190 protein-coding genes, 6 tRNA genes, 4 rRNA genes and 3 pseudogenes are annotated in these 214,205 nt (G+C 39.6%); 130 read left to right on the top strand and 73 right to left on the bottom strand.

From position 1 onward, the window contains the following. Window positions 1–681 precede the first annotated feature (681 nt). The 5 genes from rpmH (at window position 682) to mnmE (ending at window position 4,781) form a co-directional block, all read left to right on the top strand. Window positions 682–816 (top strand): 50S ribosomal protein L34, encoded by a 135-nt coding sequence (gene rpmH / locus AAC388_RS18325; RefSeq protein WP_000831329.1) that lies wholly within the window; start codon window positions 682–684, stop codon window positions 814–816. A 29-nt stretch (window positions 817–845) separates the two neighbouring features. Beyond that, the gene (rnpA, locus tag AAC388_RS18320) at window positions 846–1,238 is read left to right on the top strand and encodes a ribonuclease P protein component (protein ID WP_005063921.1); all 393 of its coding nucleotides are present in this window, start codon (window positions 846–848) and stop codon (window positions 1,236–1,238) included. A 10-nt stretch (window positions 1,239–1,248) separates the two neighbouring features. Next, window positions 1,249–1,569: a membrane protein insertion efficiency factor YidD gene (yidD, locus tag AAC388_RS18315; RefSeq protein ID WP_003656027.1), complete on the top strand. Its 321-nt coding sequence runs from the start codon at window positions 1,249–1,251 to the stop codon at window positions 1,567–1,569. A gap of 5 nt (window positions 1,570–1,574) precedes the next feature. Further along, window positions 1,575–3,335: a membrane protein insertase YidC gene (yidC, locus tag AAC388_RS18310; RefSeq protein ID WP_002115440.1), complete on the top strand. Its 1,761-nt coding sequence runs from the start codon at window positions 1,575–1,577 to the stop codon at window positions 3,333–3,335. Between the two features lie 90 nt (window positions 3,336–3,425). Then, window positions 3,426–4,781: a tRNA uridine-5-carboxymethylaminomethyl(34) synthesis GTPase MnmE gene (gene mnmE, locus AAC388_RS18305; RefSeq protein ID WP_270945712.1), complete on the top strand. Its 1,356-nt coding sequence runs from the start codon at window positions 3,426–3,428 to the stop codon at window positions 4,779–4,781. Window positions 4,782–4,829: 48 nt separating this feature from the next. On the opposite strand, the gene AAC388_RS18300 is transcribed toward mnmE, so the two are convergent. After that, window positions 4,830–5,093 carry a metal/formaldehyde-sensitive transcriptional repressor gene (locus AAC388_RS18300; protein ID WP_002115414.1) on the bottom strand — a complete coding sequence of 88 codons (264 nt, stop codon included), beginning with the start codon at window positions 5,091–5,093 and terminating at the stop codon, window positions 4,830–4,832. Window positions 5,094–5,150: 57 nt separating this feature from the next. On the opposite strand from AAC388_RS18300, the gene dmeF reads away from it, so the two are divergent. Beyond that, complete coding sequence (dmeF, locus tag AAC388_RS18295) at window positions 5,151–6,131, top strand: CDF family Co(II)/Ni(II) efflux transporter DmeF (protein ID WP_342371036.1); 981 nt, start codon at window positions 5,151–5,153, stop codon at window positions 6,129–6,131. 95 nt (window positions 6,132–6,226) lie between these two features. After that, window positions 6,227–6,925 carry a DsbC family protein gene (locus AAC388_RS18290; RefSeq protein WP_342371035.1) on the top strand — a complete coding sequence of 233 codons (699 nt, stop codon included), beginning with the start codon at window positions 6,227–6,229 and terminating at the stop codon, window positions 6,923–6,925. 52 nt (window positions 6,926–6,977) lie between these two features. On the opposite strand, the gene AAC388_RS18285 is transcribed toward AAC388_RS18290, so the two are convergent. The 6 genes from AAC388_RS18285 to AAC388_RS18260 all read right to left on the bottom strand — a co-directional run bounded on the left by AAC388_RS18285 (window position 6,978) and on the right by AAC388_RS18260 (window position 12,421). Continuing rightward, complete coding sequence (locus tag AAC388_RS18285; protein ID WP_002115476.1) at window positions 6,978–7,229, bottom strand: GlsB/YeaQ/YmgE family stress response membrane protein; 252 nt, start codon at window positions 7,227–7,229, stop codon at window positions 6,978–6,980. 172 nt (window positions 7,230–7,401) lie between these two features. Next, window positions 7,402–7,929 (bottom strand): hypoxanthine phosphoribosyltransferase, encoded by a 528-nt coding sequence (hpt, locus tag AAC388_RS18280; RefSeq protein ID WP_002115408.1) that lies wholly within the window; start codon window positions 7,927–7,929, stop codon window positions 7,402–7,404. 214 nt (window positions 7,930–8,143) lie between these two features. Continuing rightward, a complete protein-coding gene (gene guaD / locus AAC388_RS18275) occupies window positions 8,144–9,469 on the bottom strand; it encodes a guanine deaminase (RefSeq protein WP_342371034.1) in 1,326 nt (441 codons plus the stop codon). 56 nt (window positions 9,470–9,525) lie between these two features. Then, a complete protein-coding gene (locus AAC388_RS18270; protein ID WP_342371033.1) occupies window positions 9,526–10,581 on the bottom strand; it encodes an aromatic ring-hydroxylating dioxygenase subunit alpha in 1,056 nt (351 codons plus the stop codon). A gap of 292 nt (window positions 10,582–10,873) precedes the next feature. Then, window positions 10,874–12,034, bottom strand: coding sequence for a glutathionylspermidine synthase family protein (locus AAC388_RS18265; protein WP_342371032.1), 1,161 nt, complete (start codon window positions 12,032–12,034; stop codon window positions 10,874–10,876). 21 nt (window positions 12,035–12,055) lie between these two features. Continuing rightward, window positions 12,056–12,421, bottom strand: coding sequence for a hypothetical protein (locus AAC388_RS18260; RefSeq protein WP_311081421.1), 366 nt, complete (start codon window positions 12,419–12,421; stop codon window positions 12,056–12,058). A gap of 178 nt (window positions 12,422–12,599) precedes the next feature. Here AAC388_RS18260 and AAC388_RS18255 point away from each other — a divergent pair, with 178 nt between their 5' ends. Further along, the gene (locus AAC388_RS18255; RefSeq protein WP_069122187.1) at window positions 12,600–13,181 is read left to right on the top strand and encodes a nucleotidyltransferase family protein; all 582 of its coding nucleotides are present in this window, start codon (window positions 12,600–12,602) and stop codon (window positions 13,179–13,181) included. 51 nt (window positions 13,182–13,232) lie between these two features. Here AAC388_RS18255 and AAC388_RS18250 read toward each other — a convergent pair whose 3' ends face one another. After that, on the bottom strand, window positions 13,233–14,186 hold the full coding sequence (locus AAC388_RS18250) for a TerC family protein (RefSeq protein WP_342371031.1): 954 nt from the start codon (window positions 14,184–14,186) through the stop codon (window positions 13,233–13,235). 318 nt (window positions 14,187–14,504) lie between these two features. Beyond that, window positions 14,505–15,101: an undecaprenyl-diphosphatase gene (locus tag AAC388_RS18245; protein WP_126645895.1), complete on the bottom strand. Its 597-nt coding sequence runs from the start codon at window positions 15,099–15,101 to the stop codon at window positions 14,505–14,507. 136 nt (window positions 15,102–15,237) lie between these two features. On the opposite strand from AAC388_RS18245, the gene AAC388_RS18240 reads away from it, so the two are divergent. Next, window positions 15,238–16,488, top strand: a complete 1,251-nt coding sequence (locus AAC388_RS18240) for a low temperature requirement protein A (RefSeq protein WP_014207673.1) — start codon at window positions 15,238–15,240, stop codon at window positions 16,486–16,488. A 66-nt stretch (window positions 16,489–16,554) separates the two neighbouring features. Here AAC388_RS18240 and mpl read toward each other — a convergent pair whose 3' ends face one another. Then, a complete protein-coding gene (gene mpl, locus AAC388_RS18235) occupies window positions 16,555–17,928 on the bottom strand; it encodes a UDP-N-acetylmuramate:L-alanyl-gamma-D-glutamyl-meso-diaminopimelate ligase (protein ID WP_002115499.1) in 1,374 nt (457 codons plus the stop codon). A gap of 240 nt (window positions 17,929–18,168) precedes the next feature. Here mpl and AAC388_RS18230 point away from each other — a divergent pair, with 240 nt between their 5' ends. The 4 genes from AAC388_RS18230 (at window position 18,169) to AAC388_RS18215 (ending at window position 22,428) form a co-directional block, all read left to right on the top strand. After that, complete coding sequence (locus AAC388_RS18230) at window positions 18,169–18,531, top strand: DMT family protein (RefSeq protein ID WP_075384089.1); 363 nt, start codon at window positions 18,169–18,171, stop codon at window positions 18,529–18,531. Between the two features lie 283 nt (window positions 18,532–18,814). Continuing rightward, window positions 18,815–19,330, top strand: a complete 516-nt coding sequence (gene purE, locus AAC388_RS18225) for a 5-(carboxyamino)imidazole ribonucleotide mutase (protein WP_002115451.1) — start codon at window positions 18,815–18,817, stop codon at window positions 19,328–19,330. A 9-nt stretch (window positions 19,331–19,339) separates the two neighbouring features. Beyond that, window positions 19,340–20,461: a 5-(carboxyamino)imidazole ribonucleotide synthase gene (locus AAC388_RS18220; RefSeq protein ID WP_002115409.1), complete on the top strand. Its 1,122-nt coding sequence runs from the start codon at window positions 19,340–19,342 to the stop codon at window positions 20,459–20,461. Between the two features lie 674 nt (window positions 20,462–21,135). After that, window positions 21,136–22,428, top strand: coding sequence for a lytic murein transglycosylase (locus tag AAC388_RS18215; protein WP_325754822.1), 1,293 nt, complete (start codon window positions 21,136–21,138; stop codon window positions 22,426–22,428). A 62-nt stretch (window positions 22,429–22,490) separates the two neighbouring features. On the opposite strand, the gene AAC388_RS18210 is transcribed toward AAC388_RS18215, so the two are convergent. The 8 genes and pseudogenes from AAC388_RS18210 to AAC388_RS18175 form a co-directional block, all read right to left on the bottom strand. Then, window positions 22,491–22,865, bottom strand: coding sequence for a hypothetical protein (locus AAC388_RS18210; protein ID WP_014207668.1), 375 nt, complete (start codon window positions 22,863–22,865; stop codon window positions 22,491–22,493). A 101-nt stretch (window positions 22,866–22,966) separates the two neighbouring features. Beyond that, window positions 22,967–23,934, bottom strand: a pseudogene (locus tag AAC388_RS18205) (M57 family metalloprotease). A 137-nt stretch (window positions 23,935–24,071) separates the two neighbouring features. After that, window positions 24,072–24,977 carry a matrixin family metalloprotease gene (locus AAC388_RS18200; RefSeq protein ID WP_325795402.1) on the bottom strand — a complete coding sequence of 302 codons (906 nt, stop codon included), beginning with the start codon at window positions 24,975–24,977 and terminating at the stop codon, window positions 24,072–24,074. Window positions 24,978–25,293: 316 nt separating this feature from the next. Next, window positions 25,294–25,473, bottom strand: a complete 180-nt coding sequence (locus AAC388_RS18195) for a hypothetical protein (RefSeq protein WP_227062396.1) — start codon at window positions 25,471–25,473, stop codon at window positions 25,294–25,296. 1 nt (window position 25,474) lies between these two features. Next, window positions 25,475–26,974 carry an anti-phage dCTP deaminase gene (locus AAC388_RS18190; RefSeq protein WP_325795401.1) on the bottom strand — a complete coding sequence of 500 codons (1,500 nt, stop codon included), beginning with the start codon at window positions 26,972–26,974 and terminating at the stop codon, window positions 25,475–25,477. 99 nt (window positions 26,975–27,073) lie between these two features. Then, a complete protein-coding gene (gene dnaK, locus AAC388_RS18185) occupies window positions 27,074–29,014 on the bottom strand; it encodes a molecular chaperone DnaK (RefSeq protein WP_002115449.1) in 1,941 nt (646 codons plus the stop codon). Window positions 29,015–29,132: 118 nt separating this feature from the next. Continuing rightward, window positions 29,133–29,687, bottom strand: coding sequence for a nucleotide exchange factor GrpE (gene grpE, locus AAC388_RS18180; protein ID WP_017399660.1), 555 nt, complete (start codon window positions 29,685–29,687; stop codon window positions 29,133–29,135). 162 nt (window positions 29,688–29,849) lie between these two features. Continuing rightward, complete coding sequence (locus tag AAC388_RS18175) at window positions 29,850–30,743, bottom strand: LysR family transcriptional regulator (protein WP_017386232.1); 894 nt, start codon at window positions 30,741–30,743, stop codon at window positions 29,850–29,852. A gap of 107 nt (window positions 30,744–30,850) precedes the next feature. Here AAC388_RS18175 and AAC388_RS18170 point away from each other — a divergent pair, with 107 nt between their 5' ends. Beyond that, a complete protein-coding gene (locus AAC388_RS18170; RefSeq protein ID WP_069122178.1) occupies window positions 30,851–31,717 on the top strand; it encodes an MBL fold metallo-hydrolase in 867 nt (288 codons plus the stop codon). 391 nt (window positions 31,718–32,108) lie between these two features. After that, a complete protein-coding gene (locus tag AAC388_RS18165) occupies window positions 32,109–32,339 on the top strand; it encodes a hypothetical protein (protein ID WP_000733015.1) in 231 nt (76 codons plus the stop codon). 170 nt (window positions 32,340–32,509) lie between these two features. Here the strand turns inward: AAC388_RS18165 and AAC388_RS18160 are convergent, their stop codons facing one another. Next, on the bottom strand, window positions 32,510–32,836 hold the full coding sequence (locus AAC388_RS18160) for a hypothetical protein (RefSeq protein ID WP_342371030.1): 327 nt from the start codon (window positions 32,834–32,836) through the stop codon (window positions 32,510–32,512). Between the two features lie 209 nt (window positions 32,837–33,045). Here AAC388_RS18160 and AAC388_RS18155 point away from each other — a divergent pair, with 209 nt between their 5' ends. The 8 genes from AAC388_RS18155 to AAC388_RS18120 all read left to right on the top strand — a co-directional run bounded on the left by AAC388_RS18155 (window position 33,046) and on the right by AAC388_RS18120 (window position 41,033). Beyond that, entirely contained in the window at window positions 33,046–34,116 is a 1,071-nt protein-coding gene (locus AAC388_RS18155; RefSeq protein WP_342371029.1) for an alpha/beta hydrolase, read from the top strand. Between the two features lie 157 nt (window positions 34,117–34,273). Beyond that, entirely contained in the window at window positions 34,274–34,831 is a 558-nt protein-coding gene (locus tag AAC388_RS18150) for a peptidylprolyl isomerase (RefSeq protein ID WP_032056172.1), read from the top strand. A gap of 391 nt (window positions 34,832–35,222) precedes the next feature. Next, window positions 35,223–36,760: ribosomal RNA gene (locus AAC388_RS18145) — 16S ribosomal RNA — on the top strand. A 59-nt stretch (window positions 36,761–36,819) separates the two neighbouring features. Then, a tRNA-Ile gene (locus tag AAC388_RS18140) sits at window positions 36,820–36,896 on the top strand. 55 nt (window positions 36,897–36,951) lie between these two features. After that, a tRNA-Ala gene (locus AAC388_RS18135) sits at window positions 36,952–37,027 on the top strand. Window positions 37,028–37,379: 352 nt separating this feature from the next. Continuing rightward, window positions 37,380–40,270 (top strand): 23S ribosomal RNA (locus AAC388_RS18130). Between the two features lie 186 nt (window positions 40,271–40,456). Then, window positions 40,457–40,571 (top strand): 5S ribosomal RNA (gene rrf, locus AAC388_RS18125). The 16S, 23S and 5S rRNA genes sit together here with 2 tRNA genes alongside, the layout of an rRNA operon. A gap of 111 nt (window positions 40,572–40,682) precedes the next feature. Beyond that, the gene (locus AAC388_RS18120; RefSeq protein WP_228705493.1) at window positions 40,683–41,033 is read left to right on the top strand and encodes an ankyrin repeat domain-containing protein; all 351 of its coding nucleotides are present in this window, start codon (window positions 40,683–40,685) and stop codon (window positions 41,031–41,033) included. Between the two features lie 43 nt (window positions 41,034–41,076). Here AAC388_RS18120 and AAC388_RS18115 read toward each other — a convergent pair whose 3' ends face one another. The 5 genes from AAC388_RS18115 to ribF form a co-directional block, all read right to left on the bottom strand. Next, a complete protein-coding gene (locus AAC388_RS18115; protein WP_342371028.1) occupies window positions 41,077–41,619 on the bottom strand; it encodes an NAD(P)H-dependent oxidoreductase in 543 nt (180 codons plus the stop codon). 137 nt (window positions 41,620–41,756) lie between these two features. Then, the gene (locus tag AAC388_RS18110; RefSeq protein ID WP_342371027.1) at window positions 41,757–42,239 is read right to left on the bottom strand and encodes a peptidylprolyl isomerase; all 483 of its coding nucleotides are present in this window, start codon (window positions 42,237–42,239) and stop codon (window positions 41,757–41,759) included. Window position 42,240: 1 nt separating this feature from the next. Then, window positions 42,241–42,771, bottom strand: a complete 531-nt coding sequence (gene lspA, locus AAC388_RS18105) for a signal peptidase II (RefSeq protein ID WP_005804840.1) — start codon at window positions 42,769–42,771, stop codon at window positions 42,241–42,243. Then, on the bottom strand, window positions 42,764–45,601 hold the full coding sequence (gene ileS / locus AAC388_RS18100) for an isoleucine--tRNA ligase (protein ID WP_086394913.1): 2,838 nt from the start codon (window positions 45,599–45,601) through the stop codon (window positions 42,764–42,766). Before ileS ends, lspA begins: the two co-directional genes overlap by 8 nt. Before the next feature lie 61 nt (window positions 45,602–45,662). Then, on the bottom strand, window positions 45,663–46,664 hold the full coding sequence (gene ribF / locus AAC388_RS18095) for a bifunctional riboflavin kinase/FAD synthetase (RefSeq protein ID WP_032012561.1): 1,002 nt from the start codon (window positions 46,662–46,664) through the stop codon (window positions 45,663–45,665). 207 nt (window positions 46,665–46,871) lie between these two features. Here ribF and AAC388_RS18090 point away from each other — a divergent pair, with 207 nt between their 5' ends. Then, window positions 46,872–48,005, top strand: a complete 1,134-nt coding sequence (locus AAC388_RS18090) for a TDT family transporter (protein ID WP_069121846.1) — start codon at window positions 46,872–46,874, stop codon at window positions 48,003–48,005. An 80-nt stretch (window positions 48,006–48,085) separates the two neighbouring features. Then, on the top strand, window positions 48,086–48,652 hold the full coding sequence (locus AAC388_RS18085) for a 5'-nucleosidase (RefSeq protein WP_342371026.1): 567 nt from the start codon (window positions 48,086–48,088) through the stop codon (window positions 48,650–48,652). A 36-nt stretch (window positions 48,653–48,688) separates the two neighbouring features. Here AAC388_RS18085 and AAC388_RS18080 read toward each other — a convergent pair whose 3' ends face one another. The 12 genes from AAC388_RS18080 to ubiG all read right to left on the bottom strand — a co-directional run bounded on the left by AAC388_RS18080 (window position 48,689) and on the right by ubiG (window position 59,643). Then, window positions 48,689–49,309 carry a TetR/AcrR family transcriptional regulator gene (locus tag AAC388_RS18080; RefSeq protein ID WP_005071782.1) on the bottom strand — a complete coding sequence of 207 codons (621 nt, stop codon included), beginning with the start codon at window positions 49,307–49,309 and terminating at the stop codon, window positions 48,689–48,691. Between the two features lie 259 nt (window positions 49,310–49,568). Then, on the bottom strand, window positions 49,569–50,369 hold the full coding sequence (locus tag AAC388_RS18075; RefSeq protein WP_014208026.1) for an ATP-binding cassette domain-containing protein: 801 nt from the start codon (window positions 50,367–50,369) through the stop codon (window positions 49,569–49,571). A 13-nt stretch (window positions 50,370–50,382) separates the two neighbouring features. Continuing rightward, entirely contained in the window at window positions 50,383–51,180 is a 798-nt protein-coding gene (gene ssuC, locus AAC388_RS18070; RefSeq protein ID WP_002120785.1) for an aliphatic sulfonate ABC transporter permease SsuC, read from the bottom strand. Continuing rightward, window positions 51,177–52,352: an FMNH2-dependent alkanesulfonate monooxygenase gene (gene ssuD, locus AAC388_RS18065; protein WP_005071784.1), complete on the bottom strand. Its 1,176-nt coding sequence runs from the start codon at window positions 52,350–52,352 to the stop codon at window positions 51,177–51,179. The genes ssuC and ssuD overlap by 4 nt, the downstream gene beginning before the upstream one ends. A gap of 26 nt (window positions 52,353–52,378) precedes the next feature. Further along, window positions 52,379–53,362: a sulfonate ABC transporter substrate-binding protein gene (locus tag AAC388_RS18060; RefSeq protein ID WP_068930039.1), complete on the bottom strand. Its 984-nt coding sequence runs from the start codon at window positions 53,360–53,362 to the stop codon at window positions 52,379–52,381. 72 nt (window positions 53,363–53,434) lie between these two features. Next, window positions 53,435–54,403 (bottom strand): sulfonate ABC transporter substrate-binding protein, encoded by a 969-nt coding sequence (locus tag AAC388_RS18055; protein WP_032063257.1) that lies wholly within the window; start codon window positions 54,401–54,403, stop codon window positions 53,435–53,437. A gap of 337 nt (window positions 54,404–54,740) precedes the next feature. Beyond that, window positions 54,741–56,096 carry an amino-acid N-acetyltransferase gene (gene argA / locus AAC388_RS18050; RefSeq protein WP_016802669.1) on the bottom strand — a complete coding sequence of 452 codons (1,356 nt, stop codon included), beginning with the start codon at window positions 56,094–56,096 and terminating at the stop codon, window positions 54,741–54,743. Window positions 56,097–56,216: 120 nt separating this feature from the next. Then, window positions 56,217–56,546, bottom strand: coding sequence for an RcnB family protein (locus AAC388_RS18045; protein WP_032005770.1), 330 nt, complete (start codon window positions 56,544–56,546; stop codon window positions 56,217–56,219). A 240-nt stretch (window positions 56,547–56,786) separates the two neighbouring features. After that, window positions 56,787–57,200 carry an RcnB family protein gene (locus AAC388_RS18040; RefSeq protein WP_005071792.1) on the bottom strand — a complete coding sequence of 138 codons (414 nt, stop codon included), beginning with the start codon at window positions 57,198–57,200 and terminating at the stop codon, window positions 56,787–56,789. A 216-nt stretch (window positions 57,201–57,416) separates the two neighbouring features. Beyond that, complete coding sequence (locus tag AAC388_RS18035; protein ID WP_002120710.1) at window positions 57,417–58,163, bottom strand: YciK family oxidoreductase; 747 nt, start codon at window positions 58,161–58,163, stop codon at window positions 57,417–57,419. Between the two features lie 68 nt (window positions 58,164–58,231). Then, window positions 58,232–58,933 (bottom strand): HAD-IA family hydrolase, encoded by a 702-nt coding sequence (locus tag AAC388_RS18030; protein ID WP_101664292.1) that lies wholly within the window; start codon window positions 58,931–58,933, stop codon window positions 58,232–58,234. Then, window positions 58,930–59,643, bottom strand: coding sequence for a bifunctional 2-polyprenyl-6-hydroxyphenol methylase/3-demethylubiquinol 3-O-methyltransferase UbiG (gene ubiG, locus AAC388_RS18025; protein WP_005804826.1), 714 nt, complete (start codon window positions 59,641–59,643; stop codon window positions 58,930–58,932). Before ubiG ends, AAC388_RS18030 begins: the two co-directional genes overlap by 4 nt. A 180-nt stretch (window positions 59,644–59,823) precedes the next feature. Here ubiG and AAC388_RS18020 point away from each other — a divergent pair, with 180 nt between their 5' ends. Beyond that, window positions 59,824–60,441 (top strand): thiol:disulfide interchange protein DsbA/DsbL, encoded by a 618-nt coding sequence (locus AAC388_RS18020; protein ID WP_005804825.1) that lies wholly within the window; start codon window positions 59,824–59,826, stop codon window positions 60,439–60,441. Window positions 60,442–60,533: 92 nt separating this feature from the next. Here the strand turns inward: AAC388_RS18020 and AAC388_RS18015 are convergent, their stop codons facing one another. Continuing rightward, a complete protein-coding gene (locus AAC388_RS18015; protein ID WP_101664290.1) occupies window positions 60,534–61,181 on the bottom strand; it encodes a TetR/AcrR family transcriptional regulator in 648 nt (215 codons plus the stop codon). A 138-nt stretch (window positions 61,182–61,319) separates the two neighbouring features. After that, complete coding sequence (locus AAC388_RS18010) at window positions 61,320–61,958, bottom strand: TetR family transcriptional regulator (RefSeq protein WP_002120796.1); 639 nt, start codon at window positions 61,956–61,958, stop codon at window positions 61,320–61,322. 173 nt (window positions 61,959–62,131) lie between these two features. On the opposite strand from AAC388_RS18010, the gene AAC388_RS18005 reads away from it, so the two are divergent. The 6 genes from AAC388_RS18005 to AAC388_RS17980 all read left to right on the top strand — a co-directional run bounded on the left by AAC388_RS18005 (window position 62,132) and on the right by AAC388_RS17980 (window position 68,294). Then, entirely contained in the window at window positions 62,132–63,157 is a 1,026-nt protein-coding gene (locus AAC388_RS18005) for a ferredoxin reductase (RefSeq protein WP_342371025.1), read from the top strand. Window positions 63,158–63,187: 30 nt separating this feature from the next. Beyond that, entirely contained in the window at window positions 63,188–64,330 is a 1,143-nt protein-coding gene (locus tag AAC388_RS18000; RefSeq protein WP_342371592.1) for an acyl-CoA desaturase, read from the top strand. A 159-nt stretch (window positions 64,331–64,489) separates the two neighbouring features. Then, window positions 64,490–65,206, top strand: coding sequence for a ribonuclease PH (rph, locus tag AAC388_RS17995; protein ID WP_342371024.1), 717 nt, complete (start codon window positions 64,490–64,492; stop codon window positions 65,204–65,206). A gap of 133 nt (window positions 65,207–65,339) precedes the next feature. Next, the gene (locus tag AAC388_RS17990) at window positions 65,340–65,474 is read left to right on the top strand and encodes a hypothetical protein (RefSeq protein WP_255787789.1); all 135 of its coding nucleotides are present in this window, start codon (window positions 65,340–65,342) and stop codon (window positions 65,472–65,474) included. Between the two features lie 21 nt (window positions 65,475–65,495). After that, window positions 65,496–67,664, top strand: a complete 2,169-nt coding sequence (locus AAC388_RS17985; RefSeq protein ID WP_342371023.1) for a phospholipase C, phosphocholine-specific — start codon at window positions 65,496–65,498, stop codon at window positions 67,662–67,664. A gap of 462 nt (window positions 67,665–68,126) precedes the next feature. Continuing rightward, window positions 68,127–68,294 (top strand): hypothetical protein, encoded by a 168-nt coding sequence (locus AAC388_RS17980; RefSeq protein ID WP_000938938.1) that lies wholly within the window; start codon window positions 68,127–68,129, stop codon window positions 68,292–68,294. Here AAC388_RS17980 and nadC read toward each other — a convergent pair. After that, window positions 68,291–69,136 (bottom strand): carboxylating nicotinate-nucleotide diphosphorylase, encoded by an 846-nt coding sequence (nadC, locus tag AAC388_RS17975; RefSeq protein WP_078219935.1) that lies wholly within the window; start codon window positions 69,134–69,136, stop codon window positions 68,291–68,293. The genes AAC388_RS17980 and nadC overlap by 4 nt on opposite strands. Window positions 69,137–69,307: 171 nt before the next feature. Here nadC and ampD point away from each other — a divergent pair, with 171 nt between their 5' ends. Both ampD and murJ read left to right on the top strand, forming a co-directional pair. Then, window positions 69,308–69,877: a 1,6-anhydro-N-acetylmuramyl-L-alanine amidase AmpD gene (gene ampD / locus AAC388_RS17970; protein WP_342371022.1), complete on the top strand. Its 570-nt coding sequence runs from the start codon at window positions 69,308–69,310 to the stop codon at window positions 69,875–69,877. 72 nt (window positions 69,878–69,949) lie between these two features. Continuing rightward, the gene (gene murJ, locus AAC388_RS17965) at window positions 69,950–71,500 is read left to right on the top strand and encodes a murein biosynthesis integral membrane protein MurJ (protein ID WP_171061948.1); all 1,551 of its coding nucleotides are present in this window, start codon (window positions 69,950–69,952) and stop codon (window positions 71,498–71,500) included. Between the two features lie 47 nt (window positions 71,501–71,547). Here the strand turns inward: murJ and AAC388_RS17960 are convergent, their stop codons facing one another. The 5 genes from AAC388_RS17960 to AAC388_RS17940 form a co-directional block, all read right to left on the bottom strand. Then, complete coding sequence (locus tag AAC388_RS17960) at window positions 71,548–72,243, bottom strand: FKBP-type peptidyl-prolyl cis-trans isomerase (RefSeq protein ID WP_342371021.1); 696 nt, start codon at window positions 72,241–72,243, stop codon at window positions 71,548–71,550. Window positions 72,244–72,291: 48 nt separating this feature from the next. Beyond that, the gene (locus tag AAC388_RS17955) at window positions 72,292–73,017 is read right to left on the bottom strand and encodes an FKBP-type peptidyl-prolyl cis-trans isomerase (RefSeq protein ID WP_009387700.1); all 726 of its coding nucleotides are present in this window, start codon (window positions 73,015–73,017) and stop codon (window positions 72,292–72,294) included. Between the two features lie 190 nt (window positions 73,018–73,207). Then, on the bottom strand, window positions 73,208–75,391 hold the full coding sequence (locus tag AAC388_RS17950) for a polysaccharide biosynthesis tyrosine autokinase (RefSeq protein ID WP_342371020.1): 2,184 nt from the start codon (window positions 75,389–75,391) through the stop codon (window positions 73,208–73,210). A gap of 18 nt (window positions 75,392–75,409) precedes the next feature. Continuing rightward, on the bottom strand, window positions 75,410–75,838 hold the full coding sequence (locus AAC388_RS17945) for a low molecular weight protein-tyrosine-phosphatase (RefSeq protein ID WP_171430532.1): 429 nt from the start codon (window positions 75,836–75,838) through the stop codon (window positions 75,410–75,412). A gap of 4 nt (window positions 75,839–75,842) precedes the next feature. Next, complete coding sequence (locus tag AAC388_RS17940) at window positions 75,843–76,943, bottom strand: polysaccharide biosynthesis/export family protein (protein ID WP_342371019.1); 1,101 nt, start codon at window positions 76,941–76,943, stop codon at window positions 75,843–75,845. Between the two features lie 355 nt (window positions 76,944–77,298). Between AAC388_RS17940 and tviB the strand changes: the two genes are divergently transcribed. The 18 genes from tviB to galE all read left to right on the top strand — a co-directional run bounded on the left by tviB (window position 77,299) and on the right by galE (window position 99,620). Then, the gene (tviB, locus tag AAC388_RS17935) at window positions 77,299–78,573 is read left to right on the top strand and encodes a Vi polysaccharide biosynthesis UDP-N-acetylglucosamine C-6 dehydrogenase TviB (protein ID WP_342371018.1); all 1,275 of its coding nucleotides are present in this window, start codon (window positions 77,299–77,301) and stop codon (window positions 78,571–78,573) included. Window positions 78,574–78,586: 13 nt separating this feature from the next. After that, window positions 78,587–79,711 (top strand): UDP-N-acetylglucosamine 2-epimerase (non-hydrolyzing), encoded by a 1,125-nt coding sequence (wecB, locus tag AAC388_RS17930; RefSeq protein ID WP_342371017.1) that lies wholly within the window; start codon window positions 78,587–78,589, stop codon window positions 79,709–79,711. Window positions 79,712–79,748: 37 nt separating this feature from the next. Then, window positions 79,749–81,002 (top strand): UDP-N-acetyl-D-mannosamine dehydrogenase, encoded by a 1,254-nt coding sequence (gene wecC, locus AAC388_RS17925; RefSeq protein WP_342371016.1) that lies wholly within the window; start codon window positions 79,749–79,751, stop codon window positions 81,000–81,002. After that, window positions 81,003–81,557 carry an acyltransferase gene (locus tag AAC388_RS17920; protein WP_342371015.1) on the top strand — a complete coding sequence of 185 codons (555 nt, stop codon included), beginning with the start codon at window positions 81,003–81,005 and terminating at the stop codon, window positions 81,555–81,557. It abuts the gene before it with no gap. A 5-nt stretch (window positions 81,558–81,562) separates the two neighbouring features. Beyond that, the gene (locus tag AAC388_RS17915; protein ID WP_342371014.1) at window positions 81,563–82,768 is read left to right on the top strand and encodes a hypothetical protein; all 1,206 of its coding nucleotides are present in this window, start codon (window positions 81,563–81,565) and stop codon (window positions 82,766–82,768) included. Beyond that, entirely contained in the window at window positions 82,765–84,075 is a 1,311-nt protein-coding gene (locus AAC388_RS17910; protein WP_342371013.1) for an O-antigen polymerase, read from the top strand. The genes AAC388_RS17915 and AAC388_RS17910 overlap by 4 nt, the downstream gene beginning before the upstream one ends. Further along, window positions 84,076–85,044: a glycosyltransferase family 1 protein gene (locus AAC388_RS17905; protein ID WP_342371012.1), complete on the top strand. Its 969-nt coding sequence runs from the start codon at window positions 84,076–84,078 to the stop codon at window positions 85,042–85,044. Next, entirely contained in the window at window positions 85,044–87,182 is a 2,139-nt protein-coding gene (locus AAC388_RS17900; RefSeq protein WP_342371011.1) for a bi-domain-containing oxidoreductase, read from the top strand. Before AAC388_RS17905 ends, AAC388_RS17900 begins: the two co-directional genes overlap by 1 nt. Beyond that, complete coding sequence (locus AAC388_RS17895) at window positions 87,179–88,993, top strand: heparinase II/III family protein (RefSeq protein ID WP_342371010.1); 1,815 nt, start codon at window positions 87,179–87,181, stop codon at window positions 88,991–88,993. The genes AAC388_RS17900 and AAC388_RS17895 overlap by 4 nt, the downstream gene beginning before the upstream one ends. Beyond that, the gene (locus tag AAC388_RS17890) at window positions 88,990–90,201 is read left to right on the top strand and encodes a glycosyltransferase family 4 protein (RefSeq protein WP_342371009.1); all 1,212 of its coding nucleotides are present in this window, start codon (window positions 88,990–88,992) and stop codon (window positions 90,199–90,201) included. The genes AAC388_RS17895 and AAC388_RS17890 overlap by 4 nt, the downstream gene beginning before the upstream one ends. Window position 90,202: 1 nt before the next feature. Further along, window positions 90,203–90,811, top strand: coding sequence for a sugar transferase (locus tag AAC388_RS17885; RefSeq protein WP_068612746.1), 609 nt, complete (start codon window positions 90,203–90,205; stop codon window positions 90,809–90,811). Beyond that, window positions 90,808–91,467: an acetyltransferase gene (locus AAC388_RS17880; RefSeq protein WP_342371008.1), complete on the top strand. Its 660-nt coding sequence runs from the start codon at window positions 90,808–90,810 to the stop codon at window positions 91,465–91,467. Before AAC388_RS17885 ends, AAC388_RS17880 begins: the two co-directional genes overlap by 4 nt. Window positions 91,468–91,495: 28 nt before the next feature. Continuing rightward, on the top strand, window positions 91,496–92,671 hold the full coding sequence (locus AAC388_RS17875; protein ID WP_342371007.1) for a DegT/DnrJ/EryC1/StrS aminotransferase family protein: 1,176 nt from the start codon (window positions 91,496–91,498) through the stop codon (window positions 92,669–92,671). 142 nt (window positions 92,672–92,813) lie between these two features. Continuing rightward, a complete protein-coding gene (locus tag AAC388_RS17870) occupies window positions 92,814–94,688 on the top strand; it encodes a nucleoside-diphosphate sugar epimerase/dehydratase (protein WP_342371006.1) in 1,875 nt (624 codons plus the stop codon). A gap of 11 nt (window positions 94,689–94,699) precedes the next feature. Next, the gene (galU, locus tag AAC388_RS17865) at window positions 94,700–95,575 is read left to right on the top strand and encodes a UTP--glucose-1-phosphate uridylyltransferase GalU (protein ID WP_032053498.1); all 876 of its coding nucleotides are present in this window, start codon (window positions 94,700–94,702) and stop codon (window positions 95,573–95,575) included. A gap of 106 nt (window positions 95,576–95,681) precedes the next feature. Further along, window positions 95,682–96,944, top strand: a complete 1,263-nt coding sequence (locus AAC388_RS17860) for a nucleotide sugar dehydrogenase (RefSeq protein ID WP_342371005.1) — start codon at window positions 95,682–95,684, stop codon at window positions 96,942–96,944. Beyond that, window positions 96,941–98,611, top strand: coding sequence for a glucose-6-phosphate isomerase (gene pgi, locus AAC388_RS17855; RefSeq protein WP_342371004.1), 1,671 nt, complete (start codon window positions 96,941–96,943; stop codon window positions 98,609–98,611). The genes AAC388_RS17860 and pgi overlap by 4 nt, the downstream gene beginning before the upstream one ends. Further along, complete coding sequence (gene galE, locus AAC388_RS17850; RefSeq protein ID WP_069121877.1) at window positions 98,604–99,620, top strand: UDP-glucose 4-epimerase GalE; 1,017 nt, start codon at window positions 98,604–98,606, stop codon at window positions 99,618–99,620. Before pgi ends, galE begins: the two co-directional genes overlap by 8 nt. Before the next feature lie 48 nt (window positions 99,621–99,668). Here the strand turns inward: galE and AAC388_RS17845 are convergent, their stop codons facing one another. After that, the gene (locus AAC388_RS17845) at window positions 99,669–101,039 is read right to left on the bottom strand and encodes a phosphomannomutase CpsG (RefSeq protein WP_342371003.1); all 1,371 of its coding nucleotides are present in this window, start codon (window positions 101,037–101,039) and stop codon (window positions 99,669–99,671) included. Window positions 101,040–101,413: 374 nt separating this feature from the next. On the opposite strand from AAC388_RS17845, the gene lldP reads away from it, so the two are divergent. From lldP to dld, 4 genes are all read left to right on the top strand, one after another. Beyond that, window positions 101,414–103,081 (top strand): L-lactate permease, encoded by a 1,668-nt coding sequence (gene lldP, locus AAC388_RS17840; protein ID WP_342371002.1) that lies wholly within the window; start codon window positions 101,414–101,416, stop codon window positions 103,079–103,081. Window positions 103,082–103,100: 19 nt separating this feature from the next. After that, window positions 103,101–103,853 (top strand): transcriptional regulator LldR, encoded by a 753-nt coding sequence (gene lldR / locus AAC388_RS17835; protein ID WP_002120807.1) that lies wholly within the window; start codon window positions 103,101–103,103, stop codon window positions 103,851–103,853. Continuing rightward, entirely contained in the window at window positions 103,850–105,001 is a 1,152-nt protein-coding gene (gene lldD / locus AAC388_RS17830; protein ID WP_304398294.1) for an FMN-dependent L-lactate dehydrogenase LldD, read from the top strand. The genes lldR and lldD overlap by 4 nt, the downstream gene beginning before the upstream one ends. Before the next feature lie 297 nt (window positions 105,002–105,298). Then, a complete protein-coding gene (gene dld, locus AAC388_RS17825) occupies window positions 105,299–107,005 on the top strand; it encodes a D-lactate dehydrogenase (RefSeq protein WP_342371001.1) in 1,707 nt (568 codons plus the stop codon). Window positions 107,006–107,053: 48 nt separating this feature from the next. Here the strand turns inward: dld and AAC388_RS17820 are convergent, their stop codons facing one another. Then, window positions 107,054–108,268, bottom strand: coding sequence for an amino acid aminotransferase (locus tag AAC388_RS17820; RefSeq protein ID WP_005309021.1), 1,215 nt, complete (start codon window positions 108,266–108,268; stop codon window positions 107,054–107,056). 335 nt (window positions 108,269–108,603) lie between these two features. Next, a pseudogene (locus AAC388_RS17815) lies at window positions 108,604–108,738 on the bottom strand (hypothetical protein). A gap of 45 nt (window positions 108,739–108,783) precedes the next feature. Between AAC388_RS17815 and AAC388_RS17810 the strand changes: the two are divergent. The 8 genes from AAC388_RS17810 (at window position 108,784) to AAC388_RS17775 (ending at window position 118,074) form a co-directional block, all read left to right on the top strand. After that, window positions 108,784–109,494 carry a GntR family transcriptional regulator gene (locus AAC388_RS17810; RefSeq protein WP_001153627.1) on the top strand — a complete coding sequence of 237 codons (711 nt, stop codon included), beginning with the start codon at window positions 108,784–108,786 and terminating at the stop codon, window positions 109,492–109,494. Beyond that, on the top strand, window positions 109,487–110,371 hold the full coding sequence (prpB, locus tag AAC388_RS17805) for a methylisocitrate lyase (protein ID WP_005071840.1): 885 nt from the start codon (window positions 109,487–109,489) through the stop codon (window positions 110,369–110,371). The genes AAC388_RS17810 and prpB overlap by 8 nt, the downstream gene beginning before the upstream one ends. 269 nt (window positions 110,372–110,640) lie before the next feature. After that, entirely contained in the window at window positions 110,641–111,798 is a 1,158-nt protein-coding gene (prpC, locus tag AAC388_RS17800) for a 2-methylcitrate synthase (protein WP_002120737.1), read from the top strand. Next, window positions 111,798–114,404, top strand: coding sequence for a Fe/S-dependent 2-methylisocitrate dehydratase AcnD (acnD, locus tag AAC388_RS17795; protein ID WP_342371000.1), 2,607 nt, complete (start codon window positions 111,798–111,800; stop codon window positions 114,402–114,404). Before prpC ends, acnD begins: the two co-directional genes overlap by 1 nt. Window positions 114,405–114,481: 77 nt before the next feature. Then, entirely contained in the window at window positions 114,482–115,927 is a 1,446-nt protein-coding gene (locus AAC388_RS17790) for a hypothetical protein (protein WP_342370999.1), read from the top strand. A 396-nt stretch (window positions 115,928–116,323) separates the two neighbouring features. After that, window positions 116,324–116,458 (top strand): zinc ribbon-containing protein, encoded by a 135-nt coding sequence (locus AAC388_RS17785; RefSeq protein ID WP_001983336.1) that lies wholly within the window; start codon window positions 116,324–116,326, stop codon window positions 116,456–116,458. Window positions 116,459–116,581: 123 nt separating this feature from the next. Then, window positions 116,582–117,157: a DUF4126 domain-containing protein gene (locus AAC388_RS17780; protein WP_017482338.1), complete on the top strand. Its 576-nt coding sequence runs from the start codon at window positions 116,582–116,584 to the stop codon at window positions 117,155–117,157. Window positions 117,158–117,564: 407 nt separating this feature from the next. Beyond that, window positions 117,565–118,074: a GNAT family N-acetyltransferase gene (locus tag AAC388_RS17775; protein WP_039766037.1), complete on the top strand. Its 510-nt coding sequence runs from the start codon at window positions 117,565–117,567 to the stop codon at window positions 118,072–118,074. A 256-nt stretch (window positions 118,075–118,330) separates the two neighbouring features. Here the strand turns inward: AAC388_RS17775 and AAC388_RS17770 are convergent, their stop codons facing one another. Beyond that, complete coding sequence (locus AAC388_RS17770) at window positions 118,331–118,672, bottom strand: hypothetical protein (protein WP_342370998.1); 342 nt, start codon at window positions 118,670–118,672, stop codon at window positions 118,331–118,333. Between the two features lie 1,043 nt (window positions 118,673–119,715). Here AAC388_RS17770 and AAC388_RS17765 point away from each other — a divergent pair. Continuing rightward, window positions 119,716–120,189: a DUF4844 domain-containing protein gene (locus AAC388_RS17765; RefSeq protein WP_017387431.1), complete on the top strand. Its 474-nt coding sequence runs from the start codon at window positions 119,716–119,718 to the stop codon at window positions 120,187–120,189. 11 nt (window positions 120,190–120,200) lie between these two features. Here the strand turns inward: AAC388_RS17765 and AAC388_RS17760 are convergent, their stop codons facing one another. Beyond that, complete coding sequence (locus tag AAC388_RS17760) at window positions 120,201–120,893, bottom strand: tetratricopeptide repeat protein (protein WP_342370997.1); 693 nt, start codon at window positions 120,891–120,893, stop codon at window positions 120,201–120,203. A 261-nt stretch (window positions 120,894–121,154) separates the two neighbouring features. Here AAC388_RS17760 and AAC388_RS17755 point away from each other — a divergent pair, with 261 nt between their 5' ends. From AAC388_RS17755 to AAC388_RS17745, 3 genes are read left to right on the top strand one after another with little or no spacing between them, the layout of a single operon-like run. Beyond that, window positions 121,155–123,941: a type VI secretion system Vgr family protein gene (locus tag AAC388_RS17755; protein WP_342370996.1), complete on the top strand. Its 2,787-nt coding sequence runs from the start codon at window positions 121,155–121,157 to the stop codon at window positions 123,939–123,941. After that, entirely contained in the window at window positions 123,931–124,668 is a 738-nt protein-coding gene (locus tag AAC388_RS17750; RefSeq protein WP_000002885.1) for a hypothetical protein, read from the top strand. Before AAC388_RS17755 ends, AAC388_RS17750 begins: the two co-directional genes overlap by 11 nt. A gap of 6 nt (window positions 124,669–124,674) precedes the next feature. Further along, window positions 124,675–125,133, top strand: a complete 459-nt coding sequence (locus tag AAC388_RS17745; protein WP_171261713.1) for a hypothetical protein — start codon at window positions 124,675–124,677, stop codon at window positions 125,131–125,133. Between the two features lie 84 nt (window positions 125,134–125,217). Here AAC388_RS17745 and AAC388_RS17740 read toward each other — a convergent pair whose 3' ends face one another. Further along, window positions 125,218–125,919, bottom strand: a complete 702-nt coding sequence (locus tag AAC388_RS17740) for an SDR family NAD(P)-dependent oxidoreductase (RefSeq protein WP_174723271.1) — start codon at window positions 125,917–125,919, stop codon at window positions 125,218–125,220. Between the two features lie 608 nt (window positions 125,920–126,527). Here AAC388_RS17740 and AAC388_RS17735 point away from each other — a divergent pair. The 5 genes from AAC388_RS17735 (at window position 126,528) to AAC388_RS17715 (ending at window position 129,500) form a co-directional block, all read left to right on the top strand. Then, a complete protein-coding gene (locus tag AAC388_RS17735; RefSeq protein ID WP_280586453.1) occupies window positions 126,528–127,031 on the top strand; it encodes a DUF2867 domain-containing protein in 504 nt (167 codons plus the stop codon). Between the two features lie 80 nt (window positions 127,032–127,111). After that, window positions 127,112–127,813, top strand: a complete 702-nt coding sequence (locus AAC388_RS17730) for a DUF1003 domain-containing protein (RefSeq protein WP_032064040.1) — start codon at window positions 127,112–127,114, stop codon at window positions 127,811–127,813. 111 nt (window positions 127,814–127,924) lie between these two features. Further along, complete coding sequence (locus AAC388_RS17725) at window positions 127,925–128,590, top strand: RluA family pseudouridine synthase (protein ID WP_057073956.1); 666 nt, start codon at window positions 127,925–127,927, stop codon at window positions 128,588–128,590. 126 nt (window positions 128,591–128,716) lie between these two features. After that, on the top strand, window positions 128,717–129,094 hold the full coding sequence (locus AAC388_RS17720) for a ribonuclease E inhibitor RraB (RefSeq protein WP_017399750.1): 378 nt from the start codon (window positions 128,717–128,719) through the stop codon (window positions 129,092–129,094). A gap of 28 nt (window positions 129,095–129,122) precedes the next feature. After that, window positions 129,123–129,500, top strand: coding sequence for a nuclear transport factor 2 family protein (locus AAC388_RS17715; RefSeq protein WP_017387409.1), 378 nt, complete (start codon window positions 129,123–129,125; stop codon window positions 129,498–129,500). 43 nt (window positions 129,501–129,543) lie between these two features. Here AAC388_RS17715 and AAC388_RS17710 read toward each other — a convergent pair whose 3' ends face one another. Further along, window positions 129,544–131,634, bottom strand: a complete 2,091-nt coding sequence (locus AAC388_RS17710; RefSeq protein ID WP_342370995.1) for a TonB-dependent siderophore receptor — start codon at window positions 131,632–131,634, stop codon at window positions 129,544–129,546. Window positions 131,635–131,709: 75 nt separating this feature from the next. On the opposite strand from AAC388_RS17710, the gene AAC388_RS17705 reads away from it, so the two are divergent. Beyond that, window positions 131,710–132,855: a DUF1624 domain-containing protein gene (locus tag AAC388_RS17705; protein ID WP_342370994.1), complete on the top strand. Its 1,146-nt coding sequence runs from the start codon at window positions 131,710–131,712 to the stop codon at window positions 132,853–132,855. A 41-nt stretch (window positions 132,856–132,896) separates the two neighbouring features. Here AAC388_RS17705 and AAC388_RS17700 read toward each other — a convergent pair whose 3' ends face one another. Continuing rightward, complete coding sequence (locus AAC388_RS17700; RefSeq protein ID WP_005804788.1) at window positions 132,897–133,364, bottom strand: Lrp/AsnC ligand binding domain-containing protein; 468 nt, start codon at window positions 133,362–133,364, stop codon at window positions 132,897–132,899. A 136-nt stretch (window positions 133,365–133,500) separates the two neighbouring features. Between AAC388_RS17700 and AAC388_RS17695 the strand changes: the two genes are divergently transcribed. From AAC388_RS17695 to AAC388_RS17675, 5 genes are all read left to right on the top strand, one after another. Beyond that, window positions 133,501–134,766 (top strand): D-amino acid dehydrogenase, encoded by a 1,266-nt coding sequence (locus AAC388_RS17695; RefSeq protein ID WP_206261756.1) that lies wholly within the window; start codon window positions 133,501–133,503, stop codon window positions 134,764–134,766. A 20-nt stretch (window positions 134,767–134,786) separates the two neighbouring features. Further along, window positions 134,787–135,890 (top strand): alanine racemase, encoded by a 1,104-nt coding sequence (gene alr, locus AAC388_RS17690; RefSeq protein WP_086354722.1) that lies wholly within the window; start codon window positions 134,787–134,789, stop codon window positions 135,888–135,890. 10 nt (window positions 135,891–135,900) lie between these two features. Continuing rightward, the gene (locus AAC388_RS17685; protein ID WP_000071347.1) at window positions 135,901–136,260 is read left to right on the top strand and encodes a RidA family protein; all 360 of its coding nucleotides are present in this window, start codon (window positions 135,901–135,903) and stop codon (window positions 136,258–136,260) included. 161 nt (window positions 136,261–136,421) lie between these two features. Continuing rightward, window positions 136,422–137,861 carry an amino acid permease gene (locus tag AAC388_RS17680; protein WP_086354721.1) on the top strand — a complete coding sequence of 480 codons (1,440 nt, stop codon included), beginning with the start codon at window positions 136,422–136,424 and terminating at the stop codon, window positions 137,859–137,861. A gap of 370 nt (window positions 137,862–138,231) precedes the next feature. Continuing rightward, on the top strand, window positions 138,232–139,662 hold the full coding sequence (locus AAC388_RS17675; protein ID WP_342370993.1) for an amino acid permease: 1,431 nt from the start codon (window positions 138,232–138,234) through the stop codon (window positions 139,660–139,662). 61 nt (window positions 139,663–139,723) lie between these two features. Here the strand turns inward: AAC388_RS17675 and AAC388_RS17670 are convergent, their stop codons facing one another. Further along, complete coding sequence (locus tag AAC388_RS17670; RefSeq protein WP_005071920.1) at window positions 139,724–140,605, bottom strand: LysR family transcriptional regulator; 882 nt, start codon at window positions 140,603–140,605, stop codon at window positions 139,724–139,726. A 165-nt stretch (window positions 140,606–140,770) separates the two neighbouring features. On the opposite strand from AAC388_RS17670, the gene AAC388_RS17665 reads away from it, so the two are divergent. From AAC388_RS17665 to AAC388_RS17635, 7 genes are all read left to right on the top strand, one after another. Continuing rightward, complete coding sequence (locus tag AAC388_RS17665; protein WP_032005656.1) at window positions 140,771–142,288, top strand: CoA-acylating methylmalonate-semialdehyde dehydrogenase; 1,518 nt, start codon at window positions 140,771–140,773, stop codon at window positions 142,286–142,288. An 11-nt stretch (window positions 142,289–142,299) separates the two neighbouring features. Beyond that, window positions 142,300–143,190, top strand: a complete 891-nt coding sequence (gene mmsB, locus AAC388_RS17660; RefSeq protein WP_068553143.1) for a 3-hydroxyisobutyrate dehydrogenase — start codon at window positions 142,300–142,302, stop codon at window positions 143,188–143,190. Window positions 143,191–143,266: 76 nt separating this feature from the next. Then, window positions 143,267–144,916, top strand: coding sequence for an AMP-binding protein (locus AAC388_RS17655; RefSeq protein ID WP_342370992.1), 1,650 nt, complete (start codon window positions 143,267–143,269; stop codon window positions 144,914–144,916). Between the two features lie 11 nt (window positions 144,917–144,927). Further along, on the top strand, window positions 144,928–146,055 hold the full coding sequence (locus AAC388_RS17650) for an acyl-CoA dehydrogenase family protein (RefSeq protein WP_057085471.1): 1,128 nt from the start codon (window positions 144,928–144,930) through the stop codon (window positions 146,053–146,055). A 21-nt stretch (window positions 146,056–146,076) separates the two neighbouring features. Continuing rightward, window positions 146,077–146,850: an enoyl-CoA hydratase gene (locus AAC388_RS17645; RefSeq protein WP_057085473.1), complete on the top strand. Its 774-nt coding sequence runs from the start codon at window positions 146,077–146,079 to the stop codon at window positions 146,848–146,850. Between the two features lie 12 nt (window positions 146,851–146,862). After that, on the top strand, window positions 146,863–147,888 hold the full coding sequence (locus AAC388_RS17640; RefSeq protein WP_182917686.1) for an enoyl-CoA hydratase/isomerase family protein: 1,026 nt from the start codon (window positions 146,863–146,865) through the stop codon (window positions 147,886–147,888). A 121-nt stretch (window positions 147,889–148,009) separates the two neighbouring features. After that, on the top strand, window positions 148,010–149,362 hold the full coding sequence (locus tag AAC388_RS17635; RefSeq protein WP_182917685.1) for an MFS transporter: 1,353 nt from the start codon (window positions 148,010–148,012) through the stop codon (window positions 149,360–149,362). Between the two features lie 90 nt (window positions 149,363–149,452). On the opposite strand, the gene abaI is transcribed toward AAC388_RS17635, so the two are convergent. Both abaI and AAC388_RS17625 read right to left on the bottom strand, forming a co-directional pair. After that, window positions 149,453–150,019 carry an acyl-homoserine-lactone synthase AbaI gene (abaI, locus tag AAC388_RS17630; RefSeq protein ID WP_079380981.1) on the bottom strand — a complete coding sequence of 189 codons (567 nt, stop codon included), beginning with the start codon at window positions 150,017–150,019 and terminating at the stop codon, window positions 149,453–149,455. Window positions 150,020–150,082: 63 nt separating this feature from the next. After that, window positions 150,083–150,499 carry a DUF4902 domain-containing protein gene (locus AAC388_RS17625; protein ID WP_311079007.1) on the bottom strand — a complete coding sequence of 139 codons (417 nt, stop codon included), beginning with the start codon at window positions 150,497–150,499 and terminating at the stop codon, window positions 150,083–150,085. Window positions 150,500–151,281: 782 nt separating this feature from the next. Between AAC388_RS17625 and abaR the strand changes: the two genes are divergently transcribed. From abaR to AAC388_RS17580, 9 genes are all read left to right on the top strand, one after another. Beyond that, a complete protein-coding gene (abaR, locus tag AAC388_RS17620) occupies window positions 151,282–151,998 on the top strand; it encodes a LuxR family transcriptional regulator AbaR (RefSeq protein WP_311079008.1) in 717 nt (238 codons plus the stop codon). A 697-nt stretch (window positions 151,999–152,695) separates the two neighbouring features. Beyond that, window positions 152,696–154,585, top strand: a complete 1,890-nt coding sequence (locus AAC388_RS17615; protein WP_311079009.1) for a fatty acyl-AMP ligase — start codon at window positions 152,696–152,698, stop codon at window positions 154,583–154,585. A gap of 50 nt (window positions 154,586–154,635) precedes the next feature. Continuing rightward, window positions 154,636–156,411, top strand: coding sequence for an acyl-CoA dehydrogenase (locus AAC388_RS17610; RefSeq protein ID WP_262448539.1), 1,776 nt, complete (start codon window positions 154,636–154,638; stop codon window positions 156,409–156,411). Further along, the gene (locus AAC388_RS17605) at window positions 156,408–156,668 is read left to right on the top strand and encodes an acyl carrier protein (RefSeq protein ID WP_002118032.1); all 261 of its coding nucleotides are present in this window, start codon (window positions 156,408–156,410) and stop codon (window positions 156,666–156,668) included. The genes AAC388_RS17610 and AAC388_RS17605 overlap by 4 nt, the downstream gene beginning before the upstream one ends. Continuing rightward, entirely contained in the window at window positions 156,665–160,624 is a 3,960-nt protein-coding gene (locus AAC388_RS17600) for an amino acid adenylation domain-containing protein (RefSeq protein ID WP_342370991.1), read from the top strand. The genes AAC388_RS17605 and AAC388_RS17600 overlap by 4 nt, the downstream gene beginning before the upstream one ends. A 24-nt stretch (window positions 160,625–160,648) precedes the next feature. Next, on the top strand, window positions 160,649–164,395 hold the full coding sequence (locus AAC388_RS17595; RefSeq protein ID WP_342370990.1) for an outer membrane lipoprotein-sorting protein: 3,747 nt from the start codon (window positions 160,649–160,651) through the stop codon (window positions 164,393–164,395). Next, a complete protein-coding gene (locus AAC388_RS17590; protein WP_342370989.1) occupies window positions 164,392–165,663 on the top strand; it encodes a porin in 1,272 nt (423 codons plus the stop codon). The genes AAC388_RS17595 and AAC388_RS17590 overlap by 4 nt, the downstream gene beginning before the upstream one ends. A gap of 54 nt (window positions 165,664–165,717) precedes the next feature. Further along, window positions 165,718–167,583 carry an alpha/beta fold hydrolase gene (locus tag AAC388_RS17585; protein WP_342370988.1) on the top strand — a complete coding sequence of 622 codons (1,866 nt, stop codon included), beginning with the start codon at window positions 165,718–165,720 and terminating at the stop codon, window positions 167,581–167,583. After that, entirely contained in the window at window positions 167,576–168,337 is a 762-nt protein-coding gene (locus AAC388_RS17580) for a 4'-phosphopantetheinyl transferase superfamily protein (protein WP_320561893.1), read from the top strand. Before AAC388_RS17585 ends, AAC388_RS17580 begins: the two co-directional genes overlap by 8 nt. Before the next feature lie 163 nt (window positions 168,338–168,500). Here AAC388_RS17580 and AAC388_RS17575 read toward each other — a convergent pair. Then, a tRNA-Gly gene (locus AAC388_RS17575) sits at window positions 168,501–168,576 on the bottom strand. Window positions 168,577–168,621: 45 nt separating this feature from the next. Beyond that, window positions 168,622–168,697: transfer RNA gene (locus AAC388_RS17570), tRNA-Gly, on the bottom strand. 230 nt (window positions 168,698–168,927) lie between these two features. Here AAC388_RS17570 and AAC388_RS17565 point away from each other — a divergent pair. From AAC388_RS17565 to AAC388_RS17545, 5 genes are all read left to right on the top strand, one after another. Further along, entirely contained in the window at window positions 168,928–169,236 is a 309-nt protein-coding gene (locus tag AAC388_RS17565; RefSeq protein ID WP_002114074.1) for a BolA family protein, read from the top strand. An 11-nt stretch (window positions 169,237–169,247) separates the two neighbouring features. After that, window positions 169,248–169,640, top strand: a complete 393-nt coding sequence (locus AAC388_RS17560) for a SirB2 family protein (RefSeq protein WP_342370987.1) — start codon at window positions 169,248–169,250, stop codon at window positions 169,638–169,640. A 76-nt stretch (window positions 169,641–169,716) separates the two neighbouring features. Then, window positions 169,717–170,559, top strand: coding sequence for a ParA family protein (locus AAC388_RS17555; protein WP_005071966.1), 843 nt, complete (start codon window positions 169,717–169,719; stop codon window positions 170,557–170,559). Between the two features lie 10 nt (window positions 170,560–170,569). Further along, window positions 170,570–170,956, top strand: a complete 387-nt coding sequence (locus tag AAC388_RS17550) for a hypothetical protein (protein ID WP_002114091.1) — start codon at window positions 170,570–170,572, stop codon at window positions 170,954–170,956. 214 nt (window positions 170,957–171,170) lie between these two features. After that, the gene (locus AAC388_RS17545; RefSeq protein ID WP_017399730.1) at window positions 171,171–171,761 is read left to right on the top strand and encodes a LysE family transporter; all 591 of its coding nucleotides are present in this window, start codon (window positions 171,171–171,173) and stop codon (window positions 171,759–171,761) included. 8 nt (window positions 171,762–171,769) lie between these two features. Here AAC388_RS17545 and AAC388_RS17540 read toward each other — a convergent pair whose 3' ends face one another. Continuing rightward, entirely contained in the window at window positions 171,770–172,411 is a 642-nt protein-coding gene (locus tag AAC388_RS17540) for a DedA family protein (protein WP_005071971.1), read from the bottom strand. Window positions 172,412–172,605: 194 nt separating this feature from the next. Here AAC388_RS17540 and AAC388_RS17535 point away from each other — a divergent pair, with 194 nt between their 5' ends. Next, window positions 172,606–173,043: a DoxX family protein gene (locus AAC388_RS17535; protein WP_002114126.1), complete on the top strand. Its 438-nt coding sequence runs from the start codon at window positions 172,606–172,608 to the stop codon at window positions 173,041–173,043. Between the two features lie 66 nt (window positions 173,044–173,109). Here the strand turns inward: AAC388_RS17535 and AAC388_RS17530 are convergent, their stop codons facing one another. After that, on the bottom strand, window positions 173,110–174,327 hold the full coding sequence (locus tag AAC388_RS17530; RefSeq protein WP_014208114.1) for a DUF445 family protein: 1,218 nt from the start codon (window positions 174,325–174,327) through the stop codon (window positions 173,110–173,112). A gap of 385 nt (window positions 174,328–174,712) precedes the next feature. Here AAC388_RS17530 and guaA point away from each other — a divergent pair, with 385 nt between their 5' ends. The 7 genes from guaA (at window position 174,713) to AAC388_RS17495 (ending at window position 180,512) form a co-directional block, all read left to right on the top strand. Beyond that, window positions 174,713–176,281: a glutamine-hydrolyzing GMP synthase gene (gene guaA / locus AAC388_RS17525; protein WP_002114136.1), complete on the top strand. Its 1,569-nt coding sequence runs from the start codon at window positions 174,713–174,715 to the stop codon at window positions 176,279–176,281. Between the two features lie 65 nt (window positions 176,282–176,346). Beyond that, window positions 176,347–177,135, top strand: a complete 789-nt coding sequence (locus AAC388_RS17520; protein WP_320539518.1) for an ANT(3'')-II family aminoglycoside nucleotidyltransferase — start codon at window positions 176,347–176,349, stop codon at window positions 177,133–177,135. Between the two features lie 215 nt (window positions 177,136–177,350). Continuing rightward, window positions 177,351–177,857, top strand: a complete 507-nt coding sequence (locus AAC388_RS17515; protein ID WP_320539517.1) for a PadR family transcriptional regulator — start codon at window positions 177,351–177,353, stop codon at window positions 177,855–177,857. 60 nt (window positions 177,858–177,917) lie between these two features. After that, window positions 177,918–178,223: a DUF3861 domain-containing protein gene (locus tag AAC388_RS17510; protein ID WP_002114086.1), complete on the top strand. Its 306-nt coding sequence runs from the start codon at window positions 177,918–177,920 to the stop codon at window positions 178,221–178,223. 156 nt (window positions 178,224–178,379) lie between these two features. Next, the gene (locus tag AAC388_RS17505) at window positions 178,380–179,327 is read left to right on the top strand and encodes a pirin family protein (protein ID WP_320539516.1); all 948 of its coding nucleotides are present in this window, start codon (window positions 178,380–178,382) and stop codon (window positions 179,325–179,327) included. Beyond that, window positions 179,324–179,731 carry an OsmC family protein gene (locus tag AAC388_RS17500; protein ID WP_002114081.1) on the top strand — a complete coding sequence of 136 codons (408 nt, stop codon included), beginning with the start codon at window positions 179,324–179,326 and terminating at the stop codon, window positions 179,729–179,731. The genes AAC388_RS17505 and AAC388_RS17500 overlap by 4 nt, the downstream gene beginning before the upstream one ends. 112 nt (window positions 179,732–179,843) lie before the next feature. Next, the gene (locus AAC388_RS17495) at window positions 179,844–180,512 is read left to right on the top strand and encodes a glutathione S-transferase (RefSeq protein ID WP_320539515.1); all 669 of its coding nucleotides are present in this window, start codon (window positions 179,844–179,846) and stop codon (window positions 180,510–180,512) included. A gap of 40 nt (window positions 180,513–180,552) precedes the next feature. On the opposite strand, the gene AAC388_RS17490 is transcribed toward AAC388_RS17495, so the two are convergent. Together AAC388_RS17490 and argS are read right to left on the bottom strand one after the other, a co-directional pair. Continuing rightward, window positions 180,553–181,167, bottom strand: a complete 615-nt coding sequence (locus AAC388_RS17490) for an SPOR domain-containing protein (RefSeq protein WP_005804763.1) — start codon at window positions 181,165–181,167, stop codon at window positions 180,553–180,555. 157 nt (window positions 181,168–181,324) lie between these two features. Then, entirely contained in the window at window positions 181,325–183,115 is a 1,791-nt protein-coding gene (gene argS / locus AAC388_RS17485; RefSeq protein WP_270907603.1) for an arginine--tRNA ligase, read from the bottom strand. Between the two features lie 494 nt (window positions 183,116–183,609). Between argS and AAC388_RS17480 the strand changes: the two genes are divergently transcribed. Further along, window positions 183,610–185,307, top strand: coding sequence for an NAD-dependent malic enzyme (locus AAC388_RS17480; RefSeq protein WP_002114135.1), 1,698 nt, complete (start codon window positions 183,610–183,612; stop codon window positions 185,305–185,307). 42 nt (window positions 185,308–185,349) lie between these two features. On the opposite strand, the gene AAC388_RS17475 is transcribed toward AAC388_RS17480, so the two are convergent. Next, on the bottom strand, window positions 185,350–186,270 hold the full coding sequence (locus tag AAC388_RS17475) for a Dyp-type peroxidase (RefSeq protein WP_039766224.1): 921 nt from the start codon (window positions 186,268–186,270) through the stop codon (window positions 185,350–185,352). A gap of 158 nt (window positions 186,271–186,428) precedes the next feature. Here AAC388_RS17475 and AAC388_RS17470 point away from each other — a divergent pair, with 158 nt between their 5' ends. Beyond that, window positions 186,429–187,055 (top strand): LysE family transporter, encoded by a 627-nt coding sequence (locus AAC388_RS17470; protein WP_002114069.1) that lies wholly within the window; start codon window positions 186,429–186,431, stop codon window positions 187,053–187,055. Window position 187,056: 1 nt separating this feature from the next. Here AAC388_RS17470 and znuB read toward each other — a convergent pair whose 3' ends face one another. The 3 genes from znuB to AAC388_RS17455 are packed head-to-tail and all read right to left on the bottom strand — an operon-like array spanning window position 187,057 to window position 189,128. Beyond that, the gene (gene znuB / locus AAC388_RS17465; protein ID WP_017401863.1) at window positions 187,057–187,866 is read right to left on the bottom strand and encodes a zinc ABC transporter permease subunit ZnuB; all 810 of its coding nucleotides are present in this window, start codon (window positions 187,864–187,866) and stop codon (window positions 187,057–187,059) included. Window positions 187,867–187,869: 3 nt separating this feature from the next. Beyond that, entirely contained in the window at window positions 187,870–188,658 is a 789-nt protein-coding gene (gene znuC, locus AAC388_RS17460; protein ID WP_320539514.1) for a zinc ABC transporter ATP-binding protein ZnuC, read from the bottom strand. Continuing rightward, window positions 188,631–189,128 carry a transcriptional repressor gene (locus tag AAC388_RS17455; RefSeq protein ID WP_002114130.1) on the bottom strand — a complete coding sequence of 166 codons (498 nt, stop codon included), beginning with the start codon at window positions 189,126–189,128 and terminating at the stop codon, window positions 188,631–188,633. Before AAC388_RS17455 ends, znuC begins: the two co-directional genes overlap by 28 nt. Window positions 189,129–189,255: 127 nt before the next feature. Here AAC388_RS17455 and AAC388_RS17450 point away from each other — a divergent pair, with 127 nt between their 5' ends. The 10 genes from AAC388_RS17450 to AAC388_RS17405 all read left to right on the top strand — a co-directional run bounded on the left by AAC388_RS17450 (window position 189,256) and on the right by AAC388_RS17405 (window position 197,432). After that, the gene (locus AAC388_RS17450; protein WP_002114115.1) at window positions 189,256–190,095 is read left to right on the top strand and encodes a zinc ABC transporter substrate-binding protein; all 840 of its coding nucleotides are present in this window, start codon (window positions 189,256–189,258) and stop codon (window positions 190,093–190,095) included. A gap of 170 nt (window positions 190,096–190,265) precedes the next feature. Beyond that, on the top strand, window positions 190,266–190,664 hold the full coding sequence (locus AAC388_RS17445; protein ID WP_005072004.1) for an ATP synthase subunit I: 399 nt from the start codon (window positions 190,266–190,268) through the stop codon (window positions 190,662–190,664). Between the two features lie 104 nt (window positions 190,665–190,768). Continuing rightward, window positions 190,769–191,644, top strand: a complete 876-nt coding sequence (gene atpB, locus AAC388_RS17440; RefSeq protein WP_002114072.1) for a F0F1 ATP synthase subunit A — start codon at window positions 190,769–190,771, stop codon at window positions 191,642–191,644. Between the two features lie 84 nt (window positions 191,645–191,728). Further along, window positions 191,729–191,974, top strand: coding sequence for a F0F1 ATP synthase subunit C (gene atpE / locus AAC388_RS17435; RefSeq protein WP_000424060.1), 246 nt, complete (start codon window positions 191,729–191,731; stop codon window positions 191,972–191,974). A 38-nt stretch (window positions 191,975–192,012) separates the two neighbouring features. Further along, window positions 192,013–192,483: a F0F1 ATP synthase subunit B gene (locus AAC388_RS17430; protein ID WP_001024691.1), complete on the top strand. Its 471-nt coding sequence runs from the start codon at window positions 192,013–192,015 to the stop codon at window positions 192,481–192,483. Between the two features lie 12 nt (window positions 192,484–192,495). Next, a complete protein-coding gene (locus AAC388_RS17425) occupies window positions 192,496–193,032 on the top strand; it encodes a F0F1 ATP synthase subunit delta (RefSeq protein ID WP_002114070.1) in 537 nt (178 codons plus the stop codon). 46 nt (window positions 193,033–193,078) lie between these two features. Then, window positions 193,079–194,623 (top strand): F0F1 ATP synthase subunit alpha, encoded by a 1,545-nt coding sequence (atpA, locus tag AAC388_RS17420; RefSeq protein WP_002114049.1) that lies wholly within the window; start codon window positions 193,079–193,081, stop codon window positions 194,621–194,623. Between the two features lie 77 nt (window positions 194,624–194,700). Beyond that, window positions 194,701–195,570, top strand: coding sequence for a F0F1 ATP synthase subunit gamma (gene atpG, locus AAC388_RS17415; RefSeq protein WP_002114131.1), 870 nt, complete (start codon window positions 194,701–194,703; stop codon window positions 195,568–195,570). 30 nt (window positions 195,571–195,600) lie between these two features. After that, window positions 195,601–196,995: a F0F1 ATP synthase subunit beta gene (gene atpD, locus AAC388_RS17410; RefSeq protein WP_002114045.1), complete on the top strand. Its 1,395-nt coding sequence runs from the start codon at window positions 195,601–195,603 to the stop codon at window positions 196,993–196,995. A 17-nt stretch (window positions 196,996–197,012) separates the two neighbouring features. Next, window positions 197,013–197,432, top strand: a complete 420-nt coding sequence (locus tag AAC388_RS17405; RefSeq protein ID WP_002114076.1) for a F0F1 ATP synthase subunit epsilon — start codon at window positions 197,013–197,015, stop codon at window positions 197,430–197,432. Window positions 197,433–197,490: 58 nt separating this feature from the next. On the opposite strand, the gene AAC388_RS17400 is transcribed toward AAC388_RS17405, so the two are convergent. The 4 genes from AAC388_RS17400 to AAC388_RS17385 form a co-directional block, all read right to left on the bottom strand. Further along, entirely contained in the window at window positions 197,491–198,087 is a 597-nt protein-coding gene (locus AAC388_RS17400; protein ID WP_078221356.1) for a hypothetical protein, read from the bottom strand. 141 nt (window positions 198,088–198,228) lie between these two features. Beyond that, window positions 198,229–198,774 carry a glutathione peroxidase gene (locus AAC388_RS17395; protein WP_005072014.1) on the bottom strand — a complete coding sequence of 182 codons (546 nt, stop codon included), beginning with the start codon at window positions 198,772–198,774 and terminating at the stop codon, window positions 198,229–198,231. 120 nt (window positions 198,775–198,894) lie between these two features. Then, the gene (locus AAC388_RS17390) at window positions 198,895–199,659 is read right to left on the bottom strand and encodes a helix-turn-helix transcriptional regulator (protein ID WP_017387374.1); all 765 of its coding nucleotides are present in this window, start codon (window positions 199,657–199,659) and stop codon (window positions 198,895–198,897) included. Window positions 199,660–199,680: 21 nt separating this feature from the next. Then, window positions 199,681–200,895, bottom strand: coding sequence for an MFS transporter (locus tag AAC388_RS17385; protein ID WP_320539511.1), 1,215 nt, complete (start codon window positions 200,893–200,895; stop codon window positions 199,681–199,683). 135 nt (window positions 200,896–201,030) lie between these two features. On the opposite strand from AAC388_RS17385, the gene AAC388_RS17380 reads away from it, so the two are divergent. Both AAC388_RS17380 and AAC388_RS17375 read left to right on the top strand, forming a co-directional pair. Next, window positions 201,031–201,684, top strand: a complete 654-nt coding sequence (locus AAC388_RS17380) for a TetR/AcrR family transcriptional regulator (protein ID WP_079380979.1) — start codon at window positions 201,031–201,033, stop codon at window positions 201,682–201,684. A gap of 103 nt (window positions 201,685–201,787) precedes the next feature. Continuing rightward, the gene (locus AAC388_RS17375) at window positions 201,788–202,708 is read left to right on the top strand and encodes a DMT family transporter (RefSeq protein WP_079380978.1); all 921 of its coding nucleotides are present in this window, start codon (window positions 201,788–201,790) and stop codon (window positions 202,706–202,708) included. A gap of 392 nt (window positions 202,709–203,100) precedes the next feature. Here the strand turns inward: AAC388_RS17375 and AAC388_RS17370 are convergent, their stop codons facing one another. The 3 genes from AAC388_RS17370 to AAC388_RS17360 are packed head-to-tail and all read right to left on the bottom strand — an operon-like array spanning window position 203,101 to window position 206,030. Further along, complete coding sequence (locus AAC388_RS17370) at window positions 203,101–203,670, bottom strand: Sua5/YciO/YrdC/YwlC family protein (protein WP_086398782.1); 570 nt, start codon at window positions 203,668–203,670, stop codon at window positions 203,101–203,103. A gap of 51 nt (window positions 203,671–203,721) precedes the next feature. After that, window positions 203,722–204,855, bottom strand: a complete 1,134-nt coding sequence (dprA, locus tag AAC388_RS17365) for a DNA-processing protein DprA (RefSeq protein ID WP_342370986.1) — start codon at window positions 204,853–204,855, stop codon at window positions 203,722–203,724. Between the two features lie 20 nt (window positions 204,856–204,875). Then, entirely contained in the window at window positions 204,876–206,030 is a 1,155-nt protein-coding gene (locus tag AAC388_RS17360; RefSeq protein ID WP_342370985.1) for a LysM peptidoglycan-binding domain-containing protein, read from the bottom strand. Window positions 206,031–206,152: 122 nt separating this feature from the next. Here AAC388_RS17360 and def point away from each other — a divergent pair, with 122 nt between their 5' ends. The 4 genes from def to AAC388_RS17340 all read left to right on the top strand — a co-directional run bounded on the left by def (window position 206,153) and on the right by AAC388_RS17340 (window position 209,595). Continuing rightward, window positions 206,153–206,683 carry a peptide deformylase gene (gene def, locus AAC388_RS17355; protein ID WP_002114101.1) on the top strand — a complete coding sequence of 177 codons (531 nt, stop codon included), beginning with the start codon at window positions 206,153–206,155 and terminating at the stop codon, window positions 206,681–206,683. A 43-nt stretch (window positions 206,684–206,726) separates the two neighbouring features. After that, window positions 206,727–207,152, top strand: a complete 426-nt coding sequence (locus tag AAC388_RS17350) for a DUF2946 family protein (RefSeq protein WP_002114087.1) — start codon at window positions 206,727–206,729, stop codon at window positions 207,150–207,152. Window positions 207,153–207,224: 72 nt separating this feature from the next. Then, window positions 207,225–209,339 carry a TonB-dependent copper receptor gene (locus tag AAC388_RS17345; RefSeq protein WP_342370984.1) on the top strand — a complete coding sequence of 705 codons (2,115 nt, stop codon included), beginning with the start codon at window positions 207,225–207,227 and terminating at the stop codon, window positions 209,337–209,339. Between the two features lie 49 nt (window positions 209,340–209,388). Continuing rightward, the gene (locus tag AAC388_RS17340; RefSeq protein ID WP_039766350.1) at window positions 209,389–209,595 is read left to right on the top strand and encodes a hypothetical protein; all 207 of its coding nucleotides are present in this window, start codon (window positions 209,389–209,391) and stop codon (window positions 209,593–209,595) included. 67 nt (window positions 209,596–209,662) lie between these two features. On the opposite strand, the gene AAC388_RS17335 is transcribed toward AAC388_RS17340, so the two are convergent. Next, entirely contained in the window at window positions 209,663–210,877 is a 1,215-nt protein-coding gene (locus tag AAC388_RS17335; protein ID WP_320539507.1) for an oxygenase MpaB family protein, read from the bottom strand. Between the two features lie 87 nt (window positions 210,878–210,964). On the opposite strand from AAC388_RS17335, the pseudogene AAC388_RS17330 reads away from it, so the two are divergent. From AAC388_RS17330 to AAC388_RS17315, 4 genes and pseudogenes are all read left to right on the top strand, one after another. Beyond that, window positions 210,965–211,535 (top strand): annotated as a pseudogene (locus AAC388_RS17330) (TetR/AcrR family transcriptional regulator). A 519-nt stretch (window positions 211,536–212,054) separates the two neighbouring features. Continuing rightward, window positions 212,055–213,593 (top strand): 16S ribosomal RNA (locus AAC388_RS17325). Between the two features lie 59 nt (window positions 213,594–213,652). After that, window positions 213,653–213,729, top strand: a tRNA-Ile gene (locus AAC388_RS17320). Window positions 213,730–213,783: 54 nt separating this feature from the next. Further along, window positions 213,784–213,859, top strand: a tRNA-Ala gene (locus tag AAC388_RS17315). Window positions 213,860–214,205 lie beyond the last annotated feature (346 nt).

Here is a 214,205-nt window from a genome sequence, read left to right as displayed (position 1 = left end):
GTGTATCCCCTATTTCTGCGTTTTTAAATTCAAATAATCTAAAGATTAACCCTTCCTGATGAGAAGGGGTCGCCATTCTAACCAAGTTATCCACATCTGTCATGACGATTTCAGTTGATTTTGTCTAAAAAGAAATCTCTTGTGAATAAATTTAAATTCAAAATGGCTTGTGTATAACTTTTTGCACAAGCTGTGGATAAATTAACACATAAACTTATCCACAATCCATAAATATAGTAAAAACAGAGTTATCAACAACTCAAATATATGTTTTTTAAATTTAAAAGTACGAAATCCACAGAAAAAGTTATCCCTAATAAGAATAAATTTAAATTTCTAAATTTGAATTTATTTAATAGGGTGGAGATCTTTTGTGGATAACTGCAAAATATGAATTTAAATTCAAATACAGCAAATCCAAACCAAGATGGTATCTTGTTTTGTTGATAAATATGTATATAAGGTGTGTATATATTAAAAGTTCTAATAAAAATAGACAATTACTTTGTGTATAACTTTTAAAGCTATATATTGCACTGAATTATGACCGTGATAAAAAGAAGAGAAGAGATTAAAAATTTGGGTTAAATACAAAACTTTCTTGGTTTTTCATTGACAGCGTAAACATTGCACAATAAAATCGCGGACCTTTATAGAAAGATCATTTTTGGGAGTTTCAATATGAAACGTACTTTCCAACCATCTGAATTAAAGCGTAAACGCGTTCATGGTTTCCGTGCTCGTATGGCAACTAAAGCTGGTCGTCAAGTATTAGCTCGTCGTCGTGCAAAAGGTCGTCATAGCTTAACTGTTTAATACTGTTACGCTGACCAGACTTGGGTGTGATGACACTTTACAGTTTTAGCACAGACGTGCGAATACGCTGTGCTGCAGATTATAAAAGTGTATTTGATGGTGCGCTTTTTAAAGTGCATCAACCCCATTTTTTATTTCTTGCAAAATTAACCGAACAGCCTAAAAGCCGTTTGGGTATTGTTGTTGCTAAGAAAAAAGTGCGCCGAGCGCATGAAAGAAATCGAATAAAACGTCTTGCTCGTGAGAGCTTTCGTCTACATCAGCCGAATTTTGGATCAGACATAGATGTTGTGGTGATGCCGAAAGTTGGTATAGAAACGATTACGAATGCTGAGCTATATCAACAATTAGACTTTGCTTGGCAAAAATTACAGCGCTTAGCAAAAAAACATTCTAAAGTTGGCACAACCTCGCAGAATTAAGAGATAGCCAATGGTCCGTTTTCTACGTTGGTTGATTCGACTGTATCAAATTGCGATTAGTCCGCTTCTTGGACCCCGTTGTCGTTATATCCCGACTTGTTCCCAATATGCGATAGAAGCATTACAAACTCATGGTGCGATAAAAGGCGTTTGGTTATCTTCTAAACGGATATGTCGTTGTCATCCGTGGGGAGGATCTGGATATGATCCGGTACCGCCAAAAGCAATTCGTTTTATTTCGTTTCATCAAATAGATTCTCAAACGCATCATGTTGCTGTACCCTTTCGTGATCGTTTACTGAAGCAAAATCTCTCTAACCATTTGGGGTAATAGATATGCAACAATGGGCCAGGTTTGCAATTCTCGGGGCCATGTTTGTCACCGCATATTTGCTCATTTTGGCTTGGCAAAAAGATTATGGAAATGCTGCAACTGCTCCGCAACAACAAGCGGCAGCTGTAAGTTCGCATGAAGTATCTGCTGATTTGCCAAATGCTAAAAATGCAACAGTGGCTTCCGATGTGCCACAAGCAAATATTGCGCAGTCACAAACCACAGATGCAACTGCACCTGTGAATCAACAGCTTATTTCAGTACAAACTGACCTTTACCATATTTGGATTAATCCAAAAGGTGGTGATATTGTTCGTATTGAATTACTCTCACACGACAAAAGCAAAGACAGCGATCAACCTTTTGTTATGCTTGAAAATGATGCCAAGCGTACATATGTTGCTCAATCTGGCTTAATTGGTTTGAATGGACCAGATAGTAGTCGTGGTGGTCGTCCATTATATGCTGTTGAAAAGACATCATATACTTTGGCTGATGCTAAAGGTGTACAGGACCAAAAGGGTCAATCTGAAAAAGTTTTAAACGTTCCAATGGTATTTAAAACACCTGAAGGCGTTGAAATTATTAAAACTTTTACCTTTACTCAAGGTCAATATCCAATTGTTGTAAAACATCAAGTCATTAACCGTAGCCAACAAAGCTGGCAAGGTCAGATGTTTGGACAATTAAAGCGCGATAATTCTGAAGATCCAGGTAAATCTTCTCAAGGTATTTTCACTCTAGGAACTTTCTTAGGTGGAGCTTGGGGAACGCCTGATGCACATTACAACAAGCTTAAATTTGCTAATTTCTCAGAAGAAAAAGTAAATACTGAAGCTAAAGGTGGATGGGTTGCGATTGTTCAGCATTATTTTGTAAGTGCTTGGATTCCTGGAAACCTTAAGCTGACTCAAGCTAATGGTCAGCCTTATGTAGCTAAGCTTGAATCTCGTCAATCTGCTGATCACATGAATATCATTGGTTTTACCTCACCAGTGATTAATGTTCCGGCAGGCACTTCAATGGAAGTGGATGCAAAACTTTATTCAGGTCCGAAAGTACAATCTGAATTAAAAGATTTAGCTGTTGGTTTAAATCAGACTGTTGATTATGGTTGGTTATGGCCGATTGCTAAACTCTTGTTCTTAGGTCTTCAATTCTTCCATAGCATTGTGGGCAACTGGGGATGGTCAATCATCTTGCTTACCATTATGGTGAAGATGATCTTGTGGCCTTTATCTTCAAAAAGTTATCGTTCTATGGCGAAAATGCGTGTGATTGCACCAGAAATGCAACGCATGAAAGAAGAGTTCGGTGAAGACCGTATGCGCTTCTCGCAAGAAATGATGGCTTTATACAAGCGTGAACAAGTAAATCCACTTTCAGGTTGTTTACCATTGTTGCTACAAATGCCAATTTTCCTTGCTTTGTACTGGGTACTCATGGAAAGTGTGGAATTACGTCACGCACCATGGTTAGGTTGGATTCAAGACTTGTCAGCAATGGATCCTTGGTTCATCTTGCCGTTAATCATGGGTGCTACCATGTTTGCACAGCAAATGTTGAACCCGCAACCCGCTGATCCAATGCAGGCAAAAGTGTTCCGCATTATGCCGATTATGTTCACGGTATTTATGTTGTTCTTCCCTGCCGGTCTCGTACTGTACTGGATTGTGAACAACAGTATTACTATTTTACAGCAGTCGTTTATTAATAAGAGCGTTGAGAAAAGTCGTATCAATAAGACTGAATCAGCTTCTTAATCGTTGAACTTTTGCTGAATAAATCCGCTTAAGATGGTAATCTTAGGCGGATTTTTCTTTGGCTGGATTTTAGGTTTTTAGGTGAATAATATGCAAAGTCAAACCACGATTGCCGCAATTGCAACGCCACCTGGGCGTGGTGGTGTGGGCGTGATTCGCCTATCTGGACCTAAGGCTTATGAAATTGCTCAAAACCTGACACAAAAAAACTTGCCAGAAGCGCGTATGGCGGGTTTCCGTAAATTTTATGATGCTGATGGCAGTATTATGGATGAAGGGATTGTTCTATGCTTTCCCAATCCTCACTCGTTTACAGGTGAAGATGTTGTAGAGCTACAAGGTCACGGCGGTCCAGTCATCCAAAATACCTTGCTTGGACGTCTATTTGAGCTTGGTGCAATTGCTGCAAAAGCCGGCGAATTTTCCATGCGTGCTTTTGAAAATGGCAAGATGGACTTGGTACAAGCGGAAGCGATTGCCGACTTGATTGATGCGACTTCGCAAGCTGCGGCACGCTCTGCGGTTCGCTCTTTACAAGGCGCTTTTTCAACAAAAATTAATACCGTTTTAGAAAAACTGATTCATTTACGCTTGCATGTTGAAGCAGCAATTGATTTTCCTGAAGAAGAAATCGATTTCTTGGCAGATGGTAAAATTTTAGCTTTACTTGAAGATGTTCAGCAGTCAGTACATGCTGTTCAAACCTCTGCACGACAAGGTCAATTACTACGTGAAGGTTTGCAAGTCGTTATTGCAGGTAAACCAAATGCGGGTAAGTCGAGCTTGTTGAATGCACTTGCTGGTGTTGAGCGTGCAATTGTGACCGATATTGCTGGTACTACTCGTGATGTTTTACATGAAAAAATTAGCTTAAATGGTTTACCAATCACCTTAACAGATACAGCGGGTCTTCGTGAAACAGGTGACATCGTTGAGAAAGAAGGGATTCGTCGTGCAATCAAAGAAATTGAACAAGCTGATTTGTTATTGCTGGTTTATGATTTAAACCAAGGTGATGACCCATTAAAACTCGCTCAAGAGTATTTTGCGGAACATATTGAACCACGTCGTTTAATGTTAATTGGTAATAAATGCGATTTAACTGGTCAATTAGCTGAAATAAGCGATTTTCAAGGTTTCCGTCATATAACCGTTTCTGCAAAACAAGAGATGGGCGTACAAGGCCTCGTAGATGCGATTACAGCGCATGCAGGCTTCCACCCTGAGGAAGACACCTTTATTGCAAGAACACGTCATTTAGACGCAATGAAGCGCACACAGCTCTATCTTTCAGAAGCACGTGAGCAACTTGTTGTGTTTAACGCAGGTGAACTGGTTGCTGAGTCATTACGTCTTGCCCAAAATGCTTTAGGTGAAATTACCGGTGACTTTAGTGCCGATGACCTATTAGGCAAGATTTTTGGTTCATTCTGTATTGGAAAATAATTACAAAATTCTGAATGATGCACATGGCTGTGTCATTCAGTCACCTTGTTAACCGTATCTTTTTAGAACCTTTAAAAACTCATCTAGCTCATTCTGATCAACTTGTGCGTCTTTGAGCACGTGATGATGTAAATGCTGTTCCATCAATTCACTCATCAAACCGTTTATTGCCCCTTTAATTGCAGCAACTTGTTGTAGTATTTCTATACATGAAATATCTGGCTGTTCAACAGCATGCTCAATGCTGTTGATTTGTCCTTTTAGTCGTTTTACACGATTAAGTATTTTTTTATCCTGACCAATGTGACTCATCTGTGTTCTCTTGTATAATTCAATATACTGGTAGGGAGTATATTGGGTTTAAATATTATGCAGGATCATAGTGTATCACGTCATCATCAACATCAGTTTGATGAAGGAAATCCACTTGCACAAAAACGTATTTTGATTGCAACAATTTTAACGGCATCAATGATGGTGTTAGAAATATTCGGTGGATGGTTTTTCAATTCAATGGCACTTTTGGCTGATGGTTGGCATATGAGTTCACATATGTTGGCACTCGGTTTAGCCTATTTTGCTTATCGTGCGGCTCGTCATTATTCCAAAGATCGTCGGTTTAGTTTTGGAACGTGGAAAATCGAGATTTTAGCGGGTTATAGCAGTGCAATTTTGTTGATGGTTGTCGCCATTTTTATGGCGTTTCAGTCGATACAACGTTTATTTAATCCAGTTGAAATTTTTTATAATGAAGCGATTCCGATTGCAATTTTAGGTTTGGTCATTAACTTGATTTGCGCATGGTTACTTCACGATGATGGGCACCATCACCATCACCATCACCATCACCATCACCATCACCATCACCATCACGAGCATGGGCATCATCATCACGATTTAAACCAAAAAGCTGCATTTTTACATGTAGTTGCAGATGCAGTAACTTCTGTTTTTGCAATTATTGCACTTTTCGCAGGTAAATATTTCGGATGGGATTTTTTAGATGCACTTTTAGGAATTTTAGGTGCTATTTTGGTTGCAAAATGGTCTCTGGGATTAATGAAAGAGACAGGAAAAACCCTTTTAGACGCAGAAATGGATCATCCTGTGGTTGAAGAGATCCGTGAAGTCATTGCTGAGTTTCCTAAATATATTGAAATTACGGATATTCATGTCTGGAAAGTCGCGAAAGGTAAGTTTTCTTGTATTTTGGCACTCGAAACTGATGATATTTCTTTAACCGCAGATCAGATTCGTCATGCTTTATCCATTCATGATGAAATTGTGCATATTTCAGTAGAAATTAATACTCTAAAACCAGCTTATGTTCCACGTGAAACATTGGCATAAAAGAGTGGCAGTTTGGTTATAACTCGGTAATCAGTTCTGTTTTAAAAAGCTGAACTGATTAAAATGAGCTCCTCTCCTACCTATGAGTTGGTTTTATGCTTAAAAAATTAGGAATATTGACACTATTAAGCTTAACGGCGAGTTTAAGTTTCGCTAATGTGGATACGGTTAGGGAAAATTTTAAAAAACAATATCCTAATTTGAAAATTAGCAATATTCAGAAAACTGAAATGCCTGGGCTATATAGCGCTAATCTTGATCAGCAAATCATTTATGTTGGTGAAGATGGGCAACATATGTTTGTAGGCTCTATGATTCGGCTAAAAGACCAGAAGAACTTAACTAAAGATCTGGTTTTAGGACAAAACTCAATTGATTGGAAACAACTGCCTTTAAAAGATGCGATTAAAACAGTCAAAGGTAATGGTCAACATGTTTTAGCAGTATTTTCTGATCCAAATTGTCCTTATTGTAAGCAGCTTGAACCTGAACTCGATAAGCTTAAAGATGTGACTATTTATACGTTCATCTATCCTTTAAAACCTCAGTCTATTGTGGTTTCTAGACAAGTTTGGTGTGCACCAAATCAATCTTACTCATGGAAAAAACTGATTCAGCAAGGTGTTAAACCAATAGCTGCGAGCTGTGCAAACCCAATTGATCGTAATTTGGAATTAGGAAAAAAACTCGGCTTTAACGGCACCCCTACCCTGATTTTTGCAAATGGTTTCAAACTGGTTGGCGCACGCTCTGCTGAAGAAATTCAGGCCGTATGGAAAGAGTTAGGTCTTTAAAATAAATTAAAAAAAGCACCATAAGGTGCTTTTTTTATAAATGAATTAAAGTTTAGCTTTTTCGTGCAATCAAGTTGTAGATAAAAAGAATAACGATGGCACCAATCACGGATGCGATAAAGCCTGCAGCTGAGTTTTCGCCGTAAAGTCCAAGTAAACGACCACCATAAGTAGCTAGAAGTGAACCTGCAATACCAATCAAGGTCGTTACGATGAAACCTGCTTTATCATCCCCAGGATGCAAAGCACGAGCGATTAAGCCAGCAAAGAAACCAACTACAATAGCAACAATAAGTGACCACATATTTGTTCTCCAGTTGTTTTTTTGATGAAGTTAATGATTTTGCTTCATATTCTATCGTGCGGTAGAGCTGTCTATTTTGTCTGTAGCAGATTGCGACTTTTTGTGTCTTTTTTGTTCAAAGCTAAGGCTTTATATAAAAAAATAGCACCTTGCGGTGCTATTTCTCTGAAATTTATAAACCAATTTCACCAATAAATGGCAAGTGGCGATATTTTTGATCGTAGTCTAAGCCGTAACCCACAATGAATCTGTCTTCAACTTCAAAACCTAAAAATTTCACTTCAAGATCAATTTCACGGCGAGATGGTTTACTCACTAATGTGCAGAGTTGAATTGAATTTGGCTCGCGAGTTTGCAACATTTCAACGACTTTGCTTAAGGTATTGCCTGAGTCGATAATGTCTTCAACAACCAATACATCTTTACCGCGAATTTCACCGTCAAGATCTTTTAAGATTTTGACATCTCGACTTGAAGTCGTACCGCCGCCGTAGCTAGACACTGTCATGAAGTCGAGTTCATGCGGTTTAGTAATTGTACGGCACAAGTCTGCCATGAAAATAACAGAACCACGAAGTAGTCCAATAAGAACTAATTCTTTATCACTATTTGCATAGTGAGCGTTAATTTGCTCGCCGAGCTCTTTGACTTTTGCTTGAATTTCTTCGGTTGAAATCATGATGCTCATTGCAACAGTCATGGCAGATTCCTACAAGATATAAAAGAAAAAATAAAAAAGGTGTTGACCTGCAACACCTCGAAAATCTGAGTTAATGGTAAAATTTTAAAGCAAAATGACGTTTCATGCACCCTTTGATGGCTGTGAAATTTTATCATTTTGCGGATTATGTCGATCACGCTTTAATGTAAGAGCACATATTCCAAATAATAACAAAAACTTAACAATGCCTTTTTTATTTGGCTGTTTCTTTTTGATAAGCACGGTTTCCATAAATATAAGTCGCCTCAATATTACGGTCATCACCTAAAGTGAATAATGCAAACAGTGAGTCTTCAACAGATTTGGATTTAGACTGGCGAAGTTCCTGTAATGCTGTTGGCTTGAGATTCAGTACCACAAAGTCTGCTTCTTTACCGACATTGAAGTTGCCTAACTGATCTTGTAAATCAAGCGCTTTTGCTCCACCTAAAGTTGCATGATAGAGCGCTTCATAAGCTGAAAGTTTATCACCTTGTAACTGCTGAACCTTATAAGCCTCGTTAACGGTTTGCAGCAAACTAAATGATGTACCAGCACCGATATCTGTCCCTAAGCCTACTTTCACTTGTTTTTCCCAAGTTTTTTTCAGTGGAAATAAACCACTGCCTAAGAACAGGTTTGACGTTGGGCAAAATGCAATAGCCGATTGTGTATCATGCATACATTGCCATTCTTGATCTTCTAAGTGAACGCAATGCGCAAATACAGAACGTTTACCAGTCAGGCCATAATGTTGATAAACATCTAAATAGCCAGCTTGTTCAGGAAATAAAGATTTCACCCAAGCGATTTCATCTTTGTTTTCACTTAAATGGGTATGTACATAAACATCAGGAAATTCTTGCTTTAACTGCCCTGCTCTTTCTAATTGCTCAGGTGTAGAAGTTGGCGCAAAACGTGGTGTAATCGCATAAAGTGCACGACCCTTGCCATGCCATTTTTCAATGAGTGCTTTTGTGTCGCTGTAAGCTGTTTCTGGCGTGTCACACAGCGCTTCAGGTGCATGACGGTCCATGAGAACCTTACCTGCAATTAAACGCATCTGAACGTGTTCTGCGGCTTCAAATAAAGCATCAACAGACTCAGGGTGAACTGTACAGAAAACGAGAGCGGTGGTTGTACCGTGTTTTAAGAGTTCCTGAACAAAGAACTGGGCAATTTCACTTGCATATGCTTTGTCCTGAAACTGGATTTCAGTTGGAAATGTATAGGTATTGAGCCAGCTTAAAAGTTGTTCGCCGTATGCTCCAACCATTTCGGTTTGCGGGAAGTGGATATGGGTATCAATAAAGCCGGGTACAATCAATTGTTCTGGGTAATGTTGAACTTCAACCCCAGCAGGAAGATGCTGTTGAGCTTCATCCCATGCACCAAACCATTTGATTTTCCCATGTTCACTAATCAATACACCATCTTCCAAATAACGTACTTGATTTGGAATATCAGTTGGCTCAGAGACAGTTTGCTGAATATCTAAAAAACGACCACGCACAACGGTGGTATTTGCGATCAATGACATGGAAAGCCTTTATATTTTCACTTTTTTCGGTTGATTGTACCCCAGTTAACCAAGATTTAAACGGTATAACGTTTACTTAGTCCCCATTCAGCCAAGATCCGACGATAAGTCGTTGATGAACGGTCAGCTTCAAAATGAGCTTCCATCATTAAATCTAGCGGCAATTCTTCTGGCTTTTGTGATTCGACCATGTCTTGGTCTTCAGCAAAAATTTGAGCATTAAATGCATATACGTTTTCTAAATCGCCTGTTTGATCAAAGTTACGTGTTAATGGAACAAATAAACGAGTTTTATTACTTGAGATAGGACAACAGGCGTTCAAGATTTTTAAAACACCGCCTTCTGGAAAATCGACCGTAAGCACGGCTGAAAAAGGTGGATAGACATCAAAGGTGCGCTTCCACAAAAAGCCTTCTGGTTCGAGATGTTTTAGCTCATGCGGATAGTTACTAACATTACTGATATAGACCGTTTTTAAGCCGTAGTTGGTACGTTCAGTATGATATTTGGGTACGACAGGATTATCGCGATTTGCAAAGGCATTGTGATGTACCCATGCAAAATGAGCGACATCGATAAAACCTTCAAGTTGACGTCCGCTAGACCCGCCAATATCGACAAAAGGTGGCAAAATCGCTTGATGCTCTGTCTGATCCCAAGTATCTAATACTGGAATATTGGCTTGAACAACATCACGACTATGAATACTGGTCCAAATGAGGCCATAACGTTGAATAACTGGAAATTTGGTCAGAGAAAAACGATCAGAGATTTTGGTTAGCTCGGGTTGAGCTGGTATTTGGGTACATTTCCCTTCGGTGTTATAGCGTAGACCATGATAAGGACACACAATCTCCTCACCGTCTACCCATCCTTTGGTTAAAGGAACACCACGATGGGGGCAAATATCTCGGACCAGATGAATTTCACCACTTTCTGTTTTATACAGTGCCATATTCACGTCTAATAGTGTCACTCGCTGGGGTGTAGTAGAGACGTCTTGAGTACGTGCGACGGGATACCAGTGGTTCGATAAAATTTCCCAATCTTTTGCATCAAAACTGCTGTTACATGGCATAGCAAGTGGCGTTAAAGTTGGGATAGCATTCATGGCATTACTCCTTAAAAAAATTAGGGCTCTCACGAGCCCTTAAAATCTAGGCTTTTTTCTTTTTAGGAGATGCAAAGAGCTTGCCAATCTAGATTTTTGATCAAAGAAAAGTGAATAAAAGTATTAAATTACATAAGATTAAGTCATTATATTTTTGAATTTTTGTTCTAATTTCGCTTTAGAGGCTATAGTTCATTATTTGCTATGCACTTAGAATGCACTAATTGACTGCGTTGAGGGCACAATAAAAAAGCACTTTAAAAGTGCTTTTTTATGCATATCTAGGCGTTTATTACTCAACAAAGTAGTGCGCTGCAAAGTGAGCATCATTACCGATAATGTCGTAGCAATCTTCACGAATGGACATACCTGCGCATTGATGACCGACCATCCATAATCCAAGTGTAGGGAGTTGTCCTGAAAATAAAGGGGTATCTACCCATTTTTGTACGACATACCCATATTTGTCATAGTCATCAAAATAGAAACTACCAGAAGCTGCACCTTGGTCATGGCCATCTTGTAAAACCCGAATATTAGCCCCTTCCCTTGCCAAAATCGGTTTTTTCACCCATTTGCCAGACAAAGCCTGTTGCGGTTCATACGCATGGGTTTCAACTAATAAGGGATGATTTGGATAACGCTTCCAAAGCTCAACCAGAATCGCTTTATTTGAAAGTAACATTTTCCAACAAGGTTCAATCCACTGTGTTCGTGGATGGATATATTGAGAAAAGGCTTCTTCCCAGATCCATTCCCATGGGTAGAGCTTAAATATGTTTTGAATGGGCTGATTATGGAGATCAACAAAATCTTGCCCGTTCCAGCCTATGTTCTCCATAGAAAGCTCGGAAACTTGTAGATGAGCTTGATAAGCGGTATCCATCAAGTACTCTAAATTACCCCAGTCTTCCCTTCCAGCCTCCTGACAAGCAGCAAAATGCACATGGCTAGCACGCGGTAAAATTGTTTTCCAGCGTTTAATCAGGTCTTCATGAATACTATTGAATTGATCTCGGTTTGCAATGCCTGAGACTTGTTCTATCCACAGCCACTGCGCGACAGAGGCTTCGAGTAAGCCAGTCGGCGTGTCGGCATTATATTCCAGCATTTTGATATTTCGCCCATCGTAAGCGAAATCGAAGCGGCCATACAGCATGGGGGCATTTTGTTTCCATGAATGTTCAATATGGTTTATAGCTGTTTCTGGAATTTGAAAATAAGCAGGATAGTCGCCCCGTTGAATGAGTTCTCCTACTACCGATAAACACATCTGATGCAGTTCATTTGCCGCATCTTCCAGTTGTTCAATCTCCTTAAGGGTAAACTCATAAGCAACTCCTTCAGACCAGTAAATTGAGCCATCAAGAGAAGGTAAATTAAAATAATCAAAACCAATATTTTGATGCTCCACTCGCCAGTCTGGTCGTGGAGTAAATATTTTTCTTTTCATATTAAGTGAATGCCTAAAGACTTAGCCGCCGAAAGAAAAACCGCTACGGCCAAAACCACCACGAATTGGGGATGAAGAAGACGCGCTTTTCGCTGTGCTTGAAATAACTGGTCGGCCTACACTCAAATTGCTGTAAGGATGTAAGGTATTGCCGCGAAAAGAAACTTCCCGATTATTTCGATAATACGCAGGACCTAAATAGCGATTACCAATATAGCTAGAACCATGTCCACTGGAGCTATTTTCTTGTTTACATGTTTCATTATTCCAGTCGCGAGCACAGTCATATTGGTTGTTATATACGTCTTGTACTAAAGGACCATCATTATGGCTACATGCCGTGAGTAATAGAGGGACAACGACAAGATTAATTTTTTTAGAACGCATGAGACTCCACACATTTTAATAAGTATGTTCGGCATAAAATACCGAATAGCTGTTATCTATTATGTTTCTGATTAGAAAAGATAAATTTTAAGTTGGCATATGATATTGATCAGCGCTTTTAAAGTACAGAGCTTCTATGTACTATTACATGGTGGATAACTTTAGTATTCTTTAAAATATGACAAATATATATAATAATTATCAACAAGATTTTATTGATTTGGTAATGAAATCTCCTTGTTTATTAAAGATATTATCTATTATTTCTCAATTGCATCCAAAAGTTTATTTAAGTGCTGGTGCTGTGAGAAACACTGTTTGGTCATATTTACATGGTAAAACTTATGATTTAAATACAAGTGATATGGATGTGATTTATTATAATGCTAATGAATATGATGATAGTTATCAAAAAGAATTGCAAAGTGATTTAAAAAGCAAATTTCCAAATCAAGATTGGGATGTTGTTAATCAGGCTTTGGTACATACATGGTACCGTAAAGATAATGGTGAAAAAATTCAGCCATTAACTTCGATTGAGGAAGCATTATCATTATGGTCAGAAACAGCAACAGCTGTAGCAATACGTTTCGATACTTTCGGCAATTTAGAAATAATTGCACCTTTTGGCTTATCAGATTTATTTGAATTGAATCTACGTTGGAATTCAGCTTTAGTTAGCTATCAGACTTTCAAAAATCGTGTAGAAAGCAAAAATTGGTTACAACAATGGCCAAAATTAAAAATAGTCAATTCCTAAGTTAAAAAGGGCTTTCTATGAAAGCCCTTTAATATTATTCAAATAAAGATTCTATGAGATTTGTCGCTTATTATGACGTAGAGAAAGGTAAGCAGTGATTGCTAACACTATTACGATAAAGCTTAACGAGATCCAGATTGGCATGTGGAATACATCAAGCAACAACATTTTCGCACCAATGAACAATAAAATGATGCCTAAGCCGTATGGTAAGTAATGCAATTTAGTCGCAGCGCCAGCAAGTAAAAAGAACATTGCGCGTAAACCTAAAATTGCCATTAAGTTCGCCGTTAAAACAATAAACGGGTCGCTAGTTACCGCGAAAATAGCAGGAATAGAATCTACTGCGAAAATCACGTCCGAAGCTTCAACCAGAATCAAAACTAGAAATAACGGCGTTGCCCACAATAAACCGTTTTGACGTACAAAGAATTTGTCACCTTCAAGCTGTGGTGTAATACGCATATGGTTACGTAACCATTTTAAGAGCTTGATATCTTCAATATTGGTTTCTTCATCTTGGCCTTTTAAGAACTTAAAGCCTGTATATACCAAAAACGCACCGAAGATATAAAGTATCCAAGAAAACTCTTGAACGAACCATGCACCAATAAAAATAAAGAGGGTACGCAGTACGATGGCACCTAATACGCCGTAGAGCAAAATTTTACGTTGTAGTGCAGCTGGAATAGCAAACGCTGCGAAAATCATTAACCAGACGAAAACGTTGTCAATTGCGAGGGACTTTTCGAGTAAGTAACCCGCAAAGTATTCCATAGTTTTTTGGTTTGCTAAGGTCACCCCAACTGTTTGTTGTAGGTAAAGCCATAAACCACCACCAAATAGGGCTGCAACGCTTACCCACGCTACACTCCAGTAAGCAGCTTGCTTAATTGAGACATCCTGACCTTGCTTTTGCTTAAAGCCTAAAAAGTCAATCAGGAGCATGACAATGACTATGCCAAAGAATGCTATGTACAGCCATAAATTACCGATTGTTTCCATAAATCCTCCATACATCCGGCAATTGGGCATAAAAAAACCTCGACCAGTTGCCAGATGAATAAACATCTGTATCAACATGATCAAGGTCTTGCCTACATCATGAATTTCACGATGCTCAGATACCGACTTTTTAATAAAAGCGTATTGACGATATCTGACACATAACACTGCTGTTATGTTTGGAGGAGGCTACTCCCCTTGTCAAACTAAATTCTGTTTTGGATAAAACATATCCAAGTCGACATAGAATGGCAGATTTTTTTGTATTACGCAACTGAACTTAATGTCGTGGTTTGAATGCAAAAAAAGATCTATAGGTTATTTAATCAAACCGCGGTCTAAAAGTGGTTTGCAGATAATCTGATAAAGGTGAATACAGAATGCCGTCAAACTTGTACCGTAAGCATTCCAGAAGTAATAACCTGCTGTATTGACTAGTAGTGCGACAATAAAAGCCCCTAACATGTCTAAAGGGAAATGCACACCTAAATAAATACGTGACCACGCCACTACAAATGATAAAAATAAAAGGATAGTTCCAATTATTTTGCGCTGAGCAAACAAATAAGATAAAGCAATGGTGCTGAAAATCAGCATATGATTACTTGGAAAAGATGCTGTTGGCGCATGTTCAATAAACGTAGTACCCACACCCATGACAAACGGTCTTGAGTGATGGTAAAACAAAGAAATAACGTAACCGACTAAAAGTGATACGCAGGTTAAAAAGACAGATTTAATGACCCTATTTTTTAAATCTTGATCGCCATAAAACCATAAAAATGTAAGGATGAATAAGAGAATATAGAGGAGATCATTAGCAAAAAAGATAGCAAGACGAATGATAAATTGACTCGCATCCTGAGCCCCATTAATCACATGGAATAAGCTAAGGTTGAGTGTTTCTAAAGACATTCATATTCCAAACAAGAACAAAAAACGTGGGCTATGATAAAGAATTAAGCCTGTTATCTTGATAAAGAATTGTCACAAAAATGAAATATAGTTTGTTTGTGAGTAAAGATTAAACAGCAGGTCTAGATATTTTTTAATGCGTGTTCTGGACGTTAATATTAAAGTGTTAACGTGTTGGCACTTTATTCGAGAACGTTATTTTATGACTACTCAAGAAAAACAGAAAAAATTAAGCTTGAGGCCCCTATCCCCAAGAGATCCTGATCAGCAGCATAGAGCAGCGACTCCACTCGAATTATTGTTCGATTTAATTTTTGTGGTCGCGATTGCAACAGCGGGTCAGCAGTTACATCATGCAATTATTGAAAATCACCTCTGGCATGCATTACCAAGCTACTTGATGGTATTTTTTGCGCTGTGGTGGGCATGGATGAATTTTTCATGGTTTGCCTCGGCTTACGATAACGATGATGCATTGTATAGATGCCTTACCTTTGTACAGATTGTAGGTTCATTGGTGATGGCAGCGGGTATCCCTGATGTATTTCGTAGTCAGGATTTTGATGTAATCATTATCGGTTATGTGATCATGCGCATGGCCTTGGTGACTCAGTGGCTCAGAGCAGCAAAACATGATCCTGAAAGGCGTGTTACGGCTTATCGCTATGCAATAGGTATAGTCTTAGTACAAATTGGCTGGCTTGTGGCTAACTTTGCTCATGTACTTTCAATACCTCTATTTTTATTTCTGGTTGTAGTGGAATTATTTGTTCCTATCTATGCAGAAAAATATTCTCCAACGCCGTGGCATCCTCATCATATTGTAGAACGTTATGCCCTACTCACAATTATTGTGTTGGGTGAGTCGATTGTCGGTAGTTTTAATGCCATACGTGATGCTTTAGCCGCTCAGTCAATGAATATCCCTGCTATTTTCTTAATGGTCGGTGGATTGATGTTGATGTTTGCGATGTGGTGGGCTTATTTTGACCGTAGCGAACAACACCATCATGTTAAAGGTGTGCGCCCATTTGTTTGGGGATACGGTCATTATTTTGTTTTTGTCAGTATTGCTGCGGTAGGTGCTGCGCTTGCTGCTGCCGTGGATGTTACAACTCATCATGCGCATATTTCTGATTTATATATGGGAATAGTTGTTGCGGTGAGTGTAGTGCTTTATACCACCTGTATTTGGATACTTTATGAGTTCCAATGCTTATCGGGAATCACGAAATGGTTTTATCCAATCACAGCGCTCATTATTTTATGTATTCCGTTTATTTGTAATAACGTGGGATATAGCGTTTTTGCGATGGGCATTGTCTATAGTTTACGTTTAATGGTTTCTAATAAATTTATGGCCAATATAGAGCCAGAAAAGCTTTAAAAGTCACTGATAAAAAATGGGTTTCAATTTGAAACCCATTTTTTATTGAATCATCTAAAGCGAAATTTAAGCAGCTTTTGCTTTTAATGCGCTCATTAATTTTTGATGTAAGCCACCAAAGCCACCATTAGACATAATCACAACGGCATCACCCTCACCTGCTTCATTGACAATACGCTCAATAATTTCATCAAGTGAACGGCTCACTTGAGCATGGTTAGAAGCAGCTTCAATCACTGGTTGTAAATCCCAATCTAAGCCTTCTGGCTGATACCAGATCACTTCGTCTGCTAAGCGTGCTGAATGTGCCAAGCCATCTTTGTGACTGCCCATACGCATCGTGTTTGAACGTGGTTCAATAATGGCCCATAAACGGCGTTCACCTAAGCGTTTGCGTGCGCCATCTAAAGTTGTGTCAATTGCTGTTGGATGGTGCGCGAAGTCGTCATAAACCTCAATGCCATTGACTGTGCCGAGTAACTCCATACGACGTTTCACACCGCCAAAGTTAGATAAAGCTTCACAAGCCGTTTCAAGCGTAACACCCACATGCTGAGCGGCTGCAATGGTTGCCAAAGCATTCGCCACACTATGTTGCCCTGTCATGCTCCATTTCACTTCGCCAACGACATTGCCATTTTCGAGTACTTTAAAATGGCTGCCATCAATTGAAATGAGTTCGGCAGAGAGAGCAGCTTTTTCATTCGCTTCTAGACTTGTACGAATTACTGGTGTCCAGCAACCCATTTCAAGCACTTCATCAATATGCGTTTCAGTAATTGGCGCAATAATACGGCCTTCACTTGGAATAGTACGCACAAGATGATGGAACTGCTTTTGAATCGCTGCTAGGTCATCAAAAATATCGGCATGGTCAAATTCAAGGTTATTTAAAATCGCCGTTTTTGGGTGATAATGAACAAACTTAGAACGTTTATCAAAGAAAGCAGAGTCATATTCATCGGCTTCAACACAGAAGTATTTACCACCGCCTAAACGAGCACTTTCACTAAAACCAAGTGGAACACCACCAATTAAAAAGCCCGGATTTAAACCAGCTTGATCAAGTACCCAAGCCAACATGGTCGTAGTTGTTGTTTTCCCGTGAGTACCTGCTACACCAAGTACATGTTTACCTTGTAAAACATGATCAGCAAGGAATTGTGGACCAGAAATATATGGTAGGCCTTCGTTCAGCATATATTCGACTGCATCAATACCACGTTTCATGGCATTGCCGACAATAACCAAGTCCGGATGAGGCTGTAAATGACTACGGTCATAGCCTTGCATGAGTGTAATGCCTGCATTTTCTAACTGGGTAGACATCGGTGGGTAAACGTTTAAATCGGAACCAGTTACCTTATGTCCTAAATCACGAGCCAAAAGTGCTAAAGAGCCCATAAAAGTGCCACAAATACCCAAGATATGCAGATGCATTGCTCGCCTTCTCCACTGCTTTTGTACACAACATTAAAATGAATTGCTGTGTGTGCATTATTGATAAATTTGCCAGCAACGATAGCAAGGCTAAACTCGAAAAGATAGTCAAAAATCGTTGTTGTTCTATGTGTTTGAGGCCCTGATAAAACTACAGCTTTATTTTTTAGATTTAAGCTGAATTACAGTTTTATCTTTTATAATGTTTTGTATCGTTAAAATACTTAAATCATCGTGATGATGAAGGATGTGCCTTTGAGCCCAACGGTTTTAGCTTTTACGCTATTAATTATTTCTAACTGCTTTATGACACTTGCATGGTATGGGCATCTTAAATTTTTGCACCATGCTCCACTTTGGCAAGCGATTCTATTCGGTTGGATTATTGCCTTACTTGAATACAGTTTTATGATCCCAGCCACTCGTATGTTAAGCGCGCAAGGCTGGTTACTCGGTGAAATGAAGATCACTCAGGAAGTGGTTACATTGGTCGTGTTTGTACCTTTTATGATTTTCTTGTTTAAGCAACCCTTTAAACTCGATTACTTATGGGCGATGTTATGCCTATTTGGTTGTGTTTATTTCGTATTTAGAAGCCAATAATCCATGATAGCTTGTATTGAATAATTGATTCTATACAAGCTATTAATTTTTCAAATACCTGCTTATCTTTCAGATATCTAATTAATTAATATTAATAAAAATTGAGAATGTGTCACTGTTAAAGCATGACATTTTTTGATGATATTAAAAATATTCGCAGAGCTAGTCAGTTAAATTTTCGTGAGATGAAAAATCAGTCTATAATAATGGGCTTCCGAACCATTTAAAACTTGGCTCTCGTCGAGATTTATCTTCTTTTACTTTTGTCTCTGGAACATTAGCAATGAATGCGGCCGCAGCACAAGACGCTCAACCTCTCGTTGGAATTATTATGGGTTCTCAATCTGATTGGGCAACTCTCGAAAACACAGCCAATATGCTTAAACAGCTTGGTGTCCCATTTGAAGCGGAAGTGGTATCTGCTCATCGTACTCCAGATCGTTTATTTGAATATGCAGAAACTGCACGTGATCGCGGTATTCAAGTGATTATTGCTGGTGCAGGCGGTGCAGCGCATTTACCTGGAATGTGTGCCGCAAAAACTGATTTACCTGTTTTAGGTGTGCCAGTTAAATCATCAATTTTAAATGGCGTAGACTCTTTGCTTTCAATTGTACAAATGCCAGCAGGTATTGCGGTTGGTACTTTAGCAATTGGTCCAGCTGGTGCAACGAATGCGGCAATTATGGCTGCACAAATCTTAGGTTTAACTCGTCCTGAAATCGCAAAAAATGTTGCTGATTTCCGTGCTGCGCAAACTGATAAAGTTGCAAGCAAAAATATTCCGGGTCAGGTGTAAGAGGCTGAGATGGATAAAACTATCGGTATTTTTGGTGGTGGGCAACTGGGCCGTATGATGGCTCAAGCAGCGTTACCATTAAATATTCAATGTACTTTTTTTGAAGCAAATACAGATTGTCCTGCAGGTGTTTTAGGCCAGGTCTTTTCTAGCCAAGATGAGCAAGGTTTAAAGCAGTTTATTGAAAGTGCTGATGTTTTCAGTCTTGAATTTGAAAATACGCCAGTTGAAGATGTGGATGTTTTAACACAAACCAAAACATTGCATCCTCCCCGTGTTGCTTTAGCAACTGCGCAAAATCGTTTGTCAGAAAAAGCATTGTTTGATGAGCTTACAATTCCTGTTGCTCCGTATCGTGCTGTAGATAGCTTAGAAAGCTTGAAAAAGGCTGTGGCTGAGCTTGGTTTACCGATCGTGCTTAAGACTGCAACTGGCGGATATGATGGCAAAGGTCAGTTTGTACTTCGTTCAGAAGACCAGATTGATACTGCTTGGGCTGAACTTGGTCCTGCAAAAAGTCTAGTTGCCGAAAGCTTTGTTAAATTCTCTCGCGAAGTTTCAATCATTGCGGTGCGTGGCCAAAATGGTGAAGTAAAAACTTGGCCATTGGCTGAAAACCATCATCATAATGGTATTTTATCGCATTCAATTGTTCCTGCACCGAATAGTGAAGCTTTGCAACCCGTTGCTCAAGACTACATTACTCGTTTGTTGAATCACCTTAACTATGTTGGTGTGTTGACTCTCGAGCTATTTGTAACAGAACAAGGTTTGTGTGCAAATGAGATGGCACCGCGTGTGCATAACTCAGGCCACTGGTCAATTGAAGGCGCAGTTTGTTCTCAGTTTGAAAACCATATTCGAGCTGTTGCAGGATTACCACTAGGCTCAACAGAAGTTGTTCGCCCAACGGTTATGATCAATATTATTGGTCAACATCCTAAAACTGAGGATGTACTTGCCTTAAATGGTGCTCATCTGCATCTTTATAACAAGTCAGAACGTGCTGGCCGCAAATTAGGTCATATCACTTTAATGCCTGTGGATAGTAATGAATTGACGAATTTATGCCGTCAATTGGCAGAAATTTTGCCAGAACCACTTGCTTTAACAGCAGATATGACCCTCTAAAAGTATTTTTAATTCTCTAAAAAGCGATCTTCGGATCGCTTTTTTTATCTTTTAAATTTAAAAAATAATAGAACATACATATTTTAGTGGAACTTTTGAATTTAAAAAAAGCTACTGTAATTTGAATTTAAAGCCACAAAAGGCAGCCTTGGTTGTTTTTGAATTTAAAATTAGTTATCCACAAAAGTATTTTTAAATTTAAATGAGAGAGTTGGATGTACCTTTTTAAATTCAAAAATAGAAGTCTATTGGTATGGGGTTTGAATTTAAAAATTTTGGCTGATCTTTAAATTTAAAAAAAATACGGATTTCTGTGGTGGTAGGCTCTAGCCTGTAATAAATAATAAGGAGATATAGAATATAATTATTAAGGAATAGAAGTGTTTTTTGCTGTGCTGTGGATAAAGTTATCCACAATAAAGAGAGGTTTATAGTTTAAATTTAAAGAAGTACTTTTGAATTTAAACTTGAGTATCGGTTTTGAATTCAAAAACAATAATTTTGATCTAGAGAATTTTAAATTCAAAAATAAAGTAGAAAATTTGAATTTAAAACATGGGAAATGAATTTAAAGTAGAGATTATGAATTCAAATTTACGTTTTCTCTCTGAAATTTTGGACTCATAATGGTATGGTACTTACAAATTTAAATTTAAAAATCGAACTAGGATAATATGCGACGTTTTTCTTGTATTGTTGGCTCTGTATTTTTAGCGATGACTCAGGCTCAAGCAGAGCTCGTAATTAATGGTTCTACAATATCTAGCAGTGCTACTGTTCCAGTAGTGACGAGTGAAGATTATACGCCTAATAATAATTTCCAAAGCTGTTTGGCAAATTTACGTTCTCAAGCAATTGCTGCTGGAGTATCGGGTACAACTTATGATCGTTATACCCAAAACTTGACCCCAGATTATTCAGTTATTGATAAATTAAACTATCAACCAGAATTTTCGACACCAATTTGGGATTATCTTTCTGGTCTAGTTGATGAAGAGCGCGTTGAGCTTGGTAAACAAAAACTGGCGCAACATCGAGATGTTTTAAACCGTGCTTCTCAAACCTACGGTGTGCCGCCGGAAACAATTGTAGCAGTGTGGGGTGTCGAAAGTAATTTTGGTGATATTTCTGGAAAATATCCTTTATTACAAGCACTCGGGACTTTAAGTTGTGAAGGGCGTCGACAAAGTTATTTCCGCACTGAGTTTTTTGCCACTATGCGTATTTTACAACGTGGTGACTTAACCGAAGACCAACTGAAAGGTTCATGGGCTGGGGCATTTGGTCATACTCAATTTATGCCATCTACTTATGAACGTTTAGCAGTTGATTTTGATGGAGATGGTCGTCGAGATTTAGTTTCTAGTACAGCTGATGCGCTGGCTTCAACAGCTAATTTCTTAAATAAAGCAGGTTGGCAAACCGGAATGCCATGGGGTTTTGAAGTAAAAGTGCCCCAAGGTATGTCAATTGATGGAGAAGGGCGACGTTCAAAGAAAGCTTTAAGTAGCTGGAGTGCACGAGGGGTGACCCGAATTGATGGTTCTCCACTTGTTCAAGGAGCTTTATCTGGTAATACTTCAGCGGGTTTAATGGCACCTGCAGGTATAAATGGTCCAGTATTTTTAGTATTTAAGAATTTTGATGCTATCTACAGCTATAACGCTGCGGAAAGCTATGGACTTGCGATTGCACATTTATCTGATCGTTTAAAAGGTGCTGGTCCATTTGTTGCGTCTTGGCCAACTGATGATCCGGGAACTTCACGTGCAGAACGTCGTGAAATCCAACAATTTTTGATTAATCGTGGCTATGATATTGGTGCAGTTGACGGCCTTATTGGAGATAAAACCCGCGTAGCTATTCGTCAGGAGCAGACTCGTTTAGGTTTAAATCCAACGGGACGGGCAGGGCAACAAATTTTACGTGCATTCCGTCAAGAACAAGCTCAGAAAATGATGCAATAAACTGAAAATAATAAAAAGGTCTGCTCATGCAGACCTTTTTTATAGATACTTATATAAGATGATTACTCTAATTTAACTGCTTCCAAAATATCAAAAATAACTGACGTAACATCTTGGCTTAAATCACGATCATTAAAGATTTCATATGCAGTAATGGTGACATCAGTATCACTTGGTAATTGCTTTTGCTCTTCTTCAATTAAATGTTCAATCGGTAACAGAGTCTGTTTTACTTCAAGATGGAGAATATCTTTATATTCGATATTTTCATCCTCAAGCTCGATTTCATGCTCATTGAAAAAGGGAATTAAAATAGAATGGAGGTATGGCTTAATTTCAATAATATCAAACAGTTCAATATCGCGAGTCTGTTCAATCGTGCTGATATGATCATTTACTTCAATCAGGATATGATAATAACTCATCTTGATCTCCATTCTATTTTCGTTAGCTCTTATGACCACAATAACATGACTTTGATACCAATTTCGATGTATCTATATAGAAATAGATACATCATTTTATATCAAGCTTTTAATTATTGAGGTAAAGCACTTAATAGATCACGGTCAGCATCAGTAAGTCCAGTGATTTTTTTGTCACCATCTTTACGTACTGAGTACATCAATGCATTTGGTTGGTCACTATGTTTTAAACCCAGTGCATGTCCTAACTCATGAGCAATCGTTAAACGTAAATCATCAATAGACTTAAACTCATAAATCACAATTTGTTTACCGTTATAGATACCTTTTTTAAAGACATCCGCTTGAGCATTTTGCTTAAATTGGTTCAATGAATTATTAAACTCATTATTAATCTGATTAAAATGAGTCACTTTGACATTTAAGTCTTTAGCTTGCTGATTATATGCAGCAATTTCTTTCTTTAAAGCAACAGTTTGTTTTTGCAAATCTTTCTGAGTTTTAGCCAAAGATTTAGCGCTGTATTCAGGTGCTAATTTGCCTTGGTTAAGCTGCATCATTAGTTGGTCAAGATTTTTCAATTTGCCATTCAAAATCTGCTTCTTATTTTCAAGCTCAGACTGAGTTTGACCAAGAGTTTGCTTCAATTGCTTAATTTGTTGCTGTTCATCAATTACGCGTTGCTGTTCTTGTTGGAACTGAGCTGCAATTTTTTGACGCTGTTCAGAACGGCTTTGACTATTATCGTAAACTAAACGAATTTCTAACTTTGCATTTGGATCATAAGTAAAATAATCCTGTCCAGTACCTTGTTTCCAAATGTCCGCAGCTTGTTGACTAATTTGAATTAATTGGTCTTGGCTTAAACCAAAACGTGGATCAATATCAGCAATTTTATAAGTCAAATGTTGACCTGTTTTTTGCTGGATTTGAGTATGAGCTGGAGTTGCAAGATTAGCATTAGCCTGAAAATTAGAAAAAGCAAAGGCTACGCCTAATAACAAAGATGTTAAACGCATAATCGAAGGGGGGAGATTTTAAAAAAACGTATTATAAGAATATAAAATGAAAAATCAATCAAAAAACGTACAAATCAGAAAAATAAATGAGACTTTGGTCTCATTATTTTTTACCAAATGCCAAATTATTTTTTAGAAAAAATTTAATATATTTGGTTTTATTTAGTTTTTTTAATCATTTAACTTTAACGATTTTTCCTTAATTTGGTCTATAAATTGAACTTAATAAATCTAAATCTGAATCTGTTAGTTTAAAGTTATGAATATCTTGCTCTTTTAACCGTGGATACATTAATGATTTAGGATCAGTAGTATGTTTTAGTCCTAATGCATGGCCGAACTCATGAGCAAGGGTCAAACGTAAGTCATTTACAGAAGCATAGCCGTAAATCTGGATTTGGTTTTGACTGAATAAACCTTTATGGAAGGGTTGAATACTAGTTTTCTGCTCTAGTTTGAATTGTGTTTTTAAAGCGCTTAAATCACTTTGCTCTCGATTTAGCTCTTTAATTTTTAAGTTAAGTGATTGAATCTTAAGATTTAGAGTGTTGGATTCATTTTGTAAATCTTCCGATTTTTGCTTTAGTTGTTTTTGCCATTCTTTTAAATTATTGGCACTGGAGTACTGCTGTTCTCCTTGATTAAAGCGCGTTACATCTTGTTGATATTGTTCAAACTCCGCTTTTAGATTGGCCTTTTTCTTGTTCAAATCAGTTGATAGTTGAGCAACCTCTTGTTTATTTGAAACAATTTCTTCATTTTTAATGTGCCAAGCTTCCTGCTTTTGCAAAAGTGCATCTAAATTGTTTTGCTGTTCATCTTTAACCAGTTGATGATCATCATAGATTAAGTTAATTGACAATTGAGCCTGTGAATCATAAATAAAATAGGTCTTCCCAGTTTCTTTTTGCCAGATTTCAGCAGCTTGCTGGCTCACCTCAACTAATTGTTCTTTAGTGAGTTGAAACCGCGGATCAATAAAAGCAATCCGGTATTTTAAAGGCTGATGAGATGAATGAATCGGCAGATTGCTTTGAGCAAAAAGTGTTGTTTGTAAGCCCATGCATAAGCATAAGCTCAATCCCCACCATAGAAATTTTTTCATGGCAAAATAAAAAATATAAATAAATCTTATTGTTAGCTACTTAATTTAATTCGTCAAAATGATAAAAAGTACAGGAGAGTGGGTGAGCTTTGTGATTTTGGTCGAAAAATTAAAAAAGATGTTATCAGACTTGGCAATAATCAAATAATTAATGTAGTAAATAACAGTGGTTTTTTAATAAAAAAATATTATTTAAAATTAATTATTTAGTTTTTATCATTGATCTTTCTGACAGAAATATTTGGATAATATTATTAAAAATCTTATTGTTAATTTTTGTAACCAATAAAAAACCGCGCCTAAGCGCGGTCTTCTTTTAATTATTAAGAGGTGTCAGTAAATTATTCGAATTTGGTACACGATGAAATTTTTCTATTCTTTGCAATTTATTGGTCTGTGGAATTTGAAAAGCATTTTTTAAACTTTCAAGTTTCCAAGCTGGCCATTTTTCAACATCTTTTTCAACTTTGTTTAGGTAGTCGAGTAATTTAGACATATTATTTTTCCTTATTTTTTGCCTGCTGAATGATGTCTTTTAGATTACGTACCATCGATATTTCTCTTTCAAGATATGAAATAGCTAGGAGCGGCATTCTAACAGAGGCATCTTTACGATTCCAATCAATTATTTTTCCTGTTTTACCATCTTTTCTTGTTATAGCATATCCACTGCCTAAGTTTGTAGAGAAAAGATTAAAAAAGCTACGAGGACCTACGCCAACGAATGCTTCGAAAATTACTTTTTCATTAACTTTACCTAGTTCATTCATACTTATGGAGTCTGAATGAAAATCGATAGCTTTACTTTTAGGATACGGTTCAATATAAACAACTTTTTTAACTCCTGAAGCAATAATATGTTTAGCACAGTTGTGACAAGGAAAAGTTGTACAGAACAGAATGGTATTTATTGTTTGTATATTATTACGAGCACATGCTAAAAGTGCTTCCATTTCAGCATGAACAACTCGTCCATATTCAGTAATATCTTTAATTTTACTTTTAGATAAATGATTTTTTAGTTCATTTATTTCGTCAGAATCTAGTTTTTCCTTAATAGAGGTGGGAAGATTATCTAAAATATTTGAAATGATCTCATTTTTCTCTTTAATATTGGAATCAACGCCTCTTTTATAATCTCTCCCACTTTCTATATCTTCAATTTTTTTCTTTCTATTATTATAAGTTGGCCAATATAGACCTCCTCCTGCCATGGGAATATCATTAGCACCCGTTGAAAGAATATTTGTATTATGGGTAACAACAGCCCCTACTTGACGAGAAAGATCAGCAGAGCGTAAGGAGGCCGAAAAAGCCATATACATAGCATATTCGTTAAATGTTGGTGTTATATAAGGGTTTCCAAAGATTAGATCTAATATCCTCCATATATCATTATTTAATTTATCTGTATCTCCATCAATATTAATAAAAAAATCAGAAAGATGAAAAGTATCTGCTGTATGTTGACCATGTTTTATGGCTTCGTCAGAATCTCTATTTATTAACTCTTGAGCATTTTCAGGTGATATATGTTTTGATTCTTTAAGAAACTCTAATCGTCTTTCCTCACTCGAAAAAACACTTATAGAGAAAAAGCCATGCGAATATATTTTTCTTAGAAGTTGTACTTCTTCTGGGTGCTTTAAAGAGTTTATTATATAGGCAGCTCTTGATTTTGGTTCATTACTATCCCTAATAGCCGAAATTTTTGCTGATACAGCTAATCCAAGAGTACCGCTAAAATGCTCTCTAAGATCATTCCCTTTATCCATGTAAAAACTTGTTCTTTTATATTCATCATCATTGAAGTCTTCTGGTTCAAAGAATTCACCAATAATATTAGACACTTTTATATGTTGTGTTGAATATTTAAAGGCTTTAAGCCTTTGATCGATTATATGATAGATATCATTTAGATCGATTCCTATAGCCCCAACAAAAGCAATAAAAATTTCTGAATTATTATGCTTACTGAAAATTTCTTGATAATCCATATTTATCCTTAATATTATTTTTAATTTATTTAAGATTAAAAAGTATTTTTTTTCAATAAAAAACCGCGCCTAAGCGCGGTTTTTTATTAGAGAAACAAATTATTTTTTGTCATCTTTAACTTCAGTGAACTCAGCGTCTACAACACCATCATCTGCTTTTTGTTGACCCGCATCACCACCTTGGAATGCATTTGGATCAAAGCCTTCAGCACCACCAGCTTGTTGCGCTTGTTCATAAGCACGTTGAGTGATAGGCATCAAGATGTTTTGTAAAGCTTCAGTTTTCGCTTTGATATCTTCTACATCATTTTCTTTTGTTGCTGCTTCAAGTTCAGAAACGGCAGTGCTTACAGCTGTTTTTTCATCTTCAGTAACTTTATCACCAAGATCTTTAACAGCTTTGTTCGAGCTTGAAATTAATGCATCAGCTTCGTTACGAGCTTTTGCAAGTTCTTCAAACTTACGATCTTCTTCAGCATTCGCTTCAGCATCTTTAATCATTGCTTCGATTTCAGCATCAGACAAACCTGAGTTCGCTTTAATCTGGATCGATTGCTCTTTACCAGTGCTCTTATCTTTAGCAGATACTTTCAAGATACCATCAGCATTGATGTCGAAAGATACTTCAATTTGTGGCACACCACGTGGAGCAGGTGGAATGTCGCCTAATTGGAAGTTACCCAACAATTTGTTTTGTTGAGCCATCTTACGTTCACCTTGGTAAACTGAAATGTCTACAGCAGGCTGGTTGTCAGCAGCAGTAGAGAACACTTGTGATTTCTTCGCAGGAATCGTCGTGTTTTTCTCAATGATTGGTGTTAATACACCACCCATTGTTTCAATACCTAAAGTTAATGGTGTTACGTCTAATAAAAGAACGTCAGTTTTGTCACCAGACAATACAGCACCTTGAATCGCAGCACCGATTGCAACTGCTTCGTCAGGGTTCACGTCTTTACGTGGCTCTTTGCCAAAGAATTCTTGTACTTTTTGTTGTACAAGTGGCATACGAGACTGACCACCAACCAAGATCACGTCAGAGATGTCTGACGTCGAAAGACCAGCATCTTTAAGTGCGATTTTACAAGGCTCAATAGTGCGAGCAACTAAATCAGCAACTAAACCTTCAAGTTTCGCACGTGTTACATTGATCACTAAGTGTTTAGGACCAGTTGCATCAGCAGTGATGTATGGAAGGTTGATTTCAGTTGCATTTGATGAAGAAAGCTCGATTTTTGCTTTTTCAGCAGCTTCTTTCAAACGTTGTAACGCAAGTGGATCATTTTTCAAGTTCACACTTTGTTCTTTCTTAAATTCTTCAACTAAGAATTCAATTAAGGCGTTATCAAAGTCTTCACCACCAAGGAAAGTATCACCGTTTGTTGATAACACTTCGATTTGTTGGTCGCCATCAAGGTCTGCGATTTCAATGATTGATACGTCAAAAGTACCACCACCTAAGTCGTAAACTGCAACTTTACGGTCGCCTTCTTTTTTGTCCATACCGAACGCAAGTGCAGCAGCAGTTGGTTCGTTAATGATACGTTTAACGTCTAAACCAGCGATTTTACCCGCATCTTTAGTTGCTTGACGTTGAGCATCGTTAAAGTAAGCAGGAACAGTAATAACTGCTTCAGTAACTGTTTCACCTAAATAGTCTTCTGCAGTTTTCTTCATCTTTTTCAAGATTTCAGCAGAAACCTGTTGAGGCGCTAATTTTTTATCGTTTACTTCAACCCAAGCATCGCCATTGTCTGCTTTGATGATTTTATAAGGTACAAGACCGATATCTTTTTGTACCGCTTGATCTTCATAACGACGACCGATTAAACGCTTAATAGCGAATAATGTATTTTTCGGGTTAGTTACTGCCTGACGCTTAGCACTTTGACCTACTAAGATCTCGCCATCTTTATAAGCAATGATCGATGGAGTTGTACGTGCGCCTTCAGCGTTTTCGATTACTTTTACTTTATCGCCTTCAAGTACAGCAACGCATGAGTTGGTAGTACCTAAGTCAATACCAATAATTTTTGCCATGTGACGTTTTCCTCAAAAATTCTTTTGCAATGTTTTTGCTTGTTATCCGATATGAGAGTGAATCTATTTTTTTCAAGCGTTTTAGCGAAAAAAAATCTAAAAACTCTCAAAAAATTATTTATTGACCAACCATAACCATAGCAGGGCGCAATAAGCGACCATTTAATGTATAGCCCTTTTGTAAAACGCTACCGATTTCATTCGCTTTAGCATTTGGGTCAATACCTACAGCTTGATGTAAATCTGCATTGAAACCACTTTTCGTATCAGCTTCTACAACACCAAATTTTTCAAGTGTGGTTAACAGCGACTTCAAGGTCAGTTTAATACCTTCAAGTACTGGCGTTTCTTCATCACCAGCCGCTTGAATTGCACGCTCTAAATTATCAACAGAATCTAGTAACTCTTTTGCAAATTTTTCAAGCACAGTCTCTTTATGCTTGTCAGACTCACGTTGAATACGCTCTACACTTTTTTGTGCTTCGTAAACTGCATTTGCAGTACGTGCTTTTTCAAGTTTTAGGCTTTCTTCTAATTTGGTGATTTGCGCTTGTAAAGATTCAACGGTAACGTCGTTTGCTTGCTCTACACCTTCAGCCTGAGTTTGCTCATTAGATTGCTCTGCTTGCTCGTGTTGAATGTCTTGAGCTTGCTCATTTTGCTCATTAGCCATTGATGATCTCCGTTTAAATGGGTTTTTAAACATGTACAGTCCTTTTGGCATCAGCATTTACTGGGTAAAACCTGAACTGCCATGCATATGCTGTAATTCATTAATAGGGATGAAGTATGGGCATTGCCTAAAAATTCAAGCGTACACGGCAATTTAAAACTTTTAATTTTGCGGTTTTAAGTAAAAATCTAAATTTTCGATCATAAAAGCAATAAATTCCTGGGTTATTTTGGGCAAATGTTGTCTTGAAGCATATACCACTGACAAACTTAATTCGGGAGCCGAAAAGTTTTTAAATAAAGGCACTAACCGTTTTTCTTTTAAATCTTTATTAACTAATAAGGTCGGTAACATTGCCACACCTTGAGCATGTACACACATGTCATAAACAGCATTTACATCATTACTTTTAAAGGTGACGTTTAAAGGATAATTCTGCGGTTGCTGTTCAGTATCAAAAAGTGTCCAAAATTGATGTTGGCTATGGTGAGCTAAACATTCATGTTGAATAAGTTGCCTTGGATGGGAGAGGGGGCTGTGTTGCTTTAAATAATCAGGATGAGCGCAGAAAACGGACTCGATTTGACAAACAGGTCGTGCAATTAATCCATCTGCAACTTTTTGCGTTATACGTAAGGCTAAATCGACCTGAGCATCAATTAAGTCCATTGTATTTTCAGTCAGATATACATCAAATTGAATATGCGGATGTTGCTGTTTAAATTGGCGAATACATTCTCCAACCCCTAATTGAAATAAAAATAAACCGCAGGTAAAACGAATCGTACCATTATGTTGTTCAGGTGCGGCTAACTCTTGTAGAAGTTGCTGTTGTTGTAAAATATTTTCGCAGTAGAGGAGGGCTTTTTCACCTGCTGGTGTGAGAGATATTTTTCGTGTATTTCTTTGAAATAGTCGAGTTGAGAATGTGTGCTCTAGGTGCTCAAGATAGCGTGAAACCATGGCACGGGAATAATTTAGGTGTTCTGCGGCTTTGGTTAAATTGCCATGTTGAGCAATAGAAACAAAGACGTGTATGGCTTTTAATGTGTCCATATACTTTATCATTGTTACAATATATGCAACAGTTTATCTTAATTTAGTGCATTTACCTTACAAGAATTGCAATTTAAAGTATTTCTCATGAATTTGGAGAATACATAATGAAATTTTTTAAATTAACTGCTTCAGTCCTAGCAACTGCTACCGCTTTAACAGTAACTTCCTCAGCTTTTGCGCAAGATTTGAAAATCCAAAGTTTCTTGGCTAAACCCGAACATTTTGGTGTGACTTCTACTTTAATTGAAGGCGATAAAGAAGTTCTGTTGGTAAATGCGCAATTCTCAAAATCTGAAGCATTACGTATTGCTGCGGATATTTTGGATAGTGGTAAAACATTAAAGACAATTTTCGTAAGTTATGGCGATCCGGACTATTACTTTGGCTTAGATGTATTTAAACAATACTTCCCAAATGTACAAATCATTGCAACACCAGAAACTGTTAAACATATCCAAGATACTCAAGCGCTTAAAGTGAAATATTGGGGTCCACAAATGGGTGCAAATGCGCCTAGTCAAATTATTGTGCCTCAAGCTTATACTGCTAAAACTTTAAAGTTAGAAAATGAGTCGATCGAAATTAAAGGTAAGAAAGAACTCACTTATTTATGGATTCCTTCTTCTAAAGCAGTAGTAGGTGGTATTCCTGTCTCTTCAGGTATTCATTTATGGATGGCAGATACGCCAAAAGTTAAAGATCGCAATGAAGTGATTCAAGCTTTAGAAAGTATTAAATCACTCCAACCTCAAACAGTTGTTCCAGCTCATATGGTTGAGGGAGCTCCACAAGGTTTGGATGCGGTTAACTTCTCTATCGACTATCTCAAGAGCTATGAGAAAGCGGTCAAAGTAAGTAAAAATGCGAGTGAGCTAAGTCAGCTCATGCAGAAACAATATCCAACATTGAAGAGTGTGGATAGCCTAGAACTAGGTGCAAAAGTTGTAAAAGGTGAGATGCAATGGCCATAATTAAAATCGAAACACCATAAATTTTCTAAAAAGCCGTGGTCTATCCCCGGCTTTTTTTATGAAATAAGGCATTTTCAAGTAAAAAGTCTCTGTAACATTCTACGCACCTTATATAGCGTTTCTATGAAGAGAAAATTTTTAACGAGAGTAAAAGGCTAAGATAAAAATTAGAAATTGATAAAAATAAACAAAAGCTTAAGTTGTAGCTTCTATATAAAAGGTAGAGGTGAGGCTAAGGAAGAGGTTTTAATAAAAAATTGCACAATTTGTACTTCTATTACTACAAAAGACAACCAATGATACGCACGCCAGAAAAAAAAATTGTGAATTATAGGCAGCGCGAAGATGAACTTTGCATTTAAACGTTTGTCGTAATGAAAGGAAAGTGATTATGAAAAAATTAGGTCTTATCTCTGTAGTACTTGCTGGTGTTGCTTTTACAGCTGTTGGTTGTGCATCTGAAGCTGGTTTAAATGCATCAGGTTCAGCTCAAACTAGCGCTAGCCCATCTGGCGTACAAGCTGGTGTTGGTGTAGATGCAGGTGTTTCTGGTCAAGCACAACCAGGTCAAGTTGATGCTGGTGCTTCTGGTTCTGTTTCAGGTTCTGCAACTGCTCAGTAATTCTTAGTGATAAGAACAGTTAAAAGATTATAGAGTACATATATTCAAGATGCCGATTTATATATGAAATGAGCTGCTACTCATTATTCTATAGTCAAGAGAATGTGGATTTCTCAACAAAAAAGCCCCAAAAGACTTATCTCTTTGGGGCTTTTTATATAGTAATGAGATTAGTCATCATGACGATAATTTCGGTGGTCATGATCACGATCTTCTAATCTTTTCTTCTCCCATTCACGGTGTCTTTTTTCCCACTCATGACGATTTTTGTCCTGTTCACGAGCATCTTTACGTTGTTGTTCGTATATTCTCTTACGCTCCTCCCAACGTTTTCGTTCCCAGTCACTATAGCGACGTCCATCGTTACGGTCATAACGATCATCATCATGATCATGGTAACCATAACCACCGCGATAATAAGGGTCATCTGTATAAGCAACACAGCCTACAGTTAAAAGACTGGTTGCTAACAAAGTAACAACTAGTTTTGCTGACATAGCCCAATCTCCTTTGTCTGTTAACAATAATTGGCAAAAAAGTCCTGTTTTAAACGACAGATTTGTTAATGACATTTGCTATAAATCAGATTAGCGTAGATTGGTTTTTACCTTTGTATCTTGATTACATGAGTTGTATGCGAATATAGTCAAACAACAAAGAATTCTGTAGAAAATATGAAGGATAAGAGGAATTCATGGAGATAGGCATGACAGCATTTAATCAAAAAATTCAAACATTGCTAGATAAGGGCCAAGGGCCTGCTGCTCGAGCTCTTGATAAGTTACCTCGATTGGCTCAAGAGTCACTTGCCAAAATTCTTGGATATTCCTACCAATACCCAGATCTCGACTCATTTACTAAATGTATGATGGCCGTACAAATTAAACAGGGACGTATCGGTTTCATTGGTTCAGATCCTATTGAGTCTAGACGGCAGTTTGATACACAAATGTTGGCTATACGCCAGAAATCAACTGAAATTGATTCAGTAAAAGACATTCGTTTGCCGCTTCAAAGTGGAACTGTTTTCGCAAGACACTATCATCCTTCACCGAATAAAAAATTACCTCTGATTGTTTTCTATCACGGGGGAGGGTTCGTTGTGGGTGGTTTAGATACTCATGATGAGGTTTGTCGTATATTGGCAAAATATGCAAAAGTACAAGTACTCAGTATTGATTATCCACTTGCACCTGAGGTCTCACCTCAACATTTAATCCAATCATGTGAAGATGCATTAGCTTGGGTATATCAAAATCGTAGACAATTAAAAATATTAAAAAATCGTATTGCTGTAGCAGGGGATAGTGCAGGGGGGAATATTAGTACGGTTGTGGCTCAACGATCAGTAAACAAACCTTATGCTCCACAAGCACAGCTTCTCATTTATCCTACAGTTGATTTTAAAAGCCGACATCCTTGTTTTTATGCTTATAACGAAGGATTAGTTTTGACGGATAGCGATATTAATTATGTCACTCAATATTATGCAACTCAGCATAATGTAGAATTAGATGATCCAATTATTTCTCCAACCTATGGTAATTTGAAAAAGAATCCACCAGCTTTTGTGATTACGGCTGGTCATGACGTACTGCATGACGAAGCAAAAATTTATAGCTATAAGCTAAGACAAAATGGCGTCAAAATGCATTATGAAGAATATCCGGATCAAACCCACGGTTTTATAAACTTGACACCTATTTCGAAAAAGGCAAAACGCTATACCATCGAGATCAGTAAAAACTTCAGAAAGTTCTGGGATAAAAATAGTTAAATAAAAGCTTAGTCCATGTTTCACGTGGAACGTGGACTAATACTTTAATCCAAAATATAAAGCACTAAATAAAAGATAATAAATACTCACTAGAATTCTTTTATATAGATGATTAAATTTATCATTTATTAAGTTTGGCATTTTGTTGTAGGAAGATATGAAAAAATTATTAATGTTATGTTGTTTAGGTATAAGCAGTCATTCAGTATGGGCTGACACCTTAGTTGAAATGCAAACGAATTTGGGTAATGTTGAAATACAACTTTATGATGATAAAGCACCAAACAGTGTGAAGAATTTTAAAGACTATATAAAGTCAGGCTTTTATAAGGATACGATATTTCACCGTGTAATTCCTGGTTTTATGGTGCAGGGCGGTGGACTTACTGCAAATATGCAGGAAAAGACTACACGAGCACCTATCAAAAATGAAGCTGGGAATGGAATTGCTAACACACGAGGAACTTTGGCAATGGCCCGTACAGCAAATCCTGACTCAGCTACTAGTCAGTTTTTCATAAACGTTGCAGATAATAATTTTTTAAATCGCTCTGCGGGTAATCCTGGTTATGCAGTTTTTGGAAAAGTAATTAAAGGAATGGATGTGGTTGACCGTATTGTTCAGGTCCCTACATCAAACTATGGCATGCATCAAAACGTACCAAAACAGTCTATAAAGATAGTAGATATAAAGTTTAAAACTCTCCAAAAATAAATTAACTATATAAATCATATGCTTGTTTGTTTTTGAGATTTTTTTTGGCTGAAAAAGAACCGGTCGAACGTGCATATTTATAAAAGTGCTTGCGTACCAGTTTTTTTTCCCTATAATGCACTCATCCCGACGCGATACACGAGAATATCTTAGCTTACAGGGTTGAGATGAAAGCTTAGTATTGCGTTGAATTCTGTCTCTGACGAAGAGCAGAAAAATCATTAAGAGAATTGAAGAACAACTTGTGTGGATTTTTACTGGTTGATTAATCGAAATAATTTTCATTGATTGATTGGTTTAAATTACTCGAAGTTTATTTGAGCGAAATTTAAGTCAGTAATTGATGAGCCAGAATTGGTACCTTGTCTTTAAATAAGGTACAAAATGATTTTAACTGAAGAGTTTGATCATGGCTCAGATTGAACGCTGGCGGCAGGCTTAACACATGCAAGTCGAGCGGAGAGAGGTAGCTTGCTACTGATCTTAGCGGCGGACGGGTGAGTAATGCTTAGGAATCTGCCTATTAGTGGGGGACAACATTTCGAAAGGAATGCTAATACCGCATACGTCCTACGGGAGAAAGCAGGGGATCTTCGGACCTTGCGCTAATAGATGAGCCTAAGTCGGATTAGCTAGTTGGTGGGGTAAAGGCCTACCAAGGCGACGATCTGTAGCGGGTCTGAGAGGATGATCCGCCACACTGGGACTGAGACACGGCCCAGACTCCTACGGGAGGCAGCAGTGGGGAATATTGGACAATGGGCGCAAGCCTGATCCAGCCATGCCGCGTGTGTGAAGAAGGCCTTATGGTTGTAAAGCACTTTAAGCGAGGAGGAGGCTACTTTAGTTAATACCTAGAGATAGTGGACGTTACTCGCAGAATAAGCACCGGCTAACTCTGTGCCAGCAGCCGCGGTAATACAGAGGGTGCAAGCGTTAATCGGATTTACTGGGCGTAAAGCGCGCGTAGGCGGCTAATTAAGTCAAATGTGAAATCCCCGAGCTTAACTTGGGAATTGCATTCGATACTGGTTAGCTAGAGTGTGGGAGAGGATGGTAGAATTCCAGGTGTAGCGGTGAAATGCGTAGAGATCTGGAGGAATACCGATGGCGAAGGCAGCCATCTGGCCTAACACTGACGCTGAGGTGCGAAAGCATGGGGAGCAAACAGGATTAGATACCCTGGTAGTCCATGCCGTAAACGATGTCTACTAGCCGTTGGGGCCTTTGAGGCTTTAGTGGCGCAGCTAACGCGATAAGTAGACCGCCTGGGGAGTACGGTCGCAAGACTAAAACTCAAATGAATTGACGGGGGCCCGCACAAGCGGTGGAGCATGTGGTTTAATTCGATGCAACGCGAAGAACCTTACCTGGCCTTGACATAGTAAGAACTTTCCAGAGATGGATTGGTGCCTTCGGGAACTTACATACAGGTGCTGCATGGCTGTCGTCAGCTCGTGTCGTGAGATGTTGGGTTAAGTCCCGCAACGAGCGCAACCCTTTTCCTTATTTGCCAGCGAGTAATGTCGGGAACTTTAAGGATACTGCCAGTGACAAACTGGAGGAAGGCGGGGACGACGTCAAGTCATCATGGCCCTTACGGCCAGGGCTACACACGTGCTACAATGGTCGGTACAAAGGGTTGCTACCTAGCGATAGGATGCTAATCTCAAAAAGCCGATCGTAGTCCGGATTGGAGTCTGCAACTCGACTCCATGAAGTCGGAATCGCTAGTAATCGCGGATCAGAATGCCGCGGTGAATACGTTCCCGGGCCTTGTACACACCGCCCGTCACACCATGGGAGTTTGTTGCACCAGAAGTAGCTAGCCTAACTGCAAAGAGGGCGGTTACCACGGTGTGGCCGATGACTGGGGTGAAGTCGTAACAAGGTAGCCGTAGGGGAACCTGCGGCTGGATCACCTCCTTAACGAAAGATTGACGATTGGTAAGAATCCACAACAAGTTGTTCTTCATAGATGTATCTGAGGGTCTGTAGCTCAGTTGGTTAGAGCACACGCTTGATAAGCGTGGGGTCACAAGTTCAAGTCTTGTCAGACCCACCATGACTTTGACTGGTTGAAGTTATAGATAAAAGATACATGACTGATGATGTAAGCTGGGGACTTAGCTTAGTTGGTAGAGCGCCTGCTTTGCACGCAGGAGGTCAGGAGTTCGACTCTCCTAGTCTCCACCAGAACTTAAGAGAAGTTCGGATTACAGAAATTAGTAAATAGAGATTTCGGTCTTGGTTTATTAACTTCTGTGATTTAAGTATCACGGTATTAAGCATGACCTGACGAAGGCGTGTTTATTCATTAACAGATTGGCAAAATTGAGTCTGAAATAAATTGTTCACTCAAGAGTTTAGATTAAGCAATTAATCTAGATGAATTGAGAACTAGCAAATTAACTGAATCAAGCGTTTTGGTATATGAATTTAGATTGAAGCTGTACAGTGTTTAAGTACACAGACAACAGATAGTAGCGATGAAGAATCGCACGGACAACACTCACTTGTAGGTGTTGACGACTGTTTGGGGTTGTATAGTCAAGTAATTAAGTGCATGTGGTGGATGCCTTGGCAGTCAGAGGCGATGAAAGACGTGATAGCCTGCGAAAAGCTCCGGGGAGGCGGCAAATATCCTTTGATCCGGAGATTTCTGAATGGGGGAACCCACCTACTTTAAGGTAGGTATTGCAACATGAATACATAGTGTTGCAAGGCGAACGAGGGGAAGTGAAACATCTCAGTACCCTTAGGAAAAGAAATCAATTGAGATTCCCTCAGTAGCGGCGAGCGAACGGGGATCAGCCCATTAAGTTATGTGTGTTTTAGTGGAACGCTCTGGGAAGTGCGAACGTAGAGGGTGATATTCCCGTACACGAAAGGGCACACATAATGATGACGAGTAGGGCGAGGCACGTGAAACCTTGTCTGAATATGGGGGGACCATCCTCCAAGGCTAAATACTCCTGACTGACCGATAGTGAACCAGTACCGTGAGGGAAAGGCGAAAAGAACCCCTGTGAGGGGAGTGAAATAGATCCTGAAACCGCATGCATACAAGCAGTGGGAGCACCTTCGTGGTGTGACTGCGTACCTTTTGTATAATGGGTCAGCGACTTATATTCAGTAGCGAGGTTAACCGTATAGGGGAGCCGTAGAGAAATCGAGTCTTAATAGGGCGTTTAGTTGCTGGGTATAGACCCGAAACCAGGCGATCTATCCATGAGCAGGTTGAAGGTTGGGTAACACTAACTGGAGGACCGAACCCACTGTCGTTGAAAAGCCAGGGGATGACTTGTGGATAGGGGTGAAAGGCTAATCAAGCCTGGTGATAGCTGGTTCTCCCCGAAAGCTATTTAGGTAGCGCCTCGGACGAATACCATAGGGGGTAGAGCACTGTTTCGGCTAGGGGGTCATCCCGACTTACCAAACCGATGCAAACTCCGAATACCTATGAGTACTATCCGGGAGACAGACTGCGGGTGCTAACGTCCGTAGTCAAGAGGAAAACAATCCAGACCGCCAGCTAAGGCCCCAAAATCATAGTTAAGTGGGAAACGATGTGGGAAGGCATAGACAGCTAGGAGGTTGGCTTAGAAGCAGCCACCCTTTAAAGAAAGCGTAATAGCTCACTAGTCGAGTCGGCCTGCGCGGAAGATGTAACGGGGCTAAAACTATGTGCCGAAGCTGCGGATTTGACATTAGTCAAGTGGTAGGGGAGCGTTCTGTAAGCCGATGAAGGTGTATTGAGAAGTATGCTGGAGGTATCAGAAGTGCGAATGCTGACGTGAGTAACGACAAAACGGGTGAAAAACCCGTTCGCCGAAAGACCAAGGGTTCCAGTCCAACGTTAATCGGGGCTGGGTGAGTCGACCCCTAAGGCGAGGCCGAAAGGCGTAGTCGATGGGAAATTGGTTAATATTCCAATACTTCTGTGTAATGCGATGAGAGGACGGAGAAGGTTAAGTCAGCCTGGCGTTGGTTGTCCAGGTGGAAGGATGTAGGTATGTATCTTAGGCAAATCCGGGGTACTCTATACTGAGATCCGATAGCAAGCTGTACTTGTACAGTGAAGTGGCTGATACCATGCTTCCAGGAAAAGTCTCTAAGCTTCAGTTACACAGGAATCGTACCCGAAACCGACACAGGTGGTCAGGTCGAGTAGACCAAGGCGCTTGAGAGAACTCTGCTGAAGGAACTAGGCAAAATGGTACCGTAACTTCGGGAGAAGGTACGCTGTTGTTGGTGATGGAACTTGCTTCCTGAGCTGACGACAGCCGCAGAAACCAGGCCGCTGCAACTGTTTATTAAAAACATAGCACTCTGCAAACACGAAAGTGGACGTATAGGGTGTGATGCCTGCCCGGTGCTGGAAGGTTAATTGATGGGGTTAGCGTAAGCGAAGCTCTTGATCGAAGCCCCAGTAAACGGCGGCCGTAACTATAACGGTCCTAAGGTAGCGAAATTCCTTGTCGGGTAAGTTCCGACCTGCACGAATGGCATAATGATGGCGGCGCTGTCTCCAGCAGAGGCTCAGTGAAATCGAAATCGCTGTGAAGATGCAGTGTACCCGCGGCTAGACGGAAAGACCCCGTGAACCTTTACTGCAGCTTGACACTGAACTTTGACCTTACTTGTGTAGGATAGGTGGGAGGCTTTGAAGTTGGAACGCTAGTTCCAATGGAGCCGTCCTTGAAATACCACCCTGGTAATGTTGAGGTTCTAACTCTGTCCCGTTATCCGGGACGAGGACCGTGTCTGGTGGGTAGTTTGACTGGGGCGGTCTCCTCCTAAAGAGTAACGGAGGAGTACGAAGGTGCGCTCAGCGTGGTCGGAAATCACGCGTAGAGTATAAAGGCAAAAGCGCGCTTAACTGCGAGACCCACAAGTCGAGCAGGTACGAAAGTAGGTCTTAGTGATCCGGTGGTTCTGTATGGAAGGGCCATCGCTCAACGGATAAAAGGTACTCTGGGGATAACAGGCTGATACCGCCCAAGAGTTCATATCGACGGCGGTGTTTGGCACCTCGATGTCGGCTCATCTCATCCTGGGGCTGAAGCAGGTCCCAAGGGTATGGCTGTTCGCCATTTAAAGAGGTACGCGAGCTGGGTTTAGAACGTCGTGAGACAGTTCGGTCCCTATCTACCGTGGGCGCTGGAAATTTGAGAGGATCTGCTCCTAGTACGAGAGGACCAGAGTGGACGAACCTCTGGTGTACCGGTTGTGACGCCAGTCGCATCGCCGGGTAGCTATGTTCGGAAGGGATAACCGCTGAAAGCATCTAAGCGGGAAGCCTACCTCAAGATAAGATTTCCCTAGGAATTTATTCCTCTAAAGAGCCGTTCGAGACTAGGACGTTGATAGGTTGGATGTGGAAGCATAGTGATATGTGAAGCTGACCAATACTAATTGCTCGTGAGGCTTGACTATACAACACCCAAGCAGTTGTATATGAAGCATCAATCGATTCATAAACATGCAAAGCAACTTGATTTAGTTAAACACTTAGCTAAAATGAACAACGAAAAATCAGACCAATCAGCCCATCTGTAAAGATTTGGAAAACGCAACGTATCACACAGTGAATAAAACGAAGCAAGTATCCATACCAGTTGTGCTGGCGACCATAGCAAGAGTGAACCACCTGATCCCTTCCCGAACTCAGAAGTGAAACCTCTTAGCGCTGATGGTAGTGTGGGGTTACCCATGTGAGAGTAAGTCATCGCCAGCTCATTATTCTAAACACCCCCATTCTAATGAATGGGGGTGTTTTTTTATTAGGGGAATTTAATTTTTAATAAAAGATAGGTCCAAAATTAGATTTGTATTCTTGCTGTATTCTATGAATATAATGATGAACTCTATTATTTTGGGTACATCCATGAAAATCAATTCTTTCTCTCCAATACCTAAAGATGATGAAGAGCTATCTTTGCCTGCATTGATTTATTGGGCATCTCTAGGTGATATCGATCAAGTAAAAGAATTACTAATAGAGGGAGAGGATCCTAATCAGATAGATGATGAGGGATATAGTGCTCTACAAGCAGCTGCTGAAAATGATCATTTAGAGATAGTTCAACTCTTAATTGAAAAAGGTGCGCATGTCGCTTACAAAAGTGAATACACAGCATTAGAGCTTGCAGAAATGGCAGGTAATGCTGATGTAGTGGAGTATTTAAATAGTTTATAAAATTAAAGGCCTCTTTTGTTTAGAAAAGAGGCCTTTTGTGCAATTAAGACAAATGATATTTCTGTAATTTCTCAACAATGGATTGAAGACCTTTTACTTCAAATTCATTAGCTTCGAATTTTTCATCTTTATTACGTTTAAATATATCTCTTATCTCTATTACAGCATTCGGGTCAATAATACTTAAACTTGAGGTGACTTGACGTATTTGGCTAATAGAACGAGAGCCATTTGTTGAACCATAGCCAATAAATGCAGCAGGTTTACCACCCCACTCCTTACCGACATAATCAAGTGCATTTTTTAAAGCTGGGCTGTAACCATGGTTGTATTCTGGGCTAATAAAGATAAATGCGTCTGCTTGAGCAATTTTGTCTGCCCATTCTTGTTGTTTAGGTTGATCATAAATCCCGGTAGCAGGTGGGTGAGAGCCTGAAAATAACGGTAAATTCCACTTTTTTAAATCAATTACTTCTGTCTGAAAATCTTCTAGATTAAATGATGGAATTGTGGATTCTAGCCAATTGGCAACTTTAATTGCTGTACATCCTTCACGAACACTTCCTACGATAATATAGACCAGCATGTATTTTTCCTAAGAATTTTTATCTTTATAACTTAATTCATTCTATAGGTAGGAGAGAATATAGAATTTGTAAGGAATCTTATGTCACTAATAAAAATTGAATCATAAAAAAGCCCTCATTTAGAGGGCTTTTTTATTTACATTAGCTTAAAGCCTTGTTGGCCTTCAGGAGTAACCTTAAATATTTCTACTTCAAAGGTAATATTTTTCCCAGCTAATGGGTGATTAAAATCAATTTCTGTAATGTCATCATTAACTGATTTTACTACACCGAATAAGGTGGTTTTTGCCTTATCTTCAAATTCGATCATGTGACCAGGAATAGGGCGTTGTTCAAACTTAACTGTATCGAAAGTTTGAACATTTTCTGGATTCCACGGACCAAAAGCCTCTTCTGGTGGAAGGTGTACTGTACGGCGGTCACCTGCACGTAAACCGAATAATGCTTTTTCGAAACCTGGTAAAAGGTTTCCGTCACCAATAGTCAGACTAACTGGCTCTTCACGGCTACGTGTATTGTCAATTTCTACACCATTTTCGATAGCTACAGAAAAGTGTAGGTCGACTTTAGAGCCTTCTTGGATACGAATTTCTTCGTTAGGTTGAATAATTTCGGTCATATTATGCATCCGAATTTTGGTTACGTTGCTTCTCAAGGAAGAATGTATCAATGAGTAGCAAAATCGTACCTAGAGTGATAGCACTATCCGCAATATTAAAAGCTGGAAAGTGATGATTTTGGTAGTAAACGTGAATGAAATCGACTACATAACCTAAGGTAATACGGTCAATTAAATTGCCTAAAGCTCCACCTAAAATTAAAGCGATGGCTACAGGTAGCACCACCATTTTTTTAGGCATACGCATTAACCAAAATACAAAAAGTACTGAAACTAAGCCCGCCAAAGATGTGAAGAAATAGCGCTGCCATCCTCCTGCATCAGATAAAAAGCTAAAAGCTGCACCATAGTTATGTAATAGTGTCCAGTTTAAAAATGGAAGTACAGGTACAGGATCTGCATAGTTTAGATGTGTACTCGCAATCCATTTTGTCCATTGATCCAATACAATGGCAAGGACAGAAAGTCCAAGCCAAATCAGATTATGTGGATAAAACTGGAATAAGCCTTTTTTAGCTTGTGAATTAGGCATATTTTCTCACTTCGCCACGACCAGTGACGTTCACAATACAACGACCACATAAACCAGGATGATCGGCATGTGTATTTACATCTGGAAGGACGTGCCAGCAACGTGCACATTTTTCACCTTCAGCTGCAGATATTTGTACACGTAAGCCTTCCATTTCAGTTGCTTCACCTTGCTCAGCAAATGGATGTACTACTACTTGCGAAGTAATAAGAACAAAACGGAGTTCATCAGCCAGTTGGTTTAAAACTGTTTGTAATGATTCACTTGCCCAAAGTTCAACTTTGGCTGAAAGATTACTGCCGACAAGTTTAGCGTTACGCGCTGCTTCAATCTGTTTATTTACTGCAGATTTTACGCTAATCAATGTTTGCCAATCTTCTTCAGAAAGCAAGTTTGCTTTTGATGAAACAGGCAAGTCATACCATTCTGATGTAAATACATACTTTTCAGTTTGTTCTGGAATCAGTGGCCAAGCTTCTTGAGCGGTAAAGCTTAAGATTGGGCTCATCCAACGGATAAATGCTTGGACAATATGATAAAGCGCTGTTTGTGCAGAACGACGTGCCTGAGAATCCGCTTTAGTGGTGTATTGACGGTCTTTGATAATATCTAGGTAGAAACCACCTAAGTCATTAATACAGAAGCTTGTTAACGCACTACATACCACATGGAAGTTCATTTCTTCATAGGCAGTGATAATGGTTTGTTGTACTTCATTCGCGCGTTGCAAGATGTATTGATCAAGAGCGATGAGGTCATCTACAGCTAAAGCATCTGTACTTGGTTTGAAACCATTTAAGTTCGCAAGCAAGAAACGTAGGGTATTACGAATACGACGGTAGCTATCACTTACACGGTTAAAGATTTCTTTCGATGCTGCGATTTCATAACGGTAGTCGCTAGACGCTACATATAGTCGTAAACCATCTGCACCAAGCTGTTTGATGATTTCTTCAAGCGGGATATAGTTGCCTAAAGATTTCGACAATTTACGACCGTTTTCGTCCACTGTAAAACCATGAGTTAACAAGGCTTTATATGGCGCACGATTGTGAATTGCCATAGATGTTAATAAAGAAGATTGGAACCAGCCACGGTGTTGGTCTGAACCCTCTAAATATAAGTCAGCAGGGCTTTCTAATTCATCACGTTGCTCAAGTACAGCGTAATGCGTTGTACCAGAGTCGAACCATACATCGAGTGTATCGCGAACAGCGTTATATTGTTCAGCATCTTCACCGATGAAGTCTTTTGCTTCACGTTTGAACCATGCTTCGATACCTTCTTCTTCGATCAGTTGAGCAACTTCTTCGATGAGTTCAGGTGTACGAGGGTGTAATTCGTTCGTATCTTTATGAACGAAGAATGGAATTGGAACACCCCAAGTACGTTGACGTGAAATACACCAGTCCGGACGACCTTCGATCATTGATTCAATACGGTTTTTACCCCAGTTCGGTACAAACTCGATATCATTTTCAATGGCATTAAGCGCACCTTCACGTAATCCTTTTTGATCCATGCTAATGAACCACTGTGGTGTAGCACGGAAAATAATTGGAGTCTTATGGCGCCAGCAGTGTGGGTAGCTATGTTTAATTGGCTGATGAGCCCATAAACGGCCTACAGCACCTAAAGCTTCAATAATCTTTGGATTAGCTTTATAGATGTGTTCACCAGCGTAGATTGGAGCAGTTGGTAAATAAACACCGTTACCACCCACTGGGTTATCTACTTTAAGGTTGTATTGAAGACCTACTTTATAGTCGTCTGCACCGTGGCCAGGCGCTGTATGTACGGCACCTGTACCGCTTGTTGCGATAACGTGTTCACCTAAAATAACCGGAACTTGACGATCAGTAAGTAAAGGGTGTTGTAGGGTAAGGTTTTCAAGAGCCGAACCAGTAAAATCAGCTAAAACAACTGGGTTCTCAAGCTTGTAACGCTCAATCGCTGAAGCAACTAAGTCTTTAGCAAGAATGAAGTTTTGCTTACCGCGCTCAGTTGTCACTTGCACCAATTGATATTCAATTTCGGCATGCAACGCAACGGCTTGGTTAGCTGGTAATGTCCATGGTGTAGTGGTCCAGATCACGATATCTGTCGGATCTTGAACTTCTACGTTTAAACGGACACTTAAATCTTTGAGATCGACAACGCCAAAACCAACGTCAATTGCGTCAGATTTTTTATCTTCGTATTCAACTTCTGCTTCAGCAAGAGCTGAACCACAGTCCATACACCAGTTCACTGGCTTTAAGCCTGGCTGGATATGGCCATTTTTCTGGATGAGACCTAGAGCACGAACAATATCGGCTTCTTGTTTGTAATTCATGGTGAGATAAGGATTATCCCAATCACCTAAAATACCAAGACGTTTAAAGTCAGTACGTTGTAAATCAATTTGTTTTAGCGCGTATTCACGGCAAAGTTTACGGAAAGTTGCTGCGTCAACTTTTTCGCCCACTTTACCTACTTTCTCTTCAACTTTTAGTTCGATTGGCAAGCCATGACAGTCCCAACCCGGAACATATGGTGCATCAAAACCTGAAAGCGTACGGCTTTTTACAATAACATCTTTGAGTACTTTATTGACTGCGTGACCCAAGTGAATTGTACCGTTCGCATATGGAGGGCCATCATGCAAAATATATTTTTTCTTGCCAATACGCGATGCACGAATCTGCTGATAAATGTTGTCGGTATACCACTCTTCTAACCATTTCACTTCACGTACTGCCAAATTTGCTTTCATTGCAAATTGAGTATCCGGCAGGTTTAGCGTGGCTTTGTAGTCCACTGCATTCTCAGGAGTTTGCTTATCGCTCATGCAAGTTTTCTTCCAGTTTAATCAGCTTGGGAGCTGACATGTTTTACAATCAAAATTCGAATTAAAAAGGAAATTGTGTCGTGTCGTTACGATATTGTCGTAACTGTTGCACGTCATTATCAATTCCAGCCTTAAGTGCTTCAAGCGAAGGGTAGTTCAATTCACCATGAAGATAGTGAAGAAAAGTCACCCGCATAAATAAGCCATACAGATTAGCAGAAACATCAGGGAAATGTACTTCTAATCTCCATTCTGGATGTTCTTGCTGAATGGCGGGACGTGTACCGACATGACCTGCGCCATAGAGGCTATTTTCATGATATCCGGCAATTCCCGGTTTTTCAGGTGTTTCTTGGCGCACTTTTTCAGTGAGAGAAGTCGTTTCGCAAATGACTTCAACGCCATAAATACCGTTTAAACAAGGTTTGTGGCGATTGAGACGAACATTAATGGTTGGAAAATCAAGAGTTCGTCCAATTTGATCGCCATATTGGACACGTCCAGTAATACTGTACGGACGGCCTAATAATTTAGCTGCTAAAGCGAGATTACCCACTTGAAGTACTTGGCGAATACGGGTTGAACTGACGCGTTCACCTTCAAGTTCAATGGTGTGTAAATTTGTGACTTGGAAGCCATAATCTTTTAAAAATTCACTGTTGCCTTGGCGGTCTTTACCGAAATGAAAGTCATCCCCCAAAACTAATGACTGGGCATTTAATTTATTTTTTAATAAATCTGCGAAGGCAGATGCGCTCATGCTACGGAAATGTTCATCAAATTTAGCAACTGCAATATAGTCAACGCCAAGCTCAGCTAGGTATTCAACTTTTTCCCGTAATGAATTAATACGAGGAGGTGCATCATAACCTTTAAAGAATTCAAGAGGTTGTGGCTCAAAAATCATGACCAAAGTTTTTAAGCCTTGTGCTGCAGCAATTTTTTTGAGTTGAGCAATCATCGCTTGGTGGCCTAAATGGACACCATCAAAATTACCAATAGTCACCGCTGTTTGAGGTAACTGAAAATTGGGCGATAACGCATTGAGACGAAGCAGTTTCATGAACTTAAAATATGGCTATTTTTGCAAGGGCTATATATTGCCATAATCTCACAGATTCGTCTTGTTGTTGTGTTTTTACTCAGTTATTTTTCAATATGAATATTTATATATTTAAAATATTGATGAATTAAATAAAAATAAATCAATTTTTCTTATTAATGGTTTGCTCTACTATATCTTTATCCACTCTTTGATTAGAGAACTAAGATGAAAAAACCCTTTTACCAATTAAATCAAAGCAAAGATGTTATACGACATTTTACCCCAAATTGGTTTACAGCGACTATGGGTACTGGCGTGGTAAGTATGATTTTAATTCAGCTTCCATTTGCTCAATCATTTTTATTCACGCTAGCAACTTTGTTATGGCAATTTAATATTATTTTATTCAGCGTTTTTTCAGGTCTTTATTTATTGCGGTGGTTTCTTTTCCCTCATGAAGCGAAGCAAATATTTAACCATCCCAATATGAGCTTGTTTTTAGGCGCTATTCCGATGGGGCTCGCTACAATACTAAATGGCTTTTTAAGCTTCGGTGTCGGGCTTTACGGTGAAGTGGCTATCCATATTGCTCAAGCTTTATGGTACATCGATGTCTTTTTAGCATTGGCCATTGCGTGGATCGTGCCATTTTGTATGTTTAGTCGTCAGAACCATCAGCTACATACGATGACTGCAATCTGGCTTTTACCTGTGGTTGCTTGTGAAGTAGCGGCAAGTTCTTCGGGCATGTTGGTTGCACATTTACCAGCAGATATGCATAGCTTTCATTTATTAATGGCTGGCTATGTACTCTGGGGAATCTCTGTTTTACCAGCATTTGCTATTCTGACAATTTTAATGTTGCGTATGGCTTTGCATCAGTTACCTGAAAAAGAAGTCGCCATTTCTAGCTGGCTCTCTTTAGGCCCGATTGGTACAGGTGCATTAGGTTTATTGTTACTAGGGCAGCAGGCACAAAGAGTGGCGCCAAACGTAGGATTTCACCAATTTGCGAATGTCTTTCAAGCTTTAGGAGTTGTAGGTAGTCTCGTGCTTTTAGGTTTTGGGTTATGGTGGCTTGGTCTTGCGATTTTAACAACGCTCCGTCACGCAAAGACAGGTATTCCATTTAACTTGGGCTGGTGGGGCTTAACCTTTCCATTAGGTGTATTTATTCTCGCACTATTTAATTTAGGACATCAGGTTGAAATTGTATTCTTACAATACGTTGCTGTCGCATTGAGTATTCTGTTATTGACGATGTGGGGCGTTGTAATGAAGAAAACGCTAGCAGGAGCATATAGTGGTCAACTGTTTTTTTCTCCATGCTTAATCGCTTTACAACAAAAAGTGCAGTAATGATGAAAAGGTGCAAAAAGCTTTTGCACCTGATTTATACTTATTTTCTAACTTATTTAATTTTGATTTGAGCTTCTTGAATGAACACTGATATTGCTTTGATTATGGCACTTCCTAATGAATCTAAGGGTTTATTTGAACAAGCAGGTGTTGAAGTTCATTACAGTGGTATTGGTAAGATTAATGCTGCCTTTAAAGCATTTGAGGTTATTCAAAAAACTGGCTGTAAAACTTTAATTAATCTAGGTACAGCTGGAAGCTCTGTGTTTAATCGACATGATTTGGTCGAGGTGAAGACTTTTGTACAACGTGATATGGATGTTTCACCCCTAGGGTTTGAAGTAGGTGTAACGCCATTAGATGATCACTTGCCAGCTGAAATTCATCTTCAATCACATTTTGCTGATTTGCCAAAAGCAGTTTGCGGAACTGGAGATTCATTTGAAACGGGTCAGCCAAAAGTAGCTTGTGATGTGGTGGATATGGAAGGGTATGCCTTAGCCAAAGTCTGCCATAAGTTAGGTGTACGCCTGATTTCGGTGAAATATATTACTGATGGTGCAGATGACACTGCACATGTGGATTGGGAAGAAAATTTATTATTAGGTGCTCAAAAACTTTTAGCGCTTTATCAAAATCACTTCTAAAAAAAGATCGGCAAATTTGCCGATCTTTTTTTGGTTTTAACGAGGCAATACGCCGTAGAGCATCATATGTACCGTATGCTCAATCGAACGCTGGAACATACTGCGGTTACGAAGCGTTTTACCAGTCACCATTTCCATTTGAGTTGCAAAATCTGCATAGTTTTGCGTAAGGCCCCAAATATTTAAGATTAATAATTCTGGGTCGATATCTGGGGAAATCTTTCCTTCTTCTTGCCAAGTCTGAATGACTTTAGCTTTGCGTTTAAATAGCTTTTTCAAAGGCCCTTTCAGTATAGGCAAAATATGTGGAGCGCCTTGAATAATTTCTAGTGCAAACAATCTAGATGCTTTCGGTTGGCTACGAGACAGTTCGATTTTTTGAATTAAATAGTGAGATAAGGCTTCGGCTGGTTCTAATTCAGCTTCTAAAGTTTGTAAGGGGGCCAACCATTTTTGTAAAACGGTTGTGAGCACTTCTACATATAAAGACTCTTTATTTTCATAGTAATAGAAAATATTCGACTTATGCATGTCGGCGAGTTGGGCAATTTCATCCAGACTTGCTCCACTGAACCCATAGACTGAAAATACGTCAAGGGCCGCAGCAAGAAGCTGATTGCGCTTTTGGGTACTCTTTTTTTGTTCCATCTGCTGCATAATTAAAAAAATAGTATTCCCATTGTAAGGGAAATTGTTTGATTTGTGCACAGGTGTCTTGCTTTTTTAATCAAAAAACGGCTACTTATTTGTGTAATAGATATACTATTGTGCAAAAAATAGAGAGATTCACTAGTTTATTGTTATTCTTAAAAATATTTTTTTATTTTCGCCCTAAAAAAGAGCAATAAAACAGCAGTTTTATTGCTCGTAAATTGGGCATTTTTTGGTTGAACAGTTCTCATTACTCATCGCAACCTTAAGTTGCCAAAACCGCATCGAGTACTTGTTGTTCAAGCTGAGCAAAAGTAATACTTTTTTTACGCGGGCGCGGCAAATTAACTTGGAAACTTTGAGCAATCTGACCCTTATCTAATAAAATAATACGGTCAGCTAATTGCACTGCTTCACTCACATCGTGTGTGACTAAAATTGCAGTAAAGCCTTGCTCCTTCCACAAGCGTTCAATCAAGCTTTGCATCTCAAGCCGAGTTAACGCATCTAATGCACCCAAAGGTTCGTCTAGCAACAATATGCGCGGCGTATGTGATAGTGCACGGGCTAGGGCAGTACGCTGACGTTGACCACCTGAAAGCTGGGAAGGCCATTGTCCTGATTTCTCTTTTAAACCGACTTTTTCTAGTAATTCTTCTGCTAAAGCATGTTGCGATTTTGGTAGCCCAAGTTGAACATTTTGAAGAATATTTCTCCAAGGAAGTAAACGAGGATCTTGGAACATTACTCGAATATCATCGTTCGTAATGCCTTCACGTAAATGTCGGGCAGATTTAAATTTGATTTCCCCAAAGCTGGCTTTTTCAAGTTGAGCAATTAAACGGAGTAACGTACTTTTGCCACAACCACTTCGGCCAACAATTGCTAAAAACTCACCCGGCTGGATGTGTAGGTCAAGATCTTCGAGGACCTTTACCTCGCCATAGAATTTATAAAGTTGCTCAATCAGAATCTCTGCACCTAATACAGGTTCTTGAGATTCTGTTGGTTCTTCCGGAATGAGCTGCACTTCATTCTGATTAATATTTAAATTCAGATTTGTCATGTTCTAAGCTCCCTTATTTCTGATATCCAGAGTGCCAACGTAGTAAATAGCGTTCCAAAAGCTGTGCTAAAACATCTGCCAGTTTGCCTAGTAAGGCGTACAGAAGAATACCGACCAGAACTACATCCGTTTGTAAAAACTCACGTGCATTCATGGTCATATAACCAATACCTGCTTGAGCTGAAATAGTTTCAGCAACAATGAGCAATACCCAAACCAAACCTAAAGCAAAGCGTAAACCCACTAAAATAGAAGGCATCGCACCCGGCAAAATAATTTCTTTGTAAAGCTGCCAGCGAGAAAGCCCATAGCTTTTGCCCATCTCAATCAATTGAGGGTCAACTGATCGAATACCGTGATAGGTATTAATATAAATGGGGAAGAAAACACCTACGGCGACTAAAAATAATTTTGCTGTTTCATCAATCCCGAACCACAAGATGACGAGTGGGATAAGTGCTAAGGCTGGGATGTTACGAATCATTTGTAAGGTCGTATCGAGCAGGGTAGAGGCGAAACGCGAAGACCCGTTGAGTAGACCTAATAACAAACCTAAACCGCCACCAATCAACAACCCCAGTAAAGCACGCCCTGCACTCACTTTAACGTGCTGCCAAAGTTCTCCACTCACCAGTAGATGCCAAAAAGCGGAAACAACAGCAGTAGGTGCAGGTAAAATACGGCTTTCTAAAAGACCCGAACTTGAGGCAATTTGCCAAACAACCAATAGAAGAATAGGGAAAATCCAAGGCAGCAAACGCTGCCCGATTTGTTTTGTTCCACGTGAAACAACACTTTCAGCTTTGCTCATGCAGGCTCCTTGACGGAACTATTTTGCTTCTTCTCGTCTGGAACATAATTGTTGGCAATAATTTCACCGAATGGACCGGTTAAATTTGGCTGAGCAAGTTTAGCGCGAGTTTCAATTGGTAATAACGGGAATACTAACTCTGCAAAACGAATTGATTCTTCAAGGTGTGGATAGCCCGAGAAAATGAAGGTATCAATACCTAAATCAGCATATTCCTGAATACGAGCAGCAACTGTTTCAGGATCGCCTACAAGTGCTGTACCTGCACCACCACGAACTAAACCAATACCAGCCCAAAGGTTTGGAGATACTTCTAGTTTGTCTCGATTACCGCCGTGGAGAGCCGCCATACGTTGTTGGCCTACCGAGTCCATTTGTGCAAATTTTTTCTGTGCAGCAGCAATAGTCGCATCATCAAGATATTGGATAAGCTCGTTCGCTGCTGCCCAAGCTTGTTCGTTGGTTTCACGAACAATCACATGCAAGCGAATACCATAAGTTAATTTACGGCCTTTAGCCTCAGCTTTGGCACGAACATGTTCGATCTTTTGTTTTACGGCTTCAGGTGGTTCACCCCACGTAAGGTAAGTATCGACTTGCTCAGCAGCCAAATCGACAGCGACGTCTGAAGAGCCACCGAACCAAAGTGGTGGGTAAGGCTTTTGAACAGGTGGGTAAAGTAGTTTTGCATCATCCACTTGTAAACGTTCACCGTGGAATGTAAAAGCTTCACCTGTATGTGAGCGTGTCAAAATCTCACGCCAGATTTTTACGTATTCATTGGCAGTTTGATAACGCGTTGAGTGATCTTCATATAAACCATCTCCGCGTAATTCAGCCTCATCACCACCAGTCACTAAGTTGAGTAATACACGACCATTCGACAAACGGTCAAACGTTGCAGCCATACGTGCTGCCAAAGCTGGTGTGGTTACCCCTGGTCGTAATGCAACTAAAAATTTAAGGTGTTGAGTTGCATCAATTAGGCTAGCCGCCGTAATCCAAGGATCTTCACATGAACGACCTGTTGGAATAAGTACACCTTCGTAACCTAAATTATCTACTGCCACAGCAATTTGCTTCATATAGGCATGGTCAACCTGACGAGCGCCTTTACTTGTACCTAAATAGCGACTATCACCGTGGGTAGGAATAAACCAGAAAATTTTCATGTGCATTACCTATATGTCTATTGAAATTACTTGGCGCCCCAAACAGCTTGCTTGATGCTGATTGGCTTTGGAATGATGCCTTGTTGAGTAAAAATGTCTGCGAGTTGCTGCTGCTCAGCAATCACTTTGCTGCTGAGAGGAGCTGCTGATGAAGGACGAGGACGGCGTTTAATAAATAAGTCACTGGTCGCAGGCTTCAGTCCTGTGCTTTGGCCAATGGCTGTTGCCGTTTCTGCTTGATGGCTTTGAACCCATTTGTCAGCTTGATTGATTTGTTTGATGAGCCCTGAAACAGATTTAGGATGTTGTTTAACAAAATTTGGAGCTGCTAAATAAAATGTATAGTTCGGGCTTAAGCCTTTACCCGATGCAAGAACACGAGCTTGATCTTCTAGTTGTGCTGAAGCGAAGTAAGGGTCCCAAATGGCCCATGCATCAACGGCACCTTTTTGGAATGCTGCGCGAGCATCGGCAGGGGTAAGCCAGATGGGGGTAATATCGCTCCAGTTTAGGCCTGCTTTACGTACGGCTTGTACAAGTAGGTAATGTGAACTTGAACCTTTTTGCAGCGCAATACGTTTGCCTTTAAGGTCTTTAAGTTGTTTGAGTTGCGAGTTTTTTGGAACTAAAATTGCCGATGCTAGTGGTTTAGCCGCTTCATAGGCAATGTAATACAAAGGCTTGCCAGCCGCTTGTGCGTAGACAGGAGGTGTATCTCCAGTAACGCCTACATCAAGTGAACCGACAGCTAAAGCTTCTAAAATTTGTGGACCAGCAGGGAACTCGTTCCAAGTAACTTTGGCATTTGGAAATTCTTGTTCAAATAATTTTTGTTGTTTGGCAATCGCAAAGTTAATCGAACTTTTTTGAAAACCAATACGAAGTTCTTTCACAGTTGGGTCAATTGCCCAAGCTGGCGCTGCGATTGTTAAGCCTAATACAGTGACTACACTGAGGCGCTTAATTAATTGTGTCCACTGATTCTTATTAAATAATGATTGATGTTGCATATTGATATCCTTGTTCCCCTTGAGGTCAGGCACAGCATTTATATGATTATTTAAGCCGTGCCCAAGCTGGGTTTATTTCAGTTTTAAAATGGCATCTTGAATGGTGAGTTTGTTTGGAATGAGCTTTTGTGCATAAAAAGCATCAGCCACATATTGTTGTTCTTGTGCCACCTTGTCAGAGATTGGCTGAACTCCAAAACCCATACGTGAAATTGAAGTTTTAAGTACATCAAACTCAAGTGCGGTAGGTTTTTCGAGTAACTTGGCAGCTTCATCCTGATGTGAACTTACCCACTCAGTGGTCTGGTTAAGTGTCTGTACAACAGTGTTGAGTACTTTCGGATTATTTTCTGCAAATTTACGGTCAGCTAAATAAAACTGATGATTACTCACCAAGTTTTCGCCTGTTGCTAAAACTCGGGCCTGAATTTGATGTTCAGCCGCTGCAAAGAACGGGTCCCAAATCACCCATGCATCGACAGCACCTTTTTCAAAGGCAGCACGTGCGTCTGATGGCGGCAAATAAACTGGTTGAATATCACTTAAGCTTAAGTTGTTGGCTTCTAAAACTTTTAACAATAGGTAATGAACATTCGAGCCTTTATTAAGAGCAACACGTTTGCCTTTTAAATCTTTAATAGATTGGATTGGAGAGTCTTTTTGTACCAATAGTGCTTCAGCTTTTGGCGCAGCAGGTTGGTTTGCGACATAGACTAAATTTGGATTGGCAGCCTGAGCAAAGATCGGTGGTGCTTCACCTGCTTCACCGAGTGAAACACTTCCTACGTTTAAGCCTTCAAGCAATTGAGGGCCAGCAGGGAACTCAACCCATTTCACTTGCACGCCTTGTTCTTTTAATGCTTTTTCTAAGTCACCACGAGCCTTTAAAATAGGAAGAATCCCATATTTTTGATAGCCGATATTTAAGGTTGTGGTGGCTTGTTCCTCTTTTTTGGCACAACCACTTAACATCATCACTCCTGCAAGGCTGGCCGCGATGACTGAATATTTTGCCCATGAAGTGGTGTTGAAAAGTGCCATGAGATTTCGTACTCCCCGAAAGAGAAAAAGAAAAAAAAATAATTGGATGAGCAGATACCCTAAATGGATTTTTATTTCAGAAAAAATAAGTATTCGGTCTTTATTTATGCAAAAAAAAGCTAAACACAATAGGCTATAAACTTATGCGAAAAAATGATTTATCTAATAGAAATATATTTAATGAATTGTTATTAAGTTAATGTAAATAAAATAAAAAATATTAAAACCTTAAAAAATTTAGATTTAAAAAAAGTACAACCATAAATTAATCGTGTTTACGGTTGTACTTTTTGAACTAAGCTTATCTGAAATAAGAATATCTTAAAATTAGCAAAGGCTAAGGAAGCAGTTTCTTAAAGACTAAAGAATTTCTTTGATAGTTATAGAGTGCCTGACGAGCATTTGGTAAGTCATCAACACTCACCTGATGAAAACCGTGTTCTAAGAACCAGTGAGCGGTTCGAGTCGTTAAAACAAATAATTGACGAATACCTTGTTCTTTTGCCTTTTCTTCAAGGAATTGCAAAATCTGGCTGCCACGGTTCGATTTACGATAACTTGGGTGTACTGCGACGCAGGCGATTTCTGCTGAACGTGTTTCATTAAATTCGGTTGGAATTGGATAAAGTGCAGCACACGCTAGAATCGTACCATCGCGCTCAATAACAGCGAACTGGCTAATCTCTTGCTCTAAACGTTCACGCGAACGATAAACTAAGATACCTTCTTCTTCTAATGGACGTAATAAATTCATTAAACCGCCCACATCTTGAATGTTGGCCATGCGAACTTCTTCATAATGCGCATCGGTAATCATGGTACCGATACCATCTCGAGTAAATAACTCTTCGAGAAGGGCGCCATCATAGGCATAAGAAATAAGATGAACGCGGTGTACGCCTGATAAAGATGCTTTTTTTGCCTGTTGCAAATGCAAGGTGAGTGTTGGGCTAATGGTTTGGTATTGTTGAATATAGTAGTCCAGTTGATGTGGGCTTAATTCACGTAATATTTGCTCATCTTCATTCAGCAATCCTTGTTGCTCACCTAGAAAAATGAGTTTATCTGCTTTTAAATAAGTTGCAGTTTTGGTCGCAACTTCTTCTGCTCGCAAGTTAAACACCTCACCTGTAGTGGAGTAACCTGTTGGCCCTAGCAGTACAATATTATGATTATCGAGGTGTCGATCAATCGCATCTGTATCGATAGAACGAACTTCACCTGTAAGCTGGAAATCCATGCCATCACGAATACCATAAGGTTTAGCAGTCACAAAATTACCTGATACCACATCTATGCGAGCGCCGTACATTGGCGAGTTTGCTAAGCCCATAGAAAGCAATGCTTCGATTTCTAGGCGGATAGAACCTACAGCACTCATGACACAGCTTAAAGATTCACGTGTGGTAATACGGCTGTTGTCATAAAAAGGAGTTTCGATTCCTTTTTCTTTAAGATTTTGATTAATTTGCGGACGTGCGCCGTACACGAGAATTAAGCGAATACCAAGAGAGTGCAATAAAGCAATGTCGTGAATGATATGTTCAAAATTAGGATGACGGACTGCTTCACCACCAAACATCAACACAAATGTTTTATCGCGGTGAGCATTAATGTAGGGCGCTGAGTGTCGAAACCAGTGTACATAATGCTGGGTGTTATTATGCGACTTACTTACAGGTTTACTTGACATACCGATCTCGAATCAACAGCAAAAAGATATAAAGATGATTCTAAACAAAAAAGATTAAAGCCGCATGTTTTAGATAAAAAAACACCCAAATTGAAATTTGGGTGCTTAAAAAGTTTTAAATTAGTAAACCACTCTAATGATTTTATGACTTTGTTCATTCACCAGTACATAATTTCCATTCACTTTATACCATTTTTGGTAACGACCTGGTTTAGTCAATTTTTGATGTTGACGATAGTCAATCACGTAACGTGAATGTCGATACTCATGCGGTACAATCTGGCCTACTCGCCACGCATTGTGATGATCATCTTTTTTAATCACTTTAACTGTTTTTACTTCATGGTTTTGGTAATTGCCATGATGATTATGATCGTTTGGTGCTGCCATGGCTGTTGTTGCAACTAAACCACTAAGAGAAAGAACAATCGCTGTTGTTAATTTTTTCATTGTAAACCTCGAATGATGAGCTGAATTTCAATAATTAAAGATTAGTGAACAATTGCAGATAAATCGTGGAGGCCAAGAAGAATAAATGTGAAAACTCTCTATGAAATAAGAAGAAATTAAGAAAATTCATCATTTAAGAATATAAAAAATCTTTTTATTTTTAAGTTAGATAAGCAATAAAAAAGGATAAAACCGAGAGGTTTTATCCTTTTTATTCAGCGATAGCGAGGGTCTATCGCCTTAAAAACCACGAATACTCACAATGCTATTAGAATCTGTGTCGACTAAAATATAGTCATTGTTGATTTTGTACCATTGTTGATTACGGCCTGGTTTCGGCAGGTTACTGTCTTTATAGTCGACTTTATAGCCATTACCACGATAGTGCTGTGGCATAACATAGCCAGGCTGCCAGCGATGTTGTTTTAAGCGTTCAAAGCCACGTTCTTCGCGCATACGGCGTTCGTCACGGATACGATCATCATCATGATCACGTCCAAATCCTGGTCCACGATCATTCCACTCACCACGTGGACCTCCACCTTTAGGACCTTTTGGGCCATGGCCTCGGTCAAAAGGAGGATCAGCAAAGCTCGCCATACTTGTGGTTAGTACGGTTATGCATAGGGCTAAGATGGTGAACAACTTTTTCATGATGCATCCTCGTTTACATCTGATGTCTCTCATGTTGAATACTCTACGCGCAAAATGCAGAGAAACTGTGAAGATCATTTAATGGTTCAATTAAAATTACGGATAGATCAAGGGTTTTTATCAATAATAAAAAAGGCTTGTATATCTTTTCAGGTATAGGCAAGCCAGATCTGATGATTGGCCGTAATTTAATTTAGCTTTTTCATCTTTAACTTTTTAATCCTGCGCATCAATACTTTGACCATTGAGTGCCAAGCTGTCTTCACCCATTAAATAGAGGTAAGCAGGCAAGATAGACTCTGGTGTAGGTAGTGTTTTCGGATCTTCTTGTGGGTAGGCTTTAGCACGCATTGCAGTACGTGTTGCACCTGGATTAATGCAGTTAAAGCGGATATTTGGATAAGTATTCTCCGCTGCAAAAATTTTACTTACTGCTTCAATTGCAATTTTTGAGACAGAATATGCGCCCCACAAAGCACGTGCTTCACGGCCTACACCTGAACTGGTAAATACAACAGAGGCGTTTTCTGACTTTTGCAAAAGTGGTAATAAGGCTTGAGTGAGGGCAAACGGAGCACGTAGGTTAACTGCCATCACGTCATCCCATACTTCTGTAGGGTAATGTGCTAGCTCTACACGTTCACCTAAAATACCCGCATTATGCAAAATACCGTCTAGACGTCCAAACTGCTTTTCGAGCGTATCGACTAAAAAATCATAATCACGGTCAGAGGCACTTGAAAGTTGTAGCGGTAAAATCGCGGGTTGTGGTGCACCGAGACTCTCAATTTCATCATAAATAACTTCAAGTTTATTTAAGGTTCTACCATGTAGGACAACGGTTGCACCATGTAGGGCATAACTTAGAGCCGCAGCTCGCCCAATTCCATCACCAGCACCGGTAATTAAAATAATTCGATCTTTGAGTAGATCCGGACGAGGTTGGTATTCTGAATATTTCATTGGTAAACCTCCTTCTTTTTATATTGATAAAACGAATAGCCGTTAAAAAAGTCTATAAAACTCTGATGTTAACTTATCATACGCTGATTTTCCTGTAGAGCAGGAAGCTTTTGACGTAACATATCGTGTAATTCTGTCACTGTATTTACAATCGAATCGGCCTGCCATGATGCTAAATCATCACGGTGTTCGATAGGTAAATAGCCATAAGCTGCCAAGATGGTATACATATCGGCATTGCGACCAGCATCAATATCACGTGGGTGGTCGCCCACATAAATAATTTCATCTGCTGGGATGTTTAACTGTTTAGCAGCCAAATACATTGGTTCAGGGTCTGGTTTGGTTTTACTGACATCTTCAGGACATACCAAAACCGCACAGCGTTCTGTCAGATTTAACTTTTCTAAAAGAGATTCACTTAAACCACGTGGTTTATTGGTCACAATACCCCACGGGATTTGCGCAGCTTCTAACTCTTCTAGAAGTGGATACATGCCTTCAAACAGATCTGTATCAACCACAATATTATTGCCGTACAGATCTAAAAAGTTTTGACGATGTGCCAAGAATATTGGGTTGGCCACATCTAGCTCTGGATAGACCAATTTCACCATCGCACGTGCACCTTCAGACACCTGAGTGCGAATAAGATCGGCTTCTACAACAGGGCGTCTTGCATCACGGCACATTTGCTGAATAATACGAATGAAATCCGCAGCTGTATCGATAAGCGTACCGTCTAAATCAAATAAAACAGCTTTCATCATGCACCTGTATTAATCGTATGAACCATATAGTTAACGTCAACATTTGGCGCTAACCAGTAATGCTTGGTCAGTGGGTTGTAATGTAGTCCAGTCATTTCTTTTAACGTAAGACCTGCATTACGAATATCATGTGCCATTTCAGATGGTCGAATAAATTTATGATAATCATGCGTACCTTTTGGCAACATGCGTAGGACGTACTCTGCACCGATAATGGCAAATAAATAAGATTTTGGGTTACGGTTAATGGTCGAGAAGAACACATGGCCGCCCGGTTTAACCAGAGCCTGACAAGCTTTTACAATAGATGCCGGATCTGGAACGTGTTCCATCATTTCCATACAAGTCACCACGTCATATTGACCAGCCTGTTCTTGTGCTAATTCCTCTACGGGAATTTGACGATATTCAATATTTTGAACATTTTCTTGCTGAGCATGTAAACGGCCGACAGCTAGAGGTGCTTCACCCATATCGATACCTAATACATCTGCGCCACGACGTGCCATGCTTTCGGCCAAGATACCGCCACCACAGCCGACATCAAGTACTTTTTTACCAGCGAGACCGCCTGCACGTTCATCAATCCAGTTTAGACGTAGTGGATTAATTTGATGAAGTGGGCGAAATTCAGAATGTTGATCCCACCATTTGGCAGCAAGTGCTTCAAACTTTGCGATTTCTTGTAAATCAACATTCAATTGCGACATGGTGCTACCTCTAAACTTGAGTTATCTTTTTGGATGTAGTTCGCCGTTAGTGTAGCGATTATTGGGAAAAAAGCGATAAACCCAATAAAAAACTTCACAGAAGCAAAACGAATTTAGCATATTTGTTTTATATTTAGGGCATAAGCTAATGTATAACAACTTAGAGGAAAAGCTGTAGCAATGAAAAAATTGGTTTTGGGTGGTTTGAGTGCAGCAATTATGGCCGTATCGGGTGGTGCAATGGCAGCAGATTTTGTTGCTGGTAAAGACTACACCGTGATTGCCAATCCAGGCAAAGTGGAAGTTCCGGGGAAAATCGAGGTTCGAGAGTTCTTTTGGTATGGATGTCCACACTGTTTTAAACTTGAACCGCATATGCAAACGTGGTTAAAACAGATTCCTAAAGATGTACGTTTTGTACGTACACCTGCTGCAATGAATAAAATGTGGGAACAAGGGGCGCGTACATATTATACATCTGAGGCATTAGGTGTACGTAAACGCACGCATTTACCACTATTCCATGCGATTCAAGTGAACGGTCAACAAATTTTTGATCAGGCTTCTGCTGCGAAATTCTTTACTCGTTATGGCGTACCTGAGCAGAAATTTAATAGTACTTACAACTCATTTGCTGTGACTGCGAAAGTTGCCGAGTCAAATAAACTTGCTCAACAGTACCAATTAACAGGCGTACCTGCAGTTGTCGTGAATGGTAAATATGTTGTGCAGGGTGAAGATGGTAAAGTCACTCAAGTTCTTAATTATTTAATTGAGAAAGAACGTAAAGCAAAATAAGTTGTTTAGGCTTTACTTCAAAAAAAAAATGGGCTTCATGTGAAGCCCATTTTTATATTTAATTTATCGTTAATTATCACGAAATAATTCAATTAATTTTTCTGATTTTCATCTTCAATCTGAAAATTTAAAACATCAAAATTAGCTGTTTGAGTCGGCAGTGATAATGCCTGATTAATATATAAATTAATTAATTTTTGGCGAGAACCAATCGAACGCTGATAATAAGTAGAATTTAAAAGCAGTGATGCACCATAAGTCAGTGACCAGATATAAGACAAATAATCACGAATCGACATATCATAATTCAATGATTTTAAATAATTTTCGGTAATATCTTTAATTGCCAAAATACGCTGTTGGCGAATTTCATAAAGCTCTTCAAAAAGATGCTTCAACTTAGACTCTGTCATCGTCAGATTTTCTTCAAGTTGATGCAATAGAATCGTTTTCCCTGGTGCAAGTAAATGGTGAAGCATGTAATGAGGAGCATATTCTTTGAAATCTGTATTATATTTTTTAGAAATTTCTAAAATTTGCTTTTCATTTTGAATAATGAGCTCAAGTAGAAGCTCATTTTTACTTCTAAAATGCTTATAAAGTGTGCCTTTAGCAATATCTAGCTCGGCCACTAACTCATCTAGAGTAATTTCCTGATTGTTTTCTAATAACAATTTTTCTGCCACGCTCAGAATTTTTTCTTTACGCATCAAAAACTGTGTATGACGATCAAGATTCATAGGTATTCCCACACCAGTTTGGCCTAACTAATAGTTTACTTCCTGTAAAAAAGAAAAAGACTTTTCTCGAAATTTTTAGCCTTTTTCTTTCTCTCTTTACGTATTACCACATAACCTGTTTTTTGTCATTTGCCGCTTCTATCGTTCCCAGTTTGCAATCCCTCTAAAGAGTAAGCGAACTTGTGTAGAAGCATTTTCAATAAAGGCAGTTTGTTGCAGCTTGAGCTGTTCACCTTGATATTGTTTCGATAGGTTGAGCCACGTCATTGCCCATGTAAATGACATATTAGTCAAAATGGTAGATAAGACATTTAGGTCTTGAGGATTTTGAATATGTTTAAAATTTTCGAGTTTAGTAAGATCAGTTGTGAGATCTTCAATCAGAAATTCAATTTCTCTGGCAATTGCTGCACGAACCGTTTCTGAACCTCCCCAACGTTCAGCAATCATAAATTGCCATTGCTTAGGGCTATGATTCACCGCCTGCACAAATAGCTCAATACTGGTTTGGGTTTTAGCAGATTTATGTTGTAAATAACTTTGTCCAAGTTGATGTAAAACGCTTTTTAAATGTAGGGCAACTTGATCGACCAATTCCTTGCCGAGCTCATCCATGTCCTGAAAATGGCGGTAGAACGCTGTCGGTACTAAACCTACTTCACGTGCAACTTCACGCAAACTGATACTACTGAACGAACGCCCAGACGTGCTTAGATGCAAGGCTGCATCGAGAAGTGCCTGACGACTTTGCTGTTTTCGTTCATCCCGTATCGACATTAAAAGAACCTATTTAAACCGTGAGCCAAAGTCTAACAAAAAAGAGCAAACTTTCATAAAAAAAATAGTGAACAAGTGTTGACTGAGTGAACAGTTATAAATATAGTGTACATATGTTCACTATACGAACATGTGTTCACTCAAATAAATAGCCAGAAACAAAAGAGGAACGTATGAACGCAACACTTAGCTATCAGCCACATTGGGTTCGAGAAGATTTCGTTGATTTTGTCTTGCAGAAAATTAACGTGACTTGGGCGTGGAAAAGGGTACTTGCAGAAGTTACTGCAGTTCAGCCACTTCATACCGATATGGTGCTCATTAGACTTAAACCGAATCGTAATTTTAATTTCGATCAGGTCCGCGCAGGTCAAAGTATTCTGCTGACTTTGCTCATCGATGGCGTTTACCAACAGCGTAGTTATTCAATTATTGAAGTGACTACTCAGGGTGAAATCGCTTTAGGTATTAAAGTACAAGGTTTGGTGTCTCGTGCAGCTCAACTATTACATGTGGGTGAGTGTGTTGAGATTTCACAACCACAAGGTGATTTTATTTTGCACCAAGGTCAGCATCCTGCGATTTTGATTGCGTCAGGAAGCGGTATAACTGCAATTTATTCACTCTTGCAGCAAGCTTTAAAACAGCAACTTGAACAAATTCATGTCATTTATTTTAATCGTGCGGAAATTTTTCATACTGAATTAAAAGCTTTGGCAGAACAGCACCCGCAGCTTCAATATCACTTTTTTAATACCACCGAGCAAAAGCAGCATTTAACTGAAAGCCTACTACAAAAGCTTGTTCCTGACTTTGAGCAGACAGCAACTTATGTTTGTGGTCATCATGGCATGATGCAGCAAGCCAATGAAATTTATGCACAAAAAGGTGCTCAGTCGCAGCTTCATCAAGAGTATTTTCAGCCACTTCAAGTGACTGGTACACATGTAGCACAGCCTGTTATTTTCCGCCGTGCTCAACACGAGTTTTTAGCTGAAACAAATTTACTGAGCAGTGCAGAGCAAGCTGGTTTACGCCCACAACATGGTTGCCGTATGGGTGTCTGCAATAAATGCAGCTGTACCAAAGTAAGTGGAGTTACTCAAAACCTGTTAACCGGTGAAATTGAAGACCAACCTAACCGTCCAATTAAACTATGCGTGAGCCAGGCATTAAGCCCAGTCACGATTGATCTATAAAAAGAATTAAAGAGGATTAACCTTATGAATATGGCATTAGAGTTTTCTACCGTTTCTAAATCTGCTCATTTAACTCCAGAACAGACTGAAGAGTTTGGTCGCCGTGTTGAGCAGATTCGCCAAGACGTGATGCAAAGCCTTGGTGAACAAGACGCGAAATATATCTACAAAGTGCGTAATTTTGTTCGCTACACCGAAATCGCTTCACGTGGTATGTTGATGTTTGGTGGTTGGATTCCGCCAGTCTGGCTACTAGGCACAGGCTTATTAGGTATTTCTAAAATTGTAGAAAATATGGAACTTGGTCATAACGTCATGCACGGTCAGTTTGACTGGTTAAATGAACCAAGCCTGAACGGTAATACTTACGATTGGGATACCATTGCCTCTGGTGATGACTGGCGTGAAACACATAACTATGTGCACCACACCTATACCAATATTGTCGGTAAAGACCATGATGTCGGTTATGGTCTTTTGCGAGTAAGTGATCAACAGAAGTGGGAACCTCGCCACCTGTTTAATATTCCACTTGGTCTACAGTTAATGTTTTTCTTTGAGTGGTATGTAGGCGTGCAAAACTTACATCTTGAAGATGCATTAGTTTATAAAACCAAGAGCTGGAAACAGGTGTGGAAAGACTCGGCTAAAGTCCGTAAAAAAGCCACACGCCAAGTCTTAAAAGACTATGTGTTTTTCCCTGTCATCTCTGGTCCTATGTTTTTACCGGTTTTTGCAGGAAATGTAGTTGCGAATATTATTCGTAACTTGTGGTCATCTGCGGTGATTTTTAATGGTCACTTTACTGAAGATGCAGAAACGTTTGAGCCTGATAATACAGACACTGAAACTAAGGCAGAGTGGTACTTACGCCAGATTCGTGGTTCAAGTAATTTTAGTGGTACAGAATGGCTGCATTTTATGAGTGGTAACTTAAGCCATCAGATTGAGCATCATTTATTTCCAGATATGCCAGCTAATCGTTATAAAGAAGTAGCCCCGAAAATTAAGGCACTTTGCGCTGAATATGGTATTAACTATAACGAAGCGAACTTTATGCGTCAGTTCTGGAGTGTATGGGTACGTTTAGCGAAATGTTCACTGCCAAACCATACCACTGGAAAAGTGATGCAGACATTGGAAAAGTTAAAGGCAAAATTTAAACTTGCATAATCTCAGTTAATCCAAAATAGCTCCTTTTTAGGGGCTATTTTTATTTTTGAGTTATGAAACTTGCAGACTTACATTTGAAAGTAGGGAATAAACTCAACCTGTCAAAATCCTTTGCTATACTATGCCCAAGTTTGTATTTAAGAGAAGTTAGGAAGGATTATGCGTATTGACCAACGTGCATTAGACCAATTACGTGAAGTGAAAATTACACGAAACTACACCCGTTATGCTGAAGGTTCTGTGCTGGTCGAATTTGGTCACACCAAAGTCCTTTGTACTGCAAGCATTGATAACTCAGTGCCACGCTTTTTAAAAGGCCAAGGCCAAGGCTGGGTAACGGCAGAATATGGCATGCTACCGCGTTCAACACATTCACGTTGTGACCGTGAAGCGGCTCGTGGTAAACAAACTGGTCGTACTCAAGAAATCCAACGTTTGATTGGCCGTAGCTTACGTGCGATGGTTGATTTGAAAAAGCTTGGTGAAAACACGATTACCATCGACTGTGACGTGATTCAGGCTGATGGTGGTACGCGTACTGCTTCAATCACTGGTGCTGCTGTAGCATTAGTTGATGCGATGAATGTTTTATTGTCTCAAAAGAAAATTAAGCATGATCCGCTTAAAGGGTTAGTTGCTGCGATTTCTGTCGGTATGTATCAAGACGAAGTGTTGCTTGATCTTTGCTATGAAGAAGACTCGAACTGTCAAACTGACTTAAATGTAGTAATGACACAAGCTGGCGAGTTTATCGAAATTCAAGGTACTGCCGAAGACAAACCGTTTACCCGCGCTCAAAGCAATGCCATGTTAGAAACGGCTGAAAAAGGGATTGCCGAGCTCATTAAAAAGCAACAAGAAGCTTTAGGCTGGTAATTTTACGCTTTGTGAAAAACGCATCTTCGGATGCGTTTTTTTATGCCTTCATCAAACCGACATAAAAACATCACTTGCCTGTCACTTTAACACTTTATTAGTAGTTCGCATTTAAACCGTTTGGAAAAAACCAATGCGAAAACTTTCACTTTTATTAATTACTTCTTTAGCACTCATGCTCAGTGCTTGTAACGATGATAATGACTCAGATAATTCATCGCCAACAACACCGCCCACCAGTAATTGCAAAATGCACTGTGCACCATAATAAGAACTCAGGATAGAACTAATGAACCGTCGCGAATTTCTTTTAAACTCTACAAAAACCATGTTTGGGACAGCTGCTTTAGCGAGTTTCCCGCTGAGTATTCAAAAAGCTTTAGCTATTGATGCCAAAGTTGAAAGTGGAACTATTCAAGATGTTAAACACATCGTGATTTTGACTCAGGAAAACCGTTCTTTCGATAATTATTTCGGAACATTGAAAGGTGTGCGTGGTTTTGGTGATCGTTTTACCATTCCTATGACAGAAGGTCGAAAGGTTTGGGAACAATATGATGCGAATAAAAAGAAAGTATTGCCATACCATTTAGATAGCCGTTTAGGAAATGCTCAGCGTGTTTCAGGTACACCTCACTCATGGTCTGATGGCCAAGCAGCTTGGGACAATGGTCGTATGAGTGATTGGGTCGCTTATAAAAAACCACAGTCGATGGGCTACTATAAAAAACAAGAAGTCGAATATCAGTTTGCTTTAGCAAATGCTTTTACCATTTGTGATGCTTACCACTGTGCTATGCATGCTGGAACCAACCCAAACCGTAAGTTTATTTGGACTGGAACGAATGGTCCTACAGGTGCAGGTGTTGCGAGTGTTGTAAATGAATTTGATGGGATTGGGGCATCAACAGAAGGTTATGAGTGGGCAACGTATCCTGAGCGCTTACAGCAAGCTGGCGTAACATGGAAAGTCTATCAAAATATGCCAGATAACTTTACCGATAACCCGTTAGCTGGTTTCAAGCAATATCGCCGTGCAAATGAGCAATCTGGTCAACCTGTCAGTAACGACACACTAACGTGTCCAGCATACGATGAAAAGATTGATGCGACCCAACCACTTTACAAAGGTATTGCCAATACCATGCCGGACGGTGGTTTTTTAGGAACTTTTAAAGCTGATATCGCCCAAGGTAAATTACCGCAGGTGAGTTGGTTGGTCGCTCCTGCAACTTACAGTGAACATCCGGGGCCATCTAGTCCTGTACAAGGTGCTTGGTATATTCAGGAAGTATTAAATGCATTAACTGAAAACCCTGAGCTGTGGAGCCAAACCGTTTTATTGGTGAACTTCGATGAAAATGACGGTTTCTTTGACCATGTTCCTTCACCAAGTGCACCGTCTAAAGATGTAAACGGTGTTGTATATGGAAAAACGACTTTAAACGATCAGCAAGTGTCTTATGAGTACTTTAACCATCCAGCAGTAGTGACTTCAAAATCTCAACCTAAGCCAGATGGTCGAGTGTATGGACCAGGCGTACGCGTTCCCATGTATGTGATTTCGCCGTGGAGCCGTGGAGGATGGGTAAATTCTCAAGTCTTTGACCATACCTCTATTTTACAGTTCTTGGAAAAACGCTTTGGTGTGCAAGAACCTAACATTAGCCCTTACCGCCGTGCTGTATGTGGTGATTTAACGACGGCATTTAATTTTAAAACACCGAATGTTCTGCCTGTTGCTGAACTAGATGGGAAGAAAACCAAAGCCGAAGCCGATGCGATTCGTGTTGCTCAAGCTTTATTGCCACAAGTTCCTGTTCCGAGCCAGCAGCAATTTCCTCAGCAGGAAATGGGAATTAGGCCATCACGTGCTTTGCCATATATTTTGCACACCAGTGCCAAAGTCGATACCACTCAAAAAACGATTAAGCTGATGTTCTCTAATACAGGTAAACAGGCAGCCGTTTTCCATGTCTATAACCGATTTGATCTTACGGCAATTCCACGTCGTTATATGGTTGAGGCAGGTAAACAGCTCGATGATGTATGGAATGCTACAAATGGGCAGTACGATTTGTGGGTACTCGGACCAAATGGTTTCCACCGTGCGTTTAAAGGTAATTTGAGTCAAGCTAACCAGACTCAAGCATTACCGGAAATTAGAGTATGTGTGGAAGAGTGTGATGCGAATTTGTATTTAAAAGTGCGTCATGATGGTAATAAGTCAGTCAAGCTAAACGTCAAAGCAAATGCTTATCTTCCAAATAAGACATGGACGATTGAAACCAATAGTTCTGAAAAAGAACTGGTTTGGGATATGTCTGAATTTGGTGGTTGGTATGACTTCACTCTGACTTTAGCTGATGATACTACTTTCAGTCGTCGTTTCGCAGGACGTATAGAAACTCAAGAAGATTCAATTTCTGATCCATATATGGGTTATTTAGAGTCTTAAGCTGGTAAGTTTTTCCCTTAATGAGGGTATTGGAATTTATTCCTCATTTGCTGGTGCTAAAAGTCATCTGCAACCTGTCTATAATCTATAAGGATCTTATTTTTGCAACAAAATAGGATAGAGGATAAAAATGGGCAGGTTTTGCAGATGACAATGCCTTTGGTCTTACGTGGCTTTAGCCGCCACTCAGGGCAAAACCAAAGTAATAGAATGAGCTGTTGGCAAAAAAATTATAAGCGGTAAGACTCTGCCGCGTAGGCCGAATAGAGAAACGAGATATCCACATCACGATAGTAAATAAAGGGAATAGGGTGTTTATATAAAATACTATGTGGGAAGATGCTGTCGTATAGATGAATAATAAAAATAAAGGCTTACCTTTTGTAACAGAATCTCCTAAGCCTGGTCATATTTATCTTTTACTTTGGAACCCTAAATTTTTAAAAGTGATGGGGAAAATTTATGCTACAAGGTTTTATTGTATTATTAGCAGTAGTGACATTTGTTTTAATGGCTGCTGACCCACGTGATGGTGGGGCACAAGCGACTCAGTCAGCGTGGCAAAAAACACAAGCTGCAGACATGACCAAGTCGCAAAAAAATACCAATAATGACGCAGATTTTATCTAAGCATTAAAACGCATAGATAAATCAACAGCTCTAACGTCTTTAGTTAGGACGCCCATAGAAATATAGTCAACGCCAGTGGTGGCAACTTCACGCAAGTTTTCAATAGTGATATTGCCAGATGCTTCGAGTTTACAGCGGCCCGCCACATGTTTTACGGCATCAATCATTTGCTGTTGACTGAAGTTATCGAGCATGACAATGTCAGCACCAGCTTCAAGCGCTTGATTTAGTTCATCCCAAGTTTCAACTTCGACTTCAACAGGTTTGCCCGATGCAATTTGATGTGCTTTGGTGATTGCTTGAGCAATACCACCCGCTGCCATAATATGGTTTTCTTTAATTAAGAACGCATCAAATAAGCCAAGACGATGGTTTTGTCCGCCCCCGATAGCAACCGCATATTTTTGTGCAATACGTAAGCCTGGTAGAGTTTTACGTGTATCGAGAAGTTTTGTATTTAAACCTTCAAGATGTTGAACATATTCAGCAGTTTTTGTTGCAACAGCAGACAAAGTTTGAATAAAGTTTAAAGCAGGGCGCTCTACAGTCAGTAAGCTACGTGCAGAACCAGCAAGCTTTAAAAAGGCTTCGTTTGCAGCAACACGTTCACCTTCTTGTTTTAGCCAAGTCACTTGAACAGTATTGTCATAAGCTGAGATGAGCGCATTAACCCACGGTTGTCCAGCTAAGACCATATCTTCTCGGCTAATAATGGTTGCCGTGGCTTGCTCATCTTCAGGTGTGAGCATAGCGGTAATGTCACCGTCCCCAATATCTTCTTGTAATGCTTGTTGAATATTGATTTGAATTGATTGTTCAAGCAAAGACTGAGGTATGCTCATACGGTTTCCATTTTGTCGATGACCCTAAAACTTGCGATATATTAGCATCGTCGACCTGAAAAATAAGCTATTTTATGAGATTAATCGCGATAAACAATCGCATTTACTACTTTGAAAAGCACATAACTGTTTTAAACTAAAACAATTGGCAAGCAATTTATTGGCGTCTCAATGAAGCAAATCACAGCGTATGAAGTTATAGATGGACAATTAAAAGGGGCGAGACAAATCCCTTCTCCAAATTTTAACCAGCGTCCGACTGGCACCGAAATTCAAATGATTGTGGTTCATAATATTAGTTTGCCACCGTCTCAGTTTGGAGGCGGCTATATTGAGCAGTTTTTTCAAAACAAGTTAGATTGGTCAGTTCATCCTTATTTTCAGACTATTGAAGGCATGCAAGTTTCTACACATCTGTTAATTTTACGAACAGGTGAAGTTCTGCAGTTTGTTAATTTTAATGAGAGAGCATGGCATGCAGGGCGTTCAAGTTATTTAGCCAAAGTAGAATGCAACGATTATTCAATTGGTATAGAACTTGAAGGAAGTGATGATTTACCTTTTGAAGACTTACAATATGAAGTGCTAACTGACGTTGTTACCGCTATCCGTCAGGCTTATCCTGAAATTAAAAACCATATTGCAGGGCATTCAGACATTGCACCGGGCCGAAAAACCGATCCGGGGCCTTATTTTAAATGGCAACACTTTAGACAACTGTTAGCACAGAAAAAAACTTGAGTTTGTTCATCATTTCACAACGAAAAGATTTTCTAGTTTCATTACAATAGCGTCTTTCGAATATAGCTGTAGGTGAGTGCGATGGCATTGTGGCGATCGACTTTTATTGTCAGTGCAATGACGATGTTGTCACGAGTGTTAGGGCTCGTGCGTGATGTCGTATTGCTCAACGTGTTTGGTGCAGGTAAAGATTTTGATACCTTCGTCGTCGCTTTTCGTATTCCCAACTTCTTTCGACGACTATTTGCCGAAGGCGCCTTTTCTCAGGCCTTTATCCCAGTCTTAACTGAATATAAAACGGGTCGAGCACACGCTGAAGTACAGATCTTAATTAGTCGGGTATTTGGCTGTTTGCTAACAGTTATGACCTTACTGACTTTTGTGGCTATGGTTTTAGCACCTGCAATCATCTATATGTACGCACCGGGCTTCCACAGTGATCCGGAAAAGTTCGATTTAGCTGTCAGCATGTTCCGTTTGACTATTCCATATTTAATGTTTATGTCGCTCACGGCTTTTGCCAGCAGCATCTTAAATAGTTATGGCTCGTTCGCTTCACCTGCTTTTTCGCCAGTTTTATTAAATGTAGCGATGATTGCAGGAGCGTGGTGGCTTACGCCGTATATGGCTGAGCCAATCAAAGCATTAGGCTGGTCAGTTGTTGCGGCTGGGGTATTACAGTTAGCGATACAAATTCCTGAATTGTGGCGTAAAAACCTACTAATTCCACCTAAAGTTGATTTTAAACATGAAGGTGTAGAACGTATTTTAAAATTAATGCTTCCAGCATTATTTGGTGTATCGGTGACTCAGATTAACCTGCTGTTAAATACGATTTGGGCATCTTTTATGCAAGATGGTTCAGTGTCTTGGCTCTACAGTGCCGAACGTATGACTGAGCTACCTTTAGGTTTAATTGGTGTTGCGATTGGTACAGTAATTTTGCCTTCACTTTCTGCCCGTCATGCAGAGCAGGATCAAGCAAAGTTCCGCGGCATGATCGACTGGGCTGCAAAAGTCATTGTATTGGTAGGATTGCCAGCAAGTATTGCTTTATTTATGCTTTCAACACCGATTATTCAAGCATTATTCCAGCGCGGTGAGTTTGATTTACGTGATACACAAATGACAGCTTTAGCGTTGCAATGTATGAGTGCAGGTGTAATTTCTTTCATGCTCATTAAAGTATTTGCACCAGGTTTCTATGCTCAGCAAGATACAAAAACACCAGTGCGTGTAGGTTTAATGTCTGTTGCCGCTAATGCGATTTTAAACGTTGTATTTATTGGCTTCTTTAAGCTTATTGATTGGCATGCAGAACATATGGCACTTGCACTAGCGTCTTCAGGTTCAGCGTTAGTAAATGCGGGTCTACTCTACTTCTATTTGCATAAGCGTAATATTTTCCGATTTGGTTCACATTGGAAGAAATTGGGACTTCAATATGGTTTAGCAAACCTTGCTATGATTGCAGCGCTTTGGTTTGGACTCAATTGGTATAACGGAGAGCTTTCACAGTGGTTACGTGTTGCCGAAGTCGTAGGGCTATGCGTAGTTGGGATAATTGCTTACCTGATCGGTTTAATTCTTACGGGTTTTCGACCAAGAGATTTAAAACACTAAAAATAAAAAAGCGATCTTAAATGATCGCTTTTTTTATACTAATACATTTATTTTGGCAAAACTTGTAGTAATTCAATATCGAAAATTAAAGTGCTATTCGGACCAATCGTGTCACCTGCACCGACTTCACCGTAAGCGAGATTTGCAGGGATAAAGAAACGGGTTTTACCGCCTTCTTTCATGGTTTGTAGACCTTCAGTCCAGCCTGCAATCACTTGGCTAAGCTGAAACTCAACTGGATGATTACGTGCGATTGAGCTGTCAAATACCGTTCCGTCGAGTAAACGACCTTCATAATTCACTTTGACACGTGATACAGCTTTAGGTTTTTTACCTGTACCTTCTTTTAATACTTGATATTGGAGGCCTGATTTAGTCGTGATTACACCCGATTTTTTTGCATTATCAGCAAGAAATGCAGCACCAGCTTGAGCATTTTGTTGCCCTACTTTTTGAAATTCAGCAAGCTGCTTAGCTTCTAAAGTTTTTTTATAATCATTAATCGCTTTCGCCATTTCTTCGTCAGTTAAGCGTGCGGTTTTGTTCTGAGCACCTTCTTGTAAACCCTGATAAAAAATATCAAGATTTAGATCTGTTAAAGCATCAGTATTATTACGGCCCATTAAATAGCCATAGCTATAGCTAAATTTTTCTTTTGCTGGGCTTTTATTTGTAATAGGTGCAGCAGCAAAAACAGATAAACTCATCGTTGATGTTGCAATAATTAAACCAATTTTTTTCATGCCGTTTTCCAAAAAAAGGAGAGTACTGTTTTACTCTCCTGAATATTTTTATTTCACTGAAATGAGTTCTACATCAAAAATCAGCGTACTGTTTGCTGGAATACCAGGAAGTTCCTGAGGACCATAAGCAAGATTAGATGGAATAAAGAACGTCGCTTTACCGCCTTCTTTCATGAGCTGAAGCCCTTCAGTCCAGCCTGGAATAACCTGATTGAGAGGAAACTCAACTGGCTCACCGCGCTTATAAGAACTATCAAAAACTTGACCATTAATTAATCGGCCTTCGTAATGTACTTTCACCATAGATTGCGCAGTTGGTTGTTTACCTGTGCCTTCTTTAGTGATGATATATTGCAAGCCAGATGCTGTAGTTTTTACACCAGCTTTTGTTTTATTTTCTGCAAGGAATTGAACATCTGCAGATTCAGACGCTGCACCAGCGGCTTGCTGTGGTTTATCTTGTTGTTGCATTTTTTGCTGCAATTCTTTTTCATAAGCAGCAACAGCAGCTTTTAACTCTTCTTGAGTATAAGCACTTGGTTGCTTATTACGAGCATCATGAATCCCCTTCACAAATGATTTTGTGTCTAGTTCAGGTGGAGTTTGCTGAGCAACTTCGTACCCAAGAACATAACTGATTTTTTCAATTGGAGAGGCATTTTTATTTGCTTTGCTTCCGACTTCTGTGGTCGGATGTTGGCTTGCATAATAAACTGGTACAAGTGCAGCACCGCCTAAAACTACAGCGACAGCAATGGGTAAGGCTTTACTCATAAAAGGTTCCAAAAATAATCATTTGAGTCTAAAAAGGCTGCTTTTGATCTTAGCATGCTTAAGCATAGAATGTTTAAGAAAAAAAACGAGTGGTTTTTTATATATTTTAGTTAGTTTTAGTTGGAATAAACTTAAAAAATCTTAAATAAAAAACCGGATCATTTGATCCGGTTCTCTTATCACTTTACGATTAATCTTCTTTTTGTGCTTTATAAGCATAGGCATAGTTATAGCCATAACCATAGCCGGCACTAGCACGTTGAATATCGTTAAGGATAAAGCCGTTGACTTTAACACCTGCTTGTTCAAAGCGATTAAGCGTTAATTCAAGCTCTTTCATTTGTGATTTAGCATAACGGGCAACAATTAAGTTCACACCAGTATATTGCGAAATAATAATACCATCGGTTACTGCCAGCACTGGTGGAGTATCAATAATGATATGGTCATATTGGCTTTGTAGCTGTTCAAGTAATTCTTTAAATTGGTTTGAACTTAAAATCTCTGAAGGATTAGTTGGGCTCTTACCACGCGTAATCACATCAAGGTTAGCAACTTGAGTTTTGTGCAATACTTTTTGTAGATCAGCTTGTCCACTTAACAATTCAGAAAGACCCGGTTTCACATCAACATCAAAATATTTGTGCATATAACCACGGCGCATATCGGCATCAATGAGTAGTACGCGTTTATCACCTTGAGCGAAAATTGTTGCAAGGTTGGTCGAAATAAATGATTTACCCACTTCTGGAGAAGGGCCAGCAATCATAATGATATTATTTTTTGCATTTGCTAAAGCAAAGTGAATCGCGGTACGGATACTACGTAAGCTCTCAATTGCGATGTCATCACCATTTTTAACAGCAAGAATAGGAATACTCTTCTTTTTCTTTAAAATTTTGATGCGACTTTCTTGAATTGGAGAACGAGGAACAGTTGCATATACTGGTAAATCCAGCTCATTTTCAATTTGACCAGAGTCTTTGATGCCTGTACGTAACATATTACGTAGTAATGCAATTACAGTACCAATAAATCCGCCTAAAAACAAAGATAAGATTAGGACTTGTAATTTTTTAGGCTTAATTGGTTCAACGGGCTCAACAGCCGTGTCTACAACGCGTACATTGCCAATTTCACCTGCTTTCGCAATACGCAGTTGTTGGTAAGAATTTAATAATGCAGTGTAGAGTTGTGTTTTAACTTCCACTTCGCGATACAGCTGTAAGTATTGGCGCTGTACATCTGGTAATTGTTTCAAAGTACTGTTGAGTTCACCAATTTGTTTATTAATAGCAGCAAGCTGGCCATTAATTTCGCGCATTGCTGGGTGCTCAGCTGTATATTTTGCCGCCATTTCTGCTTGCTTTTGTTCAAGCTCAGCCTTTCTAGTTTCTAAAGTAATACTTTGGGTTAAATACAACTCAGATTCTTTGGTGACATCAACTGTATTATACTGCTGACGGAATTTATTGAATTGGCGCTCTGCGTCATCTAATTGTTTTTTCAGATCTGGGAGTTGTTCATCCAAAAATTTTAAAGTCTGAGCAGATTCAGCCGAACGACGTTCAATATTTTGTGCACTATAAGTTGCCAAAATTGCATTTAAAACTTTAGTAATATGTTCTTTGTCTTGACCTTGATAGTTTAAACCTAAAACACCTGTAAGCTTACCTCGTTCTGCGACCGAATAGTTTAAGCTAAGTGCATTTACAGCAGCAGGTATGGATAAATTTTTAATATTATAAGTTGCATTGAGTTGATCTTGCGTAAAGATTGCAACCTTCCAAGTACCATGTGGTCCTGTAACTTGGCTTAACTGATTAATTGGTACTGTTAAAATAGTCTGCTCAGTACTAGGGTCAGTTAAACGTAAAGATTGTTTATCAAAATTTAGAAGTAAATTCTTATCTAAATAATATGCAGGCACTTCAAACTGGCGAACTTCAAAACTTTTTAAATCGTCTTTAAATAAAACGGACTTTTTAGTATATTCGGTTTTATATTCACCATCGCTTAATAAACGATGAGTAAAAGTGTTTTCTGTGCTGGAAATCTGAATATTTAAATGCAAATCTTTAATTACAGAACCTAACACTAAACGAGATTTTAAAATTTCAATTTCTGCTTGAGCTGGTGATTTTTGCTCAATCATTTGTGATAAATCGCCTAAAAGAGCAGCAGAAGCCCCTTTGCTGTCTTCAACTTGAACCAAAGCATCAACCGAATAAGTATCAGGCGTTACACGTAAATAGAGTAGTGCACATACAAGGCTTAAAATAATGCAGAGGGCAATAAGTTTCCACTGAGCTATCAGGGAAAAAAATAATTCCTTTAGATCAATTGTATCTTCGGTATTAGTATTTTGGTTCATAAGCTTAAAATCTGAATGTTAAATATAAGGTTTCCAGTCATCAACACATTGCTGTATGAGTTGGCAAGTTTCATCAAAAATAGTTTGATCATGTTGATATGGATCTGGCACATTTTTGTTTTGCCAATGTCCTAAGCGATAGGTTTTACCTTTTGCAAAGGGCCAAGTTTGCTCAATATGTTTTTGCTGGTTGTGACTCATGACTAAAATCAGGTCAGCTCTTTTGATATGTTCTGCACTAAGTTTACGTGCAACATGAGGCTCCATATCAATGCCTAATCGTTGCATACAAAGTCGAGCTTTTTCATCAGCTTGATGACCAATAAGCCCTGAAATACCTGCTGACTCAATATTTAATTGGGGATATTGCTGTTTAAGGAAATACTCAGCCATTGGGCTTCGGCAGATATTTCCAATGCAGACCACCAAAATATTCTTAAATTGCATAATATTATTGTCCCAATCGATCTATATTATATAAAGCGCTTGAGAATGGAATAATTTGATTAACAACACGTTGCCAGCGAGTCAAGCCAGTCGCATCAACATATACAATATCATTACTACGTAATTTAAACTGATTGGCTAATCCGAAATCACCAATACTCATTAAATTTAAATGGTAAAGCTCAGTTGTACGGTCATTTGGATTGGTACGTAAAACATAAATACGACTAGCACTAGCAGATAAAGGATTTAGACCCAAGCTTTCACCTAGAGCATCACTTAGCGTCATACCCTGATCACGCATTGGTAAAGCTTGATTCTTGCCAGATTCACCCATGACATAAATTTTCTGGTTTTCTCGGGTACTGACATAGATTGTGTCATTTGGTTGTACTAAAAGTTTATGTAACGAATAACCCGCTTTTTCTAACTCAATCGTATTTAAGTTATATGTAATGCCATTACGAATGAGTTGAACGTAGGTATTGTCACCTTTATCGGTTACTCCTCCAGCAAGACCTAAAGCTGTGTATACACTTACTGGTTGATCGCTTAAGTAGAACTGGCCACCCTTTATGACGCTGCCTTGAACAGAAAAGCGTTGTCCCTCATAAGATAGTACGCGTACTATCACATCAGGATTTTTTAAAAAACGGGCCAGTTGGCTGTGAAGTTCACGGTTCACTTGAGAAAGAGTTTTGCCAGCTGCTTTATAACGCCCAACTAGAGGAAACTGGATGTAACCAGTTTGGTCGATTGGATAACCACTTGCTTGTACAGATTGTTCATTATTAACGTTGTTTACAGGTGGAGTAATTTCAGGATATGCCCAAAGTTGAATAGAAAGAACGTCTCCAGGGCTTAAACGATATATGGGTTGTTGGCTCTTAAAAAGAGTTGCATAGTTACGTTGATAATCAACCTGTGCGGGCTGTATTGCGGGCAGAGTTTCTTGTGAAATTTTAACCACATTAACCGTAGTTCCAAGGTCGGTTTTATAAACGCCTTCACTTGGAATATCATAAGTTTGTAAACCGGAGGTAACTGCACAACTAGCAGCACTTAAACTTAAGGCAAGAACAGAAAAAAACTGGCAATACTTCACACGCGACCCTTTGTGTATTTATCTTTAATTGATATTGTCCACTGCATAGTAACAAGTGTCTATTAAACGCAGGCTGAAGAGATTCTAGCTGAAAAGAAATGAAAAAACATCGAAAAATCGTATAGCTTTGTATGTTTAGTTTATCTGAATGGCTTATTTAGACTGTGGTCATTGATCAGAAATATTAAAAATGTACTGTTTTAGCTAAACTAATAAATTGTACTTATAAGTACTGTAAACACATTTATACAATTGGTGTTCGGCGCTAACTTAAAATCTGATATAGTACGCTGCAATGTAAGTGCCAAAAGCATGATTTATTAGATATAAACTCTAAGGAAAAAGGCTCGTTTATATGCAAATTGCCAATTTAAAAATAGCAATTATTGGGTTGGGCTATGTAGGCTTGCCATTGGCAGTTGAGTTTGGCAAAAAAGTACCTGTTGTTGGTTTTGATATTTATCAAAAACGTATTGATGAACTCAAAAACGGTAAAGATCATACTTTAGAAGTATCAACACAAGAATTACAACAGGCGTTGCAATTAAGTTATTCTGCTGATTTGGGTGATCTAAAAGACAGTAATTTTTTTATTGTTACCGTTCCAACACCAATTGATGATTTTAAACAACCCGATCTCACACCTTTAATCAAAGCATCGACCAGTATTGGCAAAGTGCTTAAAAAGGGTGATGTAGTAGTATATGAATCTACTGTATACCCAGGCGCAACCGAAGAAGTATGTATTCCGGTTTTGGAAAAAGTTTCAGGTTTAAAATTTAATCAGGATTTTTTTGCAGGTTATAGCCCTGAGCGGATTAACCCAGGTGATAAGCTTCACCGCGTAACTAATATTTTAAAAATTACTTCAGGTTCTACACCTGAAATCGCTGATTATGTTGATGAAGTATATAATCTGATTATTGAGGCAGGAACTCATAAGGCGCCGAATATAAAAGTAGCAGAAGCTGCTAAAGTGATTGAAAATACTCAACGTGATGTCAATATTGCTCTTATTAACGAATTAGCACTTATTTTTAATAAGTTAGATATAGATACGGAAGATGTATTGAAAGCTGCAGGGACGAAATGGAACTTTTTGCCATTTCGACCAGGGTTGGTAGGCGGACACTGTATTGGCGTTGATCCTTATTATTTAACCCATAAGGCTCAATCTATTGGATTGCACCCAGAAATTATTTTAGCAGCTCGTCGCTTAAATGATCGTATGGGAGAATATGTGGCGACGCAACTCATTAAAGAAATGGTAAAGCGTCGAATTCAAGTAGTTGGTGCCCGCATTTTAGTAATGGGGCTCAGCTTTAAAGAAAACTGTCCAGATATTCGTAATACAAAAATTATTGACTTTATTAAAGCTCTTAAAGAATACGACTTAGATTTAGATATTTGTGATCCTTGGGTAGATGATACAGAAGTCCAACACGAATATGGTTTAGCACCAGTTAAAGAATTGAAGCAAGGTGTGTATGATGCGGTCGTTATTGCAGTCGCTCATGATCAGTTTAAAGCAATGACTGCGCAAGAGTTTCACGCATTAGGTAAAGCCAATCATGTACTTTATGATTTGAAATATGTATTAGATCAACAAGAATCATCTATACGGTTATAAGGAATTAGTTCAGGTGAAAAGAGTTTTATTGGTATTTGGAACAAGACCAGAAGCAATAAAAATGGCGCCATTAGCCTTAAAATTACAGCAAAATATTGAAGACTTCGAAACTAAAGTTTGTGTAACTGGTCAACATCGCCAAATGCTGGATCAAGTTTTAGAGCTCTTTAATTTAGAACCAGATTTTGATTTAAACTTAATGAAACCTGGACAAACATTATCTGATGTAACTTCTGGCGTTTTAAAAGGTTTAGAACAAGTTTTTGAGCAATGGTTACCAGACGTAATTCTTGTTCATGGAGATACAGCAACGACTTTTGCTGCTTCATTAGCAGGCTATTACCATAAAATTAAGATTGGTCACGTTGAAGCTGGCCTGCGAACAGGTGATCTTTATTCGCCGTGGCCTGAAGAAGCAAATCGTCAGCTTACAGGGGTTTTGGCAAACTATCATTTTGCTCCTACAAAATCTTCTTACCATAATTTAATAAAAGAGAATGTGAATCCTGAAACTATTATTGTGACTGGGAACACAGTTATTGATGCGCTGTTGCAAGTGAAAGATAAAGTTGAACAAGATGAAGCTTTAATTCAGAAGTTTGAGCAAGAGTTTAAGTTTCTTGATAAGAATAAGAAGTTAGTTCTAGTTACTGGTCATAGACGTGAAAACTTTGGTCAAGGTTTTTTAAATATCTGCACTGCATTAGCTAATCTTGCAAAAAAATTTAGTGATATCCAAATTGTATATCCTGTTCATTTGAATCCTAATGTGCAAAGACCTGTAAATGAATTGCTATCAGGTATAGATAATATCTTTTTAATTCAACCCCAAGATTATTTGCCATTTGTGTATTTAATGAACCGTAGTTATCTCATCTTAACTGACTCAGGGGGGATTCAAGAAGAGGCTCCTTCTCTTGGAAAACCTGTCTTGGTTATGCGTGATACTACTGAACGACCAGAAGCTGTTGATGCAGGGACTGTGCGTTTAGTTGGTACTGATGTGAATACAATTGAAAAATCAGTATCGGAGTTATTAGAAAATACCTCAGTATATAATGCTATGGCTGCTGCACATAATCCTTACGGCGATGGCACTTCTTGTCAGCAAATTATTGATTTCTTAAGAAGAAGTTAATTTTTTTATTATTTTATTTTAATTTAAAGTATTGAATATGAATAAGTCATTTAAACATATCTGTGTTATAGGTTTAGGTTATATTGGTTTACCAACAGCAGCAACTTTTGCAGCACATGGAATAAAAGTTACTGGTGTGGATGTTAATCAACATGCCGTAGATATGATTAACCAAGGAAAAGTGCACATTGTTGAACCCGACTTAGATGCGTTAGTGCGTGATGTGGTTGCACAAGGTAAGTTATCTGCTCAAACTACTCCATTAGAAGCTGATGCATATATAGTTGCAGTTCCTACTCCTTTTAAAGATGACTATCAACCTGATTTAAAATATATTGAAGCAGCTTCTAAAGCCTTAGCTCCTTTTTTGAAAAAAGGTAATCTCGTTATTCTTGAGTCTACCTCACCTGTAGAAGCAACCGAACAAATGTCAGCTTGGTTGAGCGAAGCTCGCCCCGACTTAAGTTTTCCTCAGCAAAAAGGTGAAGAGGCAGATATTTTGGTAGCGCACTGCCCAGAACGAGTATTACCAGGTAAGGTTTTGCAAGAACTGATTAGCAATGACCGTATTATCGGCGGTATGACACCGCGCTGTTCAAAAGCAGCTTGTGAGCTATACAAAACCTTCGTGAAAGGTGAGTGTATAGAAACAAATGCGCGTACTGCAGAAATGTGTAAATTAACAGAAAACTCTTTCCGAGATGTTAATATTGCCTTTGCAAATGAGCTTTCTATTATTTGTGATAAGTTAGATATTAATGTTTGGGAGTTAATCTCTCTCGCAAATCGTCATCCTCGGGTAAATATTTTACAACCAGGCCCTGGTGTAGGTGGACACTGTATTGCTGTTGATCCATGGTTTATTGTGGCTAAAACACCAGAACAGGCGCGATTGATTCGTACCGCACGTGAAGTAAATGATGCAAAACCTGAATGGGTCATTGATCAAGTTAAAATTAAAATTGCCGAATTTTTACAAGCTAACCCAAATAAGACAATTCAAGATGTAACGATTGCTTGCTATGGCTTAGCTTTTAAACCTGATATTGATGATCTTCGCGAGAGCCCAGCATTAGAAATCACTAAGAAATTGGCAGAACAAGGTTTAAATATTCTTGCAGTAGAACCGAATATCAATGAACTCCCAAGCCGGCTTCCTTCAAGTATTAAACTGATTTCTGTTGAAGAGCATCAGCAAGCAGACATCCATTTAATTTTGGTCGATCATAAACAATTTAAAAATATGGACCTCTCTTTTTCTTATGTTGTAGATACGAAAGGTATTCTATAAATGTATAATTTATTTAAAATTTTTTTTAGACTGGGAGATTATTTTAGAGGTCTAAAACTTTTTTTGCTTATACATTTATGTGGAGGTGTTTGTAAAAGTATTCCTAAAGTTGGGAAAAACGTTATTTTCAAATATCCTCCCCATAAAGGAATTGTTATCGGCAAAAGATGTGATATAGGAGCTTTTAGTCATTTTGACATACCACCATTAGGTCAATTAATAATAGGTGATCATGTGAAAATGACACAAGGAGTTGTGATTTCTGCAATTAATAAAGTTGAAATACAGAATAATACTCTAATTGCGGAGTGGGTATCTATTAGAGATGCGCAGCATTTATTTGATAAAAGTGAACCAATAAATAAACAAGGGATGAAGAGAGGTGAAATTTTAATAGAAGAGGATGTGTGGATAGGTCGTGGTTGTAGTATTTTTCTAAATACTATAATTCGTAAAGGTGCAATTATTGGTGCTGAATCTATTGTAAAAAGTATAGAAATTCCATCAATGCAAATACATGCGGGTAATCCACTTAAATTTATAAAGAATAGATAGAGTGTATGAAGATTTTATCCAAACTTATAGCAGGAGGGATAATTGTACAGTTACTTGTAGCAGTATCTGTTATGATATCTTCGCGACTTTATAAGCCAGAAGTATTTGGCGAATTAGGTTGGTACTTAAGTTTTGCTTCAGTGTTTTCAATTATTGCCGCCTTGCGATTTGATTATATTGTATTGAGTGATAGAGTAGGCGAAGAGGAAAAAAAAGAGTTTTTCTCTAATGCTATAGTTGTTAGTATTTTAATTTTTTCTTTGTTATCTATATGTACTATAATTGCTAATAGTATTTTTTCTTTTAAATATAGTATTGCCTACTTGTTATTATTTTGTCTCAGCTTAAGTTTTTTTAATCTATTAAGTCAGTACCTCATATTAATAAAAGACTATAAGAAATTTATTTTTTACAAAACCAATCAATTAGTTCTTCAAATTATACTAATTGTAATTTTTTATTATTTTTTTTCTGAGAAAGGATTATTATTAGCGAATATTTTTCCTCAATTAATTATCTCACTTTTATTTTTTTGGTTGATTAGAGAAAATTTATCATTTAATTACAATAATTTCAGAATTTTTGTTCGTAAAAATTGGGGGGAGGGCTTAAAAAATTCTTTTCTTACATTTATACAATACTCAACTCCAGTAATACCTGTACTATTTGGTGGATATATTTTTGATAAGAGCCAAATTGGTGCATATTTTCTATTTTCTCAAACGATGGCAGTTCCATTTTCACTGATTCGCAGAAATGTTTTAATACTCTTTAATGGTGAATATAGTGACCCAGGAAAAATTAAAAAACTATTTGAAGATATATTAACTATAAGAAATATATTTATTGCTACAGTTTTATTTATGTCTTTACTAATATTTCTAGTGTTTTGTTCGAAATATTTGATAATAATATTTTTTGGTAGAGAATGGGTGATATTTTCTTGGTTGCTATCCCTATTATTCGTCTACTACTTTATGGATGCCTTGTTACAACCTTTAACTACTTTATATCCATTATGGGGAGAAGTTAATAAAGCTTTAGGTTTTGAATTAACTAGGTTTATTTTGGTAGCTATAATTTTACCGTTATTTTCCTTTTTTGCAAAATTATCTTTTTTATATTTTATTATCTTATTTCTGATAATTATGTTGCTTATTTATGTTGTAAATTTTTATAGCATTTTAAAATATATTAAGAGGTTAAAATGAATAGGTTGGCATTTATTTGGGGAATAATATCTCTAGTAATGATATGTCTCTTATGGTTGCTCTTAGGTTTGGAGAGCCTAGATTTATTTTTAAACTTTTCTCTTGTTTTTATTGCATTACTTACATTTTTTCAAATAAAGAAAAGTGGCATCCTGGCACCGAGTACAATAGTTTTTGTAACGGCACTTCCTTATTTTTTAACAGCAATATATAACTCTTTTATTTATAGAGACTATAGTTATTTTCTAGAAAAAACTAATGCAAGTTTAATCTTGTATTCTTTTATTTTTTTTGGCTCTTTTATTTTTTTTGATTCATATTTAAATAAAATTAAAACTATTGAACTTGATTTTAGAAAAAAATTTAGTTCAAATGTTGTTTTTGTAATATATGCGTTGATTGTATTTATATATATTACTATGGTTTCAATGTCTTTTTCATTAGATATTGGGGCAGTTACGCGTGCCGATATTTATAAATCGAAGTCTACTTTTTTTGATGTTTATAAACTCTTTGTTTACTCTTTTTCTGTATTTTATATTTGGTTTATTATATGTATTGAACAAAAAAAAGGTAAATATTTGTTATTTTGGTTGTTACCTCTAATCTTATTTTCAGCTACAGATATTCTTATTTTAGGCGATAGAAAGTTAGCAATATTGTTGTTTATTATTTGTGCTTATACTATTAATGTGAAAAGACGTATTAACCCTATCTATATTGGATATGGATTTATGTTTGCTTTAGTAATGTGGCTTTATGGGTATTTACGAAATACTAGTATTTCTCAGTGGGGATCTATTTTAAGTGAATTAGACTATAGTACAGCTTTTAGTCCTGATAAGTCCGAATTCGGAGCTTTTAGTATCATTTGGAATGACTATTTTTCTAAATATTCTTCAGTTCAAATGCATCCTACCTATTTAGAGACATTTGCACAGATTATTCCTACATTTATTTTTCCTAATCGGCCTATTTCACCTTCAGTTAACTTTGTAAAAGAGTTTTATCCTGATATCTATAATTCTGGTGGTGGTTTAGCTTTTAATGCAATTCTTGAGTCTATGATGAATTTTAATATATTAGGACCTATTGTTTTTGCATTTTTACTTGTCTTTTTTTCTAAATTTTATAACAAATCTTCTTTTGGAGTTTTGTTGGGTACTATATATATCTTCTGTTTTTCCTTTACTTTAAGGAATGATATGATTAGTAACTTTAGAACATTTTTTATTCTTGGTGTTGTAGTTTTAATATCTATTTTGGTTTTTTGTCGAGTTGGAAAATTAAAAGCAGGTGGGAATTAAGTGAATAAAATATATTTTATTGGTAAACTTCCTTTACCTATAGGTGGTGTTACTGTTTTTAATCAACGTAAATTAGAGCAATTAACTAATAATTCTCAAAATACTAATGTTGTCTTAATCGAACCAAATAAGAAAAACTTTTTTAAAATAGTTTTAGTCTTAAGGTCGAAATCAATTAAGCATTTAAGTGCTTCTAATTTTTTATTAATTTCATTGGCTTCTTTTTTTGCAAAATATCAAACAGTTATATTTTATGATCATAATTCTAGCCGACATTTTTCTTCTTTAGCGAATTGGAAGAAGAAAATTTATTTAAATTTTTTTCTTAAGTGTAAAAATATTATGTTAGTTAATAAGCATCTTAAAGAGAATTATAAAGTATTTGCTCAATTTCATGATATTACTCCTAAGTTCGAAACAGTCTCTGCTTTTTTACCTCCTGCTAAGGCTGAATTAAAAGATATTTTATATACATATGATCAAAAGTTATTGGATTTATATCAAACCGCATTAAAAAATCAGCAAAGAAAAATCATATTAACCAGCGCATTTCAGCCAAATTTAGATGCTAAAGGGGCTGATATTTATACATTAGATTCTTTAATAGATATTTTTGCAAAATTAGCGCCAAAATATAAACAAGATTATTTTCTTATCGCTATTGCAAGCTATCCAGAAACTAGTTTTAGCCAAGAAATAAGAACAAAGGTACGTTCACTTAATGGCAAATATGACAATCTTCTCTTTTTAGAGAATGATAAGAAAATATGGCCTCTTTTAGAGATAACGAAATTGTTTATTCGTGCGACGACTACAGACGGTGATTCTGTAAGCTTGAGAGAGGCATTATATTTCGGTGCTCCTGTTTTAGCATCGGATGTAGTACCGAGACCGGATAATGTTATGTTGTTTAACTTAGAAAAAGATGATCTCAGTCAAAAAATTGATGAATATTTAGGAAGTTATTAATGAAACAAATTCTTCAAGATATGGCAAATGGTGGTACGACTGTAACAGAAGCTCCTGTACCCCAATGTTCCAAAGGTCATTTACTTATTTCCACAACGACTTCGCTTATTTCTGCTGGAACAGAACGTATGTTAGTGGGCTTTGGTAAAGCTTCTTTAATTGATAAAGCTCGCCAACAACCTGAAAAAGTGAAAATGGTGCTTGAAAAAGTACAAACTGATGGACTGTTAACTACCTATGATGCGGTTAAATCAAAATTAGCTCAACCTTTAGCACTTGGATACTGTAATGTCGGTGTTGTGCATGAAGTAGGTGCGGGAGTTGATGATTTTCAAGTAGGTGATCGTGTCGTTTCAAATGGTCCACATGCTGATATGGTAAAAGTACCTAAAAACCTTTGTGCCAAAATTCCAGATAATGTTGATGATGAATCTGCTTCATTTGCTGTAGTTGCTAGCATTGGTTTACAAGGTATTCGTCTTGCTCAGCCTACCTTAGGCGAGAGTTTCGTAGTAACTGGCGCTGGTTTGATTGGTTTGTTAACCATTCAAATGTTAAGAGCTAATGGTTGTCGTGTTCTTGCGATTGACTTTGATCAAAGTAAACTTGAGCTAGCAAAACAATTTGGTGCAGAAGTATGTAATCCGGGTAAAGGTGAAGATCCGGTTGCTGTTGGTTTGGCATTCAGTCGTGGTGTTGGTGTGGATGGGGTCATTATTACCGCTTCAACTAAGGTAAGTGACCCTGTTATTCAAGCAGCTCGTATGAGCCGAAAGCGTGGCCGTATTATTCTAGTTGGTGTAACAGGTTTAGAGCTAAACCGTGCTGATTTTTATGAAAAAGAACTTAGTTTTCAAGTTTCTTGTTCATATGGTCCAGGTCGTTACGATACTGAATATGAAGATAAGGGTAATGATTATCCACTCGGCTTTGTGCGTTGGACTGAGCAACGCAACTTTGTTGCCGTTTTGGATATGATGGCTGCAGGTACCTTAAATGTAGAGCCTTTAATTACACAACGTTTTGAATTTGAAGACGCACCCAAAGCTTATGATGCATTGACGGAAGACAAATCAGGTCTAGGTTTATTGCTTAAATATAACTCTCCAGTTGAAACTCGTTTAGAAAAACGAGTGGTATTACGCCCAATTTCTATTGAGCCAAAGAATGCTGTTGTTGGTTTTATTGGTGCGGGTAATTATGCTTCTCGTATCTTGATTCCTGCTTTCAAAAAAGCATCTTCTCAATTACATACCATCGTAACCTCTGGTGGCATTAATGGGGTTATTCATGGAGAAAAAACAGGATTTGCCGAAGCTTCGACAGATCTGGATGGTTTATTAAATAATAAAGATATTAATACCGTCGCGATTGCGACACGTCATAATAGCCATGCTTACTTTGTTGAAAAAGTTTTATCAGCAGGTAAGAATGTTTTTGTTGAAAAGCCATTAGCTTTGACTGTCGAAGAAATTGAAAAAATTGAAACGGTTTATAATCAAAATATCCAGAATAATCAATATGCACGAGTCATGGTGGGCTTCAACCGTCGTTTCTCACCACAAGTGCAAAAAATGAAAACCTTGTTGGATACAGTAAAAGAGCCGAAAAGTTTTATCATGACCATGAATGCAGGTGCAATACCGACGGATCATTGGACACAAGACAATGCTGTGGGTGGAGGACGAATTATTGGGGAAGCATGCCATTTTATCGATTTGATGCGCTTCCTAGCAGGGTCAAAAATTGTTTCTATTCAGGCCCGACGTATGGGCGAAACTGATGCAGTACAAATTTTAGAAGATAAGGCTTCAATTACGCTTGGTTTTGAAGATGGATCATTTGGCACCATTTTCTACTTGGCAAATGGCGCTTCAAGCTTCCCTAAAGAGCGTGTAGAAGTCTTTACAGCAGGTCGAGTATTACAACTAGATAATTTCAGAAAGCTAAAAGCATTTGGCTGGCCTGGATTTAACAAGATGAATCTGTGGCGTCAAGATAAAGGTCAAGATGCTTGTGCTGCAGTCTTTGTAGACAGTATTCGAGACGGAAAAGAAGCGCCAATTCCTGCCGATGAAATTTTTGAAGTTGCTAGAGTGACCATTCAGGTTGCCGAAATTTTAAGAGCACAAACATGAGTTTAGTCATGAAAGGTCAAACAGCTCTTGCTTTAGGGCTGTTTAATTTGTTCAGGGTGTTTAAATATCGTCTTGGCGTAAAGACAGGTCTAAACCCTGTACAAAAGTTGTCTGCACAATTGCCAACGGGTTGCTTCTTTAGTCAGTGTACTGCCACTGAAGCAAAGACTGTACCCGTAAACTCAACTTTAACAGCCTTTGGATACCTCAAGTATCCAGTGGCTGGACAGCTTCCCAATTGGTTCTATAGTCCTTTAACCGAGCATACTTTTCAAAATACAGAAAGGGCGTGGTATCAAATTCCAGATTTTGATGCGAATGTTGGTGATATTAAAGGCGTATGGGAGGCTTCCCGTTTTGACTGGCTAATTGATCTTGCTCTACACGAGCTTAAAGTGAGAGATGGGCAGGCATTGGTTCAACTTGATTTATGGTTGAATGATTGGTGTAAGGAGAACCCTGCTTATTTTGGACCAAACTGGAAATGTGGGCAGGAAGCTTCTATCCGTGTCATGCATATTATTACTGCGTTGATCGGTTTAGGACAAGAGCAGCATGCGCACGACAATATCTGTGCATTTATTGAGGCTCATTTAAAGCGTATTGAACCTACAATTGATTATGCGATTGCTCAGGATAATAATCATGGAACATCTGAGGCAGCTGCACTTTATATAGGTGGAGCTTTCTTAAATGCAAATAAACCTTTGCCACAATATAAAAAATGGCAAGCTTTAGGCGAAAAATGGTTAGCTAATAGGGCAAACAAGCTTATCATGCAAGATGGCGGCTTTAGCCAATATTCAATTAATTATCATCGAGTGATGTTAGATTCTTATTGTTTAGCTGAAATAGTTCGCCGAAAATTAGTATTAAAGCCTTTTTCAGAACAGTTATATCGTCAATTGCAGAAAGCGACAGACTGGTTATATGTATTAACTCAAGCTGATGGAGATGTGCCCAATTTAGGTGCAAATGATGGTGCGCGACTCCTTCCAGTAAGTCAGACCGATTATCGTGATTTTAGACCAACAGTTCAGTTGGCAAGTACCTTATTTCATCAACATAGTTATTATCAAGATTTAGGAACTTATGATCAAAGTTTAAATTTTTTTCATATACATAAATTGGAAAAAGAAAACTTTAAATTACCTTCACGAAATCAAATTTTTAATGAAAGTGGTTTAATTACCTCTGAAAAAGATAATTTCTTTATTGCTTTTAAGTTGCCGAAATTTAAATTCCGTCCAAGTCAGTGTGATGGACTGCATTTAGATGTTTGGTTTAAAGGTCAGAATATACTAAGAGATGGTGGTACCTATAGTTATAATTCCTCACCAGAAGACTTAGAATATTTCTCTGGCGTTGCTAGCCACAATACAGTTGAGTTTGATAAACACCAACAAATGCCACGCTTAAGCCGCTTCTTGTTTGGTGCTTGGCTGACTCCAAAAAATTTAACTTATAAACCATATGAGTTTGGCTGTGGCTACCAAGACTATTGGCAGTGTGAACATCACCGTAAAGTTTTATTAACAGATAATCAAATAGAAGTAGTAGATAATATTTCTGGTTTTCAGCAACAAGCTATTTTACGTTGGCGTTTACAACCGGATCACTGGGTATTAAACAATAATATTTTAACCAATGGAAAAGTTGAGATAATTTTAGAAGCTGAGCATTCTATTTCTATTCATCTCACAGAGGGTGAAGAGTCGAGATATTATTATCAAAAGACTAAATTGCCTGTTCTAGAAATTAAAGCAACACAACCGACTACGATTTTTACCGTAATTAAAGATATAACATGAAGATTTTATATTTCCATCAACATTTTTCTACACCAAAAGGGTCTGCTGGGATTCGTTCTTATGCAATGGCTCAATCATTGATTCGTAATGGGCATCAAGTCACTATGGTCTGCGGTTCTTTTGGTGCTGGTCAGACTGGTTTAACTCAACCTTTTAATAAAGGGGTACGTCGGGGTGTAGTGGATGGTATAGATATTATTGAATTTGAATTGCCTTATTCAAATAGCTTATCGTTTTTAAAACGCATTCTAATTTTTTTAAGTTTTGCATTTAAATCAATTAAAGTCGCTCTGACTGAGCAATACGATATTGTTTTTGCAACCACTACCCCTTTAACAGCAGGTATTCCAGGTATTTTTGCTAAATGGTTACGTCGGAAACCTTTTGTTTTTGAGGTGCGTGACTTATGGCCTGAGCTTCCGAAAGCTATGGGCGTAATAAAAAACCCTATTGTTTTATGGATGATGTCAGTACTTGAGTGGACTTCTTATCATTCTGCCGATCGTTTAGTTGGTCTATCCCCTGGAATTGTGGATGGTATAATCAAACGGGGTATTGCACCTGAAAAAGTTGCCTCTATTCCTAATGGATGTGATTTAGATATTTTTGCTTCTGAACACCAACCATGGCGCCCAGAAGGTGTGAAAGAAACTGACTTGATGGCAATTTTTACAGGGACACATGGCTTGGCAAATGGCTTGAATGCTGTGTTAGATGCAGCTGTAGAGTTGAAAGCCCGCCAAAGAACAGATATTAAACTTGTTCTTGTCGGTGATGGCATGCAGAAAAAAGCATTAATTGAACGAGCAGAAAAGCTTCAATTGGATAATGTAGTTTTTCATGATCCTGTTAACAAAGCAAAGTTAGCGGGTCTTATGTCAAGTGCAGATATCGGTTTGCAAATTTTAGCGAATGTCCCTGCTTTTTATTATGGTACATCTCCTAATAAATTCTTTGACTATATTTCTGCAGGTTTACCAGTTCTAAATAACTATCCAGGTTGGTTAGCTGAGTTAATTACAAAGGAACAATGCGGATTTGCTGTTCCTCCTGAAAATCCAAAAGCCTTTGCTGATGCATTGGAACAAGCTGCCGATCAACGTGAGCAGCTCAATCAGATGGGTAAAAATGGCCAGCAAGTGGCTAAAGAACAGTTTAACCGCTCCATTCTTTCTCAAAAGTTCTCTGACTGGGTAACAGGAGCATAATATGCTAAAGCGTTTATTAGATATTGTTATTGCTTCTATTGCCCTTACTTTACTCTCACCACTATATTTCTATGTTGCATATAAGGTGAAAAAAAATTTAGGCTCACCTGTATTGTTTCGCCAAGTTCGCCCTGGCTTACATGGGAAGCCTTTTGAAATGATTAAGTTTCGAACTATGAAAGATGCAACAGACGCACAGGGTAATCCTTTACCAGATAGTGAGCGCCTAACGCCATTTGGTAAAATGCTTCGTTCTACTAGTCTGGATGAAATGCCTGAGCTTTGGAATGTAATTAAAGGTGATATGAGTATTGTAGGTCCAAGACCCTTATTGATGGAGTACTTGCCACTTTATAATAAAGAACAAGCAAAGCGTCATGATGTACGTCCAGGAATGACTGGCCACGCGCAAGTGAATGGACGTAATGCTATTGGCTGGGAAGAAAAATTTAAACTTGATACGTGGTACGTTGAAAATAGATCGCTTTGGTTAGACTTTAAAATAATGCTTCAAACCGTTAAAAAAGTAATTGCTAAAGATGATATCAATGAAGCTGGCGAGGCGACGATGACGAAGTTTACAGGTTCAAAGTCGGAAGCAGATAAATGAATAATCAGGTCTATGCTATTTATGGTGCTTCGGGCTGTGGCCGTAGTTTGATGCCTGTTGCAAGACAACAGCTTCAACGTCAGGGTATTACGGCTGAAATTTATTTTATTGATGATAGTTTACAAGAAGAAAAATTAGTAAATGGCCATAGAGCTTTAAACTATCAATCTTTTAAATCAATAGATTGCTCTTATAAATACGTATTAATTGCAATTGCGAATAGTCAGATTCGTGAAAAAATCGCAAATCAATTGGTTGTTGATGGCATTAAACTTTGGTCCATACAAGCTGATAACACAGTAATTATGGATAACGTAGAAATTAGTGAAGGAGCAGCCCTAAGTCCTTTTGTTTCAATTACATCAAACATAAAAATTGGTAAATGTTTTCATGCTAATTTATACAGCTATGTTGAGCATGATTGTGTAATTGGTGACTATGTGACTTTTGCCCCTGGCGTTAAATGCAATGGTAATATTCACATTGAAGATCATGCATATATTGGTGCTGGAGCAGTTATTAAACAAGGCACACCTGATAACCCTTTAATAATTGGTGAAGGTGCTATTGTTGGAATGGGCGCTGTAGTGACTAAAAGCGTGCCAGCTGGTGTAACTGTTGTAGGTAATCCTGCAAGAATTTTAGAAAGAAAGTAAGTAAGAAATATTTTATTAGGAAGTTAAAATGTTAAACACTGCATTTGAACCATGGCCAAGTTTTACAACAGAAGAAGCTGACGCAGTCAAAAATGTATTACTATCAAATAAAGTAAATTATTGGACCGGTCAAGAGTGTAGAATTTTTGAAAAAGAATTCGCTGAGTTTTCTGATACAAAATATGCGGTTGCTTTAGCAAATGGTACCGTAGCTCTAGATGTCGCATTAAAAGCCTTAGATATTGGCGCGGGTGATGATGTTATTGTGACGTCTCGTACTTTTTTAGCTTCAGCAAGTTCAATTGTAACAGCTGGCGCTAATCCTGTTTTTGCAGATGTAGAATTAGATTCTCAAAATATTTCACGTCGTACTATTGAGGCTGTACTTACACCAAATACTAAAGCCATTATTTGTGTACATTTAGCTGGTTGGATGTGTGATATGGATCCGATTATGCAACTTGCTGCTGAGCGTGGTATATATGTTATTGAAGACTGCGCCCAAGCTCATGGAGCAAAATATAAAGGTAAAGCAGCAGGTTCTATCGGCCATATTGCGGCATGGTCATTTTGCCAAGACAAAATTATGACAACTGGTGGTGAGGGCGGTATGGTCACCACGAATGATGAAACGCTTTGGAAAAAAATGTGGTCTTATAAAGATCATGGTAAAAGTTACGACAGTATTTATAATAAACAGCACCCACCAGGTTTCCGTTGGTTACATGACTCATTCGGAACTAACTGGCGTATGATGGAAATGCAAGCAGTGATTGGTCGAATTCAGTTAACCCGTATGGCTGAATGGACTAAAAAACGTACTGAAAATGCAGAAAAGATTTTAGAAGCCTTTGGCGGCTCTCCTTTCTTTAGTGTTCATACTCCCTCTGTAGATTATGTCCATGCATATTATAAATGCTATGTCCAAGTGAATTTAGAAGCCTTGCCAGATGGTTGGTCACGAGATCGCATTATGCAAGAAATTAACTCTCAGGAAGTGCCTTGTTTTAGTGGGTCTTGTTCTGAAGTTTATTTAGAACACGCATTTGACGGTACACCATGGCGTCCAGAAAAGCGTCTAGAAAATGCACAGAAATTAGGTGAAACCAGTTTAATGTTCTTGGTTCATCCGACTTTGAGTCAAGAAAGTATAGAAAAAACGATTCGTGCAATTAATACTGTTAATAGAGCTTTACAATCATAAGGAATGTGAAGCTATTCACATAGCTTTCTTTTAAATTATGATCTGACTTAAAGTTATGTAACCGCTGCGTAAATTTTATTTCTACTTATATAAGAAATGAGTATAAATATCGCACGGTTACTAGAACGATTAGAAGAGTATTGTGAAAAAGATTATTTATCAGTTTGCGTCAGCTCCTCGGCTTACAAAACAATGTTTTTTGGTTCTTATCGACCTATTCGCTTTTCCTGTTATTTTGTGGCTATGTTATGCCATTCGATTATTTGATTTAGGTGCTGAGGTTATTCCAGGCATCAACTATGGTGTGGCATTTGTTACAATTTTAGCTATCCTAAGCTTAATGCTAGCTGGAGTTTATCGGTTTATTGTCCGTACTTTTAATGAAGCCTTTATTGCTAAATTAGCGATTGCTGTTACGTTGATGGTCATCGTTTTATATGGCATGAATGCTTTTTCACCTGCATTTGTTCCGACTTCAATTCCATTAATGTTCGGCTTCTTAATGTTTGGTTGGGTGTGGTGTAGTCGTGCATTTATTCGTTTTATCGTAAAAGCTACGTTACAAACTGGTGAAGAGCGTAAACGAATTGCAATTTACGGTGCTGGTGATGCAGGTCAACAAATTGCAGCTGTGCTTTATCGTTCTGGTAATCATTTACCCGTTTTTTTCATTGACGATAATACATCCTTACAAGACCATATGGTTGGCGGTTTAAAAGTACTATCTTTAGAAAAAGCTTTACAACGTTTCGAAAAGTATAAAACTGATGAAATTTTGCTAGCGTTACCTTCAGTAGGCCGTGTGCGTAAAAGTGAAATTATTCAACAGCTAGAACCTGCACATCTTAAAATTACTGAGCTACCTGGCCTTACACAACTTGTTGATGGTGAGCTCAAAGTTGCAGATATTCGTGAAGTAGACATTATTGACTTACTGGGACGTGATCCTGTACCACCTGTAGATCATTTACTTGCAAAAAATATCCTTAATAAGATTGTTATGGTCACTGGTGCGGGTGGTTCTATTGGTTCTGAGTTATGCCGTCAAATAGTTAAAAATCAGCCTAAAATGTTGATTATTTATGAAATTACAGAGTTTGCGCTTTATAGTATAGATAAAGAGTTACGTCTAACGGCTCAATGTGAAATTGTTCCTATTTTAGGTACAGTGCAAGATCAACAGAAATTAGAACGTATTATCGAGCAATATGGTGTTCAGACCGTTTACCATGCTGCTGCTTATAAACATGTACCTTTAGTTGAGTGTAATCCAATTGCAGGATTAAAGAACAATGCGATTGGTACTGCAAATAGTCTAAATGCAGCTGTAAAAAAAGGTGTGGAAACGTTCGTTCTCATCTCGACCGATAAAGCAGTACGTCCTACCAATGTAATGGGCGCATCGAAACGTATGGCAGAGCTCTATTGTCAAGCAATGGCTGAAGCCCAAAAGCAAACTCAAATTAGTATCGTACGTTTTGGTAATGTATTAGGGTCTTCTGGCTCAGTAGTGCCATTATTTAAACAGCAAATTGCCAAAGGTGGTCCAATTACTGTGACTCACCCAGAAGTAACACGCTACTTCATGACTATTCCTGAAGCATCTCAGTTGGTTATTCAAGCTGGTGCATTAGGTAGAGGCGGTGATGTGTTTTTACTTGATATGGGTGAACCTGTCCGTATTCAGGACTTAGCTCGCCAAATGATTTCTTTAAGTGGTTTAACTGTGCGTGAACAAGGTTCAATGCAAGGGGATATCGAAATTCATTATAGTGGATTGCGTCCAGGTGAGAAACTTTACGAAGAATTATTAATTGATCAAGAAAATACTGAATATACCGAGCATAGTAGAATTCTTCGATCTTTTGAGAAATTCTACCCTCTTAGAGAAATTCAAGAAGTCTTTGATCGAGTGAATAATATGACTGCTGTCCAGCAAGATATTGATTGGGCGCTATGTCAACTTGAACACTATGTTGATGGTTATAAACGTAGTAAAGATATTATGGTTAATTAGAGAGTGAATGTGTGATTAAAAAGGCAGTTTTACCTGTAGCTGGATTAGGTACACGTTTTTTACCGGCAAGTAAGTCAATTCCTAAAGAAATGGTCACAGTAGTTGATCGTCCTGCGATTGAATATGTAGTGCGTGAAGCTGTAGAAGCAGGAATTGAGCAAATTATTCTGGTAACGCACTCATCTAAAGCATCAATTGAAAATTATTTTGATCGAAACTTTGAACTTGAAACGACTTTAGAGCAGAAGAAAAAGTTTGATCTGCTTGATGAGATTACTCAGATTATCCCACCTCATGTAAGTGTAGTGAGTGTAAGACAGCCTCAACCTTTGGGTTTGGGGCATGCTGTGTTATGCGCAAAAAGTATTATTGGGCAAGATGATTTTGCTGTGTTGTTACCAGATGTATTGGTTAAAGATAACTCAGGGCAAAATGATTTATCGCGTATGATTTCTCGTTATGAAGTGAGTCAAGCTGCTCAAATCATGGTTGAAGCAGTACCCGATCATTTAGTAGATCAATATGGGATTGTTGATGTAAAACAGAGCCCGGCTGAGGGTGAAAGTATTGTCATGCAGGGTATTGTCGAAAAACCTGCTGTCGGCTCTGCACCTTCTAATTTATCTGTAGTCGGACGTTATATTTTACCTGCCAAGATTATGCAGCTTCTAGAGAATACGCCGAAAGGAGCAGGTAATGAAATTCAGTTAACTGATGCTATTGCGATGCTTCAAAGTACAGACATTGTGGAAGCCTATCGGATGCAGGGCCAAACTTTTGACTGTGGCAGTAAACTTGGTTATTTGAAAGCTGTACTACATTATGGTGTTGCACACCCTAAATTGGGATTAGAATTTAAACATCTGATTCAAGAACTTAAACTATAAAGTTTTGTAGCTCTGCTTAAGTATTTGTAAAAACTGCTGAATATGGTAGCAGAGCAGTATATTCTTTTCCTGGAAAAGGAATAGAAATCTATAAATCAGGTGTGCAATGAAAATCGCAGTATTTGGAACAACGTTACATGCCGGTGTTATGGCGGCATTATTAGCTGAATATGGTAACCAAATTTATTGGTGTACCTGTGTAAGTTGTGAAGAAGATATTTCTGTCCTTACGTATCAAGATCAAGAAGTAAATAATTATTTAAATAAACAAAGAAAAGCTGGTTTTTTAAAAGAAAGTGCTTTTTCCGAGATTCCTTTAGATATTGAAGTATATTTATTTTGTTTTAGTCCCACACAAATTGAACTTGCTTTAAAAACCGTACAAAAACTGAGTGAGCGACCAATTGTTCATCCTAGATTAATGATTAATGGTTCAACTTTTGGTTTACACGGTACAGAAAAATTAAAACAGCATTTGCCAAAACATGAGTGGGTTTACTTTCCTGATGTGATTCAGGAGGGTAATGCTATCAATAGTGTATTGAATGTAAAACATGTCATTATTGGTGTTGAATCTAGGGATGCAAGTGAAACCATGCAAGAGCTATTGCGTCCATTTTTCCAATTTAGCTATCAATATTTATTTATGCCAATTTTAGATGCGGAGTTTACCAAACTTAGTATCTCGGGTATGTTGGCGACCCGCATTAGTTATATGAATGACTTAGCTATGGTTGCCGAAAAGTTAGGTATTGATATTGCGAATGTAAAGCATGGTATTGCTGCTGATACACGAATTGGTGCTGCATATTTATCGCCTGGTGTAGGATTTGGTGGTGAGAATTTTTCACACGATATTTTAACCCTTTCGAGCACTGTATCTGAAACAGGAACAAAAAGCCGTCTTTTAGAACAGGTTTGGGCGATTAATGAGCAGCAAAAAGAAATTTTATTCCGTAAATTATGGAATTATTATCACTGTAGTCTAAATGGTAAAACGGTTGCGATTTGGGGTGCTTCTTTTAAAGAAAATACTTCAAATATACATAACTCACCGATTCATATTTTATTGGCGGCGTTATGGGCACAAGGCGTAATAGTGCGCCTGCACGATCCTCAAGCTTTAGATGAAATAGCTGCGACTTATGGGGTTCGTGAAGATTTAATTTTATGCACTGATCAATATCAGGCTGCACAAGATGCTCATGCATTGTGCCTCGTCACGGCTTGGAAGCAATATTGGAGCCCTGACTTTAAGCAACTACAACAGTTAATGAAACATCCGTTAATTTTAGATGGACGTAATATTTATGATCCAGCATATGTAAAAGCGAAAGGCTTTGCTTATGAAGGAGTAGGTCGCTTATGAGTAAATCAATTGAGCAATTTCCGAAGGAATTAGTCTCGCCTCTAGCTCATCTTCAAACTTTAGGTGAAGAAAACTCAAAATTACATATCAAAGAGTTATTTGCTTTAGAGCCAGATCGTTTTCATAATTACTCAGTAAAGTTTGATCAATTATTTTTTGATTACAGTAAGCACCGAGTAACTAAGGATATTTTAGAACAGTTAGTAGCTCTTGCGAAGAATAAAAATTTAACCCAATGGATTAATCGTCTTTTTTCACAAGATAAAATTAACTGTACCGAACAACGTGAAGCAATGCACTGGGCATTGCGTTTACCAGCTGATTATTTAAAGTTTCCAGATTTAACAGAACAAGTTCATAGTCAGTTAGAACGTATGTATACCTTAGTGGAAAAAATCCATGCAGGGCAATATCGTGGTGCTACTGGTGAAGTGATCCAAGATGTTGTCAATATTGGAGTGGGTGGTTCTGATTTAGGGCCACAAATGGTGACTCATGCGCTGTCTGATTTTAAGGTGAAAACGGCTAAGCCCCTTAACACTCATTTTGTTTCAACGATGGATGGTAGTCAGCTATCAGAACTGCTCCATCAACTTCGCCCAGAAACTACTTTATTTATTATTTCTTCAAAATCTTTTGGAACGATTGATACCTTATCAAATGCCCAAACAGTGCGTCAGTGGTTAGAAAAAACGTTAGGGAAACATGCCCGCGTATTAAAAAGCCATTTTATTGGTGTGTCCACAAAAGCTGACAAAATGTCTGAATGGGGAATTGCGCCTGAAAATCAATTATTGCTGTGGGATTGGGTAGGTGGCCGTTATTCACTATGGTCTTGTATTGGTTTACCTATTGCTTTGACGATTGGTGTTGACGGGTTTAAGCAACTTTTAGCAGGGGCTCACGCCGTCGATGAGCATTTTCAAAATACGAGTTTTGATCAAAATATTCCTGTTTTAATGGCATTATTAGGAATTTGGAATAATAATTTTTTAAATATTCAGACTCATGCGGTCTTGCCTTATGATGGACGTTTAAAATATTTTGCTGCTTATTTACAACAATTAGAGATGGAGTCTAATGGCAAGTCGGTGCAGCGCAATGGTCAAAAAGTTGAGCTAGATACTTGCCCAATTGTGTGGGGTGAAGTTGGTCCAAATGCTCAGCATGCGTTCTATCAATTGCTACATCAAGGCTCCCAAGCAGTCAGTTGTGATTTTATTGCACCAATTCAACGTTATAATGCAGACCACTTTACCTATGCTGAAAACGCAGATGCCTTAGTTGAGCAACATCATCTTGCTCTCTCTAATTGCTTGGCGCAATCACGCTTATTGGCTTTCGGTAATGAAGCTTTGGATTCAACTGAATTAGAAAATCTGCCAATTTATAAGCAATATGAAGGTAATCAGCCGAGTTCTACCTTATTATTAAAAGAACTTAATCCTTATAGTTTAGGAATGTTAATTGCTTTATATGAACATAAAGTTTTTGTTCAATCTGTAATTTGGAATATTAATCCATTTGACCAGTGGGGAGTTGAAAAGGGTAAACAGATCGCTGATCAGTTACTCCCGATTTTAAGTGGCGTTCAAAATGATTCTTCAAAACTTGACGCTTCAACACGTGGATTAATTAAAATTTTGTTAGGAAAAGTAGATGGCTAAAATTCTAGTCACTGGTGGCGCAGGTTATATTGGTTCACACACATGTGTTGAACTTTTGCAGGCTGGTCATGAAGTTGTTGTTTTTGATAATCTTTCAAATAGTTCTGAAGAATCTTTAAATAGAGTTCAAGATATCGCCCAAAAAAGTTTAACTTTTGTACATGGTGACATCCGCAATGCAGATGAGTTGGACCGTGTATTTCAAATACATACTATTGATGCTGTTATTCACTTCGCAGGTTTGAAAGCAGTGGGTGAAAGTCAGGAAAAGCCACTCATTTATTTTGATAATAATATTGCCGGCAGCGTTCAACTGGTTAAATCGATGGAAAAGGCAGGTGTCTATACGCTTGTATTTAGCTCATCTGCAACAGTTTATGATGAAGCCAATATATCTCCATTAAATGAAGAAATGCCAACAGGTATGCCAAGTAATAACTATGGCTATACTAAACTGATTGTTGAGCAATTATTACAAAAATTGTCCGCATCTAATCCAAAATGGTCAATCGCATTACTTCGTTATTTTAACCCAGTCGGTGCACATAAAAGTGGACGTATTGGGGAAGACCCACAGGGTATTCCAAATAATTTAATGCCGTATGTGACACAAGTTGCTGTTGGTCGCCGCGAGAAACTATCCATTTATGGTAATGATTATGAAACTGTGGATGGTACTGGTGTGCGTGACTATATCCATGTGGTCGATTTAGCGAATGCGCACTTATGTGCTCTCAATAACCGATTGAATGCGACAGGTTGTCGTGCATGGAATATCGGTACGGGTAATGGTTCATCTGTTTTGCAAGTTAAGGATACATTTGAAAAAGTTAATGGCGTGCCTGTAGCTTTTGAATTTGCACCGCGGAGATCTGGAGATGTAGCCACATCTTTTGCAGACAATAGTCGTGCAGTTGCTGAATTGGGTTGGCAGCCGCAATATGGTTTAGAAGATATGCTTGCTGATAGCTGGAATTGGCAGAAGCAGAATCCTAATGGCTATAATTAAGTAAATAACAATAAAAAAAGGAGCAAATTGCTCCTTTTTTATTTTTGATTAGCTTTGAATCAACCCAGTCAATTCATCTACATAATGCTGCATTGGCTGAGCTTGACGGTCTGCACGGCTTTCAATGTTGAGTCGTAATAGCGGTTCAGTATTTGAAGCACGGACATTAAAACGCCATGCGCCAAAGTCGAGGCTTACACCATCAGTACGGTCAATTTGTGGATTTTGATCGGCATAGAAGTCGAAAATCTTTTGAATAGTGGTTTGTGTATCAGCTACTTTAAAGTTGATTTCACCACTACAAGGAAATTTGGTAATCATATTTTCAACGAGTGTTGAAAGTGATTGTCCTGTTTCAGAAAGTAGGGCAACGGTCAGTAACCACGGAATCATGCCGCTGTCGCAGTAAGCAAAGTCACGGAAATAGTGATGGGCACTCATTTCACCGCCATATACCGCATTGTGTTCACGCATGACATCTTTAATGAATGCATGACCAGATTTTGACTGTACGGCAATGCCTTTGTATTCATCGACGATATCAAATGTGTTCCAGACTAAACGTGGGTCATGAACAATTTTTTCGCCTGACTGTTTGATTAAGAAAGCTTGAGCCAAGAGTCCAACAATATAGTAGCCTTCAATAAATTGGCCCTTCTCATCAAACAAGAAACAGCGGTCAAAGTCGCCGTCCCAAGCAATTCCCATATCTGCTTTATGCTCAAGCACAGCATTTCGGGTACTGTCACGGTTTTCAATTAAAATTGGGTTAGGGATGCCATTTGGAAAAGTACCATCTGCTTCATGATGAATTTTAATAAATTCAACTGGTACGTTAAGTGCTTTAAATTTTTCTTCAATGGCATCAATGACGTGACCAGCTGCACCATTACCAGCATTAACCACCAACTTAAGTGGGCGGATTTTTGCTGGTTCAATATAGGTCATTAGGTGATCAACGAACTCAGGCAAAATGTTATAGCTTTGCGTTGTACCTTTTTGGCTAACTTCTTCAAAGTGATTAGTTTCTGCTAAAGCCTGAATTTCTTTTAAACCTGTATCGGCACTAATTGGACGAGCATTTTCGCGAACCAATTTCATACCGTTATAGTCCATTGGGTTATGACTAGCAGTAACTTCAATTCCACCTTGTACATCTAAATGAAAAGCTGCGAAGTAAACTTCTTCAGTTCCCGTCATGCCTAAATCAAGCACATTTACACCTGCATCATTTAGGCCGTGGATGGTTGCTTGTTTTAAAGATTCACTGCTTAGACGAATATCACAACCTACAACCACAGTCTTTGGTTTATAGATTTGTCCGTACGCGCGGCCAATTTTATAGGCGATTTCTTCATTCAATTCGGTGCCGAGTTTGCCTCGGATATCATAGGCTTTAAAACAGGTTAAAGTAGTCATTATTCAGTTCAATACAAATGATTTAAGTTTTGGGCATTATTATACATTTATCAATAAATGATTATGTTTATTGTTTTATGTTCAAATTTTTCACTTCATTTCTGTAAGTCTTATTTAAGTTTATAAGAAAGTATTTTTAAGACTTTAGTCTAATAAGAAAATTTCTAAATTAGAAAGAGCTTGATTTTGCTTAGTACTATTGGTCTTACCAATTATAGTGATTATTTAATGATTGATCTTACCAATATCTGTGTTTATGATGCGGTCTGTGGTTTAAGGAACAACATTTGCACTTAATTTTTAATTGGTCATACCAATTGTGTTAAATGTTTAAGAATTTAAGGTACAAAAATTCGCCCCGGCATTTCAAGGAGATGACAATGCTCAATATGTGGCAACAACTTTATGACCCTTTAAATAATATTTGGCTGTCCAGTGCGATTGCATTAATCCCGATTATTTTCTTCTTTTTAGCATTAGCAGTTTTTCGTTTAAAAGGCAGTATCGCGGGTACGGGCACAGTCATTATTGCATTATTGATTGCGCTCTTTTTCTATCAAATGCCGGGTCAAATGGCCTTTGCATCCATTATTTACGGTTTCTTCTACGGTCTATGGCCAATTTCATGGATCATTATCGGGGCAGTTTTTCTATACAAGATTTCGGTAAAAACAGGCCAGTTTGAAGTTATCCGCTCAAGCATTTTGTCAATTACCGAAGACCAACGTCTGCAAATGTTATTGGTTGGTTTTGCCTTTGGTACTTTCTTAGAAGGGGCGGCTGGCTTTGGTGCTCCAGTTGCGATTACCGCTGCACTCCTTGTTGGTTTAGGCTTTAAGCCACTTTACGCTGCTGGTTTATGTTTAATTGTAAATACGGCGCCAGTGGCATTCGGTGCAATGGGTATTCCAATTATTGTGGCGGGGCAAGTTTCTGGTGTAGATACCATGGAAATTAGCCAGATGGTGGGTCGTCAGTTGCCGTTTTTAACGCTGATCGTGCTGTTCTGGATTATGGCGATTATGGATGGCTGGCGTGGTGTTAAAGAAACTTGGCCTGCGGTAGTTGTCGGTGGTGGTTCGTTTGCGATTGCTCAGTATCTCACTTCTAACTTCATTGGCCCTGAATTACCAGACATTACCGCAGCAATTGCATCATTAGTGAGCTTAACTTTACTGTTCCGTGTTTGGAAACCAAAACATATTTTCCGTTTTGAACCTGAGGCGGGTCAAACTTTAACTCAACAACCTACTACGGTTCAACGTTATAGCATTGGCAAAATTGTGAAGGCATGGTCTCCATTTGCCATCTTAACCGTGATGGTCACCATCTGGAGTATTAAGCCATTTAAAGCATTATTTGCAAAAGATGGCGCTCTTGAGCACTGGATTTTTAAACTTGAAGTACCGTATTTGCATAAATTGGTCGAAAAAATGCCACCAATTGTGGCAGAGATGAAACCATATGAAGCGATTTATAAGTTTGACTGGTTCTCTGCAACAGGTACTGCAATTTTTATTGCTGCAATCATCACTGCTATTTTCTTGAAAATGAAAGCAAGTGAGGCACTAACGACTTTTGGTGAAACACTCAATGAGTTAAAAACACCGATTTACTCGATTGGTATGGTGTTGGCATTTGCTTTTATTGCGAACTACTCAGGTTTATCTGCAACTTTAGCTTTGGCTCTATCACATACGGGTCATGCGTTTACTTTCTTCTCACCATTTTTGGGTTGGCTTGGTGTATTCCTTACGGGTTCAGATACCTCTTCAAATGCTTTGTTCTCGGCACTACAGGCAACCACAGCTCAGCAAATTGGTATTCCAGAAGTATTGCTTGTGGCTGCCAATACCAGCGGTGGTGTGACAGGTAAAATGATTTCTCCGCAGTCGATTGCTATCGCTTGTGCTGCGGTAGGCTTAGTTGGAAAAGAGTCTGACTTGTTCCGTTTCACGGTAAAACATAGCATCATATTCACTGTCTTTGTTGGCATCATTATTACGGTTCAGGCTTATCTTGTTCCGTGGATGATTCCATAACTCCAGTGAAGGAAACGCGATGAGAATCTCCGATCAAGTGGTCATGAAATTGCAGGCATTAATTGAAGAGCGTCACATGAAAAAGGGTGACCGTTTGCCTGCCGAGCGCCAGCTTGCAACTAGCTTGGGAGTTTCTCGTCCGTCTTTGCGCGAAGCAATTCAACAGCTCAATAGTCAAGGGGTGCTCAGTAGCCGCCGCGGTGATGGGACTTATATTCAGCAGTTACCTGAACAGTGGCCACAGCAACTCATTGTGAACCCGATTAGTAACCTGATTGAAGAAGATCCACTCTACCGTTTTGATGTGCAAGAGGCGCGGCTACTACTTGAAGGTGGCACGGCATGGTATGCCGCATTGCGCTCAACGCCTGAAGATCGCGCCAAAATTCATCATTATTTTAATGAAATTAGTCGACATCAAAATGCAGGTGACTCAGCACAGGCTGCTGTGGCGGATGCTGAGTTCCACTTGGCGATTGCTGAAGCCTCTCACAATGTGGTGCTGATTCAAATGATGCGTAGCTTGTTTGATTTGCTGCAATACAACGTCTTGTTAGGGCGTAAAAAAGTTTATAACGACCCAGTCAATGGTGACTTGCTAAGCGAGCAGCATTTTCAGGTGATGGATGCTATTGATCGTAAAGATCCCGAGGCCGCACGCCAAGCTGTCTGCGGTCATATTGAATTTGTGATTAATCATGTGCGTTCTCTGGATGAAGACGAAGCTCGCCAGAAACGTGCAAACCGTTTAAATAGAGTTGATTCAAAATGATTATTTCTTCTGGCAATGATTACCGTGCTGCGGCACAACGTCGCTTACCGCCATTTTTATTTCACTACATTGATGGTGGAGCGTATTCGGAATATACCTTAAAGCGTAACGTACAAGATTTGTCAGAGATTGCATTGCGTCAACGTGTGCTCAATGACATGTCAGCGTTAAGTTTAGAGACAAAACTGTTTAATGAAACATTGTCGATGCCAGTTGCTTTGGCACCTGTGGGTTTAACAGGTATGTATGCACGCCGTGGTGAAGTGCAAGCCGCAATGGCAGCCGATAAAAAGGGCATTCCATTTACGCTTTCAACGGTTTCTGTTTGTCCGATTGAAGAAGTTGCACCTGCAATTAATCGCCCGATGTGGTTCCAGCTTTATGTATTACGCGACCGTGGTTTTATGCGTAATGCTTTGGAACGTGCAAAAGCGGCAGGCTGCTCAACACTTGTGTTTACCGTAGATATGCCTGTGCCGGGTGCACGTTACCGTGATGCTCATTCTGGTATGAGTGGGCCAAATGCTGCGATGCGCCGTTATATGCAGTCTATGTTCCACCCACATTGGTCATGGAATGTCGGCTTAATGGGTCGTCCGCACGACTTGGGTAATATCTCTAAATATTTAGGTAAACCGACTGGACTTGAAGACTATATCGGCTGGTTAGGCTCAAACTTTGACCCATCAATTTCATGGAAAGACCTTGAGTGGATTCGTGAGTTTTGGGATGGCCCAATGGTAATTAAGGGTATTTTAGACCCTGAAGATGCGAAAGATGCTGTGCGTTTGGGTGCAGATGGGATTGTGGTATCAAATCACGGTGGTCGTCAGTTAGATGGTGTGATGTCGTCTGCTCGTGCATTGCCTGCAATTGCCGATGCCGTGAAAGGTGATTTGGCCATTTTGGCTGACTCAGGCATTCGTAATGGTTTAGACGTGGTGCGTATGTTGGCGCTCGGTGCCGATACGGTTTTACTTGGCCGTGCATTTGTTTATGCCTTGGCGGCAGCAGGTGGGCAAGGGGTGTCGAACTTGCTTGATTTGATCGATAAAGAAATGCGTGTTGCGATGACGCTCACAGGTGCTAAGTCGATTTCGGATATTAATGCGGATTGTTTAGTACAGGCGATGAAACAAGGTTTTTAAGAAATAACTTTTTAAGTGAAGCAATAAGCACAGCCTCAGAATTTGGTGATTTGCTAATGTTTTACATATAGGCATTTGTCACTTTTGAAAGGTCAAAAGTAACCAAAAACCTTTTGTTGAGCAAACCTTACGTCCTTGTACGGTTGCTCAACAGGCGGCATCCATGCCGCCAACCGCGATAGTAAATGTAGGGCTGATTCACATTAGAGAATGAGCTAATTAAATTATAAATTACAAACGGTAAGATGCCGTCGTGTTGGTCTAATTTGATAAATGGATGACCAAAAGGAAACCATCATGCAAACATTTTCTCCTCAAGCAGTGATTGACCGTTTACAAAACATTGTAGGGCGTTCGCATGTGTTGACCGATGATCAAAGCACGCGTCAGTACCGACAAGGACGTCGTTTTGGCGAGGGGAAAGTACTTGCTGTGGTGGTGCCGGGCACATTGCTAGAGCAATGGCGGGTACTCCAAGCTGCGATTGAGGCAGACTGTATTGTGATTATGCAGGCGGCAAATACAGGACTCACTGGTGGTTCAACCCCATATGGCGATGATTATGACCGTCCTGTTTTGGTGATGAGTACGCGCCGATTAAAGGGCATTCAGGTCATCCATGACGGCAAGCAAGTCATTTGTTTACCAGGTGCAACCTTAGATAATTTAGAACAAATTTTAAAAGGTTATGACCGTGAACCACATTCAGTAATTGGTTCATCTTGTATTGGTGCTTCGGTACTGGGCGGTGTGTGTAATAATTCTGGCGGTGCTTTGGTACGCCGTGGTCCTGCGTATACTGAACTGGCGTTATATGCTCAGGTTAATGCTGCTGGTCAGTTAGAACTAGTGAACCATTTAGGGGTGAATTTAGGTTCGACTCCTGAAGAAATTCTGACACGTTTAGAGAAGCAGAAATATCAAGCCGCAGATATTTTAGATGATAGCGAAAAGCAGGCGTCGGATCATCGCTATGCGCATGATGTGACACAAGTTGATGAAGATACACCTGCACGTTTTAATGCAGACCCGTCACGTTTGTTTGAGGCTTCGGGTTCGGCAGGTAAAGTCTGTGTGTTTGCTGTACGTCTTGATACTTATGAAAAAGTAGAAAGTAATGTCTTTTATATTGGTACTAATGATGCTGATGATTTAACAGCGATTCGCCGTTATTTACTGACCTCACTGCCAAGTCTACCGATTGCAGGCGAATATATTCACCGAGATGCTTATTTAATTGGTGAAAAGTACGGAAAAGATACGTTCTTATTTATTGAAAAATTTGGCACAGCCAATGTTCCCAAAGCTTTTGCGATGAAAGATAAAATCGATGGCTTTTTGGAAAGATTTAAAATTAAAGGTTTAACAGACCATATTTTACAAGCGATCACCTTCTTTTTACCGAGTCATTTGCCGAAGCGTATGACCGAATATCGAGATCGTTATGAGCATCATTTAGTTTTACGCGTCGAAAATAATTCAAAAGCACAGACCGAGCAGTTTTTAAAAGAATATTTTGCAGTGCATCAGTCAGGTAACTATTTCGTATGTAGCGAAGAGGAAGGCCGAAAGGCGTTCTTACACCGTTTTGCGATTGCAGGAGCTGCAATTCGTTATCGTGATACGCACCGTAGTGAAGTTGAAGATATTGTGGCGCTTGATATTGCGTTACGTCGAAATGACCGCGAGTGGGTAGAGCAACTACCAGCCGAGATGGAAAAGAAAATTCTCCATAAACTCTATTATGGGCATTTCTTTTGTCATGTGTTCCATCAAGACTATATTCTTAAAAAGGGCCATGACCCTTTAGAAATGGAACATCAAATGTGGAAATTACTCGATGCACGCCGTGCTGAATATCCGGCAGAGCATAATGTTGGGCATCTCTACATTGCCAAACCTGCATTGGCCAATTTTTACCAAAAACTCGACCCAACCAACAGCTTTAACGTAGGTATTGGACATACCTCAAAACTGAAGTATTGGGGCAAGGCTAAATCTTAATATCGAAACATAAAAAAAGGCGCCGAAGCGCCTTTTTTTGTAGATGTCTTATGCAGCTTCTACAGATTTAGCAAGTACTTCTGCAACTGCTTTAGCAACAGTATAAACATTGTTCATGTTTAAACCTGCTACACAAATACGACCACTACGTACTAAGTAGATTGCATATTCTTCACGCAAGATATCAACTTGCTCAGCAGTTAAACCTGTGTAACTGAACATACCTTTTTGGTTTACAAGGTAGCTAAAGTCACGATCTGGTAATGCTTTAGTAAGTTCGTCTTTCAAGATACTACGCATTTTAATAATACGCTCACGCATCTCTTTTACTTCGCCTTGCCATTGTTGGTTAAGTTCAGCGTCATTTAACACTTCATCAACTAACCAAGCGCCTGTAGTAGGAGGGCTAGAGTAAATACGACGTACAGTCGCTTTTAACTGACCGAATGTGCACTGAGCAGCTTCTGCATCGTCACATACGAAAGTTAAGCCGCCAACACGTTCGCCATATAAAGAGAAGATTTTAGAGAACGAGTTGCTCACAATGAAGTTTAGACCCGCTTGGTCTAAAGCACGGATTGCATACGCATCTTCTTCCATACCGTCACCAAAACCTTGGTAAGCGATATCTAGGAATGGAATAAGGTTACGGTCTTTTAATACTGCAATTACTTGGTCCCATTGAGCTGGGTTTAAGTCAGCACCAGTTGGGTTGTGGCAGCATGGGTGCAATAACACAATGCTTTGCTCAGGCAAAGTTTTAAGTGTAGAAAGCATACCGTCAAAATCTACACCACGTGTTTCGTTGTCGAAATATGGGTAGAAATGAGTTTTGATGCCAGCGCCATTGAAAATCGCAACGTGGTTATCCCAAGTTGGTTGGCTTACCCAAACGTCTGAATTTGGGAAATAAGTTTTTAAAAAGTCCGCACCAACTTTCAATGCACCTGAACCACCAAGTGTTTGGATGGTTACAGCACGGCCAGCTTTAACTGCTGGGCTGTTTGCACCAAATAAAAGTGCTTGAATTGCTTCACGGTAAGGTTTGAAGCCTTCCATTGGCAAATAAAGTTTGGTTTTACCGTTTTTAGGCTCGATACGCTTTTGCGCTTCAATAATGGTCTCTAACTGAGGAACAATACTGTCTTCGTTATAGTAAAGACCAATACTCAAGTTCACTTTTCCAGAACGAGTATCAGCATTGAACTGTTCCATTAAAGAGAGAATTGGATCGCCTGCGTATGGGGGGATATGTTGAAACATCAAAAAAGTCCTTTCATTCAACAATATGCATAGTATTGGGTTTTTTCTGTCTCGAAAAATACGCCACAACTATGTCGATGCTCAATAATGTATCAATAAAGCTACCGTGAAGCACCTGATAATTTCACTAATATCGATATTTTCTGGATGAAAATGATAAAAAGATTTAAAAGAAATTACGGTAAATAGAAACTAATTTCTAACTCATGCTTTCATTCAAGCAGATTGTCTACAATCTTGCTGTAATACATTGGTTGTAGACTAAAGTTTGAAACAAAAGATTAGAGGTCGAAAAGTAGCTAAAAAAGTGCCATAAATCTATAGGTAAAATAATATTAAATAACTGTTTTATAAATACTAATTGGCAAGTGGTTTAATGCTTTAAATATAAGGTGATATAAGCGGTGAGGCTATAAAAATTGACCTGATGCGTTCTGTAAAGTGTCAACAATCACCTTGATTTTTTTCATTCATACCGCTATAAAACTCATAATTGATTAAAAATTGTCGACAATATGCAAGATTTGACCTTCGCACCAGAGCCATTACAAAGTCAGGGAAGAACACTGACCGAGAATGTATTTAAGCAAATACAGACGGCGATTGTTTTGGGTCAAATTCCGGCAGGCAGCAAGATTTCCGAACCTGAACTGGCACGCACTTATGGTATTAGTCGTGGGCCTTTGCGCGAAGCGATTCATCGCCTTGAAGGGCAACGTTTGGTTGAGCGTACTGCACATGTGGGTGCGCGCGTGGTTTCGTTATCCTTGCAACAGTTTAAAGAGCTTTACCAGATTCGTGCGTCTTTAGAAGGTTTGGCTTGCAAACTTGCGGCACAGCATATTGATAAAAAGCAAATTTTGGCGCTACGTGATGTTTTGCGTATGCATGCCGAAGATGAAAACTTTAAAGCAGGTAAGGGATATTACTTGCAAGAAGGGCAGGACGATTTTCACTACTGCATTATCAAAAGTAGTGGCAATAAAACGCTAGAAAAAATGCTATGTGATGAGCTTTATCACCTCATCCGTATGTACCGAATTCAGTTTTCAAACACACCCGATCGACCGAGCAAAGCTTGGGACGAACACATCCGTATTTTAGATGCAATTGCAGAAGGCGATGGTGAACTTGCCGAGCTGCTCATGCATCGACATATCAATGCTTCTTACAAAATTATTGAGCAAACACTGCTACAAGCACAAGGAGAACATAACAATGGCTAAACAATCCGCAGGTCAGCTATTTCGCGATGCAGTAGCCCAAGAAAAGCCATTACAAGTGGTTGGAACCATTAACGCCAATCATGCACTTTTGGCAAAACGTGCAGGTTATAAAGCGATTTACTTATCAGGTGGTGGTGTGGCCGCTGGTTCTTTAGGTTTACCTGATTTGGGAATTAGTAACCTTGATGATGTGTTGACAGACGTACGCCGTATTACCGATGTATGTGATCTTCCTTTATTGGTCGATGCTGACACAGGTTTTGGTGCTTCTGCATTTAACATTGCTCGTACTACAAAAGCACTGATCAAGTTTGGTGCTGCGGCAATGCACATTGAAGACCAAGTGGGCGCAAAACGTTGTGGTCACCGTCCGAACAAAGCCATTGTGACTCAAGAAGAAATGGTTGACCGTATTAAAGCTGCGGTCGATGCGCGTGGTGATGACAGCTTCGTGATTATGGCTCGTACCGACGCATTGGCAGTAGATGGCTTACAAGCTGCAATTGACCGTGCGGGTGCTTACATTGAAGCGGGTGCAGACATGTTATTCCCTGAAGCAATTACCGAGCTTGATATGTACAAGCAATTTGCTCAGAAGACTGGCGCACCAATTTTGGCGAACATTACCGAGTTCGGTTCTACACCATTGTTTACCACCGAAGAGTTAGCATCTGCTGATGTAAGCCTTGCACTTTATCCGCTTTCTGCTTTCCGTGCCATGAACAAAGCAGCCGAAACTGTCTATGAAACCTTGCGTAAAGAAGGCACGCAAAAGAACGTGATTGATATTATGCAAACGCGTAAAGAGTTATATGAACGCATTAATTACTATGCGTTTGAAGACTACTTAGACAACGCATTTGCTAAAAAGAAGTAATAAATTAAAAAGTTGATTAATTGGAATCTGATACTCGGAGGCGTCATCTGCAACTGTTTGAGGCAGGACTACATTTTTTTAAATTGATTCTGCGATAGATAGGATATTCGATGGTTGTGGACGAGTTTTGCAGATGACAATGGTTTTGCCTACTTTTCCCGAAAGAAAAGTAGGTCGAACCGAAGGTTAATCCCGATATAAGAAGTGAAAACGGTGCGACTCCGTCGTGCTTAATAAATAAATTCAGATAGATAGGAAAGGACAATCTTATGAGCTCAAATGAAACAACAACAGGCTTCAAACCAAAAAAATCAGTTGCACTTAGCGGACAAGTTGCAGGCAACACAGCACTTTGTACCGTAGGACGTAGCGGTAACGACTTGCACTATCGTGGCTATGACATTCTTGACCTTGCAGCGGGTAGCCAGTTTGAAGAAGTTGCTCACTTGCTCGTACATGGCAAATTACCAAACAAAGCTGAACTCAAAGCATATAAAGCAAAATTAAAAGCACTTCGTGGCTTACCAGCAGCACTTAAAACAGCACTTGAACAACTTCCTCCGTCTGCACACCCAATGGACGTGATGCGTACAGGTGTGTCAGTGCTAGGTTGTTTAACTCCAGAACACGAAGACCACAATGAAGCGGGCGCAAAAGACATTGCTGATAAATTAATGGCAAGCCTAGGCTCAATGCTGCTTTATTGGTATCACTTCAGCAATAACGGTCGTCGTATTGAAGTTGAGACAGATGACGACTCAATTGCAGCGCATTTCTTACATTTACTTCATGGCGAAAAACCATCTGAAGAATGGATTCAAGCAATGCATACCTCTCTTATTTTGTATGCTGAGCACGAGTTCAACGCATCTACATTTACCTCACGTGTGGTTGCAGGTACAGGTTCTGACATGTACTCGGCAATTACAGGCGGTATTGGTGCACTTCGCGGACCTAAGCACGGTGGTGCAAACGAAGTTGCATTCGTGATTCAACAGCGTTACGACAACGCAGACGAAGCAGAAGCTGACATCCGTAAACGTGTTGAAAATAAAGAAGTTGTGATCGGTTTTGGTCACCCTGTCTATACAGTTTCTGACCCACGTAACGAAGTGATCAAGAAAGTTGCGCACGACTTAGCGCAAGCACAAGAGAACACCAAAATGTACCTCATCGCTGAGCGTTTAGAAGCAGTGATGAAAGAAGTGAAAAACATGTTCCCGAACCTCGACTGGTTCAGTGCGGTGAGCTACCACTTAATGGGTGTTCCAACTGCAATGTTCACACCATTGTTCGTGATTGCACGTACAGCAGGCTGGTCAGCGCACGTGATTGAACAACGCCAAGACGGCAAAATCATTCGTCCAAGCGCGAACTACACAGGTCCTGAAAATCTTGAATTTAAACCATTGGCGGAGCGTGGTTAATGAACACAAAATACCGTAAGCCACTGGCAGGCACCCAGCTTGAATATTACGACGTGCGTCAAGCCGTTGAAGATATTCAGCCAGGCGCATACGAAAAACTGCCTTACACCTCTAAAGTACTTGCAGAGCAATTAGTACGCCGTGCCGATGCCGAGAACTTAACTGCCTATTTAACACAGTTGATTGAACGCCGTCAGGACTTGGACTTTCCTTGGTATCCTGCGCGCGTGGTGTGTCATGACATCTTGGGTCAAACTGCATTGGTTGATCTTGCAGGTTTACGTGATGCGATTGCTGACAAAGGCGGTGACCCATCTAAAGTCAACCCAGTTGTACCAACACAGCTCATTGTCGACCACTCTTTAGCAGTGGAATACGGTGGTGCTGACCCAGACGCTTTTGAAAAAAACCGTGCTGTTGAAGACCGTCGTAACGAAGACCGTTTCCACTTTATTGAGTGGACTAAAACAGCATTTAAAAATGTCGATGTGATCCCTGCTGGGAACGGCATCATGCACCAGATTAACCTAGAGAAAATGTCTCCGGTGATTCAGGCGCGTGATGGCGTGGCATATCCAGACACTTGCGTAGGTACAGACTCACATACACCACATACAGACGCTTTGGGCGTAATTTCTGTGGGCGTTGGTGGTTTGGAAGCTGAAAACGTGATGTTGGGCCGTGCATCTTGGATGCGTCTGCCAGACATTATTGGTGTTGAGTTTGTAGGTCAGCGTCAGGCAGGTATTACTGCAACAGATATCGTACTTGCTTTAACTGAATTTTTACGTAAAGAGCGCGTAGTGGGTGCATACCTTGAGTTCTTTGGTGAAGGTGCTGACAGCATGTCTGTGGGCGACCGTGCAACCATTTCGAACATGACACCAGAGTACGGCGCTACGGCTGCAATGTTCTACATCGACCAAAACACAATCGACTACTTACGCCTAACAGGCCGTGAAGATGCACAAGTGGCATTGGTTGAGCAGTACGCAAAAGAAATCGGCCTTTGGGCAACTGACATGACCAAAGCAGAGTACCCACGTGTACTACGTTTTGACCTATCAAAAGTAACACGTAACATTGCTGGTCCATCAAACCCACATGCACGTGTTTCTACCGCCGACCTAAAAGAAAAAGGCATTGCGGGCGTTGTTGAAAACCGTTCTGATGGCTTAATGCCTGATGGCGCAATCATTATTGCTGCAATCACTTCGTGTACAAATACCTCTAACCCACGTAACACCGTGGCGGCAGGTTTGTTGGCGCGTAAGGCTAACGAGCTAGGCTTAGTTCGTAAACCTTGGGTGAAATCATCATTTGCACCGGGTTCGAAAGCGGCTGCACTTTACCTCGAAGAAGCGGGTGTTTTAAAAGATTTAGAACAACTTGGTTTTGGTATTGTGGCTTATGCTTGTACTACTTGTAACGGCATGTCGGGTGCGTTAGATCCAGTCATCCAACAAGAAATTATCGACCGTGACTTGTACGCAACCGCAGTACTGTCTGGTAACCGTAACTTCGATGGCCGTATCCATCCATACGCAAAACAAGCATTCTTGGCATCTCCACCGCTAGTTGTGGCGTATGCAATCGCGGGTACGATTCGTTTTGACATCGAAAAAGATGCTTTGGGTCATGACAAAAACGGTAACCCGATTTACCTCAAAGACATCTGGCCATCTGACGCTGAAATTGATGCCTTAGTTAAAGAAGCCGTGAAGCCTGAACAGTTCCGTAAAGTCTACATTCCAATGTTTGACTTGGGCGAAGTTGAACAAGCGAAGAGCCCACTTTACGACTGGCGTCCGCAAAGTACTTACATCCGTCGTCCACCATATTGGGAAGGGGCGTTGGCTGCACCACGTACTTTAGCGAATATGCGTCCGCTTGCGATTTTGGGTGATAACATCACTACCGACCACTTGTCACCTTCAAATGCGATTTTGATGGACTCGGCTGCGGGTGAATACCTTCACAAAATGGGCGTACCAGAAGAAGACTTCAACTCATACGCAACGCACCGTGGTGACCACTTGACTGCACAACGTGCAACATTTGCCAACCCGAAACTCTATAACGAAATGGTGGTCCGTTCAGACGGTACTATTAAGCAAGGTTCAAAAGCGCGTGTAGAGCCTGAAGGCGAAGTGATGCGTATGTGGGAAGCGATTGAAACCTACATGAACCGTAAGCAACCGTTAATCATTGTCGCGGGTGCTGACTACGGTCAGGGTTCAAGCCGTGACTGGGCCGCAAAAGGTGTACGCCTTGCAGGTGTTGAAGCAATTGTGGCAGAAGGTTTTGAGCGTATTCACCGTACTAACTTGGTGGGTATGGGCGTGTTACCGCTTGAGTTTAAACCGGGTGTAAACCGCAAGACTTTAAAACTAGATGGTACAGAGCTTTATAGCGTGATTGGTAATATCGCGCCACGTTCGACTTTAACCTTAGTGATTGAACGTGCCACAGCGGATGGTAAAGAAGAGATTCTTGAAGTGCCAGTGACTTGCCGTTTAGATACAGAAGAAGAAGTTTCTGTATATGAAGCGGGCGGTGTATTACAGCGTTTTGCGCAGGACTTTTTAGAAGGTCAAGTGGCTTGATACTTTAGTTAAACATTATTGATATTGTTTAAAAAAAGCCCTACTGTGAAGTGGGGCTTTTACTTGATATTTATAAAATGGCAAAAATTAATAAACCAATAACCTTTTCAATGCAATTTCCTGAAAGTGAAGCAACATTCAATAGCTTAGGTGCTATAGATATAATATTGAACGCAGATACTCCTTTATTTATTGATCCATTATTAATTCCGAAATCAAAGTCTAAAATATGGTCAGAAAAGGCTTTTAATTCATACAATAATTTCTTTAAGCGAGCGATTAAACTTTTATCAGCAGTAAAGCAAAGAAACTCTAAAGATATTGCTTGGAGAACTTTGAATAAAGATTTTTTATTTCATGAAATTAATTACACATGTTTGGGATATGGAGGGGGTAAAGGATCTGGCTGGGGACCAGAATTAGTAAATAGAACTTTGAATACTGCAAAAGATATTGTAGATCTAGGTGTGGAAGATGTTGACTTATTCATGGCATTAGCTTTATTTGAGGAAGGGATTGGCCCTGATCGAATAAGTGATATGGTCACTAATATTATTTATGATCAAATACTTGAATATACAATCGATATTGTTGAAAAACTAAATATTCCTACAGAACGCTTTGAACTTAAAGACCAAGTTGTTCAATTAATAAGAAATCCTTATTCTAAAAATCCTATATTCTTTGTACCTATGGATGTTGTTCGAGATTTACCAATAGCTAATGATTGGAGTGAAATCTCAGATGTTGTAAGAAAAAATGAGCAACTTCGAAAAAGAATTAATGAGAATGTCGGCCATATTTGGGCCACTATGACTAAAAAAGATAAAGCGGAATTTAAAAGTTCTGCTCTTCAAGATAAGGAGTCATTTGATGACGTTTTAAATCTAATTAGAAAATTGAAAGATGCTCAAGCTTATGATTTTATTCAAGATCCTAATGGGGATATATTTTGGCTTCAAATTTTAAAAAATATTGCAAATCAATATCCTTTAAATTTGAAGAATTTTAGTAATGGTATACAAAACAGAGAACAACTTTTAGGCGTGGTGAATGAAATCATAGATCAATTCAAATTCTTAATTGAAGATAATGGTCTATGGAAAGAATTATGGACTGAAGAAGGAGAACCGAGAAAAGAAAAAGCATGTCAAAGATTACTTTTTGCCGTAGCTTTAAGTTATTGTAAAGCAAATAATTTAGATCTTAGTCCTGAAGTAGATAGTGGTAATGGACCTGTTGATTTTAAAATATCTCAGGGTTTTAATTTTAAAGTTATAGTCGAAATAAAATTATCGACTAATCCAAATGTCATACATGGCTATGAGAAACAACTTGAAATATATAAGACAGCCGAGCAGTCAGAAGAAGGTATTTTTATTCTAATAGATATAGGTGGCTTAAGAGAAAAATTCAAAAGACTACAAGAAGTGAGAAGAGAATTTGTTACAAGTTATAGTAAAGCTTCTCAAATTGTTTTAATTGATGGAAATCCTAAATTATCTGCCAGTAAAAGAAAGTAATTAACTAAAATCTAATAATTAGTGAGAAGCAAAGTAATTTTATAAGTTTCACACTTTATAACTCTATGAAAGAAGAACATAAAAAAAGCCCGACATCCTGTTGGGCTTTTCCGTATTTGGTTGCTAGATATGACTCCTGTCGTATCTCACGATCCCGATGCATGAACCTATTATTGTTGTTTTATGTTCCGGAACATCCTGTTCCTGTATGAACTCATCATAGAAAAAAAGCAGGGGGCAGCCAATCCGCTAAATCCCTAAATCTGTGTAAGATAAATCGTACAAATAACATTTTTTGCATTTATGCCATCATCATCGGGCGAAATGGACAATTGACATTCACTTTAAGTGGGTTATATTCCTGTTTAATATATATACGATTATAGGAATGTAATCATGGTAACAGCTGGCGAAAAACCCGGAACAGGCTTCTACTTCTGTGCTCAGTGCGGACATAGAGTGTTTTTAGAAATTAATACAGACCCTTTACCACCTTGCACGAAATGCTACTGCACACAATTTAAACGTTAAGAATGAAATAATATTTGCGTTCGCATTTAACAAAAAGCCCTGTCACCTGATGGGGCTTTTTTGTTAATTTAAAAATAAGACTTACATAACAAGACCCGTGATGGGCATGAAAAGGAAACCGTTATGGAAACAATATTGGGTTTATGTATTGGTGTGGGCCTGAGCGCTGCCTGCGGTTTTCGCGTGTTTGTGCCGCTATTGGTCATGAGCATTGCAACCATGATGGGATGGTTTGAGCCATCAAAAGGCTTTGAGTGGTTAGCTCTGCCATCGGTGTGTTTGGCTTTAGGTGTGGCAACGGTGTGTGAAGTCGCAGCTTACTATATCCCGTGGGTCGATAATGCCTTAGACACAGTCGCAACCCCTGCGGCGATGATCGCGGGTACGTTAGCGACAATGGCGGTCAGTAGTGGAGAAATGTCTCAGTTTGCCAGTTGGGCAGCAGCCATTATTGTTGGTGGTGGTACGGCAGGTGTGGTGCAAATGAGTACCGTTGCTGCACGTGGTGTTTCAACTGCAACCACGGGTGGTTTAGGGAATTTTGTCGTTGCGACAGGTGAATGGATTGGAGCGATCTTACTTTCGGTTTCGGCCATGTTAGTGCCTGCACTTGTTGCAGTAGTGGTGCTGATAGCGATTATTTTAGCGGTACGTTGGATACGCCATAAAAAGCAAGAACAGGCGCATAGTCCTCTATAGGTTTAGCCTAAACATCACTTTAAATGGCAATAAAAAAAGCCCAACATCCTGTTGGGCTTTTTCGTATTTGGGTACTAGATATGACTCCTGTCGTATCTCACGCTCCTGGTGCTTGAACCTATTATTGTTGTTTTATGTTCCGGAACATCCTGTTCCTGTATGAGTTCATATTAGGAAAAAAGAGGGGTGTCGCCAATCCGCAAAATCCCTAAAAGTTTGTAGGATAAAACGTACATTGAAACATGGTATGGGGCATTTTGTAGTTACAACGGGGGGCGAATAGAGGGGGCTTACTTTTATATCTAATCATTTGAGATGTTGAAAAGAATAAGAGTTGCTATTGATAACAATATGTTATGTTTAAGTTTGGTTGTAAAAAGAACAATTTTATCGGGAGTAATGAATAAATGACCGTTATGTTGGTAAAACCTCATTTAAGATTTAAAGAAAGCTATAACAACTATATTAATGAATTAGCAGATGAAGATCGTCACCCTTTGACAACGGAGTTTGACCATACAAATTTTGAATCATTTTTGAATAAACTGAGAGATTATGAAAAAGGGGAATCCCTAGAAGAAGGGCATGTTCCCAACATTACATATTGGTTAGTAGAAGGTAATGAAATTATTGGCGCGTCTAACTTGCGACTTAAACTCAATGAACAGATTGAATATTGTGGTGGACATATTGGTTTAGGTATTCGTCCCTCTAAACGTGGACAGAATTTTGGCTCGAAATTGTTAGAGCTTACAATTCAGGAGGCATGGAAGCTAGGCCTAACGGAGTTACATATACATTGTTATAAATCTAATTTAGCTTCTGCAAAAACTATTCAAGCAAACAATGGTCGTCTTCATTCTGAAATTACTCTCAACCAAGTAGTTCAAAGGTATGTTGTGAATAGAACAATATAAGAATTTTCTTTTAGGTTATTTTTAAATGGCAATAAAAAAAGCCCGACATCCTGTCGAGCTTTTTCGTATTTGGTTGCTAGATATGACTCCTGTCGTATCTCACGCTCCTGGTGCTTGAACCTATTATTGTTGTTTTATGTTCTGGAACATCCTGTTCCTGTATGAGTTCATATTAGGAAAAAAGAGGAGTATCGCCAATCCGCAAAATCCCTAAAAGTTTGTAAGTTAAAGCGTACAAAAATGGGTAGGGTTATCCTTATATAAAAGGGTTTTCAGTTTCCCAAGGCTTGCTGCTAAAAATAATCTGCCCATTTTCAGCACAGAGGATCCACGTATAGAAATACTCTTCTCCTAACCCTCGACATTCAAAATTTGCATTTGGAAATAGAGCGGTAATTTTTTCTATGAGTTCTAGGCAATAAACTGGATCGACATTAAGGCCTGCCTGACCATTAGAAAAGGCATCTACTAAAGCATTATAAACATCTTCGTGGATTGAATCTTCAGTTAATATTTCTAGGATATTCTGCTTTTCAGTAGATAAATCAATCGTGTCAAAATCTGTATAACGGACTTGTAGTTCTGTATAAAAACTCATTTTTATTAGCTCTATGATATTAGTGAAAAAAATACTACTTATTAAACATGACTTTATCGTTAAAAACGAGCTGAGTATAGAAATATCTAAACTATAAGAATTCAAATTTCTTAAAAATATTCTTCTTTAGGCCTCTGTGCTGCAACAGACTTTAATCTTTTGCGCTGATTTAAAGTAATAAACCATTGCAGCACAGAGATAAAGGAGCTAAGCCTAACACTTAGCCCGGACTACTTTTGTCACACCGCTGCATGACGCTAAAAAAGTAGGGGCAAAGTCCCGTGGGAGAACAAGACTTTGCAAACTGAAAAACCGTAGCTGCTTAGAACCAAATTTAAAGCCATAATAGATTTATAAATTGTCATATTATTCTCATAATGATTTATATCTATGAGTAGAATAAAAATATAATTGGTTTTAAGATTTTAAATAATTTTTAGGTAATAATTAATCCTCCAATAAATTTAGGAAAATAAAATAATTAAATTTTAAAAATAAAAATAATTTATAAATTTAAAAATTAGGCAATAGAAAACCTAAATTTTAAATAAATAAAATAATTAATCTAAAGAGGGAGTAAGTTTGAAAAATGTCATGGTCAACTCCTTATAATTTATGGAGTCCTACCACCAGATTACCGCGAATTAATTTATGGTGGTAGAACGAAAGGGGGTTAGCAGACTGGCCTCGTAGAACCAGCACGCACGGGGCGTCCCCCTCCCGTCCTACCGCAAAGAAAAGGGGACGCAAGGGTCTAACGACTTATAGATTGTACTATAAACCGCTACGAGGTTACGGTCTGCTAAAACCGTCTGGCAATGTAGGCCAGCAACGAGATAATAATCGGTGATTTTAATTACGTCAATTTAATATTTAAAATATTTTTGATTTAATAATAAAACTAAATGTATTTTTAAAATAATAGGATTAATATTTATATTTAATTAGAAAAAATAAATAATAAAATAAGTTTTCATGGGTATGGAAAATTATAATTAATTTAGTTTATATTTGATGCAGACAAATATAAAAGTAATAAAATTATGAAAAAGCTTTTAGTTTTAGTTATGGCCATCTTAAGTTCACAAGTTGGTTGTGCCCAAAAAACTGACAATAAAACAGAAATGAGTATTCAAAATTCAAACTCTATTGTTATTCAACAATTAGAAAAGTTTAAAGCTCAAGATCATTTTGCTGGAGATGGACAACTATATACAGGGGTTCAAAATCCTGCATTACGTATGAGCTTGAACCAAAAAGTGGCTGATGCTGCACAAGCTTTTATTGGACTCTATCAACAAAAGAATGAACCAACTAAGGCAGAACTTTTACATGTTCTTGCTCATGGAATTAGCCAAATCGATCCTGACAAGCTTGATACAGAAGATCGAGAACAAGTGGCAACTACATTTGAAAGCTTTCTAGATATTGTAGGCCTAGAAAGTTCGGAAGGTATTTTAAATAAATGGCTATATGGTGAAGAAATTAGTGAGTTATTAGAGCTAGATAAACATTAAGTTTTAATACCTTATTCTAAACTTTTAAGCATTTCTTTCGCATCCGAATCACCTGCATCGGCAGCTTGCTGAAACCATTTCTTTGCCAGTTGTAGGTTTTTCGGCGTGCCTTCACCATTTAAATACATCTGGGCCAAGTTGTACTGGGCATCGCTTTCATTATGCTCAGCCGCTTTGGTGTACCACTTAAGGGCTTGCTCATCACTTTGTGAAACGCCGTGACCTTTTTTATATAGATGAGCTAAATTATATTCTGCGGGTGGGTAGCCTTGGTTGGCAGCACGACTGAACCACTCAAACGCCTTTCCATAGTCTTGCGCAGTTCCTTCACCTCTGTCATATAGCACCCCTAAGTTATATTGCGCTTTAGCATGGCCCTTGGCCGCAGCCTTAGTAAAATAATCAAAAGCGCGCTTGGCATCTTTTTCGACGCCCGTGCCTGTGTAATACATCATCCCTAAACTATATTTTGCCCCCATACTTCCATTTTGATCAGCCGCAGTTAGCCATTTAAACGCTTGTTCATAGTTTTTAACAACGCCTTGTTCGCCACTTAAAAGCATCATCCCCAAATGATATTGGGCAACGGATTGCCCTTGCTCTGCACGATATTGAATATCGGCCACACTCGGTTCAGCAAATGCTGAAGAATGAAGTGAGAAAATCACCGTAAATATATAAAAAGCAGACTTTTTTATTTTCATATCTTATCCTGAATTTTATTAATTTGAGTAGTTGCTTTCTTTAATATCTATTTGAATATAAAAGAAAAATATTAAATATGTTTGGTTGGTTTATAACGCTTTAAAATGATCTGATTTTACGGTTTAAATACCTATTTAATAAGAAATTAACCTAAAACTGCATATTTAGACTAGTTACATTTTGAAAATGAGTATAGATAGACAGATTAGTCTTTTTTTAATTAAAATGCGGCCTAAATATAAGTTTGATTGATAATAAAAATGCAGATGAGTGTGTCGAGTATATTGGAGCGTTTAGGCCTTGTTTCACAAAATCGCGCTGTTCATATCCAATTCTCAAATCAGTCTTTAAATCAGCAAGTTTTCTTGCAACGCATTGAGGGTGAACATACGCTCAACCAAGGTAGCGTTGCTGAATTACTGTGTCTGTCGACAAACGCACATATTGCATTAAAACAATTTATTGGCTGTCAGGTTGCCGTCGATCAGGTGACAGACACAGGCCAGTTTTTTAGAACGACAGGTATTATTACCGAAGCGAGCCAAGGGCAAAGCGACGGCTCACTTACCATTTATAACTTAACCTTAAAAGACCCAACTGCACTTTGGCATAAACGCCGTAATAGCCGCGTGTTTATGAACAAAAGCGTGCGCGATATTAGCGAAATTCTGTTTAAAGAATGGCAGGGGAAAAGCCCGTTATTTGCCTCAAGCTTAACACTCGACACAGCAGGCTTAACCAAAGACTACGATGTGCGTCCATTTGTGATGCAGTCAAACGAAAGCGATTATGACTTTTTAACCCGTTTGTGGCGTAGTGAAGGCATTAACTGGCTGGTCGATGAATCACAGCTTTTTGTCGCTGACCCGAATGCTTCCATTCAGCCACAAGTCTTACGTTTAATTGACGATAACCAAAACTATCAGGCGCTTGAACGTCGTAGCCTACGTTACCAACGCAGCAGTGCCACAGAACAGTTCGATACCATTACCCAAGTTAAAGCTGAGCGTCGCTTACAACCAACCTCGGTTCATGTGCAACGCTGGCAAGCCGATGCTTTGCAACAAGAAGAAGGCAGCGGCAGCGTACAAGGCACACAAAAGCACAGCGAACACTATGACAATGCCAGCTTAAACCTTGAAGATGCATGGCATGTCAGCCCAGCGTGGATGCAAGATTTAAACGGTGAAGATCAGGCCACAGCTTCAGGCAATAGCCAGATTGAACAGCTTAACCAACATATTAATACTTACCATCACCTGAGCTCGAAACAGTTTACCGTTTCGGGCAACGTCCGTGATGCACAGGTGGGTTACTGGTTTGAGCTGAATGACCATCCTGAACTCGACCAGCATGATAGTGCCGATAAAGAATTCTTAATCTTAAGCAAGCATTACTATAACCAGAATAATTTACCGAAAGAATTACAACAGCAACTTGAGCACTTATTACCAAAAGACAAGCTCAAGGCAGCTCAAATCGATAGCCAAAACCCAGAGCAGCGCCACTATGCTGAACTGAACGTGGTTCGACGCAACATTAAAGCTGTGCCTGAATATAACCCACTAGAGCACCGACCAGCCGCTCACCCGCAGCGCGCTAGAGTGGTGGGGCTGGAAGGTGAAAGCATTCATGTCGACCAGTGGGGACGCATTAAAGTCCGTTTCTTGTTTACCCGAGCTGACGACCATAGCCATGATGGTGGGGCAGGAAGTAACGACAATGACACTGACTCGGCTTGGGTAGATGTGCTGACCCCGTGGGCGGGCGCCGGTTATGGCGCACGCTTCTTGCCTCGCGTGGGCGAAATCGTGGTCATCGATTTCTTTGATGGCAACATTGACCGTCCATTTGTGGTGGGTCGTATTCACGAGGCTGATCGACATCCAACGCAATTCGACCAGAAAGGTCAGTTACCTGATACCAAGAAACTCAGTGGCATTCGTTCAGAAGAAGTGGATGGCAAAGGTTTTAACCAGCTACGTTTTGATGACACGACAGGCCAGATCAGTGCCCAGCTACAAAGTAGCCATGCCGCAAGCCAATTAAATCTCGGTAACTTAAGCCATCCAAAAGACAAGGCGGAAAGTGATGGCCGTGGTGAAGGTTTTGAGCTACGAACAGACCAGTGGGGTGCGGTAAGAGCTGGCAGTGGTTTATTCGTTAGTACCCATAAACAGGACCAAGCCCAAGGCGTACATCTAGAGGCAGCTGAGGCTAAACAACAAATAGAAGGGGGCCTTAACAATGCCAAGGCACTCAGTGAAGTCGCTAAAAATCAGCAAACTGACCCGTTAGAAAATTTAGAAAACCTAAAGTCGTTTATTGAAAAACTTGAGCAGCAAGACAACGCAAAAGCCAAAACGTTTAAAGAGGCGATTATGTTGTTGGCGAGCCCAAATAGCATCGCGCTGAGCAGTAACGAAGACATTCACTTAAGTGCAGATGGCCAGATAAACCAAACTGCTGGAGACAGCATTAATCTGTCTACCCAAAAGAACTTGATTGCACATGCCCAAAACAAGATTAGCCTTTTTGCAGCGCAAGAAGGCGCAAGACTCTATGCAGGCAAAGGCAAAGTTGAGATACAAGCACAAGGCGATGGTGCAGATTTAATTGCCCGTAAAGCTGTTCAGGTGATTTCGACTGAAGACAAAATTGAGGCGACAGCAGCCAAAGAAATTGTGCTCACCGCAGGCGGGTCTCAAGTCAAAATTACCGGTTCAGGCATTTTTATGACCACGAGTGGCAAGTTTGAGGTGAAAGCTGGGCAGCATTTATTTATGGGAGGTGGGAGTGTGAATGCTAATGTTCCTGCATTGCCCGATTTGAGAATTAAAACTGAGCATCGTAATTTCCAAGCTATAGATTCATCTAAGAATGAACCATTAGAAGGAATACCTTATTCAATTTTGAATAAAAGAACAGGAATAAAATCTTATGGTTTTACCAATGAGAAAGGAATGACGAAAACTATAAAATCTGCTGAAAATGATGAATTAGTTGTTAATTGGTTCGAACAGGAAGATAGGGTAAATGGCGAATAATTCAACAACAAGTACTACAACGAATACAGCTAATCCACCGACCCAGAAAGTTCCTTTGAAACCAGAAGCTGAGTTACATCTATTAGTAGGGAGTGCATATGGGGAAGGAGATAGAGAGTCACCATATGGCCATACTGCTGTTTATATTAAGTTAAAAGGTAAAGATTATATCTATGATTTTGGTAGGTATGGTAAGACGAAACCTGAAAGCTTTGGTATTTTTACTTTAGAGGGTGCTAATAGTCCCCGCGGGGAAGGGATATTAAGGATTTGGAGTAGCTTTGACGCTTATATTGCTGATGAAAATAGCCAAGGGGTAGGAACTTCAAAAACGAGGACAACCCATGCTTATGGCTATAAAATCTTTGATAGTCAGGCTATGCTGGTATTAAATTATTATAATAATTTATTGAAAACAGCCACATTAAGACGAAATGAAAAATACTATAAAAGTTATGCTTTATCTCAGGACTATTTTGCTTTGGCCCCGAATTGCACTACTCAAAGTTTAGAAGCAACGAAAAAAGCAATTCCAAGTATGGCGAAATCAGGCCATATGTTTGTAAATGCTGAGAAAGTACTATCCACTACAGTAAAGCTAGCATTTAAGGCAAGTAAATATGAAATGCCAAAATACCTATTTTTACCCGATAATTTAAATGATTATTTAATGAAGTCTCCTGATGTAAAAGTAGATATTAAAAATACATATCATCTTAAAAAGTAGGGATATATGAAAAAAAATCTGGTAATAATCATATTAGGAATTTTGTTTTTAGTTCAATTAGTTTTAAATTTTTATCTGTGGAGTTCTAGAGAAATGCCTAAGATACATATTTTAGAGAGGCCTCTAAAAATTTCTTCAAATGGTGATAATTATTCAGAATATACAATCCTTCCAGCAGGAACTGTTTTATATGATGATAGTGATTCTTTAAATAGAAGAGTTATGGTTTATTTCAATTTACAAGGTGTAGATTTTAATTTTGAAGAGCAAGATCCTGAAATATCCAAACAACCAAGTGAAGTACGATCTATTAGAAGTACAGAGCTAAGTGATATTTTAAAAACTATTCCCTTAACTAAGAAGGATATTTATTTAATTATTAAACATGATGACAGTATAAATGACTCCGTACGTTCTATTCTCTTTAAAAAATACAAAATTGATCCATCAGAGTATGAAAAGTAGTTAAATACTACTGCGACATATAAAACATCAAATTAAAAATTTAGAGAAGCGTAATTTATTACGCTTCTTCTGTCATAAGAAATATTAAGCAGCTTGAATTGCTTCACCACAAAAGGAAACAGTTTCTTGCTTATGCTGGTGTAAGTACCAGAACTGCTCTGCAACCGTTTCTGGATGCACCGTGTAGGTTTTATCTTGTGCTCCAGATGTACCATCAACGAAACCATTCACAATTACTTGGCTCACGTAAACATTTGAGTCAGCAAGACTATGAGCAAGTAAGTTGGTGGCTTTGTATTGAGCGGCAGCGGTAGTTGCTAAGGATGAGTACTCTTTAGCCACCAAGTCGATACCCACTGCATCAAAAGCAAAAATTCCGTTTGTCGATAAAATACTACCGTGGTTCTTTTCTAAATCACCTAAGCAAGCTTGCACGGTCGCAATATAGCTCGAAACACGAATATGAAAGCTTTTAGTAAGCTCTAGTGGAGGGGTTTTTAAGATATTGCCTTCAATATCATGGAAAGCATTCCAATGGATATTTTTAATCTCTCCTAATCGGTCTTTAATACGATTAATAAGATTTGGTATATCTTCAAGAACCGCTAAATCACATGCAAAAGCGTAAGCTTCAATACCTTGTGTTTTAAGTTCTAAAATAGCTTTTTCGAGTTTTTCAGCATTACGTGCCACTAACCCGATTTTATAGCCTTCTTTACCAAACTTATGTGCTACGGCTTTGGAAATACCTGTTCCATAACCAAAAATTATAATATTGTTGTTCATTATAAAGTTCCAAAAAACCAATCATTTGGTTAGAAATAGTTTATAATATGTTTTTATAATGTATTCAAGCGCAAAAGTTATCTCTAAGAATAGTGCTCAAAGAATAAAAATGCTTAAAAGTGGGGATTAGGGAGTCAGCTTTACATGAGTTATTCGGCTAAACATGCGCGGTTGAACGAACTTCCAATTTGGCTTAAAAATTTTTCTTGGTAAAATAAACCGAAAAATACAAATAAAGTGGAATTTAAATATAACTAATTATAGGTAAATGGGAATAAATTCTTTTAAATTTGGCTAATCACGTAAAAATTTCCAAAAATAATAAAAATTCGCTTTTCTTAGAAAAACAATCCCGCAGGGTGCTGGCTAAACTATATCTCAAGGGTGTGATAGGGATCGAAAAGAGTAGCATGCACCAAAACGTATAACGTTAGTGTGTACTCACCCAAAAGGTCTCGATTCGGCTTAGGACGCTATAGATCAAAAGTTTATAGGCACAAGGTTATAACTTACAAAGTTATGATTGTTGAAGTAAACCATAGATGTTTTCCCTTGACACCCTAAAAAATTCTCTATAATAAAAACGATACTTTACAAGAATATAATTTATGAATAAGCCTTATCTTTCTGCTTTACCTACCGACAGTCAAATCTCATCTCAACTGAATAATGCTTACTTCCACGATTCGTGGAGTATTGTGCTTGGTCAGCCCGACCTAAATGTATTTCAGCAACTTATTAAGCTATTTCAGAACACTCCGCAGTGGATAGAGTGGAGCATGAATATGCGTAATAAAATTACTTCAAAGATTGGGCTTAAAGATTTAGGAAGTTTTAAGCAGATTGATACTCATAAAAAAGAAAATGAGTATGTGGCAGGCGACCGAATTGGAATTTTTACTTTTTTGCAGCGTACCGAAAATGAATTAGTGATTGGAGACGATGACAAGCACTTAAATGTGACTTTATCTATTTATAAAAATGAAGATACCCAAGTGCTTACCGTAACTACAATAGTGCATATTAAAAATTGGCTTGGGCGATTGTATATGCTACCTGTAATTCCTGCCCATCGAAAAATCGTACCAGCGACTTTACAGATTTTAGGTTAGATTACTATTTTTATTTACGATGTGATCAGCCAAAATTGTTTATATAATAATCTTAATATCATAATAAAGAGCTGAATAATATGGAGAATAAAAATCAGTGTCGGCAGTGCGCCGTTTGTGGGAAAAATTTTCCTTTAAAAGATCTAGTGTCTGGTGAAGTCATTCGTAATGTGATTAGTGATGAAATTTTAAAAGACTATCCAGATTGGAATTACTCAAGCTTTATTTGTCGAGCCGATCTGGCAGATTATCGAATTAAGTACGTTCAATCAATTTTACGTTCCGAAAAGGGCGAACTCTCTAATTTAGAAAATGAAGTGATTGGCAGTATGCAACGCCATGAGCTAATTAGCCGAAATACCGAATCCGACTTTGATCAAAAATGGACGTTTGGGGAAAAACTGGCAGATAAAATCGCAACATTTGGTGGTAGCTGGGCTTTTCTCATTTGCTTTGCTCTATTTTTGACAGGCTGGATTATTCTAAATACGGTAGTGATGGTAGTCCGTCCCGTCGATCCTTATCCCTTTATTTTGCTTAATCTGGTTTTGTCCTGCTTAGCTGCGATTCAGGCACCTATTATTATGATGAGCCAGAATCGCCAAGAAGCAAAAGACCGTTTACGTTCTCAACATGACTATCAAATTAATTTAAAAGCCGAACTTGAGATTCGCCATTTGCATGAAAAAATGGATCACCTTTTATCGCATCAGTGGGAAAGACTTGCGCATATTCAAGAAATTCAGCTTGATCTTTTAGCTGAAATGAATAAAAAACGATAAAGATTTTCTGAGTTTCACGTGGAACATGAGTAAAGCGTTATAGATTATTTTGCGGTAGATCTGAAATTTCTTTATGATTTGCCGCCATGCTCCATTGCTGTTTCTACGACCATGCCTTTAAACGACAACTTTGTTTACGCTCCGCCACAAGATCCGCTTTCAATTTTATTTGAAGACGATGATTTGGTTGTGGTTGATAAACCTGCGGGTTTGTTGTCGGTAATGGGACGGTTACCTGAGCATCATGACAGTGCTTATTTACGGGTGCTGGAAAAATTCCCTTTAGCTAAGGTTACGCATCGTTTAGATATGGCGACATCAGGCTTACTTATGTTTGCTAAACACCGTGATGCAGAAGTTGCGGTAAGTAAAATGTTTCAGGCCAGAACAGTCAAAAAACATTATATTGCTTTGGTGCAAGGCCAAGTCGCACAAGAGGGAAGCGTTGAGGTTCCACTCATTACCGACTGGGAAAATCGCCCAAGACAAATTGTACATTTTGAATTAGGTAAACACGCCAAAACCTTGTTTCAGCCCTTGGTTTATGATGAAAAAACAGATCAAAGTCGAGTATTGCTTGAACCTGTAACAGGACGTTCGCATCAGTTACGTGTGCACATGATGCATATAGGACATCCGATTATGGGGGATAAGTTATATCACCCTGAGCCTAAACGTTTTCACTTAAACCGCATGGCCTTACATGCCGCATATTTGGCTTTCCAGCATCCATTAAATGGAACGGATGTGGTGATTGAGTCACAAGTGCCTTTTTAAAATTTATATAATTAAAAAATTAATTTGATGCAATTGGGAACGGAATATATACCCAAACTGCAATAAAAGTCGGGTATTCTTGATGTCGAATAATATTAATACTGCGACAACAACAAGGAACACTTTATGACTCGTGACTACGAACAATTTCCAGATGACGATAACGGCAACGTACTTTGGCAAATGGCTGAAGATGGGGATGATTTAACCGAGCTGCATGAAATTGAATTTTCAATTGCTTTTCAAGATCAGAAAAATGCAGAGCAATGTGCACTCTATTTGCTTTACCAAGAACAAAAAGTTTCACTTTTTCAAGATGACTCTGTTGAGCCAAATGAGTGGGTGATTACCATCTTCGTTAACATGGAACCTGAGTATTCAGACATTGTTGACTTGGAACAATGGTTTGCCAGCATCGCTGAGAAATTTCAGGGCGAATATGATGGATGGGGCTGTATGGCCTATGTCTTTGAGGAAGACGAAGAAGATGACCTGTTGCAGTAAGGTCTAAAATAAAGAGTAGGAGATAATCATGAATTTATCTCAAAAACAAATTGCAGTACGGTTTTTAGAACTTGCCGCAGCTGGTGAAGTTGATGAAGCTTACAGCAATTATACTGCGCCGAACTTCAAGCATCACAACCCTTATTATGCGGGTGATGCGACTTCTTTGAAGGAAGGGATGCGTGAAAGTGCAATTGAAACTCCCAACAAAGTCTTTGATGTTCAACATGTCATTGAAGAAGGTGATTTGGTTGCTGTGCATTCAAAACTTGAAATGCAAATGAACGGCTTAACCACCTTGGCTGTGGTTCATATTTGTCGTTTTGAAAAGGGCAAAATTGCTGAGTTTTGGGATATTGGGCAAGTACAGCCCGACCCGCTCGTCAATGAAAATGGTATGTTCTAATAAAAAAGCCCGAAATAATTCGGGCTTTTTATTTATGTATCAATTAAAACTTCCATTGTGCTGAGATTGAAGCATTTAGTGGTTCACCTGGTTGAACCCATAAATCGCTATAGCTTGAGACATAGTAAGTTTTGTCAAACAGGTTGTTCACATTCAGCTGATAACGTAAGCGGTCTGATGGAGCATAGTAACCATTTAAATTGACCAGCGTATAACTTGGTAAATTAAAGCCATTGTCTAGGTTATGCCCGCTGCGTTCACCGACATAGGTGAGGTTAGCTCCTACACCTGCTTTTCTCGGACCGTCTTGTAGAAACTCATAATTAGTACTTACAGCACCTTGGTGTTTTGGAACATTGCTCAGACGTGCACCTTTTGCCAAGTCTTGGTCTTTTTCAATTTGAGCATCGGTATAACTATAGTTGGCATTGATGAACCAGCGGTCAGTGATCTGATTATTTAAGTCAAACTCAATCCCTTTACTACTTACTTCGCCTGCTGCGGTTTGGAAGTCTTTGTTGATAGGATCTGTCGTCAGTACATTCTGCTTTTTCATTTTAAACAAAGCGAGACTCAGCACACTTTGGTCATTCATTTTATATTTGGTACCGACTTCATAGCTTTCACCTTTTTCCGGAGCAAAAGTCTGACTATTTCGGTTCATACCACTATTCATGGCAAATGAGCGGCCATAATTGGTATAAAACGCCCATTGGTCAGAGGCTTTAAAATTTACTCCAAAACGCGGACTATTTTGGTGAAGCGTCTGATTATTTTCGGTTTGTTTTATATGGTTTTTAAAGTCTTGTTCGACCTGATCAAAACGGTTGCCAAATAGTACACTCCATTGGTCATTGAAAAAGATCTGATCTTGTACATTAAGCGCAAAATAGCGTTGGCGCTCTTTGGTGTTGGTAAATGGATCTAAGCTAGGTAAATATTTGCCGTATTCAGGTTGGTAGATATCAATTGTGTTTGTTGAGCTTGTGCTGTGATTGCGACGAAGCTGGTTTTGCTTATAGTCGAGTTGACCAAGCTCGGTTGAAAGTAAAATTTCATGACGTGCCCAAGATGTATCAAATTTACCAACTAATTCTGTCTGAGCCAGAACATCTTCACTTGTATAATCACGATAACGGCGTTGGCGTTCTAAAGTGCGCCCATCGGCTTGTATACGTCGTGGTTCGGTTGAAAAGCCGATCATTTGAGCGTCTTTATAACTGACTGCACTATTCAGCTTCCAGTCAGGATTAAACTCGTGAGAGAGACGTAATTGGTAAAAGTAGTCTTTCACTTTCATATCCCCATCATCAGGTTCACCTGTAAAGGTTTTCGGGTCCATCACAAACTGCTGATTGACTGTGCTGACGCCACGGTCAAAGGTTCCTTTGTGCTCTGTAAATTCACTGTCAAAGTCGAGTTGTGTCTGGTCTGAAATTTTCCATGTAAGCTGTGGTGAAAAGAACCAGCGTTCACTGCTGACATGATCACGGAAGCTTTGATTATCTTCATGAGCTACTGCTACACGATAGGCCAGTTCATCATTTATAGGCGCGGTATGTTCCAGACTAATTCGGTATTGTTCTTGGGTATTGGCACGTAAGTTAAGTTCACTTTCGCTTTCCCACTGTGGTTTTTTACTGTTGAGGTTAAGCAAGCCACCTGTTTCGCCGCGACCATATAAAGCCGCCATTGGCCCTTTTAAAAACTCTAAAGATTCAATGTTCACTACATCTTTTGGAGCACTAATTCCTCGGTTGACACTCAAGCCGTTGCGGATCATTGAGGCACCTAAATTGGGATCGGTACTAAAACCGCGGAAAGAGTAATTATCCCAAAAGCCACCACCGAAACTATTTTGATGAAAAACCCCGCTCACTAAGCTTAATGCGTCATCAATCCGTTGAACGTCTTGTTGTTCTATTATTTGTTTAGAAAGATAAGCACGGTTAAAAGGGACATCTAAAACATCGTGAGTAAATTTAGTTGCCGAGCTATTTTGGCTCACATCTTCTCGGGTGCTTTCGGCCTGAACACGTATGGTTTCTAGTACCGTTGACGTGTCCTCTCCCCAAGTGAGTGTCGATATAAATGATAGACCTAACGAAGACAGCAATCCTAATTTGTGTCGCATAAATAATCAGCCATAAAAAGACAAAAGGAATTAAATGTAATAGTATAACGTTACATTATTTTGTTGATTACCGCTATGTCTATAGAAAAAAATATTGAACGTTTACAGTCGATTGATGCTTTACGCGGTCTGGTCATCATTATTATGTTGCTCGACCATGTAAGAGAAACTTTCTATTTACATAAACAGGTTACCGATCCAATGGACGTAACAGTAACAGAACCCGCTTTATTTGGCAGTCGATTATTGGCCCATATTTGCGCTCCAGTTTTTGTACTTTTAACGGGTATTTCTGCATTTTTATTTCAATCAAAAAAACAAGATTTACAGCAAACACGTGCTTTTTTATTAAAGCGCGGCTTATTTTTGATTGCACTAGAGCTCACGCTGGTGAACTTTGCATGGACAGCAACTTTTCCACCCGAAGTCATTTATTTACAGGTGATCTGGGCGATTGGTATTAGCATGGTGGTGCTAGCGTGCTGTGTAAGTTTGCCTTTGCCTGTTCTTGCGGGCGCAGGTTTGGTTATTATTTTTGGGCACAATTTATTAGATTCAGTGCACTTCTCACAAGGCGTCTTGCAAAATATATGGTTTGTTTTACATGACCGTGGTTGGATTGAGATTGCAGACATCAAGCTTCGTACAAGTTACCCTGTTTTACCTTGGATTGGCGTGATTTTATTGGGCTATGCGCTAGGTCAGTTCTTTAGTTCAAAATATTCAGCAAAGCAAAGAAGCCGCACTTTACTTAGCCTTGGTTTAGTAAGTATTGGATTGTTTGTTTTACTGCGTTTTATCAATGTCTATGGCGACCAGCCGTGGCAACATTTTGAGTCATTACAACTTAGCCTTATGAGCTTTTTTAACCTCACTAAGTATCCACCGTCTTTATTATTTATTTTGCTGAATGTTGGAATTGGCTTGATTGTGCTGGTGGCTTTTGAGCGTATGCAGCAATATTCATTCCTAAAACCCTTGGTGGTGTTTGGCTCGGTGCCTATGTTCTTTTACTTACTGCATTTATATGTGTTGAAACTCATGTATGTGTTTGCACTCAGTGTGTGGGGAGCTAACTACGGAAACTATTTGTCGGTCAATCATGTGTGGATGCTATGGTTAATCACGATTGTGTTGTCTTTTGCACTCTACCCAGCGGTTAAATGGTTCTCGAAGTTCAAACATCAAAACAAACATATTTCGATTTTAAAATATTTCTAATTTTCAAAACGTGAGTAAAGCGAATTCAATGAAGCTTCGCTTTACTTGCTTACATCGAGATATAGAGTTTCTTTGACTTCTTCCATAACCACATAACTGTGTGAAGACGCCGAAGCAGGGAGTTTCTTTAATAGATCTCCTAATAAGCGGCGGTATGCGCTCATTTCTTTTAAACGCGCTTTTACAAGGTAGTCAAATTCGCCAGAAATAAGGTGACATTCAAGCACTTCAGGAATCTCGACTAAATCTCTAGCCACCTGATCAAACACATCGCCAGATTTGGCAGATAACTTAATTTCTAAAAAGACAAGCAGGTTACGGTCCACAAAGGCTGGGTTTAGCCGAGCGTAATAACCCATGATAATGCCATCGCGTTCTAGGCGTTTTACACGCTCTGAACAAGGGGTGGTCGACAGGTTAACTCTCGATGCCAATTCACTAATCGCAATTCGTCCTTCACGCTGCAAAATGTCCAGAATCATGCGATCTATACGATCTAAGGGGCGCATAGATATTTCCTCTTTTTTTTAAATTCTCGCGAGAAAAACATAAATTTACCTAGATTATAGCCTGAAAAACAGTGAAATAAACTATTGAAGCAGAAATATACTAGTTAAATAAACTGGTGTGCGTGAGGGAATGGAAATGCGCGTAATTGTTTTAGGTAGCGGCGTTATTGGAGTGGCAAGTGCCTATTATCTAGCTCAACAAGGAGCTGAGGTTACTGTTCTCGATCGCCAGTCAGGTCCTGCCGAAGAAACAAGTTTTGGTAATGCAGGTCAAATTTCGCCTGGGTATTCGACTCCTTGGGCAGCACCAGGAATCCCTTTTAAAGCTGTGAAATGGATGTTCCAACACCATGCACCGCTTGCGATTAATTTAGATGGCAGCATGTGGCAGTTACAGTGGATGGCTCAAATGCTAAAAAACTGTAATCCACAAAGTTATGCTGTGAACAAAGAACGTATGATGCGCGTGGCTGAATACAGCCGTGACTGCTTACGTGAACTTAGAAAAGATACAGGTATTAATTACGAAAACCGTGCTAAAGGTACGTTGCAGTTATTCCGTAAAGAAGCACAAATGGAAGCGGTTCAACGCGACATTAGTGTGCTTGAAGAGTGCGGCGTAAGCTACGAATTATTAAATGGCAACGAACTTGGTCGTGTAGAACCAGCGTTGGCAAATGCACAAGATAAATTGGTTGGTGGTTTACATTTACCAAATGATGAAACAGGTGACTGTTATTTATTTACCAATGCTTTAGCTCAAATTGCTAAAGAGTTGGGTGTTAACTTCCAGTTCAACCAGAACGTAGAAAAATTGATTGTTGAAGGCGATGAAATTAAGGGCGTTCAGGTCAATGGTAAAGTTTTAACTGCAGATCGTTATGTCTTAGCATTTGGTAGCTATTCACGTGATTTCTTGAAACCACTTGATCTACAGTTACCTGTATATCCTGTGAAAGGTTATTCGTTGACGATTCCTATTGTTGACTCTGCTTTTGCTCCACAATCTACAGTGCTTGATGAAACCTACAAAATTGCGATTACTCGTTTTGACCAACGTATTCGCGTAGGTGGGATGGCTGAGTTAAGTGGCTTTAACTTAGGCCTGAATGAAGACCGCCGTGCAACATTGCAAATGGTGACTCAGGACTTGTTCCCGGGCGGCGATATGGCACAGGCGTCTTTTTGGACTGGTTTACGTCCAATGACACCAGATAGTACACCGATTATTGGCGCAACTCGCTTTAAAAATCTGTTCTTGAATACAGGTCACGGCACTCTAGGCTGGACCATGGCGTGTGGTTCAGGAAAATTAATCAGTGACATCGTATTGAATCACAAGACTGATATCAGTACCGATGGCCTTTCAATTCAGCGTTATTCACACGCGCATGCTGCATAACGGACGTTAGGAAAGTAATCATGCCTCGTCCTATTACCGCAGTCATCCACCGTCAAGCCTTACAAAATAACTTGGCGGTGGTACGCAAGGCTATGCCAAATAGTAAGGTCTTTGCCGTTGTAAAAGCCAATGCTTATGGACACGGAATTGAACGTGTTTATGAAGCATTTAAAGCAGCAGATGGCTTTGCCTTACTTGATCTTGATGAAGCAAAACGCATTCGTGCTTTAGGTTGGACAGGTCCAATTTTATTGCTCGAAGGGATTTTTTCTCCTCAAGATTTATTTGATTGTGTACAGTATCAACTCAGCTTCACCATTCATAGTGAAGCGCAAATCGAGTGGGTAGAAAAGCATCCTTATCCAGCCCAATTTGATGTTTGTCTAAAAATGAACAGTGGTATGAACCGTCTTGGTTTTAAACCACAAAACTATGTTCAGGCTTGGGAACGTTTAAATAACTTGGCAAATGTGTCCAAGATTACGCACATGATGCATTTTTCTGATGCAGATGGTGATCGTTTCGGCCAGCAAGGCATTGATTATCAAATCACTGCATTTGAAGAAATTATTAAAGATTTACCAGGTGAAAGGTCGGTAAGTAATAGCGCGGCAATTCTGCGTTATCAAGACCAGCTCAAATCAGATTATGCACGTAGCGGCATCATGCTCTATGGCAGCTCGCCAGACTACCCGACGCATAGTATTGCGGACTGGGGTTTACAACCGACCATGAGCTTACGCAGCGAAATTATTTCAGTTCAGCATTTAGAACCGAATGAAAGCGTAGGTTATGGCTCAAACTTTGTCGCAGAGCAGCCCATGACGATTGGAATTGTAGCTTGTGGCTATGCCGATGGTTATCAACGTATTTCACCAACAGGTACGCCTGTTTTAGTGGACTCTGTCCTCACTCGTACAATTGGCCGCGTCAGCATGGATATGTTGGCAGTCGATTTAACAGGTATTGAAAGTGCCAAAGTCGGCAGTGAAGTCGTGCTTTGGGGCCAATCAAGTACAGGCGTCGTTTTACCTATTGATGATGTCGCAGTTTCATCCGGTACGGTGGGCTATGAACTGATGTGTGCTGTCACCGCCCGTGTTCAATTTATTAATCAGGTATAAGGAAATCCGAATGTCTAATTCAGATATACAAAAGATTAACACTAACGAAGTCATGAGCGCCGTGACTGTTTTTAACAAAGTAGTTTATCTGTCAGGTCAGGTACCTAAAAATACCGAGCAAGACGTGGCAGGCCAAACTCGTGAAATTCTTGCAACGATTGATGAACTTTTGGCATTAGCCAATACCGACAAATCTCGCTTGCTCTCTGCACAGCTCTATTTAAAAAATCTTTCTGACTTTTCAACCGTAAATGCAATTTGGGTTGACTGGTTAAAAGGGTGTGTTGCTCCATCGCGTGCCACAATTCAGGCCGATTTGGTCAATCCAGATTGGTTAATTGAAATTGCCGTGACGGCAGCACAAAAGTAATTCGTTTTTACTCCAAAAATGATGATGTATCTAACAGAAGGAAGATAGATACGGTTTAACCAGTCATTTTTGGTGAACAGATTCAGTGACCTATGGCATACGGTTCAATTTTCGCCGTAGGTTGCTGATCTTAACAAAGGAATTCAAAAAGGAATTTTAATATGACAACGGCTCGTCATTCAGATACGGAAAATTCTCCTGATCATCTGCAACGAAAACTGTCTAACCGTCATTTACAACTGATTGCTATTGGCGGTGCAATTGGAACCGGCCTATTTATGGGTTCGGGCAAAACTATCTCCCTCGCAGGTCCTTCAATCCTTTTGATCTATATGATTATTGGAGGAATGTTCTTTTTCTTAATGCGTGCAATGGGTGAGTTGCTCCTTGCAAATCTGCATTACAAATCTTTTGTTGATATGGCTCATGACCTGATTGGTCCTTGGGCTGGTTATTATTTGGGCTGGACTTATTGGTTAGGTTGGGTGCTGGTGGGTATTGCGGACCTTTCAGCAGTCATTAACTATTTAGGTTTCTGGCTGCCTGACGGTGCAAGTTTCTCACCAATACAGCAAGCCATGATTAGCGCAGGTTGTGTGTTGTTTGTGATGGGTCTTAACCTCCTAACAGTACGCCTATTTGGTGAAATTGAATTCTGGTTTGCTCTTATTAAGATCTTGGCGATTATTGGTCTGATCGGAGTGGGCGGCTACATGATTTTCAGCCATTTCCAAGCTCCGCAAGGCGCTGTCGCAAGCATCAGTAATGTTTGGTCACATGGCGGTTTATTCCCGAAAGGTACAGAAGGCTTCTTGGCAGGATTCCAGATTGCTGTATTTGCTTTTGTCGGGGTGGAACTTGTAGGTACAACGGCTGCTGAAACCAAAGATCCACAGAAAAACTTACCGAAAGCGATTAATGCGATTCCAGTACGTATTATTTTGTTCTATGTGTTGGCACTGTTTATTGTGATGTCGGTAACACCGTGGGATCACATTCGTGCAGACAAAAGTCCGTTTGTTGAGTTGTTCTTAAATGCGGGTATTCCGGTTTCAGCCATCATCATGAACTTGGTGGTGCTATCTTCGGTCATGTCTTCAATGAACAGCGGTGTGTTTTCAACCAGTCGTATGTTGTTTGGATTATCAAAAGATGGTCAGGCACCGGGTGCATTTGGTCGTTTATCAAAACGCGCAGTCCCTTCAAATGGTTTGATTTTCTCTTGTACTTTCATTATGGGTGGGGCAGTACTCCAGTACTTTGTTCCAAACACAATGGAAGCATTTACTTTAGCAAGTTCACTCTGTGTGATTCTATTCATTAGTGTCTGGAGTCTCATCATGGTGTGCTATTTACGCTACCGTAAATTACGTCCTGAATTACATGAAAAATCAACATTCAAAATGCCAGGTGGCGTTTGGATGAGTTATGTTGTTTTGGCATTTATGCTTTTCACTTTAGTCATCTTGGCATTAGAGCCAGATACATTGAAAGCTCTATATGTCAGTCCAGTATGGCTGGTCATTTTAGGTGTTACCTACCATGTGTTGTATAAACCACGCATGAAAAAACTAGGACGTGGACTCGTCAACGATCATTAAGTTTTATTAAAAAGCCAATCAATCATGATTGGCTTTTTTTATTTTTATTAGATTTTTTATCGGAATAATATTGTTTATTTTTGGATCAATAGAGCAGTTTGGAGGGTATTGGAAAAGTACATATAGCAGGATCACATGCTACACTTCGGCTAATCTGGAACCCCAGATTGATTAATTAAAATTGCCGTGAAGGCAGTACATAAATAATGTGACTTAAAAAAATCAGGACAAACGATTTATCAATTAAGGAAAAAATATACTTGAACATCTTGTCCTGAGGTATAGACTCAGCAACCCACGATATACGGTTCGTTTTTCTCCCTATAGGTTGCTGATTTAAGTTAAGCAAAATATAAAAAGGACTTCTAATATGACAATGGTTCATCATTCTGATGAGGCAAGCTCCCCTGATCATTTACAACGGAAATTAAATAATCGCCATCTACAAATGATTGCAATTGGCGGTGCAATTGGAACCGGCCTATTTATGGGCTCGGGCAAAACCATCTCCCTCGCAGGTCCTTCAATCCTCGTTATCTACATGATAATTGGTGGCATGTTCTTTTTTCTGATGCGTGCATTGGGTGAACTACTGCTTGCCAACTTACATTACAAATCATTTGTCGATATGGCTTATGATTTGATCGGACCATGGGCTGGCTATTATATAGGCTGGACTTATTGGTTAGGCTGGGTACTGGTCGGTATTGCTGATTTGTCTGCGGTCATTAACTATTTAAGTTTCTGGCTGCCCGAAGGTGCCAGTTTCTCACCCATGCAACAAGCCATGATTAGTTCAGGCTGTGTACTATTCATTTTAGGGCTTAACCTTCTTACCGTTAAGCTATTTGGTGAAGTTGAATTCTGGTTCGCACTCATTAAGATTTTGGCCATTATTGGCCTGATTGGAGTCGGTGGTTACATGCTCCTCACTCATTTTCAAGCTCCGCATGGTGAGGTTGTGAGTGTAAGTAATGTGTGGTCGCATGGCGGCATATTTCCAAAAGGTGTAAGCGGATTTTTGGCAGGTTTCCAGATTGCTGTGTTTGCCTTCATTGGCGTTGAATTGATTGGTACAACTGCTGCTGAAACGAAAGATCCAGAGAAGAATTTACCGAAGGCAATTAACGCGATTCCTGTACGTATTATTCTATTCTATGTGTTGGCACTCTTTGTGGTGATGTCAGTAACACCTTGGGATCACATTCGTGCAGATAAAAGTCCATTTGTTGAGTTGTTCTTAAATGCAGGTATTCCTATTTCTGCAATTATCATGAACTTGGTCGTACTGTCTTCAGTGATGTCTTCAATGAACAGCGGTGTGTTTTCAACGAGCCGTATGCTGTTCGGTTTATCAAAAGATGGACAGGCACCGAGTGCATTGGGGCGTTTATCAAAACGTGCCGTACCTTCAAATGGTTTAATCTTCTCATGTATTTTCATTATGGGTGGGGCAGTGCTTCAGTACTTTGTTCCAAACACGATGGAAGCATTTACTTTGGCAAGTTCACTCTGTGTGATTCTCTTTATTAGTGTATGGCTTCTGATCATGGCATGCTATTTACGTTACCGTAAGTTGAGTCCAGAGTTACATGCTGCATCAACATTTAAAATGCCGGGTGGCGTGTTAATGGCTTATGTCGTTATTGCATTCTTCTTGTTTACTTTAGTGATTTTGGCACTCGAGCCAGATACATTAAAAGCGGTATACGTGAGTCCACTATGGTTGGTGGTTTTAAGCGTGACGTATTTTGTGTTCTATAAGCCACGTATCAAAAAATTAGACCAAGAACTTGTTTAATGAACTATAAATGATTTTAAAAAAGCCAATCGATCATGATTGGCTTTTTTATTTAGTTTCTTTAATCAACCAACAAATGCTGATATTTATCGGCTTGTTTCCGTAGATAATCCCAAACTAACTTAATGCGCGGTTCATGTTGTAAATCAACAAAGGTCAGCATCCAAAACGTATGGGTAAAGCGAACTTGTTGTTCTAACACTTCTTCAAGTTCCGGTTTATCATCTGCCAAAAACTTAGGCAAAATCGCAAGTCCTGCACCCGCACTTACCGCAATTTGCTGGGCCAAAATACTGCTGCTACGGAAGTTGGCATTCAGCTTTAGAGGGAGTCGTTCTAAACAGTACAACTCGGGGCTATATACCAGATCGTCAATATAGTTCACAAAGCGATGTTGGGTTAAATCTTCTAAGGCTCGAATAGGCGGGTTTTGGGCCAGATAGTTTTTGCTACCATAAATTTTTAAACAATAATCTGATAATCGCGTAATGATGTAAGGGCCAGACGTAGGACGATCAATTGACACAACAATATCTGCCTCACGGTGTGAAAGCTTAATCATTTTTGGCACTGGAATTAGGTCGATGGTGAGCAGTGGGTATTGAATCGAGAACTCAGCCAATAACCGAGCTAAAAACGCAGTACCAAAACCTTCAGGTGTGCCAATTCGCACACGACCTTGCAAAGGTTGATGTGGTTTTTCAATTTGTAAGAAAGCTTGTTCCATTTGCTCAACTCGAGGAACCAGTGCCATCCCTTCGAGTGTCAGCTCATAACCCGTCGCTTCACGCTTAAACAGCGTTGTACCCAAAGCAAGTTCTAGGGCCTGAATCCGTCTAGCCACTGTACTGTGCTCAACACCAATAATCCGCGCAGCATTGGTCAAAGTTTTAGTCCGAGCTAAAACCAGAAAAAAATGTAGATGATCCCAATCCACTTTCATTTTTGTTGTCATCCTTGTGCATATTTGCACAACAATCGTGCATGAATTTCCGTTGGTGGTCAAAGTTTTCTTTGCTAGTCTCAATTGAAACTGGAATAAAGAAAATACATAGATAAGTATTTTCTAATAATTGAACACAATAAAAATATGGCCTACGGAGAGGTTATGAACACAATCCAAAAAATCGAATTGGAAACCGCTAAATTACTCATTAACGGAAATTTTATCGAATCTGAAACACAGGAATGGCAAGACATTGTTAATCCTGCGACTCAGGAAGTGATTGGTCGCGTACCATTTGCAACGGTTAAAGAAGTTGACGCTGCTATTCAAGCTGCACAAGATGCTTTTGCTTCTTGGCGTCAGACTCCAATTCAGGCACGTATGCGCATCATGCTTAAGTTACAAGACTTAATCCGTGCCAACATGAAAGAAATTGCGCAAGTACTAACGGCTGAACAAGGCAAAACCTTGGCAGACGCTGAAGGCGATATTCAACGTGGTCTAGAAGTGGTTGAACATGCCTGTTCGGTCGGCACTTTGCAAATGGGTGAATATGTTGAAGGTGTTGCACGTGGTGTAGACACTTACACATTGCAGCAACCTTTGGGTGTTTGTGCAGGTATTACGCCGTTTAACTTCCCAGCCATGATTCCACTTTGGATGTTCCCAATGGCAATCGTGTGTGGTAATACCTTTGTTTTAAAACCATCAGAACAAGACCCGTTATCAACCATGATGCTGGTTGAGCTTGCGATTCAAGCAGGTGTTCCAGCGGGTGTACTTAACGTTGTGCATGGTGGCAAAGAAGTGGTTGACCGTTTGTGCACACATAAAGACATTAAAGCGATTTCATTTGTAGGTTCAACTGCAGTTGGAACACATGTTTATAACCTTGCAGGGCAACATGGTAAACGCGTGCAGTCGATGATGGGTGCAAAAAACCATGTTGTGGTCATGCCTGATGCCAATAAAGAACAAACCTTAAATGCTCTAGTGGGCGCAGCGTTTGGTGCAGCGGGACAACGTTGTATGGCATTGTCGGTTGCAGTGATGGTGGGTGACAGCAAACAGTGGATTCAAGAGCTAGTCGAAAAAGCGAAAACCTTAAAAGTAAACGCAGGCCATGAGCCAAATACTGACATTGGGCCAGTGATTTCAAAACGTGCTAAAGCGCGAGTGCTGGACTTGATTAATAGCGGTGTTGAGCAAGGGGCAGAATTGCTACTCGATGGTCGAGACGTTCAAGTTCAAGGCTATGAATCGGGCAACTTTGTCGGCGCGACGATTTTTAGCGGTGTAAATACCGATATGCGTATTTATAAAGAAGAAATCTTTGGTCCAGTTCTTTCAATTATTTGTGTAGACACACTTGATGAAGCGATTGCTCTTATCAACGCCAACCCATTTGGTAACGGTGTAGGTCTATTCACACAAAGCGGTGCGATTGCACGTACTTTCCAAAACTTAATTGATATTGGTCAAGTTGGTATCAATATTCCAATTCCTGTGCCAGTGCCTTTCTTTAGTTTTACGGGTTCAAGAGGTTCAAAACTGGGTGATTTGGGGCCGTACGGCAAACAAGCTGTGCAGTTCTACACTCAAACTAAAACCATTACCAGTCGCTGGTTTGAAGATAGCCATGAAGTTGGCGGTGTAAATACAACCATTAGTTTACGTTAAGGGGATCACGGATGAATATCGCCTTTATCGGTCTAGGCAATATGGGCGGCAGAATGGCTCATAACCTACTTAAAGCCGGACTCAATGTTTATGGATATGACCTCAGTGAAGTTGCTATTCAGCACTTTGCCGAGGCAGGTGGTGTGGTCTGCGACAGCCCACAGGATGCAGCTAAACAAGCAGATGTGGTCATTACCATGTTGCCTGCGGCCAAGCATGTTAAAGAAGTTTACTTGGGTGAAAATGGTGTTTTAGAAGTACTAAAAGCAGGTAGCTTATGCATTGATAGCAGTACCATTGACCCACAAACCATTAAAGACATTGCTGCTGTTGCGCATAGTAAAAATATTAAAATCTGTGATGCACCCGTCTCTGGTGGAACCATTGGTGCTCAAGCAGGAACCTTAACCTTTATGGTGGGTGCCGATGATCAAACCTTTAACGAAGTAAAACCTGTGCTTAGCCACATGGGCAAAAACATAGTTCATTGTGGTGATGTCGGTGCAGGTCAAATTGCCAAAATCTGCAATAACCTGATTTTGGGTATTTCAATGGCTGCTGTTGCCGAAGGTATGGCGCTGGGTGTGAAGCTAGGTATTGACCCACAAGCATTGGCAGGCGTCATTAATACTTCAAGCGGTCGTTGCTGGAGCTCGGACGTATGTAACCCATGGCCGCATATTAATGAAAATGCGCCAGCATCTCGAGGTTACCAAGACGGCTTTGCAACTCAGCTGATGCTAAAAGATTTAGGACTCGCTGTCGAAGCGGCAGGCCAAGTCAAACAGCCAGTCGTATTAGGTGGCATGGTGCAACAGCTGTATCAGCAAATGTGCATGCGCGGTAATGCCAATCTCGATTTTTCGAGCATTATTCAGCAATACCTGCCACAAGAGGCATAACGGTAAAGCCAAAGGATGGCTTTAAACACATAAACCCTGTCGTGAATAACAACAAATCCGGACTGAGGGAAAAGATATGATGGATTATCAAAATGCTGCACAGACTTTCGATTTGGAAAGCACTGCAAAACAGATGTTATCAGGTTCACTTGATGCCTTAAATGCTTGTTATGAATGCTGTGATCGACACGCAGATGGCGACAAAATTGCACTGTATTGGCAAGGAAAAGACGGACGAAAAGAGCAATATACCTTCCGTGAATTAAAAGAGTGGTCAAGTCAGTTTGCCAACTTTCTAAAATCACAAGGTGTAAAAGCAGGCGACCGTATTTCAGGTCTATTACCAAGAACACCTGAATTGATCGTGACTATTTTTGCAGCTTGGCGAATTGGTGCAGTCTATCAACCACTCTTTACTGCGTTTGGCCCAAAAGCGATTGAGCACCGTATTCAGCTTGCACAAAGTAAGCTGGTGGTGACCGATATGGGCAACCGTAGCAAGCTTGATGAAATTGAAAATTGTCCTGCAATTGTGACTGTCGCCGATGCACAAAGCACTCCGCTTAAAGCAGGTGATTTTAACTTTTGGAATGAAGTGAAGCAGCAGTCCGATCAATGTGATTTGGTTATGCGTAGCATCCAAGATCCTTTCTTACTCATGTTTACTTCAGGCACTACAGGGCCAGCTAAACCATTGGAAGTGCCATTAAAAGCACTGATTGCCTTTGGTCGATATATGCAAGATGCTATTGGTTTAACCGAAGAAGACTCGTTTTGGAATATTGCCGATCCGGGTTGGGCGTATGGTCTCTACTACGCGATTACTGGGCCGTTATTCTTGGGTCACGCTACTTTGTTTTATGAAGGTGGTTTCAGCACAGATAGCCTATGCCAAATTGTGAAAGATTATAAAGTTAACAACTTGGCAGGTGCACCAACCGCTTACCGTATGATGATGGCGGCTGATCCAGCACAAATGGCGCCTTTAAAAGGGCAGTTCCGTGTAGTGAGCAGTGCCGGTGAACCGCTGAATCCAGAAGTAATTCGCTGGTTTAAACAAGTGCTTGATGCTCCAATTTATGACCATTATGGACAAACTGAAGTGGGCATGGTGGTGTGTAATCATCATGGTTTAAAACATGAAATTCATGCTGGTTCAGCAGGTTTCCCAAGTCCAGGCTACCGCGTTGCGATTGTCAATGAACAAGGTGAAGAACTTCCACCGGACACCCCAGGAATTTTAGCAGTCGATATTAGCCATTCTCCAATGATGTGGTTCGGCGGCTATAAAGAAAGCCGAAAATCGCCTTTCGTGGGTCACTACTATTTAACTGGCGACACTGCCGAGTTACATGCCGATGGCAGTATGAGCTTTGTTGGTCGTAGTGATGATGTAATCACTACATCAGGCTATCGTATTGGGCCTTTCGATGTAGAAAGCGCACTACTCGAACACGATGCTGTGGTTGAAGCAGCAGTGATTGGCGTGCCTGATCCGGACCGTACCGAAGTGGTTAAGGCATTCGTAATTTTAGCTGCGGATGCTCAACCTTCCGATGCTCTTGCTGAACAACTCAGCCAGTTTGTTAAAAGACGACTTTCTGCACATGCTTATCCACGTTTAGTTGAATTTGTGAGTGAATTACCTAAAACTCCAAGTGGCAAAATTCAGCGCTTTTTATTGCGTAATCAAGAAATTGCTAAACAACAAGCTAAAGCAGGGTAAAGGAAATAATAATGCAATTTACCGAAGAACAATTACTCATTCGTGATATGGCGAAAAGTTTCGCCCAAGAACAAATCAAGCCTAATGCCAGTGATTGGGACCGAGACGGGACATTCCCAAAAGAAACTCTGACTCAAATGGGGCAACTCGGTTTTATGGGTATGCTTGTTTCAGAGCAATGGGGTGGTTCAGACACGGGTAACTTAGCCTATGTACTAGCTCTTGAAGAAGTTGCGGCAGCAGATGGCGCAACCTCAACCATCATGAGTGTACATAACTCGGTTGGCTGTGCGCCTATTTTAAAATTTGGTACCGACGAGCAAAAAGAGCGTTTTTTAAAGCCTTTGGCTCAAGGTGAAATGATCGGCGCTTTTGCTTTAACCGAACCACATACGGGCTCAGATGCGGCAGCTCTTAAAACCCGAGCGGTGAAAGATGGGGACGATTACATTTTAAATGGTGCCAAGCAGTTTATTACCTCGGGTGATAATGCAGGCGTCATTATTGTGTTTGCAGTGACTGATCCGAGCGCGGGTAAAAAGGGTATTAGTGCCTTTTTAGTCCCACGCGAAACACCGGGCTATGAAGTGATTCGTGTTGAAGAAAAACTCGGTCTGCATGCTTCAGATACGTGTCAGATTGCACTAACCGATGTGCGCATTCATAAAAGCCTCATGCTTGGCAAAGAAGGTGAGGGTTTGAAAATCGCCCTTGCCAATTTAGAAGGTGGACGTATTGGTATTGCTGCACAAGCAGTCGGTCTAGCACGTGCGGCGCTCGAAGAAGCGACTCGCTATGCCAAAGAGCGTATTACTTTTGGAAAACCAATTTTTGAGCATCAAACCATCGCTTTTCGCCTTGCCAGTATGGCAACTGAAATTGAAGCAGCGAGACAACTGGTTCACTACGCTGCGCGTTTAAAAGAAGCAGGTCAACCGTGTCTCAACGAAGCTTCAATGGCCAAGTTATTTGCTTCAGAAATGACTGAGCGTGTGTGCTCGAGTGCGCTACAAGTGTTTGGTGGCTATGGCTATCTCAGAGATTTCCCAATTGAACGTATTTATCGTGATGCGCGTATTTGTCAAATTTACGAAGGCACAAGCGATATCCAACGTTTAGTGATTGCACGTAGTCTATAAAATCAGAACAAGGAATAAATAATGCAGTGGCAAAGTATTTTATTAGAAAAGCGTAATGGGGTTGGACTGATTATATTAAATCGCCCTCAAGCGCTCAATGCTTTAAACAGCGAATTAATTAGTGAAATTAATCAGGCATTAGATCAGCTCGAAAAAGACCGCGAAATTGGTTGCATCGTATTGGCAGGCTCTGAAAAAGCTTTTGCCGCAGGTGCAGACATTAAAGAAATGGCTGATTTAGCATTTCCTGATATTTATTTTGATGACTTTTTCCATCTTGCAGACCGTATTGCACAGCGCCGTAAACCTCTAATTGCAGCGGTGAGTGGCTATGCGTTAGGTGGTGGCTGTGAATTGGCGCTTATGTGTGATTTTATTTATTGTGCCGACAACGCCAAGTTTGGCTTACCCGAAGTGACCTTAGGGGTAATTCCGGGTATTGGTGGCACACAACGCTTAACCCATGCGATTGGTAAAGCCAAAGCAATGGAAATGTGTTTTACCGCTCGTCAAATGGGCGCTGTAGAAGCAGAGCAAAGTGGTTTAGTCGCACGTGTGTTTAGCAAAGAAGAATTACTTGAACAAACCTTGCAAGCAGCTGAAAAAATTGCGGCACGCTCTTTAACTGCAAACATGATGCTTAAAGAAACCATCAACCGAGCTTTTGAAGTAAACCTTACTGAAGGCTTGCGTTTTGAAAGACGTATGTTCCATTCAATATTTGCAACATTTGACCAAAAAGAAGGAATGCAGGCGTTCGTTGAAAAACGAAAACCAAATTTTAAAAATCAATAAGAGATCAATAAAATGAATACAGAAAATCACTTAATGATTGAGCAACAAGGTAAGTTGGGCATGATTACCTTAGACCGTGTGACTCATCTCAATGCATTGTCTTTAGACATGATTAAAAGTATTGGCGCCCAATTGGAACTGTGGCGAAATGATGCTGCTGTTCAGGCAGTGATAATTAAGTCAAATAGTCCAAAAGCCTTCTGTGCAGGTGGAGATATCCGCTATCTCTACGACAGTTATAAAAATGGTACAGCCGATTACAAAGGCTACTTTAGTGCCGAATATAAAATGCTAAATATACTGCGTGAATATGAGAAGCCAATCATTGTTGTGCTTGATGGCTATGTATTAGGTGGCGGTTTTGGCTTGGCTCAGGCTTGTCACATTGTGGTGAGCAGTGAAAAATCTAGATTTGCCATGCCTGAAACAGCGATTGGTTTTTTCCCAGACGTTGGTGCAACTCATTTCCTGTCTCGCCTTGATGATATTGGCGTTTATATGGCCATTACGGGTGAGCAGATTAGTAGTAGCGATGCGCTTTACCTCGATTTAATTGACTACCATGTGCCAAGCGTGCAGTTACAAGCGTTGCAAGATGCTCTCGTTGAAGCGCCAAGTTTAAGCAAAGAGGGAATTGAACGCATCATTACCCGATTTATTACTCGCCCTGCCGAAAGTGAATTAAAACAATTGGCTGAAGGTATTCGTAAACACTTTGGATATCAGCATTTAGATGAAATCGAGCAAAGTCTTGAAAATGAACAAGATGAAAGCTTAAAAACTTGGGCAAGCAAGATGCTCAGCATTTTGCAGCAACGCTCATTTATTGCCAAACAAACCAGTTTAAAACTACAGCATTTAGGACGAGGACTCTCTTTACCACAATGTATGCAGCTTGAACGCGATTTACAGGACATCTGGTTTGAGCATGGTGACTTTATTGAAGGTGTCCGCGCACTCATTGTCGATAAAGACAAACAACCACAGTGGCAAGAACGTAATTCGAAATTTGAACCAATTTTAGAAAAATTGAGCTAAACAGAATTATAAAAACATAAAAAGCTTAAGGAGATAAAGCGAGACCTGAAAATGCTTATGGTCAGGGTTGGTCATAAGCATAAAAAAGATAAAACAAGAAAATCTAAAAAAGGATATTACGATGCAATCAATACATGGAAACGGTTCAAATACTAAAAAGTCGTCACATCGATTAGCAGGTATCTCTAGCATGGTTGGCACCACCATTGAGTGGTATGACTTTTTTATTTACGGTGCGGCGGCGGCGCTCATTTTTAATAAGCTATTTTTCCCAAATCTAGATGCACTTACCGGCGTGCTTGCCGCATTCGCAACCTATGCCGTTGGGTTTATTGGGAGACCATTAGGCGGCTTAGTCTTTGGTCACTTTGGTGATAAGATTGGCCGTAAATCGATGTTGCTGTTGACCTTGATGCTCATGGGGATCCCAACCGTACTGATTGGCTTATTACCGACTTATGAATCAATTGGATATTGGGCTGCGATTGGTTTGGTTGTCTTACGATTTATTCAAGGGATGGCAATGGGCGGTGAATGGGGCGGTGCTGTACTGATGGCCGTTGAACATGCGCCCGAAGGTGGTAAAGGGTTCTGGGGAAGCTTGCCTCAAGCTAGTACAGGTGGTGGCTTAATGCTAGCCTCAATCGCGTTGGGTCTGGTGTCGTTATTACCTGAAGAAGCGCTGTTTAGCTGGGGTTGGCGTTTACCATTTCTTGCCAGTATTATTTTACTGGCAGTAGGTTGGTATATTCGTGTAAAAGTGCCAGAGTCACCAGATTTCGAAAAAGTAAAACAACAGTCTGAAGAAGTCAAAGTTCCTGCTTTACAGGTTTTTAAAAACCATCCAAAGCAACTTATTACCATTATTTTAGCTCGTGCTGCCGAAAATGCATGGTTCTATATTGCTTCAACATTTACTTTGGCTTATACCACCGCACAACTTGGTATTCCACGCCAAGACATTTTATTTGCCACCATTTGCGGCGCAGCCGTCATTTTATTTATGACGCCGTTATGTGGACATTTGTCGGATAAAGTCGGCCAACGCAATATGTTTATGTTTGGCCTATGCATATTGGCGCTTTACTGCTATCCATTTTTTACCATGCTCAATACAAAAGATCCGGTATTAGTGTGGACAGCAATTGTTTTAGCAATTGGCGTTGTGTTCCCAATTATGTACGCACCACAAGCTCAGCTTTTTGCCCGTCAATTTCCGGCAGAAATTCGATATAGCGGAATCTCGATTTCGGTACAGTTGGCTGGTGTATTAGGTGGTGGTTTGGCACCGATGATTGCTACTAAATTGTTGAGTGTCGGGCAGGGTAATCCATATCTAATTATGCTTTATATTGGAAGTATGGCTGTAGTCGCAATTATATCGACGTCATTTATGCCGCGTGATTGGAGTGCTAAAACGGATAAAGCTTATTATAAAAAGTCGAATTTAAATTTAAAAACCAAAATTGATTAATAGGTATTCATGTTTCTTAATCGTATTGCTACCTAACTATATAAAAATTGGGACTCATGCCAAAAATAGGTATGAGTCCCAAATAAGAAATTAAATATCAATCAAGCATGCAAACATCGCATAGCCATCAATAACCATGGGTGGGCCTGCACGATGAGCACGAAAACCCGCAGCACGTAATAACCGTTCTACCCCCAGAGGAGAGGTGGTAATGAGTTGTTTTGCACCTTGTTCTCTTGCAAAGTTGATAGATTCTTGCAGAATTGCAATAGAGACGGGCGATGACACAGCTTGACTAGCTGAAGATGGCGGATTCGAGAAATCTACTGCTGAGAATCTTGATAACTCCCAAATTTCTGGTGAGCAAGGAATAGGCATTCCATTAAGTAATTGAGGAAATATCTCACCAAGTAAATAAGGTTGAGTAGTCGGTAGTAATCTGGCACAACCAATAATATTAGATTCTCTATCTTGAGCGACGACATAGGCGGTATCGACTTTGTCAAACTGATCTAATTCTTCATTATTAGGACAGTTCAACTCCCAACCTAAATATTCAACAAATACCCTATAGCGGTAATTTTTAAATTTAGTATATAGGCCTTCTGAAAAATTATTTTGAAATCCAGCAATAACATTCATTACAAGTGCTTCCACTTATTTTTCAAGTGACTTTACTTAACAGGTGAGGAAGCGGTAACTGTAAGAATTTACAGGTTTCTAAGAGAAATATGGAGTTAATTTAGCCATTGTTTGGGTTGTATTGATTTGGGCATAAATGAACTGTTCCCAGAACAAAGTATCGATTTTCTTTTCAATTAGTGTTTCAGTAACTTCAAATCCAATATCTGTACCAGATACATCAACAAGCATAATATTGCTTCGAGGCAGGCCAATTCTTTTTATACTTGTGATGCCATTGTACTCAATAAATTCCCAATCCCATCCCGTGCTTAAAGCTGGGGTCAGTGATGTTACCCATTCAGTAAAACCATAATAGAGAATTTGAGAATCTTCAATTTGTGTTGATTCAACAATAGATATGAGGTGTTGGAGCGGATAGTTCATGAGCTGGTTTTCATTCATTCGAATAAAACCATCTGCTGATATTGAGAAATAAGGGGGGATGGTGACCATGCTACCTGTTCAAGTGACTTGAATTGGGGTTCAATGGATAAATAACATAAATTATTGCCAATAAAATACTGTTATGTTTAACAGGTTAAATGTAATTGTATGGCATACACCGTTAAGCTGTTCTTACTAGAGAGTTATTCAGCCTTTAAGGCTTACTTATGAAAAAACGAGAATTTTGTAGTTTTAATATGCAAACTGCCTTTTAAAAAATGCTAGATAGATTGGAGTTGTTGTAGAAGTTTTAGTGTGCATCAAGTCTTATTGTTAAAATAATAATACTAAGCAAGGTGATTTATAATGTAATTGCTTGATTTATTAAATTATTAAAGGTGTGTTTAGTTTATTTGTATAATAATTAGTAAAATTATATCGGCTAGATAGGTGATAGAAAATATTGTTTAATTAAATTAATGAAAACTGAATATTAATAATAATTAATAGATCTTCTGATCTTTTTTAAAATACTTATTTTTTTGTAATAAAATGCATCCTGTAAAATTCAATTTTTCAAGCATAATCCGCACATGGAATATAACAACCTTGGAAGCTCTTATAAATTTAGTTTGTCTGAATAATTTGCAATCATATCTGGCTTAAAAGAGTTGTTAATTAGGTGATGAATTCAAAATCTGAAATTGAGAAATCAGATAAATAAAATTAGGTATTTAAAAGCTTTGTTGAAATAAAGGTAAACGAAGAGACCTACGCTTCAATTGGATTGTTTGAATTCACAATGTGCAACTGAAAAAAAATGATTTGTGAATGGAGTCTAATGAGAGTAAATGGAAAATTGGCAAGAGGACTTATTATCAGAATTTCTGATCGTACAAAATGAATACCAGCTGTTTGAAATCGTTAAATCTACAGCTTCAAAGCTTGGATTTGATTATTGTGCTTATGGTATGCAGTCGCCATTATCTATTGCTGAACCAAAAACGATTATGTTGAATAATTATCCAGAAGCATGGCAAAAGCGTTATTTGGAACAGCATTATGTGAAGATAGATCCAACTGTGCAGCATTGTATGGTATCACTTCAACCTCTTGTCTGGTCGAGCCAATCTGCAAAGACACAAGAAGAAAAAGATTTCTGGGAGGAGGCGCGCTCTTATGGCCTTAATGTCGGTTGGGCTCAGTCAAGCCGTGACTTTATTGGAACCAGAGGGATGCTAACACTCGCAAGATCCAATGACCAATTGTCGGAAAAAGAGCAAAAGTCACAATATACAAATATGTATTGGTTGTCTCAAACTGTGCATTCTAGCATTGCTAAAGTTGTAAATGAGGTGGAATTCGCTCAGTTTAATCTTTATTTAACGAACCGAGAAAAAGAGGCACTGCGTTGGACTGCTGAGGGTAAAACGTCAGCAGAAATTGCCCAGATTCTAGGGGTCACTGAAAGAACAGTAAATTTTCACCTCGGAAATTCAATGCAGAAGTTAAATGTGAATAATAAAATTTCAGCAGCTATTCGAGCTGTGATGTTAGGACTTTTATAAAAATATACGTATAAATAATACATCTGAATAAAGTAAATGCTTCTAATATTTATATTTTAAATCAATCATTACTATAGCTTATTATAAAAGCTATTTATCTGAGTTTTATTTTAAAATTAAACCAACTGGAAAAATTTAATTTCATATTATTTTAGTATTCATGACCTTATGACGAAAGTCAAAAAATTAATTGTATTGATTTATAAAAGTATATGTTGGTTGTGAGAAATTATAATGTTGAAATATGATTTATTTTTAAATGAATAATATGGGTGGATTGTTAATCTATACTTAAATAGCTTATTGCTATAAGAAATTAAATCTCAAAAAATCAAAAACTAAAATATCAATAAAAGAATTATACGAGCTAAGAATTCGCTGATGTATTTAAAGCTTTTAGACACTTTTTCAACTACTAAAAAAGTAAAGATGAAAATAAGTTTAATATTTAATCTAATTGCAAAAAATAGAAATGAGTAAAAGGATTTATAAAAGGTGTCTAGCTTCTCGATTTTTATAAATATAGACCAACCTGTAAGCACTTACAGGTGTAATAAATGATGCCCAACCATAAAATATAATGTGAATTTATATTTTAAACAAAAAGTATATTCATTTTTATTAAAAGCCCCGACGAGAAATGTAATTTCTAAATTAGCGAATTTTAAGGGTGCATTATAATTAATCGGAGTAAGTTATGGCTGTAATGGATACGGATAATATCATTGCAACATTGGAATCCCACGCAAATTTAAATGGAAGTAAGGTTGCTTTCGAGTATTTAGGGCGTCAATCGGGTGGTATTCAGTCTCTTACGTATAAAGATTTGAACGCTCGGGTTCAACATCAAGCTCAGGTATTAATGAATCTTGTAGACAGTGGTGATCGCGCTGTATTGCTGTTTGAGCCTGGGTTGGACTTTATCGTATCGTTCTTTGCCTGTCTAAAAGCTAAAATTATCGCGGTACCAGTCAGCCTACCTTTTAATCGTAATGGTTTTTCTAATATTTTGAATATTATGAATGACTGTGAGCCAAAAATAGTACTCACCACCAAAAAGATTCTTGAGCTATCAGGTCTGATCACATTAAAAGCTCAAAATGAAAGCTTAATATTACATGCCGTTGATGCTGAGCTACAGCGTGATTTGGTACAAAAAGATTTCCCGCTCATTACTGAAGAAGATATCTGCTTCCTGCAATACACTTCGGGATCAACAGGTTGGCCTAAAGGGGTAATTGTTACCCATAAGAATATTATGGCAAATGAAGTCATGATTGCTGAAGCTTTTGGCACACAACCTGAAGATATTGGTCTTACATGGCTACCTGTTTACCACGATATGGGGTTGATTGGTTCAGTTTTGCAAACTGTGTATGTGGGCCTGACTTGCTATGTCATGTCACCGCTAGACTTTATTCGTAAGCCTCTAAAATGGCTGCAATTTATCAGTGAAAAAGGTGTCACAATTACTGGTGGACCAAACTTTGCTTATGAATTATGTCTGCACCGCATCTCTGATGAGCAGGCTGCATCGCTTGATCTGAGCCGTTTACGGGTGCTGTTTAATGGTGCTGAGCCGATCAAGGCTCACGTCATGCAACGCTTCATGGAAAAGTTCAATACCCAGTCGGAACTGAAACTAGATACTTTCTTGCCATGCTATGGACTGGCAGAAGTTACGCTTTTAGTTAGTGGTGTGACTGGTCCTCTCAATGCAATTTCAATCGATCGTGACAAGTTAAATGCCAATCTGATACAGGCCAGTCAAGATCAGACCGCCGTGCAAGTGGTGAGCTGTGGCAAGATCTCGGCACATATTGATTGCCGTATTGTCAATCCGCATACCCGTCAAGAAGTAGCAGCTCATGAAGTTGGTGAAATCTGGCTAGCAGGTGAGAGCGTTACAGCAGGTTACTGGCAGAAGCCAGAGGTCAATCAGGAAACTTTTGCGGCGACTATCATTGATGACGCGGGTCAACCGAGTCAAGTGCACTACTTGAGAACGGGTGATATGGGCTTTGTCAAAGACGGAGACCTATATGTAACTGGCCGCCTTAAGGATGTGATTATCATTCGTGGCAAGAACTATTACCCGCAAGATATCGAGTGCTCTGTTGAAATGGCACATCCTGCTGTTCGTAAAGGCTGTGTTGCGGTAGTGAATGTTGCTGATTCTGAGGGTGTTACGGTTGTACTTGAGATCAAGAAGAAATCACTAGACAAGACTCTCAATTTTGAAGCCATTAGAACTCAGGTCAAGGAACAAGTGACAGCTGATATTGGCTTGCCTGTAGAAGGTGTCTATTTACTGCATCAAGGCCGAATTAACAAAACTACTAGCGGCAAAATTAGAAGAAGAAAAATTAAAGAGCAGATCGAACGCGGTCAACTGGTCTGTTTAACCCATCCAAACCGTAGAACGGTGATTGCTCGAAACTATGTCAAAAACGGCTTAGAAGTCATCCGTGATCGTGAGCAGCGGGGGCAGCTGATTCGTTATAGCTCCAATCTTCTCAACTCAATGATCAAGGAACGTGAAGTACGCACGCTGATTTTTAATCGTCTGAAAAGTGCTTTGTTTTAACCCTTACCCTTTAATCATTTGAGTGAAAATCCATGTCACTTACATCCAATTTGCGGCAGTTTCAGTCTGCTGCTCGTCTGGAGCAAATTTTAGGCTCCGTACATGATAACAACAACGATTTTTCTTGGCCCGCTGCCATCGAGCGTGATGAGAAAGAGCAATATCCTCAGCGTGCTGTTGATTTTCTGAATGCGGTGGGTATGAACCGTTTCTATGTACCTTCAGAGCTCGGAGGTCGTATGGAAATTGGTGAAGAGTTGCTATATCTGCATCGTGTGTTGGCACGACGAGATCTAACTATCAATTCGACCTATAGCACGAATGCTTGGTCTGTGATCGTATGGATCGGCGGTAATGCGAATCAATGCCAAAATATTGCTAGTCGAATTTTAAGTGGTGCTGCTCCAGCACTGGCTTATAGCGAGAAAGCGCATGGTGCTGACCTATTATCTAGTGAAGTGACAGCCCAGTCTGCCGAGAGTAAATACATCTTAAATGGCGAAAAATGGTCAATCAACCGCGCCACTTTAGGAGACTCTTTAAGCCTGATCGCTAAAACATCGAACGATCGTGGACCACGTAGTTTGAGCGCATTCTGGCTTGATAAGCGTCATATGGCTTCTAAAGGAACCTATAGTCTGAACCGCCTGCCAACAGTGGGTATGCGTGGTTTAGATATTAGTGGTATTGGCTTTAACAACGCTGAAATTCACAAAGATGCTTTGATCGGTGAAGAGGGCCAAGGGTTAGAACTTGGACTCAAAACCCTACAGGTAACGCGTGCATATTGCAGCAGTTTCTCGCTGGGGGCTGGCGATACGATGCTACGAATCGCGACCGAGTTTGCTATCGAACGCGAGTTATATAACAAAAAAGTAATAAGCATTCCACTGGTGCGTGAGCAGCTCGCTACAGCCTATGCCTATCTATTAGCAGCGGAGGTGTTATCACTCGTTGGCGCGCGCGGATTACACGTTTGTATTAATCAGTTCAGTACATGGTCGCCAATCGTCAAGGTACTGGTGCCTGAGTATGTAGAGTCACTTGCCAAGATCACTTCTTCAGTGCTTGGGTCACGTTTCTTCTTAAGAAATGCATATGCAGATGGAATGTACCAGAAAGCATTCAGAGACCATCTGATTGTTAGTGTGTTTGACGGAAGTAGCACCGTTTGTCTAGACAGTCTGAGTTTTCAGCTCAAATCAGCCAATAAAGGTCGTAGCAAAAAAGCCGACCATCTCAACCAAGCCGAAGCCAAAGCACTCTATCGTCAGTTGTATGACTTACAAGTGGAGACAGACGCTATTGATTTCCGTGGGCTTGAGATTTTCAACCGAGATGGCGATTTGGTGATGGAGTCACTGGAGACAATCATTGAAATGCTCAACGATGCCGAAGCCACAGTAGGGTTGTCTACTGAAATGCTATCTACGCTACGTGAGCATGCAGATCGGCTTCTGGTTGAACAGCGTACATTAGATCAAAAAATTCAGAATTACTTTTCAAGCTCTGAGGAAAGCAAAGAGTTTGAAACGTTGCGTTTTAGTCTCGCTCGAGGCTACGCAGAACTGTTTGCCCGCATTGCTGTGCTGGGTTTCTGGGTCTTCAACCGTCATGGCTTAAGGACTGCTTTAAAGGATGGAGCATGGTTGATCATTTTCCTAAATGCTGCTGAAGGGCAGACCTCTCCTCCTATTACGTCATTACGTGAAAGCACATTAGCAGATTTGCTAGACCGAATTTCAACCAACCACATGTTATCTGTTATCGATTTCGCATTGGCACCGCGTGATGCCAAACCAGTTAAAGAGGAGATTACCCCATGAATAAGGATAAAGTTTACTGGAGCGCGATCATTCGTACGCTAGTAGCTAAAGAGATGCGTGTAGAGCCTGAGACGATTGATCCAGAGCAGAAATTTACCAGTTATGGTCTTGATTCAATTGTTGCTTTGTCTGTGTCTGGGGACTTGGAAGATCTGACAAAACTGGAACTTGAGCCGACACTGCTATGGGATTACCCAACAATCAATGCATTGGCTGAATATCTAGTTTCTGAGTTGCAACAGGGAGTTGCTTCATGAATAACATTGCGAGTATAGAACCAAAAATTCTGTCGCGTCATGCGATTTCTGCAGAACAGCTTGGTATTTGGTATATCCAGCGTCTTGAGCCAACTTGCAGTGCCTACAATATGGTGGTGGCTTTTGATGTGAAGGTCAACCAGCCATTAGGCAACAAGCCGATGGAGATTTTGGAAGCAGTGTTACATGATTATCCGTTACTACGTGTAAGCATGCCTGCCAATGATCAGGGTATCGAGCAAATCATTTGGGATCGTGTATATCCTAATATCATTCTCTCTGATGCTCGTCATGTTGAAGCTTCTGATTTGACGAAATTAGTCGAACAGGATACCAAGCAACCATTTGACCTGACTCAGCCACCGTTGTGGCGTATCCATTGTTATGAGCGTGGTCAGAATCACTATGTGATTGCAGTTGTGATTCATCATGCCTTAATGGATTTCTGGTCGATTGGTCTATTGCTGCGTGATGTCTGCAAGCGTTTTGGACTGGTAACAGACTCAAATCTAGTGAACGGAATCGAGTTCGCTCAATATGCAGATAAGCAGAAGAGCAACGTGATCGGTGATGCTGATGAAAGCTTACTGTTTTGGAAAAATGCGTTAAAGCATGCTCCACATGTGCATAGCATTCCACTTGATTATCCACGTCCAGCTGTGCAACAACATAAAGGTAGCTCGGTAATTTTCCGTGTACCTGAGTCAGTATCGTCTGGTCTTGTAAACTTGGCGAAAGATTATGAAATTACCTTGTTCGGTCTTGTATTATCGGGCTTCTATATCCTGCTGAACAAACTATCGAATGAAAATAATCTAGTCGTTGCCACAGCAGTAGCAGGCCGACTTGAACGTTCTTTGCGCAATGCACTAGGACAGTTTGTTAATACAATTGCTCTTAACATAGACATCGATGCTGATCAGACTTTACGTCAATTTACACAGCAGGTGCAGGAACAATTAAAACAGAGCCTCAAGCATCAAAAAGTTGCTTTTTCCAGAGTGGTTGAAGCTGTTTCACCAAAGCGTGATGGCAGTATTAATCCATTGGCTCAGGTTGGAATGTTCTGGGAACGTCTAGGTGGTTTGGATGAGTTTAAAGAACTACTCTTGCCAATCCAAAATCCAGCTACTTTAGCCGGTCAAGACCTTACGCTAGGAAGCTTTCCAGTTCGCCAACAAGAAGGCCAACTAGATATTATGCTAGAAATGGGCGGTGAATATCAGGGTGAACTGGTTGGTGTACTGAAATACAACTCTGAAATATTTTCTGCTGAGTCTGCCGAGAATATGGTGCAACTACTACAAGTTGTACTATCGGAAATGGTGGCTCATCCTGAACGTAAGATCGTTGAGTTAGATATCGCACCTGATTATGCGAATGGTATTCAGCTAGGCTATCTACGTGGTCAGGTGACTGATTATCCTCGACATGATCTACTGGGAATGATTCTAAAGCAGATCGATGAGCGTGGTCACAATCATGCTATGACCTCTAGAGACCATGCAGTCAGCTATCATGAGTTAGGTCAGCATATTGCTGGGATTGCTGAATATTTACGTGCACATGGCATTACCAATGGGGATCGTGTAGGTCTGATGGTAGACCGCACTGTGCTATTGCCCGCGGCAGTCCTCGGAATCTGGGCGGCAGGAGCAGCATATGTACCGTTGGATCCTAGTTTCCCAAGAGAACGTTTGCATAACATCGTAGAAGATGCTGAACCTAAAGTCATCTTGACTCAAACTGACTTGATGGATGCTCTTACAGTCTCTGTACCACGTCTAGATATCAATCAAGCTGGTGTTATTCCCCTTGAGCAAGTACGTGAGACGCTTGCCTTTGGTGATACCGCTTATGTGATGTACACCTCAGGTTCGACAGGTAAGCCTAAAGGCGTGCGTATTGGGCATCCCTCAATAGCTAATTTCTTACTGTCTGTGAATGATAGGCTGCAAGCAACTGCTGATATGCAGTTATTAGCGATCACGACTTATGCGTTTGATATTTCTGTTGTTGAACTATTGATTCCACTGATGTACGGCGGTGTGGTGCATGTGTGCCCACGTGAGATATCTCTAGATGGGAACCTGCTGGTTGAGTATATGCAGGCGAAGTCGATCAATGTTATGCAGGCAACGCCGTCCTCTTGGAAAATGCTCTTGGACAGTGAGTGGAAAGGTATCCCACATCTAACTGCACTTAGCGGAGGCGAAGCGCTAGATCCTGTACTCGCAGAAAAACTACTGAGCAAAGTCAGCTGCCTTTGGAATGTCTATGGCCCGACCGAGACAACTGTGTGGTCCAGTGCAGCCCACATCACCGATGCCAAATATATTGATTTAGGCGAACCAATGGCGAACACCCAGCTTTATGTTCTTGATGAACAGCAGCGATTGGTTCCACGAGGCGTTATGGGAGAGCTCTGGATTGGAGGCGATGGTCTTGCAGTCGATTACTGGCATCGACCTGAGTTGACAGATGCACAATTTAGAACTTTACCATCCCTACCAAATGCTGGTCGACTCTATCGCACCGGAGATAAAGTCTGTCTGCGAATGGATGGGCGTTTGACTCATCATGGACGTCTGGATTTTCAGGTCAAAATCCGTGGATTCCGTATTGAGCTAGGCGAAATCGAGAATGTCCTCAAACAGATCGATGGTATTACAGATGCAGTAGTCTTGGTTAAGACCACAGCCGACAATGATCAGAAACTGGTGGCTTATGTGACTGGACATGATATTGAAATGGCTGGTTTAAAAAAGACTCTGCAAATCCATCTTCCGGCTTATATGGTGCCAAGTACGTTTATCCGATTGGATGAGTTTCCAATGACGGCTAACAATAAGTTAGATCGTAAAGCATTCCCTGAGCCAGTGTTTGAGCAGAGCAACGATTATGTTGCTCCACGCGATTCGATTGAAATCGAGTTATGTACTACCTTTGAGCAGATTTTGTCAGTCAAGCGAGTTGGTATACATGATGATTTCTTTGAATTAGGTGGGCATTCATTACTGGCTGTGAAACTTGTCAATCATCTCAAGAAGGTATTTGGTACCGAATTATCAGTTGCTTTACTTGCACAGTACTCAACTGTTGAGAGTTTGGGGGAGATCATCCGTGAAAATAAAGAAATCAAACCTTCAATCGTAATCGAACTGCGCAGCGGAACTTATGAACAGCCGCTATGGCTCTTCCATCCGATTGGTGGCAGTACCTTCTGTTATATGGAACTCTCGCGTCATCTCAACCCGAACCGTACTTTACGTGCTATTCAATCTCCGGGTCTGATCGAAGCAGATGCTGCTGAAGTGGCGATTGAAGAAATGGCGACACTCTATATTGCTGAAATGCAAAAAATGCAGCCTCAAGGGCCTTATTTCCTCGGTGGTTGGTGTTTTGGCGGTGCGATTGCATACGAGATCAGTCGTCAGTTGCGTCAAATGGGGCAGCAGGTCACAGGGATTGTCATGATCGATACACGTGCTCCAATTCCAGAGAATGTGCCTGAAGATGCTGATGATGCCATGCTTTTGTCTTGGTTTGCTCGTGATTTGGCTGTGCCTTATGGCAAAAAGCTGACGATATCAGCGCAATACTTGCGTGAATTGAGTCCAGATCACATGTTTGATCATGTGCTTAAAGAAGCTAAGGCCATCAATGTCATACCTCTGGATGCTAACCCATCAGATTTCCGACTTTACTTTGATACCTATTTGGCTAATGGCGTCGCACTTCAAACCTATTTCCCAGAGCCTGAAGATTTTCCGATCCTCTTGGTTAAAGCCAAAGATGAGTCTGAAGATTTTGGGGAAAGTCTCGGCTGGGATCATTTGATCAAAGATACGCTTACACAAGTGGATCTACCTGGTGACCATTCATCGATTATGTTCGCTGAGAACGTTGCGGCTGTGGCCAAGGCAATTGATCAGATGTATCCAATTCCTGCATAAGAAATACAAGAAGGTAGAACCACTATGGTGACCATAGAACATGCTTTCCTTATACCGGCCGAGATTGATAAGGTTTTTAAATATCTTGCAAACCCGGGCAATGATGCAAGCTGGCAATTGTCATGTAAGCATTCAGAGCTACTAGACACTACTCCGCGTGTGGGCAGCAAGTATGAACTCAATTTGAGCTTTGCTAGTCGTGAGTTGGCCTTTAAAGGTGAAATTACACATCTGGTACCGAACGAATTGTATGCCTTCCAAGTGTTGGAAGGACCGTTTTATTACAAAGGTACTTATCGCTTCAAACCGCATCCAGAAGGTACATGGATTGAGTGGTTGTTTGAGGCAGAGCCGGGCGGCTTTTTTGGTGTATTTCCTAATGCACTGCTAAAAAAAATGGTTCTTGCCCAGTTCAAGAAAGATCTTGCTAATCTTCAGGCGCTGGCTCAGAAGGGCGGAACCTATGAGGCAGTGAGTACGCAAACGCAAGAGATTGAAGAGCCATTGGTAGAAGTCAAAAAACCATTGCAGGAGATAGAAGAACCATCGCCAGAGATCAAAAAACCATTGCAGGAGATCAAAGAGTCATCGCAAGAGATCGAAAAACCACTTCAAAAGACTCATCTAGTGATGGAGCAATATGCGCGATGGATTCTCAGACATCGCCGTATTGTACTGACGGTGGTCATGCTTTTGACGATTGCTTTGGCATATCTTGCATCTGGTGTAAAAATTATTATTGATCCAGGCGCACTTGCACCGAATGGGCATCCTTATATCACCTCGACCAAGCTGATCGAAAAAAAATTCGGCTCCAAGTATATGGTCGTGATCGGTATTACACCGAAGCAAGGTGATATTTATCAGCCGCAAGTGTTGGAAAAAGTCAAACGTATTACCGAAGAAGTGGACAACGCCCCCGGCGTTGTTCGATCAACTATGATGAGTTTGGCTGCACGTCAAGCGAAAGGGATCATGGCTAATTCGGAAGGGTTTGATGCCAAAAAATTATTGCCGACCAGTTCAGTCACTCAGGATGATATCGATCAACTGAAAAAAGTGTTGGCAATGAATCCAACTTATATGAATTCAGTGGTGTCTAAAGATCAAAGAACTGCTGCAATTTTGCTTGAGCTTGAGGAAAGTCCAGAGGGCTTCCAGAAGATGATGGCTCCGATCAACAAAATTGTAGAAAGCGAACAATCTAAAGATATGACGCTCAGTGTCGGCGGTAATCCTGTCTATCTAGATAAAGCTGAAGATTACTCTAAGCGTATCAATATTTTGTTCCCGATTGCCGTACTGGTGATTGGATTGTTGCACTTTGAAGCATTCCGCAGTAAGCAGGGTTTAATCCTGCCACTCGTTACAGCTTTGCTTGCTGTGGCATGGGGTATGGGCATGATGGGGCTGTTTAAACAGCCGATGGATATCTTTAACTCGCCTACACCAATTTTGATTCTGGCCATTGCAGCAGGGCACGCCGTGCAGTTGCTCAAACGCTACTATGAAGATTTTGATCGTCTGATTGCTCAAGGGATGGAACCTAAAGCTGCCAATAGCGAAGCTGTGGTGCAGTCTTTAGTTCGTGTTGGTCCAGTTATGGTGCTGGCTGGCGGAATTGCGGCAGCTGGATTCTTCTCTCTGTTGACCTTCAATATTCCAACCATTCGTTCATTCGGTATTTTTACTGGAATCGGGATCATCAGTACGCTGATCATTGAGATGACTTTTATTCCGGCACTACGCTCAATGTTGCCACCGCCTTCGGTTACCAAGGTCAAACGCAAAGGGCTACCGATCTGGGATTGGATTCCAAATCGTATTGGCGATGCCATTTTGTCAGTTCGTCCACGAATGATATTAATGACTGCGATTGCGGCAATTGGTGTTTTTCTTGCGATCGGCACGAGCCGTATTGTGGTAGATAACGATAGTCGGAATTTCTTCTCACGTGATCTTCCGATGCAGCAGGATGACAGGTTCTTGAATCAGTCACTTGGTGGCACAAACAGCCTTTATATTATGGTCGATACGAAGGTCCGTGACGGTATTGAAAACCCAGAGATCCTAAAAGCGATTGATAATACAGAGAAGTTCGCGAATTCAATTCCAGAGGTTGGTAAAACAATCTCTATCGTGGACTATATCAAAAGGATGAATCAGGCAATGAATGCCGATCAGCCACAGGCATTTCAGGTTCCTGCAACCAAAGATGTTGTTGCTCAATATCTGCTGTTGTATTCAATGTCTGGTGAGCCGACTGATTTTGAATCCTACATTGATACTACTCAGCGCTATGCCAAGATCACGATTCTTATGAAAACGGGCAGCAACCACCGTATCAAAGAAATCCTTGAGTCGCTAAAAACGTATATGGCGGCTCAATTGGGTGACAAGGCTGTAGTGAGTTTTGGTGGTGACGTGACGCAAACCATTGCTTTGACTGAAACAATGGTTCACGGCAAGCTTATGAACATTCTACAAATTTCATTTGCCGTATTCTTTATTTCAGCACTGGTCTTCCGTTCGATTTCAGCTGGACTGATTGTTCTGACACCACTTTTGTTCTCAATTCTTGCCATCTTTGGTGTGATGGGCTGGCTCGACATTCCGCTCAATATTCCAAATTCCCTTATCTCGGCCATGGCTGTAGGTATTGGTGCGGATTACGCAATTTATTTCCTCTATCGTTTGCGTGAAATCTTGCGCGAAGAAGGGGGAGATATCAAAGATGCTATTCGTAAAACATTAAGTACCGCTGGTAAGGCTTCTCTTTTTGTCGCGACTGCGGTCGCTGGCGGGTATGGCGTATTGTCCTTATCGCAGGGCTTCCACGTACATCAATGGCTGGCGATGTTTATTGTGATTGCGATGCTATTCAGTGTGTTTGCAACCTTAATTATGGTACCTACAATGATTCTAATATTAAAACCTCGTTTCATCTTTTCCTCAAATAAGAAAAGCATCCCCGTTGCACAAACTGTTGTGACAAGCCTTTTGTTAGGTACTGTGCTCACCTTTTCATTACCTAAAACATCTCATGCAGATGAAGTTCAAGACATTGTTAATCGTAGTGATGATGCCTCTAAATTTCTGACCTCAAGTGCTAGTGCCAAATTTATTTTGACTTCTAAAAATGGCGAGCAACGTGTGCGCTTGACTAAAAATATGACCAAGCTTGCTGGAAATACTCAGAACAATATGCGTTTGACCGAGTTTATCTCGCCTGCAGATGTACAGGGAACCACGACGTTATTGATTGAGAACTCAAAAGGCAGTGATAGCATGTTTGTCTATTTGCCTGCATTGAAAAAAGTACGCCGTCTTGCATCAGCGAATAAGGGTGATGCTTTTATTGGTACGGACTTTAGTTATGGTGATGTACTTGGCTATAAGCTAAGTGACTGGAAGTACACCAAACTGGCAGATGGCAAGTTTAATGGCAAAGATTGCTACACGATTGAAGCAACGCCAATCAATAATACGGTGAAGAGTGACTTTGGTTATAGCAAACGTCGCATGTGTATTCTCAAAGACAACTTTGTGACAGCAACCATCGATATATGGGACACAGCAGGCAAACCGTTAAAGCATATTGAGTTCACGGATATCCGTCCTTACGGCAAAGTGAAACCAAGATGGCAAGCCATGAAATCTATGGCGAAGAATCTGCAAACTCAGCATATGACACAAGTGATCGTCAATGATTTTGTTGCAGAAAAAACTTTATCCGACAAGCTTTTCTCACCTCAGAGTCTTGAAAAATGACGCAAGGTGCCTATTGGGTATTTGCATGCTGCAGTAGCTTTATGCTGCTGCAGCATGCTTATGCAGATGACAGCGAAATGAGTTTTGTAAGCCAGAACTCGGCCAGACTCGATGTCTGGTCATCAGATCGTGATTTAAGTTCGTTAAAAAACATTGGGCAAGCAAGTTTCTGGTCCAATGGCACGCTCAAGTTTAACCCTGAGTTTAAGATCCATTACGACATAAATATTGGAGACGAAACGGACCATACTGTAAACCCAGATCAGGTGAGTAAGGTGAATCGCAACTTACGTGAGTTGTATGCCTCTTACAACTGGGATCAGACGTTCTATCTAGATGTTGGTCGCCAGATTGTCGTCTGGGGGAGAGCTGATGGGATTAATCCAACAGATAATCTATCGCCCCGTGACTATACGCGCTTAGTACCAGATGAGACAGATCAACGTCTTGGAAATGATGCACTTAAATTGACGTATATTCCTGAATCTGGAACCAATAAATGGACAGCGTTGTGGTATCCGCGTAGTCGTTCAGATGTAATTCCATTGCGTCAGATTACTGGTGTTCAATATGACATAGACCGTAAGAGCCGACCTGCATTTGCAGTGCGCTGGGATTATTCTGTAGATGGTTTAGATGTGGGTGCATCATATTTCTCGGGTTTGGATCATATGCCCGATCTGTCACTCCAGTCGTTATCTCAAACAGGAGCAACTTTACAACTGAAAAATAATCCTATGTCTGTCTATGGATTTGATTTCAGTTATAACCATAACGATATCGTATGGCGCGGTGAAGCAGCATATACCCAGACTGACTCAGAAGGTAGTGAAGATCTTACGCACAAAAAAAATAATCTGACCGTGGTCATGGGTTCAGAATTAGCATTGAAGAATTCCACCGTGAGTTTAGTAGGTGTCTATAAACATACGGAGGACTTAAGATCTGCCGATAGTCTAACAAATCCATTATTGAGAGAAGTTTACCGTTATCAGCAAACCATCAGTAACCAATATGAGCGCGATCAGTATGGAGCTATGCTGCGCTATGCACTTAACCTCCTGAATGACAATCTAAAGTTAGAAGTAACAGGTTTCTATTTTGCACCAGAGCCCAATGAGATGTTGAGAGTTCGTATTAATTACAACCTTAATGATCACTGGCAATTGAATGCAGGTGGCGATCGATTCTGGGGTAGAAATGATACGGTGTTAGGACAATTTAGAGATAACAGTCTGGTGTATGCCCAGGTTCGATATAACTTTTAAGATAATTCGCTCCAAAACAATGCTGGAGTTTGCAGTCCCTAATTAAGGTGATTTATGAATAATTTAAATAATGCAAAAAAAGATAATTTTTCACGGAAGACCATATTAGTAACAGGTGCAGCAGGTTTTATTGGCAGCAGATTGATCGTTGAACTTCTACGAGAAGGTCATCAGGTGATTGCTGCACTACGCAATACGGCAACTAAGAAAGAAAAGCTATTAGGTTTCATTGCAACACAAGGGCTGACAGATCCATCTATTTCTTTTGTTGAATATGATTTAAGTCATGACTTTAAGTTGGACTCTCTACTAACGGATGCTCAAACAAAGATCCATGTTGTTTATCATCTTGCAGCATCATTTAATTGGGGCATTAGCAAAGCTGAAGCTCAGCGTACGAATGTAAAATCAGGACTTGCTCTGATTGAATGGGCTGCGACATTGAAGCAGCTTGAGCGATTTATCTGGATTGGTGGATATCGAGTCGCTACTCCACCGCAAGAGTCTGCTGATGATTTGTATTATAAATATGGTGGTTACGAAGCTTCGAAAATTTTAGGGCATCAGGCTTTTATTGAGACATGTAAGCGTTTAAATGTGCCATGGACCGCAATAAATCCGGCGACAGTCATTGATGGTTTTTATACTTATGGTGATATGCAATATATTGGTATTGCCGAAATGATTGATAAGTTATATCAAGGACGTCTGCTGGCGCTGCCTGGTGGGAGTGATACATTTCTGCCACTGTGCAATATGCAATATATCGTGAGCTTTCTCATCCGAACGATATCTTTTCCTGAGACTATTGCTCAGGAGTATGTATTACTTGATCCTGCGACACCTAAATGTCATCGTCTAGTTAACCTAGCTGCCGAGCATTTAGGGGTTAGCGCACCACATTTGCAAATACCTAAAGTTCTGCTCGAGAAATTACCTGAGGCATTGCTTGGTGGCTCAAAAGAGCAGCTCGCTTTCATTTCTAATGAAAACTATCATGTCGCTGAGACAGAAAAGATAGCTGTTAAGATGGGTATCGCAGACCTAATCAATACCAGTCCTTATTTTTCTCGTTGGATTGATCATCTGGTCCTTACACGTTTTGGTCGTATGCAAGCTCCAACACCTAGCTGTTTCAGCTATCAGAATCGATATTGGACAGAAATCTATACTAAACAACCAGTTGGTTCAGAAAAATCTTCTGCATTGTTTTTACACGGCATTCCATTCGATAGCACATGTTGGTCCCCAATAATTAATAAAATCACCTATGATCAGGTCGTTATGATGGACCTACCTGGACTTGGGCGTTCAGGTAGTTATGAGGTGATGGAAGATAACAATCATCAGTTTATTGATAATGCTGCAAAGCTTTTAGCACCAAATAGTGTTGTTATTGCTCACTCGTTAGGATGTTTATTTGCATTGAGTCTTGCACAGAAATATCCAAATAAAGTTGCACGTCTTATCCTTATATCGCCTTATTTCGTGCAGGCACAGGCCGCAAAAATATTTCAAATACAAACGATCTCTAATCTAATTTTCCGTTTTGTATCGAAAGATAAAATTGCTAAAAACCTGCATCCAGATGGACAAAAAAATCTATCTGTTGGTTATGCGATGGATTCATTACATCGGGTGTCGGTAGCCAAGCATATTAGTGAGTATATGCATCGTATTAGTTTGCCTCAGCAGAGAGTATCTCAAACAGCTTTGTTAAACGAGCTTGGCTCTAAAGTTGAAATCATTGTTGGAGAGAAGGATCCAATCGTTACTACAATAAGTCCTAATATTCCTGTACATATCATTGCTGGCGCAGGCCATAATCCGCACGTTACCCATGTAGAAGCGGTTTATGATTATCTCACACCAGTTCTAACCAAATATATCAGCACCACAGTACAGCTCAGTGATGTCTGATATTTCCAAAGTACAGGTTTATGTCTGCCCAGTTTCACGGGTGCCACAAAACCATCTCATATTGAGTCATTATCTCAGCTTTCTCAATGCGGCAGAAAAGTTGAGATATGATCAATATCATCCTCATGCTGCACGGCTTTTCTTAATTTCTCGTGTGTTAACGAAGTCTGTTTTAGCAGATAAGATGGGTATTTCACCCCATGAGGTCAACATTCAATTACAACCTAACGGCAAACCTTTTGTACAACGCAATAAAGCTGTTTATTTCAATCTTAGTCATTCAGCAGACGTTATTGTTCTTGCGGTGACTGAAGAAGGAGAAATAGGAGTCGATGTTGAACGGGTGGACCGTGAGTTCGATTGGATGCGTGTCGATAGCGTGTTAGCGCCAAGTGAAATTGAATGGATTCAGGAAAATGAAAGGATTGATCCATCCACTGTATATCAACGGTTTTTTCAAATATGGACCTTAAAAGAATCCTATATTAAATGTACTGGCGAAGGAATGAGTCGTCATTTAAAGAAGCTCAACTTTCATGTGTTAGCTGAACATATAGAGTTTCTCGATTCAACTCGTGATATTCAAAAGACAGAAGAATATTATTTCCAAAGCTATGTCTATGATCATAACTTTATCTTTTCAATCTGTTTACAACAGCTTCTTGCCCAAGAAAGATTTGATCTGGATTGTTTTCAATTGGTGCCATGTATATCTACGCATCGGATAACGCCAATACCCTGCAAATATAACTAGATTAAATCGATACAATTACTGGTTTAAAAATATGAGTCTATTAATGAAACACTTGGGCTTGAGTCGAGTTATCCTAAAAATATGCTGTGAATCGATAGAACGTAAAATCATGGATCGATAAAAAGAAAAAAGCCCCAGTCTTTCGACTAGGGCCTTTTAAATTTGGAGCGGGAAACGAGACTCGAACTCGCGACCCCAACCTTGGCAAGGTTATGCTCTACCAACTGAGCTATTCCCGCATATATAAGCAGTTTTTACTAAAACTTTCTCAAAAAAAACCAATTTGGAGCGGGAAACGAGACTCGAACTCGCGACCCCAACCTTGGCAAGGTTATGCTCTACCAACTGAGCTATTCCCGCGTGCCGCTTATAATACATTAAGCAAAACAAGGGTCAACAACTTTATGCAAATAATTATGCTGATTGCATAAAATAAAAACAGAAATGACCATTTAGCGGTATTTTTATTGTTAAGTTGCCGAATAAATAGACATTTTGTTTGAAGTTAAAGCATACAAGAGCAACTTTTGTTTGTGTGTAGACAAGGTATACTAGGTTCAAATATACGAATAATCGTAAAAGGAAAAGCTATGAGCCTTGAACAACAGTTGATTGAACGGTTACAAACACTTGCACCTAGCCATTTGGAAGTGATCAATGAGTCTGCCGGGCACGGTGGTTATTTTCCAGGTAAGGAATCTCATTTTAAAGTGATTATAGTGAGCGACGAATTTAATGGATTGCGCTTAGTTCAACGTCATCAAAAAGTATACGCCTTAGCTTCTGATTTGATGAATCCGGGCCAAATTCATGCTTTAGCAATTCATGCTTATTTGCCAAGTGAGTGGCAAGGTCAAGCACCTGCTAGCCCAGAATGTGCACATGCACCTAAAAGCTAAGGGTTAATTTCATGGATGCACATTTACTCACTAAAATTATTCATATGACTGCGGTAGCTGCTGCACTTATGGTCTTTGTTTTACGCGCTTCAACTCTGTTTATAGGTGTTCAAGGTGAACAACCCAATCCAGCAGGGCGTAAAGTATTAGTTGCCTTACAACATTTGTCATTTACCGTGGTTTTCATTACGGGTGCAATTTTGTTAGTCATGAAAGACTTTCAGGTACAACCGTGGTTTTACGCTAAAATTATTCTATTTTTAGTGTTGTTATCTTCCCTGATGAAAGCCTTTAAAAAAGATGACACTCTTTTGTTGGCACAGCGTCGTGCAGGTTTGGTCATTAGTGCGATTGCATTTATTGCTATTATGATCTTAGTGATTGTGAAACCTGTTTTTGCTTAATTGTTCTACATTCTTTGCCTTTTTGATTAAGCTCTAGGTTAAACTGCGTACAGTAAAATAATATGCAGAGGGAAACATGTTAACTCGTGTGGTGTTTAACCAAAAAGGCGGTGTAGGGAAATCAAGTATTACTGTAAATTTGGCTGCAATTAGTGCCAAACATGGCTTAAGAACATTGGTGATCGATCTTGATCCTCAAGCCAATTCTAGTCAGTATCTTTTAGGTGACGAAGCAACCTATTCTGCTGAAAAATCAATTTTAGAGCCAAATATCGAAAATTTCTTTGATGATGTGTTGGGCAACAATCAACAAAAGGGTTTAATCGGTAACGCATTAGGTTCAATTTTAAAAGCTCCAAGAAATAAAGATCTCGACAGTTTTGTTCATTCAACTCCTTTTGCAAAATTAGATGTGCTTCCAGCAAGTCCTACACTTGGCGCGCTTGAACATGCGCTTGAAAGTAAACATAAAATTTATAAATTGCGTGACTCTATTCAAAACTTAGTTGGGCGATATGACCGTATCTATATAGACACACCACCAGCATTTAACTTTTTTACTCTTTCTGCTCTGATTGCGGCAGATAAAGTACTTATTCCTTTCGACTGTGATGTTTTTTCAAAGCGTGCGTTACAAACATTGATTGAAAATGTTCTCGAAACGCAAGATGATCATAATGATCGCTTGGAAATTGAAGGAATTGTGGTGAATCAATTCCAATCCCAAGCAAAATTACCTCGGGAAGTGGTTCAGCAGTTAAAAGATGAAGGGTTGCCTGTACTCAATAGCATGTTACCGCCTTCGATTTTGATGAAAGAATCGCATCAGAAAAATTTACCTTTGGCCCATTTGGCACCCGAACATAAATTGACTCAAGCTTATGAGACATTGTTTGGTGAGATTGAGCCAAAACGATAAGAGAAAAATGATGAAAGGCTTATATATTGCGCCTTTGGTGGCAGCCACTTTACTCCTTGGCGCTTGTGCTACAACGGTAAAACCGACTTATGTGTCTCCGACACAATATCAATCTTTGAGCTGCCAGCAGCTTCAAAGTGAATATAACCGTATTCAGCAATATATCGACAATGGCGTGCAAACTCCAAAAAGTACAGGTATGGGTGTTGGTCTTGGACTCGGTGGTGGCTGGGGACGAGGTGGTTGGGGATTCGGTCCATCTATTTCTGTAAACATGGGACAGTCTTCTTCAACGAAAAATACCGAACTTTCACGTGTTTTAGGCCAACAAGAAGCAATTGTTCAGGCTGCCCAGTTCAAGAATTGTCCAATTATTGTCCGCAAAAAGACCAATTAATAGTCAACTTTACATCGCAATATGCTAACTAAGGCATGTTGTGATGAATAAAGTTTAGCAAAATGTTTCATAATAAAATTAATATAAATAATTGGTTTATCAATTTTTAAGCTTCCAAAATTCTGTATTTTCTGTAATCAAAAAGCCTTATAAACTTGCTATATTTTGCCTGTTTCGTTTAAGGTGGCCCCATCTTGGATATTATGGAAACTTTATGATTGAGAGTTGGTTTTTTGTATTGGCAATGTTGGCTGTTTTGCTCATTCCTGGGCCGACAAATGCTTTACTTGCAACCGCTGCTCATTCTCAAGGTTTATCTAAAGCATTTTGGCTTATTCCTATGGAATGGTTAGGCTATGCCTACGGTATTAGCTTTTGGGCTGTGTTTATTCATTTGGCAGCACCAGTTTGGCCGGCGTTATTGCTCATTTTACATATTACAAGTGTGGCGTATGTGTTCTGGATGGCATTCCGATTATGGAAAACCACCCATTTACAACAATTTAGTCAAACTCACCGTAACATTCGCCCACGTCAATTATTCTTCTCAACCTTAAAAAATCCGAAATCTTTACTTTTTGCTGCAGGTATTTTCCCTGCCGAAACATGGAATTCGCCTGAAAATTGTCTAATGGTATTTGGTGTTTTTACATTGACGCTCATTCCAGCTGCAAGCTTCTGGATGATTTTTGGACGTGCACTATTAACGGGTCCAGTACAAAAAATAAAAGCCGATCATTTATATAAAGGATCGGCTATGTTGCTTATTTTATGTATGCTTCCAGTGGTATTCCGTTTCTTCTAAATTAAGCCTTAAGCATTGGTTTTCCGGCTTTTTAGTTTTTCACGTATAAAGCCGATGATACCCGGTAAAACACTAATAATAATGATGCCAAAAATAAGATGAGTGAAGTTGTCTTTAACGATTGGCATATTTCCAAATAGATAGCCTAACGCCACAAAAGAAGCGACCCAACAAAATGCGCCAATCACATTATAAGTTAAGAAAAACTTATAGTTCATGCTACCAGCACCCGCAACAAAAGGGGCAAAAGTACGGGCAAATGGAACAAAGCGAGCAAAAATAATTGTTTTGCCACCATGACGAGCAAAGAATTCTTGGGTTTTAATTAAATGCTGCTTATTAATGAATCGTGAATTCATTTCAAATACACGTGGACCGATAAAACGACCAATATGGTAGTTCACTGTATCGCCTAAAACGGCAGCAATGAAGAGTAGAGCACCCAATAACCATGGATCCATCGCACCTGTAGATGCTGCTAAAGCACCAGCTGCAAATAGTAGACTATCTCCCGGTAAAAACGGCATAACCACTAAACCGGTTTCGACAAAGATAATTAAAAATAAAATGCCATAAATCCACGTCCCGTAATTTGTAATAAACTCGGCGAGATGTTGATCAACGTGTAGAATAAAATCAAGAAGTTCCATGAGATGATTAAGTGGTAAACCGTGCTCAAATCCTAGCAGTGACCCTATAGAAAGTCAGTATAAAACATCAAAAATATACAAATTGATCATCCTGTTTGTGCAACGATATATATGGATTTTGAGTATTTAATTATCAATGTCCCAAACCTAGAATGAGCTCATCAATAAATAAGCATTTAAATAAAGGTGGCAAAATGTTTAATCCAAATGTAGTGGTCAAAAATATCGTAACGCAATCAGGCGCGGACAGTTTTATTAGCCTTATTGCTCGTCTTCTTATGGCTTATATCTTCCTTGTTGCTGGTTGGGGGAAAATTACCGGTTATGCAGCAACTGCAGGATATATGGAAGCAATGGGTGTACCAGGTGGAATTCTTCCTTTGGTGATCTTGGTTGAGTTTGGTGGTGGTTTAGCCTTGTTATTTGGTTTCCAAGCACGCTTTGCAGCTTTCGGTCTTGGTATCTTCAGTATTTTAACTGCATTCTTGTTCCACCAAGGTGGGGCTGATGCAGCGGCACAATACAATAATGGCATCCACTTTATGAAAAACTTAGCAATGGCAGGTGGTTTATTCTTCCTAATGCTTCATGGTGCTGGCCGTATTAGTCTGGATCATGCAATCGAGAAATAATATTCAAGACAAAATAAAAACCGGATGAGCAATTCATCCGGTTTTTTTATTTCTTTATTTTAAAAATTAAAGCATAAATTGGATTTGCAATTCCCCAACCACGAAACCAAGAACTGCGCCGACTGCAATCAAGGCCCACTCATCTTCTTTAAATGCAGGACGTAACATCCCTTCAAATTCAGAAGGTGTTAATTTTTGCATACGTTCAATGAGTGTGCTACGAATATTCATTGCATCTTCTGCATAAGACTCTACATATTTCATCGTCTCTGGAAGCTGTTGCATAATACGTTCAGCAACTTGTGATTTCATATTCTGATATTTTTCTCCACCAATTGCATATACAACTAACGGACGAATAACCCCAGCTTGCATATCAATTTCTTGTTTGACATGCCGGTTAACCAGATCAATAACACGTGCAGAATGTGTACCAGAAAATAACTCTTCCATCATGTGACGTGAAGTTAAAAGCTGCTTAGAAATTAAAGCTGCATAGTCAGCTGCAACTTCATTTTGGCGTTTAATAAACAGACCTTGCCATGTGTAACCCAATATCTTTTTAGGATAAAGTGGTCTAAACATCATTTGCAGTGCAATCCAGTCACTGAAGAAACCCACAAAACCACCAAATAAAGGTAGCATCCAAGGATATTTTCCTTGAGTGACAATCCAGCACAGCATCTGAATTACACCAATACCGAAGCCAAATACAAAGCCTACATTACTGAAAAATTTAAATTCTTGTTTCCCTACACGTTTAAAAATATTGTTGAGCAAACGTTTATCTTTAAGCAAGTTGCTGATAACAAGATGTTTAATATCAAAGTATCGATTCACATCACGTTGTACTTCGCTCATGATGTGTTCAACAATTTCTGGTGCTTTGGATTGCACACGACGGATAAGTCTTTGGCGAGCAAATTCTGGCATGCCTTCCCATAAACCAGGCTGATACTCTTGAGCAACGTCACGGGTAATGTCTTCAGCCGCTGCAAGTAGGGGTTTTTCTATTTCTTTGGCAATACGTTTAGGATCTAGGCGTGCAAAAATTTCTTCAGGTTTAATCAGCTTTGCTGTCATGAGCTCAACAGCAATGGTTGCCATTTTCTCAGCTTTGCGAGGCACAATACCTTGCCAACCCAAAAATGGTTTAATACCTTTAAATTCAAGTGGTGAAAACATCATCTGGATGGCAACCACCTTGGTGATATAGCCAATTAAGCCACTCATAAAAGGAATAGAGACATACAACCAAAAATGTTGCTGGAAATCTGCAATCATAGTTTGAAGCATTGTTGTTCCTTAGATTTCTATTGATTTTGATAGGGGGCAACAAGCCATAAAAATGGATAATTGTTTAAGCACAGACAAATATCGCTTATGGTATTTACCTTTCCATGGTAATGCCTGTTTTATCGGCTCATCTTAACATCAAATTCAAGGCGATGTTGCATAGAATGTGATGAATTTATCAATACACATGGAGTTTTTAAGCGTAACCCATACAGTTGATAAATATAAGTAAATTTTGATTTATATCAAACAATCCAATTATAGAAATGATTCTGATATGAAAAAAATAAGATATATGATGATTTGCGGTGCGCCGAAGCGCGAAAAATGTTAAAATGGCGCGCTTAATTCTTTTGCCATTTAGTGGTTTGTCATGACTACCAATACTCAAATTACTGAAGATCGTATCCTGATTCTGGATTTCGGCTCTCAATATAGTCAGCTCATTGCACGTCGTGTACGTGAAGCTGGTGTTTACTCTGAAATGTATGCTTTTGATATGTCTGAAGAAGACATTCGCGCTTTTAAGCCAAATGGCATTATTTTGTCAGGTGGACCTGAGAGCGTGCATGAAGAAGGTAGCCCTCGCGCACCACAAGTAGTGTTTGAGTTAGGCGTTCCAGTATTGGGTATTTGCTATGGCTTGCAAACCATGTCTGAACAGTTAGGCGGTAAAGTTGAGCCGGGTACTGTACATGAGTTTGGTTATGCCGAAGTTGATATCGTTAAACGCGACCAACTGATTGGTAACTTACAAGACCGTGAAAATCAACTTCATGTTTGGATGAGTCATGGTGACAAAGTTAGCCAGATTCCAGAAGGCTTTACCATTACTGCAAGCACACCAAGCTGTCCAGTTGCTGCTGTAAGTGATGAAGCGCGTCGTTTTTATGGCGTGCAATTCCACCCAGAAGTAACACACACGGCAAAAGGTGAAGAGTTACTTGCAAACTTCGTTCATAAAATTTGTGGATGTGGTGGCCTTTGGACACCTGAGCACATCATCGATTTACGTGTAGAACAATTACGTGAACAAATTGGTAATGAAAAAGTTCTTTTAGGCCTTTCAGGTGGTGTTGACTCATCTGTCGTTGCTGCGCTTTTACACAAAGCAATTGGCGACCAGCTAACATGTGTATTTGTTGATAATGGTTTACTTCGTTTAAACGAAGGTGATCAAGTGATGCAAATGTTTGCTGAAAACATGGGTATCCGTGTTATTCGTGCAGATGCTGAACAACGCTTTTTAACTGCATTGGCTGGTGAAGTTGATCCCGAGAAAAAACGTAAAATCATTGGCCGTGAATTCATTGAGGTATTTGCTGAAGAAGCACGTAAACTTGATGGCGTGAAATTCTTGGCACAAGGTACGATTTACCCAGACGTAATCGAATCTGCTGCAAGCAAACAAGGTAAAGCACACGTCATTAAATCACACCACAACGTGGGTGGTTTACCAGAAGATTTAGCATTTGAATTGGTAGAACCTTTACGCGACTTATTCAAAGACGAAGTTCGTAAATTAGGTACTACACTTGGCTTGCCACATAGCATGATTTACCGCCATCCATTCCCGGGCCCTGGTTTAGGTGTTCGTATTTTGGGTGAGGTGAAGAAAGAATATGCTGATATTCTTCGTCTTGCTGATGACATCTTCATGCAAGAGCTTCGTGACAGTGGTTGGTATGATAAAACTGCTCAAGCGTTTGCTGTGTTCCAACCTGTTAAGTCAGTTGGTGTAGTGGGTGATGGCCGTCGTTATGCATGGGTAATTGCGCTTCGTGCAGTTGAAACGGTTGACTTTATGACAGCTCGTTTTGCACATTTACCATACGAATTGGTTGATAAAATCTCAACGCGTATTATGAATGAAATTAAAGATGTATCACGTGTTGTATATGACGTGTCATCTAAACCACCAGCAACGATTGAGTGGGAATAATTAAATGAAAAGGCAGGATTTAATCCTGCCTTTTTTATATCTGTTTCTTCCAAAGGAGGTGAGAGATGCCTGATTTAATTCAGTTAGAATATCTACAAGAAAAATTACAGCAGCTTTTAGCGGAATCATTATTTGCAATTTATCTTTATGGTTCAGCTGTTGACGGTGGTTTAGGGCCAGAAAGTGATCTTGATGTACTGGTCGTGGTCACTCAACCATTAACTTCTGCTTTACGTGAGCAGCTTGCACAAGAATTACTAAAAATTTCACAGCCTGTTGGGGAATTACAAAGGCCATTAGAAGTTACTATTTTATTAAAAGATGAGATTCAGTCTGGAATTTATCCTTTAAGTTATGAAATGCAATTTGGTGAATGGCTGCGTGAAGAGCTTAAAGAAGGTGGAATATTGAGCTCACAGAAAGACCCAGATATTAGTATATTGCTTAGAAAAGCGAGATCTCATCATACAGTTTTATTTGGGCCAGCTTTAAACCAATGGGCACCTGAAATTTCTGATCAAAAACTATGGCAAGCAATGTCTGACACTTATCCCGAAATTGTAGCGCATTGGGATGAGGATGCAGATGAAAGAAACCAGATTTTAGCTTTATGCCGGATCTATTTTAGTTTAGTGATGAAGGATATTGCTTCAAAAGACAATGCTGCACGATGGGTTATGTCTCAGCTTTCTGATGAGCAGAAATTCGTATTGCAGCGACTTATACAGGAATATAGAGGGGAAATCGGCAAACAAAATTGGCAAGAGGAGCATTATGCTTTGCAGCCTATTGTCAATTTTTTGAGTTCAAAAATTGAAGAGCAGTTTGAGCAGAAAAGAAATCTGATCACATAATAATTTTTTGATTCTGGCTTTATTTACCGACTTTGCTAAACATGTGGCTATATAAGAGTGCTTAAGCACTCTTTTTTATTACTTAGATTTTAAAGCTAAAAATTAATTTTGATAACTATCAAAGCAATAGATCAACTCTTATTACTTTTACTTGATCAAAGATATATTAAGATATATCTTAATAATTATAAATTGATCATTTTGGATCTTAAAAGATGAAACAACAATCAGAACAGCATCATGCTGAACATCATCGTTCGGGACGCCGTGGAAGACTTTTTAAAGCTGGACGCATGAAACTTTTGGTACTCCACCTTATTCAGCAAAGCCCAAAGCATGGCTATGAAATCATTAAAGAAATAAGTGATTTGGTAGGCGATGGCTATACGCCAAGCGCAGGAACAATTTATCCAACATTAACCAGTCTTGAAGAAATGAAGTTGATTAATTTGCTGGATGTAGAGCGTAAGCAATATCAAATCACGGAATTTGGGAAAGCTTACTTAACTGAACAACAAGACAAGTTGAAAGAGTTATTAGAAAAACTACGTTTAAGACGAGAAATCCACAGTAATGATGAATTAATCGAAATTCACCGTGCAATGGAAAACCTAAAAACAGCCTTACGTTTGAAGTTGAACTCGGCAGGTTTACAGCAAGAGCAGATTTATCAAATTGCCGAAAAAATTGATCAGGCTGCTGTTGCGATTGGGCGCCTATAAGTCGACCTTAAACAAGTTGAAATTCTTCAAAGTTATTAATTTTTAAGAGAGAATTTATATATGAAACAACATCAATATCATGTCACGGTACAACACTTAAAAAATGCAAAAGGAGAGGCCTCTACTTATACTGAACGCCTTGAGTTCTATGCGGGAAATCATGACGATATTTTTGAAATTGTTGAACGCTTAAAAAAAGCAGATTTTTTTGATGATGAAACAACAAAATCTTTTGGAGTTGGGCTAAAACTTTTTAGTGAGGTTATGCTTGAAAACCGTGACCACCCACTATTTCAAGAGTTTCTCCCACAATTTGGTCAATTTATGAAAAACCTGAAACAGCTCGTTAAAACTCAATCATCTTAAGCTGCTCAATGCAGCTTTAATGTTATGTAATTAACAAATGATTGTCTCATTCATAGCACCCTGTGTATTACTAAAAGACTATATTGAATAATGAGTGTATTGTTAAGATCATTACAACGACTCATTGCAAAAGCATAGGTAAAAGAGAGTAATATCATGAGCAATAATAATGATTACGATATTTCTGATTCAAAGGATTGCGAAAAATTTGCCAATCAGTTTATTCAGGAATTTCCAATTCGCTCTGCTGAAATTGGACAGGGGACAGTCATTAAGCGGGCTTTACCTAGCCGACAAAAACGAATGATTGGTGCGTGGTGTTTCCTAGATCATGCGGGCCCAGTCACTTTTCCGGCGGGTGATGGTTTAGATGTTGGTCCTCATCCTCATATTGGTTTGCAAACCTTCACGTGGATGATTGAAGGCACCATGATGCATACCGATAGTCTAGGCTCAAAACAACTGATTCGACCTAAACAAGTTAATTTAATGACGGCAGGTCACGGAATTTCACATACAGAAGTTGCACCTGATACAGAAACTCAAATGCACGCTGCTCAGCTCTGGATTGCCTTACCAGATGCTAAGCGCAACATGGACCCGAAATTTGAACATTATCCTGAACTGCCTGTTGTTGAGAAAGACGGTCTAGAGTTTACCGTGCTTGTGGGTGAATATTTGGCAACTACTTCTCCAGTCTTGGTACATACGCCGTTAGTGGGTGTTGACCTCATTGCTACCGAAGATACGAAAACCCGCATTCCATTAAATCCTAATTATGAATATGGTTTTATGGCGCTTGAGGGTAGTGCTCGTGTAAATGGCCATGAGTTAACTGCTGACAACATGGTGGTATTAGATACGGGTCTTAGTGAAATTGAGATTGAAGTAAAAAAAGGCAATCGTATCCTTTTGATTGGCGGTGAACCGTTTGAAACACCAATTTTGCTATGGTGGAACTTTGTTGCACGTACAATGGGTGATTTAAAAGAAGCCCGTGAGCAATGGATTAACCATGATACACGTTTTGGTGAAATTCCAGATTATGTTGGTGCACGTTTAGAAGCCCCTGTTCTTCCAGATCAAATGAGAGCATCAAAATGACAGCAGTAATTGCAAGCAGTAAAGCAAAGCCCCTTGCTGAACAATGGAAGGGCGAAATCACCAGTGGTCGTCACCAATATTTTTGTGATGAGCCAGAAAAGTTAGAAGGGCAAGATCAAGGCCCAGCGCCATATGATTTGCTCACTGGAAGTTTAGCCGCGTGTACGCTCATTACTTTAAGAATGTACGCAAAGCATAAGGGTTATGATTTTGGTGAGTTTTCGGTTGAAATCGATTTTCATACCAATAGAGAACATGAAGAACATATAGAACGTCGTATTGTTTTTAAAGACTTACCAAACGAAGAGCTTCAACAAAAAATCTTAGCGGTATGCGGTAAAACCCCAGTCACTAAAACTTTGTTACGTAGTTTAGACATTCATACTGTGCTTGTTACAGCGTAAAAATGCTATTTTGTTGAGGTGGATGATTTTATATCCATGCCACAAATGGAATAAAACAGCATGTTCACATGCTGTTTTTTATGTAAAAAGAAAAATAAAAGTAGGCAATAATATGATTAGTGTACACCACCTGGAATGTTCGCGTTCGTTTCGAATTTTATGGGCTTTAGAAGAGTTAGGCTTGGATTATGATATTCATTACTATCAACGCTTACCTAATTACTCTGCTCCAGAAACATTGAAATGTATTCATCCATTAGGTAAAGCTCCAATTTTGACTGATGATGAGCAAGTCATCGCAGAATCTGCTGTGATTTTAGAATATCTGCAGCAGCATTATGATCAAAAGCAACAATTTAAACCTACACAACCTCAAGATTTACAGCAATATATTTACTGGATGCACTATGCTGAAGGTTCGCTTATGCCACTACTGGTCATGACTTTGGTCATGAATAGTGTAAACAAGCATGTGCCATGGTTAATTCAACCAGTAGCTAAAAAAATCACGGAAGGGGTGAAGGCAAATTTTGTTCGACCACGTATGAAAGATCATATTAGTTTTTTAGAAAACTATTTGGCAGAGCATGAATATTTTGCAGGTGATTTTTCCTTTGCTGATATTCAAATGAGCTTTCCTTTGGAAGCTTTACAATCTCGCTTACAGGGTAAATACCCTCATATTCAAGCGTTTTTACACCGTATTCAGCAAAGACCTGCGTTTCAAAAAGCGAGACAAAAGGGAATTGGTTCTAATGAAAGGAATTGTGCTGATATTTAAAAGAAAAGGAACAAATATTTGTTCCTTCTTTATTTTCACTTTACTTGCGTTTGATCACGATAGAATCAATGCCACTGTGTTGTAAGGTCTGCTGAGCAGCCAAGGCAGCGTCTTGAGTATCATACGGTCCGGAAATAACGCGATACCATGTTTGTCCGTTTTCAGTACTTTTGACTACGTCCGCAGATAAGCCATTTAAAATGATTTCTGCACGGCGGGCATCAGCCTGATCAGGATCGTTATAACTACGAACTTGTAAAATATAGGTAGGTTGCTGAGGAGTTGTAGCTGACTGATTCGGGTCAATTCCTACACTTTCAGAGGCCGCTGGTTGAGTGGTACTTGGTGCCTCAACGATCATAGCAGTGCCTTGATTTTTGCTTTCAGGGATCGCTTGTTCAGGAATAGGGGTAACCTGTTGTTGAGGCAATAGGTCGTAGAAGCGATAGTCTTTATTAGTATCTTCTTCTTGATAATGTTCAGAAGTAATCTGATTTTTCGCAGGAACAGGTTGCCAAGGTTTCCAAAGCATAAGCATTACAGCGATACATAAGACCGCCAAAATAGCGACAAGTGTCCCTAACCATTTGGGAATTAGGGGCTTTTTAGGCTTATTAGGTCTTTCAGATACACCGCGTTGCGTTTTGCCAAACACGTGGATTATTCCTCTGTATTTTGATTGTTTTTTAATTCGAGTTTGAGTCTCGTCTTACGATGCTAAAAACAGTGGTTTGTATTGATATTTTAGCTATACAAACCACAGCTTACTATATATTGCATGACCTTTAATTTGCTGTCATGCAATATATTTATTACATAGATTCTGGTGCAGATACACCAAGTAATTCTAAACCATTACGAAGCACTTGTTGTACATTGATTGAAAGCAATAAACGGGCTTGTGTAAGCTCTGCATCATCGCTTAATACTTTATGTTCATTGTACCAACCATGGAACAGGGCAGCTAACTCTTTTAAGTAATTACCAACCTGATGAGGTTCATAGGCATTTGCCGCTCGCAACACTGCATCTGGATAAGCTGCCAGTTTAGCAAGAATCTCGGTTTCTGCATCAAGAGACAAGCGTGCTGCATGTTGGCGAGCAGTATTTACGTCGAATTGTAAATCTGTGCTTGCTGCTTTTTCTAACATACGACAAATACGTGCGTGTGCATATTGAATATAGTACACAGCATTGTCTTTACTTTGTGAAACAGCAAGGTCAAGGTCAAAGTCGATGTGTTGTTCACTCTTACGCATTACGTAGTAGAAACGAGCTGCGTCATTGCCTACTTCTTTACGCAAGTCACGTAATGTTACGAACTGCCCAGAACGAGAAGACATTTGAACCATCTCGCCGCCACGCCATAAACTTACGAACTGAACTAAAAGAACAGTCAATTTCTTAGAGTCGTAACCCATTGCATCAATCGCCGCTTTTACGCGAGAAATATAGCCATGGTGGTCAGAACCCCAAATATCGATTAGGTCAGTATAACCACGTTGTAGTTTATTTAAGTGGTATGCAATGTCAGATGCAAAGTAAGTCGTTTGGCCATTCCGACGCTTAACAACACGGTCTTTTTCATCACCAAATTCAGTCGACTTGAACCAGATGTTGCCATCTTTTTCATAAAGGAAACCACGTTGATCAAGTGTTTCTAAAGCTTCATCAATTTTTGCACTAAGAGATGCTTCACTAAACCATTGGTTGAATGTTACACCAAAGTCAGCAAGGTCATCTTTAATGTCATCTAAAATGGCATGAAGAGCAGCTTGGTGGAATACGCGGTAACCTTCACCTAATAATTGTTGTGAGTTGGCAATAAGGCCATCAATATGCTTTTCTTTATCACCAGATAACACAACTTTGTTGCCTTCGCTATCTAGCTCTTCAGCATATTGCACATCTTCTGGTACATCTTTATAAACATTCGCAACTTCACGAACGTAAGCATCGCCATCTTTATCAATAATGCCTTGTGCGATTTCTTTAACGTAATCGCCTTGATATGCATTTTTAGGGAATACAAGGTTTTGTCCAAGTAGTTCCAAATAACGTAAATAAGTAGAAGTCGCCAAAATATCCATTTGACGACCAGCATCATTCACGTAGTACTCACGGTCAACTTTAGCACCCGTTGCTTCAAGTAAATTAGCAACAGTCATACCGTATGCCGCACCACGTCCATGACCTACGTGTAGGCTAGACGTAGGGTTTGCAGAAACAAATTCGACTTGAATCTTTTTCGCTGCATTTGCTTGGCTACGACCAAAAATTTCTTTTTGTGCTTGAATTTGATCAAGAATAGCAAAACGCTGGTCTGCATTTAAAAAGAAGTTAATAAATCCGGGTCCTGCGATTTCAGCTTTACTGATATCTGCCACTTCTGGTAATGCAGCGAGAACTTTCTCAGCTAAATCACGTGGTTTCATACCAGCAGCTTTCGAGCCGATCATGGCAATATTAGAAGCAAAGTCGCCATGGCTTCGGTCTTTGGTGCGTGTTAAGTTGCTTGTGTTTTTCCAGTCGGAAGGAAGCACCCCTTCTTGTTGAAGAGTTTGCACTGCATGGTCGAGAGCTGCTTGTATTGCCGTATTCATATCAATCGAAAATAGATGTCGCAGAAAAACGTCAAATATAGCAAATTTCCGATGACTTAGGGGAGGGGATTTAATATTCCAATAATTCTTTATGCAAATTACTGATGATTATTTTTTAAATGAATGTCGGTTGATAAATCGCCTTATTATACTGAAAATAATGAATTACAAGCCTTCTGGGCAGTTTTTGTGAGTAAATTAAGTGTTTAATTTAATATTATTTCCTGAGGAAATACCTGTTTCCGCTAAATCATATAATTATGGCTTTTAAAGTTGAGAAAATAAAAGAAATTTTTAAAATCATAAAAATATTAAAATACTGATTTTTATTATTTATTTTTAAACATGTTTTAACTAAATAGTGTTTAATTTTAACATCACGGTTTAAAATATCTATTTTGATCGAATTAGGCTTAAGCTTATACGCACAAAGAGTTTTAGAGACCATACAAAACGTGTTTTTCTCTACTCTAAGCTGGAAAATGAGATAGGCAATGATATCAGGACACCCAAGTAAACATCCCCTTTATATTCCATATGCAGGTTTTACACTTTTAGAGTTACCACTCTTAAATAAAGGTTCGGCTTTCACTGAAGAAGAAAGAAGTAACTTTAACTTACACGGTTTACTCCCCCATATTATTGAAACTATTGAAGAGCAGAGCCAGCGCTCTTATCAGCAATATTGCGCTTTTACTGATGATATCAATCGACATATCTATTTGCGTAATATCCAAGATACCAACGAAACCTTGTTCTATCATCTAATCGAAAATCATCTTGAAGAAATGATGCCGATTATTTATACCCCAACAGTGGGTGAAGCATGTCAGCGTTTCTCCGATATCTATCGTCGTCATCGTGGTGTTTTTATTTCATATCCAGATCGTGATGTGATTGATGATATTTTGCAGAACGTAAATAAAAATAATGTAAAAGTGATCGTGATTACTGATGGTGAACGTATCCTAGGTCTTGGTGACCAAGGTATTGGCGGAATGGGAATTCCTATTGGAAAACTTTCGCTTTACACCGCTTGTGGTGGGATTAGTCCAGCTTATACATTACCAATCACAATTGATGTAGGGACGAACAATCCACAACTGTTAAATGATCCGATCTATATGGGTTGGCGTCAGCCACGTATTAGTGGTGATGAATATTATGCATTTGTCGATATGGTGATTGAAGCTGTAAAGCGTCGTTGGCCAAAAGCATTAATTCAGTTTGAAGATTTTGCACAAAAAAATGCGATGCCACTTTTAGAAAAATATCGCGATAAGATTTGTTGTTTTAACGATGATATTCAAGGAACAGCAGCGGTATCTGTAGGTAGTTTGATTGCTGCAAGTCGTGCAGCAGGCAAGCAATTAAAAGATCAAACAATTGCTTTCTTAGGCGCGGGCTCTGCGGGATGCGGTATTGCAGAGCAAATTGTTGCGCAAATGGTTGCTGAAGGTCTGACTGATTCTGAAGCACGTGCACGCGTTTATATGGTTGATCGTTTTGGCTTGATTACCGAAAATCAGCCAAACTTATTGGACTTCCAACGCAAATTGGCGCAAAAAGCTGAGGTGGTTGATCAATGGGGCAATATTGAAGAAGTGATTTCACTCCTTGATGTTGTTAAAAATGCTAAGCCTACAGTATTAATTGGCGTTTCTGGTCAACCGGGTCTGTTCACCGAAGAGATTATTAAGACCATGGCGGCGAATTGTGAGCGCCCAATTGTTATGCCATTGTCTAACCCAACTTCACGTGTTGAAGCTGTGCCAGCAGATATTGTAGAGTGGACTGAAGGTAGAGCGTTAATTGCAACAGGTAGCCCGTTTGCTCCTGTGAATCATCACGGCAAGCTTTATAATATTTCTCAGTGTAATAACTCGTACATTTTCCCGGGCATTGGGCTGGGTGTGGTAGCATCGGGTGCTAAACGCGTTACTGAAAATATGTTAATGGCTTCAAGTAGTGCTTTAGCGAATTGCTCACCTCTACTAAAAGATCCGCAAGCTGATTTATTACCACCTTTAGGGGAAATTCAGCAAGTTTCTAAGGTTATTGCGTTTGAAGTTGCCAAAGCTGCTATGGCAGATGGCGTGGCTGTAACGATTAGTGATGACTTACTACAGCAAAAAATTGATCAATCATTCTGGAAACCTGAATACCGCAAATATAAACGTATTCCTTTCTAAGGTTGAGAACATAAAAAGAGGAGCTTAAGCTCCTCTTTTTATTTAACCTTCTAAAACTTCTTCTAGCAATTCTTCACTAGGTGCAAAGTAATATGCGCCGTCTAGTGGTGTAACGAAATGCAATAAACGATCATGAATACCATCTCCACTTGTGCCGAACATACGCTTTAACATGGCATCAATAATGCTGAGATCTTTTGTGTAAGCAATGAAAAATAAGCCCTGATCGCCTCGACCATCACCATAAGGAAGGCTATGACGTAAGATTTCCATTTCTTCGCCTTCCTCATCTTCAACGACAGTACGGGCAACATGGGCATTTTCTGGTTTAACGTCATCATCAAGTTCAATTGACTCAAGCTTAGTACGACCCATGACATTTTCTTGAGCATCAACTTTTAGTTTTTTCCATTTTTCTAAGTCGTGTGCATAGCGCTGTGCAAATATGAAACTACCATCTGCAAATACTCCAGCACTTTCTGGGAGTAGGGCTGTTTCCGCGCGGTCATCTGGAAATTGAGGGTTTTCAGTACCATCTATAAAGCCAGTAATATCGCGACCATCGAAATAACGGAAGCAAACACGCTCATCAAGAACTTCAACTTTATCTTTAATACCTTCAAAAAATGCTTGGCTTAATGCAAAACAAATATCAGAACGCATACTAGCAATATGGATGAGGACATCAGCGGGAACGGCTGGCATGTTGAATGCGCCGTTTTCTGGTTCAAGTTGTTTAAAGCCAGCAGGAGATTGACTGTAAAGTTGCTTCCAAAGTTCTGGACCAAAAGCGACTGCTGTTTTAATTTGCGCGTCTGAATGCTGAGTAATGAGACGGTCGCGTGTTTCAAACAACGCTTCGAGTTGTTCTTTTAATTCATCAATTGATAAGTCTTTTAAACGAAGAACAATAAATCGGGCATGATCTGATGGCAACGGCAAAATGACAGATTGAGCAGTCATTGGAAGGTATCTCCTCAATTATAATTTAGTATGAGCTTTAATTATTGTGCCTGATGCGAAGAGCGGTTAGTAGTCTATTTCTTGATTTTATTGTTTGAATTCTCATCAATATAGTTTTATAAAACAGTATAATTCCACTTTTATTGTCTATTTTTACTATGTCTTTGCAAGTTTGGTTTGCCTATATGTTGGCCTGTTGGGTCATTAGTATCTCTCCGGGTGCGGGAGCTATTGCCTCAATGTCGAGTGGTCTAAACTATGGATTTAGACATGGTTATTGGAATGCAATCGGTTTGCAAGTTGCCTTGGTGCTTCAAATTATGGTGGTGGCAGCAGGTGTTGGGGTCTTATTTGCCACAACTCCTTTAGCTTTTCAGGCCGTTAAGTGGTTTGGCGTAGCTTATTTATTGTATTTGGCCTATTTGCAGTGGACAGCACCTGTAAAAGATATAGAAATTCAACAAGAAAAAAGAGATAAGTCTGCTTTAGCTCTGCTATTAAATGGTTTTGTGGTTAATATTAGCAATCCTAAAGCGATCGTATTTTTATTGGCGGTTTTACCGCAGTTCTTAGATTTAAGTAAGCCTCAATGGATACAGTACCTAATTATGGCGGCCACTATGATTACGATCGATTTGATTGTAATGGCTGGATATACGGGGCTGGCATCCAAGGTTTTAAGATTACTTCGATCCCCTAGACAGCAAAAATATTTAAATCGGGGCTTTGCTGTGATGTTTAGCTGTGCGGCTTTATTATTGAGCACAGTTCATCAGGCGGCCTAGTTTAGGACGCCTGTGTCTGATTTTTTAGTTTTTGAGTTATAAAAATAACGGCAAAACTTAATGCCATACATAAAACAATACTAAGACCTGTAGAGATATTAAGTGCTGCACTTGACCATAAGCCGACACTAACACCAAGCTGGGCTAACACGAATGCCCAAATAACCATTTGCTTTGGTGAATTTGCCAATAGACGAGCGCTTAAAGCTGGTATTACTAGTAATGCACCCATTAGCAAAGAACCTACAGCACGCAAAGCTAAAACTGTAAATAAAGCTAATAACAGCATAAAAATAAGGCGTTGCCAGTTTGCATTCACCCCTTCACTAATTGCGATATCCGGATCAATTGCAAACTGTATTTGTGGCTGCCAAAAGCGGTAAAGAATTGCGAGTGATATTGCAATAATTAAAGTGAAAACAGGAAGATCTGGCCAATCAATACTAAGTAAATCGCCAAACAAATAACTTAAAAGCTCGGGTCTTAAACTTGGAACATGTTGAATAAACAACAGGCCACTACAGAGTAATGTTGCTGAACATAAGGCTAGCAGAGCATCATTGGGTAAACGGTTGTCATGTAAAGCCCATAAAACGCCTACCAGTAAAACCGCTGTACCTGCAACACCAAGCCATAATGGAAGACTTAAAGCTCCCGCAATAGCAACCCCAAGTAGTGTTCCGTGCGCCATCGTGTCAGCAAAAAAAGACATGCGTCTCCAAAGCATTAAACAACCCAGAGGTGCAGTTAAAAATACTAGCAGAGATCCCATAATCCATGCGGGTAACAATAATTGTAACCATTCCATCATGGCTTAAGCTTCCGGTTCTGGGTGAATATGAGGACGGTCATTATGAGGGCAGGGGTGTGCAGCATCACCGTGAGCACAATGGTCATGATGATGTTGATAGAAAACCCTTTGAGTTCCAAATATTGCCTGATATTCAGGATGTTGTTGGATATTTTCGGGCAGCCCGCTACAGCAAATATGTTTATTTAAACACACCACACGGTGTGTTCCTTGCATCACCCATTGTAAGTCATGAGAAACAATTAAGATCGCGCAACCATATCGTTCTGGTAGGCTACGAACATAATCATAAAGTTCTGCTTCTGACTGAATATCTAGGCCTTGCATGGGTTCATCAAGAACTAAAATATCTGGCTGACGAAGCAGTGCACGAGCCAATAGTACTCTTTGGCGTTCTCCACCTGAAAGTTGTTGTACTTTTGATTGTTGTAACTTTGAAATACCTGTGTCTTGAATAATTTCCTGACGCAGGGCAGGGCTGCATTTTTCTAAATCAAGAAGGTCCTGAACACGTAAAGGAAGGCTGTGTGAAGGATTAAACTTTTGTGGCACATAAGCCATTTTAAGTTTTTTATGATTAATAACACGCCCGCTACTTGGTTGAAGAATACCGAGTAGAACTTTAATTAGTGTTGATTTGCCTGCACCATTGGGTCCAATTAAAGACACAATCTCATTTTGATGTAGGGCAAAATCAACTTTTTTTAATATATTCCGATCATCACGACGAACAGAAACCTGCTCAAGCTGAATTAATACAGGATTTAAGGAGTTGTGCGGCACTGTTGGCATTTCCCCGAAATTTCAATAATGCTGTGTTGAGCCACGAAGTCATCTGAAGCTGCAAGCTGGTCAAGCTGGTGCGTGAGGCCTTGAGAAGAAGCCTCTTTAACCATATGGCATTCGGTACAAATCAGGAATGCTGCTTGATGGCCTTCACGCGGGTGGCAGCAAGGAATATACGCATTAATAGAAGTTAGGCGGTGAATGAGGCCTTTTTCTAATAAAAAATCTAAAGTTCTATATACAGTTGGAGGCGCAGCAGGGCGATCAGTTTGACTTTTTATACGTGCCAATAAGTCATAAGCACCCATTGGACCCGAGGCATTTAAGATGAGTTCCAGAACTTCTTTGCGCAAAGGTGTAAGGCGTGCGCCAGTCGCAGAACATAAACTTTCTGCTTCAGCTAAACGACTTGCGACATTATGGTGATCATGCACACCATGCAAAGAATCATGATGTTCATGCGAGCAGGAACTCATAGGGATAACCTCGAATTTTTAACGGAATATTAGCATGAAGCGATGCTTCATTCGATTAATCTTAGGTATTTTTGTAACTTTGTTATATTATAACATGCTTCGAGCTAATTTAAATTGATGGTCTGTCATGTTCCGTTTTTTTGTTTTCAGTATGTTCTCACTTTTGAGTACGTTAGGGTGGAGTCAGGGTTTGGTGGTTTCTACACACCCGATTTATCTGATTGCAAAAGAAGTCACTCAAGGGGTTGAAGAACCACAACTCTTATTAAAGGGACAAACGGGGCATGACGTACAATTAACTCCAGCGCATCGTAAAGCAATTAATGATGCGTCTTTGGTGATTTGGTTGGGTAAAGCGCATGAAGCGCCCTTAAATAAATTATTAGGTAATAATAAGAAGGCGATTGCACTATTAGATAGTGGGATTGTTTCTGTTTTACCTCAGCGAAGTACACGCGGTGCAGCTTTACCTAATACGGTAGATACACATGTGTGGTTAGAGCCCAACAATGCAGTTCGAATTGGTTTCTTTATTGCTGCTTTGCGCTCTCAGCAACACCCTGAAAATAAGGCAAAGTATTGGAATAACGCCAATGTGTTCGCTCGTAAAATGTTCCAGGCAGCACAAGCTTACGATAGTTCAAGTAATGGCAAACCGTATTGGGCATATCATGATGCTTATCAATATTTAGAACGCTCACTAAACTTAAAGTTCGCTGGTGCTTTAACAGATGATCCTCACGTTGCACCAACAGCAGCTCAAATTAAGTATCTTAATGATAGTCGACCAAAAAATCAGATGTGTTTGTTGGCAGAGAGTTTTACCACTAAGAGTCAATATCAAAAATTAGGTAACATTACTTTTCAACCAGTAGACGAGAGCATGAATAATGAGGATGATTTCGTCACTGCATGGAAGAAACTGGCTATAAAAACAGATAAATGTGTATTAAGTACGCAAAAGTAAGATAAAAAGTAAACAAAGGCTGACTGTAGCGTCAGCACCACCTGTCATGAAAAACCCCGACTAAAGTCGGGAAAAGATTGCATGTTCAGGGGTGTAACTCTATAATGCCTGCGATTAAAAGCGATCATCAGCTAAACTTGTCAAGCATTTATGCTGTGAGTGGATAAATAATGAGCCAAACTAGTCGCTTGATTGACCGACGATTAGCAAAAGCTTTGGTCTTCTTACAAGCATGTATGATCCCTGTTTCCGCACTTGTGGCGTGGAGCATAAAAGACATGACAGCAGCATTAAGTGCGGCACTTGGTGCGTTGGTCTGCTGGCTTGCTACGGGTTATTTTTCGTGGCAATCCTTCAGAACAGCAGGTGCACGAGCATCAAAACAAGTGCTGTCTAACATGTATAGGGGCATGTTAGGCAAATTTGCAATCATGATCGTTGGATTTATTTTGATTTTGAGCAATGTTAAACCTTTATCACCGTTAGCATTGCTGTTTGGTTTTATTCTCGTTCAGGCAATGTCGTGGGTCGCTCCGTTTTGGGTGTCACGTCTACAAAAACGGGTGTAGAAACAAGAAGAATTGAAGATTTTTTGGAGGGTGGCGAGATATCGACAGTACGCCGATGTTCGTTTCCCTTCTTTTTAGTAATTGACATTGACCAGGTGTGATTTATGGCTGCTGAAGAACATGCCCTCACTTCGACAGAGTATATCAAGCATCACTTGACCAATATGACCTATGGCAAAATGCCAGACGGTACATGGAAATTGGCTGAGACTGCTGAAGAAGCTCATTCGATGGGGTTCACTGCAATTCACTTGGATTCAATGGGTTGGTCAATTGGCCTTGGTGTGATTTTCTGTTTGATGTTCTGGATCGTTGCGAAAGCTGCAAATGCAGGTGTTCCAACTAAATTCCAGTCAGCAATCGAAATGATCATTGAGTTTGTTGACTCAAGTGTCCGTGATACTTTTCATGGCAAATCACGTTTAATCGCTCCGCTCGCACTCACTATTTTCGTGTGGATTTTCCTCATGAACTTAATGGACTTGATCCCAGTTGACTGGATTCCTCAAGTTGCAGCGTTTGTAGGTGCAAACGTATTTGGTATGGACCCTCACCACGTTTACTTCAAGATCGTTCCATCTACAGATCCAAACATTACTTTAGGTATGTCTTTATCTGTATTTGTACTTATCTTGTTCTACAGCATCCGCGAAAAGGGTGTTGGTGGTTTCGTTGGCGAGTTGGCACTTAACCCATTTAACCCAAGTAATCCAGTTGCAAAAGCGTTGCTTATTCCAGTGAACTTGATTTTGGAATTGGTAACATTCCTTGCTCGTCCGATTTCATTAGCTCTCCGACTATTCGGTAACATGTATGCCGGTGAGTTGATCTTTATCCTAATTGCTTTATTGCCGTTCTGGATTCAATGGGCGTTGTCTGTGCCTTGGGCGATCTTCCACATTCTTGTAATCACGTTGCAGGCATTCATCTTTATGATGCTTACCATCGTTTACTTGAGCATGGCAAGCGAAAAACATTAATGGTATTGCCTAACTATCAAATGATGGTTGGGCTGAATTTTTTTAATTTAATTTGGTAATAACCTAACCTCTGAGGAATTTTTCATGGAACTCACTTTAGGTCTAGTTGCAATTGCATCTGCTATCTTGATCGCTTTCGGTGCTTTGGGTACTGCGATTGGTTTTGGTCTTTTGGGTGGTCGCTTTTTAGAAGCTGTTGCTCGTCAACCAGAATTGGCTCCACAACTTCAAACTCGTATGTTCTTAATCGCGGGTCTTCTTGATGCTGTGCCTATGATCGGTGTTGGTATTGGCTTGTTCTTCATCTTCGCTAATCCATTTGTAGGTTAATCATCTTAATTCCTAAATCCACTATTTGAGGAATTGCAATGAATATCAACCTCACATTGATTGGTCAAGCGATTGCGTTTGCATTCTTTGTTGCATTCTGCATGAAGTTTGTTTGGCCACCACTAATCAATGCGATTAGTGAGCGTCAGCGTAAAATCGCTGATGGCTTAAATGCAGCAGAAAAAGCGAAAGCTGACCTTGCCGATGCACAAGCGCAAGTTAAGCAAGAACTTGATGCAGCTAAAGCACAAGCGGCTCAATTGATCGAACAAGCGAACCGTCGTGCAGCGCAATTGATCGAAGAAGCTCGTACTCAAGCTGCGGCTGAAGGTGAGCGTATTCGTCAACAGGCTAAAGAAGCTGTTGATCAAGAAATCAATTCTGCTCGCGAAGAATTACGTCAACAAGTAGCTGCTTTGGCAGTAACTGGTGCAGAAAAAATCCTGAACCAGCAAGTTGATGCAGAAGCTCATAACGCCATGCTGTCTCAGCTGGCTGCTAAACTTTAAGCGAGGCGAATTATGGCTGAACTCTTGACGTTGGCACGTCCGTATGCCAAAGCAGCATTTGCTTATGCTTCTGAGCAAGGTGCAACAGACAATTGGTCGAATGCGTTACAAGTGCTCAGTGCTGCGGTGCAAGACGAAGCATTTTCCGCTTATTTAAATCGCCCTGAACTTACTCCTGCGGAGCAAGTGAAGCTTTTTGCTAAAGTTTTAGGTGAAGATCAATCTCAAGCAGTGTCTAACTTTTTGACACTTCTTGCAGATAACGATCGTTTAATGCTGTTACCTGAAATTGAAGCAGAATATGAACAGCTTAAATCACAGAATAACAACAATGTGGATGTCGTGATTGAATCGGCTTTCCCGTTAACTGCTGAACAAGAGCAACTGTTGAAATCTGCTTTAGAAAAGCGTTTTAACAGTACAGTAACTGTTTCAGTTGAAGTTAAACCTGAGCTTATTGCAGGTGTTGTAATTCGTGCAGGCGATCAAGTGATAGATGATTCTGCGCTTAACAAGCTTGAAAAAATGCGTACTCGTCTTCTTGCATAATGCAAATGATGAAGACTGAACTAATAAAAGATTGAGGAATAGCGCAATGCAACAACTGAATCCATCCGAGATCAGTGCGCTCATTAAACAGCGTATCGGAGATCTGGACACCAGCGCGACCGCTAAAAACGAAGGTACCATTGTTATGGTATCCGACGGTATCGTGCGCATTCACGGTCTTGCTGATGCAATGTACGGTGAAATGATCGAATTCGACGGCGGCTTATTTGGTATGGCACTGAACCTAGAACAGGATTCAGTGGGTGCCGTTGTTTTAGGTAACTACCTAAGCCTTCAAGAAGGTCAAAAAGCTCGTTGTACAGGTCGTGTATTAGAAGTTCCAGTTGGTCCTGAACTTCTTGGCCGTGTTGTCGATGCTTTGGGTAACCCAATTGATGGTAAAGGCCCAATTGATGCGAAATTAACTGATGCTGTTGAAAAAGTAGCACCAGGCGTAATTTGGCGTCAATCTGTAGATGAGCCTGTTCAAACTGGTTATAAATCAGTTGATACAATGATTCCTGTTGGCCGTGGCCAACGTGAGTTGATCATCGGTGACCGTCAAACTGGTAAAACAGCGATGGCGATCGATGCGATTATCGCTCAGAAAAACTCTGGCATTAAGTGTGTATACGTTGCGATTGGTCAAAAACAATCAACAATTGCAAACGTTGTACGTAAGCTAGAAGAAACTGGCGCTATGGCGTATACAACTGTTGTCGCTGCTGCGGCTGCTGATCCTGCTGCAATGCAGTACTTAGCTCCGTACTCTGGCTGTACAATGGGTGAATACTTCCGTGACCGCGGTGAAGACGCTCTTATTATTTATGATGATTTGTCTAAGCAAGCTGTTGCTTACCGTCAAATTTCATTACTTTTACGTCGTCCACCAGGTCGTGAAGCGTATCCGGGTGACGTATTCTATCTTCACTCACGTCTTCTTGAACGTGCTTCTCGTGTATCTGCTGACTACGTTGAGAAATTCACTAATGGCGCAGTAACTGGTCAAACTGGTTCTTTAACTGCATTGCCAATTATTGAAACTCAAGCAGGTGACGTATCTGCATTCGTACCAACGAACGTAATTTCGATTACTGACGGTCAGATCTTCTTAGAAACATCATTATTCAACGCAGGTATTCGTCCTGCTGTGAACGCGGGTATCTCTGTATCTCGTGTTGGTGGTTCTGCTCAAACTAAGATCATCAAAAAATTGTCTGGTGGTATCCGTACTGCTTTAGCACAATACCGTGAATTGGCTGCGTTTGCTCAGTTCGCTTCTGACCTTGACGAAGCAACTCGTAAGCAACTTGAACATGGTCAACGTGTAACTGAGTTAATGAAGCAAAAACAATATGCTCCTTACTCAATTGCTGACCAAGCTGTTTCTGTTTATGCATCTAACGAAGGCTACATGGCTGACGTAGAAGTTAAGAAAATCGTAGACTTTGATGCTGCGTTAATTTCTTACTTCCGCTCAGAATATGCTCCGTTGATGAAACAAATCGATGAAACTGGTGATTACAACAAAGACATCGAAGCAGCAATCAAAGCAGGTATTGAAAGCTTTAAAGCGACTCAAACTTACTAAGTTTAGTTTTAGTTAAGTTTGGTTCACGGATCAACCTTCGGAAGCTCGAAAGAGCTTTCGAATACTAGGTTAAGCGTATGGCAAATTTAAAAGAAATTCGCGCCAAAGTAGCTAGTATCAAGAGCACGCAAAAGATTACTCGCGCGATGCAAATGGTAGCTGCTTCTAAAATGCGTCGTGCGCAAGAGCGCATGGCTCAGGGCCGTCCGTATGCCGATAATATGCGCCGTGTAATTGCTCACTTGGTACAAGCAAACCCTGAATACAAACACCGTTATATGGTTGACCGCCCAGTTAAGCGTGTTGGCTATATCGTAGTGTCTTCAGATCGTGGTTTGGCAGGTGGCTTGAACATTAACTTGTTCAAGAAAGTTGTGCAGCATGTCAAAGCACAACAACAGCAGTCAATTGAAGTTGAATTTGCTTTAATTGGTCAAAAAGCGGTTTCGTTTTTTAAGAATTACGGCGGTAAAGTGCTCGGTGCAACTACCCAACTTGGCGATGCGCCGAGTTTGGAACAGTTAACTGGCTCAGTCCAAGTTATGCTTGATGCATTTGATAAAGGCGAATTAGATCGTATCTATCTCGTATCAAATGGCTTCGTTAATGCAATGACTCAGCAGCCTAAAGTAGAACAACTTGTTCCTTTAGCACCAGCAGAAGAAGGCGATGATCTCAACCGTACTTATGGTTGGGACTATATCTACGAACCAGAAGCAGAAGAATTGTTAAATGGTTTGTTGGTTCGCTATATCGAGTCTATGGTTTATCAAGGTGTGATTGAAAACGTTGCATGTGAGCAGTCAGCTCGTATGGTCGCGATGAAAGCAGCGACAGACAACGCAGGACAATTGATTAAAGACCTACAACTCATTTACAACAAGCTGCGTCAAGCCGCGATTACTCAGGAAATTTCCGAGATCGTTGGCGGTGCCGCTGCCGTTTAACATTATTAAGTTTGAATTGAGGAGACAGCAATGAGTAGCGGTCGTATCATTCAGATCATCGGCGCGGTTATCGACGTCGAGTTTGAGCGCAATAGCGTTCCTAAGATCTATGACGCTCTCCAAGTTGACGGTACTGAAACTACATTAGAAGTTCAGCAACAGCTTGGCGATGGTGTTGTTCGTACCATCGCAATGGGTTCTACAGAAGGTCTTAAACGTGGCCTTAATGTAACTAGCACAAATGCACCGATTTCTGTTCCAGTAGGTCCAGCTACGCTTGGTCGTATCATGGACGTTTTGGGTCGCCCAATTGATGAAGCAGGTCCTGTAGCGACTGAAGAGCGTTTGCCGATTCACCGTCAAGCCCCTTCTTATGCTGAACAAGCAGCTTCTACTGATCTTTTAGAAACTGGTATTAAAGTAATTGACTTACTTTGCCCGTTCGCAAAAGGTGGTAAAGTTGGTCTATTCGGTGGTGCTGGTGTTGGTAAAACCGTTAACATGATGGAGTTGATCAACAACATCGCGAAAGCTCACTCAGGTTTATCTGTGTTTGCTGGTGTTGGTGAGCGTACTCGTGAAGGTAACGACTTCTATCACGAAATGAAAGATTCTAACGTTCTTGACAAAGTAGCAATGGTCTACGGTCAGATGAACGAGCCACCAGGTAACCGTTTACGCGTAGCGTTAACTGGTTTGACTATGGCTGAATACTTCCGTGATCAAAAAGACGAAAATGGTAAAGGTCGTGACGTATTATTATTCGTCGACAACATCTACCGTTATACACTTGCAGGTACTGAAGTATCAGCATTGTTAGGTCGTATGCCATCTGCGGTAGGTTACCAACCTACACTTGCAGAAGAAATGGGTGTTCTTCAAGAGCGTATTACATCTACTAAATCTGGTTCGATCACATCGATCCAAGCGGTATATGTACCTGCCGATGACTTAACAGATCCATCTCCTGCAACTACATTTGCTCACTTAGATGCAACAGTAGTATTGAGCCGTGACATCGCATCTTCTGGTATCTATCCAGCGATCGATCCACTTGACTCAACTTCACGTCAGTTAGACCCATTAGTTGTTGGTCAAGAGCACTATGAAATTGCGCGTGCAGTACAAAACGTATTGCAACGTTATAAAGAGCTTAAAGACATCATCGCAATCTTGGGTATGGATGAATTAGCTGAAGAAGATAAATTGGTTGTTTACCGTGCGCGTAAAATCCAACGTTTCTTCTCTCAACCATTCCACGTAGCTGAAGTGTTTACTGGTGCTCCTGGTAAATTAGTACCACTTAAAGAAACGATTCGTGGCTTTAAAGGTCTATTAGCTGGTGAATACGATCACATCCCAGAACAAGCGTTCTATATGGTTGGTGGTATTGACGAAGTGATTGCTAAAGCTGAGAAACTCTAATTTAAGGAGATCATCTCATGGCGACTATGCAATGTGATGTCGTAAGTGTTAAAGAGTCTATTTACTCTGGCGCAGTAACGATGTTAATCGCGAAAGGTGCTGGTGGTGAGCTTGGTATTTTGCCAGGACATGCTCCACTTGTAACCTTGCTTCAACCGGGCCCGATTCGTGTTCAGTTGGAAAATGGTACAGAAGAAATCGTCTATGTATCTGGCGGTGTTTTAGAAGTTCAACCTCATGTTGTAACGGTTCTTGCAGATACTGCAATCCGTGCAGACAACTTGGATGAAGCGGCAATTTTAGAAGCACGTAAAAATGCTGAACAATTGCTTGCAAACCAAAAGAGTGATTTGGACTCAGCTGCTGCGTTGGCTGCCTTGGCAGAAACAGCTGCACAGCTTGAAACTATCCGTAAAATCAAAAACCGCGCACTATAATTGCCGGTTTGAGATTGAAAAAGCCACCGTAAGGTGGCTTTTTTTATAAGTTGTTTTTTTAAGATTCAGTTTTTGAATCTGACTTTTCATCTCCTGCCATAATCATGGCAGCAAGCTTCACCATATCCATTTGAATGGTATTAAGCTGTTTTTCAATTTGGTCAAAATTGATTTGATCTAATTTCCCATTGAGTAATGGCATGCTAAGAGCTTGTTGGTTGGCATGTAATAAACTTTGGCGAATATTCTCAATTTCCTGACTTTTAATATCTAAAGTCAAAAGTGCTTGATTTAAACCTTCTAGTTGCTGTTTTAAGGTAGTGACAGTAGTTTTTAGTTCATTCTGATTCTTATCTTGGATGGCTTGTTCAACATCAAGCTGAGTATCTTTAAGCTGTTCAACATAGTCACCAGCTTTAAGCTGTAAATTAGCAGCATCGCGGACCATATAAAAAATATTGCCACTTTTAAGTTCGGCTTTGTTGGGTGCAATTTCTGCCGCTTGTTGTTCAATGTTCTGGTCAGATGCCTGTTCAGTTATTTCAGTCTTTTCTTGTTCGGTAGCATGGTCTTGTGCCTGATCGCACCCGAGTAAAAGCATGCCTGAGGCAAAAATTACAAAAGGAAGAAATGCGCCCTGTAAAACTTTTTTCATAACTACAAACAACATCAAATAAAGCAAATAGATACTATAGGCATAAAATATGAAGAAAGATTGTATTTTTGCAAACGAACAACACTTTGAGGAGAGCATAAAAAAGAGCGTATAAAACGCCCTTTCTCACATTTTAAAATATTATTTTGCTAACTCTGCTTCAACTGCTTTAACGATTTGTTCATCGTCTGCTGTTAGGTTCGGAGCAAAGCGAGCCACGACTTCACCATTTTTATTAATTAAAAACTTTTCGAAGTTCCATAAAACTTCTGGAGCAGGGTTGGTTGGAATACCTAAGCCTTCTAAACGCTCACGGAAAGGACCTTCACCAGTACGTTCTGGTTGAGCTGCTGTCAAAGTTTGGTAAAGTGGGTGCTTATCTTCGCCGACTACAGAAACCTTAGAAAATAAAGGGAAATGAACATCATAATTTAATGAACAAAATTGCTGAATTTCTTCATCAGAACCTGGTTCTTGCTCTTTAAAGTTATTTGCTGGGAAACCTAAAATTTCAAGACCTTGGTCTTTTTTTGCTTGGTAAAGTTTTTCTAAGCCTTCGTATTGTGGAGTTAAACCACATTTAGAAGCGGTATTTACGATAAGTAGAACTTTACCTTTGTATTGTTCGAGGTCAACCGTTTCGCCTGAAATAGCTTTTACTGGAATGTGATATACAGATTGTGTCATGAGTCTTTCCTAAAGATTGTAATTGATATCAAGTAACGCATTTGTTTTAACTGCTATTGAGGGGTAGTGCAATAATATTCGTGTTCAAAAAAGAAAAAGTTTTTAAAGATAAGCTGAATTCTAGTTATTTCTGATTTGGATAGGTGTTTGCCCAGTGTAACGTTTAAAAAATTCAATAAAACTTGAGCTATGTTGATAACCTAAATCGTATGCTAAACGCTTGATAGACGTCCCTTGGCGAATCTGATGAATGGCATAAACAATTTTGGCCCGATTTCTCCATTCGGACAACGAAAGCTGAAGCTCTTGTTGACTCAAACGTAATAAGTGGCGATCACTGACCGAAAAGTTTTGTAGTAACTGCTGTAAAGACTGATCAAAAAGTAAAGGATCTGAAAGTTTTTCTAAAATAGGCAATAAAACAGGATGCCGCGTTTGCGGTAAATAATGTGAATATGCAGGAGCTTGTTTGAGTTGATCGAATAAAACTTGTAAAAGATGTTCTAAGTATTCAGGTTGTTCGGTTTTTTTTTGCTGCTCTAGAATTTGTAAAACTAAAGTGCGAAAAAAAGGCTGAATACTAAAGCATCGACAGCTATTTCCTAAAATAGAGCATAGGCGAGGGTGCAGTCGAATACAGATATAATGAATTTCATGGTCGATATGGGTTGACTGATGAACAGTTTGAGGTGGAATCCAAAGACCATAGCTAGGAGGAGAAAGATATAGCTGTTCTTCAATCTCCATTTCTAATATGCCATTTAAACTGAAATTAAAATCTCCCCAAAGAGATGCATGAGGACGAACAATATCTTCTTTTTGGTATAGAAATTCATGAACTTCTATACTGTTTAATAATGAAAATTGCTGATCCTCATTGTTCATCTATATGCTCTGACTCATATTTTAGTTTTCACAAGTAGCTTTAGGGTTATTAAGACCTTTCGCTAAGGTAAATGTACTCAGTAATGCTAGGGCAACGAAGCTTAATACACCATAAATTAAAGTATTTTCATTGAAATGATCAACTACATATCCACCTAATAATGAACCTGTCGCAATCATCACCTGAAACATACCTACAAAAAGCGGCATGCCTTTTTCAACTGCATGTGGTGCGTGGACAAACATCCAAATATTCGCTGAGGTAGGGAAGGCACCAAATGCAAATCCCCATAACGCGGTTAAGACAATAGCACCAAACTCATGAACGGCAAAAAGAGGAAATCCAAAGAATACGATTGCAAAGCATGTACCTACAAAAGCTAATGTATAACGGACATTTAGATTCCCACTATATCCGGCAAAAGCATTTCCGAAAATACCAGCAATTCCATAGAGCAATAATAATGAACTAATGGTTGTCCCATTAAAACCAGCAACATTTTTAAAGAAAGGTGCTAAATAGCTATAGGCACAAAAGTGAGCGAGTCCGATCAATAAAACAATCAACATGCCACTACGTGCTTTAGGAGTGCGTAATAGTGCTGGTAAGTCTTTCAGGTGAATTGCCGAGTCTGGAATAAGTTTAGGTAAAAAGATTAATTGTAAGATTAAAACAATTAAGCCAATGCCTGCTGTAATTCCAAAAGCACTACGCCAGCCATAAAATTCACTTAGCCAGGTTCCAATAGGCACACCTAAAACTGTAGCAAAAGTCACACCTGCCATCACGACCGCAGTTGCTTTAGCAATAGGAAGGTGTGAGGGAGCTAATTTTCCACTTAGAGCAATGGCGGTCGCCCAGAAACCACCAATTGAAATACCTAAAATTAAGCGACTTAACAATAGAACATGGAAGTTTTCAGCAAATGCGGTAATGGTATTGGCAATAACCATAATAGCTGTCAGCAAGATAAGCACATAACGCCGATCAAGTTGTTTTACTGATACAGGCAATAGAGGGGCTGCAATTGCTGCCATAATGCCGGGTACGGTAATAATCAGGCCTGCTGTACCTACAGAAATATTTAAATCTGTTGCGACACTATTTAAAACGCCAACGGGTAAAAATTCACTTGTAACTAAGGCAAATGCTGCGATAGAAACGGCCAAAATGGCAAACCAGCTTCCTTGAGTGGAGGTCGTGGGTCGCGCTTTAGAGATAGACGATTGGTCCATAGGAAATCCTTACTTGGCTAAATTTGGAGTAAAGAAAGGCAATTTATTAATTAACTAACGATCATTATGAAAATAAAATAGTTGATAAAAAATCGAACGTCAATTAATTTAATAACGATTGTTATAAAAATAGATGTGATCTTTATGACAAATAGGCATGAAACGAATTTAGCTGTTACAGAAGATACGCTGAAAAAAAAGCGTGGACGTCCTAAATGCTTTGATGAGCAAGAGGTTCTGCAAAAAGCAATGTTGCTCTTTTGGGAGCATGGCTATGAAGCAACGTCTATTAGTGATTTAACACAAGCTTTGGAAATTACGGCACCTAGCCTATATAGTGCTTTTGGTGATAAGGCAGGGCTGTTTTATAAAAGTATTGATTACTATTTGGCTCATGAAGCCTGCCCTATTGAGACCATCTTTTTAGAAGCAAAAACTGCAAAAATTGCGTTTGAGTTATATCTTTATGACAACGTAAAACGACTGGTTCAACCCAATAAACCAGCTGGTTGTATGTTGGTGGTTGCTGCCATGAATTGTTCTGATGCAACTCAAGATGTGCAGCAGAACCTATTAGACAAGCGCATAAAAACCAAAGAAAAATTATTGGAGCGTCTCAAACAAGGTGTTGAGCAGGGTGATTTGCTATCTAATGCTCCTCTACAAGAAATGACAGACTTTTATGCCACTGTCATTCAAGGCCTTACCATTCAGGCAAGAGACGGTGCCAGTACTGATCAATTACATAAAGTTGTAGAACATGCCATGAAAGCTTGGACATTATTCTAAAAAGGATAATGTCTTAAGTTCGATATCAATGTCGGAAATACGATATTTCAATTTATTAAGACATTCTTCAAAATAAAATCTCTTTTGTAGATGGTGTATTGCTATGAGTCAGGTCATGAAATATCACAAATGGGCGTTTATTTTTCCCATTTTGGCAGTATTGATTTGGTCTTTAAATATTGTAGTCACCCGCTATGTCTCGGATTATATCTCTCCGGTAAGTATTAGTTTTTATCGGTGGTTAATCGCTTTTATTATTTTGACTCCATTTATGTTTATGTCTGTGTGGAGACAAAGACGACTAGTAATACCATATTTACCTAAGCTTGCTGTGTTAAGTGCATTTGGGATGGTGCTTTATCAAGGCTTGGCTTATACAGCTGCCCATTATACCAGTGCAACCAATATGGGAATTGTGAATGCATTTATTCCTATATTCACGATCTTTGTTTCGCTTGCCATTTTAAAAGATGTGCCTAATCGCTTTGCAGTTTTTGGCAGTATTTTATCTTTCGCAGGTTTGCTATATGTCATGTCCCAAGGAAATATTAATAAGCTTTTAAGTGGTGGCGGACACCTTGGTGATGCATTGATGATTATTGCCGTATTCTTCTATGCATTTTATGGAGTATTCCTTAAAAAATGGCAGCTGCCTCTACCAATTATGACAAGCTTATATGTTCAGATTGGGTTTTCTGTCATATTTCATATTCCTTTAATTCTCTGGTTTGGACTTGATGCTTTAAATGTACAAAATGCACCAAGTGCTATTTATGCAGGAGTATTTGCTTCACTCATTGCGCCGTTAGTTTGGATGTTAGCTGTTCAACAACTCGGTCCTAATAGAACAAGTATTTTTATGAACTTGGTACCTGTCTTTACAGCAGTTATTGCAAGTGTCTGGTTGTCTGAGCAGTGGACTATTTATCACACGTTAGGTGGGATTGTTATTTTAATTGGTATCATTATGGCTCAGAAGAAGGTGAGTCCTAAAAAGAGCGAATTAATGCAAGAACAAAACTAAAGTCAGTAAAAAAACTATGGCATATTTTGAAAAAAACTCATAAAAATATGCCAATTTTTTCTTAGTTAAAGTTTTTCTATATGATTTATAAATAGTTTATAAAAATAGGTTGTAATATAAATATTAAAAAAGCCGAGTAAAAATATTAATATAATTTTAATTTATAGGCAAAAAACCGTAAATTCCCTACACTTTTCATGCTTTTTTTAGAGAAATAATATATTTCTCTCATTGAACCTCTTACCACATAATAGCGGCCACTACGAAAGGCGCTATTTTCTTTGTAAATTATCTTTCGTTCCACAGATATCCAAACCCTCTGGATGTGGTATATACCCATCCTTTTTTATGCTCAGTTATCCCTATATAACTGAGCTTTTTTTTGTTTGAAATTAGGCGCGAATAATCTCTCTGGTAAGAGCGTTAATGATTCTACTTGGCTGTTGGCTCTGGCCTAAGTCACCATTCAGATAGTTTAATTGTGAACCAAAGTATTGGCAGGCATCCTGTAATGAATGAGCAGGTTCTTGCCCGCTTGGGTTCGCACTAGTCGAGACAATAAAGCCATGAAAAGCATTGCATAATGCCACACATAAAGGATGTGTAGTGACTCGAACAGCGACAAGAGGATGCTCACCTTTAATCCATGAAGGAATATGTTCGCCAGCAGGTAATAGCCAAGTTGTTGCTCTTTCTGATGGTTGATGATTAGTCCAACAATCAATAATTTCTTGTTGGGTTGTTTGAGGTAGAGAAGTTAGCAGGTGTTCAACTTGGCTAATATGACCTGCTAATAAAATTACACCCTTTTCAATAGGCCTTTGCTTTAATTCAAGAATTTTTTGAAAAGCTTGCTTATTAAAAGGGTCGCAACCTAGCCCCCAAACTGCCTCAGTTGGATATGCCAAAACTTGACCTTGTTGTAAACATTCGGCTGCTTCGGTAACTGAGGTGGTAATCATGGTAATACTCTTCCTTTCAATCAGACAGAATTGCTATTGTGCGCTCCAATACTAAGAACGACAACGTAAATACAATCCTGATTGTTGCATACATAAACCAAGTAGTTCTAGTTCCATCAGTGAAGAGGTGAGTTCTGCAACAGGCTGAGAGTGATGTAAGACAAGCTGATCAATATTTTGTCCGACCCAGTCTAAAGATTGATAAAGGTTAATTAAATGCTCAGGAATTTCTGGGGTACTAGAAATTACAGCCTGCTCGGTGGAGTTTTGTTGCTGACTTTGCCACTGTGTGGGTAAAGCAAGGTCTTCAATAATTTGTTCAGGATGATCGACTAAAATTGCCCCCTCACGAATAAGTTGATGGCAACCTTGATGAAACTCACTGTAAATATGACCAGGAATGGCAAATACAGTCTTACCTTGTTCGGCAGCTTTGTTCGCAGTGATGAGAGAACCACTTTTTAAGGTAGCTTCTACCACTAACACACCTAAACTCAAACCGCTGACAATTCGGTTTCTACGTGGGAAATGCTGTTGTAGTGGAGGTGTCCCAGGCAAAAACTCAGTAATAATCGCGCCGTTTTGAGCCAAAATATGTTCTGCAAGTTTTTTATTTTGAGCAGGGTAGGTACTGTCTAAACCAGTTCCTGTTACTGCAATTGTACGTTGATGTGCTGATGCTCCTTGGTGAGCAGCTTCATCAATCCCATATGCCAAGCCACTACTCACATAAAAACCTTTTTCACTTAAGTAATAGGCAAAATCATAAGCAACCTGACGACCATGTGGGCTTGGTTTTCGGCTACCTACAATCGCAATTTGTGGTTGTAATAAGGCTTGTGCCTGACCTTTTCCAAAAATGATAGGTGGGTGATCTGTATAAGGTAATAACTGAGTGGGATAGCCTGAGTCATCTGCCGTTAAAATAAAGTCGGTATATAGCTGGATCTGCTCAATTAGTTTTTCAAACTGAGCTTGGCCCTGAGCGGTTTGAAATTCAGCTACACGTTTTAAATGATTAGCATGTAAGCCAAGATTGCGCCATTGAGATAATCCAACAGGTTGGACTGCCTTTTCACAGTTACCAAAATAATCGACAATTTTTTTAAAGCTGACTAAAGAGTGTTGCACCAAATACCACACTTTAAGCGTGTGGTAATGGTGTGAAGAAAGTTGAGTAAGCATTGTAAAAGGTACATCCAGCATTAATCATTAAAGCGGGGTGGCTGAATGCTTGAACCAACTTTAACTGGTAAATCGCTTTCTAATACGTAGGCATAACTCAACTGATCAAAAGTTCTAAAGACCATCAGACTACCAATTTGTTGTCCTGGTAACTGTATTGGTTCTTTGGTTTTAGGATCTCGAATGGTTTCACCTTGTTGCGTAATATCAAAAACTTGTCCTACTTGAATACCTTGTGCCGTACCGCGATCTAAAGTGACCACACTATTTTTGGCAGCAGTACCAATTGATCCCATTACACGAATAATTTTGCCGCCGTCCGTCACCTGAGTGGCATCCACCGGATAAAACAAAGTAGGTAATGTTGCTTCTTCTTCTGGCATCACCCGATCACCACGACGTACTTCAGAATTGTAGCTATCAGTTAACTCAAGCGTGGTAATGTCTTTTTCAGAAGAGATCGCAATCCCTGAGGCAACTTGTTGCAGCTCAATACCTAGACTATGCTTTTTACCTTTACTGTCTGTGAAATAATAAGGTTCGCCTTCACGATAAACTGCATAACGTTGACCATTAACTAAACCTTGTCCGCGCGCATAAATAGTCTGACCTTTTGCCGCCAGTACACGTTGATCAGCAGTACCGACTACATAAGGAGTGTGTTCAATTGCGTCGGCTGGCAAAATTGTGCTGTGTTCTAACCATTGTTTGATATGCTCAAGAGGAATAACAGGTACGTTATTGTTAAGTGACTCCATACGAACTTGAGGTTGTAAATTTGTCATTTGGCCTGTGTAACGGCGAATAATGCCGACACAGCCATCTCCCTCATCTTTTCCAACCAATGGACGGCCATCTAAACTACACAGCAGTAATCGATCACCTGGGTAAATCCAGTGTGGATTTTTGACATGCTGATTATTTGCCCAAATTTCAGGCCAGCGCCAAGGTTTACTCAGAAAGTGACCGGAAATATCCCATAGCGTATCTCCTCGTTTTACTATGTAGACATGTGGTGCATTACTTCTAAGAGAGGGTGGATTATGGTTCGGACTAGCAGCATAAGTCTCTGCTACCGTACCGAATGCAACCCCTGTAAAAAGTGCCAAAGCAAGTAAATGCTTTTTTATCCCCAAAGCATGAAATTGAACCATGCCGTCAAAAACCTTTTTCATTATGATAATTCCTAAAAATTATGCGTGCAGATGCGTTATAATAGGCGGCTAACACACAATTTTTCGATGAAGTATTTCCTTCATTTGGTTTTTCAATCAATGGCATAAGTGAGGACGTCAGTATGGCCTTATTACCTATTTTAAGTTTTCCTGATCCCCGTCTTCGTACCATTGCTAAGCCTGTTGAAGAAGTTACTGATGAAATTCGTCAACTTGCAGCAGATATGCTTGAAACCATGTATGCGGCACCAGGTATTGGTTTAGCAGCTTCTCAGGTCGATCGTCATATTCAGCTTATCGTCATAGATTTGTCTGAATCTAAAGATGACCCTATGGTTTTCATTAACCCCAAAATAACTCCACTGACAGAAGATAAGCAGCAGTACGAAGAAGGCTGCCTATCGGTGCCACAAATATACGACAAAGTTGAGCGCCCGTCACGTGTGAAAATTGAGGCAATTAACCTTGAAGGTCAAGCATTTGAGTTAGAAGCTGATGGACTTCTCGCTGTTTGTATCCAACATGAAATGGATCACTTAAATGGCAAATTGTTTGTGGATTATTTGTCGCCACTTAAACGTCAGCGTGCTCGAGAAAAAGTCGAAAAAGTTGTTCGTCAACGTGAGCGTGAAAAAGTTGCAGTAAAACGTTAAAAATTTCTATTCTTGAAACATTAATGTAGTGTGGATGTGATTTTTGGTTTTTCGTAGTGGTTTACTGCTTGCATGTGCAGCAGTATTTTTACAGGTCGCGGTATTTCTACAGCCGCTATTACCGAAGCAGTATCAAATTGCTCCGGTCTGTGAAACTATTACCCTCGCTTTGCTTAAACCTAAAGCACAGATGGAAACCATGTCACATGCCATGCATTCACATCATGAACATCATATTGAACAGGCACAAGCCTCTGGGCAACATGATCATCATGATGCAAATCACCAGTGTCAATATTGTACCGTCTATGCCAATCTGGTTTTGCCACCTGAATTTGGCGTAAAAGAAGTTTTAGTCCGCATACAAGTCCGCTTAGTCGCTTATCAACAAGCATTTAGACATGTCTACTTTGCACTACAGCGACTTTTTCTACTCCCGCAAGGGCGTGCACCACCTCTATTTGCATAAATAAAAGCAATTTTTTGTTGGGGTCTTAACTGGCTTCGATATCACTTTATTTATGTTTTAGAGCGTATAAAAATGCCACATTCTAAATTTTTACTACAACCTTTATGGGTTGCGATGCTTGCTGTCTCTCATTCGGGTCTAGTTTTTGCTGATTCAGAAAAAAATGATGCCGATACCCAAACGCTTCACTCATTAGCACCTATTGTTGTTACAGCACAACAAGGCAACGATGCAAATGGCTTGATTGTACATGCAGACCCGAAACAGCCAATTCAGCCAGTGCCTGCTACAGATGGGGCAGACTATCTACAAAGTATTATGGGTTTTAACTCAATACAAAGCGGTGGAACCAATGGTGATGTGACATTCCGAGGTATGTTTGGGTCACGCATCAAAATTTTGACAGATGGAACTGAGAACTTAGGTGCATGCCCAAACCGTATGGATGCACCGACCTCTTATATTTCACCAGAAAGTTATGATCGTATTTCTGTGATTAAGGGTCCGCAAACTGTTCAATATGCCAATACAGGTTCTGCTGCAACAGTCCTTTTTGAACGTCAGCCTGAGAAACTTACCTCTGAAAAACCTTATCGTGGGCAAGCAAGTGTCTTGCTAGGTTCATATGGGCGTATTGACCATAATATTGAAGCTGCAGTGGGCGATGAGAAAAAATATATCCGTTTAAATGCCAATCGTTCAGAGTCGAATAGTTATCAAGATGGTGATGGAAATACCGTGCCGTCAGCATGGAAAAAGTGGAATGCTGATGTAGCACTTGGCTTTACTCCAGATGAAAACACGTGGGTCGAACTCACTGGTGGAAAATCTGATGGTGAATCGCTTTATGCTGGACGTTCAATGGATGGATCTCAATTTGCGCGAGAAAGCTTAGGTCTGCGGTTTGAAAAGAAAAATATCACTGACGTCATTAAGAAAATTGAAGGGCAGGTGAACTATAGCTATAACGACCATATTATGGATAACTTTAGTTTGCGCACACCGCCATTAGTTGAAATGAATCATGGTGGTATGACCATGCTGATGCCGAATCCAATGGCAATGCAAGTGACACGCCGTACATTAAACTCACGTTTGGCAATGACTTCTGAATGGAACAAATGGAGTTTGATCACAGGCGTTGACTCTCAGTTTAATAAACATGGCGGTAGCATGTCATCCCCAACAATGCCTTCTATGAATATTCCATATCGTCAAGATATGCGTTTTCAATCATATGGTGCTTTTGGCGAACTGGGCTATGAATGGAACGATTTCAACAAACTGGTTACAGGTGCACGTTTAGATCGAGTCACAGTTGAAGATGAGCGCGCTGATTCTCAAGCAAAAGGCTTTAATACTAAACTTGAAAAGACTTTACCGAGTGCATTTGTGCGTTGGGAAAATCAACATCCTGAGCATGACCTAAAAAGCTATATTGGTTTAGGTTATGTAGAGCGTATGCCTGATTATTGGGAACTTTTCTCGCCTAAACATGGTAATGCGGGCTCAACCAATACTTTTAACGGTGTGAATCCTGAGAAAACATTACAGTTGGATCTGGGTTTCCAGCAACAACATGGTGCTTTAAATACATGGGCTTCTGCTTATGCTGGTGTGGTGGATGACTACATTTTAATGAGTTACCACCATCATCCAAGTATGGGAATGGATGGGCATGACATGAGCCATGATATTACTGCGGGTGCCAAGAATGTCGATGCAACCATTGCAGGTGCGGAAGCGGGTATTGGATATCAATTTACCGACCATATTCAGGCAGATTTGAGTGCGATGTATGCATGGGGTAAAAACACCACAGATGACAAACCGCTACCTCAAATTTCCCCTTTAGAAGGTCGTTTAAATATTCGCTATGTGGCTGAAAAATATAATTTAGGTCTTTTGTGGCGAGCTGTGGCTGAGCAAAACCGTGTGAGTCTACATCAAGGTAATATCGTAGGATATGACTTAAAACCAAGTAAAGGTTTCTCGACTCTTTCTCTAAACGGTAGTTACAACCTTCGTAAAGATATCGATGTCTCTGTTGGCATTGATAACGTATTAGATAAGACTTATACCGAACACTTAAATAAAGCGGGTAGTGCTGGCTTTGGATTTGCGAGCGAAGAGCAGTTTAACAATATCGGAAGAAATTACTGGGTTCGTATGAGCATGAAGTTTTAATAAGCGGTAGCGAATGAACTGAAAATATTAATTTAAAGAGAGAAATGAAATGACTGATAAATTATCACCTGAACAGTCTTGGTGGGGATGGAAGTTACTTATTGTGGCTTCTATCTTGAGTGTATTGTTTATGATTATTTTTTACTTGGCCATCAATAATGAGCCTGACTACATGCCAAGTCAAAAAAAGAAGCAGATGACGGAGTCACACGAGCAAATGAATCACGCTGAAATGCACAGTTCATCAGCTCAATAAGTTCCTTAATATTTGAAAATGGAAGTCTAATTAACGGGCTTCCATTTTTGTTTTTAAGTTTTAAAAGTTATTGATGCATACTCGCTAAGGTTTTTGCCTTACCTTGATTCTGATAAAGCGTTAAGCCAAGTTTTTGTATATTACGGCCTGATTTAGATAAAAACTTTTCAACTTTTGGTGAAAGCTTTGCACCATTATAAAGTAGTGAATTACGCACAATTAGATAATAAGCAAACCATGAGGCAGACTGCTGAGGCAATCCGAGTAGTTTCATTCTCTTCTTGCCAATAAAAAATTGGGTAAGTTCTAAATGTTGTCGATAAGCAAGCTTCTGCTGCAGAGAGCGTAAATGCAGATATTTTCTCTCAAAAGGCTCTTTGGATAAGCTTGATCCTAACTCAACACTGCTGTGATCGGAGCGAGGGTGAGCAAACTGCATCCAGTAAAGTAACCTCCAACCCTCAGATTCAGATTGAATAAGCCATTTTTCATCAATACCCATCAACCAGCCAACATAACGCCAAAAATGTAGAAAACTCTTGGCTTCTTGTTTGGTCGGCCATACACCTAAAGCTCTAATACCGAGTAAAACTACACTGCTAAAAGCCAAATTAGTCATTGCTAAATCAAATTGATTAAGTGGAATTCCCCAAACCTCACTATTCCAACGATCAGACTTTTTTAATTGTCGGCGAACGAGTGCATGAATAAAGCGAACATAAATCGTTGATGTAAAACCTGCGCTTAGACGCTCAAGTCCTTGAGCTTCAGTAATATCAACCCACCATTTAGTGGTTTCAGCTAAACGAGTACCTGCCTGTTTCTTTAATGCACCCGTTAAAATTAGCGGCTGATTAAATCCTGGATATAAATATCCCGCCATTAAGGATAAATCTCTAAGAATAAAACCATTATTTATTCCTAAACGATGAGTAAATTTAACAGCCTCATCAATTTGACGCTGATCTAACCATTCAGGCTTTTGCTCAATGTAATTAAAGAAATTTTCTAACTCAGTAGGTATACGCTCAGATAGAGTATCGCGGCCTTGAAATAATATCTTCTCAAAAATCATGCGGTGATCTTTGGGATTTTGCATAACCCAATCAATCACCTTATCCATTTCAACGTCCCCTTCACAAAGAGCACGTTGTAAAAACACATATTCTTTATAGTTTGGTTGTACAGGTTTTTCACAACAGATATTTAAAAACTGAGTAAAGAAATTACTGTCTTGCATGTCATTAAAAGAAGCAAGTCGAGTCGGGCTAATCATTTGCATATCGTTACTTACTTGTTGAACTGAATAATAAATAGGCTAATATGAATAATTATTCGCATTCAATTCACATTTAACGAATAAAAAACGATGAGAAAAGCCCCACAGCAACAGCGTTCAAAAATTATTGTTGACCATATTTTAGAGGCGACACAGCAGTGTATCGCCCAGTATGGATTACTACATACGACGACGCCTAAAATTGCAGAGAAATCTGGAGTAAGTGTTGGGTCGATTTACCAATACTTTGAAAATAAAGATCAAATCATAGAAGAACTATTGCGCCGTAAAAGCGAATTGCTGGGGCGACAACTTAAAGAATTAGTTGTGCGACAAGGAAATATTCCTTTAGACGTGCTCATCCCTTTGGCGATAGAGTTAGGATTTAATGCATTAAAAGCCGATCATGGATTTTTTATAGAAGTGTTGAAACATTGGCATGACTATAGTCATTCGCAAGCTGCTCAGATTTTAGAAAAGCATTTTTTTGAAGTAGGGCTATATACATTCAGTAGAAATCCTCATCAATGGGACTTCGAACAGGTGAAGCATAAATCCTTTGTAATTATTAATAGTACGCTTTTTACGATGATGCGTTATGTGAGTCAGAACAATTTTCTCATCTCAGAACAACAACTTAAATGCGAATTATCGAGCATGATACTGGCTTATTTAAGCCAAAAATAAAAAATTAAAATAATTATCAATATAAAACAATAACTTAATTCGTATTGTGGTTTAAAAGTGAACGCTCAAGTCATTAATTTTTAATTTTCGCTTGCAAAGGGAATGTAATGGTCTATAATGCACATCCATCGGCGGTGATGCAGATAGAAACTTGTTGAAAAACAGTTACTTGTGATTAAGTTGATTGCTTTAAGTGATGAATTTGATGGTAAGTTGGTTTTGAGAATGAGTTTTAAAAATATCGAAATTACCTGTTGACTTTTAAGAGATTAAGAGTAATATAGCCGACCTAGCTTGCTGGTGACGAACCAGGAAGAAGATCATTAAGAGAATTGAAGAACAACTTGTGTGGATTTTTACTGGTTGATTAATCGAAATAATTTTCATTGATTGATTGGTTTAAATTACTCGAAGTTTATTTGAGCGAAATTTAAGTCAGTAATTGATGAGCCAGAATTGGTACCTTGTCTTTAAATAAGGTACAAAATGATTTTAACTGAAGAGTTTGATCATGGCTCAGATTGAACAGCGGCGGCAGGCTTAACACATGCAAGTCGAGCGGAGAGAGGTAGCTTGCTACTGATCTTAGCGGCGGACGGGTGAGTAATGCTTAGGAATCTGCCTATTAGTGGGGGACAACATTTCGAAAGGAATGCTAATACCGCATACGTCCTACGGGAGAAAGCAGGGGATCTTCGGACCTTGCGCTAATAGATGAGCCTAAGTCGGATTAGCTAGTTGGTGGGGTAAAGGCCTACCAAGGCGACGATCTGTAGCGGGTCTGAGAGGATGATCCGCCACACTGGGACTGAGACACGGCCCAGACTCCTACGGGAGGCAGCAGTGGGGAATATTGGACAATGGGCGCAAGCCTGATCCGCCCATGCCGCGTGTGTGAAGAAGGCCTTATGGTTGTAAAGCACTTTAAGCGAGGAGGAGGCTACTTTAGTTAATACCTAGAGATAGTGGACGTTACTCGCAGAATAAGCACCGGCTAACTCTGTGCCAAGCAGCCGCGGTAATACAGAGGGTGCAAGCGTTAATCGGATTTACTGGGCGTAAAGCGCGCGTAGGCGGCTAATTAAGTCAAATGTGAAATCCCCGAGCTTAACTTGGGAATTGCATTCGATACTGGTTAGCTAGAGTGTGGGAGAGGATGGTAGAATTCCAGGTGTAGCGGTGAAATGCGTAGAGATCTGGAGGAATACCGATGGCGAAGGCAGCCATCTGGCCTAACACTGACGCTGAGGTGCGAAAGCATGGGGAGCAAACAGGATTAGATACCCTGGTAGTCCATGCCGTAAACGATGTCTACTAGCCGTTGGGGCCTTTGAGGCTTTAGTGGCGCAGCTAACGCGATAAGTAGACCGCCTGGGGAGTACGGTCGCAAGACTAAAACTCAAATGAATTGACGGGGGCCCGCACAAGCGGTGGAGCATGTGGTTTAATTCGATGCAACGCGAAGAACCTTACCTGGCCTTGACATAGTAAGAACTTTCCAGAGATGGATTGGTGCCTTCGGGAACTTACATACAGGTGCTGCATGGCTGTCGTCAGCTCGTGTCGTGAGATGTTGGGTTAAGTCCCGCAACGAGCGCAACCCTTTTCCTTATTTGCCGCCGAGTAATGTCGGGAACTTTAAGGATACTGCCAGTGACAAACTGGAGGAAGGCGGGGACGACGTCAAGTCATCATGGCCCTTACGGCCAGGGCTACACACGTGCTACAATGGTCGGTACAAAGGGTTGCTACCTAGCGATAGGATGCTAATCTCAAAAAGCCGATCGTAGTCCGGATTGGAGTCTGCAACTCGACTCCATGAAGTCGGAATCGCTAGTAATCGCGGATCAGAATGCCGCGGTGAATACGTTCCCGGGCCTTGTACACACCGCCCGTCACACCATGGGAGTTTGTTGCACCAGAAGTAGCTAGCCTAACTGCAAAGAGGGCGGTTACCACGGTGTGGCCGATGACTGGGGTGAAGTCGTAACAAGGTAGCCGTAGGGGAACCTGCGGTCGGATCACCTCCTTAACGAAAGATTGACGATTGGTAAGAATCCACAACAAGTTGTTCTTCATAGATGTATCTGAGGGTCTGTAGCTCAGTTGGTTAGAGCACACGCTTGATAAGCGTGGGGTCACAAGTTCAAGTCTTGTCAGACCCACCATGACTTTGACTGGTTGAAGTTATAGATAAAAGATACATGACTGATGATGTAAGTGGGGACTTAGCTTAGTTGGTAGAGCGCCTGCTTTGCACGCAGGAGGTCAGGAGTTCGACTCTCCTAGTCTCCACCAGAACTTAAGAGAAGTTCGGATTACAGAAATTAGTAAATAGAGATTTCGGTCTTGGTTTATTAACTTCTGTGATTTAAGTATCACGGTATTAAGCATGACCTGACGAAGGCGTGTTTATTCATTAACAGATTGGCAAAATTGAGTCTGAAATAAATTGTTCACTCAAGAGTTTAGATTAAGCAATTAATCTAGATGAATTGAGAACTAGCAAATTAACTGAATCAAGCGTTTTGGTATATGAATTTAGATTGAAGCTGTACAGTGTTTAAGTACACAGACAACAGATAGTAGCGATGAAGAATCGCACGGACAACACTCACTTGTAGGTGTTGACGACTGTTTGGGG

This window comes from Acinetobacter sp. D009, from assembly GCF_038562025.1.
Lineage (GTDB): Bacteria > Pseudomonadota > Gammaproteobacteria > Pseudomonadales > Moraxellaceae > Acinetobacter > Acinetobacter pittii.
The sequence above is the reverse complement of the archived record's forward strand: the minus strand, read 5'-3'. Positions and strand labels throughout refer to the sequence as shown.

Excerpts from the sequence above, each read along its gene's own strand:
- AAC388_RS17605 (WP_002118032.1), top strand. The coding sequence starts at position 156,408 with ATGAATAAGGATAAAGTTTACTGGAGCGCGATCATTCGTACGCTAGTA.
- AAC388_RS18230 (WP_075384089.1), top strand. The coding sequence starts at position 18,169 with ATGAAGGATGTGCCTTTGAGCCCAACGGTTTTAGCTTTTACGCTATTA.
- AAC388_RS18085 (WP_342371026.1), top strand. The coding sequence starts at position 48,086 with ATGAACACTGATATTGCTTTGATTATGGCACTTCCTAATGAATCTAAG.
- AAC388_RS18005 (WP_342371025.1), top strand. The coding sequence starts at position 62,132 with ATGAACGCAACACTTAGCTATCAGCCACATTGGGTTCGAGAAGATTTC.
- AAC388_RS17705 (WP_342370994.1), top strand. The coding sequence starts at position 131,710 with ATGTCTATAGAAAAAAATATTGAACGTTTACAGTCGATTGATGCTTTA.
- AAC388_RS17760 (WP_342370997.1), bottom strand. The coding sequence starts at position 120,893 with ATGAAAATAAAAAAGTCTGCTTTTTATATATTTACGGTGATTTTCTCA.
- AAC388_RS17700 (WP_005804788.1), bottom strand. The coding sequence starts at position 133,364 with ATGCGCCCCTTAGATCGTATAGATCGCATGATTCTGGACATTTTGCAG.
- acnD (WP_342371000.1), top strand. The coding sequence starts at position 111,798 with ATGAACACAAAATACCGTAAGCCACTGGCAGGCACCCAGCTTGAATAT.
- AAC388_RS18020 (WP_005804825.1), top strand. The coding sequence starts at position 59,824 with ATGAAAAAATTGGTTTTGGGTGGTTTGAGTGCAGCAATTATGGCCGTA.
- AAC388_RS17535 (WP_002114126.1), top strand. The coding sequence starts at position 172,606 with ATGTTTAATCCAAATGTAGTGGTCAAAAATATCGTAACGCAATCAGGC.
- AAC388_RS17875 (WP_342371007.1), top strand. The coding sequence starts at position 91,496 with ATGTTAAACACTGCATTTGAACCATGGCCAAGTTTTACAACAGAAGAA.
- wecC (WP_342371016.1), top strand. The coding sequence starts at position 79,749 with ATGAATAAGTCATTTAAACATATCTGTGTTATAGGTTTAGGTTATATT.
- AAC388_RS17810 (WP_001153627.1), top strand. The coding sequence starts at position 108,784 with ATGCAAGATTTGACCTTCGCACCAGAGCCATTACAAAGTCAGGGAAGA.
- AAC388_RS18265 (WP_342371032.1), bottom strand. The coding sequence starts at position 12,034 with ATGAAAAGAAAAATATTTACTCCACGACCAGACTGGCGAGTGGAGCAT.
- AAC388_RS17470 (WP_002114069.1), top strand. The coding sequence starts at position 186,429 with ATGTCTTTGCAAGTTTGGTTTGCCTATATGTTGGCCTGTTGGGTCATT.
- AAC388_RS17670 (WP_005071920.1), bottom strand. The coding sequence starts at position 140,605 with ATGAAAGTGGATTGGGATCATCTACATTTTTTTCTGGTTTTAGCTCGG.
- AAC388_RS18175 (WP_017386232.1), bottom strand. The coding sequence starts at position 30,743 with ATGGACACATTAAAAGCCATACACGTCTTTGTTTCTATTGCTCAACAT.
- AAC388_RS17400 (WP_078221356.1), bottom strand. The coding sequence starts at position 198,087 with ATGAAAAAAGTTTTACAGGGCGCATTTCTTCCTTTTGTAATTTTTGCC.
- guaD (WP_342371034.1), bottom strand. The coding sequence starts at position 9,469 with ATGTCATTGATCGCAAATACCACCGTTGTGCGTGGTCGTTTTTTAGAT.
- dmeF (WP_342371036.1), top strand. The coding sequence starts at position 5,151 with ATGCAGGATCATAGTGTATCACGTCATCATCAACATCAGTTTGATGAA.
- AAC388_RS18000 (WP_342371592.1), top strand. The coding sequence starts at position 63,188 with ATGGCATTAGAGTTTTCTACCGTTTCTAAATCTGCTCATTTAACTCCA.
- AAC388_RS18250 (WP_342371031.1), bottom strand. The coding sequence starts at position 14,186 with ATGGAAACAATCGGTAATTTATGGCTGTACATAGCATTCTTTGGCATA.
- AAC388_RS18035 (WP_002120710.1), bottom strand. The coding sequence starts at position 58,163 with ATGAAATATTCAGAATACCAACCTCGTCCGGATCTACTCAAAGATCGA.
- AAC388_RS18190 (WP_325795401.1), bottom strand. The coding sequence starts at position 26,974 with ATGGATTATCAAGAAATTTTCAGTAAGCATAATAATTCAGAAATTTTT.
- AAC388_RS17680 (WP_086354721.1), top strand. The coding sequence starts at position 136,422 with ATGACAACGGCTCGTCATTCAGATACGGAAAATTCTCCTGATCATCTG.
- AAC388_RS18120 (WP_228705493.1), top strand. The coding sequence starts at position 40,683 with ATGAATATAATGATGAACTCTATTATTTTGGGTACATCCATGAAAATC.
- AAC388_RS17405 (WP_002114076.1), top strand. The coding sequence starts at position 197,013 with ATGGCGACTATGCAATGTGATGTCGTAAGTGTTAAAGAGTCTATTTAC.
- AAC388_RS18055 (WP_032063257.1), bottom strand. The coding sequence starts at position 54,403 with ATGGCACTTTTCAACACCACTTCATGGGCAAAATATTCAGTCATCGCG.
- atpE (WP_000424060.1), top strand. The coding sequence starts at position 191,729 with ATGGAACTCACTTTAGGTCTAGTTGCAATTGCATCTGCTATCTTGATC.
- AAC388_RS17665 (WP_032005656.1), top strand. The coding sequence starts at position 140,771 with ATGAACACAATCCAAAAAATCGAATTGGAAACCGCTAAATTACTCATT.
- AAC388_RS18165 (WP_000733015.1), top strand. The coding sequence starts at position 32,109 with ATGAAAAAATTAGGTCTTATCTCTGTAGTACTTGCTGGTGTTGCTTTT.
- nadC (WP_078219935.1), bottom strand. The coding sequence starts at position 69,136 with ATGAGCATACCTCAGTCTTTGCTTGAACAATCAATTCAAATCAATATT.
- AAC388_RS17580 (WP_320561893.1), top strand. The coding sequence starts at position 167,576 with ATGTCTGATATTTCCAAAGTACAGGTTTATGTCTGCCCAGTTTCACGG.
- AAC388_RS17945 (WP_171430532.1), bottom strand. The coding sequence starts at position 75,838 with ATGCAATTTAAGAATATTTTGGTGGTCTGCATTGGAAATATCTGCCGA.
- AAC388_RS18260 (WP_311081421.1), bottom strand. The coding sequence starts at position 12,421 with ATGCGTTCTAAAAAAATTAATCTTGTCGTTGTCCCTCTATTACTCACG.
- AAC388_RS17735 (WP_280586453.1), top strand. The coding sequence starts at position 126,528 with ATGAATAAGCCTTATCTTTCTGCTTTACCTACCGACAGTCAAATCTCA.
- AAC388_RS17980 (WP_000938938.1), top strand. The coding sequence starts at position 68,127 with ATGCTACAAGGTTTTATTGTATTATTAGCAGTAGTGACATTTGTTTTA.
- lldP (WP_342371002.1), top strand. The coding sequence starts at position 101,414 with ATGACAATGCTCAATATGTGGCAACAACTTTATGACCCTTTAAATAAT.
- AAC388_RS18215 (WP_325754822.1), top strand. The coding sequence starts at position 21,136 with ATGCGACGTTTTTCTTGTATTGTTGGCTCTGTATTTTTAGCGATGACT.
- rph (WP_342371024.1), top strand. The coding sequence starts at position 64,490 with ATGCGTATTGACCAACGTGCATTAGACCAATTACGTGAAGTGAAAATT.
- AAC388_RS17505 (WP_320539516.1), top strand. The coding sequence starts at position 178,380 with ATGAGCAATAATAATGATTACGATATTTCTGATTCAAAGGATTGCGAA.
- AAC388_RS17715 (WP_017387409.1), top strand. The coding sequence starts at position 129,123 with ATGAATTTATCTCAAAAACAAATTGCAGTACGGTTTTTAGAACTTGCC.
- AAC388_RS18080 (WP_005071782.1), bottom strand. The coding sequence starts at position 49,309 with ATGCAGCAGATGGAACAAAAAAAGAGTACCCAAAAGCGCAATCAGCTT.
- AAC388_RS18200 (WP_325795402.1), bottom strand. The coding sequence starts at position 24,977 with ATGAAAAAATTTCTATGGTGGGGATTGAGCTTATGCTTATGCATGGGC.
- AAC388_RS17530 (WP_014208114.1), bottom strand. The coding sequence starts at position 174,327 with ATGATTGCAGATTTCCAGCAACATTTTTGGTTGTATGTCTCTATTCCT.
- AAC388_RS18285 (WP_002115476.1), bottom strand. The coding sequence starts at position 7,229 with ATGTGGTCACTTATTGTTGCTATTGTAGTTGGTTTCTTTGCTGGCTTA.
- znuB (WP_017401863.1), bottom strand. The coding sequence starts at position 187,866 with ATGATGGAATGGTTACAATTATTGTTACCCGCATGGATTATGGGATCT.
- AAC388_RS17655 (WP_342370992.1), top strand. The coding sequence starts at position 143,267 with ATGATGGATTATCAAAATGCTGCACAGACTTTCGATTTGGAAAGCACT.
- AAC388_RS17765 (WP_017387431.1), top strand. The coding sequence starts at position 119,716 with ATGAAAAAGCTTTTAGTTTTAGTTATGGCCATCTTAAGTTCACAAGTT.
- guaA (WP_002114136.1), top strand. The coding sequence starts at position 174,713 with ATGACTACCAATACTCAAATTACTGAAGATCGTATCCTGATTCTGGAT.
- AAC388_RS18010 (WP_002120796.1), bottom strand. The coding sequence starts at position 61,958 with ATGTCGATACGGGATGAACGAAAACAGCAAAGTCGTCAGGCACTTCTC.
- AAC388_RS18290 (WP_342371035.1), top strand. The coding sequence starts at position 6,227 with ATGCTTAAAAAATTAGGAATATTGACACTATTAAGCTTAACGGCGAGT.
- grpE (WP_017399660.1), bottom strand. The coding sequence starts at position 29,687 with ATGGCTAATGAGCAAAATGAGCAAGCTCAAGACATTCAACACGAGCAA.
- dprA (WP_342370986.1), bottom strand. The coding sequence starts at position 204,855 with ATGCTTACTCAACTTTCTTCACACCATTACCACACGCTTAAAGTGTGG.
- AAC388_RS17390 (WP_017387374.1), bottom strand. The coding sequence starts at position 199,659 with ATGAACAATGAGGATCAGCAATTTTCATTATTAAACAGTATAGAAGTT.
- tviB (WP_342371018.1), top strand. The coding sequence starts at position 77,299 with ATGCAAATTGCCAATTTAAAAATAGCAATTATTGGGTTGGGCTATGTA.
- AAC388_RS18195 (WP_227062396.1), bottom strand. The coding sequence starts at position 25,473 with ATGTCTAAATTACTCGACTACCTAAACAAAGTTGAAAAAGATGTTGAA.
- mmsB (WP_068553143.1), top strand. The coding sequence starts at position 142,300 with ATGAATATCGCCTTTATCGGTCTAGGCAATATGGGCGGCAGAATGGCT.
- AAC388_RS17985 (WP_342371023.1), top strand. The coding sequence starts at position 65,496 with ATGAACCGTCGCGAATTTCTTTTAAACTCTACAAAAACCATGTTTGGG.
- AAC388_RS17860 (WP_342371005.1), top strand. The coding sequence starts at position 95,682 with ATGAAAATCGCAGTATTTGGAACAACGTTACATGCCGGTGTTATGGCG.
- AAC388_RS18300 (WP_002115414.1), bottom strand. The coding sequence starts at position 5,093 with ATGAGTCACATTGGTCAGGATAAAAAAATACTTAATCGTGTAAAACGA.
- AAC388_RS17730 (WP_032064040.1), top strand. The coding sequence starts at position 127,112 with ATGGAGAATAAAAATCAGTGTCGGCAGTGCGCCGTTTGTGGGAAAAAT.
- AAC388_RS17360 (WP_342370985.1), bottom strand. The coding sequence starts at position 206,030 with ATGAAAAAGGTTTTTGACGGCATGGTTCAATTTCATGCTTTGGGGATA.
- AAC388_RS18155 (WP_342371029.1), top strand. The coding sequence starts at position 33,046 with ATGACAGCATTTAATCAAAAAATTCAAACATTGCTAGATAAGGGCCAA.
- AAC388_RS17340 (WP_039766350.1), top strand. The coding sequence starts at position 209,389 with ATGACTGATAAATTATCACCTGAACAGTCTTGGTGGGGATGGAAGTTA.
- abaR (WP_311079008.1), top strand. The coding sequence starts at position 151,282 with ATGGAAAATTGGCAAGAGGACTTATTATCAGAATTTCTGATCGTACAA.
- AAC388_RS17645 (WP_057085473.1), top strand. The coding sequence starts at position 146,077 with ATGCAGTGGCAAAGTATTTTATTAGAAAAGCGTAATGGGGTTGGACTG.
- AAC388_RS17370 (WP_086398782.1), bottom strand. The coding sequence starts at position 203,670 with ATGATTACCACCTCAGTTACCGAAGCAGCCGAATGTTTACAACAAGGT.
- AAC388_RS17600 (WP_342370991.1), top strand. The coding sequence starts at position 156,665 with ATGAATAACATTGCGAGTATAGAACCAAAAATTCTGTCGCGTCATGCG.
- ileS (WP_086394913.1), bottom strand. The coding sequence starts at position 45,601 with ATGAGCGATAAGCAAACTCCTGAGAATGCAGTGGACTACAAAGCCACG.
- galE (WP_069121877.1), top strand. The coding sequence starts at position 98,604 with ATGGCTAAAATTCTAGTCACTGGTGGCGCAGGTTATATTGGTTCACAC.
- AAC388_RS17685 (WP_000071347.1), top strand. The coding sequence starts at position 135,901 with ATGTCTAATTCAGATATACAAAAGATTAACACTAACGAAGTCATGAGC.
- pgi (WP_342371004.1), top strand. The coding sequence starts at position 96,941 with ATGAGTAAATCAATTGAGCAATTTCCGAAGGAATTAGTCTCGCCTCTA.
- mnmE (WP_270945712.1), top strand. The coding sequence starts at position 3,426 with ATGCAAAGTCAAACCACGATTGCCGCAATTGCAACGCCACCTGGGCGT.
- ssuD (WP_005071784.1), bottom strand. The coding sequence starts at position 52,352 with ATGAAAATTTTCTGGTTTATTCCTACCCACGGTGATAGTCGCTATTTA.
- znuC (WP_320539514.1), bottom strand. The coding sequence starts at position 188,658 with ATGCCAACAGTGCCGCACAACTCCTTAAATCCTGTATTAATTCAGCTT.
- mpl (WP_002115499.1), bottom strand. The coding sequence starts at position 17,928 with ATGCATCTGCATATCTTGGGTATTTGTGGCACTTTTATGGGCTCTTTA.
- AAC388_RS17345 (WP_342370984.1), top strand. The coding sequence starts at position 207,225 with ATGCCACATTCTAAATTTTTACTACAACCTTTATGGGTTGCGATGCTT.
- AAC388_RS17770 (WP_342370998.1), bottom strand. The coding sequence starts at position 118,672 with ATGAGTTTTTATACAGAACTACAAGTCCGTTATACAGATTTTGACACG.
- AAC388_RS18015 (WP_101664290.1), bottom strand. The coding sequence starts at position 61,181 with ATGAATCTTGATCGTCATACACAGTTTTTGATGCGTAAAGAAAAAATT.
- ubiG (WP_005804826.1), bottom strand. The coding sequence starts at position 59,643 with ATGTCGCAATTGAATGTTGATTTACAAGAAATCGCAAAGTTTGAAGCA.
- AAC388_RS17950 (WP_342371020.1), bottom strand. The coding sequence starts at position 75,391 with ATGAACCAAAATACTAATACCGAAGATACAATTGATCTAAAGGAATTA.
- AAC388_RS17920 (WP_342371015.1), top strand. The coding sequence starts at position 81,003 with ATGTATAATTTATTTAAAATTTTTTTTAGACTGGGAGATTATTTTAGA.
- AAC388_RS18030 (WP_101664292.1), bottom strand. The coding sequence starts at position 58,933 with ATGATGAAAGCTGTTTTATTTGATTTAGACGGTACGCTTATCGATACA.
- AAC388_RS17635 (WP_182917685.1), top strand. The coding sequence starts at position 148,010 with ATGCAATCAATACATGGAAACGGTTCAAATACTAAAAAGTCGTCACAT.
- AAC388_RS17775 (WP_039766037.1), top strand. The coding sequence starts at position 117,565 with ATGACCGTTATGTTGGTAAAACCTCATTTAAGATTTAAAGAAAGCTAT.
- AAC388_RS17785 (WP_001983336.1), top strand. The coding sequence starts at position 116,324 with ATGGTAACAGCTGGCGAAAAACCCGGAACAGGCTTCTACTTCTGTGCT.
- AAC388_RS17845 (WP_342371003.1), bottom strand. The coding sequence starts at position 101,039 with ATGACTACTTTAACCTGTTTTAAAGCCTATGATATCCGAGGCAAACTC.
- AAC388_RS17725 (WP_057073956.1), top strand. The coding sequence starts at position 127,925 with ATGCCTTTAAACGACAACTTTGTTTACGCTCCGCCACAAGATCCGCTT.
- AAC388_RS18060 (WP_068930039.1), bottom strand. The coding sequence starts at position 53,362 with ATGCAACATCAATCATTATTTAATAAGAATCAGTGGACACAATTAATT.
- AAC388_RS18210 (WP_014207668.1), bottom strand. The coding sequence starts at position 22,865 with ATGGAGATCAAGATGAGTTATTATCATATCCTGATTGAAGTAAATGAT.
- AAC388_RS17750 (WP_000002885.1), top strand. The coding sequence starts at position 123,931 with ATGGCGAATAATTCAACAACAAGTACTACAACGAATACAGCTAATCCA.
- AAC388_RS17510 (WP_002114086.1), top strand. The coding sequence starts at position 177,918 with ATGAAACAACATCAATATCATGTCACGGTACAACACTTAAAAAATGCA.
- atpG (WP_002114131.1), top strand. The coding sequence starts at position 194,701 with ATGGCAAATTTAAAAGAAATTCGCGCCAAAGTAGCTAGTATCAAGAGC.
- dnaK (WP_002115449.1), bottom strand. The coding sequence starts at position 29,014 with ATGGCAAAAATTATTGGTATTGACTTAGGTACTACCAACTCATGCGTT.
- AAC388_RS17650 (WP_057085471.1), top strand. The coding sequence starts at position 144,928 with ATGCAATTTACCGAAGAACAATTACTCATTCGTGATATGGCGAAAAGT.
- yidD (WP_003656027.1), top strand. The coding sequence starts at position 1,249 with ATGGTCCGTTTTCTACGTTGGTTGATTCGACTGTATCAAATTGCGATT.
- AAC388_RS17615 (WP_311079009.1), top strand. The coding sequence starts at position 152,696 with ATGGCTGTAATGGATACGGATAATATCATTGCAACATTGGAATCCCAC.
- AAC388_RS18090 (WP_069121846.1), top strand. The coding sequence starts at position 46,872 with ATGAAAAAACCCTTTTACCAATTAAATCAAAGCAAAGATGTTATACGA.
- AAC388_RS17395 (WP_005072014.1), bottom strand. The coding sequence starts at position 198,774 with ATGACACAATCTGTATATCACATTCCAGTAAAAGCTATTTCAGGCGAA.
- AAC388_RS17740 (WP_174723271.1), bottom strand. The coding sequence starts at position 125,919 with ATGAACAACAATATTATAATTTTTGGTTATGGAACAGGTATTTCCAAA.
- AAC388_RS18110 (WP_342371027.1), bottom strand. The coding sequence starts at position 42,239 with ATGACCGAAATTATTCAACCTAACGAAGAAATTCGTATCCAAGAAGGC.
- ribF (WP_032012561.1), bottom strand. The coding sequence starts at position 46,664 with ATGAAACTGCTTCGTCTCAATGCGTTATCGCCCAATTTTCAGTTACCT.
- AAC388_RS18220 (WP_002115409.1), top strand. The coding sequence starts at position 19,340 with ATGGATAAAACTATCGGTATTTTTGGTGGTGGGCAACTGGGCCGTATG.
- AAC388_RS17515 (WP_320539517.1), top strand. The coding sequence starts at position 177,351 with ATGAAACAACAATCAGAACAGCATCATGCTGAACATCATCGTTCGGGA.
- AAC388_RS17915 (WP_342371014.1), top strand. The coding sequence starts at position 81,563 with ATGAAGATTTTATCCAAACTTATAGCAGGAGGGATAATTGTACAGTTA.
- AAC388_RS17745 (WP_171261713.1), top strand. The coding sequence starts at position 124,675 with ATGAAAAAAAATCTGGTAATAATCATATTAGGAATTTTGTTTTTAGTT.
- atpD (WP_002114045.1), top strand. The coding sequence starts at position 195,601 with ATGAGTAGCGGTCGTATCATTCAGATCATCGGCGCGGTTATCGACGTC.
- AAC388_RS17335 (WP_320539507.1), bottom strand. The coding sequence starts at position 210,877 with ATGCAAATGATTAGCCCGACTCGACTTGCTTCTTTTAATGACATGCAA.
- AAC388_RS18270 (WP_342371033.1), bottom strand. The coding sequence starts at position 10,581 with ATGAATGCTATCCCAACTTTAACGCCACTTGCTATGCCATGTAACAGC.
- argS (WP_270907603.1), bottom strand. The coding sequence starts at position 183,115 with ATGAATACGGCAATACAAGCAGCTCTCGACCATGCAGTGCAAACTCTT.
- prpC (WP_002120737.1), top strand. The coding sequence starts at position 110,641 with ATGAGCTCAAATGAAACAACAACAGGCTTCAAACCAAAAAAATCAGTT.
- prpB (WP_005071840.1), top strand. The coding sequence starts at position 109,487 with ATGGCTAAACAATCCGCAGGTCAGCTATTTCGCGATGCAGTAGCCCAA.
- hpt (WP_002115408.1), bottom strand. The coding sequence starts at position 7,929 with ATGACTGTTGCAATGAGCATCATGATTTCAACCGAAGAAATTCAAGCA.
- ssuC (WP_002120785.1), bottom strand. The coding sequence starts at position 51,180 with ATGAGCAAAGCTGAAAGTGTTGTTTCACGTGGAACAAAACAAATCGGG.
- AAC388_RS17590 (WP_342370989.1), top strand. The coding sequence starts at position 164,392 with ATGACGCAAGGTGCCTATTGGGTATTTGCATGCTGCAGTAGCTTTATG.
- AAC388_RS17545 (WP_017399730.1), top strand. The coding sequence starts at position 171,171 with ATGATTGAGAGTTGGTTTTTTGTATTGGCAATGTTGGCTGTTTTGCTC.
- AAC388_RS18150 (WP_032056172.1), top strand. The coding sequence starts at position 34,274 with ATGAAAAAATTATTAATGTTATGTTGTTTAGGTATAAGCAGTCATTCA.
- lspA (WP_005804840.1), bottom strand. The coding sequence starts at position 42,771 with ATGCCTAATTCACAAGCTAAAAAAGGCTTATTCCAGTTTTATCCACAT.
- AAC388_RS17625 (WP_311079007.1), bottom strand. The coding sequence starts at position 150,499 with ATGGTCACCATCCCCCCTTATTTCTCAATATCAGCAGATGGTTTTATT.
- AAC388_RS17720 (WP_017399750.1), top strand. The coding sequence starts at position 128,717 with ATGACTCGTGACTACGAACAATTTCCAGATGACGATAACGGCAACGTA.
- AAC388_RS18045 (WP_032005770.1), bottom strand. The coding sequence starts at position 56,546 with ATGAAAAAATTAACAACAGCGATTGTTCTTTCTCTTAGTGGTTTAGTT.
- rnpA (WP_005063921.1), top strand. The coding sequence starts at position 846 with ATGACACTTTACAGTTTTAGCACAGACGTGCGAATACGCTGTGCTGCA.
- AAC388_RS17540 (WP_005071971.1), bottom strand. The coding sequence starts at position 172,411 with ATGGAACTTCTTGATTTTATTCTACACGTTGATCAACATCTCGCCGAG.
- AAC388_RS17425 (WP_002114070.1), top strand. The coding sequence starts at position 192,496 with ATGGCTGAACTCTTGACGTTGGCACGTCCGTATGCCAAAGCAGCATTT.
- AAC388_RS17595 (WP_342370990.1), top strand. The coding sequence starts at position 160,649 with ATGGTGACCATAGAACATGCTTTCCTTATACCGGCCGAGATTGATAAG.
- lldD (WP_304398294.1), top strand. The coding sequence starts at position 103,850 with ATGATTATTTCTTCTGGCAATGATTACCGTGCTGCGGCACAACGTCGC.
- AAC388_RS17495 (WP_320539515.1), top strand. The coding sequence starts at position 179,844 with ATGATTAGTGTACACCACCTGGAATGTTCGCGTTCGTTTCGAATTTTA.
- AAC388_RS18040 (WP_005071792.1), bottom strand. The coding sequence starts at position 57,200 with ATGAAAAAGTTGTTCACCATCTTAGCCCTATGCATAACCGTACTAACC.
- AAC388_RS18160 (WP_342371030.1), bottom strand. The coding sequence starts at position 32,836 with ATGTCAGCAAAACTAGTTGTTACTTTGTTAGCAACCAGTCTTTTAACT.
- AAC388_RS17565 (WP_002114074.1), top strand. The coding sequence starts at position 168,928 with ATGAGCCTTGAACAACAGTTGATTGAACGGTTACAAACACTTGCACCT.
- AAC388_RS17955 (WP_009387700.1), bottom strand. The coding sequence starts at position 73,017 with ATGAGTAAAGCCTTACCCATTGCTGTCGCTGTAGTTTTAGGCGGTGCT.
- AAC388_RS17780 (WP_017482338.1), top strand. The coding sequence starts at position 116,582 with ATGGAAACAATATTGGGTTTATGTATTGGTGTGGGCCTGAGCGCTGCC.
- AAC388_RS17385 (WP_320539511.1), bottom strand. The coding sequence starts at position 200,895 with ATGGACCAATCGTCTATCTCTAAAGCGCGACCCACGACCTCCACTCAA.
- AAC388_RS18115 (WP_342371028.1), bottom strand. The coding sequence starts at position 41,619 with ATGCTGGTCTATATTATCGTAGGAAGTGTTCGTGAAGGATGTACAGCA.
- AAC388_RS18240 (WP_014207673.1), top strand. The coding sequence starts at position 15,238 with ATGCGTGTTCTGGACGTTAATATTAAAGTGTTAACGTGTTGGCACTTT.
- lldR (WP_002120807.1), top strand. The coding sequence starts at position 103,101 with ATGAGAATCTCCGATCAAGTGGTCATGAAATTGCAGGCATTAATTGAA.
- alr (WP_086354722.1), top strand. The coding sequence starts at position 134,787 with ATGCCTCGTCCTATTACCGCAGTCATCCACCGTCAAGCCTTACAAAAT.
- AAC388_RS17790 (WP_342370999.1), top strand. The coding sequence starts at position 114,482 with ATGGCAAAAATTAATAAACCAATAACCTTTTCAATGCAATTTCCTGAA.
- AAC388_RS17640 (WP_182917686.1), top strand. The coding sequence starts at position 146,863 with ATGAATACAGAAAATCACTTAATGATTGAGCAACAAGGTAAGTTGGGC.
- AAC388_RS17555 (WP_005071966.1), top strand. The coding sequence starts at position 169,717 with ATGTTAACTCGTGTGGTGTTTAACCAAAAAGGCGGTGTAGGGAAATCA.
- yidC (WP_002115440.1), top strand. The coding sequence starts at position 1,575 with ATGCAACAATGGGCCAGGTTTGCAATTCTCGGGGCCATGTTTGTCACC.
- argA (WP_016802669.1), bottom strand. The coding sequence starts at position 56,096 with ATGTCAAGTAAACCTGTAAGTAAGTCGCATAATAACACCCAGCATTAT.
- AAC388_RS17880 (WP_342371008.1), top strand. The coding sequence starts at position 90,808 with ATGAATAATCAGGTCTATGCTATTTATGGTGCTTCGGGCTGTGGCCGT.
- AAC388_RS17675 (WP_342370993.1), top strand. The coding sequence starts at position 138,232 with ATGACAATGGTTCATCATTCTGATGAGGCAAGCTCCCCTGATCATTTA.
- AAC388_RS18170 (WP_069122178.1), top strand. The coding sequence starts at position 30,851 with ATGAAATTTTTTAAATTAACTGCTTCAGTCCTAGCAACTGCTACCGCT.
- AAC388_RS17960 (WP_342371021.1), bottom strand. The coding sequence starts at position 72,243 with ATGAAAAAAATTGGTTTAATTATTGCAACATCAACGATGAGTTTATCT.
- dld (WP_342371001.1), top strand. The coding sequence starts at position 105,299 with ATGCAAACATTTTCTCCTCAAGCAGTGATTGACCGTTTACAAAACATT.
- AAC388_RS17450 (WP_002114115.1), top strand. The coding sequence starts at position 189,256 with ATGTTCCGTTTTTTTGTTTTCAGTATGTTCTCACTTTTGAGTACGTTA.
- AAC388_RS17480 (WP_002114135.1), top strand. The coding sequence starts at position 183,610 with ATGATATCAGGACACCCAAGTAAACATCCCCTTTATATTCCATATGCA.
- AAC388_RS17445 (WP_005072004.1), top strand. The coding sequence starts at position 190,266 with ATGAGCCAAACTAGTCGCTTGATTGACCGACGATTAGCAAAAGCTTTG.
- AAC388_RS17455 (WP_002114130.1), bottom strand. The coding sequence starts at position 189,128 with ATGAGTTCCTGCTCGCATGAACATCATGATTCTTTGCATGGTGTGCAT.
- AAC388_RS17910 (WP_342371013.1), top strand. The coding sequence starts at position 82,765 with ATGAATAGGTTGGCATTTATTTGGGGAATAATATCTCTAGTAATGATA.
- AAC388_RS17520 (WP_320539518.1), top strand. The coding sequence starts at position 176,347 with ATGCCTGATTTAATTCAGTTAGAATATCTACAAGAAAAATTACAGCAG.
- AAC388_RS17755 (WP_342370996.1), top strand. The coding sequence starts at position 121,155 with ATGCAGATGAGTGTGTCGAGTATATTGGAGCGTTTAGGCCTTGTTTCA.
- AAC388_RS17550 (WP_002114091.1), top strand. The coding sequence starts at position 170,570 with ATGAAAGGCTTATATATTGCGCCTTTGGTGGCAGCCACTTTACTCCTT.
- AAC388_RS17900 (WP_342371011.1), top strand. The coding sequence starts at position 85,044 with ATGAAACAAATTCTTCAAGATATGGCAAATGGTGGTACGACTGTAACA.
- def (WP_002114101.1), top strand. The coding sequence starts at position 206,153 with ATGGCCTTATTACCTATTTTAAGTTTTCCTGATCCCCGTCTTCGTACC.
- AAC388_RS18075 (WP_014208026.1), bottom strand. The coding sequence starts at position 50,369 with ATGACAAATCTGAATTTAAATATTAATCAGAATGAAGTGCAGCTCATT.
- AAC388_RS17500 (WP_002114081.1), top strand. The coding sequence starts at position 179,324 with ATGACAGCAGTAATTGCAAGCAGTAAAGCAAAGCCCCTTGCTGAACAA.
- AAC388_RS17710 (WP_342370995.1), bottom strand. The coding sequence starts at position 131,634 with ATGCGACACAAATTAGGATTGCTGTCTTCGTTAGGTCTATCATTTATA.
- AAC388_RS17885 (WP_068612746.1), top strand. The coding sequence starts at position 90,203 with ATGCTAAAGCGTTTATTAGATATTGTTATTGCTTCTATTGCCCTTACT.
- atpA (WP_002114049.1), top strand. The coding sequence starts at position 193,079 with ATGCAACAACTGAATCCATCCGAGATCAGTGCGCTCATTAAACAGCGT.
- AAC388_RS17560 (WP_342370987.1), top strand. The coding sequence starts at position 169,248 with ATGGATGCACATTTACTCACTAAAATTATTCATATGACTGCGGTAGCT.
- AAC388_RS17890 (WP_342371009.1), top strand. The coding sequence starts at position 88,990 with ATGAAGATTTTATATTTCCATCAACATTTTTCTACACCAAAAGGGTCT.
- AAC388_RS17430 (WP_001024691.1), top strand. The coding sequence starts at position 192,013 with ATGAATATCAACCTCACATTGATTGGTCAAGCGATTGCGTTTGCATTC.
- AAC388_RS17375 (WP_079380978.1), top strand. The coding sequence starts at position 201,788 with ATGAGTCAGGTCATGAAATATCACAAATGGGCGTTTATTTTTCCCATT.
- AAC388_RS17475 (WP_039766224.1), bottom strand. The coding sequence starts at position 186,270 with ATGACTGCTCAATCTGTCATTTTGCCGTTGCCATCAGATCATGCCCGA.
- AAC388_RS18255 (WP_069122187.1), top strand. The coding sequence starts at position 12,600 with ATGACAAATATATATAATAATTATCAACAAGATTTTATTGATTTGGTA.
- AAC388_RS17585 (WP_342370988.1), top strand. The coding sequence starts at position 165,718 with ATGAATAATTTAAATAATGCAAAAAAAGATAATTTTTCACGGAAGACC.
- purE (WP_002115451.1), top strand. The coding sequence starts at position 18,815 with ATGAATGCGGCCGCAGCACAAGACGCTCAACCTCTCGTTGGAATTATT.
- rpmH (WP_000831329.1), top strand. The coding sequence starts at position 682 with ATGAAACGTACTTTCCAACCATCTGAATTAAAGCGTAAACGCGTTCAT.
- ampD (WP_342371022.1), top strand. The coding sequence starts at position 69,308 with ATGAAGCAAATCACAGCGTATGAAGTTATAGATGGACAATTAAAAGGG.
- AAC388_RS17695 (WP_206261756.1), top strand. The coding sequence starts at position 133,501 with ATGCGCGTAATTGTTTTAGGTAGCGGCGTTATTGGAGTGGCAAGTGCC.
- AAC388_RS18245 (WP_126645895.1), bottom strand. The coding sequence starts at position 15,101 with ATGTCTTTAGAAACACTCAACCTTAGCTTATTCCATGTGATTAATGGG.
- AAC388_RS17990 (WP_255787789.1), top strand. The coding sequence starts at position 65,340 with ATGCGAAAACTTTCACTTTTATTAATTACTTCTTTAGCACTCATGCTC.
- AAC388_RS17895 (WP_342371010.1), top strand. The coding sequence starts at position 87,179 with ATGAGTTTAGTCATGAAAGGTCAAACAGCTCTTGCTTTAGGGCTGTTT.
- atpB (WP_002114072.1), top strand. The coding sequence starts at position 190,769 with ATGGCTGCTGAAGAACATGCCCTCACTTCGACAGAGTATATCAAGCAT.
- AAC388_RS17820 (WP_005309021.1), bottom strand. The coding sequence starts at position 108,268 with ATGTTTCAACATATCCCCCCATACGCAGGCGATCCAATTCTCTCTTTA.